The sequence below is a fragment of the Cytobacillus sp. IB215665 genome (assembly GCF_033963835.1).
Lineage (GTDB): Bacteria > Bacillota > Bacilli > Bacillales > SM2101 > Nanhaiella.
Genome location: NZ_JAXBME010000003.1, coordinates 1 through 230,686, shown reverse-complemented (window position 1 = coordinate 230,686; position 230,686 = coordinate 1). Strand labels below are relative to the sequence as shown.

Here is a 230,686-nt window from a genome sequence, read left to right as displayed (position 1 = left end):
ATATATAGAAAACGGGAAGATGTTTGCGTCACGGCTACAGAACTACTCGCAGTACCAGATGGAAAAATTACTGAGAATGGAGTACGCACTAATATTAATGTAGGAATTCAATATATTGAGTCATGGTTGTCTGGTAGAGGGGCTGCTCCAATTCATAATTTAATGGAAGATGCAGCGACTGCTGAAATATCTCGTGCGCAACTTTGGCAATGGATACGTCACCCTCAAGGAATTCTCGAGGATGGAAGAAAAATTACCTCTGAGCTTGTTCAACAGTTGAAAGAAGAAGAGCTTGTGAAAATTAAACAAGGGGTTGGAGAAGAGACATTTTCAAAAGGTAGATATCATGAAGCAAACGAGCTATTTGAACAGTTAATTTCAAATGATGAATTTACAGAGTTTTTAACTTTACCTGGGTATAAAACCTTGTAAGCAAAATTTGGAAATAAAGGTATGCTGGGTTGAGCTATAAAAGGTTTTGATATGTCATTTTGTCTTTTATATAGAAGAAAAGATACTGTTTAAACCTAATTCTTATAGGATCACCATCAAATGGCTTCATATAAAAAAGAAGAGCTTGTGAAGTCATTGTTATAAGTATTAACAACTAATAGGAAAGATAAAGTACTTAAAATACAAGGAGGAATATGATTATGACTAATGAAAGAGTTCAAAAATTAGAAGAAAGCTGGAGTATGGATAAGCGTTGGAATGGGGTTGAAAGACCTTATAGTGCAGAAGAAGTAATTAAGCTTCGAGGTTCGATTGATATTGAATATACATTAGCAAAAAAAGGCTCAGAAAAGTTATGGGATTTAATTCATACGGAGGATTACGTTAATGCACTAGGTGCGTTAACAGGTAATCAAGCTGTTCAACAAGTGAAAGCAGGTTTAAAAGCAATTTATTTAAGTGGTTGGCAAGTAGCTGCAGATGCAAATTTAGCAGGGCAAATGTATCCTGATCAAAGCTTATATCCAGCCAATAGTGTTCCTTCTGTTGTGAAACGAATTAATCAAGCCTTACAACGTGCAGACCAAATTCATCATTTAGAAGAGAATGATCAAATTGATTGGTTTGCACCAATTGTTGCTGATGCAGAAGCTGGATTTGGTGGTCAATTAAATGTCTTTGAACTCATGAAAGGAATGATTGAAGCTGGCGCTTCAGGAGTGCATTTTGAAGATCAGCTGTCATCTGAAAAGAAATGTGGTCATTTAGGGGGGAAAGTTCTACTTCCAACACAAACTGCTGTCCGTAACTTAATCTCTGCTCGTTTAGCTGCTGACGTAATGGGTGTGCCAACACTATTGATCGCTAGAACAGATGCCGATGCAGCTGATATGATTACTAGTGATATTGATGATAACGATCAAGCGTTTTTAACTGGTGAAAGAACTCTTGAAGGTTTCTTCCGTACGAAACCTGGCATTGAGCAAGCAATTGCTAGAGGTTTAGCATATGCACCGTATGCAGATTTAATTTGGTGTGAAACGTCAACACCTGATCTTGAGCAAGCAAAGCAGTTTGCAGATGCAATTCATGAAAAATATCCAAATAAACTTCTTGCATACAACTGTTCACCTTCGTTTAACTGGAAAGCAAAACTAGATGATGAAACGATTGCAAAATTCCAAAAAGAGTTAGGTAAAATGGGGTATAAGTTCCAATTCGTAACACTTGCAGGCTTCCATGCGTTAAATCATAGTATGTTCGAGTTAGCTCGTGGATACAAAGAGCGAGGAATGGCTGCATATTCGGAATTGCAGCAAGCGGAATTTGGAAATGAAAAACATGGTTACACTGCTACAAAGCATCAAAGAGAAGTAGGTACAGGTTATTTTGATGAAGTGTCTCAAGTTGTATCAGGAGGAAAATCATCAACAACAGCTCTAAAAGGTTCAACAGAGGAAGAACAATTTGTTACCAATGCATAACTAACTAATGTGTTAGGGTTAAAATAAATGGGGGAAATGAAATAAAGAATAAAAACACTGGCACACAAAAGGCCAGTGTTTTTCATTAGATTTAACTTTGTTGTTATTTATACTAAAAGTCTTATGTGATTATTATCATATAATAGAAAAAAAGATGTCACGAAACTATAGTTGTATGTGTGTTTATTTATTAACAGGAAAAAAATAGGAATAAAATATACGGTTGTCACTGCTATAAAGCAGATACGCCTTTGATGTTTTGAGCTATGTTTGAATTACAGAGAAAATATTTTAGGCATAAAATAATATGTCTCTTTAAATTGATTATATGTTATTCAATGCTTCTATAATATCCGTCTGTCCAGACAAAATTTCAAATGTTTTCCCATAGGTATTCTGAATGTTTAAACATTCTACAAGTACTTTTGCCACGTCTTCTCTAGATATATCACCTGAATAGTCAGCTAGTTTTTTAGATATGTTAATATGTCCAGTTCCTGCATCGTAAGAAAGCCTACCTGGGCGGACAATCGTATATACGAGTGAGCTATTGCTTAAATATTCATCAGCTATCCCTTTTGATTTTAAATATACTTTCATTGATTCAGTAGGGCCAAGGTCGGGTAGATCTGCCCCAACAGAACTTAACATGATAAAGCGGTTAACTCCACACCTTTCCGCTGTTTTTATTAAGTTAATTGCACCTTGTTCATCAACGAGTTTTGTTTTATCTGCTCCAGTTTTTGATCCTGAACCAGCTGCGAAAATGATAGCATCACAGCCTTCGATAGCATGGCTCATATCCTTTTCTAAATCAGCTAAAACTGTTGAGCTAGCCCCAAGACTAATAAGGTGATCACGTTGTGAGTCATCACGAATCATTGCAACAGCGTCATGTTCCTCATTCTGACCGAGTAATTGTAATATTATTCGTCCCGTACCACCATTAGCACCTACAACAAGTACTTTCATTTCATACCTTCTCTCTTAATATTATTAGCTTTATAAGGCTGTTCTGTTGTTATTAAAACTTCATAGAACAGCTAGATGAGCTTTTATTCACCTGTGATCATTATGAAATAACAGGTTTTTTTTCATAAACTTCGTTGTTATTGTTCAAAAATTGTACAGCAAGATGAAGCAAAGTCAGACTTTCAGCTTCATAAGGCTCTTTTCGTAAACATTGTTGCTATTGTTAAATTAGTACTATAAAAAGCGGTTTTACATTGTTAGTTATCTGTACAGAAGAAAAGATGCCATGTACGCTAATTAGAATGAGTTTATTTCTAAGTATGACAAACTATAATCAATGTGAAAACAAGCTTGTCCCTATTAATCAACCTTCTCATCATTAAACATATTTCTCATCATTTCTAAACTTTCCTTCGTATCATCTAAATATGTAACAAGCTCTTTACTACTCTTTTTTTGAATGTCAACGGATGATGCTATTTGTTGGAAGGTTGCTGACGTTTGTTCAAATGTCGAAGCAAAATCTGCCGTAGATGATTTGATGATAATTGATGTATCGTTTACTTTATCCGCAAGCTTTTCAAATTGAATCATCTGGTTGTTTAACTCATTTACTACTTTGTTTAAGGATCGAAAGCTATTTTCTGTCTCCTTCGTTATGTCAACATTTTTACTAAGCTGTTCTGAGCTCTCATTTAGTCTTAGATTAGCTTCGCTTGTCTTTCCATTTACTTCTTGTAAATTATTAGTAATCTTCTCAGTTGACTGCTCGGTTAAATGTGCTAATTGTCGTATTTCATCGGCTACGATTGCAAACCCTTTCCCATAATCTCCTGCTCTTGCAGCTTCAATAGATGCATTTAATGCTAGTAGGTTTGTCTTTGTTGTTATTTCTTTAATTCCTTCAGTCAAAATATTCGTTTCGTTAATTTTTTCGTTCAATTCACGAAATGTAACTGCTAAATCCTTCATGACTACGTCTAATTCTACCGTGTTTTCTAATAAATAGCCCATTTTTCGTTCACCATTAACTGCAAGATCTGATGAAGCACTTGATTTCTCTTTTAATTTAGCTGCATTTGTAGAGATCTGTTCAATATTTGTTGTCGTTTGTTCAATTTGTTCAGCTATTGTTGTAATTGCTTCAGATTGTGTAAAACTACTTGATGATAGTTGTTGTATAGCTGCAGCTACTTCCATATTATTTGTCATTGTTGAGGAGGCATGATTATATTGGTCAACCATCTTTTGGTTAATTTTTTCTGCCTCTTTTTCAATCTCGAGTTTTTGAGTTATTTCTTTTTGTGCTGCTTGCTGTATTTGTTGTAAACTATCTTTTACTTGGGAGATATGGTTACGATTTATTTTTTGAACTGTAAATATAATACAAGTTATTAGTATGAGTAAAATGGAGATATTTATAATTTCATAAATATTAATATTCAAGTAGTCATCAAGAATAAACATCGTTGGCATCATACCTAACGATAATACAAAACCAAGGAAAAGGGTTCTTCTTCGACCATGTATCATAGATATCATTAACACATAAAACGGATATGCTAAAGATACAAAGAAAACTTTTTGCGTTATAATAAAATAGAACATAGCAGCTATAACGATTGTGACAACAGGTATATAAAAATGTGCTCCACTCTTTATTTTAAGTTGTGTCACAATTCCATAACTAATCAATAGAATACCGCCAATTAACATCGTAACGGTTATGTACAAGGGCTGTTCCATTGAAATATTTGAGACTGTACCTAAGATAATTGAAATGATGACAACTATTAACATTAATTTGTTTTTTTGTTTTAAATCCTTTTGATAAAAATTATGAAGAGAATCCATGAACATATCAACTCCTACACCAAATTTTTGATAGATAGGATAATTATATCAATTTTTTATTAACACTTAACACTTTTCTAAAAATTATATCTTTTACAAATAATTATTTATACAACCTTTGTTCACACTTTATAAATTAACCCGTATTTACATAGATTTCGTGATATCTTTTCTCATATAAAATTAGGTCAATTACTTAAATTTAGTTGTTGCTGTCCAATATTAGTCTCAATAGCAATAAAGTTAACAATAAGAGACCTTCATCATCATATTAATTAAGTAATAGATATAAGTTAGTCCTATTTATAGAAAAAGTTTGAATTTTTATGATTCAATTGATACAATGAAAACATCTTGTAAAATGATAAGGAGGTGTAGAGATGTTACATTCTGTTATTAATCGCAATGGCTTTTTATCATATATTTATATTTGCCGTGCGATTTTTCATGGTGTTGTTTTCAACGGGATACGTATGCCCATTTTTAGAAACAACATCATATTGAACAGAATGTAAGGTCTCTTAACCCCAATAGTGTGTGTTCAGAAGGATGCGTAATCAGTTGGAGAGTGTAGCGTCGAAAAATCTGACTAATTTTCTTAGCATATCTGAACACCATCTAATATAAATTTCTCACAGAAATCTGATCGGCAACTATGGGGAGAGTCATGCTCTCCTTTTTTGTGCTTGAATTCTTATGCCAACTTGTATACGATTGATGATTTCTTGTTTAGTAAATTTATGTTTCATAAAGCCATGGGTAGCTGAATCTTACCTATGGCTTTTTTTGTGTTTTTATATGGCTCTTTTCGTAAACTTTGTTGCGTTTCTTAATTAGAAGATAAAGACGTCGGACATAAAAGTCATTGTTTAATAGAAGAAAGATGCCCCGAACGTCAGTAAAAACTTCAGCTAGTCTAACTTTGTTAAGGAGTGGTTAAAAATGATCGTATGTGCAGCGAATGATATTAGTAAAATGTATGGAGGAAATCAGATATTCGAAAATATTTCCTTTGAAATAAAAACTGGAGAGCGAATTGGAATTGTAGGGCAAAATGGCAGTGGAAAAACAACTATTTTTAAATTGTTGTCAGGTATAGAACAGCCTGATAGTGGAGAAATTCATCTGCAGAAAGGTTGTAAAGTTGGATACCTTGCACAAATTCCAAGTTTTGAAGCTAGTACAACAGTATTAGATGTTCTCCAACATGCTTTTTCACATGTGAAAAAGCTGGAACAAAAAATGAAAAAATTAGAAACAGATATGGCAAATGAGCAAAACCAACAGTCACTTGAGTTGTTATTAGAAGAGTATGGGACAGTCCAACAACAATTCTCTAACTTGGGTGGCTATGAAATTGAAGCTGAAATCATGAAGGTAGCTAATGGTTTAGGAATTGAAGCAATGCTTGAACAAAGGTTTAATGAACTTAGTGGTGGTGAAAAGACGAAAGTTGGACTTGGGTTAGTTATTCTACAACAGCCAAGTCTGTTATTACTTGATGAACCGACCAATCATTTAGACATAGACGCTGTAGAATGGCTTGAACAGTATTTAACTCAATATGAAGGCACAGTTTTCGTAATATCTCATGATCGATATTTTTTAGATCAAATTGTTACAAAGATTTATGATTTGGAAGCTGGCGAACTGTCTACGTACCACTGTAATTACTCTGCATTTATTAAAGAAAAGGAAGAAAGATTACTTGCTGAATTTGCAGCGTATGAGGAGCAACAGAAGAAAATCAAAAAGATGAGGGAAACGATTAAACGGTTGAAAGAATGGGCAAACCGTGCGAATCCACCAAACGAAGGATTGCATAAACGAGCAAAAAATATGGAGCGTGCAATTGAGAGGATGGAAAAACTAAAACGTCCGATTCTTGAAAGAAAGAAAATGGGACTTTCGTTTAATATGGAGGATAGAAGTGGAAAGGACGTCATCGTCATTGATCAAATATGCAAAAAGTTTGAAGGGAAAAAACTTTTTAACGATGCCTCAATGTATGTTAGATTTCAAGAAAGGGTGGCAATTGTAGGACATAATGGAAGCGGCAAAACAACATTATTAAAAATGATATTAGGTAATGAACAAGTAGACAAAGGGACTGTTAAAGTAGGAAATCAAGTTAAAATAGGTTATTTATCCCAACAGCTTAAGTATGACAACAAAGAAGAATCGATTCTTAAGCACTTTTGTAATGAAGTACCGATATCGCAAGCAGATGCTCGGCACATTTTAGCTAGATTTATGTTTTATGGCCAGGATGTTTTTCAAAAAGTCTCAAGCCTTAGTGGTGGTGAACGAATGAGGTTGCGCTTAGCACAACTTATGCACCAACAAATTAATGTGCTCATTTTAGATGAACCAACAAACCACCTTGATATTGACTCTCGTGAGGTACTTGAAGATGCAATTGAAGATTTTGCTGGGACGCTGATTTGTGTATCACACGATCGTTATTTGCTAAATAAATGCTTTAAGGTCACTTATTGGATTGAAGGCTATGGATTAACAAGATATGAAGGTAGTTACGATGAAGCAAAAGGAAAAAGAAAAGAACATAATCTAAATCCAGCTAAAACACAAAGTGAAAATCATTATGTCAAAAAAACAGTGGTATCCGTTAATAAACAAGAGATTGTAACAGTCCACCATGTAGAAATAAAAGTTGAAGCACTAGAAGCTGAAATTAATAAGATTGAGCAACTAATGGAACAAGAATTTGAACTAACAAATTTATTAGAATTACAGCAAAAGAAAGAATTATTAAGTACCGAAAGAGACGATCTGTATGAAATTTTAGATGAGATGCTATAACTGCAGCAAAAAAAGCTACGTACTCAACATTTAAGTACGTAGCTTTTGATCAAGTAAATAGTTATGAGGAAAGCTTTAGTAAGTTGTTATATTCCTGTGAAAGATTCATAAATAACTCATTGTTCCTGCAATCTAAAGCAGCATCAATTTTTTGTAACAGTAATTCTTTTTTTCTATCATAAATAGCAGCGTCTATTACCATTTGAATGTATACATCAATCATAGTAGCATCGTGTAGCAATTTTTGATCTTTGCCGTGGGATTTCATGATCTCAGTATACGACTTTTTTTCTCTCATTAAAAATCCCTCCTACGTCTTTTTTATATTATATGGATAATTAAGTGAAAAATCAACCAAAAATTTAAAATATTCGGAAAATAGATAAAATTACATGATTGTGAATAAAATTACAATAATGGAACATGTTATTTGTATAGAACATAGAATGGAGGAATAATTAGTGGATAAACAAAACAAAGTAAAGTCGACGATGGAAGATGAGACGGAATTACCTTTGGGAACGACACTTAATCCCTCGGTTATGCTGACTACAAATTTTGATTCAAATAATCCATTTAAATCAGAAATTCAGTTTTCTGGTGATTCAACAAACGAGCATGTCATACAGCAAGAAGCTAATGAATATATTGCTCAAAAAGAAATAGGACAATCAAAAAATAATTCGTAAAATTATATAAGTGATTTTCTATGGTAGAAATCACTTATATTATGAATATTTTGTGAATTCAAATAAATGTACAAATTTGTGTGCTATTATATAAAGGAAATATTTAGGTTTAAATTAATAGTTAGGAGTTGATGAAATGAATGCTGGGTCACATGGTATCTTGCAAGGTTATGAGGTAAACAGGCACACGATGTCTATCTTGCCACATATTTATGGAGGAAGGCCAGTTTCAAAAGTTATAGAAGAAACTGAGGAGTTTATTGTATTAATGAAGCCGCTTCAAATTATTGAAAGAAGTTGTATTTATTACGGTACAAGCTTCAAAGGAAGGCGTGAGGGTACATATAAGATTATTGGAATATCTTATAAAGCTCCCATCGCTATTGAGCCATCTAACATGATTTACCTCTTCCCAACACTCTCACCTAAAAAATCGTTATGTGCTTGGATTTCACACCCTCACGTTCAGGATCATAAGCCAGTCGCCGGAAATAAAACTGATGTAATCTTTGTAAATAAAACAAATATTGAATTGCCTATTTCTCATAGATCATTTAAAAATCAATTACATCGTACCGCTCAGTTGCAAACAAAATTAACACACCGCATTGATAACAATAATCGTAAAATGGCATTTTTGCTAACTCCAGAGAAAAAGAATGGGCAAGAATTTAGTCATAGTTACATAATGGAAGATAAAAGTAAACATGACTAGATGAAAGGCTCTTTGCGTAAACTTCGTTGTAATTGTTCCTAAAGTAGTGAAAATGTTATTTAAGGAAAATCGTTGTTTTATAGAAGAAAAGATGCCATGAAATCTAATGGTATACGTGTTTATTTTTTGAACGAAAAGCAACAATCTATATGAAAATAGTCTTTTGTAAACTTTGTGGCAATGTTAACGAAATTTGGTAGCTAGGTAGTGATCTAGCCGTTGCAGTTAATTATTGGTGAATGCTAAAGACACTAATTGAATACGTGTTTATATTTTAGTATGAACAACGATAATTAATTCGTAAACATTTAAATTAAAAGGAGTAACGACAACAATCTCGAATCATATATACAACAGTAATACAAAGTTGTATATATGATTTTTTATTTCCTCTAGATAGCGACATACATGATATCAGTAGTAACACATTTAATTACATCCAACTATGTGCGTATTAACATAGGATACATATTTCTGAGCAATATCACGTTTATATGTTAATTTGCGGTGACCTTGTTGACTATAAGCTAATCGACAATGGGTAAAGTCTTGCATTCATACTATGTCATTTATTGAATTTGATAATGTTCCTTCATACGTATCAATCGGCTTGTCCGAATTAATTTTGTTATCTTGCAAGTATACAATCATTAGGTCCTGTACTTTATTTCTTATACGTGGATTAAAGTAATTGTGTCGCTCTTCATACCCTTTATAAATAAATAGAAAATCTGTGAAAGCTTCATCTCGGTTTACTTCACATACTTTTAAATCATTTTTGTACATTTCTTTCTTTTGTGTCGTAAATCTATTTGAATTTGTTTCATTGATTGCTCAATAATAGTTACGTATGGCTTTTTTAGTTTGAAATTACTTTGTTGAATGGTTGCTAAGTCTTTGTTTAAAACAATTAGTAACATAGGCAAATAAATGGCCAACTCCATCATTGCTCGTTCTTCATTTGGAATTCTCGTCATACTAGTTCTCCTTTCAGAAAGCTTGTTCAAGTATGAATATAACGAGTGTAGAGTTAATGCTTCCTCGTGATTTTCTTAAAAAATTGCGTAAACTTTACTGTTAAATAAGCAAGCTAACGAAGTTTAGCACATGGCTATGAATAAGAAGTAAAGTGGATTTGAAAAACTATAATGAATGTGAAAACAGCTTTATTACAGTAATAAAGAACATATGTTTGGTTTATATCTTAATATAATTTATGAAAAAAAACAAGTATCTAAAATTGTGAAAAGGGTATAATTCACAATAGTTGTAGAAATGACGTTTGTTTGATATTATATTTCCCAAAAATAACATTATACGTGTACAATATATGAAATAGTGGGTAAAAAATATGTATCTGACGATGAGGAGTAATAGACATGGACCTAGACACGTTAAGAGAACTTATAACGTTAGAAAATATATTATCTGTACTAGAAGAATATCGCTCATTAGGACCACTGCCTGGAATTTTCCTTCCATTAATTGAAGCATTTTTGCCGTTTTTTCCTTTATTTGTATTTGTGATGGCAAATGCGGCTGCGTTTGGACTTTGGCTCGGTTTTATCTTTTCTTGGATTGGTGCATGTGCGGGTTCAATAGCGGTGTTTTTTCTAGTCCGAAAATTTGGCCAACAGCGCTTCTTTTCTTTTGTTAGCCGTCATCCTAAAGTGAAAAGCTTAATGAATTGGGTTGATAGACACGGGTTCGGTCCATTGTTTTTACTCCTATGCTTCCCATTTACCCCATCAGCAGCTGTTAACATTGTTGCTGGCTTGTCAAACGTACGTGTACCTCAATTTATTCTTGCCGTATTGTGTGGGAAAATGGTGATGATCTTTACAATGAGCTGGGTTGGGTATGATATTGCAGCCTTAGTTCAGCAGCCCGTTCGATCAATTATCGTTGTTATTATCATTTTCATATTATGGGTCGTAGGGAAAAGACTAGAAGCAAGGTTTAATATTAAGCAAACCGCAAATTGATTATTGTTCCATGATACTGATACTGATAAAATAAAATTAAATAATAGTTATGAAGGAGTTAATAGACAATGCCTCAACAAGAAAAAAATATTAAAAAAGAAGGAATTGAATGGCTTAAGTCTATAGGTATTGGAATTATTATTTTTGCATTTTTTAGAACATTCTTCTTTACGAATTATGTAGTTGAAGGTGAATCGATGATGCCTACCCTTCAGGATGGTAATATGTTAATGGTAAATAAAATAGGTTATCGTTTAGGAGATCTAGAGCATTTTGATGTCGTTGTCTTTCATTCAGATAGTGAAGATGACTATGTGAAACGTGTGATCGGTTTACCAGGTGACAAAATTGAATACAAGCAAGACGTTTTATATATTAATGATAAACCTGTTCAAGAGCCATACCTTCTCCCATTTAAAGAAAGACTCGTTGAAGGTAAACTTACAGGAGATTTTACACTACAAGAAATTACTGGTGAAGCTATTGTTCCAGAAGACTCAGTATTTGTTATAGGGGATAACCGACGCAAAAGTTGGGATGGGAGGCATTTTGGGTTTATTAAACGAGATCAAGTTGTTGGAAAGGTCAATTTACGTTACTGGCCAATGGATGAATTTGATATAACTTTTTAGCCTACTATCTTTTCGCCAGGCTCTTTTCGTACACTTTATTTGCATAGTTCCACAACTAGAAGGCAAAGATGCCGTTTTACTCAACAGTCATCGTTTTATATAAGAAAAGATGCCACGAAATCTAATTGTATTCGTGTTTATTTATTAGTACGAAAAACAACTCTATGTGAAAACAGCCTTTCGCAAACCTTATTGCTAAATACACTAGGTAATGATGGTCTCTGTTTTTCTGAAATGATACACCATTTTAATTCACTGTAATAAAATGACAGAATATTAAAATACATTAAAAGTAAATAAATACTACATAAATGCGAACGTTGATAAGGATTTGGACTTATTAACGTTTTTTGTTATGGTTCTTTTCATAACGCTCAGCTAACCATTTGTTGTTGAAAATACAAAACACTTTGTTCTTGTGAAGGTGCTTAGAGAAAAAAGTTGGTGAACTATTAATTACTAAACCAAGCACAAAAACATCGTTTACCTGGTGCTCTTACTGCTTCTTCCTCAACATGTACTGTTCTCAGATTTCAAAGGGTGGATGTAATGTTTTAATGGAAGAGTATAAAGACAATAGCCATTACAAAATGAGTGTTTATGTCAACGGAAACCTCGTTGCTATTGTTAAAAAAAAATGACAGCAAAAACTGATTATTCTCCAGTTAACATCATTGTTAATTAAGAAAAGATGAAACGAACGCTTAGTTTATACTTACTACCTTAGTACGACAAGCAAAATTAATCTGAAAAACAGTCAGAAAAAGAAAACTATTTTGGTGTTAATGTGCTCTAATATTATAGAGAGGTTTATGGGGAGGAGACACTTTGGATTTTGAACAACTAGTAAAACGTGCACAAAAGTATGATGATGAAGCATTTTATGAATTAATTTCTTTGCATAAAATGAGCTTGTATAAAATAGCATACTCGTATTTTAGAAATGAACACGATGCAACAGAAGCAGTGCAAGAAGTGACCTTTCGGGCATATAAGGAGATCAAAAAGGTGAGGCAGCCACAATTCTTTACTACTTGGATTACTCGCATTATGATTAACTATTGTTCGAGAGAGTATAGTCGAAAGAAAAAAACATCTTTGCAGGAAGTAGATAAAGGTGTAGAGGATAGTGAGTCAGCAACGTTAACGAAAATTGATCTTGAACAGCATATTGCATTATTAGACCCTCAACTACAAGTAGTTGTTAAGTTAAAATACTTTCATGACCTAACGATAGGTCAAATAGCTGACATTCTTAAATGTCCTGAAGGAACCGTAAAAACAAGGTTGTATAAATCTCTAAAACTTTTAAAAGTTAGCTTAGCAAAGGAGTGGTTATCATGAATAAAGACTTTGATAAAGAAGAAGCTGCTCTTTATGACATAAAAGATAAATATGATCATTTGTCGATACCAGAAGGCCTTGATCAATCAATAAGGAATGGGATGAATAAAGCGACAAAGAGTCGAAGAATAAATCGTAGAATTAGGCTGACTTTCATTAGTGCTTGTATCTTAATATTATCCTTCGTTACAACAGTGCGGGTATCACCTGCCTTTGCTAATTATATGAGTACGATTCCTGGCTTAGCAAAAATTATTGAACTCATTCAATTTGACCAAAGTTTACAAGTAGCGGTAGAAAATGAATTTATTCAACATATTGGTGCTAGTGAAGAACAAAATGGTGTTACGTTCACAATCGATTCTGTTATTGTTGATGAGAGTAAGATGGTCATGTTTTATACACTGGAAAATGTAAATGACTATAATTATTTGCATCCTTTACCAGATTTATTAACAAGTGAAGGTAAAGATTATCTTACTAGTAGTTCCTCTAGCAACCTGACAAATAAACAGAACGAAAATTCAATAAGCGGACGATTTGAGTTTAATTTTCACGAAGCTGTACCTACAGAAGGTTTTATTCTCCAACTAATCGTTGAAGCGGGGGATGACTTATCTAATATGAGTGAACTTCCACATGAATATAGTATTCCTTTTCAAGTGAATACAGAGCTATTCGAAAATATGAAGGATATATACGAAATAAATAAAACAGTAGAAGTCGAAGGGCAGAAAATCACATTTGAGACACTCGAGGTATATCCAATTCAACTAAAACTGCAAGTGACATATGATAAAAACAACACGATGAAAATCTTCGAACTTGAAGATTTACGAATTGTTGATGAAAATGGTGATGAGGTTACTTCAATTTCGCATGGAGTAACAGGCTCGAATATTACCGAATATGGGGAGAGTTTTCATCTGGAAAGTAATTATTTCAACAAACCGAAAGAGCTATACATCGAATTTACAGCTATAAGAGCGTTGGATAAAAACTTATTAGACCTTCAGGTGGATGTAAAAAACAGAAAAATAGTAAAAGCACCTGATGACCGTATCTATATAGAACCCTCCTACAATAATAAGAAGGAACAACTAGTTATTTCATTTGATAAAGATGACCTCTATAGTGGTGAATTACGTGTCGATTGGGAATTTGTTGATGGATATGGAAAAAAACACAAGTCCCTATCGAACGGCTACAGTATGCGTGAAGATAAAGAAAGCTTGGTGCTCGAAATCCCTAATGAAAACTATAACAACCCATTAGTGTTTACAATTAGTGATTATCCAACTAGAAAATATACAAAAGATATCCGTATAAAGGTAAAATAGTGAACTTAGCGTTTCCTCAAAAGTATTATGTGTTCCAAAGAACTTTTTTACTAGCTAATAATATGTTTTATTCATGTATTTTGGTCAATACTTTTTACTATCTATTATTATCAATTACAGTTATACTGATGTACTAATAGAGTATATATAACGGCAGTCATATATTATGGGGGAATTAAGATGGAACCAAAAATATATATTATTCATGAAAACGATGAATGGACAGAACCTTTACACAAAGAACTCGATAAATTAGGACTATCTTACGAAGATTGGTTTCTGAATGAGGGGTTACTTAACCTTAACGAGGAACCGCCGATTGGGATTTTCTATAACCGAATGAGTGCATCTTCTCATACGAGAGGGAACCGTTTTGCACCTGAATATACAGCAGCGGTATTATCTTGGTTAGAAAAGCATGGACGAAAAGTATTTAATACAAGTCGGGCACTTCAGCTTGAAGTTAGTAAAGTTGCCCAATATACGGCGTTGCAAGCATTTGACATCGTCACTCCACATACGATTGCTGCAGTTGGTAAGGAACATATTTTACAAGCTGGAAGTACGTTTGCAAAGCCATTTATTACAAAGCACAATCGTGCTGGCAAAGGGTTAGGCGTTCAGCTCTTTGACAATGATTCCGCACTAGAGCAATACGTTAATAGCGATGAGTTTGATGAATCGATTGATGGCATCACACTTTTACAGGAATATATACAGGCTCCAGAACCGTATATTACTCGTTGTGAATTCGTTGGAGGAAAATTTCTTTATGCTGTTCGGGTTGATACGTCTGAAGGCTTTGAGCTATGCCCAGCAGACGCGTGTCAAATAGGAGATGCCTTCTGCCCGACAACAGCCGAGCCTACACCAAAGTTTAAAATTCAAGAAAATTTTAACGATCCGATCATTCAAAAATATGAACAATTTCTCGCTAACAATGACATTCATTTTGCAGGAATCGAATTTATTAAAGATGCCAAAGGAAATATATACACTTACGATGTAAATACTAATACAAACTATAATGCTGATGCAGAAGCAGTGGCAAATGTTTCAGGGATGGGTGCGATTGCTAAGTATCTCGGTAAAGAGCTAGCTATGTTATTGAACAACTAAACCTTTTATCTAATTGCACGATAAAGAACCTTTCAATTCGGGAGGGTTCTTTTTTTGTTCCTTATGATGAGTCTTTAAGTGTAGCCCATAGATTCAATGTGCCTTAAACTGAATGCGTAATTATTTCTTAGCAAATAAAACTAGAAAGCTTTTTAACTGGCTCGTACAGATGGTAATATGTTTAAGATTTTCGATAACTGTTTTATAATGAGAGGAAGGATTAGCTACGGTTTACACGATAGATGTTTATAATTTATTAGATAGACTCTTTTTGTAAACATTGATTTTTGTTAAAGGATCTTTTTATAAACTTTACTATTTTCACTAAAAAGGTACAGTATGATGTGTTGTATGAGGGCTAGTAGATTTTAAAAGTAGAAAAGATGCCTGAATTTTAGTGTGAAATGCAACAACTAATACGAAAACAGCCATATGAGAATATAATACTGAGGAAAGGAGCTCACCTTCATGTTAGAAAAGGCCACCCATGTATTAAAACAATATTTTGGTTATACAGCGTTTCGGCAAGGACAAGATGGGATCATAGAAAATGTATTAAACGCGAATGATACGCTTGCTATTATGCCTACAGGTGGAGGAAAATCAATTTGTTATCAAGTGCCAGCGATGATGTTCGATGGTGTGACAATTGTTATTTCACCGTTAATCTCCTTAATGAAGGATCAAGTTGATGCTTTAATTAATATTGGGATACCAGCAACATATATAAATAGTACGTTAACAAGACAAGAATTAAATGACAGAATAGCGGAAGCAAAAGAAGGGGCTTACAAACTCATTTATATAGCTCCTGAGAGATTAGAATCGTCTGATTTCCAACAATTATTACAAAGGTTACATATTTCACTAGTAGCAATTGACGAAGCGCATTGTATTTCACAATGGGGGCATGATTTTCGTCCAAGCTATCGGCATATTTCTACGTTTCTTCAAGCTTTAGATAAGCTACCAGTCGTCATCGCATTAACAGCGACGGCAACGACAGAAGTAAAAGATGATATATGTGATTTACTACATATTGATTCTTCACATACATTTGTTACTGGTTTTGCTAGAGAAAATCTTTCTTTTACAGTCGTCAAAGGTGAAAATAAACGTGATTACATAACGAAATATATTAGCGCAAATAAAGCATCTTCAGGAATTATTTATGCTGGTACGAGAAAAGAGGTTGATCAGCTTTATGCCTACTTTGAACGCAGCGGTGCTTCAATAGGAAAGTATCATGCTGGGATGTCAGAGCAAGAACGAAAGGACATGCAAGAGAAATTTATCTACGATGATATTAGTATCATGGTTGCTACAAATGCCTTTGGTATGGGAATAAATAAATCCAATGTACGTTATGTGCTACATTACAATTTACCGAAGAATATGGAAGCATATTACCAAGAAGCTGGTCGTGCTGGTCGTGATGGTGAGGAAAGCGATTGTGTTGTATTATTTTCTCCTCAGGACATACAGCTGCAAAAGTTTTTAATAGAGCAAACGTTGTTAAATCCTGAACGGAAAGCTAATGAATATCAAAAGCTGCAACAAATGATCGATTATTGCCATACTGAGCGTTGTTTACAACTATACATACTCGAATATTTTGGAGAAACAGATGGTCAAACATGTGGAAAATGCGGGAATTGTACTGATGCTAGAGAAACGATTGATATTACAACAGAAGCACAAATGGTCTTTTCTTGTATTAAACGCATGAATGAGCGGTTTGGTAAAACGATCGTAGCCCAAGTTTTAAAAGGCTCTAGAAACAAACGTGTTATTGAACAACAATTTCATACGCTACCGACATATGGTCTTCTGAGTAAATATTCCGAAAAAGAAATTGTTGAGATGATTGATTACTTCGTAGCTGAACAATATTTGGTTGCCACAGAAGGTCAATATCCAGTATTAATGATCGGGAATAAAGCGTATCAAGTATTAAAAGGAAATGAAAAAGTATATAAAAAACAAAAACAGAAAGCAAAACGTTTAACAACACACAATGAGCTGTTTGAGCGTCTGCGTGCACTTCGGAAGGATATTTCAACTGAAGAGCGTGTTCCACCTTATGTCGTTTTCGCTGATAGTGCATTAAGGGAAATGAGTGAGCAAGCACCTCTAAATGAACAAGCTATGCTAAGCATAAAAGGAGTAGGCAAGGTTAAGTTTGAAAGATATGGAACCCAATTTTTGCAAGAAATTAAAACATATGCAGCTGAACATGATATTAAAGCAACAGAGGATATTCCGACAGAGGTACAGTCGAAATCTAATGATCATGTTTCAGACATAGAAAATGAAAACCCCAGTCATATATTATCCTATCAATTATTCATTGCAGGAGAAGCTATTGAAGATATCGCAAAAAAGCGATCAATGTCACAAATAACGATTCAAAATCATATCATTCGAAGTGCAACGGAAGGGAATGAAATTGAGTGGGAGCGGATCATTAACCCTACACATGAAGATCAAATTATAACGAAAATAGAAGAGTTGGGTGCAGAGAAGTTAAAACCATTAAAAGAGTCACTACCTGAAGAGGTAGACTATTTTGCAATTAAAGCTGTGATTTGTAAAATGCACTTAGCAAAATGATCTTGCCTAACGAATTCAACATATATGTTTAATAGAGAGGCTGGGACAAAAGTATTTTAACTAAATAGAAACCGAACAATGGTTGTAGTTGTAGTTACGCCGCTCCTGAAATATACTCTGCTTTCCGCGGGAAGCTGGCAAGCCTCCTCGTGCTAGGCACTGCGGGGTCTAGCCGTTGCTTTTCATCCCGCAGGAGTCTACGTATATTTCATCCGCTAAGTTATTACTTTGTTCGGAATTTTAGTTAAACACTTAAGTTATGTCCCAGCCTCTTTATTACTATATTTCATCTGAAACTTATACATTTGAAACTCGTAAATATAAATTGTTATGAGAAAATGGTCATGTGAGAGGAGAAAGTATGAAAAACTATCTTGTTTTTATAGGAAGCTTCATCATTTTATTTTTGCTGCTGCAATTATTATCAGGAGCATTTTTAACTACTACGTTTATACTAGATTATTCACAAGCTACATATAACACTGAAAATATATCTGAAGTAGTTGAATTTGGTAATAGTTCAAGTATTTTATTTTACATTATTGTTATTCTTTCAGCTACCATGGCATATTTTGTACCAAAAGTAATGACTAAATTCAAAAGGTGAATATTATATTAGACTCCAATCTCTATAGGTGTTCATGTTTACTTGAATGAGTTCACTATCATTCTTTATCCAAGTCACTGTCAAAATATGAGTTTTTCTCCTCCGATATATTCAAGTATTTTTTAATTTCTGATAAATCTCTCAGAATGGTTTCAGTATTTTTCCAGGCTGCGATTGAAGCAACAACAGCGATGATGATTAAAGCTGTGATAAGTATAAGCAAAAGGTTCACCTCTAATCGTTACTATTTTGTAAATATTTTATCACGCCACTAACAAAATTTGTTAATGTTAGTTAAAATGTAAATAACTTTATAAGCTTAAGGAAGGCACCTATGTGAGTCGGAAGGAATTAAACGATTATAATAGTCTTAAAAGAGAAAAGACGCATTTTAGTACGGAAACCACATTAATAAAATAGGGAGAAAAAACATGAGAATTGTAGTTTTAGGGGCAACTGGCTATTTAGGTTCAGAAATATTTGTACAATTGAAGAAAAACTACATTGCTTCAGCTTTATATGGCACTTCAACTACGAAGAGAGAGAACTTCATTCAATTAGATGTAATTGATAAGGAAAATATAGAGAGTGTGGTTAGTCATACTCAGCCAAATGTAGTTATTTGGCCTTTAATGAGTAGGAATGATGAAAGAAAGCTAATACATACAGGGCTTAATAATGTTTTGTCATATATGAATAGAGATACCCTATTCATATATTTATCTACTGATGGGCTGTTCTCTAATGGTAGTGGTAATTATACAGAGGAAGATCAAGCTTCTTATTTAGATGTGAGAAATCCAATGTCACATTATACGAATGCAAAAATCGATGGTGAACAAATAATTAGGCGAATACACAATAACCACCTCATTTTACGCTCTGGTCCAATCTATGGAAAAAATACTCAAGGCCAATTGGATCATAGAGTAGCATATGTATTAAACGAAATAAGTAATGGCAACAAAATAGAGAGGGCAACAAACATTTTTAAAACATTTGTACATGTTAAGGATTTAGCTATAGCGATTACAAAGCTAATGATGATGGAGCATCGTGGAACCCTTCATGTAGGACCAGAACATAAAGAAAGCTACTATTCTTTTTTTCAAACACTGATAAATCAACAAGACGATCTGATTATTCCTTACGAGATCTCGGAAGAAGAAGCAGAGGAAAGAGCCATCTCTCATTCCTTAAATACAACAATATGTAATTCGTTGCTACCACATGTATTTAGAAAAGTTGATAGCGAGTGGTTGAATGAGTGAGAAGCAAAGGGATGACCTTTATAATAAGGAACGGAAAAATCACCCAACTGGAATGTTAAATGATGGAATCAATCGTAGTCAAGCTGGGTCTCCTTCAGAATTGGTGAGAGGTGGTTGTTTTCAAATTGTTATAACGATTATCATTGTCATCATTAGCTTACTAACGTTTAATCAATGCTCAACGTAATGAAATTAAAACTTATTATGGAGAGGAGTGTGAAATATGATTAGACACTTGAAGGAGACAGATTATCAAACAATTATATCTGTAGTGAACGATTGGTGGAATGGTCGAAAAATGGATCATATGTTGCCAATGCTATTCTTTACTCACTTCCAAAATACTAGTTTTGTTATTGAAGAGCAGGATGAGATTGTTGGATTTATAATTGGATTTGTTTCTCAGTCTCAACAAAATGAAGCGTACATACACTTTGTAGGTGTACATCCTCAATATAGAGAACTGGGAATTGCTAAAAAACTATATGAACAGTTTTTTACTACTGTAAAACAACATGGGTGTCAAATCGTAAAGTGCATTACATCACCAGTGAATACAAATTCAATAGCATTCCATCAGAAAATGGGTTTTCAAATTGAAGAAACAGATACTTTGATGGAAGGAATTTATGTGAAACGTAATTATGACGGTCAAGGTAATAACAGAGTATTGTTTTATAAGAGTCTGTACTAGGATAGCTATGCTATAAGTGAAATAAAAAGAGTCTAATTGTAGAATAGTATTAAATCTTCTCAACACTATCTACTTTAAATAGTGTTAAAAGGTAGAGGGTTAGACTTTGGTCTAACTCTCTACCTATCTTCCTATGCAACGTTATCTGAATGTAACAATCCTTCTCGTATACCATACTTATATATCATATATTTATTCAAACCTCTGGCTGAAGAATAGGAAAGCTTTGCATATTTGATAGCTCCTTCATCATTTCCATGTTTCCTTTCAATTTCTGCGAAGAGTGCATATTTCATCCATTCAATTTTAATCTCATTAGCAAGTTCATTTGCTAAATCTACATGATTATCCACAACAGAAATCAGGCCTTTATAGTATTTTCGATAGTTTAATGGTTTAATATGATCAACATATTTTTTAGCAGCTATTATATCTTTATTGTACAGAGCAAATATGACCTGAATTAGTGCATAGATATGAGGCCTCTGATATTTTTTTAGAACACGCTCGGTCGCTTCTTCGATTTCATCATCAATTTGATTTGCATAAACATAATAAAAGTTAAATAGAGCATTTCTTTTTTTATTCAGAATGCTCTTTTCTATTGTCAGTACATTGTTTGAAAAATAGAGGGGATATAAATTTGCTAAAATAGCTAATATTAAAATAATGAACATTGCTAAATACAAGTAAATATTTGGTAATTCTAGCTGAATGAGAGTAATTAGCACTACTAATGTTAATAAAAAAGTATAAATTGGTTTCATTTCTCTGATGCAATCCTTCCTATGTCTGATTTTTACTAAAAGGTTATTTGCCCCAATAAAGCGTAGCATTAACAATCATATAATATTTTTGTCAATTTTTATAGATATCTCCATTCATTTCTGTTAACTTTTGTTTGATTCAAAAGATGACTGTTGAGTAAAAAGGAATATTTTTCTTCTATTTGAGGAACAATTGCAACAAGGTTATCCGAAAAGAGCCTTTGCTAAGACTGCATTCGCATAGGATGTTGTTTTTCGTATTAATAAATAAACACGAATATAACTAGATGTCGTGGCATCTTTTCTTCTATAAAACGATGATTGTTGTAAACCGACATACTTATCTTCTAGTTGAGGAACAATTGCAACAAGGTTATCCGAAAAGAGCCTTTGCTAAGACTGCTTTCACAAAGGATGTTGTTTTTCGTATTAATAAATAAACACGAAAACAACTAGATGTCGTGGTATCTTTTCTTTTATTAAACGATGATTGTTGAGTAAACCGATATACTTATCTTCTAGTTGAGGGACAATTGTAACAGGTTATACGAAAAGAGCCTTTCCTAATGGCAGTTATTCTCTAGATAATCCATCTGTTCATTCGTTTTTTAAAATTACATAAGGATTAAAAGTTCGGTTAAAGTCTATCGTGTTGATAGGCTTTTTTGATTGTTTAGACTGATAGTTGATTATTCTGATGCTCATGTTTACTTGAAAGGGTTCACTAGTGCCATATGAAACACTATCAAACATAATTAACGTCTTTATTATTTAACTATAATAATAGTGATGTTAATCGATTTAATATAAATATATTGATTCTAATGTTCGAAAACTGTCGATAAATGACGAAGTATATATGTTTTTAGCGATAGATGTTTCATTATCCTCCATTTTGAGATTTTCCACGTAGATAAGTAATATCGTAGCATCTATATTAGTAAACCATTCATTTGTTTAACAGATCCAGATAAAAATGAGAGCTGTACTTGTTCAAACGTGTAAGCGTAAGAAATTTTATTGGACAGTTGAAAGAGATCAACATAGTCGGATAATACCTGAATGTGTATTTATAAGACAATACCAACGTAATTTTTTGTGTTTTTAAACTATTTATTTTGAAGGAGGTGCATTTCGAATGTGAAGTGTTGTACGTTACTCTGGAAGTGGTTTGGGATGAAGTAATCATTCATATCAAAAGACCAAATGAGAAAGGAGCATTTTTAATGGGGAACAATAAATCAACAAAACGTTTTTTCTCAATTATTACAACGCTAGCTCTAACGACTCAAATCGTATCATTTTCTCATCCAGTAACTTATGCAAAAAACATTGAGTCCCAATCCGAGCGCTCTGTTCAAGAAAAAATAAATGATGATAACATTATTATGAATGGTATGGAGGGAACATATTATTCTGACGCAGAGTTTTCTAATCATTTATTAATACGTTTGGAAGATTCAAATGCAAAATTTGATATTAATAGACTTAATATACCAAAGCCACTCCAAAGTAAGATGCGAAACATTCACTCGATAAAATGGGAAGGTATAATTGAACCTAATTATTCTGAGGATTATACTTTTACTACATCTGATAATGATCATATTAAACTATGGATTGATGATGAATTAATTATTAATGGACAAAATTTTGAACCCCAGGCAATTAGCTTAGAGTCAGATCAACAATATAACATTACAATAGGTTATAGCAACCCAGATGCAGCACTATCTGAACTTGAAATTAAGTGGTTCAGTAATAATCAAGAAGAAGAGATCATTCCGAAAGAACAAATATTTCCACCAATTCAAAGTGAAGAAGGAAATGATTCGTTAGACCCTATTGATTTGATAGTTGATGAGCCAATCATACAAGAAGAGCCAGGAGACGAATCAGTTGATCCAGTCGAAGAACCAGGAGACGAATCAGTTGATCCAGTCCAAGAGCCAGGAGGTGAATCAACTGATCCAGGAGAAGAGCCAGGAGACGAAACAGTTGATCCAGTCGAAGAGCCAGGAGGTGAATCAACTGATCCAGGAGAAGAATCAGTAAATAATCAAACCAACTCATTAGAAAGAACAGTAAATAAGTTTCGTGATTGGTTATTATCATCTTATCAAAAACTAACAGAGCTCGTAGCTTATCAGCCATCAGTTGCAAGTGCGGAGACGATAGAAAACGATACTGATAACGATGGAGTTACTGACTTGTGGGAAATTAATGGTTATACTCATATTCCTGGCTTTGGATTAGTTGAATGGGATGATGCCTATTATGAGATGGGTGTATTAAAATACACAACGTCCCCATATGACTGGAGTACGGATCAAGATCCATACAGTGATAAGGAAGAAGTAACTGGTCAAATTGATGCGGCTATCCTAGCTCCTGCAACTCATCCTTTAGTTCCAGCATTTCCAAATATAAAAGCAGATCTTGAACATATTCAAATAACACCTAGAGAAACTATTACACTGTCTGACGGAACGTCAAGGTCAACAGGATGGCAAACCCAAACAGATACGACTGAGAGTAAAAAAATCAGTACTGGAGCTAAATTTGGTACTGAAGTGACCCAAGAATTTGAAATATCTGCATCACTTACCGATCTTGGGGTAAAGCAATCAACGTCTCTTAAACTGTATACCGAATTAAATACGAATATCGAGACCACTGATGTAACTTCAAATTCGAGTGGTAGAAATGGCACGAATACAGCAAATTGGAGCCAAGCGACTACGAGTGAAAAAGATAAAGCTGCAACAAGTATTTGGAATGTAAAATATAGAAATGTAGGTACTGCGCCAGCATATGACATCGTTCCTAGTCTATCTTTAACAGTTGGTAATTTAGATATTCTGTCATTAAAAACAGCTGATGCGAGTACGATTGGAACGATTGCCCCTAATAGGACATACCCTAGCAGTGGATCTATTGCTTTACAGTACCAAGAAGTTGGGTCGGTAGATAACACACCTATTTATCTTACGATAGATCAACTTAAAATGATTGAAATGGGATTGCCTATTTCTCTATCTACAGACCAAATTGAGGCAAAAGTGAAACGTATAGAAAATGGATTGCCATCTACAGAGTACAAATGGAGCCTATATGAAGGAGCTATTGATGCTGTTTCAGCTAATATTACTTTTATTAGTAGTACGACTGGAGAGCATAACTATAAAGTATATGCTAATGACCCAAATAACTCAAATTCTCAATTTAAACCTGATACGTCGTTAGAGGAAGCACTTGTGTTAGTTCTTGACGCAGAAATTGTGAATGGAAAATTGAGAATTTTTGGTGAAGAAGTTGATGATTCATGGCGTGTTTATTTTTCATCTGATTCATCTGCTGATTACGATGCATTCCAACAAGGTGAAAGCATTTTTGATACTAAGTTACGACCTGGTATGAATATTGTTATTGAAAAACCTGATCCGAACGGTACACCGTATGTACAATATGCACTTTATGCTGACGAAGGAAAGCAGGTAGTTGCAAATATTCTTGAAAACGGATCATCAATTGAGAGTGTCAAAGCGACAGTTAAAACGATTAATAATGGCGTACAGGAAATCACATTAACAGATGAGGATGAAAACGGTGACTTTGATGGTATTTGGGAATCTGATAGTTCAGCAGGATTAATAGATTTAACACATGCAGATGCAAAAATAACGGTTACTGCAGCAAATGGAAATGAAACAGAATCGTATATTCTAAGACCGTATGACTTATCATTTTATGGCTTAGGGTATGTCCCATTACAAGAACCCCATGATGTTTCAAATATTAATACTTTATCGTCACAATATCCGACTGCTGAAGCATTCGTCCTTGAAGTGAAAGATACACAAACGACTTCAAATAAACATAATGTACAAATTGGTGCTCAAGAAACTTATTTAGGTGTCAACGATGACCCAATTGAATATAGAGGAGCAGCTACAACATACCAATTATACGAGGACGCGAATTATGAAGGGGAACGTATTTACGACCTTACTAGCTCAATGTCAGATTTGCGTAGTGGCTTTCATTATATGAGTAATGATAGTGGAAGTAATAAGGTTAGTGGTGTTAAGTTAAGACAGGATGAATCTGGATCAGGGCTTGTTCTTTATAACTACTATGGATATGAAAATGGCAATGTAGATAATGTTTTACCAGTAGTAAATGGCTATAAAGATCTTGCCAGCACGAATATGGATAATAAAGCATCGGCAGTTCGCATTGTCGGACAGTCAGGAAAGCCATTTGTTCGACTATATGATCAGCAGGATTTTTCTAACGGTGGAAATGATTATGCTGGTGATTTTATAGATATTTACGGAAAAAAAGATATTTCTGGTTACTTTAATGATAAAGCTTCTTCTTTTAAAGTTTTTGCAGGTGAAGATACGAGTTATCAACTTGATTCGTACTTTTACAATGCTGATGATTTTTCTGAATCTGGTGGCTGGTATCACTCGTGGGATACGATTGGACGAGGAAAAAATCTTACAAAGTATGATACTAATAATAATGTCTCTTCCATCAAACTCGGATGTGAGCAGAATTGTCCAACAGTTAAATTTTACAATGACAAAAACTATAATGATTTACACGGTAATAACACATTGACACCAATATTTGACTTACGTCCTTTTGGTATGGGGTCTGATTTATCTTCAATAAAATTTGAAAATAATGAGGATAAGCTTGCGAAAGTGATCATCTATAAGGAAACTGATTTTGAAGGCTCGTACGCAATTATTGATGAGTCGATTCCTGATTTAAGTAGTTTTCAAGATATTATATACAAAGGTAGAAGTGCAACTGGTACTCGTGGATTTAATAATACGATTGACTCTGCTCGCTTCTACTATGGACCGGTGTATCGTTTTTATGAAGGAACGAACTATACAGGTGATTATGCTGACTATGTCATAGGTGAGGATGATGTTGGTAATAATTGGTCTAATCAATTTAGTTCTGTCAAAGTATTAAATCCACTACCTGAAATAGGATTAATCGCTTATGATAATACGAACTATGCTGGCGAGTTTCTCCCTGTTACGAATGATATCCCTGATTTAAGTACAGTTGATTTTAATGACAAAATTTCTTCGATTAAATTAATTACGCGTATTCCAGATAAAAGGCCAACTCACAATACTACGGTTGTTGTACCTGCATCCGATTTGACATTAAGCACGACAAATGATTATTTTGGAGAAGGTACTTCTATAAATGTAGTTGGATATTTTGATCGCTTATCAAGTTCATCTAAGTTCACGCCATATAATCATGAGCGAACATATACAACAACAGGGACCCAATCATATAGTACAGGTATAAACCATGCAAAAGGCTATCTTGTACAAGTAGATGCAAACCGAGTGACGTCTAATAAAGTCAGAGTGAAAATAAACGGCTCGTCTTATTCAGAGCTTGGTACTTCGGCAACACATGCATTAGGTTTTGAGCCAGGTGCTGAGAATAATCCGAAGCATAGCAATATCGTATTTGTTCCAGCAGATGAAAGTGACCCTGCTAATATATCAGTTGACATTTCTTTAGGTAGTTGGAAAGATACTGACGATAATACTGAATTTTCAATTAAAGTACTTGGGTATTTTGCAGATGATAATGACTCTAATAACGATTGGTTTTATGAACAGTATACAACGCCAATTTCTGTAGCATCTCCGACAGTAACAGATGAGCAATCTACACAAGTTGTCTTGCAAGGAAATGATTTTAAAGAGCAACCAAAAGCATTTCTAGTTAATGTTACAGCAAAAAATATAGGTGCTAGTGTATTAAAATTCTCTATTAATAACGATTATGTACAACTAGGGACTGCTGCAACAAAATTTGCGAAAGGTGAGGATCCTGAGTCGGTTCACCATAGTGGATTAATGTATGTAACCGCTGATGAGCTAAATCCATATTTACTGACCATGACTCCAAACTACGGTACATGGACAGTGCTTGGTAGTAATGCCGAATATGATATTGATATAGTAGGTTACTTCTACTAGAAATTTACCCTCAATGAGTAACAAACTCATTGAGGGTTTTACATTCTTTTATAAATAAAATAGGTGACACTCTTAACTAATGTATGAAAAATCATTGTGAGGACAAAAAGTAGTTTAGTAAGTAGAAGTTATATAGTAATGATGACTGATTCCAGATTATTTCATAAAATATTAAAAGTCGGCAGTGTATATAAGTTTGAAAACAATTCTTCATATACCTTCTTTATTTTAAGTCAAAATGTGATTTAAACTCGTTTAACAATCAAGCGTGCAGTTGCTTATTTCTACTATTATCCACATTAAATGAGATTTTTCTTCTTGGACATAGATCTAGTTATGGTCTTTGTTCTCCCCGTTCATCATCATATAATTCAACCATATTTTTGGGCTTTTGTATATGTTTTATAGTCAAATTGCTCTTACAATTTATCACCTTTACGAAGTCAAGTATAGTGGGCTATTGACGATGTGAAATAAAAAGGACTATTGTGCTGAGATAAATGACAGTTTCCAAGACGGACCTTTTCACATAGTTTAGTTATATAAAAGATTATATAACTAAAATGAAGAAAGGGGTGATCAATATTGTTTATCTATCCTTGTGAAGGACGGGTGTCGTCAGCATATCGTACAAGCCATAGGCCAGACCATCATGGTGTAGATTTTGCCCAATCTGGAAAGGTTTCAATTGTTGCAGCCGCTGACGGTACTGTTAGTCGATCATATATATCAACGAGCTATGGTGAAGTTGTTTTTTTAGTTCATCATATCGAAGGACAAATCTGGGAAACTGTTTACGCCCATATGCGTAGTGGATCTCGAAAAGTCAAGCAAGGTGATTACGTGAAGCAAGGAGAACATCTAGGTTATATGGGTAATACTGGTCAATCTACAGGTCAACATCTACACTTCGAGTTGCATAAAGGAAGATGGGATCTTAATAAGACAAATGCCGTCAATCCATTAGCGTTTTTAAGTAAAAAAGTAGAAGAGGAGGAAAGCTCAATGAAACTACAAAAATGGCAATATGAGGAACTTGCAAAAACGTATGAGATTTCCTATAAAAAGGGAATTTTGACAAGTGATAAATGGCATAAAAAAGCTAGGAAACAGGATATAACTATCGATGAAATAGCTTTTCTAAATGCAGTAATTATGGGACGTATGATAAAATAGTTAAATAATCCCACTATGTATAAAGAACTCAATTATTTAATAGAAATTAGAAAAGGCTGCTTTCGAATTAACTGTTACTTTTTCGTATGAACTAAACTCGTAGCTTACGAGGTATCTTTTTTTCTTTGTTTATTATCACATGGATTGTAGTTTTTCGTACGATAAATAAACATACCAACTAGCGAAGGTAGTACCTTTTCTACACTAAAAAAATCATAGACTAATATAACTCTCTTCTTGTCATCTGTTTGTAAGTGAAAGTAATAAATTGTTCGATAAGAGTCATTAAGAAAGCAGGTGAAAAAGGAGCATTTTCAGAAGATCACATGTACCAATAATATATTGTAAGGGGTGGAAGTATGGTGATTGAAATTAAAAAGATGATAGATGTCGATTTTAGAGATTTTGCAAAAATTTCAGTTAATGCGTATCCGGGGTTTTATGATTCTTCTGTAAACAAAATAAAGCAATTAGAAGAAAAATTTATAGAGTTGCAGAGTATTGAATCTTCAAAAGTATTTTATGGTGCATTTAAAGATCAAAGAGCTGTAGGTGGCATGAGATTATATGATTACAAGCTGACGCTATTTTCGTCTCAAATAAACGCAGGTGGAATTGGCTCAGTTGCCGTTGATCTATTACATAAAAAAGAAAAAATAGGTAAGGATTTAATATCCTTTTCATTACAACACTTTAGAGAAAAAGGCTTTCCACTTGCAGTTCTATATCCGTTTCGTCCAGATTTTTATAAAAAAATGGGTTTTGGATATGGTACAAAAACGAATCAATATCGAATTCAACCCCATAGCTTTCCGAAAGGAAGGTCGAAGAAGCATCTCCAATTTGTTGATGCCTCTGAAACTACCGAGTTACTAGACTGCTATAATAGAGTCGCGAAAATGACTCACGGCATGATACAGAAAAATTACAATGACGCAGCTAGTATATTTAAAAAAGAAGGAAATAGCATTATTGGGTATAAAGAAGAAGGATCAATTAGAGGTTATCTTGTTTTTACATTTAACAAAATAGACAAGAACAACTTTCTACTAAATAATTTAATTATTGAAGAAATTATATATGAAAACACAGAAGTTCTTCAAGAGCTCTTAACCTTTCTAAATAGCCAAATGGATCAAGTCAATGAAGTCATTGTTCATACTCAAGATGAATATTTCCATTACTTACTAAAAGACGTTCGGAACGGTACGAATCATATCATGCCTCATGTGTATCATGAAAGCAATGTCCAAGGTGTAGGCATAATGTATAGAGTAATTAATACGAAGGCTATATTCCAACAGTTAAGTAGCCATAATTTTAATAATGCGAATTGTAAATTGAAGATAACTATTAATGACGACTTCCTTAAAGAAAATGAAGGTAGTGTTAACTTATATTTTGAAGACGGCAAAGTAAAAGTGATGGAAGAAAGTGAGTATGACGTAGAAATATCATTACATGTTTCAGAATTTACATCAATGCTTGTTGGTTCTATTCCTTTTAAGCAACTACTTAGCTATGGATTAGTGAGCATATCTGATTCAACTTATGTAGAAACGGTTAATAGAATTTTTGCTACAGATCAAAAACCAATGTGTATAACAAAATTTTAGCTAATATTCATTATATATTGTTACAGGCTAGCCAGTATGAGGTCAGCCTGTTTTTTGTAGGGAAATACTTTCATTGACGTATGTGAAAAAAAGAACGTATAATGTATTCGAAAGCGTTTTCGTTATACATAAACTTCAATAATGACACTGAAAGTAGATTTAAAATATGATACTAAAAGGGCAGGTGAAAGACTGCTATAACAATAAAAGCATTCAATATTTCATGGAATTAAGTGTCACGAAATAAATGAGCTACTCATCCATTTAATATCAATGGCATTTGTCTTAGCACTTATCCATGAATCGAAAAGCTTGTTTTGTGTAGCAGGATAAGATGAATTATAAAGCAAATGAAAACAGATACGATACGATGATTTATCGCAGGTGTGGCAAGACCGGTTTGAAGTTACCTGCTGTTTCCCTAGGGTTATGGCATAATTTTGGTGGAGTTGATGATTATGATAATGCTAAAGCGATGGTTACACGAGCATTTGATTTAGGAATTACTCACTTTGATCTTGCTAACAACTACGGTCCCCCAGCAGGGAGTGCTGAAGAAACACTAGGTAAAATTTTGCAGACGGAATTAAAGGATTATAGAGATGAATTAATTATTTCAACTAAGGCAGGTTACGGTATGTGGCCAGGCCCTTATGGTGATTTTGGATCAAGAAAATATTTAATTGCTAGCCTGGATCAAAGCTTAAAAAGACTAGGGGTAGACTACGTAGATGTCTTTTATTCACATCGTCCAGATCCTGAAACTTCTATTGAAGAGACGATGATGGCTCTTGATTCAATTGTTCGACAAGGAAAAGCATTGTATGTAGGGTTATCCAATTATGATGCCCTCCAAACATCTCAAGCACTTGAGGTACTGAAGGATTTAAAAACACCAATTGTTCTTCATCAACCAGCATATTCAATGTTGAATCGTTGGGTTGAACATGGGTTGTTAGATGTTAATGAAAGAGCTGGTATTGGAACGATCATCTTCCAACCATTGGCACAGGGTGTCTTAACTGACAGGTATTTGCAAGGTATTCCTAGTGATTCTCGTGCTGCTAGTGAAAGTGTATTTTTAAATGAACAAGATATTAATGATAAAAGAGTTAATATGGTGGTCCAACTTAATAATATTGCCAAAAATCGTGGGCAAAGTTTAGCGCAACTTGCAATTTCTTGGGCTTTACGTGATGAGCGAGTGACTTCCGCACTGATTGGTGCCAGTCGAGTAGCTCAAATCGAAGATAATGTTAAAGCACTTAACCATCTTTCATTTAGTGAAGAAGAATTAACTGAAATTGAAGCTATTTTACAACAAAATAGCTAAGTTTGGACAGTAAATGAAGAAGTTTGGACAGTAACCGAAGAAGTTTGGATAGTAAGTGAAGAAGTTTGGATAGTAAGTGAAGAAGTTTGGACAGTAACCGAAGAAGTTTGGACAGTAAAACCTGAATTTTGAACAGAAGAGCACATGAAAAAGGGTTCTAACCATCAATTAGCGGGTTAGAACCCTTTCATTTATGTTTTGGAGAAATACCTTCTGATTATCTGTACATTGTCCATTTCCCGATGTCAACAAAGCCAAGCTTTTTATAAATCCGTCCTGCACTTGGGTTATCGTAAAAAAGACAAAGTGCTTTTCCTTCTTTTAATAAGTCTTTACATAACACTTTCATCACTTCAGTAGCATAGCCTCTATTTCGGTAGTCTTTATGAGTACAAACACCAACGATCATTGCTGATATCGAATTTTCTGCCGTAGTTGATGCAGAGGCAATCATTTGACCGTTCTTTTTCAGTACATATGTGCGACCCGTACCTGATTCCATTGTTTTTACAAGCATTTCTTTTGCATTTGATGGCGTTACAAATTCTTCAATATCACTCCTTAATGCAATGATCCCATCGGCATCTTCAATTGTTGCAAGAGAAATTTCTGATTGAAAATGAAGTTCTCCTAGCTGATCATCTGTTACACATTCACAAAAAAACATATTTTGTTTTTTTCCTAGCTTTAAGCCCTCAATATTTTCAAACTGACATGTGACTTCAGACTTACCTGATAGAGATTGTACATTATTATGTTTCTTAATAATTTGAACAAAACCCTCTACATCAAACTCATGTTTGGCATAGGGAATATAGTATTGGTAATAACGAAGTAAAACAGCGATTAGTTGATTGGTTTCATCGAATTCTCCCCAAATATCTTGGAAGTCTTGTTCGTACCCGAAAGCTTCGATATCCCCGATAAGAAATAAGTTAAAAGAAGCTTCCTCTTTTAGAAAAGAAAATACTTGTTTGTGGTCATTAGACTTCAATTTTCGAATCATTGTTCTTCTCCTCAATAATAAAATTTGGTAAACAACGAATAATAATTATGAATATACTAGCATGGTTTTTATACCCAAACAATGGCCACCATAAGAAAATGATGTTTAATTTGCCTTGACATATGATTGACACAAAGACAGCTTATAGTAAACATGTGACAAATAAATTGTCCAACAATTGAAGGAGGAATGTTAAAAATGAAAAAAATTGGTTTGTTAGCCTTAGCTGGAGCAATAACATTGGGAGGAGTGAGCGCTACTAGTGTTTTTGCAAAATATGATAGTAACGTAAAATACTTTAATAAAGATCATTTTCAAGAAAAATGGAATGAGCTTAGTGATGAAGAGAAATTAGCAAAGCTAACAGAGCGAGCAGAGCAGCAAGGGATTGACGTAGAAGGCAAAACATTAGAAGAAATCCAAGACTTATTGAAGGAACAACGTGAACAACAACTGTTCGAACGAGCAGAAGAATTAGGTATTGATACAGAAGGCAAAACTGTAGATGAAGTATTGGAATTAGTGAAGGAGCAAGCTCCACACCATAAAGGGAAAAGAATGAACAAAGAAAAGTTCCAAGAAAAATGGAATGAGCTTAGTGATGAAGAAAAAATGGCAAAGCTAACAGAGCGAGCAGAGCAGCTAGGAATTGATGTAGAAGGCAAAACATTAGAAGAAATCCAAGACTTGTTGAAGGAACAACGTGAACAAAAGCTGTTCGAACGAGCAGAAGAATTAGGTATTGATACAGAAGGTAAAACTGTGGATGAAGTAATAGAATTAGTGAAGGAACAAGCTCCACCTCATAAAGGTAAAAGAATGAACAAAGAAAAGCTTCAAGAAAAATGGAATGAGCTTAGTGATGAAGAAAAAATGGCAAAGCTAACAGAGCGAGCAGGGCAGCTAGGAATTGACGTAGAAGGCAAAACATTAGAAGAAATTCAAGACTTGTTGAAGGAACAACGTGAACAAAAGCTGTTCGAACGAGCAGAAGAATTAGGTATTGATACAGAAGGTAAAACTGTGGATGAAGTAATAGAATTAGTGAAGGAACAAGCTCCACACCATAAAGGTAAAAGGATGAATAAAGAAAAGTTCCAAGAAAAATGGAATGAGCTTAGTGATGAAGAAAAAGAGGCAAAGTTATTAGAAAAAGCTGAGCAGCTAGGAATTGACGTAGAAGGAAAATCACTAGAAGAAATCCAAGGGTTACTAAAAGAACAACGCCAGCAAAGAATAATTCAACGAGCAGAAGAATTAGGTATTGATACAGAAGGTAAAACAGTTGAGGAAATCAAAGAATTACTGAAGGAAGCACGTCAAAGCTCTGGAAATTAAGTGGTGAAAAACCGCCATTGTGTTTTAATGGCGGTTTTTTCTATGTTGCTCAAATCAGCTTAACTGACATCCACTCCAATCAAGTGTGAAGGTCTAATAGTGTGAGGTGTTCAGTCAATTATTAATTGATAAAATAATACATCTTGCCAACTGTCAAACTTGTAACCAACTTCTTTAAAGGAGCCAATAAATTCAAAGCCGAATTTTTCATGAAGCTTAATGCTATTATCATTTCCTTTTGTGATACCAGAAATGATAACATGAAAACCCATTTGTTTAGCTCTTTGTAAAATTTCATTTACTAACTTTGTGGCCACTCCATGTCCTCGCGTATTTTCATCTACATATACTGATAATTCAACCGTTTTAGCGTAAGCTGCTTTTTCTCTAAATGCTGATAGGCAACAATAACCAACAACCTTATTTTCAATCGTAGCTACAATTAGAGGATAATCACTTCCATATTTAGAAAACCATTGTTGTCTTTGTTCGAGTGTCTCCTCTGTTAAATCAAAAGTTGCAGTTGTATTTATAATTGCTTGATTGTAAATCTTTAATATACTCAAAAGGTCGTCTTGGTGTGCATCTCTAATAATAACCATCGTCTACTCCTTATTATAAAATTACAAGAATGTGTATATAGTACGTAATATATTGCTATATTATGATGATTATTGGATTTTTTCAAGATGATAATGAGTGTGCAAAAAGAAACAACAAAATTTTATTAGGAAAATAATTCGAAATAATCAAATTTCATTGTAAATGAATGAGTATTCATTTACAATGAAATTACCAGTATTTATATTGGTATTTTAATAAAGGGGTGGAATATATGGCTGTAAAAGAAGAGTTGAAAAATCTTTCTGACAAAATTAATGAAAATCCTGAACACATTGAAGGGCTTGATTATGTTTATCAATTTCAAGTATCTGGCGAAGATGAAGGGGCGTATCAAGTAGCATTTTCAAATGGAGAGCTATCATACAATGAAGGTGAAGCTGAAGATCCATCTTGTACAATTCAGTTATCTGGAGAAAATCTAGTAAAGCTAATACACGGTAAATTGAATGCAACATCAGCTTTCATGATGGGCCAACTAAAAATCAAGGGAGATTTATCTCTTGCATTAAAACTACAGTCAATTCTACAAAAATATCAATAATAACAAGAGTAACGCCTTCATTTACATTGTAATGAGGTGTTACTCTTTTTGATTGCTTTTCCTGTTTCCACAAGTTTTTACTGTTGTATGAAGAACATCTTTTATAAACACCTTTGATCAAAATTTTTTATAAAAATGGCATACTACTTCCCAATAAAAGAATCCATTTATCTACTTGCGACATATCTATTATCACCTTTTAGAGTATTCAAGAATCTAATTGACATTACATTAAATTTATCTGGTTGATCAACGTTCACAACATGACCACTATCCTCGATAATTTCAAGCTGCGCATGATTGCTCTTCTTCACTACTTCCTCTACTGGAAGTAAGAACATATAATCTTCTTGTCCCATGATATACAAGGTAGGAATATCCAACTCATTTTCTTCAAACTGCACCAACAATGGAACTACATCCTTCGTTAACTTAAACCACTTAACAAATTCTTTTTGACATAGCTTCTTTGCTTGATTAACAAAAAGCAACCGAGATTCCTTATGTCTTTTTTTAGGCATTAAACACCAAGCAAATAATTTATATAACCACATATAAGGAACAACTTTTTTCCCTACATTCCCCAAGAACATTAAGGTTTTTACACGGGTGTTTAACCGTATAACAGCACCACCCAAAATCATAGTTTTAACTCTATTGGGCTCAATTTCTGCAATATTTCTAATTAATATCGACCCTAATGATATACCCACAAAATGTGCATCTTTAATGTTTAAGTCATTTAATACCTCAATAATATCTAAACTTACATCGGAAAAAGAGTAATTTCTTTTCAAAATCCCTCTATCTTTTGACTTTCCGTGTCCCCTTAAATCTATTAGTAATACATTAAAGTGCTCCTTAAATGCTTTTAACTGTTTATACCATACTGTTGAACTTCCTCCCGCACCATGAATAAAAACCACCCAATCATGAGCGTCGCTTAATTTAAATCTCTTAGAATAAAGCATTATCCAACAACACCTTTCACAAAATACAGTTTAATGGAAAATAAAAAACCACAAGCTACAGTACACCCCAATGTACTGTTTGTTTTGTGGTTCTTCCACTTTCTTATGAAATTTGAGTATACGAGTCATTACGAATTTAACAAAGCAATCCTTATACTTTTTCCATTGTTACAAAGGAATAATGGATTCCCTGGTTTTCATCATAATGTTTTTCTTCTTCGGTAACTATGAACCCTTTAGGGACTTCAAAAAATGCATCGCCTTCTATAACTAAATCCACTTTAGTTAAATATATTTTATCAACATAAGGGCTAAATAATTTATATACTTCACCACCGCCGATAACAATATTTTCTTTATCAACAGGTAAATACTTCATGATCTCATCAATAGAATGATAGACATGACATCCTTCTTGTTGATAATTTCTTTCTCTTGTTAAAATATAATTCTCCCTGTTTGGAAGAGGTTTCCCAATCGAATCAAATGTTTTCCTACCCATAATTACGTTTTTGCCTGTAGTTTTGCTCTTAAAATATTTTAAGTCATTTGATAGATTCCAAGGGAGTTTGTTATCTACACCAATTACTCCGTTTTTACTTACAGCGACAATAAATGAAAAACTCACTTATGAACACCCTTTCTAAATTCCAAGAGTCCAATCGCCTACTTGTCAAATTACTATTATTCTAGCAAAGGATAGACTATTTGACGAATTGAAAAAAATTACAAAAAAATTCAGCTTCTACCTAGATCTTCCTTTTGAGAAAGAAAAACTCTAACTTAGTTTGTTAACTGAAGCGGGTTGGAATTACAAATCATTCAAATCTTGAAGTACATCGAAATCATTATTTTTGTTTTCCAACCCTTTACTACCATCTTCATTTTCTACAAATATTCCTGTTTGGAATTCATATCTGTTATTTAACCAAACGATATTTTCAGCAACCATTGCTAGGAATGTAGAAATCACCAATCCATAATAAGTAATCTTATAGAAACCGGAGTTATTTTTATCAACATAACATTGGGAGCAGAAGGAGGATAACCTTATAGCAACCCTAACCTTTCTTTTATGGTACATATATGATTAAACGTTATTGCTAACCAACAGAAAAGAAACTATATGTACATGCTTTAATTTTATTAGTAGCAAAACACTGTTCAACGCAAAAACAGCCGAGCCCAATAATATCTTAAGTAGGTATTATTAGTCCGGCTTTATATGAGCTACTGTAGATGACTACCTATTCACATCCATCTACACTACAATTCATCCCAGTTGAAGCTGTTTTAGCAGTTGCTAATTGTTTATTAATAGCACGTTCAATTGATTCTGATGATTGCACACCTGATAGCTGCTGATCTCCTATTTGGATTGTTGGTACTGCATGGATATTCGCTTCTCTATAAGCGTGCTGAAGTTGCTTTTGATGAACTTGCTCATATTTTCTTGAAACGAGTGATTCTTTAAATTCATTTGCATCAAGACCAATATTTTCAGCAATTGAAGTTAATATTTCAACATCACCTATATCTTGTTCAAGTTGCCAAAAGGCACGGAATACTGCGTCAGCATACTCATTTCCCTTACCTCTTTCTTTTGCAAACTGCAAGCCTTCGTGTGTTAAATGAGTTCGAGGGTGTGGAGACATTTCGGGTAAGACCATTTCTACACCGATACGGTCAGAGAGAGGCTTTACTGAATGTTGCCATCCTGTTTGAATATAATTGCTTTCTGGTCTAAGTGGTTCGCTATTTCCTGGACGCAGTTCATATGGCATCCATTCGATTTCAACATCTTTGCCACTCGTTGCTTCTAAAAGTGGTTTTTTTGCTAAGAAACAAAACGGACAAACAAAATCTGAATATACTTTCATCTTTACAGTCATTTTTTCACCTTCATTTATAATTTTTTTACATATAATGTCTTAGTAAGTATACAATGAAGGCTTTAAATATGCTAACGATATACATGTTAACTATTGTTGAGAGTTTTCTTCAATATTAGAATATCCATATACGGGGTAGTGATCAGAAAATTCATTGTACTTATTTATAATTGCAGTCCATGTTGGTGATTTAACATTAAGCACTTCATTAGTCCAAAAATCAGGTTGTTTATGATTTTTTTCTGTGAATATATAGTCTAAATACCTTGGCTCCCCATCAGGAAATTTATAGGCAACGATTTCATTTGTTTCCGGATCAAATGTTGAGCTATGTCCAGTAAATTGTGTAGGTTCGTTGACATTTAAAGTATTAATCAAAGATTGATACTCATCAACATTATACCGGTTTACATTAAAATCACCGCCGATAAACAGTACTTCATCTAAGGGAATGTCCTTATCTGCAATAAATTCTGCTATTTCTTGGAACTGTGTTTTTCGAATTCTATTTGCCTCATCAGTGCCACAGCCGGTATCATCAGCTTGGGCATGAGTACCTATAATATGATAATAATCGTCTTCTTTTTCAACCTTCACATAAACAAATCCTTTGTTAGCTAAATAATCTACACCACAGCCTTCTTCAAATACATATTGAACTTGCTCAAGAATTGGCCATTTAGAAATAATTGCTACACCCCCATCTTCAGGAACTATATTCGAGTAATTACCTAGTGTTTCATCCCAACCATCTTTACTCCTTCCTAAAACAGGAGTTTGAAACGGGTACTCTTCCGCTATGTTATTAAGTAATATTTTCGAAGAGTTATTATCATATAGCTCATTAAATATGATTGCATCCTGATCTTTTATGTAGTCTGCCTCACTAATAAAAGTCGCACGATCTTTTTGTCCCCAGCTGGAAGCATAAGTAGGCATAAGAAAAACATTATGTTGTAACAATTTAAAATCATTTGGATAATGATTTGAAGCGTATGATTGATGAAAATTGATCGTCATTCCAACTAACATAGCGCAAAATAACAGTGTGATATACTTTTTCAATTGTCTAGCCTCCAGTTTTTTAATATGCTGTTTTTTATAGATAGTTGTAGTTGTTTTACGTACTAATAAATAAACACGAACACAACTAAATTTCTGTACACCTTTTCTTTTATAAATCGATGACTGTACGACTTCTTTAACTTTTAGTTATTGAACGACGGCAACAAGGTTTAGGAAAAAAGCCTACTATTATGTTTGTTTGCGTATACGTAAACTCATTAGAATAGTTAGATAGCAAGTTGATGAAATTTTTTTGTTTTCTATGTGTCTAACAGATAGTAGGGAAATATACACAAAATAAAGAGACGGCATAACATATCTGTTATCCGTCTAAAATTTTTTAGTACAATAAAATTTGAGTTTCAAATAATATCTACTATGAAGGGTTATTTACTTTTGATTCTTTCAATGAACTAAACCAGCCATCTAGTGACCATTGTTTACTTCCATTAATTGCTAAATATAATGCCATAGCTAGCAACGCAAGGTCTAATTCATAGCCAGCCATAGATCCATTACCCGTAAAACCAACATCGAGTTTTACTTTAAAAATTGCTACAATCATAATAATGCATAGGAGACTGCCTGCAATTCTTGTTCCTAAGCCCAATATGAGTGCAGCACCCCCGATTACTTCAACTAATGCTACAACATAAGCAAAAAAACCAGCTATCCCCATACCGTCAAACCAAGTTGAAACCTGATCAATTCCTGTTTGAAACTTGTCAAGCCCATGAATAAAAAAAGTAATACCTAAAACGATCCGTAAAATGATTGCACCTAACTCATGTTTGTTTGTCACGGTAATCCTCCATTCCTAAATTTTATAGTCAAATAAGAGAGATAAGCCTACGCTACATTATATTTTGCTGATAATTGATTATGACAATGGGACATGCTTAAAAATCATTTTCATCATTTAGAATAAAGCTGATGTAACAACTAGAAATGATTTTTATTCAAGTCTTGGAATAACAACAACGAAGTAATAAAAAAACGAAAAGAATTCGTGAATTTGTTTCGTAAAATTAAGATGAACAGTTGAGGGAAAAGCCTAGATTAGTAGCTAAAAAAGCCTTTACAAATTTTAAAAAACTGTTAATCTTAAACTATGGAAACGCTTAATATTCTTATAAATACTATATAATTTACGAAACTATTCGGAGGAGGATGGTAACTAAAAAAATGAACAAAGGTATAAAATAGTCTAATATCAAATATGTTGATTATTCTTATTGGCTGTTCTCGTATAGGTTGTTGTTTACACGTATACAAAGTAATTTAGTACGTCTTTCTTCTATAATACGATGACTGTTGAGTAAAACGACATCTTTATTTGCCATTTTGGGAACTATAGCAAGTTTACGAAAAGAGCCTTCTTTATTAGACTACACTTTTTATTAACATTTTGACGTTTTCTCCTAGATTTTATTTATGTCAGTATTACTGACAATCATATTAGAAAAGGGAACTGGCTATGAAAGTAACTATTAAAGATATTGCAAAAATGGCAGGTGTCTCACCAGCAACTGTATCGAAAATTATTAACAATTATAAGGATGTAGGTGAAGAGACACGACAAAAAGTGCTTGATATTATGGAACAAACGGGTTATCGTCCATCTTATTCGGCTAGATCTCTTGCAATGCAAACGTCTAACATTATCGGAGTCATTTACGCAGGTAACGTTAATGCTGATTTTAATCATCCATTCTTTATTGAGGTCATGAACTCCTTTAAAAAGTCTATTGGATCATTAGGATATGATTTACTATTTTTTTCTAATGAAAAATTTAATGGTGGTAACGAAAATTATTTAGAAAGATGTCGTCACTATCAAGTAGATGGTTGCATTGTGATTAGTGGAGAAGAAATACAATCCTCTATACTTGATTTAGTTAAAAGTGAGATACCATGTATTGGTGTTGATTTGCAATTAGATGGCAAACGTTCTTCTTATATTATGAGCAACAATGTAAAAGTAGGAAAAAAGGTAGTAGAGCACTTTTATTTATTGGGGTATAGAGATATAGGTTTCATAGGTGGAATTAAAAATTCTCCTGTCACAACTTATCGTTTGGAAGGATTTAAGAAAAAGATGGCTGACTTTGGGTTAGTTGAAAATGAAGACTGGGTTACCTACGGAGATTATTTTGAGGAAAGTGGCTACCAATGTATGCTGAAGATGTTACAAGCGCAAACATTACCTAGAGCAATATTTGCGGCTTCTGATTTGATGGCATTTGGAGCACTAAGAGCTGTTAAAGAAAGAGGGTTACGTGTGCCAGAAGATATTGCGATTGTTGGGTGCGATGATATCGATGCATGTAAATACACTGAGCCTCCATTAACATCTATTAAGCAAGACAAGAATAAGATAGGTAAATTAGCTGCCTATATGCTAGTAGATTTAATAGAAGATCATGTCCAATCAACTAACTTAATGGTCGAACCAGAACTTGTCATTCGGAAATCTTGTGGCTCTCATTTGGCAGAACATTAATTGATGTTCTGCTTTTCTTTGATCAGTTTCATGTGAATTTAAAATAATTTAAGCTCTATCTAGCCACTTAAGAAAGCTATATGAACGAGAGAAGGACTTTTATGAAAAAAATATCATTCATTGCAATTATTATGTTTATCATTATAAGTTTCGTTTATATAAAAGATTTATTGAGCGGTGGAGGGGAGTTAATGAACTTGGACAATGGGTACGCTAAAGGCATGAATATAAATAACTTAATGATAGCAGTTGAAGCTGGCTCTACACATGGCTCAACGAAAGTGATTGTTAATCCTGAGAAAGGTAACCATTTGGTTGTACTCATTTCACAGGACAAAGTGTTAGAACGAAGTGAAGGGGAGTTCGTTCCGACTGGGAAAATGTCCATTAATCCATACCAATCTGGTGACGATATTTCAGGTGTGGATGCCAGCATTAATAAATACATAGCTGTATATGAAGCAAATGAAAGGAATCAAGTCGTGAAAGCCGCATTAGTTCAGCTAAATAAAGACCAAATCTCTCCTGAAAAGTGGGATTTAGTATGGGCTGATGAGTTTGATGGTGAAGACGTAGATGTCAGTAAATGGAATCACGTTGAAGCTGGGAATGGATTTGGTAATAATGAACTACAGTTTTACACATCAAGGCAAAAGAACGCACGTTTAGATGGGGAGGGTAATTTAGTTATTGAAGCCCATATGGAAAACTATGAACATAGGGAGTATACTTCAGCCAAACTAACAACTGAAGGTAAAGGTGACTGGACATATGGCAAATTTGAAATTCGTGCGAAATTGCCAGAAGGACAAGGGATTTGGCCTGCCATTTGGATGATGCCAACCGATTATGAATTGTATGGGAAATGGCCTTCATCCGGTGAGATTGATATTATGGAGCTGTTGGGTCATAAACCAGGAACTGTGCACGGAACAATTCATTACGGTGTACCTTGGACGCATACTGGGGGTTTTTTTACATTGCCGAATGAGGAAAAATTTTCTGATGATTTTCATGTTTTCTCCATTGTATGGGAACCAGGTGAAATACGTTGGTATGTTGATGGCATTTTATATTTAAAACAAAAGAAGTGGTTTTCTAAATTGCAAGATGCAAATGCAGATTTTAACTATCCGGCACCATTTAATCGTGATTTTTATATACAGCTTAATTTAGCTGTAGGTGGGAACTGGCCAGGTAGCCCAGATGAAACAACTTTGTTTCCGCAACAATTTCTAATAGATTACATACGAGTGTATCAATTGGATGGAGAGTATAGACAAGTTGATAGAAACATACAAAGTCGTTACTGATTTACATTACAATTTTGATCCTACTAATGTACTTCTTAAGATTTCTAAACCGTTTTCGACTTTTTTCTTTATTTTAATATATAAATAGCGTTCTTTTTTTGATAGTAGGTAATTTTACTATATTTTTTTTGAAAAAATGACTTTACAAGTAGGCATTTTTGAGTAATAATGAAATTGTAACGAAACCGCTTTCAGTGATGGAAGCAGAAAACATAGTATTTTATACACAAATTATATTTGAGGGGGAGAAACATGAGTAAGAAAGTGTTTTCTAAATTTGCAATGTTTACTTTAGCTATTGCACTTATTTTTAGTGTTGCTGCTTGTTCTGGAAATGATAGCGCTTCTAATGGCTCTAACGAGGGTACAAGTAATGAAACAACATCTAATGAAGGTAAGGAAGAAGAGAGCAAAGATAAAGTTACATTAAAAATGTTAGGTTGGACGAATAAAGCGGTAAATGATTATATTACAGAACTTAACGAAGCATTCATGGAAGAAAATCCTGAGGTTGAAATTGAATACACAGTTACTGCATCAGACGATGTATACAGACAATTAATGCAATCTAGATTAGCTGCTGAAGACGTAGATATTTTCCCTAACTTATCTGGATTTATCTTGTCTCCACAAGAGTGGTCACCAGGAGCAGATACACCAAACTGGCAAGAGTGGATTGAAGCTGGGCAAATAGCAGATTTAACTGGTGAAGCTTTCTTAGATCACTATAACGCTTCTGATATCGAAAATGGCGGTATGTTTGACGGTAAAGTGTATGGTGTTCCAGTAGGTACAACTGCATTTTCTGGTTTATACTATAACAAAGATATTTTTGCAGAACACGGTTTAGAAGTTCCAACAACTTGGGATGAATTCGTAAACGTATTAGACACATTACAAGATAATGGTGTAACACCACTTGCGTTTGGTGGAAAAGACACTTGGCCTTTAGCAATCACTGTTCAAGGTTTACAAGCTTCAATCTTTGATGATCAATTAGAATTCATTCAAGGTTTATGGACAGGTGATAATAAATTTACTGATCCTTTAGCATTAGAAGTATTAGAAAAAGCACAAAAGATGATGGATTATGCAATCACAGGCTTTATGGGAATTGATTATGCTACATTGCCTTCATTATTTACATCAGGTCAAGTAGCGATGATGGGTGATGGTGCTTGGAAAGCGCCAGAATTAACTAAAGATTTTCCTGATTTGAATTTCGGATATTTCCCAGTACCTGGAAATGATGATCCTGCGAAAAATCAAAGTCTAGCAGGAAAATATGATATGACTTATTTAATTCCAGAAAATGCACCAAATAAAGAATATGCAATAAAATGGATGGAGTTTTTCTCTGAGCCAGAAAATTACACAGAATTTATTAATGCTTCAGGAATGCTACCAGTACAACCTAATGTTGTAGCTGATAGTGAATTTATTAATGAAATATCTCCATATTTACAAGAGTTCAAACTTGGTTGGGAACAATTGTTCATTAATAGACCAAACATAGGTGAACATCTTGATAATGCCGGTGTTCATGTTGAATATATTGCACCAGGTGGACCAATCAAATCAGCTCAAGAATTAGCGGAAATTCAACAACAAGAATGGGAAGCGGCTGAACAAAACTAAGCCTTTCTATAATATAACTGCTACTTAAGGGCCTGAAATCAGGCCCTTAAGTTATCCCAAAACTACAAGCTATTGAAGCTCGTGAGGTGAGATTTATGTACCCTTTTGGAAAAGGGAGGTCTAGACTTTATCCATATCTCTTTCTACTACTTCCTTTATTATTATATGTTACTTTTTTATTTGGCCCTTCAGTTTTCACGGTGATTTTTTCATTTACTGACATTACTAACGTGCCAGGACAAAGTTTTTCGTTTATTGGACTAGACAATTATAAGGAAATATTTTTCTCTTCGAACACTCCTGAGAGATATGAAGCAATATGGAGAACAATATATTTCGCAGTTGTTGTAACAATTGTACAAAATTCAGTTGGTTTACTAATGGCTTTAGTATTAAATCAAAAGTTAAAAGGCGATAAGTTCTTTAGATCAGTATTTTTTATCCCAGTATTGTTAGGGGTAACAGTTGTTGGACTAATTTGGCAACTAATGTTTAACCCAATTAATGGACCAGTTCAAAAATTATACGGCTTATTTGACTATGCAGACACATTCTTCGGAAGTTTCGAACATGCCTTTGAGTATATTATCTTTGTACAAATTTGGATGTATATGGGTTATTCGATGCTCATTTTCCTTGCTGGATTACAAACTGTTCCAAAGGATCTATATGAAGCAGCCTATATTGATGGTGCTAATAGCTGGCAGTCATTTAAAAACATTACTTTCCCAATGATCGCTCCAGCATTTACAGTTAATATATTACTATCGATTATTGGAGCACTTCAAACTTATGACATTATTATCGTTTTAACACGAGGAAACTTTAATACGAGTACGATAGGCTTCGATGTTTATAATGAAACCTTCAGAAGTGATTCTGTAGAATTAGGTTTACCAGCAGCTTTATCGATGATTCAATTTTTAATCGTTCTCATATTTGTTGTTGTGTCGCAACATTATTTACGAAAGAGAGAGGTGGGATAAGTTTATGAAAACATCAAAAACAATTAAATTGTTAAGTTATTCCACAGTATTTATTATGTTAGTTCTATATCTTGTACCACTTCTCTTAGTTGTAAATACAGCTTTTAAGACAAATCCAGAGTTTATTATTAGTCCGAACTCAATTGCAGAAAACTTTAATTTTCAAAACTTTTTAGATGCATGGCAACAAGGATCCTTTTCGACATACGTATGGAATACCTTACTGTATACAGGTGTCTCGACTGTTATCGTTATCATCTTTTCCATATTTGCTGCATTTCCAATTGCAAGAGGTTATGTTAAATGGAGCGGATTATTGTATATTTTCTTTACGATGTCAATGTTCTTACCAAACCCGCTCGTTCCTCAGTTTAGATTGATGGTTGAGACAGGGCTATATAATACTCAGCTTGGTTATATCTTAATTCGTTCAACAGGATTTGGAGTCGTTTTCATTCTGTTTGTTGGTTATATTAAATCGATTAGTAAGGAATTAGATGAAGCAGCAAGTATTGATGGATGTGGCTACGGTAGATATATGTTTTCGGTCATCATGCCATTAATGAAGCCGATTATCGCTACAGGAATCGTATTAACTGCCATTGGAACATGGAATGATTTGCTAGGGCCAATCCTCTACTTATCAGATAGTAAACTTTGGTCAATTTCAGCAGGTTTACTAAATTTCCAAGGGCAATATGGTAATAACTGGCCATTGCTATCATGTGGTATTTTAATTGTGGCAGCACCACTATTAATCTTGTATATCTTCCTTCAAAAATATATTATTGAAGGTACGATGTCTGGAGCTGTAAAATCATAACGAGAGGTAGGAGTGCATCCTACCTTTTTGTATATTAAAGGATGTTTTCGCATAGAAAGTTGTTTTTCATAATAAAATTTAATCACTTATACAACTAGATTTCGTGGCATCTTTTCTAATAGAAAACAATGACCATCTTTCGAATTTGGTAATTATGGCAACAAAGTTTACGGAAAGAGCCTTAATAATAGCAGGTTTTAATATCTTTTATTACCCTACGTAAATGAAAATAATTATTATGCTTGTCCACGCTAGTTCTTCGACTTAAGTGAGTAACGGTACTTTAGCCTTCCAAAGGTGAGACAATTCTAATTAAACATATAACCAAAATTGGTAAGTTTGTTTTGATAAGGGGATAACTATTGTAACGCATCTATTTTAGGATGGTTCCGAAAAAAATTCGGAAATTTAGTTATATTGGAAAAAGCTGAAATATCAATATTTTTTTATGGAAAATTGTATAGAACCCCTTTACATTATCATGAAAACCGTCGATAATTATACTATAAACCGAAAGCGGTTTCGCTGCTCTGGTAAAGGGTTAATAATTGTAACGAATATGGAAATTGTAATAGATTATGAGACTCTTTTTCGAATACTGAAAACTGCATAAGATGGTGAAGACAACAAGATGACCTTTTGCTAAAAAGATTTGTATTCTATGGCAACAATAGGTCGTTTAATGAAAGAGGAGATGAATATAATGTTAGCACAAAAATCATTCCCTAAAGGCTTTGTTTGGGGAACAGCTACTTCTTCTTATCAAATTGAAGGAGCCACTGAAATAGACGGACGTTCAGAATCGATTTGGGATACCTTTTGTAGGGTACCTGGTAAGGTTGTAAATGGAGAAAATGGTGACATCGCATGTGATCATTACCATAAAATTGAAGAAGATGTGAAATTACTCGCAGATTTAGGCATCAAACATTACCGATTTTCTGTTGCATGGCCTAGAATATTTCCGGAAAAATCAGTTGTAAATCGAGCTGGTTTAGATTTTTATAAACGCTTATTGGCTGAGTTGAAAAAATACGATATTAAACCTGCATTAACTATTTATCATTGGGATTTGCCTCAATGGCTTCAAGATGAAGGTGGTTGGGTTAATAGAAACATAGTTGATTATTATATGGAGTATGCTACTACTCTATTCAATGAGTTTGGTACTGAAGTACCAATGTGGTTCACGCACAATGAGCCGTGGTGTGCAGCATTTTTAGGATATGGTGAAGGTGTCCATGCACCTGGACATCAAAATTGGAGAGAGGCGATTATTGCGTCCCACCATATCTTTTTATCACATGGCTTAGCGGTACAGAAATATAAAGAAATGAACCTACCTGGCGAAATAGGGATTGTACTAAATCTTCAGCCTGCTTACGCTGCAACTAATTCTGAAGAGGATATTGCAGCAACAAAAAGACAAGATGGTTATAGTAATCGCTGGTTCTTGGATCCAATTTTTTACGGTAAGTACCCTACTGATATGCTTGAATGGTTTAAAAGTGAAGTTGGTGAATATGACTTCATTAAAGAAAATGATTTAGCTACAATCAATAACCCAGGTGACTTTCTTGCGGTCAATTTTTATAGTCGGTCAGTTGTTGCAGCTGGAGAAGAAAACCAACTATTAAAGCTAAATCACATCCCGCAAGAGGGTGAGCATACAGATATGGGATGGGAAGTACACCCTGAATCATTATATGTATTACTAAAACGTCTGCAGTCTGAATATACTGAGCTACCAATCTACATCGCTGAAAATGGTGCTGCTATGAAAGATGAGTTAGTGGCAGGAGTAGTTGATGATAAGGACCGTATTGCTTATGTTCAATCACATCTTGAAGCATCCCACCGCTTCATTGAAGAAGGTGGAAATTTAAAGGGATACTATTTATGGTCATTTATGGACAATTTTGAGTGGGCATTTGGTTATGAAAAACGTTTTGGTATGGTATATGTTGATTATAAAACACAACAGCGTATCCCGAAGGAAAGTGCTAAATGGTTTACAGAAGTTATGAAAGAAAATGCCATCGTACAACCGGTATTAAAATAACTTAACATTATATTACTGATAGAAAGCAGGAACGTATTGGATTTAACAATATGTTTCTGCTTTTTTTGTTGGCTGTGTATTTATGGTTATTCCATTCAAACCGATCGGGCCAAAAGTAGCTTCATTGAATTTTATGATATACCTTTTTACTTACATAGATGATATTGTGACAAAGACATAAGCGATTGTAACCATAAAAATAGTACCAACCAAACCTGCAATAAAAGCTTTTATTCCATACAAACGGAATGACTGTGTATTAATCATAAGACCGAGGGCTGCCATTGCTGTTCCTATAAGAATATACGCAACCACTACTAGAAAATCACTTATTTGAACAGGTATTCTAATAAACGTATTTAATATGCTCATAGATAAAAAGCCTATGATAAACCAAGGAAATGGTAGCCTATTTCCTGCCGAATTATTATTAGTCATACGATACATGTGACCTATGATAATTGCAATTGGAACCAATAACAGTACACGAGTAAGCTTAATAATGACCGCAATATCCGTGGCGGATTTACCACGAACATCTGCGGCAGCAACTACATGTGCTAACTCATGAAGTGATAAACCAGACAGTATTCCATATTGGATATCTGATAAAGGCAACTTAGCTGAAATAAGTACAAATATAAGTGTAAATAAAGTTCCTAATAATGCTATTACAGCAATACTAATCGTAATTTGGTCATTTTTTGCCCTCATCTGTGGAGCAATTGCTACAATTGCGGCTGCCCCGCAAATTCCTGTCCCACAAGCAGTTAATAATCCAATATTGTTATCTACATTCACTCTTTTACTAATCACCATTATTACAATAATCGTAATAACAACAATGGTTATTAATCCAGTTAGAACGTTTGTTCCTATCTCGATAATTGATTTTATATTAAGACGAATCCCAAGAAGTATAATACCTAAGCGCAGAAGTTTTTTGCTAGAAAATTCAATTCCATATGAGTAATCTTGTTCAACTCCTAAAACTAAGCGCCACATCATCCCTAATATTAGTGCTATGACTAATGCACCTACCATTTCTAAATATGGTAGAGTCGCTAGAAATTTAGCAACAGTTGCAAGTATAAATGTTAAAAAAACTCCAATTAAAAATGGTCGATTATTTTCCTTTATACGTGATTTTCTGTGAATTTGCGGCTGATTTTCTTGCAGTAATGTCAAAAGGACCACCTCATTTCTTAAACCCATCTTACGTTGATAAAAAGAAAAGGGGAAATGAGATATTATTATGATGATCATAGGAAATTCTAATAACAGCGTAGCCTTCTTCTACAAGTGTGTACATGAATTAACTACATATGATAAAAGCTGATATTACATAAATTATTTTAACTGCTTAGTTTTACAAAATCTTGTATAGTTGTAATAAGTTAAATGCTGTTACAATCTTCTAGCATTTTAAACTTTCAGTTCAAAGTAAAGTGAGGACAAGAGATGAATATTGATGCGTTAAAAATTTTTGTTACAGTAGCAAAATACAAAAACTTTTCTCGAGCTGCTGAACATTTAAACTTTTCACAACCGACTATTAGTTTACATATACGCAATTTAGAAGAAGAATTTAACGAACAGCTTCTTTATCGTTCGCCAAAATATGTTGAATTAACAAAGGCTGGTAAAGTGTTGTATAGAAACGCAAATAAAATTTTAACGTTGTATAGCAATACGAAAGATGAGATTAATCATTTAAGTAATATTGTAAGTGGAAGCATAAAGATCGGAGCGAGTTATACAATTGGAGAATATTTATTACCGAAGTATTTAGCGCAGTTTACATCTGCACACCCAGATGTTGATATTGAAGTTATGATAAAAAATACAGAAGAAATAACAGAGTTAATAAGACAAGCTCGTTTAGATATAGGACTGATAGAAGGTAAGATCGTAAACAATGATCTTGTTGTAAAGCCCTTTTTAGAGGATGAAATGGTTCTTGTTACATCTCCTTCATCACCAATCGCTTCAAAAGATGATATTTTACCAACTCAGCTTAATAATCAAACTTGGATATTTCGAGAGATTGGCTCTGGAACTCGAGCATATAGTGATTATTTAATCAAAGAATGGAATTTATCAATTATGCGCTCTTACATATTTAATTCAAGTCAAGGGATTAAGGAAGCGGTTCTGAATAATCTTGGTATAGCCGTTCTGTCACATATTATAGTGGAAAAAGAATTAGAACGTGGTGAACTCGTAGCGATTTCAATAAATAAAGCACATTTCACAAGAACGCTATCATTTATTCATCAAACCAGTCATTCATTTTCTATGGCTGAACGAGTTTTTGTGAATGAGATTTTAGAAAAATAGGAATATGATAATTGTTCATATGAAAGATATATCGGATTATCTAGTAGAAATGAAGATATATCTTTATTTTTTTATAGTGTGTCTTTATAATGTTTAACAAATACTAAACATTTAGTATTAAATGTTTAGTTAAATGGAGGAGTGATTAAATGACACGAACAATGGTACTTGGGCTTCTTAAAGCTAATGGACCAATGTCAGGTTACGAAATTCAACGAATGATGGAATCATCGAATACAGAAATGTGGGCAAATGTGAAGCCTGCTTCCATTTACCATGCATTGAAAAAACTACAAAAAGAAGAAAAGGTTGAATTAGAGACAGTTGAACAAACAGGCTTAAGAACGAAGTCCATTTTTAGAATTACAACGAAAGGAGAAGCTGAATTAAATCGTTTACTCATTGAGTCATTGACAACATCTTCAGTAGTATTTCCGACAGCTTTATATACATCGTTAACGTTTATAGAAAATATTTCAAATGATGAAATATTATTATCATTGGAAAAACAGAAAAACGAAGTCATTTATATTTATGAAACGATGAAGTCAGGCTATGAAGAGAAAGAAAAAATGATTGGGTCTATACCACATCAAGTGAAAATAATATTTGAAAATATGTATAGCCAATGTGAATTGCAACTGAAATGTATTAATGACATGATCGAGTTTGCGAGGGGAGGAAAAAAGAGTGGTAAAGAACAAGCAAAAAACATCAAATAAAACTGTGCTATTCATCGTGTCAATGGCGATATTTACCGATATGTTAATGTATGGTTTAGTTGTACCATTTCTACCCATTTATGCTACTGATCTAGGAGCATCTCAATCTTTCGTAGGTATATTGTTTGCTAGTTATGCTATTGCTTTATTCATAGCTACCCCATTTTCTGGAGCCTTGGCAGATCGAATTGGAAGGAAGAAAATGATTACGATAGGGCTGCTAGGCTTAGGGGTAACTACAATAGTATTTGCAATGTCTACAACTTTGTGGCTCCTTGTTGTTGCACGTGCTTTGCAAGGTGTTGCTGCTTCAATTCCTTGGTCTGCAGGGCTTGCGTTTGTTGCGGATGTTTTCCCAAGTGAAGAACGGGGGAAAGCGATGGGTATAGCTATATCAGGTCAATCAGCTGGCGTATTATTTGGCCCTCTATTTGGCGGCTGGCTATTTGAATTAGGTGGATATAAGTTGCCTTTTTTTGTGGCTGGTGGGATCAGCTTATTAACAGCTCTTCTTAGCTTATTTTGTCTTCGGAGTATAACAGAGACAAAATCTGAGCGGTTCGTTTCATCTTTTGGCATACTTCGTCAAAGACAAATTGTTATCATCGCAGGAATCGCAGCAATAGGTGCAGCAGTTTTTGCGAGTATTGAGCCAACTTTACCGTTACACATAACAAATAACTTACAGGCCTCACCAGGAATGATTGGATTACTCTTCGTTATTCCACCACTATTTTATGGAATAATAGCACCTATTATTGGGATTGTGTCTACTAAAATAGGACATGTGAAATCGGTCATGTTCGGTATTGTACTAGTTGCAGTTGTATTACCGTTAAATGCTCTGCCACAATCCATCGGGTATCAAGCTGTCACACTTGCCTTGTTAGGAGTTAGCCTTGGAATCGTACTTACACCAGCTCTTCCTAAATTGGCTGATATATCAGAACAGGCCGGTGTTACTTCACAAGGTATCATATTCGCAGTGTTCAATACTGCATATTCGTTTGGTATGATTGTTGGTCCATTAATGGCTAGCTTATTGACTGCATCCTTTGGACTTACGATCGCATATGCAACGATAAGTATTCTCTTCCTTATATACTTAATTCCTTTATACAAACTTTCAAATACTCATTCTAAAGAGGTTAATACAACATGAATAAGAGGGGGGAACGAATGAGTTATTCAAAGGTATTAAGCGAGTTTAATATAATAGAAGGCGTCCACGAGAATGAACATCGTATTATTATTCAGGTAGCCAAAAAGAATCATCCCTCACATTGTCCGTATTGTCTGTTAATGGCTAACTTATATAAATATGGAACTAGAAAACAAATGATTGTCGATATCCCTATTCGTTCAAAACAAGTAATTTTAGAGATTAACAGGAAAAGGTATAAGTGTAAAGAATGCTTTACAAGCTTTTGGGAACCTTTAGAAAGTGTTGATCAAAGAAGACTGATGACGACAAGGCTTGTGAAATTTATAGAAAGGGAGACTATGAAAAATAAATTTATAGACGTCGCTAGAGCAATAGGAGTGAATGAGAAAACGGTAAGAAACGTCCATAAAGATTATGTGAAAGACAAAGAGACTCATTAGCAAAAAAGAATGAAAGGTGATTCTAGGGATTAAATAGTATGTGAAAAAGCCTATTCTTTTTAAGAAGGCTCTTTTTTTGTTGTTATTGAGCCTACTTTAGACATCACAACCAATATTATGAAATTGACCCTCATTTTATATGTGAGAATTGCCACGAAAACTTTATTTATACGTATTTATTTCTTAGTACAATACACAGCCAATAAAAAAGATTACCAATACATAATTCCACAGTGAAAATATCTACGAGGCTACGAATAGAGCCATAAATATTGCTTTATAGCGCTTGAAATGATTAATGGAAAGGTATAACTACTTAATCCATAGATTATACCTTCTTAGTTTAATAGCAAGTATTGATATAAGTAACTAACTTAGATGTACTAAGTTAGTTACCTTCTATAACATCTGAAAAATTTCTAGAAGCGATCCAGGTGATCAAGTAGCTTAATAAACTACTGCTGAAAAAAATGATGAACCCTGGAAAGGTACTTGAAATGAAGTATATGCCAATTACTCCAAGTGCCATCATAATAGTTCTAATTGGATGTAGGATGCCTATAGAAAATGCACGTTGAATATATTGGAATATATTTAATTCATAATGAGCATATATAGGAAATAGATTTAGAATTGTTATGATAAATAATGCAGTTAGTAGCAATGTACTTCCAAGTAAGATAATACCTAAAGCACTATTAAGCGATTTCACGTATACATAATCTATGTATAACCCAAACCCTAAGACAATTAGTAAAAAACCTAACATATTTGCCTTCAAGAAATCACTTCGAAAATAACTCCAAAAAGTCTTAAAAATAGGGATGTCTATATCGCCTTGAATCCACTTTCTGGAGATAGAGAACATCGCGGTTGTCGCAGGGAAAATGCCCAAAAAAACTAAACCAACTAATGAAAATAAAATCCAATAAAGATTAAGTAGTATGAATCGTGTAATCCACTCGGTTATCGTATAGATCCTCTCCATGTTATGTAACCCTCTTTCTTCAAGGCTGTTTTCGCTTTGATGGTTGTTAAAATACGTATACTACTTTTCTTCTACAAAGCGATGACAAAAAGCAGTAACCAAATATTCGATAAGAGCCTTCTTTAAATATCAGTCAAAAATTCAATAATTTTTGTACATATTATTTAGTATAGAATTTCAGCCTTTAATCAGTCAATAAACAGAAATTTCAGCATAAAAAAGAGTTCTCTTACTATAGTCAATAATTAATTGAGAATTATCTTATAGTAATAAAATAAAGAAAATACTTGAAATAGTATTGTAATTGTAATAACAAATAAAAACTCAGAATAGTATAAAAATAGCGATTGTAGTTACCTAGAGTAGGAAGGTGAAACTATTAATGTCAACGTTATTGGAAGTAAAAAATTTAAAGACATACTTCTTTCGTAAAAAGAGAGCTATTCCAGCAGTTGATGGAGTTGATATAAAAATTAATAAAGGAGAAACAGTAGCTTTAGTTGGCGAATCTGGTTCAGGTAAGAGTATAACATCGCTATCGATTATGAGACTAGTTCCGAGTCCTGGCGGAAAAATAGTGGATGGTCAAATTCTTTATGATGGAAAAGATCTGGTGGAAATACCAGAAAAAGAGATGTTGAAAGTGCGAGGAAATGACATTTCGATGATTTTCCAAGAGCCTATGACATCATTAAATCCTGTGTTGAAAATTGGTGAACAAATAACAGAAGTTTTAATCTACCATCAAAAAATGTCAAAGGCTGAAGCAAGAATTAAGGCAATCGAATTATTAGACATGGTTGGTTTTTCTCAAGCAGATGAAATCATAGATGAATACCCTCATAGATTATCAGGAGGGATGAGACAAAGAGTAATGATTGCAATGGCTATGAGCTGTAATCCTAAGTTATTAATAGCGGACGAACCTACAACTGCTTTAGATGTTACTATCCAAGCGCAAATATTGGATTTAATGAGAAATTTAAGCAAAAAATTCAACACTTCAATTCTATTAATTACACATGATTTAGGTGTTGTTTCAGATATAGCAGATAGAGTTGTAGTTATGTATTGCGGCCAAGTTGTTGAGGAAGCAAATGTAGAGGAATTATTTGATAATCCACTTCACCCATATACTGAAGGTCTAATGAATTCTGTACCTTCCATAGATGGTGAAATAACACGCTTACAATCAATTGAAGGGACTGTTCCTTCCCCAGAGCACTTACCGAAAGGCTGTCGTTTTGCACCACGTTGTTCAAAGGCATTTGATCAGTGCTTTAACGAAATACCCTTATTAACGAAAAAGGGTTCCAGGTCTGTACGCTGTTTTTTACATGAAGAAGAGGAGGAAGGAGTATGAGTGTAACATCAGTTGAAAAAAGTAAAGCGGTTCAAAACGATCAAACATCACCAATACTTCAGTTACACAACTTAAAAAAACACTTTCCTATAAAAAGTGGCATTTTACAAAGAGCAGCAGGTCACTTAAAAGCAGTGGATGGAATAAGTTTTTCCATTAACAAGGGAGAAACATTAGGTATAGTCGGCGAATCTGGTTGTGGAAAATCTACAATTGGACGTACAGTAATTAGACTGTATGAACCTACAGATGGAAAAATCATATTTAAAGGTCAAGATATTTCACATATGCGTGAAACTGAATTAAGGCAAAGTGTTCGGAAAGATATCCAAATGATCTTCCAAGACCCATATGCTTCATTAAATCCAAGAAAAACACTTCGTTCAATATTAAGAGAACCTTTGAAAATACACAACTTGTATAGTGGAAAAGAGCGTGATGAATATATTGGTCAATTATTAGAAAAGGTGGGTTTAAATTCTTCCTATATAAATCGTTATCCACATGAATTTTCCGGTGGACAGCGTCAACGTATTGGGATTGCCAGAGCCATTGCATTACATCCAGATTTAATTATCGCTGACGAAGCTGTTTCGGCATTAGATGTATCTGTACAAGCCCAAATCATCAATTTATTAGAGGATTTGCAAGAAGAATTTGGCTTAACTTATATTTTTATTTCACATGATCTAAGTGTTGTTAGACATATAAGCGATAGAGTTGGAGTAATGTACTTAGGGAACTTAATGGAACTAGCACCAAAAAGCAACTTATATTCAGAACCACTTCATCCATATACACAAGCCTTACTTTCTGCTGTACCCGTAACGAAGAATAAGGGAACTGTTCCAAGGGAAAGAATCGTTCTACAAGGGGATTTACCAAGCCCGGCTAATCCACCGACAGGTTGTGTATTTCATACGAGGTGTCCCGCAGCAAAAGATGAATGTAGCAAGATTGTACCTCAAATAAATGAAGTGAAAAAAGATCATTTTGTTGCATGCCACTTATATAAATAAATTTAGGGACACAAATTCTTAGAAGGGGGGAGATAAGATTTTATAAATAATTCTAGTCATTACTATTATTAATTCTTAGGGGGGAGTAAAAACGTGAAATTGAGTAAATCAAGTTGGCTTTTATTAAGTCTAATGTTAGTATTTGCACTATTTTTAGCAGCGTGTGGAAATGAAGCAGATGAGCCATCTACTGCGCAAAAAGATCCTGTAACAACAAGTGATGGTGAAAGTGAAGGTGAAGAGGAAGAGGAAGTAGAAGAAACTGAAGATCCAGCAACTACTAATGAACCACAATCTGGTGGAACGTTAATTATGGGCTCTATAGGCGGTCCAACTTTATTTAATTCCATCTACTCTCAAGACGCTTCAAGTGGAGATATTCAAAATCTTATTTTCTCTTCACCAGTTATTGCTAACCCTAACCTTGAAGTGGAATATGACTTAGCAACAGATATTCAAAGCTCTGAAGATGGCTTAACAGTTACTGTAACACTTAGAGATGATGTAAGGTTTCATGATGGTGAGCCACTTACCGCAGATGACTTAGTATTCACATACAGTATTCCTATAAGTGATGAATATATTGGTCCACGAGGTGGAGATTTTGAATCAATAGAAAGCATTACAAAAATTGATGATTATACTGTTGAATTTAAACTAAATGAGGTAAATGTAGGGTTTATTCCAACAACATTAAACTACCAGGTTTTACCTGAACATATATTAAAAGATGTACCGATTGCAGAATTAGGCTCACATGAGTTCAATACGAAAAACCCAATTGGATCAGGACCTTTTATTTTTGATGAGTGGAGAGACGGAGAGTACGTGAAAGTTGTGCGGAACGATGATTACTTTTTAGGCGCGCCTTATCTTGAAGAGATCATTTACAAAATTGTTCCTGATCAAAATGCGTTACTAGCACAACTTCAAGCGGGAGATGTGGACTATTATCCTTCTGTTCCAGAAAGTGAAATTGACACGGTTAGGGGATGGGCTGATAGTGCTGGCGTTGTCATTGAAGAAGGTCTCGGATTACAGTATAACTTTATTGCTTATAACCAACAAAATGAGATGTTTCAAGATAAAAGAGTTCGTCAAGCACTTACGCATGCTGTAGACCGTGAAGGTATCATTGCAGCCGTTTTGAATGGTGGTGGACAAATAGCACACGTACCGGAAAGTCCTTTATCATGGGCGTATAGTGACGATGTTCCAGTATTTGAGTATGACCCAGAAAAAGCGAAGCAATTATTGGCAGAAGCTGGATGGGAGGATACTGATGGTGATGGATTCTTAGATAAAGACGGTAAAAAGTTTGCATTTGAAGTTAAAACGAACCAAGGTAATAAAATTAGAGAAGATATAACAGTTATTTTAAAACAACAATTAGAAGAAATTGGTATTGAAGTAACGCCAAATATTATGGAATTCAGTGCTTTTGTAACATCCATTACAGCTCCAAACTGGGATTATGATGCGCTAATATTAGGTTGGCTTCTAAACACATTCCCAGATCTAAATGAAATTTACCACTCAAGTCAAAGAGAACAAGGGATGAACTTTGTTTGGTATTCAAACCCTGAACTGGATATTTTATTAGAAGAAGCAAAATCACTAACTGATAGAGATGAATATAAGGATGCATATGCTGACATTTACAAAATTGTTGCAGAAGACCAACCTTACACATTCTTGTATTATCCTACAAGATATCAAGCCATTCCTTCAAACTTACAAGATTATACTTTCCACTCAAGGCTTGATGTATACCATCCATATAAATGGTGGTTAAAACAGGAATAGACAGTTATTACGATTAGAAGAGGGGTGGGCTTCCCTCCCCTTCATTGTTATTGAAGGCAAAGTATTATACAAATTGTAAAATTTCATAATACTTTAGATAGATATAGAGAATATGTATGAAAAGGAGAGGGAGGTGCAACTTGTTAGCATATATCGTCCGTAGACTCTTCATGACTATTCCCTTATTGTTAGGCATAACAATTATTTCTTTTGTCATTATCCAAATGGCTCCTGGAGACCCAACTGCCTTGTTAATAGACCCAAGTATTAGCCCCGCTGATAAAGAAAAAATGATAGAAAATTACGGTTTGAACGACCCTATTCATGTCCAATATTTAAAGTGGGTTGGAAATATGTTGCAAGGTGACTTCGGAACATCTTTACTAAAAAAAGGAACTCCAGTATCTGAAATGATCATGAACAGGCTACCTAATACTCTATTGTTAATGCTTGTAGCTACAGTGTTAGCGTTTTTAATTTCAATCCCATTAGGTGTTTACTCAGCTACGAGGCCTTATTCAAAATTAGATTATGGTATTACAGTAACTTCTTTCTTAGGACTTGCTACTCCAAATTTTTGGTTAGGACTTATTTTGATTATGTTTTTTTCGGTAAAACTTGGCTGGTTTCCTACAGGTGGTGTTGCTAACCTCACAGGCCCGTCAGGTTTATGGGATCGCATTCATCATTTAATATTACCTGCATTCGTGTTAGCTTCAGCAGATATGGCTAGCTTAACGAGGTATACACGTTCAAGTATGATTGATGTAACGAAACAAGATTATATGAGAACTGCACGGGCAAAAGGGTTAAAGAGAGGTACGGTTATATATAAACACGGTTTAAGGAACGGCTTAACACCAGTTATTACTATATTTGGAGTTATGCTACCGACATTTATCGGTGGATCAGTTATAGTTGAACAAGTTTTTGCTTGGCCTGGTCTTGGTCGTTTATTTTTTGAATCAGCATTTAAAAGGGACTATCCAGTTATTATGGCATTAACTGTTTTATCTGCAGTATTAGTTATTATTGGTAATATGATAGCAGACATATTATATGCGGTCTTTGATCCACGGATTGAGTATAAATAGGGGGGATTATCGTGTCACAAATGAACAATATGCCTGAACCGACTAGAGAACAGCTATTGAACCCCATTCTTAACGAAAAGCCGGATACGTATACGAAGATTTTCGCGCGAAAATTTTTAAAAAATAAACTCGCAGTATTTGGAGCAGTTGTGCTAACAATCATCATACTTGCAGCAATATTTGCACCACTTTTAACACCATATTCTCCAAATGAACAGAGCTTAATAGATAAGCTTAAACCTCCGAGTAGTGAGAATCTATTAGGGACTGATAAATTTGGCAGAGATATATTTACGAGAGTATTGTATGGAGGTAGAGTTTCATTACTTGTTGGCTTTTCATCAATTGCAGGGGCGATAACAATTGGAACGTTTATAGGGGCGATTGCTGGTTATTTTGGTAGACGTATTGATTCATTTCTTATGAGGTTTGTTGATATACTTCTTTCAATTCCTACGATTTTCTTATTAATAACTTTGGTTACGATTTTTCAACCAGGTGTAGATAAATTAATTCTCATATTTATTTTTACTGGGTGGATGACGACTGCACGTTTAGTCAGAGGTGAGTTTCTTTCACTTAGAACTCGTGAATTTGTCCTTTCTGCTAAAACGATTGGTGCAAAATCGTGGTCTATTATCTTTACACATATATTACCTAACGCACTAGGGCCGATTATTGTTGTGGCAACCTTAAACATTGGCCAGGTTATATTAATCGAAGCGGCATTAAGCTACTTGGGCTTGGGGATACAACCTCCGAGGCCGAGCTGGGGTAATATGCTACAAGATGCCCAAAACTATACGATCATGTTAAAAGCATGGTGGTATCCGTTATTTCCTGGATTAATGATTCTAATAACGGTATTATGTTTTAATTTTGTAGGAGATGGATTACGAGATGCCTTCGATCCCAAAAACGAGTAAATAAAAGCCAAGGTGATTTACCTGGCTTTTTTAAGTTCTATACAAAGTAATACACGTAAGATTTGTTGCTTAAAAATTATTGACAAAAAGATGAAGAACTGACAACTTGTTTACTAGCAAATTAACATATATAAAATAGGTTCACGAAGTGCACTGTATTTTTTTGATGGTTTTATAGCAGTTGTGTTCTAAGAAATAAACAAAGCATGCACTTAGCACCTTTTCTTATTAAAGCCGATGACAATCGCATAAAAACACCTCTAGCTGTCCACATTAACAACAAAGTTTCTGTAAGCTGTTTTTGTATTTATTATTACGCATATACTAACTAAAGCCTTTGACAGCTTTTCATCTCTCAAGAGGGTAAAAGTTGTATTGTTTCATTTTACGATTCAAACGTATACAAAAGGTAGTGTTCTCATTGAATGTTGCTTTGCGTTCAACAATATAAGCACGTAAAGTTCTACCGTTCGTGTTTTCTGCTTTTACAATTGTTGAGTTCTTATAAAACTCGCCTAACTGTCCATTTTGAGTGAAAATAGGGACAAAGTATACGAACAGAGCCAATAAAAAATACTTGAATTGATTAATTTCCTTGAACAGTATTGATTTTGTTATAACATTGATACTGCGTAATGAGGTGTGTTAATAACGTGCGAGCTCAAATTATATCAGAACTGGAACATATAGAGAGGGATGAACAAGTTAAAATAATTTTTGCTTGTGAAGCAGGCAGCAGGGCGTGGGGGCTTCAATCGAATGATAGTGATTTCGATGTGAGGTTTTTTTATATACATCATACAGATTGGTATTTGTCCATTGAACATAAGAGAGATGTCATTAACAAGCCTATATCCGATTTATTAGATATTAGTGGCTGGGATATTCGGAAGGCATTACAGCTTTATAAAAAATCAAATCCTTCCATATTTGAGTGGTTAAAATCGTCGATTATTTATGCTGAACATGACCAAGTAATGAAAGATTTTCGAAAAATGATTCCATATGCATTTTCTGAAAAAAAATGTATGTATCATTATTTACATATGGCGAAAAGAAATTATCATAACATATTGTCCAAAGAAAGTGTCACTGCAAAACAATACCTTCAAATTATACAACCTCTCTTATGCTGTAAGTGGATCGAAATGTATCACTCGCCACCATCTGGCCAATTTCGAAAGATTATGTATGCGACAATTCCAAAAGAAGGTTTAATTGAAGAAATAGCTAATTTAATTTATATGAAGCGAAAAGGTATCATTGAGGTAGGGAATTCCAAAACGCTCGTACAGTTTATTGAACAACAATTAATTACAATTGAAAGAGTTGTTCAAACCCAGCTAGCATCGAAATGTGAAAAATATGAACCATTTAACCAGATTTTTCTAAATGCACTTCAAGAAATTTGGGGATATGATAAAAATAACTCTTTTTAAAGTGATTAATTACATACATTGGCTAACAACCTGCTATGGTGGTTATCTTATTGTAAATAAAGTAAAATAATAAATAGTATACAAGATTACTAGGAGGGGAGATTTTTATGTCTCTTCGTTTTGTTATTGGAAGAAGTGGTTCTGGAAAGACACAGACATGTATAAATGAGGTTCATCAACTGTTGATTAACGATCCAATGGGAGATCCAATCATTTATTTAGTACCGGATCAAATGACGTTTCAATCGGAGTATGAATTAATTAATAGACCAGGGATAAAAGGCATGATTCGTGCTCAAGTGTATAGTTTTTCAAGACTTGCATGGCGTGTACTTCAAGAGACGGGAGGGATTAGTAGATACCATTTATCAACTGTAGGTGTATCTATGCTGCTTAGAAAGATCATTGAGCATAGGAAGAACGAACTTAAGGTGTTCTCAAAGGCAGCTGAAAAATCAGGCTTTATTACTCATGTTGAAGGAATGCTCACAGAGTTAAAGCGTTATTGTATAGATGCAAATGAACTTAAACAAACTCATGAACAGTTGATTGTAAATGAAGATCAACCTAATAAACAAGTACTAGCTGACAAATTATACGATTTACACATGATTTATCAAGATTTAGAAGCGCATCTATTAATGAAATATATTGATTCAGAAGATTATTTGAGGCTATTAGCTGAAAAAATGGCACAATCATCATACTTACAAAATGCACATATTTATGTGGATGGTTTTCATAGCTATACACCCCAAGAGCTAGATGTCCTAGTACAAATGATGAAAACAAGCAAGCGGGTTTCTATTACATTGACTACAGATGAACAATATGATGACTATCCCCCTCATGATTTACATCTATTTAGAATGACTGGGAGGACATATCAAACTATTACTCGATTAGCAAAAGAGGCTTCCATCGACATTGAGTCACCTGTTCACTTGGTCGAAAATATGAGACATGCATTACAACCTTCATTACGGCATCTAGAGCAATCGCTAGAGTCTCGGCCTTCTATACCATTTCAACAGCGTTCAAATATTACATTATATCAAGCTGTTAATCGTCGAGCAGAGGTGGAAGGCGTCGCTAGAGAAATTACTAGACTCGTAAGAGATGAGGGGTATCGTTATCGTGATATAGCGCTCTTCATTCGTAATTCAAATGATTATTATGACTTAATAGATACGCTATTCACAGATCACCAAATCCCATTTTTTATTGATCAAAAACGTTCCATGCTCCATCATCCGTTGATTGAATTAATTCGCTCGAGCTTAGAGGTAGTGACAGCTAATTGGCGCTATGATGCAGTTTTTCGGTGTGTAAAAACAGATTTATTATTTCCTCAGGATGTCAATATCAATACGTTACGTGAAGAAATGGACTATCTAGAAAACTATGTGTTAGCGTACGGAATTCATGGGGATAAATGGACGAATAAGAAACGTTGGGAGTATCGACGCTTTCAGGGGCTTGATTTAGATTCATATGTGAAGACAGATGAAGATGTATTAATTGAAAATAGAGTAAATGATTTACGAAATATGATTGTACCATCGTTGAATAGCCTGCAAAAAAGACTTACCAAAGCGAAATGTGGTCGAGAGATGTGTGAAGCAATTTATACCTTTTTAGAAGAGCTTCACATTCCTGCTAAGCTTACAGCAATGAGAGATCAAGCTGAAGCTGATGGTCACTTAGTAGAAGGTAGTGAACATAGTCAGGTTTGGAAAGCTGTAATAGATTTACTTGACCAGTATGTAGAGGTATTAGGGGAAGAAGTATTACCATTACATGTATTTACGAGTATTATCGAGACGGGATTAGAAAGTATGCAGTTTGCTCTAGTGCCACCAGCGATAGACCAGGTCCTCATCGCACATTTTGATCGTTCTCGCTATATTAATATTAAAGCGTCGTTTATTCTTGGGGTAAATGAAGGTGTCATCCCTTTAAAGCCTACAGATGAGGGTGTTTTATCAGAGGTTGAAAGAGGGATGCTCCATGAAATAGGAGTAGAGCTAGCTCCTGGTGGTCGAGAACAGCTCTTAGACGAATCTTTTCAAATATATATGGCATTGTCATCTCCAAATGAATATTTGTATATTTCCTATCCTTTGGCGAATGATGAAGGGAAATCACTCATCCCTTCCAGTTTAATTAATAGAATAAAAGATTTATATCCAGAGTTAGAAGACAAAGTGCTTGTGGGTGATACGAGTGAGCTAACAACTGCTGAAGAGCAGCTAACTTTTGTAACTAGTCCAACAGTCACGCTATCTCATGTTGCTACTCAATTACAAGCATGGAAGAAAGGATATCCTGTAGAACCACTTTGGTGGGATGTATACAACTTTATTGTTAGTGATGCCTACTGGAAAACAAGAGGAAATAGAGTATTTCAAAGTCTTTTTTATGAGAACAAAGAACAGCCATTAAAGATTGAAACAACGAAAAAGCTCTATGGTGACACAATTAAAGCAAGTGTATCTCGAATGGAACGCTTCAAAGGTTGTCCGTTTTCGCACTTTGCCTCACACGGTTTAAAATTGAAGGAGAGACAGTTATTTCGTTTAGAGGCACCTGATATAGGACAATTATTTCATTCAGCGTTAAAAATGATTTCTGATAAGCTTCGAAATCAACACGTAGATTGGTCAGAATTGTCACAAGAACAATGTCAACTGTTAGCTATTGAAGCTGTCGAAAAACTAGCTCCTCGATTACAAAATGAAATTTTATTGAGTTCGAATCGACATCATTATGTGAAGCGTAAATTGCAGCATGTGCTCATTCGTGCTTCGATCGTTTTAAGTGAGCACGCAAGAGCAAGTGGATTTACACCAGTTGGCTTAGAGCTACCATTTGGAGCAGGTGAAGAATTGCCTGCTATTACATTTCAGTTACCGAATGAAACAAAAATGGAATTAGTCGGAAGGATTGACCGTGTTGATAAAGCGGTTGGCTCACAAGGAGTATTACTCCGAATAGTTGATTATAAATCCAGTGCAAAAGAGTTAAATTTAGCTGAAGTTTATTATGGTTTAGCTCTACAAATGCTCACATATTTAGATATTGTTATTACCCATTCAACAAAGTGGATAGGTCAGCAGGCGAACCCGGCTGGTGTTCTCTACTTTCATGTGCATAATCCAATGCTTCAAACAAAAGGTAAGCTAGCTGCTAATGATATTGAGAAAGAGTTATTGAAACAATTTAAAATGAAGGGCTTGCTTCTAGGGGATGAAGAGTCCATACGTTTAATGGATCAATCGCTAGAAGTCGGTCGTTCCGATATTGTAAGTGCTGGTATTAAAAGGGGTGGTGGCTTCTATGCTGGTTCATCGATAGCTTCAGCAGAGGAGTTCTCAAACTTACGTAAACATGTGAAAAACATATTTACTGATATAGGAACCCATATTATGGACGGTGATGTATCAATTTCGCCTTATAAGTTAAAGGAGAAAACCCCTTGTACATTTTGTTCTTATAAACCGTTCTGTCAGTTTGATGAGTCATTTAAGGATAATCAATATCGAATATTATCAGATGAAAAAGATCATCGTATTTTAGAAAAAATTAGTAAGGAGGTTGAAGAGAATGAATAGTCATCTCCCTCCAAAACCAACTGGAAGTCAATGGACAGATGAGCAATGGCATGCAATTGTTGCGAAAGGGCAAAGTACATTGGTTGCTGCGGCAGCGGGATCTGGGAAAACAGCAGTATTAGTTGAGAGGATCATAAAAAAAATCACTTCTATTGAAGACCCGATTGATGTTGATCGATTACTCGTTGTTACATTCACCAATGCGTCAGCCGCTGAGATGCGTAGTAGGGTTGGTGAAGCTATTGAGCAGGCGATTAAGGAAGATCCTAGTTCACTCCACTTACGAAAACAACTAAGTTTGTTAAATCGTGCATCTATATCAACATTACACTCATTTTGTTTAGAAGTGATTCGTAAATACTATTACTTAATTGATATTGACCCAAGCTTTCGCATTGCTGATGAAGTGGAAGGAGAGCTCATAAGAGAAGAAGTTATTGAGGATATGTTTGAAGAGTATTACGGGATGGAAAACAATGACCAATTTTTTCAATTAGTCGATTGTTATTCAAATGATCGAAATGATGCTGATGTGCAAGTATTAATAAAAAAAATGTATGATTTTTCTCGGTCACATCCGTCACCTAATGATTGGCTAAACTCAGTCATTAAAATGTACGAAATTCCCGAAAATACCTCTATCGAAGACTTGCCATACTATAACTATTTATTAGCAGATATTAATATTCAGCTTGAAGGAGCAAGAGGTTTGCTTGAACAAGCGTTAACAATTACAAAACAACCGTCAGGGCCTGCACCTCGAGCAACAAATATTGAAGATGACTTAGAGCAGCTTAGTCGCATTAATAGTGCTAAGAATCGTTCGTGGAATGAACTATATGAAGAAATGCAAGGTTTATCGTTTTCTCGAGCTAAAGTTTGTCGTGGTGATCAGTTTGATGACATACTCATAGAAAAAGTGACAAAGCTTCGAAAGAAAGCTAGAGATATCATTGAAAAACTTCATGATGAATTGTTTAGGCGTAAGCAAGAATTGTTATTAAATGATATACATGAAATGGAGCCTACGGTAAAAACGCTCGTAACTTTAGTTAAGGAATTTGCAATAAGATTTGAGAGAGTCAAACAAGGAAAAGGTCTTGTAGATTTTGCAGATTTAGAACATTATTGTTTGCAAATTTTACGCAAAACAAACACCGCTGTTGAAGAATTCATACCATCTGAAGCTGCTCTCGACTATCGTGAGCAATTTCAAGAAGTTTTAGTGGATGAATACCAAGATACTAACATGGTTCAAGAATCAATTATTCAATTTGTTACAACAAATGAAGAACATGTCGGTAACTTGTTTATGGTAGGTGATGTGAAGCAATCCATTTATCGCTTCCGTCTTGCGGAACCGTTACTATTTTTAAGTAAATACAAACAGTTCAGTACGGTAGGAAAAGAAAGTGGGCTACGAATCGATTTAGCGAAAAATTTCCGAAGTCGTTCCGAAGTATTAAATGCTACAAATTATATATTTAAGCAATTGATGAATGAATCTGTTGGTGAAATTGATTATAACAGTGATGCGGAATTAAAGCTAGGTGCGCTTGACTATCCACCAAATGATAAAATGGAAACAGAATTTACATTAATCGAGAAAGATCTAGACGATGTGGAACCACCAGCACATCTTAGCGCCAAAGAAGAAGGAGTTCATTCTTTTGATCCGATTGAGCTAGAGACAGCCCAATTAGAAGCACGTTTTATGGCTAGTAAAATTAAAGAACTTATTAATGAGCCATTTGAGGTATTTGATCGCAAGACAAAAATGAACCGTCGTGTTGCATACAGAGATATCGTTATTTTGCTTCGTTCAATGACATGGGCGCCCCAAATCATGGAAGAGTTTAAGCAACAAGGCATTCCAATATATGCGAATTTATCAACAGGTTATTTCGAAGCGACAGAAGTTGCAATTATGCTATCCTTGCTTAAAGTGATAGACAATCCTTTGCAAGATATTCCACTCGCATCTGTCCTTCGTTCACCTATCGTTCAACTGAATGGGGAGGAACTTGCAAATATTCGCTTGAAAAAGAAGAAAGGTACTTATTATGAAGCACTAACAAGCTTTTTGAAGGGTGCACCTGAAGAACATGAAAAAGAGTTATATGAGAAGATAAGTAATTTTTATGAAGGTCTTCAAACATGGCGCATGAAAGCGAGAAATGGGTCCCTCTCTGAGCTTATTTGGAAAATATATAGAGAAACACAGTATTATGATTATGTAGGTGGTTTACCTGGTGGAAAACAACGTCAAGCAAATTTGCGGGCATTGTACGATAGGGCAAGGCAATATGAAGCAACGTCTTTTCGAGGCTTGTTCCGATTTTTACGATTTATTGATCGTATGCAAGACCGTGGAGACGACCTCGGTACGGCAAGAGCTATTGGGGAACAAGAGGATGTTGTTCGTTTAATGACCATTCACAGTAGTAAAGGCTTGGAGTTTCCAATTGTTTTTGTAAGTGGCTTGTCACGACAATTTAATAGACAAGATTTAAACAAATCGTATTTGTTAGATAAAAATTTGGGGTTTGCTTCTAAATATATTAATCCATCGCTTAGGATTAGCTATCCGACACTTCCGCAATTAACATTAAAAATGAAAATGAAAATGGAACTAATTGCTGAAGAAATGAGAGTTTTATATGTCGCGTTAACACGAGCCAAGGAAAAGTTATTCTTGGTCGGTACTGTGAAACAAGCCTCAAAGGTGATTAATGAATGGCAAGGCCAACTGTTAAATCAAGAATGGTTACTTTCAGATTATGATAGAGTATATGCAAAATCATATTTAGATTGGATTGGACCAACACTGATACGTCACCGACATAATGTAGCTTTGCGAAACGACGAAAACATCGATAAGTTGCCCGAAGAATTAACTAACTATCCTGCAAAGTTTCGGATAGAGATTAAACGATCAACTGAGTTTTTAGAACAAGATTGGAACAATCCTATAGAAGATGAACAAATTTTATCAGCAATTCGCAACGGACAATCAATAGATTTAGGTAGTTCATATCAGGAGCAAATGATTAACCGTTTAACATGGGATTATCCAAACGGTGATGCTACAAAATATCGATCTAAGCAGGCAGTATCAGAAATAAAGCGTATGCGTGAATCAATAGATGAGTTTAGTCATACATCTTTGTTGGCACAAAAACAGTTACCTATTGCTGAACGTCCATTATTTTTACAAGAAAAATCGATTTCTCCTGCTGAGAGAGGAACAGCGATGCATCTGTTCATGCAGCAAATCAAGCTATATGAGCCTATAACGATTGTAGGGTTGTCAGACCAGCTTGCTAAAATGGTTCTTCAAGAGATCATCACAGAAGAACAGTCAACAGTCATTTCTATAGAACAAATCCATGACTTTTTTCAAACTGAGTTGGGAGGCCGTCTAGTTAATGCTACGATGGTGAAGAGAGAGTTACCATTTAGTCTTGCGTTGCCAGCGAAGGAAGCTTATCCAAAATGGCAAATACAAGATGAAGAGACTGTTCTTGTTCAAGGAATGATTGATTGTGTATTTGAAGATGATCAAGGAGTAGTATTACTAGATTATAAAACAGATACAATTTCCGGTCGTTTTACAAATGGATTTGAAGAAGCTGAACCAATATTAACTAAGCGTTATCGCACTCAAATAGATTTGTACCGACATGCGCTTGAACAGATATGGCAACGAAAAATAGATGAATGCTACTTATTTTTCTTTGATGGGTCACACTTATTACGCATGTAAAAATACATAGCAACTCTTCCTAGGAATTCCGTAAGAGTTGCTATGCATTTGCTGTTTGCGGCTGATCTACTAAATCTGGATCACCAGTATTTGTAAAGCTAATTCCGTTTGTTACAATGAAGAAGTTACCTGAAACAGAAGAACCTGAACCAGTATAAGATTTTTCCTGTGTTTTCGGCGATATATAAAAGGAATCTCCAAAGTTTATCACTCCGCCAGAGACAGTGTTAATATTAACGGGTCCAACGATTGAAGGCATAGACTACACCCTTTATTAGAGTATCCATATTAGTTCAACATGTTGAATGAGTAGTATATATTCCTTATCTTATTTATGTGTGAATGTATAACTTGTCATTTCAATATTTATGTTATGCACTTCGTTTATAAATGTTCATTGATTCTCTTCATTACTTTCCAATTGTCGAATGTTCTTCACACGATCAACAGCATCAATTTCATCGATCGAACCTATTTGAACTAAAGATGAAGCGGCTATCCCGATGATTCTAATGTTACGTACATGTATCGTTGGATTTTCGTTGTGAAAAGCAACAGAAACAGGCTCTCTGTCTGGTGGTTTAGGGATAACCTGTGAGTAAATTTCATCTTCGAAATTACCTTCATTTGAAAAAAATAGCGGATATTCTCTCCTAACTGCAAAAACTCTAGCAAGCGGCGTAAAGGATACCGAATCACCAATATGAAAGACCGAGCTTAATGACACATCAACAATTCTTATTTTGTTAACAACAGATACTCTCCGTAGCATCGTGTTATCCTCAAAGTGCAGTTGAAGGTGGCGCTGTAGGAACAAATGGAACAAATGGTGCAACTGCGCCGATTATTAAAGATTCTGGCGGGGTATCAAATATAGATGATAAAGTTATTGAATGTGTGTCGCCGACTAAAAAAACTGAAGAACTAGATACACCAATCATTCTAATGTCTCCTACACATAAATTCCGGTTTGTTACAGTAAAATTCATTTATCTTCTCCTCCTATGTTTCTTGGAAAATGTTGAATGAAAGCGAGAAATGAGTTTTCTATATCTTTTTTAACATATGAAACGATCCTTTCCATACTTCTTTTTGCTTGGGCTGGATTTTGTATATCGGCAGGTGTAAGTTTATTGATGTAATAATTTATCCGAGGGTTAATTTGTTTCTTTACATCTTCAATCATGAATTGTCGATATGAGTCGTCAAGAGCAAAATCTTGCTGTTTTTCAATCTTTTTAATTAAGTCAACGCTATTCCGATCTAAAAACGAATGTACATCATTAAATACTTGTTGTGAAAAACCTTCAGGAAGTTGTTCGATTGGTGGAACTTGGAATTGATCTTGAGTTACTGCAAAATCTTCAATTGCATTAGTATCTTGTGGGTTTAAGCCAATATTTAATGTTCCCGAAAGAGTTTCAACCTTTAATTGATCAAATTTGTATTCAATCTTATCAATCGTCGTGTGTTTTTCGTTTTTTAGCTCTTCCACTTCATTTTGCAATTGATCTATGGTTGACTCCATTTGTTTAATCTTTTCATTTTGAGATTCCACAAATGAATGAAGTTGGCGCATATACTGGTAGAATTCATCTTGAAAATACATTCAAACCTTCCTTTCTTTAGGGTATTCACATGATTTTGTTAAACTCTGTTGCTATTATTGTTACGTCAAAGCGGTTTATGCAACTTTTCTGTTTCATTGAATAAAAGGTGCGATGAATACAACGTGTAGATTCTAGTTCGAATAACAACTATCATTGCGTAAACAGCCTTTTTTGTTAAGTACCTCCAAATATGCGGATGCACTAAAAACAAGGTGCATGCACTTTTCTAATTATCTATACTCCAGCATTGATCCCCTTGGGGTCACTTCAACCAAGCAACTGAAGGATAAGGAGAATCTTCAAAAGTAAGAGTTCAATGTCTGCACTTTGTTATTTATCATATGTGAAAAAAAAAAATAGGTGATTAGCCCATTTTGAATTAAAGAATTTTTTATGGTCCCTGTAATGGTACAAGTTGACCTGTGCCTGGAAAACCTGTAGGTTGTTGAGCTTCGGGGGCGGGTTCTGTATATGCTCCTGTATTATACAAATTTGATAATGCATTAATACTTCCAGCACTTCCTATTTGTAACACAGAGGAGTTTGAAACTCCATCAACTCTTAGTTGGTGAATAATAATACTTTGGTTAATATAAAAGTTCAAAATTCCCACACCTCCTCTCTTTCGTAGAACAAATTTAGCAAATATACTTTTTAAGCTATACAACGAGCAATCAGGTGAGACTCAACCCCACCTGATTTGTAAACCCTTAAGATCTTAACCATTTTTCGAAAACTCGACCTTTTTGAGAATTCATTCAGATTCAATTTCTACAGATTTGCAGCTAGTGGTTGATCAATTACATCAGCATCATACGTATTAGTTACACTTTGTGTGTTGTTAATATATAAATAATCGCCTGTATTAAATGAACCTGCTCCAGCAAAGGTTTTCGCTGTGCTTATAGGTGAAATTGAATAAACGTCACCTATATGAAAAACTGCACTCGACCCAATGTCAGTTACATTTACAACACCAACTATAGCAGGCATAAAAAACACCCTTTTACAATCTGTTATAGGCATAGTATGAGTGACCCTAATTTATTGTGAAGGAGAATTAATAATCTTGTTTTGAAAGTAAAAAAAACTTGGCATATGCCAAGTTAAAAATCAGCTGAATCTAGTATTTCTTGTTCTACGTTCAATAAATCATCTAATTCCTGACTACATTTTACTGTTTCATCTGCTGTATAACCAAATGTTGCTGCAAGATCAATCATTTGTTGTCTTTTTTCTTCAATTATGAGCTGAATCATTTATCCCACACCATCTTATTTTATTGATAGGACTTAAGTATGTGTATATTATACATGATTTTACATGAAATGGAATGCGTTCGCTAAAAGAAGATTTGTTTTTACAAAATAATGCAATATTCTACATATGATGAACAAGGAAATAATGTAAAATCTTACTTTTCATAACACTTCATGTAATTTTCTTCATTCATTATTTTAGAATTTTGGTCGAAAATATGCTATGATGTTGAAGGAGTGAGCTTGTTCAAGTATACTTGAACATCGCTGTGTCAGGTAAGAGACTATACGCTACCTGATAGAAAGATTCGAGGTCTAAAAACTATTACAAACTAAGATGAAAAAAGAAAGGAAGGAATTAAAATGATACATGCACATCTTACCTCTTGGATTGTAGCTCTTATTCTATTCTTCGTTGCATTTTCAATGTACAAAAAGGGAAGTAATAAAGGGGCAAAAATCTCCCATATGATTTTGCGTCTATTCTATTTACTTATCATCGCAACTGGCGGTATGCTTTATTCGAGTGGAGCAGGAATTCCACCGCTTTACCATGTGAAGGCTACGTTAGGTATTCTTGTTATTGCTGGAATGGAAATGGTGTTAGTTCGTTCTTCAAAAGAAAAATCAACAAACATTGCTTGGGCATTATTTATTATCAGCTTTATAGTTGTATTATATTTAGGGTTTAAATTACCACAAGGTTCTCAGTTCTTTTAATTAGGTAGGATCTTTTGTTTAAGCTCTTTTCGTAATCTTTATTACGGTTTTTATTAATAATAGATCGGTGAAATAGGATTTACTAGGCTGTCACCATTTTTATTTGTAATTTATCTTTGGCACAATCTATTACATAATATTAAAACGTGTAATGAACAAAAAGCATCTATATTTTTAAATAGATGCTTTTTTAATTTAAACTCTTTTCGTAAACTTTGTTGCTATATTTCCTAAAATTGAAAATAAAAACGTCGTTATACTAACAGTCAGCGTTTTATTGTAGCAAAGATGAAACCTAGTTTATTTGTTAGTATGAAAAACAACATTCTATACGTAAACAGCCTAATTTTATTACATATGCTGTGAAAGTATACGTTTCCCTCTACTTGTTGTATATTCAAAACGATCAGTTGAATGAGACCCTCTAAAGAAATGATGCTGTACGTTACATATTGTCTCAAAATTATCGAAGATGAGGAAGTTTACACCTTCAGCATTTGTGTTTTTCATATCCAAAAAACTTAATATATTATGCGAGTAAATACAATCATACATAGAAAAAGACAATTGGTTTAAGCAATGGATAAATCTAATAAAGCTTTCTTCATTGAGCGATTGTAATAGTTCCGAATAGTTAAGCAACAGCTTCTTGTTTATCCTTACTTTATCTCCGTGTTGTAAAAAATATGTAAATTTGGATAGTTCAACAACCCCAGACTCAATGATGCTTCCTTTGAGCCAACGGTCCATCAACCAAATTTCGAACTCGTCTTGAACAATATCATCAAAATTTGAAGCTACATCATCTTCATCATCAAAAAATATCCATTCATCACCAATACATTCAATTGATCCATTAATATATGCTCTTTGTTGTTCTTTTATTAATTGCAGTCTATGCTGTATGTTCATGCGGAAAATCCTCCAACTATGTGTTAACCATACTTTATTCAATTTAACCCCACCAATACAGAGGGGGTTGTATTTTTTAGATGAGTTACTTTATAACAGGCAGTTGTGCATTGAGAAATAAACACGTATACAACTATGCTATTGTGGTATTTTTCACTATAAAACGATGACAATTATAGAAAATCTATTTGTGAGATTGTCATATTGAATAATAGCGACAAATTTTGTAAACAAAACCTTGAAAAAAATCGAGTCATGTTTTTCTTTATCTTGTTTAGACAACTTTCCTTCTCTTTAAACTATGAATCATTGGCTGGAATAAAAATATGTATAATGTTGTTATTTATGTAGGACGATTCATCCAATTCATCATAATTGCATACAATGATAGCATGCTTATACGAAGAATGGTTCATGCTAGTAATGAAGAGGAGCTGGTAAGAAATGTGTGGAATTACAGGTTGGGTTGACTATAACAGAGACTTAAGAAACGAACATCCCACCTTATCAAAAATGACAGAAACGTTAAGGAAAAGAGGTCCGGATGATACGAATATTTGGACATCGCTTCATGCTGGGTTTGGTCATAAAAGGTTGGTTGTTGTTGATCCTGAAGGTGGTATTCAACCAATGTCTCGTTCCAATCATTCAAACACATATACTATCTGTTATAATGGAGAGCTATATAATACTGAGGATATTAGAAAACAATTAGCTTCCTACGGCTATACATTTAAAGGGCACTCTGACACTGAGGTGCTGTTAACTGCTTATATAGAATGGGAGGAGCGATGTGTTGATTATCTAAATGGTATTTATGCGTTTGCTGTTTGGGATGCAAAGAAAGAACAAGTATTTCTTGCTCGTGATCGTTTAGGTGTAAAGCCTTTATTTTATAGGATGGATGAGTTTAGTATATTATTTGGGTCTGAATTAAAAGCCATTTTAGCACATCCATCTGTAAAAGCAGAGCTAGGAGTTGAAGGGCTAGCAGAGATTTTTGGTCTTGGTCCATCGCGTTCTCCAGGTCATGGTGTGTTTAATAAAATTAATGAGCTACGACCTGGCCATGCGCTTGTATTCTCGAAACAAGGCATTAAAATGTGGCGTTATTGGAATGTAAAAAGCAAACCACATACGGATTCATTAGATGAAACGACTGAGAAAGTACACTTTCTCCTCAAAGATGCTGTGACAAGGCAGCTTGTGTCAGATGTTCCATTATGCACATTTTTATCTGGCGGGGTAGATTCTAGTGCAATTACTGCTTTTGCTTCATTAGCGTATGCACAAGAGGGAAAAGGAAACTTGCATACGTATTCAATAGACTATGAAGAGAATGATAAATACTTTCAAGCAAATGATTTCCAACCGAATTCAGATGTGCCCTGGATTGAGAAAATGTCGACTGAATTTAAAACACAACATCACCGATGCGTCATTTCTCAACAGGATTTAGTGAAGTATTTAACAGAAGCAGTCTATGTAAGAGATTTACCTGGAATGGCAGACATAGATTCGTCATTATTATGGTTTTGTAAACAAATTAAAGAACAATTTGTTGTAGGGTTGTCTGGAGAATGTGCAGACGAAATCTTTGGCGGTTACCCTTGGTTCCATAACACGAATATATTACAAAATGGTGGATTTCCATGGATGCGTTCCTTAGATGCAAGAATTGAACTATTGCAAGATTCGTGGAATAAAAAGCTAAAATTAAAAGACTACGTTCAAGAAAAGTATGAACAAACTGTAAAAGAAACACCAATGCTTGAAGGTGAAAACCCACTTGAAGCAAATCGAAGACAGATGTTTTATTTAAACATGATATGGTTTATGACAACATTATTAGATCGTAAAGATCGCATGAGTATGGGTGCTAGTCTTGAAGTTCGTGTACCGTTTGCAGATCATAGGCTTGTTGAATACGTTTGGAATATCCCTTGGGAAATGAAAATGTACGGCAATAGGGAGAAAGGCATCTTACGCAGATCATTAGAAGGGATTTTGCCAAGTGAAGTGCTTTATAGAAAGAAGAGTCCTTATCCTAAAACACACCACCCTCTATACAGTTCACTTGTGAAAAATTGGTTAGAAAATATATTAGAAGATAAATCATCTGTGCTTTATGAGTTTTTTAATAAAGAAAAATTAAAAGAGATTGTTGACTCCGAAGGCAAAGCATTTCGAGTTCCATGGTTCGGCCAATTAATGACTGGACCACAGTTACTCGCATATTTAGCTCAAATCCACGTTTGGTTTAACGAATACGGTATACAAGTAAAAGAGTAGCTGAAGGGGTAGTGAAACTTAAAAAATACAGGGGTTTGATGCTTAAATAAAGTGTTAGGTGGATTAAAACCAGAATTGTCCAATAAAATGATGGGTTTGATCTGAAAATCATAGTATTAGACCCGTAAAGTGCTGGATTTGACCCGCAAATTACCAAATTAGACCCGTAAAGTGCCGTATTTGACCGATAAAAACCTTTATCATACTAATAACTCAATATAAACCTCCAGCACCTATCCTGTTGGTATTAATGTTCGGATAGGTGCAAGATCTGTTTGATATACCGCATCAGATGACGGTTTATTTTGGCTGTTTTCCCATTAGTTGTTGCTAAACGTTCTAATATATAAGCACGTATCCATCTAGTGTACCGGGCATCTTTTCTACTTTTACAATTATTAAGCTCTAATAAAACTTATCACATTGTCCATTGTTAATAAAAATAGCAACAAAGTTTACGAACAGAGCTTTATTTTTTAAAATAAGTCCAACCATCCTCTTGATATACTTTATCTTCTTTCATTAATTTTCCTAATGCTCGTTTAAATGCTCCTTTACTCATGTGAAATCGTTGTTTTATATCTTCAGGTGCACTTTTATCTGAATAAGGCATAGCTCCTCCGCGGTCGTCCATATACTTACAAATTGCTACCGAATCATCATCCATGCTTTCGTGGCTTCTAGATAATAAAGATACATTAATTGTCCCATCATCCTTAACTGCAATGACTCTACCTTCAACGCTTTCACCTAACCTTGGTTCTGACTTTCGCTCTGAATGATGAATAAAGCCTCGGTACCCTTCATCTGTAAGTAAAAATGAGCCGACTTTTAAGGAACGATAAATAGTGCCTTTAATATTTCTATTGGAAAGTTCCTTTGGAGCAGTGTTCATTATTTCCGCAACGATTTCTTCTGTGGCAAGTTTAGCAAGTAATCGTCCACGATTGTCAGTTTTTAATGAACAATACAATTGATCGCCAATTTCTGGCCAAATATTTTCCAACAGAGGTAAATCGTCACCTGAAACGAGAATATCTTTTTTAATCCCAATATCTATAAATGCTCCGAGGTTTTGTTTTACTTCTACAACTTTTACCCAACCGTACGATTCAGATGTAATGCTAGGTAATGTTGTAGTGGCTGCTATTCGTCCCTGATGGTCAGAATACAAAAATACTTCTACTTCTTGTTGTAACTGAATGTCAGAAGTTATTTCGCTATTATGAAGAAGAATGCTTGTCTCACCATCTGATAAAAAAAATCCAAAATCTGATTCTCTCTCTACAACAAGAGTAACAATGTTGCCTGCTTTTACGTTGTTCATCTTTGTTTCCTTCTTTCTACAAAAATTCTCATATAGTTTACATTATAACCTGTTTCTAGCTTTTGTAAGTGGTATATGATTTTGATATGCAATAATATACATTATGTCATAAGTTGTCCCAATTGCTTAATTTTACTATAATAGAGACAAAACTCAATAGATATTTTGGAGGTGTTATCGTGGCGAAGGAAAGCTCATTTGATATTGTGTCTAAAGTGGATTTTTCAGAAGTAACGAATGCAATAAATATAGCTATGAAAGAAATTCAAAACCGTTATGATTTTAAAGGAAGTAAAAGTAACATCTCACTTGAAAAAGAAGATCTTGTGCTACTGTCTGACGATGATTTCAAGCTAGATCAGTTAAAGGATGTTTTAGTGAGCAAAATGGTTAAAAGGGGTATTCCGATAAAAAATTTAGACTACAGTAAAGTTGAAAGTGCTTCAGGTGGGACAGTAAGACAAAGAGCTAAGCTTATTCAGGGAATAGATAAAGAAAATGCTAAAAAAATAAATACGATTATTAAACAACTAGGTTTGAAAATTAAAACCCAAATTCAAGATGATCAAGTGAGGGTTACTGGGAAGAATAAAGATGATTTGCAAAAGGTGATTGCAGCCATTCGAGAGGCTGATTTAACCGTTGATGTACAGTTTATAAATTACCGTTAAAATATAATAGCCATTTAAATGGCTATTTAAGAATATTTTTCAGTACAAAGCGCCTCGTAGAATAGCCCATCTGATACTTTTAATGGGCGTCGAGGCGCTTGTCTAATCACTAATTTTACTTTCTGATGCCTAGGATATCCTCTTATTTGTTATGAACCTTTTTGTTCACAAATAAAAATAGTAAAAACAAGGTCGGAACAGCAAAGACCATTAGCATAAATGGTAAATTTACACCTGTTTTCTCAGCAAGAACATAAATCTCTGCTTCCTCCCGATCTATTGTTACCTTGTATCCCTGCTCCTCACTTCTAATTAAATCTCCAGCTAATAATCCTCTAAGTTCTTTTCCTTCTTCAAGCATATTTGTATCTAATTGTACTGTCTTTGTTTCAGAGGTATTGTTGATGACAGCAATAGCAGTTTCATCTTTATATGTCCGCTTAATGACTAGCATGCCATCTTCCTCATATAACATTTCAAAGTCTCCATAGGTTAATGATGGTAGTGTGCTTCTAAGTTCACTTAATTTAGTTATATATTCATATAATTCTTTCTCAGTTCGAAAATTCATTAGAAGTTGATTAGGAATTCCATTACCACCATCTAATGCTATTTCAGTTCCATATAATACAACAGGCGCACCAGGGGTTGTATACAAATGAACCAAAGCTTGTTTGATTCTTGTAACGGGATATTGATCCAGTGCTGTGGCTTTTCTTGTAAATCTATCTGTTTGAGGACTATCGATCATTTTCACTGTCGTTTCGGATTTGTTATTTGTTTCGTTAAATACATTATTAATTGTATCAAGTGGTTGATCAATTGTTACAAATTTGCTAGAAGCTTCTTCGTAATAGGAACGACTTACAATTGCATCAAAACCTATACCGTTATACGTGTCTTCAAGTTGAGATTCTATAGTTAGTTCATCTGCAAGCAAGAATAAATTTTGATTGCTTGATTTGATATCGTTAATAAAACCCTTCCAGAAATCACTAGGGTACATGCCAATATTTAATATATGATAACCATCAATACCTGTTTCTTCTTGCAAAGATATGTAAGTTTCCGCAATATTATTTGGCATTTCCATTGTTGTTTCAACATCTACAATTATCTTCATATTCCGTTTATGAGCTTCGTCTACTAACGCTATTAAATCCTCTTTCGTACCATAGTATTCTTTGATAGTGAGATTTTCGTTATCGTTACTAAAGTCGCTGTTAAAAATGGGTGATAATAATATAGTACTAAAACCCATTTCTTCAATATACTCGAGCTTTTGTATAACGCCCTGTATGTCACCCCCATAACCATCATTTGGAACCTCTTGATCATTTGATGTATCGCCATTAAAGAATTTCTCCACTATTACATAATAGATCGTTTCATCCTCCAAAGTTGTAGCCTCATTATTTTCAGCTTGAACTAATACGCCATGTATAAGGATGAATGGTATAAATAGGAAAGTAAGCAACCTTTTTTTCATTAATATTAAACTCCTTTTATTCATTTTTAAATGAGCATACATAAAATATATCCTTTACTAGATTATCTCCACTAGTAGTAGGTAGTCAATATTTTAGCGATATGCTTCACAGAAGAATATGCTTTTATTTGTATAAATTAACTCATGTTATATTTTCTAACATAAAACTCAAAAAAGTTGTTGCTTTTTTCTGAAACTTCACTTAGAATAAGATACATAATATAACAAGGTCACGTTAACTTATGTAACATATGAGTTAGAGGGGGAAATGAAATTGAAAAAAGTTGAAGCGATCTTTCGTCCTGAACACTTTCAGGATCTACGCAATAAATTAGAAACTATCGGTGTCAATGGACTTACTGTTTCAGAGGTTGCAGGATGTGGTAAGCAAAAAGGTCAAAAAGGGGTATTTAGGGGAAGTAAATTCGAGATCACATTAGTACCAAAAATTAAAGTAGAAATGGTCGTTGAAAACGAGAAGGTAGACGAAATCATTAACATCATTCAATCGATATGTCGAACGAACAGTGTAGGGGATGGGAAAATTTTTATCATACCAATCGAAAATGCTGTTAGGATTCGTACAGGTGAAACTGGAAAGCAAGCAATACTATAATTCGATAAAACCACTATTGAAAGGGAGAGATTAAGTTGAGAAGAATGAAAAGAACAGCACTTTTAACACTTATTATTAGTTTATTCATGTCGTCTGTTGCTTTTGCTGAAGGTCCAACCACAACTGCATTACAATCATCGATGGATATGATGTGGATCATGGTTGCAGCGTTGCTCGTATTCTTTATGCATGCTGGTTTCGCAATGGTAGAAAGTGGATTTACACGTTCTAAAAATGCATTAAATATATTAATGAAGAACATGTTGACGATTTCAATCGCATCAGTGCTTTATTTTTTAGTTGGATATGGAATTATGTTCGGATCAAGTGCAGGTGGATTTATCGGTACTAGTGGATTTGCCTTAAATGGTCATGAGGCTGACGTTGGATTCTTCTTATTCCAGGCAGTTTTCTCAGCAACATGTGCAACGATTATTTCAGGAGCTGTAGCAGAAAGAATTAAGTTATCTAGCTATTTATTAATTACGATTTTAATGACTGGTTTTATTTATCCTGTAGTTGGACATTGGATTTGGAATGGCGGATGGTTAGCTGAATTAGGTTTCGTTGATTTTGCAGGATCAACAGTTGTTCATTTAACAGGTGCACTTGGTGCAGTAGTTGCAGTATTCTTCCTTGGTGCAAGAATTGGCAAATACTCTGAGGGTAAAGTAAATGTCATTCCTGGTCATAATATCCCACTAGGGGCACTAGGTGTATTCATTTTATGGTTTGGTTGGTTTGGTTTTAACGGAGGAAGTACTTTAGCAGCTGATCCAGAATTAATCCCTCATGTTGTAACAACTACCTTACTATCAGCGTCGTGCGGTGTTCTAGCATCTGCATTTTACACAAACTTACGCTATAAAAGAATTGATGCTTCATTAACTTTAAATGGTGCTTTAGCTGGATTAGTAGGGATTACAGCTGGTACTGCAAACGTTTCTTTAGTTGGTGCAATCATTATTGGACTAGTGTCAGGTATCATCTTAGTTGAAGCAGTACAATTTATTGATCGTAAGTTGAAGCTTGATGATCCAGTAGGTGCAATCGCAGTTCATGGAGTTGCTGGAATTTGGGGAACATTAGCAGTTGGCTTCTTCGATACTCAAGCAGGATTAGTTTACGGTGGTGGAGTTCAATTACTTGGTATTCAAGCCTTAGGAATTACAGCAGTAATTGTATGGACCGTTGCTACATTAGGTGTTGCACTATTCATTATGACTCGTCTTGGATCAATTAGAGTATCTCGTGAAGAAGAGATCGGCGGTTTAGATTTTGCTGAGCATGGTTCAACAGCTTACGAGTTACGAGAAGGTATTTTATCAGATCAACATAATCCTGTTTCTCCTGAATTTGGTTCTGGATTAATTGAAAGATTAAATCAAGCTGGTTCAGCAAGTAGTAAAGCAACTGGTTGATTAACGAAAAACTAACATACAAAACAGCCATTTACTCATAGAGTGATGGCTGTTTTCATATTGTAAACACAGATGTTATTGTTATTTAATTTGCACAGCAAGTTAAGTAATTTGACAAGCAAAGATACTGCGAACCTCTAGCTGTATAGAAGATTATTACGAATAACTACTAGCCTTTATAATTTTATCATTAATTTAGTTTAAACAGAAAACCCTCAGAGGGCAGCCTCTGAGAGTTGGGTAATAACTCTTTATTTGGAATTTGGAAATGTAATGCAGTGTTTGTAATGCTTATTTATGATCTGTATCCTGTGAATATTGGCGTTCACCACGTTTACGGTTTTGTTCTTTTTGTAAATTTTGTTTGTGGTGCAGTGCATTATTATCTTTTGCTTTTTTGTCATTATCACTCGTATGCGGCATAAAGAGACACTCCTTTTAAATCGGCTGATTTCAAATTGACTGTTGGTATGCGATATAACTGGATAATTTTTTCTCGTTACAGTCAATAGCAACAACAATGAAAGGAAAAGAGCCTTTAGTTATAATCTATATTAGCTTGTCCGCGTTAGTGAGAATGTATGTAGCTTATTAACTATACTTATCATTCAAGAAAAATAACGCTAGTGTCCCTGGTCCAGCATGTGCTCCAATCGCACAGCCTATTGTATTGATTAAAAATTGATCGCAGCCAAACTCATCTTTAATTTTTTCTTGTAACAATAGTGCTCCCTCTTCATTATCTCCGTGACTGATACCGATCGTTTGAGTTGATAAATCAACTCCTCGTTCTCTCATAAGATCAATCATACGTTTGATCACTTTTTTGTTACCTCTAATTTTTTCTAATGGAATTAGCTTTCCATCCTCAACATGCAATAAAGGCTTAATATTTAGTAAACCTCCTACAAAAGCAGAGGTTCTACTAACTCTTCCTCCGCGAGCCAAATATTCTAAGTTATCAACTGTAAATATGTGTTCCATATGCTTACAGTGGAACTGGATAGCTTCGATGAGATCTTGATATGCTAGTGTTTTTGATAGCTCTACAGCCTTTTCTACAATTAATCCGTATCCTAAAGAAGCACATTTTGAATCAATAATTGTAAGTTCAAAGTTTGGGTATTCTTCTAAAACTTGCTCTCTCATTAACATTGCTGTTTGATATGTGCCGGACAGCTCAGAAGAAAAAGCGATATAAATTGATGATTTCTGCTGTTTTGCTAAGTTTAAGAATAGTTTTCTTAGCTCGCTAGGCTTGGCTTGTGATGTTTTTGCTACCTTTCCTTGTCGCATCGCATCATATACTTGCTTAGGTTTGATAGAGAGTAAATCTTCGTATTCTGTGCCATCAACATTAACACATAAAGGAACTAAATCTACATTTGAATTCCGATAAAAATCAAGCGGTAAGTCACTGCCGCTGTCTGCAATAATATTTGTATTCATCCAAGCACCTCTTTAAATAAATTGCTACATTAATAAATTTAAGCCTACTCAATAAGTTTATCATGACAAAAGAAATTATAGTATTGCAAGTTTGGGTAGAATATGTTTAATTTAATACATCACAGCAGTGAAAATAGTTAATAAAGACACTTTATTTAGAATTTGTAGCTACTATACTTATATAGTTAATCGTTTATATTTTACTAAGAATAACAACAAATAAAACGTACAGCTTCATAAAATGAACCGTTAGAATATTCAAGTTTTGGGAGTAGAAATTTAGTTTATAAAGGGGAATCATAGTAATTATGCATGAAGTAAAAAAGTTTGTAATAGTCATCTTAGGTGCATTATTAAATGCATTAGCACTTAATTTCTTTTTAATTCCTGCCAATATTTATGCTGGAGGCTTTGCAGGTCTTTCGCAGTTACTATCGAGCATTACTGGACAATTCACACCATTTCAAATATCAACAGGTATTTTTCTGTTCTTACTAAATGTGCCAGTTGCGATCCTAGGTTGGAAAAAAGTAGGGAAAAGGTTTACCCTGTATAGTTTTTTAAGTGTCGTATCGATGTCATTCTTTCTTCAAATATTACCTATCGTTCATGTTTCTGAAGATATTTTATTGAATGCAGTTTTTGGTGGAGTCATTCAAGCAGTAGGAATTGGTTTCACATTGAAATATGGCGCTTCTACAGGTGGTCTTGATATAATCACGCTAGTTTTATCTAAAATCAATGATCGCCCTATTGGTGTATATTTCTTCTCATTAAATGCCGTAATCATTATAACAACCGGTTCTTTATATGGTTGGGAATACGCACTATATACGTTAGTGACCTTATATGTAGCGACAAGAGTGATTGATTCAATACATACTAGACATGAAAAACTAACAGCGATGATCATTACAAAAAAAGCAGATGAGCTAAAAGAGGCAATTCACTCAAAGCTAGTGAGGGGAATTACGACAGTACCTGCAAAGGGTGGCTTTTCAAATGAAAGTCAAGAAATGATGATTATCGTAATCACGAGGTATGAATTGTATGATTTAGAAAGAATCATCAAAAAGGTCGACGAGAATGCATTTACTAATATTGTTCAAACAGCAGGTATCTTTGGCTTATTTCGAAAAGAATAATCAATTAGAAAGGGTAGGAAATCAAGAGCTACTTTTTAGCTTATTTCCTACCCTTACACCGAAATAAATATTTTAACAATTAATTAATGTTGTAAATTGTCTAACCTATTTTGAAGCTCTCTTAACTGCTTTTTTTCGGCAATCGTTGAGTTTGCATATGCTGAGGACAATGCATTTTTTGCCGCTGATACGGCATCTTCAGATTGAGCAGCCTGTTCAGCTAATTGAACTGCTTCTCGAGCTTGTTGAAACAATTGATTTCCCATCGCTATGCCCCACCAATTGATGATTCTTTAACATTTGAAATTTTTTGTCTTTCCTCTGCCTCTGCATATGTCGTGTGATAAGGGATCCGTTCATCATGTTTTTCAACAGCGTCAACACCTTGTTGAACGAAGCGTTTGGATTTATTACGTTTACCCATCAGTAGCCCCCCTTAAATCATCCTAAAGAAACTAACTCAGTAAAATCGATTTATATTGAAACATGTTACTTGGTTTATCTTCATCTACACTCGATTTATTGAGTCAGTATCATTTATATTTTGGCTAACAATTGTTTATATATACATGAATGATTAGGTTAAGGCCCTTGGTATAAACTTTGTTGTTATTTGTAATAAATATTAATTATACGAGATTTTGCAAAAGCCAAGGTGTTCGAGTAAGTGGTTATAGGCAACAAAGAATGCAAAAATTGTCTTTTGTTATATGGTTATAATTGTTAGTTGGAACATTAATTAACAATATCATTTAGTTATCAAGTTTTAATATACTAGCTAAAGCCTTACCGACTCCATCTTGTTCGTTTGTAGTGGTAATATCTTTAGCAAGGGACTTTAATTCATCAATTGCATTTCCCATAGCAATTCCAAATCCTGCATAATCAATCATTTCTAAATCATTGTCTTCATCGCCAAAAGCTATTATACGGCTGCGAGGAATTTGATAATAGTCAGCAATTTTTTTCAAACCAACGGCTTTATTTAGCCCAGCTTTTACAATCTCTATAATGTGCCATGGTGCTCCCCATTTGCGATGATCGATCATTTCTGCATGTACATCTGATAAATAGGAACGAATTTCTTGTACGTGGCTCTCTTCTGCATGAATTAAAATACTCGTAGGGTCGTGAGTTAAAATTTGCTTTAAGTCACCTGTTTCAATTTTTGGATTGCCAAAGTTAAAGATATTTAAATACTTTTCGTCATGATAATGAAAATAAACATCATCCATCACTTCAGCTAAAATATTCTTAATATCATATTGCTCACTAGCTTCAACGATATCCTTCGCTGTATTTAAATGAAGTGGGGTATGATATAATCCCCAATTGTGATCGATTGGATGATGAACGAAGGCACCATTAAAATTAACAATAGGTGTTTTTAAATTAAGCTCATTATAATAAATTTCACTAGCTCTGTATGGTCTTCCAGTTGCAATAACAACTATATGACCTGCCATTTGAGCCTTCATGATCATTTCTTTCGTATATGCGGAAATCTTTTTATCATCATTTAATAAAGTACCGTCTAAATCTAATGCGATTAAATGTTGTTGAAAGCTCATAATGTCTCCTTTGTAAAAATAATTTATCTTACATAATAAACCATTTATTATACTATTTAATAGTAGAAAATAACTATCGATTGTTTTAAGTGTACCTTGAATGGAAAAAATTTGTCCACTATTTTGTAATAAAATGAAAAATAATAAGAGTAAGTACGATTACATTGATATCTCCCTATATTAATTCATTTCCATATAGCTAGTATCTGCGACAATAAATGTAACAAATCGTTCATATTTGCAATAAGAAAATGTACTGAAAAGAAGTAATTTTTTTGCTAATTAGTACATATATGATATAATGAAAATGATTCTCAAGTAGATCGAAAGGGTGAAAAACATGGATAAAGCTTTAGAAGAAAATATAATGGGCGCACTTGAAAATGTGCTTGATCCAGAGTTAGGTATTGATATTGTTAATTTAGGCTTAGTGTATGGTGTTGATATAGATGATAATGGGACTGCGACTGTTACAATGACTCTCACTTCTATGGGATGTCCATTAGCAGGAACTATTTCAGAAGATGTAAAGAGAAATTTAGCGGATATACCAGAAGTGAAAGAGACAGAAGTTAGTATTGTTTGGAGCCCACCTTGGAGTAAAGATCGCATGTCAAGATATGCAAAAATTGCTTTAGGGGTTCATGGATAAGGAAGTAGTAAAATACATTTGATATATATATTCTGGAGATTATTGTAAAAGAGGTGGAGACTAAAAAAACTCCATCTCTTTCTCTTTATGTTGCAATAAGGTGAATTTTTTTCATTTCTAGCTGAAAAAGTGTTTTTAGCTTTGTTACTTTTATTCCTAATCTATAAGATAAAGCTGATGTTTTACTCCTCGTTACTCATCGTTTTATAGAAGGAGAGATGCAACTTGTTTAGTTTTTATGGAAAAAATAACAATTCATAAAAAAAGCCCTTGGCTAAGAGCGGAATTGTTTCTTGTTTCAATAGTAATGTTGTTTGGGTAAATGGCTAGCATCACAGCTTCAATATGAAAGGTTCTCTTCGTATTGAAGCTGTGATGCTATTCTCAACAAATTTGTACCATAAGAAGTACTTAAATGTTAGTCATCATGTTACAGATGAAAAGATCCCCCGAACTCTAGTTGTGTACGCGTTTATTAAAGGCTCTTTTCGTAAACTTAGTTGCTATGTTAATTTAAAATGGACTATATTACGATTTTTATGAGACTCAATAATTGTATATGTAGAAAAGATGCCACGAAGGCTAGATATATACGTGCTAATATCTTTGAACGAAAAGCAACAATCAATGCGAAAACAGCCTTATTATAAAAACAATTAATGCGAATAGAACCTGCTATTAAGATTAACAACCAGTCAGGTGGAGGAGAGTTACCACCTGATTCACCGAGTTCGAGTTTACTTACATGCAGTCACTATATTCCTTGTAAAGTTTGTAATGCTCTTTGTGACATGCGTTGCGGTGTCCATGCTGGCTCCCATACAAGTTGCACGTTAACTGTATGAACCTCTCCCAGTTGCTCGATAACATGCTTAACACCATTTACAATGCTATCGTGTAAAGGGCAACCAGGGGTAGTTAATGTCATGATAATTGACACATCATTAGCTGTGGATATAGTAACATCATAAATCAAACCGAGGTCAACAATATTTATGTTTAACTCCGGATCAATCACTTCATATAGACGACTGTACACTTTATCTGTTAAGCTCATTAAAATCTCCTCCTTATTTCCGAATGACGTTGCCAATTGAAAAACAAAAGGTGGCAGTAGTTAATAACATTACTAATTGACTGATCGTATATAACGGAACACTCTTTACGATAATAGATAAAGCTATTCCAACAATGCTTATTAGAAAAGCAAGAAAAGTAGGTATGCTCATTTTCTCATTAATCATTTCTTTTAACGAAGGAACAGATTCTTTACCTATCTCTTTGCTATATCGATGCGTCCACCATAAAAACGGAACTATTTTGTATAGGTATCCCATAATACTTAACACAATCCAAGTGATAATATAGAGTAATATAAGTATTGGAAACCAATGATGGAGACTGGGGAAAAAAGAGATAATCATTGCAAAATAATGAATGAAAAACCCATTTATAATAGCTAATAATGAAAACATAAAAGGTTTATCAAGCTTCTTCTTAATTCTTTTTGTAAGAATGGTATATATATGCCCCGTAAATAGACTAAAGCCAATGAATAATCCACTAACACCAATTGGTAATAAAACTGAAAAGTCTAACAAAAAAGAAAAGCCTGTTAAAAGTAAGCCGCATACATAAACACTATATACCCAAGCGGCTAATTTCATTGAAAATCCGTGTGCAAGAGCAAACATCGGCACCATTTTATAAGAAAAACCAAAAATCAATAAAGTAAACCAGCCTGCGATACCAAATAAAATATGTGTTTTTAACAGTGGAATATGTTGAAATAATACTGTTCCGAACTGCAAATTATATGCTAACAATATTCCTAAAGCCAATGTAAGCAATAAGCAAATGAGTGCGCTGCCAACAAACAATGTGAGTATATTGAATTTCTCTTGCTTTTTCATGGTCATCAACATTTGAAAGATAAATAGTAATATTGAAAATAAAGCAATACTTCCACTGTATAAAATTGTTTTAGGTGCAAATACAAATGATAATGCCAGGCTAGAAACCCCTATAGCACTTAAGAAAAATTGAAAAAAGCCTAAGCGTTCACTCCAAATAGGAGTAAGGAAGACAACAGGAACAAGTTGGTACATTGCCCCCATTGCCACCATCACTGCCCATCCGAGAATAAGCAAATGTGCACTACTCCATATTTCAGGAATTCTATATAATCCTTTTACGATATTCTCACCTTGAAAAACCAGAATAAATTGACTTGCTAGAAAGGCCAATAAACTAAAAAAAATAAATAAAAATGGAAGCTTTATATTTGTTTCTGTCGTAGCTTGCTGTGGAAACATAAAGTATCACCTGTTTTCATCTTCTAATATCAATTTGATAAGTACCATCGTCTAGCTGTTTAGTATGGTGCGTATACTTGAGTTCATCCAATTGCTCATATAAGAACATAGGTCGTCTATCATTAATAATTGAAAGAACTTCGTTATCTTGAAGTTTTTCCAATGCTGCAAGTGTTCTTATCATTGGCTGGGGAGGCTCTAGACCTCGATTATCAAGAATCATTTTTCTCACCTCGCACAAAGGTTACTTTCCAATGCTTTGCTGCTACCTTCTCAACGGTATAAGTAAAACCTTTTGTTTTCATAATTGTAAGCAGCGGTGTAGGTTTGATAGGTGCGTGTAATATAAAAATGTCATCATCGTTCAATGACGAAACAGTATTTGTTATTTTTTGAAATGGCTGAAGCTTTTTATTTATATCTTCTCTCACATCTAACTCAACGATGTTTTTTGCTCCTGTATCATTCACTTTTTATTCCTCCTTGTCATATCCTTTGATTTAATGATAATAATTTTCAATTAAGTTTGGTGTGATTCAGTTCACTTGTTGATAATTTTTTCACTAGTTACCATTCACAATTTGTCCACAAGAATATGTGATGCATATCACATACATACCCAAATCAAAATAATTACAATATTTACATGAATGTTGAGGAGGTTGTCCTTATGTTTGATCGAGATTTTAATAAAAATCCATTTATAGTCATTTGGGAATTAACGCGTGCTTGTCAATTACATTGCTTGCATTGTCGAGCAAAAGCTCAAACTAGACGGGACCCTAGAGAATTATCCTTTGAGGAAGGGAAACAATTAATAGATCAGATTTATGAAATGGATAATCCAATGTTGGTGTTTACAGGTGGAGACCCATTGATGAGGGAAGATGTATATGATATTGCAGATTATGCGATAAAAAAAGGTGTAAGGGTATCCATGACACCTAGTGCCACTCCAAATGTAACAAAACAAGCGATTGAGAAGGCAAAAGAGGTTGGTTTAGCACGGTGGGCTTTTAGTTTAGACGGTCCAACTGCCGAAGTACATGATCATTTTCGTGGAACGAAAGGATCTTTTGATTTAACAATGAATGCCATAAAATATTTACATGAGTTAGAAATTCCAGTGCAAATTAATACAGTGATTTCTCGCTACAATGTTGATGTGCTAGAAGAAATGGCTAAGGTTGTAGAAGAATTAAAATGTGTCCTATGGAGTGTGTTTTTTCTCGTTCCTACTGGACGGGGGAAAGAGTCAGATATGGTATCTCCAGTACAGCACGAACAGATTTTTAACTGGTTATATGAATTAAGTAAAAAGGTACCGTTTGATATTAAAACAACAGCTGCACAACACTACCGTCGTGTTGTTATTCAACAGAAAATGAAAGAAGCAAAAGATACAGATCGAGCTATCCGTTATGCAGATGCCTTAAACGAAGGAAAAACGGGTCAAATTGATGGCTTAGGTCGAGCACCAAAAGGTGTCAATGACGGCAATGGTTTTGTCTTTATATCTCATATTGGTGATGTATTTCCGAGTGGATTACTGCCTGTCAAAGCTGGGAATATTAGAGAGAAGACATTAGCAGATATTTATAGAAATTCTCCTATCTTCAAAGATTTGCGAAATTCAGACAAATTTAAAGGGAAATGCGGTGTATGTGAATTCCGCTTTGTTTGTGGTGGCTCACGTGCAAGGTCGTATGCAGTAACTGGAGATTTTTTAGAAAGTGAACCATTCTGTGTGTATATACCGAAAGCATTGCGGTCAAAATCAGTGAATACTTAATATAACAAGCTGAAGTAGGTGTAGCCTTACTCAATACTTTTGAGTGGGATACACCTTTTTTATGTAGCTATGTTGAAACTTGGCCTCTTTGATTGATGTTTATCATAACTATCGTTTACTGTATCTTTTCTTAGTTAACAAAATAGCTATTGCGTACAACCTATAGTGTTGAATGGCGTCTTGTTAACGAACGTTTTATTTGAACATCTAGAAAAGTATTAGCTATACAAATTGAGTTCTTTACCCCAATTTAAAACTTTATCTAGATAATAGGTAAGCAATACACCTTTTTTACCATCAAACTCCTTTTGTAATTGTACTAGTAAGCCAGTTTCAAGAAGGTACTGTAAATAGGACATTTTATATAATATCATAGGGTCACTTTGAAAGGTGATTCCTCTTTTGTTCATTTCAGTAGTATATAATTGAACACAATGGTTACGAATGCTATCATCATTGTTTTTCTCGGAATTACGTAATCCAAGGTATCTTTCAACTAGTAAATTGATATCAAACCAACCTGATGCAAATCTAGCCGATTCCCAATCAATCATTCGAATATGGTTGTTTGTATTTTGATTTATATGATTGCAGCAAATATTTTGTAAATGAAGGTCACCGTGTACGATACATTGTCCATTTTGTACTAGTTCAGGAAATGATAATGAACTTTTACTTAATATTTGTTGTATTATGCTATGCGTAGGTTCTATTATTTTCTTTAAACGCTTGTGGTGTAATGCATCGATAAGATACAATTTTGTTTTTTGTATTTTAGCTTGTCTTCGTGTTTTCGCTTTCTTCGAATGAAAGGTTGGAAACCAGGGATTAAACAAATCGATATTATCGTAGAAATTTTGCTCATATGAGTGGGCATGTAATTTTGCAACTGTTGGTATGATATAGTCAAAATGATTTGGAGGATGAATTCGTCCACGCAAAGGCTCAATATATTCTATTAACATCCATGTTTCGTTATCAAATATTTTTGATTTAGTGGCGTATATTGTTGGCATAAACTCTTTTAAAAAGGGGTGAGCTTTATCATATAAATTTATTTCTACATTATTTCTATTTTTTGACCCTATATAACGTTTAAATATTATTGGTTGAATACCCAATTCTGTTGAGATGTCTAATTTATAAATTATACTTTTCGAAGATGCTCTTAATTGCTGAATGGAATCAGGAACAAATGACTTATATTTGCCAAACTTATGTTTAATTTGATGATGAAAATCGGCGTTTTGAAAAATCTTTTTAATGTTGGCAATATCCATCATGTATTCTCTTCCTGTTTTTTAGTTTTCCAAGAATTATAGAGATGAGAAAATGCACTGCGCAAAAATGGCATCGGGTCATCCCATGCGAATAGTGCATATTGTTTGTTTCCAGTTAGTCCCTTCTTGAAGTCGTAAAAAGTCATTTCACCATGTTCCTTTTTATGGAGGTAGGCAAGGTAATACCGTACAAGATAGATCCATTTAATGTCTTCTATTTGATACAATCTCGGTTCAGGGTCTTGACCAGTTAAGTAAAGGTAGTATAAATATGCAAAATCTATACCACAAGCCTCTGTTAAACTATGAGAAAGCCATAATCTAGAATTGATCTCAATAAACTTAAGTTCACCATCACGGGGATCTTTTTTAAATTCGGCCATGGATACTCCCTTACACTCCAATTCTTTTAGAAACGGTAAGCCAACATCAATAATTTCTTCATCCCTTTTACTAATAATGAGGGCACCTGTACCCATGTTCGGCGGGAATTGATGAAGCTTTTGTAGTGTGAAAAGAGCTTTGACATTCATATCTTCATCAAGAAAAGTTGCCAGTTTGTAAAAAGTGCTGTCATCACCTGGAATAAATTCTTGTAGCATTAACTCACCAAATTGTCGATAGTAAGGAAAAGTAGCTTTTAATTGTTCTGCACTATGAACCATGATAATTTTTTTATTAATATGTTGACGAAACTTATGTCCGTAAACAGGCTTTATGATACACGGAAATGTTAATTTGTTAAGAATACCTTCCAATTCTTCTTCCTTATCTAAAAAAAAGGTTGTCGGGCATGGTATATTATGCTTTGTAGCTAGTTCATATGTTAAACGTTTATCGATTAATGCATGAACTGTTGTGTGCTCAGGTAATAAAAATAAATAATACATAGACAATATTTCTCTATGCTTAGACATAAAATATAGAAAATCATCTGAACCAGCATATAGCACAGCTTTACAGCAAAATGTCTTACCTAGGTTCAATAGGAAAGTAAGCAAGCCTTCTTCATCTTTAATAGGATCTGGACAACCCTTACATGTTGCATAACATGTTTTCCCGATTTTGTATTTTTTCCCTGTATCAAAGGCGTATACATCCACTCCTTTTCTACCTAAACTTCTTACAATCCCAATTCCATTTGCACTTAAATCAAGAACGATTGCCGGATGCTTACGCTCAACCATATTCCAACTACCTTTCTATAATAAAGATTGGTACTCCTGTTCAATTTTTCTTGACATCTCGTTAACTGTTAGTTCAGCCTGTGCAAACTTGCGGGCATTTTCCCCTAGTTCGTTTCTTAAAGAGGGATTTTGAATAAGTAGTAGCAGATGCTTTGAGAGTGTTTCAATGTCACCTGGTGTTGAAAGTAAACCTTCCTTCTGATGATGAATTAATTCGGGGATTCCTCCTACATATGATGAAACGATAGGTAACCCCATATGCATCGCTTCAATGATAGAAATTGGTAGACTATCATTTATAGTAGGTAAAACAAAAATGTCCGTTTCTTTTAATAGCTGAGGGATGTCGTCTCTACTTCCTAAGAACACAACATTTGACAAACGTAAATGTCGTGCTTGTTGTTCTAAATCCTCTCTCGTCTTACCGTCACCAATAATCCTAATTTCTACATGATCTAAATGCTCTTTTATCATGTTTAAGGCTTCCAACAAAATATGGTGACCCTTACGTTGAGTAAGACGGGCAATACAAGAAATGATCGTTTGATGGGGATTCTCATCTTTGGGTTGCTTTATTTCTTCATTTTCTTCTATTCCAGTATGAACTGTAAGCATTTTTGAATCGTGTGCACCTAATTGCTTAAGCGGTTCACGGAAATGATCTGATAGGATGATAATCTTATCCGCATATTGAACAGCCTTTTTATCAATTTCAATAAAGTACCTTGCTGAAAGTGAATCTTTGTCTACTTCTTTAAATTTTATTCTATTGAGGCTTAAAATCCCGTGAGGAGTATAAAGTAGTGGTTTTTCATAATGTTCGTTAAGAATACCTAAAATATTCGCAGTTGCTAAATCCTGAGCGTGTAAAATATCATAACCCTCAAGGTTTTGTTGACTTAAATGTGTTAAATATGTGTAAAAGTTAACATCAAGCTGAAAAAACTTCTTCTTATCTTTACCGTAGCGTTGTTGATAAAATTTCCACAAATAGTCACTTATGTTGTTCTTTGTGTTTACATAACCATCAAACTCGTTTGGACATGTAATTTCAACGACATGGCCACGATTCTCCATGCCGTGTTTTAGATTAGTAATATAGTTAGATAAACCTCCAACATGAGGATAGTTCCAGAAAGTCGTTAGTAATATTCTCAATGTCTACTTCCCCTTTGTGCCCTCTAGTTTGATTTGTCATCATGCTTCATTTACAGACTTTGTTGAAGATTGAATGCTGTCGTTATTTGATTCCTCGAATGGGTCTTTTATGTCTTTCTTAAGTAATTGTTGTTGGAAATGATGGTCCATCATGGCAAGTAAATCTGGTGAAGGAACTTGTAGTTTTGCTAATTTGGAAATTGTTATCTGTTTATTTGAAAAATCACCAATTGTCTTCATATTGGATCCTCCTAATAATTTCAAAAGCCTCAGCATAATGTACGCCGACTGTCATCCCTCTATACCTTGCTAAAAATTTTATCCCATCAAACGAACGGGGGTGAGGGAAAGGGCGCATTTCAACATCGTAATGTTTAAGGGCATTCAATTTATTATCGATTGTATCAGTTACGTCAACATAGTAATTTGGTTTGAAAGTTTGGTCATTCGTATGGTGGGTCCATTCGGTAGATGAAACTGTTTCAAAGCAAATTATGTCGATTGGGGCACTTCCAGCTATAGGACGTGCAGCAGTCATAACAGCTTGGAATGTAACTTGATGGTCCTTATTTAAATCTCCATAATGGTGAGTGAATATTTTACAAGGTTGATATATTGCAATTAACTTTTCAATTTTCTTATTAATAAGGTGAAGTGGGAAAGTTTCCATTTCTAAATTAGGATACTCGAGGAAAATAATTTCTTTTACACCTAACTCTTTATTTGCTTCTATACAGCAGTTGGTGATATATTCATCTTCTTTGTTGCGGCCTTGAGCAGTTATTACAGTAATAACTTCATATCCACTATTTATTAATTTTTTTATAGTTGCACCCGAACCAAGCAGTTCGTCATCAGGATGGGATGCAATAATTAAGGCAGTTTTTTTTAGCATCAATCCTTCATCTCCAAAAATGTGTAATCTATTTTAGGTTATGTATATGGGTTTAATGAAAAAGTTGATACAGACATATGCGGATAATGACTACCCATTTTTTACAGAGGAAAACATTTACGGATGAATCTTAACCGACAAATGAAGGAAAAAAAGAGTAGATGGAGTTAGGCTCCACCTACTATACAAGTCTTATCATATTGTTGCTGTTTGAACATATGAAAGAAGTAGCTTTTCAGTATTAATTATTGAAGCTTGATGGGTACGCTCAAATGCATGTGATGATTCAATACCAGGACCAATAAGTCCGTGAACAATATCAAATCCTGAGCGTATAGCTGCGGATGCATCGGATCCGTAATAAGGATATATGTCAACCTTATAGTCAATATTATTTTCGTTAGCCAATTGAACTAGCTTTTTTCTAAGGCCATAATGATACGGGCCACTAGAATCCTTCGCACAAATAGACACAGTATATTCATCAGAAGCTTGACCATCTCCAATAGCGCCCATGTCAACTGCCAAATATTCAATTGTTTCAGGTGTAATATTCGAGTTACCACCATAGCCAATTTCTTCGTTATTGGAAATAAGAAAATGTGTTGTATGTGGAAGCTGTATGTTATCTTTTTTGATATGTTCAATTAGTTGTAGTAAGATAGCTACACTTGCTTTATCATCTAAATGTCTAGATTTAATAAACCCGCTTGAAGTAACTTCAACTCTAGGGTCAAATGACACAAAATCTCCAACTTCGATACCTAGAGAGCGAACGTCGTCTGCATTCTCTACCTTTTCATCAATTCTAACTTCAATATTCTCTTCATTTCGTTTAGCTTCACCAGCATTTTTAAATACATGAACGCTCGTTTGATGCATCAGAATGGTACCTGTATATGTTCGTCCGTCTGAGGTTTCAATTTGACAATACTCTCCTTCAACAGAATTCCACCGAAAACCTCCGATCATCGAAAGTTTTAACCGCCCATTACTCTTGACTTCCTTCACCATAGCTCCAAGTGTATCCACATGTGCAGTTAACATTCGATGTTTCGTGTCGTCAGTTCCAGGAAGGGTTGCAAGCAGTCCACCTTTTCTATTGCGTCTAGTCTCAACCCCGATGTTAGTAAGTTTATCTTCAATAAATTGAATGATGTTGTCTGTATGGCCAGATGGACTTGGAATCGATACTAGTTCTTTAATAAGCTCAATTGTTGCATTTGTGTTTGGATATGTATTCATCTTAAAGCTCCTCTCAAAATAAAAATATATCTCTCATTACTTTATCATATATATTAGTTTTCTTATAATGTAAAAAAGAGACTTACATAAGGAGAAGTCATATGAAATTACTTATTGCAGACCGTGATCAAGATGAAAGGATAGGCATACGTTGGTTAGTATCGGCAAACTCATTTTCATTTGAGCAAATATTGCTAGCTAGTTCATTTGACGAGCTTATTATCTACCTTGAAAATGATGTTCCAGAAGTAACAATCATAGAGCTTGATATGATCCCAAGAGAGCACTGGAACATACTATTGAGCAGGATAAAACAATATACACAAATCGTCATAGCTGTTTCAGCAGAAGCAACATATGAACGTGCAAAGCAAGCGATAGAGCTGCAAGCTGTTGATTTATTAGTAAAGCCAAATTCACCAGAATCATTAAAGAAAACTTTATATCGTTCAGTTAATGTTTTAAGAGTGGAACATAGCTCTAAACAACGTCAAGCTAATAAGTATAATACTACAACTTATCGTTCGCTATTTATCCAAGATCATCAAAATGAAACGGCTGATTCTTTAATGGTATTACAAACTGAAGATCAAAATAAGTTAGCTGAGCTGCGTTTATTTCTTGAAACCTATTATGTAATGGAGGATGTGTTACTATTACCTGTCAGTGATTTAATTGTATTAGTTTTTCAAAACAAAAATACGAAGCAGTTAGAGGCAGTTGGAAATCGACTCCTTCAAGATTGGGATGAAGAAAAAAATGAACCAATGGCCATCGTTATTCATAGCCATGGGATGATTAAATCACTTCACGAAGCATACATGCAAGCAAAAGGTGCTTTACAAGTAACATACTTTAAAGGATACAGACAACTTATACATGTAAAGCAAAATGTTGAATGGAATACCATTGACCCATTTTTAACTCCTCAAGAGCAAAGAGAATGGATAGATATGCTTAATAACAAGGATAAGGATATGGTTAAGTCATGGATGTACCGTCATTTTCTATCAATTTCAGAGCCTTTTCCTGAACCAGGCTTGGTACGAACTAGATTAACGAGCATACTAGCACAAATACGTCGATATATGAAATCACTTTATTTAGATCACGGGGTGTACGAAGAGTTATACCATAAAGTATTTGAAGAAATTCTATATAGTCCAGTCTTATACCGTTCTGTTCAACAAATGATTCTGTTTACAGGTCATTTATTTGATGGTGCTCAAAATCAACTAGAATCTTCACGTCACGATGTCGTCGAACTAGGCGTGGCATATATTGAAAGGAACTATCATCATCAAACTTTATCATTAGATGACGTTGCAAAATACACAGGTCGAAGTCCCAGCTATTTTAGCCATTTACTTAACAAAAAAATGAACATATCTTTTATTCAGCTTGTGACTAATCTTCGGATTCACGCTGCGAAAAGGTTGTTATGGGAGACAGATTTATCGATTAAAGAGGTTGCAAATAAAGCTGGTTTTCGAAATGCAAATTACTTCAGTAGAATTTTTAAGCAGGTGATGGGTGTTACTCCTAGAGAGTATAGAATGGAGAAAGATATAGATTTAAATTAGACCTATGTTTAAACTGGTTGTTGGTGAGTGAGCTTTGCTGTTATGTTATTGAATGAAAACAGTCGAGTATAGTCATTCTTCATAAAGACTGTTTTCACCTAGCATGTTGTTTTATTAGGAAGGTTGGCGGAATCTTTTCTTTTGTAAAATGATGACTTACATATAAAGCAACCTCTTATGGTACAAGGATGGAGAGAACAATAAAGGTTACGAATAGAGCCTCATAAGATAAAAATTTTGTATGTGTGTTATCTGTAAAATGGCACAACGATGAATACACCGAAAATCACAAAAAAATACTAATAACAAAATAAATTACTATAATTTCACGTAAATCCTTCTATTTTCATCATACCAACTTGATATCGTCTTGAATTTCACAAAGTTTTGTTCTATTTTTCTGAAATTTCCCCTAGTATACTTACTCATAAGAAATGAATAATGGGGTGTTTATGATTAGTACAAATAAGCGTAGCATTGAAAATTATACAGGATCAGAATTAAATGCAAAAGGTTGGGTTCAAGAAGCAGCATTAAGAATGCTCATGAATAATTTAAATGAGGATGTAGCAGAAAGACCTGAAGATCTCGTTGTATATGGAGGTATTGGCAAAGCTGCTCGTAATTGGGAAAGCTATGATGCGATTATTAAAACTTTACACAATTTAGAAGACGATGAAACGATGCTTGTTCAATCTGGGAAACCAGTTGCGGTGTTTAAAACACACACGGACGCACCTAGAGTGTTAATTGCAAACTCAAATCTTGTGCCAGCTTGGGCAAATTGGGATCACTTCCATGAGCTTGATAAAAAAGGCTTAATGATGTATGGACAAATGACAGCTGGTAGCTGGATATATATCGGCAGCCAAGGTATCGTTCAAGGCACATATGAGACGTTTGCTGAACTTGGACGCCAGCATTTCAATAGTACACTAAAAGGAACGATATCTCTAACAGCCGGATTAGGTGGTATGGGTGGAGCACAGCCATTAGCTGTTACTTTAAATGAAGGTGTTTGTATTGCTATTGAGGTAGATCGAACTAGAATTCAACGACGCATTGAAACACGCTATCTAGATATAATGACAGAAAGCATTGATGAAGCTATTCAATTGGCACGTGAAGCGAAGGAACAGGGGAAACCACTATCGATTGGTTTATTAGGAAACGCTGCAGAAGTATTACCAGAAATGATTAGCAAAGGATTTACTCCAGATGTACTAACAGATCAAACGTCCGCACATGATCCAATAAATGGATATATACCTTTAGGCTATTCTCTAGAGAAGGCAGATGAGTTACGTAAAGCTGATCCAAAAGCATATGAGAGTGAATCTAAGAAGAGTATTGCTGAACATGTAAAAGCGATGTTAACAATGCAGGAACTAGGTGCGATTACTTTCGACTATGGAAATAACATTAGGCAGGTAGCAAAGGATGAAGGAGTGGACAACGCTTTTAATTTCCCTGGCTTTGTACCAGCTTATATTCGTCCACAGTTTTGTGAAGGAAAAGGGCCTTTCAGATGGGTTGCTTTATCAGGAGACCCAGAAGATATTTATAAGACAGATGAAGTCATTTTACGTGAGTTTAGCTACAATAAACATTTATGCAATTGGATTAAAATGGCTCGTGAAAAAATTCAATTTCAAGGGTTACCATCTCGCATTTGTTGGTTAGGTTATGGAGAGCGCGCTAAATTTGGGAAAATTATTAATGACATGGTTGCTAGCGGTGAATTGAAAGCACCAATTGTTATTGGACGTGATCATCTAGACTCTGGTTCAGTAGCTTCACCAAATCGTGAAACTGAAGGCATGATGGACGGAAGTGATGCAGTAGCTGATTGGCCAATTTTGAATGCTTTAATAAATAGCATCGGTGGTGCAAGCTGGGTATCTGTACATCATGGTGGTGGTGTAGGAATGGGGTATTCATTGCATGCAGGTATGGTCATCGTTGCTGATGGAACACCAGAAGCTGCAAAAAGGCTTGAACGTGTGTTAACGACAGATCCTGGTATGGGAGTTGTTCGTCATGCAGATGCGGGGTATGATTTAGCGAAAAAGACAGCAAAAGAAAAAGGTATACACATTCCAATGATGGATTAAGGGGAGGAGGGTAATTATGAAACCACTTTTTATTAGAAATGCAAATGAAGTGATAACGCTGAAAGGTAGTTCAGAACATCCACGAAAGTTAGAGCAGATGGAAAACCTAGAAGTAATTAAAGGTGGCAGTGTCTGGTTGGAGAACGACAAAATCATAGCTGTTGGTACGGATGAACAACTATATGAACAATTTATGCATCAAATTGATGAAGCAGAAGTAGTTGATGCGCGTGGCAAAGTGATCTTACCTGGCTTAGTAGATCCTCATACTCATTTAGTGCATGCAGGAAGCCGAGAAAATGAATTTAATATGCGCCTAAAAGGTGCGAGCTATATGGATATTATGAATGCTGGTGGTGGCATCCATGCATCTACAAAAGCAACAAAGGAAGCTAGTCATGATCAATTGTACGCGGAAAGTAAACGTAGATTAGATCATTTTTTACTTCACGGTGTTACGACTGTGGAAGCGAAAAGTGGCTATGGCTTAGCATTAGAGCATGAAATAAAGCAGCTTGAAGTAGCAAAACAACTTAATGAAGATCACTTCATTGATATTGTTTCCACTTTTATGGGGGCACATGCGGTACCTGCAGAATATAAAGGTCGACCTGATGAGTTTGTAGATATCGTTGTAAATGAAATGATCCCTAAGGTTGCGCAGACAAAACTTGCTGAATTTAATGACGTATTTTGTGAACATGGTGTGTTTACACCAGAGCAATCAAAGCGTATTTTACAAGCTGGATTGGAACATGGCTTACTTCCTAAAATCCATGCAGATGAGATTGAGCCATATGGTGGGGCTGAAACTGCAGCAGAAGTTGGAGCAGTATCAGCTGACCATTTGCTTAAAGCATCGGAAAAAGGTATGGAAATGATGGCAGAAAATGATGTTATAGGCGTGTTGCTCCCAGGAACAGCATTTTTTCTCATGGCTGAATTTGCAAATGGGCGCAAAATGATTGATAAAGGTGTCCCGGTAGCTTTATCTACGGATTGTAATCCTGGGTCTTCACCTACTGTTTCAATGCCATTTATTATGAATTTAGGCTGCTTAAAAATGGGTATGACTCCTGCTGAAGTAATATGTGCTGCTACAATCAATGCTGCTCATGCGATTAAACGAGGACAAGAAATAGGAAGTATTGAGGTCGGTAAAAAAGCAGATATATTAATTGTTGATGTACCGAACTATATGCAATTACCATACCATTACGGCATGAACCATACAGATACGGTTATTAAAAACGGAAAAATTGTCGTTGATGGAGGGAAGCTTTGTGTCTAATTATCCGTACCCTTTGCTTAAGCGACCACCATTTAGCTGGGATAGAGACGAGAATATAGCAGAACCTAAAGTACATGAATGGATTCAAACATTACCTGTAAATCATGATGTTAATTGGGAGAACTATGATATCTCTATTTTAGGAATACCTCTTTCGCGCTCATCTATTAGTGCATCAGCCGCGAGTGAGAATCCTGAAGCGATGCGCAGAGAATGGAAGTCTTTTACGACGTATAATATTGATTATGACATCGATTTAAGGGACCTTTCTGTAGTAGATTTAGGTGATGTTAAACAGCATGTTACAGACATTGCACTGTGTCATCAAAATATTACCGATGCTATGGTTGCAATGCGTCACCATCATCCACATTTATTACCTATCATGCTCGGTGGAGATCATTCCATTACTGCAATGTTAGTGAAAGGGTGGAAGAAGGCACATGCTAATGCGAAAATAGGTATTTTACAGTTTGATACTCATTTTGATCTACGAGATGTAAATGAATTTGGTCCAGCGAACGGTACACCAATTAGAAACCTCATTGAAAGCGAGATAATAGAAGGTAAACATGTGTATAATATAGGCCTTCATGGTTTCTTTAATGCGAAATCATTAAAGGACTATGCAGACGAATGTGGGTTGAATTATACGACACTACGTGAGGCTCGTAAACAAGGAATTGAACACGTAGTAAAGCGAGCAATAGATGAGCTGAGTAAACAAGTAGATACAATATATTTGACTGTTGATATGGATGTACTAGATATTACTGCTGGGCCGGGGGCACCTGCTGCAACACCTGGTGGAATGAGAACAGATGAGTTGTTTGATGCTGTTTATATTGCTGGTCAAAGTGACAAAGTGAAGGCAATGGATATTGTTTGTCTTGATCCACATAAGGATCAAGCAAATTCAACTGTCAAAGCAGGTGTACATGTCATGCTATCATTTTTATCTGGATATGTTAATAGATCAAGTGAAAAGAGCTCTGTTCGTTAATTCTCTCATTTCAACAATGATGCTTTGATGAACGTGTCAATATATAAACATCAATTCTGAAAGCTTTTGAGATGGAGCTTTTAAGATATTGCTATAATAATAATCCTGCTCGTATGTTGGCAGGATCTTTTTTTATTCTCAATGTGGTCAGGTTGTCATATAACTTTGTATTATTAAGACTCTTTAGTGCTTGTTTAAGTCAACTCTATGAAGGAAAGTATGTTATTGAAGATGAGAGTAGTTTTGACTTTCACATTAAAAAGAAGTTACGACTAATTGATCCTTCCGTATGGCTTGACAATAAATTGCCAAGATCATCCCAATTATCTAGCAAGATTAGGAGTATGACAGATGATGCTGAAAGGAAATCTAAAAAGGGTGTATACGTTAAATTAAGTTTGTAGATATGAAATTATCAGGTGTATAAAATTGTTATATATTGATTTCTTGTATATCATGACATAGGGGGAGAGCGATGTATAATTCTCTGCTAAGTTTAAAAATGGGGACAGTAAAACAGCGTAAAGCATATAGTGCCATAGAAAATTTAGGAATAATGAATGACTTAGTTGAGTATGATCCTGTAGTATGTGGAACGATACCCATTGGTGTTGATGTAATCGATTCTGATTTAGACATTATTATGGAAGTTGATCATTTACATAAACAAAGATTTGAAAATAAAGTAAAAAAACTTTATGGGAATGAAATCAATTTTAAGATCGTCAGAAAAAATATTAGAAACTTGGAAGTAGTCAAGGCCAATTTCATATTTTACGGCTTTGAATTTGAAATATTTGGACAATCACAGCCAGTTTTACAACAATATGCTTACCAACACATGGTTATAGAGAGATTTATACTAGAAGAGTTTCCAAGTATACGGCAACAAGTCGTTAATCTAAAAATAAAAGGATATAAGACTGAACCAGCATTTTGTGAAATTTTAGGTTTATCCGGAGATTCTTACGAGGCATTATTAAATTATGGGAGAGAAAAAGGGATTATTTAATGTTCATAAATTTTTTATCTACGTGAGAAACCACCAAATCCTTCAAAATTGAAATGACGAATAACAGCCGTATTAAACTTATTAAAATAAATTGAAAAAGAAAGTACACCTATATTTTGTAACGTAAACTCGGAAATCTTTATAGAATTTATGAGAACTTCAAGTTAACAATTCACTATTTAACATTATCCTAAAATCATGCTATTAAATTAGGGGTAGCACTAAATTATGAAAAATACTATAAAGATGCGTTTGTAAAGATTCTAAGGAAATGCAGTTAAAATAACGTAACTTGGTATAACAGCATCAAGGATTATATAACTGTTAATGATGGTAAGTGTATAACAATATTGCCGTGGTTCTAATTTGGTGATTATAGTAACAAAGCTTACGAACAGAATCTTATTCAACTACAACAAATATGCTTGTATTAATAATAATCTGAAAATTATGAATATAAGTATGATTTATATGTATTTTATGGTAAAATCAATGTGAAAAATTTAACATTTTAGGAGGGATGTTTTTGTTCACTAACCGGAAAGTTACTTTATTCGCATGTCTATTAATCACTTCTCTATTTGTATTAGGCTGTAGTAAGGAGGATGCTAGTAGCAAGGAGAAATCACCATCACTTCAAGTAATTGGCCACGCTAGTGTGAAAATTAAAACGAGCGATGGTAAAGTCATTTATATTGATCCTTGGGCAGGTGATGAGGAGGATTACTCAGAACCAGCAGATATTATTCTATCCACTCATGGACATTATGATCACAGTGATTTGTCAAAAGTAACGAAAAAAGATCAAACAGAAATTATTACACAATTTTACGATTTTGAAAATAATAAGATTGAGAGTGACTTACCCGGTAAAAACATTGAAGTATTAGGCATTAATATTAGTGCAGTTGTAGCTTATAATGATCACCACCCTATAGATTTATCCTATGGTTACGTACTAGAGTTTGATGGACTTCGGGTTTATCATGCTGGTGATACTGGTAAAATAGATGAAATGAATTTGTTGTCTGACAAAAATATAAATTATGCCTTATTAGGTATAGACGGTACATATGATAACATGAATGCAGAGGAAGCTATGGATGCAGCAATAATGATAAACGCTGATCGTGTCATTCCTATTCATACAGATGAACCTGGCATTTATAACGAAGAGAATGTTGAGAAATTCGAGGTGGAAAATAAATTAGTAGTAAAACCAGGAGAGACGATACAGTTAGAAGAGAAAAACTAGATTTAAAGTGTCTAATATTAGACTAATTAATAGAGAAAGCAAGGGAACTCTAAAGTGGAGTTCCCTTGTTCGTGATATCGTTCCAGTTGTAAAAAAAGATTCCAATAACATCAGGCTAAGAAAAGATTTAAAATAAGATAATTAGACGGTTTAATCAATACTACAAATAATAGCAGGGCACTCTTCGCAATTAATTTCTGTTTTTAAGAACTCTAAATCAAGAATGGTAATGAATCCTTTATTCATTGATATTTTCTTTTGACGTCGCAAGTCATTTAACATTCGGTTGACACTTTCTCTTGTTGTACCACAAAAGTTTGCCAGCTCCTGATTCGTAAGCGGTAAGTCAATAAAAATCCCATCTTCTTTCTTAATTCCATAGCTGTTTGACATACGAATAAGAGTAGAATATAGTGCACCTTTTTTTCCATTTAGAACTAAATCACGAAATTTTGTTTGCGTTTTCCGAAAGTGATCACTCATCCATTTCATAAATTCAAATGCAAGTTGGCTATTTTGAAAAAACTGCGTTTCTAGGTAGTCTTTTTTTATGACAGCTACTTCACAATCCTCTAGCACCTTTGCATTGAGAATATATTTTGCATCATCTGTAAAAAGTGTAAGCTCACCTACGATGTCATCTTGTCGACATATCCTTAATGTAAGTTCACGTCCATCAGCAGAAATTTTACTAATTTGTATTCTTCCCGAACGAATGATATAAAGTTCTGTAGCCTCCATCCCTTCTTGAAAAAGGTATGCTCCCTTGTTAACTTTCACGGTGTACTCAGAGGAATTTAACAATTCTTTTAGCTCAACAGACATGGTTGGTTTTGTAGGCTGGGATTGATTTTTTATTGTTACCACCTACCTTATGGAAGAATTAGTTGTTACTTCTATTAAATATGAAAACATTCAAAACTGCAACGTAAATATTATCATTCTACTGGGTTATCGAAAGGATTATGATTTTTTTTGATGTTGTACAACATAGATAATAGTATTATAAAGTTTGATTGAACTTAATTTATACTACCTCATTCATTCTAACTTAAAATTAATTAAAATTTTTCATAAAATGTCACAAATTGATGAGTAAAATTGTTTTAATTATGAAACGCTTATTTATCAGGCTCTTTTCGTAAACTTAGTTGTCATTGTCACGAAATTAGAAATACCAATAAGTATTGTAGCATTGCCGTAAGTGCTAATGAAAAGATGCTACAAACGCCATGTACAAAACAGCTTTGAACATAACTTTTAGTTATATGTAGCAAAACAACAGTCAATACGAAGATTGCCTTTATCAAAAAAAGAGGAGGGAAGGTAGTTGGAGAACGTAGCCGAAAACAAAGACAAGATATTGGACGATTATAACGATGATTTTAGCGAATTGATTAGTAAAAATCATCAAAGGATTCATACATATTGTTTTCATATGCTTAGAAATGTCCTAGATGCTGAAGATGCTACTCAAGAAGTGTTCGTGAAGGCTTATAATAACTTGCATAAAATAACCAATGAAACCAATCTATCTGCTTGGTTATATAAAATTGCATATCATCATTGTTTGAATGTCATAAAAAGACAAAGGTTAATCAAATTTATACCATTTCAACCTCATAATGAACCGCTAGCTCATAATAATGCAACAATGCATGAAACAGAGTTTAGTGAAGAGATTTCAGATGCTTTACGAGAATTATCAGCAAAAGAACGTACAATTATTATTTTAAAAACAGTTCAGGAGCTTTCATACACAGAAATTGGGCAAATTATGAGTAGTAATCAACCCGCAGTGCGCAAATGCTATGAGCGGGCTAGGAAAAAGCTAAAAAGATATTTACTAGCAAACGAGAATAGGAGGATAAAAGATGAAGAAATTTCATTCCTTTGAAGACTTTGAACGATCATTGAAAAATGAACAAATCCCTACAATGAATGAACAACAAATACATGAAGCTGTGTTTTACAAGAAAGATAGTAAAAGAACAAGCTTCATTGTTAACCGAAGGCTAGTGTTAATGACAACGGTATTACTCATTATTTTAACAACGTCAGTCGGTGTCGCTGCAAAATTAAATGGCTGGTCGTTGTTAAATACAAAAGGTGAAACGATGCTAGAGGTTACGAATGAAGAGTGGGATCATCCAAGTTTGAAACAATATGATGATAAAATCGATGAGTTAAAAAATACGCTTGAACCAGGTGAGTTTCTTTATTTTCTACCTATTGATCAATACGAAAGATATGGTCCAGGTGCTGTACTAACTGTTAAAAATGATACATATTTTTCTGATTATACAAATATGAAAAACTTTATTGAAAATAAAGTCTTATTACCAACTGAATTTCCTGGAGCCTATGAACTAGATAAAGGACAAATACAATACACTATTAAAAGTGAAGAAAACCTCTTAAATGTATATGAAGAAATGTATAAAGAGGGTAAAAGTAAGGGTCTAGAGTTTGTTACAAAAGAAGGAGAACTAAGTTCTAACATAGTTGTAATTTCAATGACCTTAAAAAACGAACTATACGAAAAGGTTTATATTAATATAATTTCAAGTACAAATGGCACTAAATGGCATATGAGTGATAAAGAATTAGAGCAATCAGAGAAGAGAAACCTAAATGGCGTAGATTATATATATAATTCAGATGAAAATAGAATATTATTTGCTGTTGAGGACGGAAAAGGAGAAAACTGGATTTATAGCATGCATCAAGTTAATAAGAGATCACCTGAAAACCCTTTACTTGATTTAACGGAAAATATTTTAAAACAAAAATAAGGTTAACGCCATATTTAAAGAGTAAATCAGGTGGAGGAGCACTCCACTTGATTTTAATTATGAGTATATTAATTGCTCAACTGTGCTACAAGGGTTAGTGTTTATACATCGTCGAAAATTGATTCCAGTCACAAATGATGATTTTCTTTTCTTCAATATCAATCATACGTTCACTTTTTAATTTTGAAAAAACTCGACTTACGCTTTCACGGGTAGATCCAATTATATTTGCAAATTCCTGTACTGTTAAAGGAAGTTCAATTTGAACTCCTTTACTTTTTTTTATACCAAAATCCTTTGCTAATCGATCAAGTGTTGAAATTGTTTTACTATATACATCCAGTAATGCGATATCTCTTATGATTGATGTAAAGCTACGTAGCTGACGACTCATATAACGAATCATTTCAACAGCTATGTCTGGGTTCTGCATTAATTCAACTTGTAAATGATTCGTGTCTAAGTATAAAACTTCCCCCTCTTGAAGCATTTGAGAAGTTGCAGGATACCGTGTTCCTTCTTCGCTAAATAACGCTGCTTCAGCGAATATATCTCCTGCTTTTTTTAAGCAAACAACAATTTCTTTTCCAGTCTGGTCTCCTTTTGTGAGGCGAACAATTCCAGATTTCACAAAAAAAACTGCTGTAGCTTCCTCAACTTCAGAAAAGATAATTTCCCCCTTATTAAAATATTGAGATTTAAGATTTTCCGAAATAAAGGCTAATGATTGCTCTGGTAAATCTTGAAATATATTTATTTTTCGTAACATCTGGACATACATGTTAAAACCTCCTTAACTGAGATAATAAAGAAATAATAGGAGAAATCGCTCCAAAAAATGTTTCCCAGTTAAAGTGTATACGACAAGTTAATTTCTTTAAGTGACAAGCATCACATTGTTTATAAATATATTTTGCTTTAATATGTATATAATAGGTTAAATATGCTATTACTGACTTAAATAATTTATGGGGGAGAGATTGCTTATGGTCAATCAGGCAATATCAATTCAAGACCAACATCATCGCCCTTTGCGGGATATAAGAATATCAGTTACTGACAGATGTAATTTTCGTTGTTCATATTGTATGCCAGCAGACATATTCGGCCCTGATTTTCCATTTTTACAAAGGAAAGAACTATTGACGTTTGAAGAAATTTCTAGACTCGTCAAATGCTTTGCTGAGGTTGGTGTGAAGAAGGTAAGGTTAACTGGGGGAGAACCGTTACTTAGAAAGGATCTTCATATTTTAATTAAGCAACTGTCATTAATCGCTGGAATTGAGGATATTGCTCTTACTACAAACGGAATATATTTACCAAAATATGCGAAAGAGTTAAAGCAAGCTGGTTTACAGCGTGTAAATATAAGCTTGGATGCTATTGAAGATGAAATATTTAAAAAAATGAACGGCAGATCTGTAGGCGTATCACCAGTTTTAAAAGGTATAGCGGCTGCTAAAAAAGAGGGTCTAATCGTAAAAGTAAATATGGTTGTTAAGAAGGGCTTAAATGATTCTCAAATTATACCGATGGCGAAATATTTTAAAAAGGAAGAGATTCCTATTCGCTATATTGAGTTTATGGATGTCGGTAGCACAAATGGCTGGAATTATGATCAAGTGGTAACGAAAAAACAAATATTTCACCAGTTAGAAGAACACTTTGAATTAGAACCAGTAGAGCAACGATATTTTGGCGAAGTAGCAACATGCTATCGCCATAAAGGCTCAAATACAGAAGTAGGATTCATTACATCTGTTTCAGAGTCATTTTGTTCCAGCTGTACAAGGGCTCGTATATCAGCAGATGGGAAAATGTACAATTGTTTATTTGCATCGAAAGGCCACGATTTTAAGAAAATATTACGTGCTAATGCATCAAGTGAAACAATTATAGAGGAAATTAAAAAGGTGTGGGGTGCGCGACATGATCGTTATTCAGATGAACGCACTGAACACTCAGCAAAAATGAGAGAAAAAATCGAAATGTCCTACATTGGCGGGTGAGAAGTATCTTGAACATCCCCGATAAGCAAAGAAGAGTCGGATGAAAAGTCACTTTTTAACGTTCTGAAGGTTTGTTTTATGAAAACAAGCAGATAAGCTCTGTAGGTAGGATATCATAGAAATCAGCAAACTCAATAACAAACCCTCTGACACAATTTGTCAGAGGGTTTTAACTTATGAAATCTTATTGAATAAAATATTATTTTCTAGATGGATATGCTCAAATAAATCAGATTCTAGCTCTTCTAATCGATTAAATACTAATTGATACGTTCTACATGCACCTAATGGTGGAGTGAAATTATTCGTTACGGTACGTAGTTCTTTTAAGATATCACCTGCATTATCATGTTCATTTTTCGTAGCTTCGAGAATATTGACGATTTTGTCTCGATTACTATTAGAAGGGTCGCGCTCGAACGATAAGAATGATGGAAATAACTCAGTTTCTTCACTGATAAGGTGCTCTTCTAAATCTGCTTTTAACGTGTTGAATAGCTTATGAACTTGTATAAGTTCTGGATGGGTTTGTCCATGTACCCTCATCACCTTAGTTACATACGGGCTTAATTGTGGAAGCTCCTCTTCTAAATAACGATGATGTTTATCTATTATGCGATTGATAAGTTCGGTAATAGATGCCGAATTCCAGTTGTGTTGAGAACTTGAATCGTTTTCTTTCTCTTCATACAATTTGTTTAGCTCTGCAATTATTTTTTTTGTAGAAACATTTCTTTCAAGAGCTGATTCTTTTATCGGTCGATTCCCATTACAACAAAAATCAATCCTATAAGATTTAAATATATCACTAGCTTTAGGAAATTCTGCTACAACTTCCCCTACAATCATGTTTTCATCGAATTTATTTGGCATTTCTATTTCCTCCTCATTATTAAAAGTGAATACTTCCGTTATAGCATAGCCAATTCAAATGCGTAGCGTGGTGATTGAGATCACAGGTCTTTCATTGTGAACGTAACTTTATGGACAGGAAATGCGGTGTCAATTAGGTAAATTGACAATTAGCGTCACACATCTTTCATAATATCGAAACAGGATTGTGACAAATGTCATACAAAAATGAAAAAAGCTATTATATGATGAAATTACAATGAGAAGAATTATCATTATCATAAAAGATGTTAATTTGTATCTTTAGCTATGAAGAACTTTTCCGCTATTTCAGGAGGGATATCATATGAACATGGCTAGCTTGAAAAAAGGTTCTACAGCAAAAATTATTGATTTGTCATTAGCAAGTGATCTTGTGAAGCAACGGTTATTAGACATGGGCGTCGTAGAAGGTGAAAATATTTGCTTAAGGTGTGTCATGCCATTTGGAGGTCCAGTATTGATTGAGTGCTGCGGACAATGTATAAGCATTAGACGTAATGAGGCAGCGAAGATTGGAGTGGATGATATTGTCCTCACAAATTGCACTATTCGGGAATCCTAATACAGGAAAAACATCGCTGTTTAATAATTTGACAGGATCATATGAATACGTTGGTAACTGGAGTGGGGTGACCGTTGAGAAGAAAATTGGTATTTTAAGAGATAATCAAGGCCAGCTCATTGATCTCCCAGGAGTGTATTCATTAAATCCACTTTCAAAGGATGAAGAAGTTGTCACAAATTTTATGCTTACAGCATCATTTGAAAAAATTGTTAATATTGTTGATGCTTCTCAACTAAAGCGGAATTTACACTTAACAGTGCAGTTGCTAGAGTTCGAGAAACCTATCATTATCGGTTTAAATATGGTTGATGTTGCAAAAAAAAGAGGCTTGAAGATCAATGCTGAAAAATTAGCTGACTTGCTTGATGTCATAGTAGCCCCTATTATTGCTCGAACTGGAATGGGCTGTGGAGAACTTACAGCTAATCTTGCGTTGCTAAATGAATCTAGTGAAAGGGTATTTGCATTAAATTATGGTGTTATTTTAGAAGAAGCTATTCAGCAAATTGAAGATAAACTACCAGACAAATTATCTATATCAAAACGGTGGTTAGCTATACAATATTTGGAAGGGAATAAACAAGTAGAGTCATATGTTAACCAACTTTTAAAACCAAATATACTTGAGAAAATAAAGCACCAAACGGAACAGATGATATCAAAAGATGCTGAAGGTGGAACAATACGTCATTATATCTATCATATACGTGATCAGTTTATTAGTGATTTAATAGTAAATGTAATGGAAGTGTCAGAGACAAAGGAAAGAACAACAACGGAATTAATTGATAATATAGTCACGAATAAATACTTCGGGTTACCACTATTTTTACTATTTATGTATATCATTTTTATGGTAACTTTTGATTGGCTCGGTTCACCTTTAGCGGATTTGTTGGATGGCTTTATATCAGGACCAATATCAACATTGTTAGCAAATGGACTTGAGGTTATAGGTGCTTCGGAGTTTATTCAATCGCTAGTACTTGATGGCATTGTGGCAGGGGTTGGTGGAGTATTAGTATTTGTACCACAAATTTTTATCTTGTTTCTATTAATCTCATTCCTTGAAGATTCAGGATATTTGGCGAGAGTAGCTGTCGTGATGGATAGATTAATGGAGGCAATTGGCTTAAATGGAAAGGCATTTATTCCTATGATTATAGGTTTCGGATGTAATGTTCCAGGTGTTATGGCAGCTAGAACAATTGAGCAACCGAAAGAGCGTTTGTTAACAATATTATTAACGCCTTTAATGTCTTGCTCCGCAAGATTACCTGTATATGCGTTGTTTGCAGGAGCATTCTTTATTAAACATCAAGCTGTCATCGTATTTTTATTGTATGTATTAGGAATTGTTGTTGCGATGGTGCTAGCAAAATTGTTCTCTAGTATATTTTTCAAAGGAGAAAAATCACTGTTCGTCATGGAACTACCTCCTTATCGCATCCCTCAATTGTTAACATTGTCACGTAGTACGTGGGAGAAGGGAAAGGGATTTTTGAAAAAAGCAGGAACAATCATTTTTGCAGGTTCTGTTTTTATTTGGTTGTTAACATACTTTGGACCAAGTGGTGTCGCTGAACAAATGGATAATAGCTTTTTAGCTTTAATAGGTGGTTATATAGCTCCTTTATTTGCCCCTTTAGGATTTGGCACATGGCAAGCTGCCGCTTCGTTGATGACAGGTTTTTTTGCAAAAGAAGTTGTCGTATCGACGATGAATATTATTTACTATGCGCCTAACACAGAATCTTTACAAGGAATGTTATCACAATATTATACACCAATCTCCGCTATTAGCTTTATGTCATTTGTCCTTTTATACGTACCTTGTCTTGCAACAGTAGCTACGATAAAAAAAGAATCGAATTCGACGAAATGGACACTTTTTTCAGTTGGATATGCCCTAGTAATTGCTTATGTAATTTCTTTACTTATTTATCAAGTCGGAAAAATGTTTTTATAGTAGTAAGTATAGATCACTGACTAAATATTAAAGGAAGTGATAAAATGGTAGTAAATATTGTCCTTGGAACATTGATTATCGGTTATGCGGCATTCATGCTCTTAAAATCATTAAAACGTAGCTCAAAAGGAAAATGTGCAAATTGTTCAAGTTCTTGCCAGCTTCCATGTGCTCATACTTCAACAGTACATGATGAAGTTTCACAAGCTCCAGAAGAGCATACAGTTAAATAATGGAGGAGCATGGTTTCTTTTAGAGGAGATTTAACAAGGATGAGAAAATAAACCAATTTAGTAATTTGGCAGTCGTGGTCAAGGACTTTGCTATTAAAAAAGTTTTATCAACTTAATGCATCATTTTATGAAATTAGCTCAGCTAGATAAACTTTAAGCTATCGTTAAAGAGAAGAAAAGATATTGGAAACTTTTGTTGTATACCCGTAAATAATTAGAATGTAAATAAGTCTGTTAGAAATAACTATAAAGGAGTAGGCACATGGTGGAAAAAAGACAATTAACACCAGTATCAGAAGCTGTTAGCAAGGTTATGGCACATGCTAAGCATGGTGAAATAGAAAAAGTATCAATAGATGATTGCTATGGTCGTTTTCTTGCAGAAACGATTGTTGCAGATCACGATGTACCACACTTTGATCGCTCTGCTTTTGACGGCTTTGCGATACGTGCAGTAGATTCCATACATGCGAATCAACATAATCTTATTGAATTTGAAGTGGTTGAAGAAATAGGTGCTGGGCAGGTAGCATCAGAGACATTAACAGAAGGTCAAGCGATACGAATTATGACAGGAGCGCGAATGCCTTCGACTGCAAACGCGATTGTAATGCTCGAATTAACAAAGCAATACGAACGTGATGGAAAAAAGTATATGTCTATTAAGCGACCTTTTAAAGAAGGTGATAACGTTTCTTTTAAAGGTGAAGACACAAAAAAAGGTACTGTATTAGTTGAAAAAGGACATTTTATAAATCCAGGTATAAAAGCGTTATTAGCTACATTTGGTTATAGTACTGTAAAAGTAGGAAAAAAACCAAAAGTAGGTGTGTTTGCAACAGGGTCAGAACTACTTGATGTAGATATGCCTCTAGAGCCAGGAAAAATACGAAATAGTAATTCCTACATGATTTGCGATCAAATAGAACGTTGTGGTGGAGAGGCCGTTTATCTTGGAAAGCTCATGGATGATTTTCAATCATGTTACGAGGCGATGAAAAATGCACTTCAACATGTTGATATTCTTATTACCACAGGCGGTGTTTCTGTAGGAGACTTTGATTACATACAAGAAATTTATAACAAGCTAGGAGCTGAACTCCTTTTCAACAAAATTTCAATGCGACCGGGCAGTGTGACTTCAGTTGCACAGTTAAATGGTCAGCTATTATTTGGCTTATCTGGGAATCCATCAGCCTGTTATGTTGGTTTTGAACTATATGCTCGTCCAATCATAAGGAGCCTATTATTTTCAGCACGTCCACACCTTCAAAAAATTCAAGCTACGCTTAATGAAGACTTCCCTAAAGCTAATCCTTTCACGAGATTTGTAAGGAGTAAGTTGTCATACCATGAAGGAAAAGTTTTTGTAGCGCCGAGTGGTTTAGATAAATCAAATGTAGTTGTTTCTTTAGCTTCTACGAATGCGTTAATGATGTTACCAGGTGGCACTAGAGGATTTCAAAAAGGAATGCTGGTAGACGTGTTGTTACTTGAAGATCAAGAAGGTTGTCAATGGCCGTGGTGAAAACACCAGTAATTTTACAAATAGTAGGGTATCAAAATAGTGGGAAAACCACTTTAGTTGAACGCTTTGTGCATGAATCAGTCAAACAAGGTTTAAAGGTTGGCACAATTAAACATCATGGTCACGGTGGCAAACCAAAGGAAAATGATGTAGGGAAAGACACATATCGTCACCGGCAAGCTGGTGCAGTCATAACTGGGGTTGAGGGGGAAGGGACTGTTCACATTCATATTGAAAATGACGAAACTTCCTTGAAGCAATTACTACAAATGTATAATCCATTTGGCCTAGACATCATTTTTGTAGAGGGATATAAACAAGCACAATTTCCGAAAATCGTTTTATTACGATCGATAGAAGATATCCATTTATGTAACGAATTAACGAACGTGTTAGCTATGATAAAATGGTTCGATCATCATCAATTTGATGAGGTTCAATATAAGGTGTTCAATATTGGTGAGCAAGAAAAATATATTCCGACGATTTTACAAAATGTGAGGAGACGACATGGACAATAAAAATTTTTTAGTGACTGAAGATCCAATTCGAGTTCAAGAATTAATAGATAAAGTAGTTAGGCGTGAAGCAGGAGCGGTAACTACTTTCATCGGTACAGTGAGAGAGTTTACAAAGGGAAAGCGAACTTTATTTTTACAATATGAATCATATGTTACGATGGCTGAAAAAAAACTAGCACAAATAGGTGAAGAAATAACAGAGAAATGGCCTGATGCTACAGTAGCGATCACTCATCGAATTGGTAGGTTAGAAATATCAGATATTGCAGTGGTCATTGCTGTATCAACACCTCATAGAAAAGATGCTTATGAGGCGAATGAGTATGCGATTGAACGTATAAAGCAAATTGTTCCGATTTGGAAAAAAGAGCATTGGGAAAATGGTGAAAAATGGATTGGTGATCAACTGGAACAAAATGAATACCCAACAGGACAACCTGAGGAGGAGCATATCAATGATTAAAGTTTTACTTTTTGCACATTTGCAGGATGAGGTAGGTAAAGAAACGATAACGATAGATAAGGCACCTCTAACAATAGCTGAATTAAAAGTATTGCTATCAGACCAATTTGAACTACAAAATGTAGAACAATTAATGTTTGCAATAAATGAAGAATATGCACAAGAGAATGATGTCGTCCAAACAGGAGATATTGTTGCACTTATTCCACCTGTAAGCGGAGGGTGAAAATAAAGTCATATATTTCAAAACTCGTATAGAATCAGGGCACCTTTTCTCCTATAATAAAAATCATGATCATAAAAAAGACTTTTTGTTAATATGGTAATTTTTCACAAAGTCGAGCTATTAGTAGGAAAAACAACGATCAATGAGTGAAAACAATATATGTTAAAAAGATAACTCCACCTAGTGTAGAGTTATCTTTTTTATGGGTTGAGATCGCAGATATATCTTACATGTAATGGGTTTGCTCTTTTATAGCGTAGTTTTTTATTTTTTCGTAAAGCGTTGAGCGACTAATGCCTAACAAATGGGCTGCTTTAGTTCGATTGCCGTTTGTTTGGATAAGCGCTTGAATGATCAATGATTTTTCAGACTCTTTCAGAAGATTTTTTTGATTAGTAAAATATCCATTGTTAAAGCTATGAAAAGTAGGTTGTGTTTGTTGAGGTTCATGTGAAAGCTCTTCAAATTGAATATGTAGTGGCTCGATCCATTTTGTATTAGTAAAGTGATAAGCACGTTCAATAATGTTCTCAAGTTGCCGTACATTTCCAGGCCAATCGTATTGTTGAAGCTTTTCAATGCCACCGTTTGAAATACCAAGGATAGCTCGCTTTGTTTTGCCATTAAACTTTTCAATGAAGTGATTACATAGTAATGGGATATCCTCCATACGTTCTTTTAAAGGAGGGATTTGGAGTTGTATGACATTGATTCGATAGTATAAATCTTCTCTAAAATTTCCTTTAGCAATTAACTCAATTAAATTCTTATTTGTAGCTGCTATAATTCTCACGTCAACCTTGATCGTTTTTGTGCCACCAACTCTTTCAAACTCTCTTTCTTGTAAAACACGTAATAGCTTTGCTTGGAGAGATAACGGCATATCACCAATTTCATCTAAAAAAAGGGTACCTTCATGGGCTAATTCAAATTTACCAGGTTTCCCTCCTCTTTTTGCACCAGTAAAGGCACCAGAAGTATAGCCGAAAATCTCTGCTTCTAACAGCTCTTCAGGAATAGCTGCACAGTTAATTTTGATGAAATTCCCTTTTCTACCTGATGACAAATGGATACCATCTGCTAATAATTCTTTACCAGTGCCACTCTTTCCAGTAATTAAAATGGTAGAAAATGATTGTGCGGCTATTAGTGCTTGTTGTGTTAAATCTTCCATTTTCTCACTTCTAGAAATGATGTGATGAAAATAATTTGTGCTTTGTTTTGTAGATACTAGATTTTTAGCGACTTGTTCATAATCTGTAATATCCTTCAAAACCACCATGCCCCCAGTAATTGTTTCCCATTGTACTAAAGGTATAAATGAAGCAATCACTGATGTTGTACCAATTAATAGTTGCTTATGCTTTATCGTGATCTTTGATTTAATTGCAGACTTTAAATAATGGGTAACTGTTGGAGAGATCTCTTCTATTGAATGATTGATAAGTTGAGTTTTATCGTAGTTAAGGATACTAGTTGCAGGTGTGTTAACAGATGTAATTGTGAGGTGTAAGTTAACAGAAATAACCGACTCTTCTAGGTTATTTATTAATAAATTTAGACGATCTGTTAAGCTTTGACTTTCTGAAATTAGCCCTCGAATGAGTTCAGACTTTGTTAGTACGCCTACTACTCTTTGTTGATCGTTAAGAACGATAGCATGACCAACATTTTCTTGCACTAGCAAGTCTTTTGCATAATATACATTATCATTTTCATTAAGTGTTATTACGTTTTTTTTTATGTATGGAGTGATTTCTTTTGCTAATTCTCCTGAGTTGAGCAAACAGCGATAGAGAGAGTATTTGGTGACAATTCCTACGAATTTTTTATTACTTAATACACAAGCGATATCTTGACGAAAATGTAAAAATGCTTGAAGAACATCTCGAACGGAGCTCGTAGGTTCAATTTGGATAAATTGATACGAAGTGATTTGACGGATTTCTATTAGGAAAACCCCCTTTTCCATTTGTTGTAATTGTATTAAAAAAAATCTAAAAATTCAATACATTCGTCCGATTTCCGTACAGTCGTATGATTCTACGGACATATGTAGTCATGTTGCCATGCTAACAGCAATATATAATCGTATTTTTTATTAGGAAAAATTGTGTTTAAATTCTTTCGTATGAGCCAATTACATCACATTTATGGGTCAAAAACTCTGAGTTACCTATTTGGCACAACATTTGCATAAAGCTATTTGTAGGATATCTTTTATATTCATCTACTAATTTTTCTTGCTTATAAGGAGGTTAATTAATGAGAGAAGATTATGAGCTATATTTAAGAGAAAAAGAAAGAATTTTAAAAGGTGGGAAAGAAAAATACCATCAGTATAACGCAAGTAAAGGCAAGATGTTCGTTCGAAGTAGGTTATCGAAGTTATTTGACGAGGGGTCAATCGTTGAGGACGGTTTATTTGCCAATGCGGAGGAACCTGAATTACCTGCTGACGCTTGTATCACTGGTATCGGTGAGATTAACGGGAGAACGGTATGTTTTTTGGCAGCCGATTCAACAGTAAAAGCAGGGTCATGGGGACCAAAATCAGTCGAGAAGAATATACGAATTCAAGAAAAAGCGATGGAACTACAAGTGCCAATGTTATACCTTATTGATTCTGCAGGAGCTAGAATAACTGAGCAATTGGACGTTTTTCCTGGGAAAAGACAAGGTGGGAAGGTTTTTTATAACCAAATCCAAATGTCTGGATCTGTACCGCAAATATGTATTTTATTTGGACCGTCACCAGCTGGTGCTGCCTACGTACCTGCGTTTTCTGATTTGGTTATTATGGTTGATCAAAATGCTTCAGCGTATTTGGGGTCTCCTAGAATGGTTGAAATGGCGATCGGTGAGAAAACGACGATGGATGAAATGGGTGGAGCAAAAATGCATTGCTCAGTAAGTGGACTAGGTGATGTGCTCGTCCAAACTGAAGATGAAGCGATCGAAACATGTAAGCATTACTTAACATTTATGCCGCAAAATTGGCAAGAATCGCCGGAGGAGGGTGTAAGTAAAGAACCAGTAAAAGGAAGAAAAATAGAACAAATTATTCCTCAAAATGAAAACGTCCCTTTCGATATGTATGAACTAATTAATCAAGTAATAGATGAAGATAGCTGGTTTGAATATAAAAAGTTATTTGCACCAGAGCTCATAACTGGCTTTTGTAGGATTGGCGGAAAAGTAACGGGGGTAGTTGCAAACCAACCAAAGGTAAAGGGGGGCACCTTATTTGTAGATTCGCCAGACAAAGCAGCGCGCTTTATTAAGATTTGTAATGCCTACAGTATCCCTCTGTTGTTTTTATCAGATGTTCCAGGCTATATGATTGGATCAAAAGTCGAAAGAAGCGGGATCATTAGGCATGGTGCAAAAATGATTTCTGCACTATCAGAGGCAACAGTTTCAAAAATTTGTGTCGTTGTAAGAAAGTGTTACGGTGCAGGATTATATGCGATGGCTGGGCCAGCGTTTGGCACAGATGCAGTGTTAGCGCTGCCGAGTGGATCAATAGCTGTAATGGGACCGCAGGCAGCTGTAAATGCAGTTTATTTTAATAAAATACTCGAGCTTCCTGAAGAAGAACGCCAGGCTTTTGTTCAAGCTAAGCGAGAGGAATATGCAGAGAATATTAATATCCATAAGCTAGCTTCAGAGTTAATTATAGATGACTTAATCGGCTTTGAAGAGTTAAGATCGGCAGTTATACGTAGGTTTGCATTATATAAAACGAAAAAAGTACATGTGACCGAAAAGAGAAACGCGATTCATCCAGTATAGAAAAGAGGTGTAATAGTGGAATTCCAAACCATTTTATACGAAGTGAAAGAGCATATCGCAACGATTACTCTTAATCTTCCTGAAGTGAGAAATCCATTAACGGAGAAGTTAGTTACAGAACTTATTCAAGCGATAAAGCTAGCTGACTTAGATGAACAAGTTCATGCCATGATTTTAACAGGGCGTGGAAAATCCTTCTCAGCAGGTGGAAATTTGAATGAGTTTAAGCGGACTTCTGAAAAGGATGTTCCTACATTATATTTTGAAGGTAAAAGTAGTACAGAGTTATTTAAACTAGGAGCAACAGTACAAACACCGATGATTGCTGCAGTAAACGGTGCGGCACTTGGTGGTGGAACAGGTCTAGTTGCAATGTGCCATGTAGCTATTGCATCCACTAGTGCAAAATTAGGCTTAACAGAGCTGAAGCTAGGTATTGTTCCATTTGTTATTTTACCGTGGGTAAGAAGAGCAGTAGGAAACCGTAAAGTAATGGAAATGATGCTTAAGGCAGAAGTGTTAACAGCTGAAGACGCATGTAAATATAATTTAGTTCATCAAGTTGTGGAACCAGAGAGATTAGGTGAAGAAGTCTGGAATACTGCAAAAATAATAGCTTCTCATAGTCCACTTGCTGTAAAGCTAGCACTAGATTCATATTTTACGACTGAACAGATGGATTTTATGAAATCATTTGATTATTTATCAAACTTAAGGCTTGTATCTTTTAAAAGCGAGGACCTAAAAGAGGGTGCTTCAGCATTTTTAGAGAAACGAGTGCCCGATTGGAAAGGGGTATAAACAGTGAATTATGAAGCTCCTATAAGTGGGAATGTTTGGAAGGTTTTAGTGGAGGATGGCGATCATGTCCAAATTGGTGATGTTCTTATCATAATGGAATCTATGAAGATGGAAATTCCAATCGAAGCAACTGCTGAAGGGACAATAAAAAAAGTAATAGCTAGTGAAACAGATTTTGTGCAAGAAAGTGATATTGTTATAGAAATGAAAGACTAGGGGAGGTGGTTATGTGAAGTCAGTTCGAATAGGCGCTGCTCAAGGCTTTTATGGGGATACAATTGAACCAGCAATTGCAACAGCAAAACACGGTAATGTCGATTATTTATGCTTTGACTGCCTAGCAGAATTAACGATGGCAATATTATTAAAGGACCAACAAAAAGATCCTCATCTAGGATATGCAAGGGATATAACTATATCAATGAAAGCGCTGTTACCGTATGTGAAGGAACAAGGAATGAAGATTCTTACAAACGCGGGAGGTTTGAATCCTCTAAGAGCTCAACAAGAAGTCATTCAAATTGCAAGGCAAAATGGATTTGAAAACATAAAGGTAGCTGTCGTAACTGGAGATCATATTTATGACGATTTAGAGGATTTGATAGAACAAGGGGTTTCACTTGATCATTTTGAGACAAATGAGTCCTTTCGTACAGTAAAAGACAGAGTATTGTTTGCAAATGCTTATCTCGGCGCACAGCCCATCGTAGAAGCATTGAAAGAGGGAGCAGATATTGTAATCACTGGACGGACAACAGATACCGCGCAGTTTTTAGCACCTTTAATCTATGAATATAATTGGGGAGATGAGGAGTGGGATAAGCTTGCAAGTGGTGTATTTATGGGCCATTTACTAGAGTGTTCTGCGCAATCAACTGGGGGGAATTATAGCGGTGAATGGCATGAAGTTGCTCAAATGGACGAAATAGGTTATCCAATTGCTGAATGTCAAGAAAATGGAGAGTTTATCGTCAGTAAGGTAAAGGAGCGCGGCGGTCTTATTACACCAAATACTTTGAAAGAACAAATGCTGTATGAAATTCATGATCCATCAGCTTATATTACCCCTGATGTTGTTGTTGATTTATTGAATGTGAAGCTTGAACAAGTTGCTGAAAATGAGGTTTTAGTCACAGGTGTGAAAGGTAAAGTTAAACCAGCCGAATTAAAAGTCGTTATGGGATTTGACAATGGCTATATGGGGCAAGTAATAACTGGCTTTGCTTGGCCTAATGCACTGGAAAAAGCGAAAAAAGCAGATGAAATTATTCGACTTCAAGCTGAGAAGAGCAAACTTCAATTTGATGAGATCAAAACGGATTTCATCGGTTACAACGCATTACACGGTCCTTTGGCAACGGATGTGAGTACCGATTCCAATGAGATTTTTCTTAGGATGGCCTTACGTACAAAATCTAAAAGAGACGCCATTTCTTTTTCAAGACTATTTCCGCCACTTGCTTTAAATGGCCCACCGAGTATGGGGGCGTATATAGGTAACATCCCACCTAGAAAGCTGTTTGGTATGTGGGCAACACTTATACCTCGACATCTTGTAGAGGCTAAGATTTCTGTTACGGTTCAGGAGGTGTAAAGGATGTCGAAGATACTGCTTGCAGATATAGCTCAAGCTCGTTCAGGTGATAAAGGCAATACCGTAAATATAGGACTTATTGCTAAAGAGGAACAATGGTATGGCATACTCGTTGATCAAGTAACGAGTTCAAAGGTGAAGCAGCATTTTGAAGGAATAATACATGGAAATGTAACAAGATATGAACTACCAAATATACACTCACTTAACTTTGTATGTACTAATGCTTTAGATGGGGGCGGATCAAACTCATTACGATTAGATAACCTCGGAAAATGCTTTGGTTCTAATTTACTACGGATAGAAATTGATATATCTCAAAATTTATAAAGTATCGACGAATATGAGTGGCAGCACCCCAAAAACTAACGTTTACATCTTTCATTAAGAAAGGAGTGGTAACGATTAAGTATGAACCGTATTTTTCAGATGAACATGAACAGTTAAGAAAGGCGATAAAAAAATTCGTTCAAAAGGAAGTAATTCCTTACGTAGATGAGTGGGAAGAAGCTGGCGGCTTTCCTAGAAAAATGATGGCAAGAATGGGTGAGCTCGGATTTTTAGGACTTCGTTACCCTGAAGAAGTGGGAGGTCAAGGGTGGGACTATTTCTCTAGTATTGTGTTAGCTGAAGAACTTGCGAAATGTGGTGCTGGTGGTTTCCCAATGGCTGTTGCTGTTCAAACTGATATGGCAACGCCACCAATATTAGAATTTGGTACAGAGGAACAACAACAAAAGTATTTGAAGCCAGCATTACGGGGTGAAAAAATAGCTTCAATTGGGATTACAGAACCAAATCACGGATCTGATGTAGCTTCCATTGAAACGAGAGCTAAAAGAGATGGGAACGAATGGGTTATTAATGGAGCAAAAACATTTATTACAAATGGTCCGAGTGCTGATTTTATTACACTCGTTACACGAACTTCTGATAGTCCAGGGTATAAAGGTATTAGTCTGTTTTTAGTTGAAACAAATCGTCCTGGCTGTACTGTCAGTAGAAAGCTAGACAAGGTTGGCATGCGCTCATCTGATACTGCTGAATTTGTATTTGAGGATGTACGAGTACCACATGAAAACTTGTTAGGGCAAGAAGGGCGAGGTTTTGCACAAATTATGTGGGAACTACAAGGAGAGCGATTAATAGCTGCTGCTGGGGCAATAGGTATGGCTGATCATGCGTATAATTTAGCTCTTGAATATGCCAAAACGAGAAAGCAATTCAATCAAACTATTAACAACAATCAAGTTATTTCACATTTGTTAGTAGAAATGAAAACTGAAATAGAGCTTTGTAGAGAATTAACCTATGCTACTGCGTACAGATTTTCAAATGGTGAAGTACCTAGTAAAGAAATATCCATGGCAAAGTTAACATCAGCAAAAATGTGCCATTGGGTAGCAGATCGAGCATTGCAAATTTTCGGAGGAAGCGGATATATGCTAGAAAATGAAATTCAAAGAATTTGGCGTGATTCTAGAGTGTATCGTATTGGAGGAGGAACAGATGAGGTGATGAAAGAAATTATCGCAAAGCAAATGGAGCTATAAGAGAGAGTTTTTCTGTATCGTAAGAAATTATGAAACAAGCCGGGGCTTTTCTGACTGTTTAGCTAAACCGAACCTCTCTATCTGCTTCAACTATTGTTAGGTCTTTAGCTTACTTGTCTAGATAAATTTAACTTAAGTCCTTCATCCGAAGCGAAAAGAAATGACTACAGTGCATGTGTTGGTGAGATGTGTGCTATTTTGTGAAATTCAATTTTATGGAGGTGAATTTTTCATGACTCACTGGATCTTCACTGAAGAACACGAATTATTTCGTCGAACTGTTCGAAAGTTTGTTGAAAAAGAAGTTAAGCCTTATGTTAATGATTGGGAAAAGGAAGGTGGAATCCCACGAAGCCTTTTTAAGCGAATCGGAGACCTAAGTTATTTAGGTATAAAAGTGCCAAAGAAGTATGGAGGGTTAGGTTTAGATTATATTACTGAAGCCGTTTTTCTTGAGGAGTTAACAAAATGTGGTTCGGGTGGTGTAGGTGCTGCGATTGGAGGTTCTATTGGAATTGCCATGACACCTATCTTAAATTTTGGTAACGATTATCAAAAGACAAAATATGTTCAACCTACGATTGCAGGGGATATGGTGGGAGCTCTTGGGATAACTGAGCCAAACGCTGGAAGTGATGTCTCCTCTCTGCGTACGACTGCTACAAAAAAAGATGGTTATTATGAGTTAAATGGGTCAAAAACATTCATTACGAATGGTATAAATGCCGATTACGTCGTAGTTGCTGCCAAAACGAGAAATGAACCACTTCATAAAAATATTAGCTTGTTTATCGTTGAAACAGGATGGGATGGCTTCGAAGTCGGAAAGCCTTTGCAAAAACTAGGTTGGCGAAGCTCTGATACTGGGGAGTTATTCTTTGAAAACGTAGCAATACCTGAAGAAAATCTAATTGGAAACGAGAACGATGGCTTTTATTATATTATGAAAAATTTTCAATGGGAAAGAATTATCTTATCGTTAGCATGTGTAGCTCATGCGGAAATGGCACTGGAGGCAAGCATGAAATATAGCTCAGAAAGAATACAATTTAATCAACCAATTTCAGCATTTCAAGTAATTCAACACAAAATGGTTGATATGGCTGTAGACATTGAAAAAGCAAAACATATGACTTATCGGGCGTTATATTTATTCAATGAAGGTAAAGACATAACGACTGAAGCGACATTTGCAAAAGTTTATGCAGGAGAGATGGTAAATAGGGTCTGTGATGAAGCTTTGCAAATCTTTGGTGGGGCAGGGTACATGATGGAGTATGATGTACAACGTTATTGGCGAGATGCTAGAGTCCAATCGATTGGAGGTGGTACGACACAAATAATGAATGAAATTCTATCAAAGCAGCTTCGAATAGTAGATTAGTAATTTAAGAAATGAAAGGGTTAGTAGATTTTTACTCTATTGAGATGTTAAAATTTCACATCAAATATAACAACTGTTGTGCTGAATTGGTTTCATCTTTTTGGTCAACGGGATTACATTCGCTCTCCTTTAATGAAAGCGCTTCAATACTTTATCTTAAATGTAAGTGTCTGTTCAATAATAGCCAGCTGGTCAAGGATAAGTAAGGCTTAAATATCAAAAAAGAGGTGTTCATATGATGATTAACGAGATCAACAGAATTGCCATTGGGGATATGTTAAGAAGAACTGCTAACAGAGTGCCTGAAAAAATAGCTCTTGTTGATGGTGACGTTAAGTTAACATATAAACAACTAGACAATGCGGTTAATCAATTTGCTAACTATTTGTTAAGTAATAAATTTAACAAAGGTGATTGTGTAGCTACCATTGCTGGCAATTCCTACGAACATGTAATCGCCATTTTTGGTATAGCAAAAGCAGGATTAACATGGGTACCAATTAACCCGCATATATCAATTCAAGAAAAGCTATATATTCTCGATGAGGTGAAGGCATCGATTATACTTGGAGATGCACCGTTGTTAACGCAAGATTATGAGAACTTAAAGGAAAAACGTTTATTATATTTTAATATCTCCTCAGAAGAAGAATTAGCATTTCTTGCTGCTTTCAATAATGAATCTATAGAGGAACCGGTAGTTGATATTCATGATCGTGATGTAGCTCAAATTATGTTTACGAGTGGAACGACAGGTAACCCGAAAGGTGTCATGATAAGTCATACAAGTGTCTATATATCAAGCTTAGCAAATATTATTGAAAACAAATTGAAGCAAGAGGATGTTGTAACAATTATGTTACCGATGTTTCATTGTGCGCAACATGCATTTCTTACATCGTTTATAAATATAGGGGCAAAGAATATCATATATAAAACTTTTGAACCAGAAGCTTTTATGGAAACGGTCCAAGAGCAAAAGGTTACGGTTATGTTTGCCTTACCTATTATGTATCGAGCCATTATTCATCATCCAAAGAGAGAACACTATGATTTTACATCTCTCGAAACGTGTATGTATGGGATGGCTCCTATGGATAAGTTTACTTTAGAAAAAGGCATAACCGAATTGAATGCAAATTTTTTATTAGGTACTGGGCAAACAGAGATGTATCCAGGTACGATGTTTTTTAAACCAGAAGAACAGTTACGACGATTCGGATCTTATTGGGGTACAAGTAGTTTAATTAACGATACAGTGATTATGGATGGTGAAGGTAACATCCTCAGTAAAAATCAAGTCGGTGAAATCGTCCACCGTGGTCCGAATGTCATGAATGGATATTTAAATAATAATCAAGCTACCGAGCAAACGCGTATGTTTGATTGGCATCATACAGGGGACTTAGGTTATTGGGATGATGATGGACAAATGGTTTTTGTAGATCGAAAAAAAGACATGATTAAAACCGGTGGAGAAAATGTGGCATCTATAAAGGTAGAACAAACAATTATTAATCACGCTAAAGTTCAAAATGTAGTAGTTGTAGGGTTGCCACACGAGCACTGGAGTGAGGCAGTGACTGCGTTTGTAATTCCAAAGGAGGAAATGGATTTAACACCTGAAGAAATTATTGCATATTGCAAGCAACATTTAGGAGGATTCCAGGTTCCTAAGGATGTCGTTATCGTAAGTGAATTACCTATGACATCCACCGGAAAAATACAGAAACATCATATTCGGAAACAATATCAAGAACACTATGCTCACGCTAAGTCTTAATAAAAAACTATTCGCTCTGAGAAAAACATTTTTTCGAAACAAGACTAAGTAACAAGTAAATTAGTGAAAGGTGGGTTAACACAATGAACAAAGGAATAGGAGTATGGCTAACATATCATAGTGAACAGAGGCCTGAACAAGCTGCTCTCATATACAAAGATAAAACAATCACGTATAAGGAATTAAATATTAGGGTTAATAAACTGGCTAATAGTTTACTTAAGCTAGGAGTTCGATTTGGAGATAGAGTTAATGCTCTCCTTTTTAACTCAAATGAATGTATGGAAACGATGTTTGCTTGTGCTAAAATTGGCGCTATTTTTGTACCGATAAATTTTCGTCTTAGCATTGATGAAATTGAATATATTGTTCGCGACTCTGGAACAGGTCATTTAATCTATGATGAAAGAATGACTCAAGCAGTGAATGCATTGCGTGAAAGAATAAAAGAATTAAATTATTTCATCCATGTCGGTCACTCTCCAGATTTAGTGGATTTATCTTACGAAAATTTAATAGATCAGTCATTGGGGAACGAGCCAGAATTTGAACTGAGTGAAAATGATGTTCATATGATGATGTATACGTCTGGTACGACTGGGAAACCAAAAGGAGCAATGTTAACTCACGGGAATACACAATGGAATGCAATTAATGCGATTCAATTTTTAGCTTTCAAAGAAGATGACATTACTTTAACTGTGGCACCTTTATTCCATATTGGTGGGATGAATATTCTCACGACCCCTGTACTATATAAAGGAGGGACTGTCGTTCTTCAAGACCATTTTCAACCAGATAAGGTACTACATGCGATACAAACTTATAAAGTAACTAGTCTCTTTCTTGTTCCTGCAATGTGGATGGCTCTCTTACATTCTAACCTCATTAATGACTATGATTTATCATCTTTTCGATTTTGCATTTCTGGTGGCGCACCATGTCCTCTCACAGTGATTGAATTTTTTCAGCAAAAACAAGTACCGTTATATGAAGGTTTTGGATTAACTGAAACAGCTCCATTTGTAAGCTTACTAGATGCTAAAAATGCTTATCGAAAGATGGGCTCAGTTGGTAAGAACCCTATACACACTGAAGTGAAAATTGTTAATGACCTAGGAAGCAGTGTAGAACATGGGGAAGTTGGTGAATTATTAGTCAAGGGACCTAATGTGTTTGCAGGATATTGGAATAAACCACTTGAAACGAAGAAGGCTATTAAAGATAGTTGGTTCTATACAGGGGATTTAGCCAGAATGGATGATGAGGGGTTTATTTATATTGTAGATAGAAAGAAAGATATGATTATAAGTGGCGGAGAAAATATTTATCCTGCAGAAGTGGAACAAGTTTTATATAAGCATCCTGATATTAAAGAAGTTGCCGTAGTTGGGGCAGTAGATGAGACATGGGGTGAGGTCCCTAGGGCATATATTGTTCTACATGATTCCGACAAAAATTTGACGCTCGAGCACTTCACAAAATTTTGTAATGGAAAGCTCGCAAATTATAAGATTCCTAAACATATAGAATTACTTTCTAATCTACCTCGAAATGCAACTGGCAAAGTGTTAAAAACTCAACTAAGAAGCATGTTGTGATAGTACTTGAACTGTCTTGGTCTTATAAAAGAAACAAAAGGAGGAAACTAGAATGATGAATAATTTAGTATTATACGAATTGCTAGATCGTACAGCTGTAATTACGTTGAATAATCCTGATAAGCTAAATGCACTGTCTTTTGATTTAATTGAGGAACTTGAAGAAGCTATTCGAAAAGCGGAGAAGGATGAGCATGTGCAAAGCATCATTTTGACAGGTACTGGTCGTGCATTTAGTTCAGGTGGGAATGTAACTGATTTTCCAGATTTGAATGCAGTGAACGGTCGTAAATATTTGATAGAGGGACATGATTTACTTAAAAGAATTAATGCTTTAGAAAAGCCAGTTATTGCTGCTGTCAATGGATTAGCAGTTGGAGGAGGGTTTAACTTAGCTCTTTGTTGTGATTTTGTTTTAGCTTCAGAGAAAGCTATATTTTCTCAGATCTTTGCAAAAATTGGTCTAGTTCCTGATATGGGAGGAATGTATCTTTTACCACGCACTGTAGGGTTACAAAGGGCAAAGGAGCTTATGTATTCAGGACGAAAAATTACTGCAAAAGAAGCGTTTGAATATGGTATTGTGCTTGAATTAGTATCCGCTGAACATTTAATGGAACGATCAGTTGAATTTGCGAAAACTATTACAGAAGGTGCTCCAAATGCAATTGCATTAGCTAAGTCGATTTTAAACCATAGCTTTGAATCAAGCTTCGATCAAATTTTAGCTGAAGAAGCTATGGCGCAAGGTATTGCCTTTACAACGAAAGATCATAGGGAAGGAGTAACATCATTTTTTGAGAAAAGACAACCACAATTTTCAGGTAGATAATTTGCATATGAATTAAAAAGGGGGAGAAGATAATGAACGAAAAATTGCCTAAACATATGACTACTAATTTAACTTTACCAGTCATTTCAGCACCAATGTTTCTCATATCAAGTCCAAAGTTAGTTATTGAAAGTTGTAAGTTAGGTGTCATAGGTTCATTTCCAACATTGAATGCTAGAACAGTAGATATATTAGAAGATTGGATGGCTGAAATTTCATCAGAGCTAGCTATTGCAAAAAAAGAAGACCCTCAACTGAAAGTTGCACCATGGGCTGTCAATTTTATCGTTCATCAAACAAATCCACGATATGAGGAAGACTTACGGTTAATAACTAAATATCAGCCCCCAATCGTTATTACATCACTTGGAAATCCGTCAGCTGTTGTTGAAATTGTTCATCATTACGGCGGTCTTGTCTTTGCTGATGTAAGTAACATTCCTCATGCTCGCAAAGCTGCAAAAACGGGAGTTGACGGTTTAATTCTAGTATGTTCAGGTGCAGGAGGGCATGCTGGAACAATTAATAGCTTTGCTTTTGCAGGAGAAGTAAGAAAATTTTGGGATGGTATTACAGTCTTGGCAGGTTGCATCACGACGGGACGTGATATTCTTGCAGTTGAAGCTTTAGGTATGGACATGGCTTACATCGGAACGAGGTTTATTAGTGCAAAAGAGAGCTTTGCAAGTAGAGATTATAGAGATATGTTAATAAATGCTTCTGTAGATGATCTTATTTATACTGATGCTATTAGTGGCGTATACGCCAATTACCTAAAGGAAAGTATTCTAAATGCTGGTATTGATATAAATGTACTTGAAAAGAAACAAACTGTTGACTTTTCATTTATGAACCAAACAAATGCGAAAGCATGGAAGGATATATTTTCTGCAGGACAAGGCGTTGGTCAGATAAGTAAAGCTCAAACAGTTGCCGAAATTATTGAGGAAATGCAAAATGAATATCATTTAGCTAAAGATAGTCTGACTAAATCGTATGTTTAAAGAAAGATGCAAAGTAATATAAAATCGTAAGATAAATAAGTTGACGAGGTTTTTTTAAAAAAGAACCAGTTCGCTTGACGTGTTGTAATTAATTTTAACTAAGTAGTCTATTCTAGGACATTTTAGGCTAGAAGTCTTAAGCTTCTAGCCTTATAGTGCGTATTCAGAAAAGCAAAACCGCATAACTCGGCGAATTAGCGTGAGTCTACTACCATGAGAAATATCATTATTACCAGGAACGTAAATATTCAGGTGATTATTAATACAGCTCATGTAACGATAAGTAAACAAGAGTTTTGAACATCGTGTATAAGTTAGTTTCTACAGTTATTTTTCAAGGGGTTTTTTGAACAGTTTGTTATAGTAACTAAAAATGGACTAAATAGACACATTTCATAATAGTTTCTCTCTTAATTGTTCCTAAAAAGTCATGAAAGGCTATATGGTAGCTAAAACTTTGTGATTTATCTCACTTAATGTTTTATGTTGTTTCATTATAATAACAACTAAGAAAGTTTAGGTGAGGTGAACGAGTATGAAACCTTTGATTCCGAAACAACATGGTGCATGGGCTATGTTACTCATCCCATTTTTGGTAGGAATATTTGCTGGGCAGCCTTCTATGATACATATCCCATTATTTGGTGGCTGGCTATTACTTTATTTAGGTACATATCCTTTGCTCATGTTTTTGAAGGGAAAGCGACGCGAATTTTATCTCAAATGGACATTTATTTATATGTTTCCAGCTCTTATTTGTTTAGTTATAACATTGATTATTAATTATAAACTTATTTACTTTGGCATTGTCATGTTGCCTTTTTTCGTGGTGAATGTGTATTTTGCAAAGAAAAACCAAGAGCGTGCTCTACTAAATGACATGAGTGCAATTACATCATTTAGTATTGGTGGAGTAGCTAGTTATTATGGGGGAACTGGTTCGATAGATTTTGTTGCTATTGGGATTTTGTTACTTTCAATGTTCTTCTTTATAGGAAGTACATTTTATGTGAAAACAATGATAAGAGAGAAGAAAAATAATGCATACCGTTGGATTTCTTGGGGCTACCATCTAGGAATCATAGTTATATTATTTTTAAGTGGCTACCCTTGGTTTATTATTGCGTATATACCGAGTGTAGTCCGTGCTTTTTACTTTTATGGAAAAAATGTTTCAGTCTTGAAGGTAGGTATCTGGGAAATTATTAATGCTGTTTATTTTTTCTTAGTCGTTGTTGTGCTGATCTAAAATTGCTTTGAAGAAGTGTATATCGTATTAATAATGAGAGCTAACCTATAAAAGGTTAGCTCTTTGTAGTTCATTTGTTTTTAGTGTCAATATTCCACTAAGCTACAACATAGGTTGATTTAATGTCTGTTCTATTTTTACAGCGTAATTAATAGTATTTATATAATAGTTTAAGATTTTTATAATTTATTTATAAAAATACAATTGATTTTATATTTATTCAGTATTATAATGAAAACTAATTTTACGTGATGTTTAAAAAAGCATGACAAAGACGACAGAGGGGTAGCTTTGGATTGAGTGAATCAATGCTGCCTAAGAAATAGAGGGGGATCGGAGATGAGAGCTGCTGTAATCGGTGCAACAGGTTATGGAGGAGTAGAACTATTACGTTTATTGCAGCAACATCCAGTCGTTAATGTTCATTCTGTTCATTCATCTTCTAATGATGGATTACCATTAGGGCAGATGTATGGACATTTATCTGGAAGTTTGAACTTTCAATTAGAGAGTATTGATATTGACAAAATTGGTAGTGAGGTAGATGTGGTATTTATGGCAACACCTGCTGGTGTATCTAGTGAATTGACACCACAATTAAGTGAGTATGATACACATATCATTGATTTATCAGGTGATTTACGGCTACAAGATAATAAATCTTATGAAAGATGGTATAACAAGACACCAGCTCCATCTCAAATAGTCGAGGAAGCTGTGTATGGATTATCCGAGTGGAACAGCAATAAAATTAGTGAAGCTAAAATCATTGCAAATCCCGGTTGTTACCCTACAGCAGTATTACTCGGGTTAGCACCTTTAGTTCAGTTGAACTTAATTAAGGAAGAGTCGATCATTATTGATGCAAAATCAGGTGTTTCTGGAGCAGGAAGAAATTTAGCTACCTCTGTTCATTTTGCTGAAACAAATGAGAACCTAAAAATCTATAAAGTAAATAAACATCAGCATATTCCAGAAATAGAGCAAATGCTCCTAAATTGGAATGACAACATTCAACCAATTACATTAAGCACCCATCTTGTTCCAATGACTCGAGGGATTATGGCTACAATGTATGTTGAGCCTAAAAAACAGCTCAAAATAGAGGAGCTGTATGATATTTATAGATGTGCATATGATGAGCATTATTTTGTACGATTAAAGGATACATTCCCTTCAACGAAGGAAGTTTATGGTTCAAATTATTGTGATATTGCATTGGTGAATGATGAACGAACTGGAAGAATTACAATTGTTTCAGTGATTGATAATCTCGTAAAGGGAGCAGCAGGTCAGGCTATTCAAAACTTAAATATTATACTAGGTATGGATGAACATACTGGCTTAAATTTACTTCCTGTTTATCCATAGGCGATATATATTTTTTACTTTCTCTTACGAAAAAATAATGGAGGAATAAGTTTGATTAATATGAAAACAAAAGTAGGTACTGTTAATGTATTGCCAGAAGGAACGATAACATCTCCAAAAGGGTTTCAAACGGATGGAGTTCATGCAGGGTTACGATACACAAAGAATGATCTTGGTATTGTTCTCAGTGAAGTACCAGCTACATGTGCTGCAGTATACACGCAAAGTCATTTTCAAGCACCTCCATTAAAAGTTACGCAACAAAGTATTGCAGTTGAAAACAAGCTTCAAGCTATCGTTGTAAACAGTGCCTGTGCCAACGCATGCACTGGTGAACAAGGTATGCAGGATGCATATGAAATGAGACATTTATGTGCTACACAATTTTCGATGCAAGAACACCTCATTGCAGTAGCTTCAACAGGAGTAATAGGTGATTTATTACAAATGAATAAGATCCGTTCTGGAATAAAAAAACTCAAACCTAACAAAACGAAAAAAAATGCACAGCATTTTGAATCAGCTATTTTAACGACTGATACCGTTACAAAAAAGGCATGTTATCAGACCATTATTGATGGAAAGGCAGTGACAATAGGTGGAGTGGCTAAAGGTTCTGGTATGATTCACCCCAACATGGCTACTATGCTTTCATTTATTACGACAGATGCCAATATTGATTCAACAATTTTACAAAATACGTTACGAATAATAACGAATCAATCATTTAATCAAATAACTGTTGATGGTGAGACATCTACAAATGACATGGTTATTGTGATGGCTAACGGGTTAGCTAATAATGAACCATTAACCCCAACACATTCTGAATGGAAGCAGTTTTACACAGCTTTAAAGCATGTATGTGAAGATTTAGCTAAACAAATTGCTCGTGATGGGGAAGGAGCAACAAAGCTTATTGAAGTGAAAGTGAAAGGTGCAGTAAACGACGATGAAGCAAGGGAAATGGCTAAACAAATTGTCGGTTCTAACCTTGTTAAAACAGCGATTTACGGTAATGATGCGAACTGGGGAAGAATAATTGGGGCGATTGGACATAGTAGTGCATCAGTTAATCCAAATACTGTAGATATTACGGTCGGTTCAATAAAGATGTTAATTGCGAGTCAACCACAGCCGTTCTCCGAGGAAAGAGCAACAGCATATTTAGCAAATGATGATATTTATATTGAGGTACATTTGAATATAGGTGATGGCGAAGGAGTAGCATGGGGCTGTGACTTAACTTATGATTACGTCAAAATTAATGCAAGCTACCGAACGTAAGGAGGATGGGGATGAGTAATGACATCATCGTAATTAAATGTGGAGGAAGTGTTATAACAGAGCTTTCAGCACAGTTTTTTAAAGCGCTCCATGAACTTCAAAAACGAGGAAAGAAAGTGGTTATTGTACACGGTGGCGGGCCAGTTATTAACCAATTATTGTCACGTATGAACATACGAGTGGAATTTGTTGATGGCTTACGTAAAACGACAAAAGATGTGTTAGATGTAGTAGAAATGACTTTAGCTGGAAAGGTTAATAAACAATTTGTGACTAATTTATCTCAATATGGTCTCAAAGCTGTAGGACTATCAGGTTGTGATGGCCAAATGTTGCTAGTGAAGCCTATTGAATTTGGGAAGCTAGGTTACGTAGGTGAAGTTGATCATGTAAACGTGGATTTGCTTATAACGCTACTTAACGATGACTACATCCCAGTTGTTGCACCAATAGGCATGAGTTCACAAGGGGGGAAATACAATATTAATGCTGATTCAGCAGCAGGGAGTATTGCTGAAGCACTCAATGCAAAACAATTATTGTTTGTTACAGACGTTCCAGGAATATTACAAAATGGTATTCTTTTGGAAGAAGCATCTGAAAACCAAATTAATGACATGATAAGTGATGGGACGATTTATGGAGGTATGATTCCAAAGGTCAAAGCGGCTATTCACTCATTATCAGACAAACTACAAGAAGTGATGATTGTCAGCGGGAAAAATAGCATCTTATCTGCCAGCGGGTCGTTGTACGGAACGAAAATAAGAAAATTGTAAGAGTTTTTAATAACTCTTGATCAATAAAGAGTACATTAAAAGAATGTGTTTAATAAATGGAAAGTATAGTATTTTTTCAGAGTATCATTCGCTATTCAGGGGTTATCTATATCTAGCACTAGCACCCATCCCTCGAGGCTGCTTCGCCATTTCAACCGAAGGAAAAAAAACATCTTTATGTGAAATGTGTCCAGTGCTTGTCGGGGATGTTACAGTCGCTTGCGCTTTTCTAATTGGGAGGGAGCTTACAATGACGAAAGAAACGTTATTTCCAACTTATCAGCGTTGGGACATTCATGTTGCTTCAGCTGAAGGTTCACATATAACTGACGAAATGGGCAAAAGTTATCTAGATTTTGTATCTGGAATAGGCGTATGTAATCTAGGTCACCGTCATCCAAAAGTTCAACAAGCATTAGAAAAACAATTACAATCGTTTTGGCACGTCTCAAATTTGTTTCATGTTGACTCACAGGAAGAAGTCTCACGTCTACTAGTTGAAAATAGTAACGGTTCAGCAGTCTTCTTCTGTAACAGCGGTGCAGAAGCAAATGAGGCAGCAATTAAACTAGCAAGAAAACATACGAATAGATCAAGAATAATTACATTTAAACAGTCATTTCACGGCAGAACATTTGCTACGATGACGGCTACAGGGCAGGATAAGGTTCATGATGGATTTGGACCTTTATTAGAAGAGTTTCTTTATCTTCCATTTAATGATATCGAAGCGATAGAAAAAGTGATTGATAGTCATGTAGCAGCCGTTATGCTAGAAATTGTTCAAGGTGAAGGTGGAGTTGTACCAGCTAAGCGTGATTTTTTACAAAGGGTTGAGGAGTTATGTAACGAGTATGGAGCACTCCTAATTGTTGACGAAGTACAAACTGGGGTTGGAAGAACGGCATCTAAGTTTGCATATCAAAAATTCGACCTTTCACCAGATATTATTACTGTTGCCAAGGGGTTAGGAAGTGGCTTACCTATCGGTGCAATGATTGGAACTGAGAATCTAATCAATACATTTGGTCCAGGCTCTCACGGTTCAACATTTGGTGGAAACCCAATAGCTACCGCTGCAGCAAAAGCAACATTAGAAATAATATTTGATGACGTTTTTTTACAGGAAGTTGAACAAAAAGCAGCCTATTTAACTAATAAACTGAGTGATGTTTGTAAGCATGTAAACTTCATCGAAGAAATTCGTGGAGAAGGATTGATGATTGGGATAGCTTGTAATATAAATGTGACAGATATCATATCGAAAGTCCGTGAGGAAGGGCTACTTGTATTACCAGCAGGTCCACATGTGATTCGGCTATTACCACCACTTACAGTAACATATGATGAATTAAATTACGCAATAAATATCATTAGTAAAGTTTTATCAGATAAAGCAGTCGTAGCTAAGTAACTTGTTGTTTATTTTTTTAACCTATAATGCATAAAAATTCAACAAGATAAATAAAAATACAAAAGAGGTGTAGCATGAAAGCATATTTAACGTTAACGAATGGGAATGTCTACGAAGGGGACATAAAATCACCTCTTTCGACTAATATATTTGGTGAAGTTGTGTTCTTTACAGGAATGACAGGATATCAAGAGGTTCTCACTGATCCTTCGTATAAAGGACAAATTATTGTTTTTACCTATCCTTTAATAGGGAACTATGGAATTAACGCTGTAGATTTTGAAAGTAACAAACCACATGTTGCTGGAGTAATCGTGTACGAAGCGAAAGAATCATTAAATCATTTTGAAGCTGAGAAAACACTAGAACAGTATTTAAGGAAATGGAATGTTCCATTAATTACACATATTGATACGAGGGCCATCGTCAAAACAATTCGGGATAGTGGCACTATGATAGGGCAAATATCTCATATACCGAATACACATTTTACCAACATAAAGCATTCACATGAAGAAACACTGGCTGTTGCTGAAGTATCTACTAAGAACATTCAAACATTAGGTACGGGATTCCCACATATTGTTGTTATTGACTTTGGATACAAACAATCAATTGCTGAACAATTGATAAAACGTGGCTGTATGGTAACGATCGTACCATATTATACAAACTATAACACTATTACTGAAATTCAACCTGATGGTATATTGTTATCTAATGGTCCAGGAGATCCAAAGGCACTTGAAAACATCTTAAGTGAATTGAAAAAAATAATATCTAATTACCCAACCTTAGCAATTTGTTTAGGACATCAGCTCGTATGCTTAACATTTGGAGCGAATACATTAAAATTATCTTTTGGACATCGCGGTGCTAATCAACCAGTGCGTGATTTAACAAATAATAAAGTTTTTATGACATCACAAAATCATAGTTATGTTGTGGATGAACATAGTCTCAGTGAAACTTCATTGCACCCACGTTTTATCAATGTAAACGACCGTTCGATAGAAGGAATCACTCATAAAACTTTACCTATATTAACGGTTCAATACCACCCTGAGGCAAATCCAGGGCCTGTTGAAAGTGAATGGGTCTTTGACGAATTTATAGATAGTGTTTATACAGTTAGGGGTGAGAAAGTGTATGCCTAAAGATACAACAATTCAAACCATCCTAGTCATTGGGTCAGGTCCAATTATTATTGGTCAGGCAGCAGAATTCGATTATTCAGGCACACAAGGATGTAAAGCATTAAAAGAAGAAGGGTACAGAGTAATTTTAATTAACAACAATCCGGCAACAATTATGACAGATGATTTGTATGCTGATGTTGTTTATTTTGAACCATTAACAGTTGACTGCGTAACAAAAATTATTGCGAAAGAAAGACCAGATGGATTGTTAGCAACATTAGGTGGTCAAACTGGGTTAAATCTTGCATTTTCCTTATATGAAGAAGGTGTGTTGGAAAAATATGATGTTCGCCTATTAGGCACTTCAATTGAATCGATAAAAAAGGGTGAGGATCGAGAAGAGTTTCGTGAACTTATGAAAAAACTAGATGAACCAGTTCCTGAAAGTGAAATTGTAACAACGTTGGAAGGTGCTCTAGGTTTTGCAACAAAAGTAGATTTTCCGATAATTATACGCCCTGCATACACATTAGGAGGAACAGGTGGTGGTATCGCCTACAATGAAGAACAGTTTAAGTCATTCGTAACGAATGGGTTATTAGCGAGCCCGATTTCTCAATGTTTAATTGAGAAAAGTGTAGCTGGCTATAAAGAAATAGAATATGAAGTAATGCGTGATTCAACGGGAACATGTATTACGATCTGTAATATGGAAAATATTGATCCTGTCGGAATACACACAGGGGATTCAATCGTAGTTGCACCTTCTCAAACAATTTCTGACAATGAATATCAATTGCTAAGAACAGCATCTATAAAGATCATATCAGCTTTAGGTATTGTCGGTGGGTGCAATATTCAATTTGCACTTGATCCATACAGTAAACAATATTATTTAATAGAAGTTAATCCAAGAGTAAGTCGTTCATCTGCATTAGCATCAAAAGCTACAGGTTATCCAATTGCAAAAATAGCTGCTAAACTTGCAGTTGGTTATTCATTAGCAGAATTAACCAATCCAGTAACTGGTTATACTTTTGCAAGCTTCGAACCAAGTTTAGATTACACTGTGGTTAAAATCCCGAGGTGGCCGTTTGATAAATTTCCGGCTGCGGATCGGACATTAGGTACACAAATGAAGGCAACAGGAGAAGTCATGGCACTTGACCGGAATATTGAAAGGGCCATTCAAAAAGCAATTCAATCACTTGAACTTGAAAGCATCGGACTGTTGTTAAAAGAGTTATGTGAATTTGCTACAGAATCCCTCCTGAAGCTCCTAAAGGAAGCTGATGATAGAAGGTTATTCGTAATTCTTGAATTATTTCGCAGGGAAATTTCAGTCGATGTTATATTTGAGCATACGAAGATTAATTATTTCTTTTTGCATATATTTTCGCAATTAATTGATCTTGAACAGAAAATAAAACAATTGTCATTAAATAACGTAACAAAAGAAGAAATGCAACAGATGAAAGAAAAAGGCTTTTCAGATGAGTACATCGCTTTGTTATGGAATGTCAATGAGCTCGATGTAAGAAGTAAAAGAAAGGCATTAGGAATTGTTCCTTCTTATAAGATAGTAGATACTTGTGCAGCTGAATTTAAGACGAAAACAGCTTATTATTATTCTAGTTATTTTGGAGAAAACGAACTAGCTTCTTCTTCAAAAGAAAAGGTACTCATTATTGGTTCTGGTCCTATACGGATTGGTCAAGGAATCGAGTTTGATTATAGTTCAGTTCATGCTTGTTTCGCCTTACAACAAGAAGGGTATGAAACGATTTTGATAAACAATAACCCAGAAACTGTAAGTACCGATTATGAAACAGCAGATCGTTTATATTTTGAGCCATTAATCTTTGAAGATGTTTTAAATGTTATAGAAGCAGAAGGTGTCGAAAAAGTAATCGTTCAGTTTGGTGGTCAAACTGCAATTAATCTTGTTCATCAGTTAGAAAAGTATGGTGTTGAAATTGTTGGAACCTCCCACCAAAGTGTAAATCTGTTAGAAGACAGAGATCTTTTTTACAAGCTTCTATCAGAAATTGATGTACCACATGTACCTGGCAAAATAGCGTTAAATGAGTATGACATATTAGAAAAAGCTCGTGAAATAGGTTATCCGATTCTACTGAGACCTTCATACGTTATTGGCGGGAAGGGCATGGTCACGTATTCATCAGAGCATGAATTAAAAAGATATATTAATAAACAAACACAAAGTATGTACCCGGTATTAATAGATGCCTTTATCCCTGACAAAGAAGTGGAGATTGACGTGTTGTCGGATGGAAAAAATATAGTCATTCCAACGATCATAGAACATATTGAACGAGCAGGAGTTCATTCAGGAGACAGTTATGCTGTTTTACCAGCAAATAGTCTAACAGATGAAGATAGAGATAAAATTGTTGCTTATACGGAAAGAATTGCTCAAAAGCTATCTTTCACAGGTGTGATGAATATTCAATTCGTCTTAAACAAAGGTGATGTGTTCGTACTTGAAGTTAATCCGAGAGCTAGTAGAACAGTTCCTATTGTGAGTAAGGTAACAAATATACCTATTATACAAATTGCGACAAAATTATTGCTTGGGAAATATACATTAGATCAACTGTATGGCAACAAAGGATTACTAGAAGATCAACCGTATTACACTGTGAAATCCCCTGTTTTTTCCATTAATAAGTTGAATGGGGTCGATCCGACTGTTGGACCAGAAATGAAAGCTACTGGAGAAGGGATTAGCATTGCGTTAACGATAAATGAAGCACTCGCAAAGACATTTCATTCTTATCTTCAGTCACACGAAGGAAGTAATGAAATATTTATTGACCTTGATGACGAACAAGATGAATTAAAGGACACGCTATATCACGAGATTGAAGCAGCTGGTTTAATAGCAGTAGAAGATGTAAATATTGATGTTTGGCTGAAGAAAAAAGAAGCATTAGCAGTGATTAGTATAAATGAAGGAAAACAAGCATTGACTAATCGCATAAAATCTATCGCTCATAGTAAACAAGTATTCACTCAATATGAGACAGTGAAAGCGTTTTTTACAGCTATTTCTCCTAAGGAATTTACGATGCAGTCGATACAAGAGTGGCAAGAAAAATCTAAATTAACGCAGGAAGTGGTGATATAATGGTAGCTCTACCAAAAGTAGCGACTAATATTCAATTAAAGGGTATGGATTTGCTGACACTAAGTGAATTGAATATCGACGAAATCATGTATTTATTAAACACTGCATTATATTTGAAGAAGGCAAGTAATAGTGGGAAGCATAGTAAAGTACTGGAAGGTCAAACGTTAGCTATGATATTTGATAAGCCTTCAACACGAACTCGTGTGTCGTTTGAAGTAGGGATGACGCAATTAGGTGGTCATGCACTATTTTTGAATAGTAATGATTTACAATTAGGTAGAGGAGAAACTATTGCAGATACCGCAAAAGTATTATCACAATATGCAGATGCGATTATGATTAGAACGTTTGCTCATAGCACAGTTGAAGAATTAGCGTTACATGCTAAAATTCCTGTCATTAATGGTCTTACAGATCAATTTCACCCATGTCAAGCATTAGCTGACTTATTAACAGTCTATGAAACGAACAAAACTTTTGAAGGTGTTAAACTAGTTTACGTTGGAGATGGGAATAATGTGGCCCACTCATTAATGATAGCATCGGCTAAAGTGGGTTTAGATTGTGTAATAGCTTGCCCTAAAGGATATGAGCCTGAGAGTGAAATTTATAAATTAGCTTCTCAATTTGCTAAAGAAAGCGGGGCTTTGATTGACATTTCTCATGATCCACATAGTGCTATAGACATGGCTGATTTTGTTTACACAGATGTGTGGGCAAGTATGGGCCAAGAAAAGGAGCAGGCAGAGCGGTTACAAGTGTTTCAACAATTCCAGGTAAATGAAAATTTAGTTAAGAAAGCTAAATCTAACTTTAAATTTTTACATTGTCTACCTGCACATCGAGGTGAAGAAGTTACTGCTGAAATTATTGATGGGAATCACTCTGTAGTATTTGAACAGGCTGCGAATCGTTTACACGTCCAAAAAGCATTATTGCAAGAGATACTTAGTTAGTTCTATAACATAAACATCGTAGTAAAAAACTCCCTATTATAAATTTATAAAGGGAGTTTTTATATACATTTTTTTGTTTGATATGATTTCAGCGTGTTAGCCTAAAATAACGCATAAATTGTTACGAGCGTCCCTACGATAAAGCAATATATTGCAAAATATTTCAGGTTCCCTCTTGCCATGATGCCCATAAACCACTTTAAGGAAAAGTAAGAAGCAAATAGTGAAGCAAAGAAGGCAACTGTATATGGTATGGCTAATGTTTTTAAATTCTCGTCAGTTAAAATATCTGTAAAGCCTAATACCATCCCACCTGCACTGACTGGAATATATAATAAGAAAGAAAAACGTAACGCAGTTTCTTGCTTCATGCCGAGTAACATAGCAGCAACAATCGTTGCTCCAGATCGGCTAATTCCAGGAATGAGTGCAACAGCTTGGGCAAATCCTACAATAATGGAATCTCTAAGTGTAAGCTCAGTATCATTTTTTCTCCCACGTAAATTACGAATCGTCCAAAGTGCGATACCAGTAATTAATAAAGCAATTCCAAGAACATAAATTTTCTTCAAATGATAAGAAATGAAATCATCAAATAATACACCAATAACTCCAGCAGGAATTGTTCCGATAATTAAATAAATGATAAAACGAAAATCTGATTTCGCACTCTCATCTTTTTTTACAACATATGCAATGCCATTAGTTGTTAAACGAATCAAATCTTCTCTATAGATGAGTAGGACAGCAATTAGAGATGCTGTATTGACAAGTAATGCGAATGACATATCTTCAGTTTTTATTCCAAAAATAGTTTCTGCCAAAAATAAATGGCCGCTAGATGATATAGGAATTGGTTCTGTGAACCCTTGGAATATTCCTAACAATAAATATTTAAGTAAGAGAAATATTTTTTCAAATGAATCCACGTATAAAATCCTCCAATATTGATGCTGCTATTTATTCATTTAACTATACTTTCTGTGTGGCTGTAAAGAGTTAATTTCTATGTAATCGCTGTTCTCACAAAGATTGTTGTTTTAATAAGCTACTTCATTTTACATAGTGATTATTGTTTTTCATATATACAATAAACGCTTTGTAAATTAGATTTTGTAACATCTTTTCGTAAATTGATGTGCAAACAACCCAATTTATGAAAAGGTCTTGTGTAAATTAAAAAGCTCGTCACATAAAAGATGTATTCACATGAAATAAGAAATATTCTTTCAAAATGATATGTAGAAAACATGAAATTGCACTTAAAAGGAAATAGTAATACTGCATGTGAAAAAGAGCGTGTATGAAGAGATGGGACTTTTCATGCTCTTTGCTGAGATAAATTGTTTTAAGGAGTGAGAAAGATGGGACAAAGTCATCGCTTTAGATCAGGACAAAGAGCTCCGAATAATGGAGAATATGTTGAAGTAGGGGAGACAGGGGATAATGTGAAAAATCCAAAGAAGATTAGATTAAAAGCAGGAGATCCATTTCCAGAAACATCAAATCATAATAGACACTGGACATACAAAAGAAAACCTTAACTACTGATAAGATACGAAGTAAATTAATATTGTAAATTAAGCTGGGGCTTTGTCCGAGCCCCAAAATTTTAAAAAAGTAGAAAATGCAATGAAATCTAAAAGCACGCGTATAATATTTTAATACTTGTAGCAACAATCTGTGCGAAAAAAAACAGTGAGAAAATCATACTATCTCCTTAACTAGACAATACAATCAACATTTGTAACGTCTATGTTAAAGGAGTTTTTTTGCTATATACTTTTATTTCCACAAGAATCCATATATAATATAATTAAAGGTCAAAAAAAGTCAAACTACTTTTTTGGGGGGATCTAGATGGAGCTAAATAATATGACGCAAAAGCTACAAGAGGCTGTTATGTCATCCCAAACATTAGCTATTAAAAACAATCATCAGGAGGTAGACGTTGTTCACCTATTGTATACACTTTTAAATGAAGAAGATGGGCTAGTAAAGATGATTTTTCAACACTTAGGAATTGAAATTCATCTTATTAAACAGCAAGTAGAAGAACTGTTACATAAGAAACCTCAAATAATTGGGGCAGGGGTTGAGGCTGGTAAAGTATATATAACTCATCAGTTACAGCAGCTATTTATATATGCAAAAGAAGAAGCTGATTTTTTAAAAGATGAATATATATCTATTGAACATTTGTTACTGGCTATCGTAAACAAAAAGGCATCATCAGAAATGAAGGGTTTGTTCATGCAACACCTTGTTACTCGAGATTCATTATTAAAGGTTTTAGCTGAGATAAGGGGGAATCAAAGAGTGACAAGTCAAAACCCAGAGGTTACTTATGAAGCTTTAAAAAAATATGGGCGTGATCTCGTTGCTGAAGTTCGCTTAGGGAAAGTTGATCCGGTTATTGGTCGTGATAGTGAAATTCGAAGAGTTATTAGAATTTTATCTAGAAAAACAAAGAATAATCCTGTCTTAATAGGAGAACCAGGTGTTGGGAAAACAGCGATTGTTGAAGGTCTTGCGCAACGTATCGTGCGTAAAGATGTTCCAGAAGGTTTGAAGGATAAAACTATTTTTGCATTAGATATGAGTTCACTTGTAGCAGGTGCAAAGTTTCGTGGAGAGTTTGAAGAAAGATTAAAGGCTGTATTGCAAGAAGTGAAAAAAAGCGATGGTAGAATTCTGTTGTTTATAGATGAATTGCACACGATTGTTGGTGCAGGGAAAACAGAAGGGGCAATGGATGCAGGGAATATGCTAAAGCCGATGTTAGCTAGAGGTGAACTCCATTGTATTGGTGCTACAACGCTTGACGAGCATCGCCAGTATATTGAAAAAGACCCTGCATTAGAACGTCGTTTTCAGCAAGTACTTGTTAATGAACCTACTGTAGAAGATACAATTTCCATATTAAGAGGATTGAAAGAACGTTTTGAGATTCATCATGGGGTGAATATTCATGATAGAGCAATTGTTGCTGCTGCAACATTATCTGATCGGTATATATCTGAACGCTTTTTACCAGATAAAGCAATTGATCTTATCGATGAAGCTTGTGCAAAAATAAGAACAGAAATTGATTCTTTACCTGCTGAATTAGATGAAGTCACTCGAAGAATGATGCAACTTGAAATTGAAGAAGCCGCTTTAAGAAAAGAAACGGATATCGTTAGTAAAAACCGCCTTGAAATATTAGTAAAAGAGCTGTCAGATTTAAAAGAGAAAGCTGCGGCTATGAAAGGCAAGTGGCAACTTGAAAAAGAAGGGTTACAAAATATTCAGTTGTTACGAGAACGTATTGAAAAAGCAAAAAGAGATCTTGAAGAAGCTGAAAATAATTATGATTTAAACAAAGCTGCAGAGCTACGACACGGACAAATTCCACAATTAGAAAAGGAATATAAATTATTAGAGCAGCAGTTAAATGACCAACAACCAGAGAATCGTTTATTACGGGAAGAGGTAACCGAAGAAGAAATAGCAAATATTGTAGGCAAGTGGACTGGTATCCCAGTAACAAAGCTTGTTGAAGGTGAAAGGGAAAAGTTACTGAGACTAGCTGGCATATTAGGGAAAAGGGTCATTGGTCAGGATAAGGCGATTGAACTGGTTGCTGATGCAGTACTAAGGGCAAGAGCAGGAATAAAAGATCCAAATAAACCGATCGGCTCATTTATTTTTTTAGGCCCAACTGGCGTAGGGAAAACAGAGCTTGCAAAAGCATTGGCTGACGCATTATTTGACAGTGAAGAACAGATGGTCAGAATTGATATGTCTGAGTATATGGAAAAGCATGCAATTTCAAGACTTATTGGTGCACCTCCAGGATATGTTGGGTATGAAGAAGGGGGGCAATTAACTGAGGCGATTCGTAGGAAACCTTATTCTGTCGTATTGTTAGATGAAATTGAAAAAGCACACCCAGAAGTATTTAATATATTGTTACAAATTTTAGATGATGGGCGGATTACAGATTCACAAGGTCGAACAGTTGATTTTAAAAATACAGTAATAATTATGACCTCAAATATAGGTTCACAGTTTCTGCTAGATGGGATGAATGAGATGGGGCAAATAAACGATGTTATTGAAAATCAAGTTCTGGATCAACTACGTGGACATTTTCGGCCGGAATTTCTTAACCGAGTTGATGATATCATTCTGTTCAAGCCACTTTCTCAAGCGTCTATCAATCGCATTGTCGAAAAACTAATTAACGAGCTACAAGTTCGACTAAAAGAGAGGCACATATCAATTTCTGTTACAGCGGAAGCAAAACAATATATAGGCTTATCAGGCTTCGATCCAGTATACGGAGCAAGACCGTTAAAAAGGTTTATTCAGAAACATGTAGAAACACGAATGGCAAAAGAAATCATTGCCGGTCATATAAACGATCATGATCATGTGACAATTGATGCGAAAAATGGACAAATAAACATCAGTAGTGAGTGAGTATATGTACCCGTATCTATAAATATTTTTTGGTTAGTTAGGTTTGTAATGATGTACAAATAGAAACGCTGTTTTCAAATTAAAACATATCCAATAATACAACTAATATCAGGGTTTCTTTTCTTCTGTAAAACGACATCTTTATTTTCTTTTTAGCTACAATATGAACACAGAATTTGAATAGAATCTTTAGAAAAGAAAAAAACAAAAAGACTTGGGTTAATCCCAAGCCTTTTTGTTTTACTAAATAGGGTTGTTTTCGCATTAATTGTTGCTTTGCGTTATAAGAGCTGAGCACATATATAACTAATGTTCGAAAAAAGCCCTAAATATTCAATCGATTCCGAAGTTTTAGCCAATCAGCTAGAATTTTATTGATCCACGAAATCGAATTTCTTTAATGGTTTTCTGTAGGCTCGATTGGAAGTGCTTCCCCAATGATAAATACAAAAAGGGTAAATGCAACAGCTAATATTGTACCTGTCGTAAAGCTATATACAGCACCAAGCATTGAGCTGCCTACATAAGTAGCCATATGTACTAATAAAAAAGTCCAGAAAAAAGTCCAAAAATAACGCAATATTATCACCCCACTATTATGCATTTTAAGTTAATCATATCATAAATATTATATAGAATAAATAGATGTTACCACTTACATTTTGGTAAATACAATCATACATTGTAAAGAATGAATAACAGCTTGATTAGTGTGAGGCGGGGGAGCTATGGGTGAACTAAGACGCTTTCTACAATTAGATAAACAATGGAACGTTATCCATATTCCATATAAACCGAATGGTTTTGGTGTATTTGTGATAGGTGATAAAAACCATTACGTAGATCAACAGACGAGTTTTTGGATGCAAAATATGGGTAGAAGTTTGTTATTAGATTCATTTTCTAATAATGGATATACGGTGTTTTATTCCAACTTATATAATGAACACTGGGGAAGTCCCAAAGCACTATTGTTAGCAAAAAGGTTATATCACATAATTATGCGTAAGGAGATTTTAAATAAGCGAATTCATGTTTTAGCAGAAGGGATGGGAGCTTTAGTAGCTTTGCAATTAATGGAGGATGATGCAACTAAAATTCGTTCTACAGTTTTATTAAATCCATGTATTGATTTAATTGCACAGGCAAATGTGGAAAAAGACAACAAATTTTTTTACAAACGTTTTTTAAAAGAATTTGCAGCAGCCTATGATATTGATGAAAAAAATGCAGAAGCTCATTTAATGAACCTTAAACAAGAGTATAAAAATAATAATACAAATATTAAAATATGGCAGTCAGTAGATAACTATTATTATAATCCAAATATCCATTGTAGAAATTATGAGAAATTAAGAAAAAGAATGAGTGCTCCAATAACACTTGCATATCACTTACAAGAAAAGCGTAATAGCATTGCTCAATCTATCATACGGTTTTATAGAGAGAATGAAAAGGTCCTTTAATTCAAGTTCTTTTCGTAAACTTTGTTGTTTAATGTATGATGAGCTTTTTGAGAGCTCAATAAATGTAAAATGGAAAAGATTCCACGAACGATAAATGTATACGTGCTAATATCTTATAACGAAAAGGAACAATCAATGCGAAAACAGCCTTAATATAAGAATTGTTTACTGTGTTTATTTACGGTGAACTTCGTTGTTTCTATTTAAGTTGTCATTTTAAATAGAAGAGAAAAAAGCTAAGAAGCACACTATATAGACATTTAAATCTTTGTATAACAAGCCTCTTTTTTTGCAATTTCGTAACTATTGATGCTACTTAGTGTTTACTTAAGGTTGTCAAACTTATTAATCAGAGAAGAAGCCATTAACTTATGTGTATATTTAAGTAGAGTAATCAAATTACTGGAAATGACCGAAGGAGGGGAAAGATTGAAGCAGGCGATTGTATTCGGTGCGATGGGTTTTGTTGGATTCAATCTTAGCTGTCACCTTCTGGAAGAAGGGACGGAAGTAATAGGCATAAGAAACCCTCTAATTGAAAAGCACGATAAACTTCTCGAACAAAAAATGTTGCACATTGGTAGAAATGCTAATTTTCATTTACTTGAGCTTGAAGAGGATTCATCATTAATTAGCAAAGGCGATTTTAACACAAGCTCCGCTATATATTATTGCTTGTTTGATCCAACGATTCATATAAAAAGTGTATTTAATCAACATAAGTATTTAGAGAAGTCACTCACTTTATTAACGAATGTTATTAATTTTTGTGCTCGGCACAAATGTAAATTAATCCTCATATCTACACTTGATATGTTTAATCGTAATGAGCAAATAATTAATGAAGAAACAGAACCAACACCTAAATCATTGAACGGATTATTACACCATCGTGAAGAAATATTAGTGATGAACAAAGGAAATGATCTAGAATTTCCATACATTATTGTCCGTTTACCAACGTTATATGGACCGTGGCAACCTATGAATATGGTGTTTCAGCATGGGATTCTAACTACTGATCTCCACTCAGATCAGCCCACTATACACGAAGACACTAGTGATGTTTTATATATTAATGATGTGTTAAATAGTTTATATGTTCTTGGGTCAAATAAGATATCAAATGAAATTATACATTTTGCGAGCGGTAATGAAAGTGAATGGTTTAATGGTTATAAGTTAATTTATGAACAAGAATCATCTTTGAGAAATGAGTATAAATGCCCAACATTAGATACGACAAAGGTAAGGCAATTATTAAACTTTTATCCACAAACGACAATAGGTGAAGGAATTAAGAAGCAGAAAGCACACACAAAAAAATTAATGAAACATTTTATTTAGTAATTGTAAAAAAATTCCCCTTTTACAAATGAGCAAACGTCAAGGTAAAATAAGAGTTAGTATGATTAATTTTACATAGTAATCAAGTAAAATAAATTCAAGTTTATATACTAGTTACATAGAAGTGAATAAATAGTACTACACCTATGTCGCTAAAGGAGTTGCTGTAAATGCCTAAGTTGTTAACAGTAATCATTTTCCTTTATATTTTCATGATTGCAGGATGTGAGAATTCAGAGGGCAATAAGATTAACAATGTTGGTCTTCTCGTACCTGATACAGTTAATGATCAAGTATGGGGGACAAAGGGTTATAAAGGAATGTTAAAGATTCAGTCTAACTTTAATGTAGATGTTTTTTTAAAAGAAGGAATGAATAACGAAGCTGTCGTAAAGGTTGCAGTTGAGGAGCTCAATGCCAAAGGAGTAAATCTAATTTTTGGTCATGGGAATGAATATGTAGAGTACTTTAATAAAATAGCTCCTCAATACCCAAATATACATTTTATATATTTTAATGGTGATGCCGTAATTGAAAACATAACGAGCCTTAATTTTGAAGCAAATGCGATGGGTTTTTTTGGTGGTATGGTAGCTGGGAAAATGACTCAGTCCAATAAGGTTGGAGTTATTGCTGCGTTTGATTGGCAGCCAGAGGTTGATGGTTTTTTTGAAGGTGCACTATTTCAAACGAACGATGAAGTTGAGGTCAAAGTTGAATATGTACAAAATTGGAATGATATTGACTTAGCATTACAAGTTGTCGATAAAATGATTAGTGATGGTGTTGATGTTGTCTATCCAGCTGGTGATGGTTTTAATGTTCCTGTTATTGAGAGGCTGAAAGAAAATGGGCTCTATGCAATTGGTTACGTCTCTGATCAATCAGATTTAGGACAGGCAACGGTGTTAACGAGTACGGTTCAAAACGTTGATAAATTATATGAACTTGTTGCCGAAAGGTATAACAATGGTACGTTAGAATCTGGAAATTTATATTTCGATTTCCAGGATGAAGTTATTACCATGGGGGTATTTAGCCCACAAATTGATCAAGCTTATCAGAAAAAAATAAATAGTTACATTCAGATTTATAAAGATACGGGGAAGCTACCTAATCAAATTGAATAATTATAAGTGTAAATATGAGAGTAATACTGTTCGCTAAAACTTTCAGTAATCGGTGGTTGTTATAGTAATAAGTAGATAGACTCTTTCTTGAAAAAACGGTAGCTTCGTAAGTCTTGAATCATTTTTTTGATTTTTTGAAAAAGTTAAATAACGGAGTGAGCTCTTTCATCATTGGTTTAAGTTGATTATATGAGTTATAAATGTCATTCAATTGTTCCATTATTTTCACATAGTCTATTTCATCATTTTGTTGTGGTGGTGTCTGATTGACGTTTGGTTGTTGTTGTTCTCCGAAATTTTGAGTTTGTCTGTTTCTGTCTCGTGGTGGGCCGAATAAAAACCTTGAAAAAGGATCAACCGGCCTTGTTTCAGCACCCCTAGAACGTTGTTCTTCTTTTTCCATAGTATCACCCCACTTCATGTGCTTTAATACTCGTGGATCATTTCGTAACTGTTGCTGCTCATAATTCCAAATTTAACATAGTTAAATTAGGAGATAAACAGAACTTAGCAGTGGTTTCACGCAAATTATTTGTATATATTTTTAGTTCTTAATACGAAAACAACAATGTATGCGAAAATCACCTTACTTATAGCATATGTTTTATAAAGAAAATTTCGTAGACGGATATCATAATGATACTTAGGTGAACGTCCATTTTTTTGAGACAATAAAGTTGCTAAAAGGGAACAATATGGAGTAAAATTAGTACCAAGTAATAATATTTACTATTAATAAGGTGCTTTTCATAAATCTTGTTTCTTTAATTACAACAGTGTTAAAGCTAAATGAGTTTTTATATGAATCCCATAGTCCTTGATGAAGAAAAGATACCACGATTGTTTCTTGTTTACGTGTTTTTGTCTTAGTATGAAAAACACCAACCGATGCGAAAAAGCCATTAATAAAAAGGAGATAAGCATATGAATGCAGGTATTTTAGGAATTGGTAGATACTTACCCGAACGTGTGTTGACAAACGCTGATTTGGAAAAGATGATGGATACATCTGATGAGTGGATTCGTACACGCACAGGGATAGAGGAACGTAGAATTGCCAATGATGATATTGATACGTCAGATATGGCATTTTTTGCTGCAGAAAAAGCGTTAAAAGATGCGGAAATTACAGCTGATGAAATAGATATGATTTTAGTTGCTACGGTGACACCAGATCAGCCATTTCCATCAGTAGCATGTAGAATTCAGGAGAGGTTAGGGGCAAGTAAAGCTAACGCTATGGATATAAGTGCTGCTTGTGCTGGATTCATGTATGGCATGGTAACCGCCAAACAATTTATATCTACAGGGACTTATAAGCATGTGTTAGTCATTGGTGTTGAAAAATTGTCTAAGATCACTAACTGGGAAGATCGCAATACCGCTGTCTTATTTGGGGATGGGGCTGGTGCTGTCGTTATGGGGCCTGTTTCAGAAGGTAGAGGCTTACTTTCTTTTGAACTAGGAGCGGATGGAACTGGTGCAAACCATTTATACCAAGATGAATATATCATTATGAACGGACGTGAAGTCTTTAAATTTGCGGTAAGACAAATGGGTGAGTCTAGTGTTAACGTTTTGGAAAAAGCTGGATTAACGAAAGAGGATGTTGACTTTCTCATTCCTCATCAAGCGAATATTCGTATTATGGAATCAGCGAGAACGAGGCTTGAACTACCAGAAGAAAAAATGTCAAAAACAGTGCATAAATATGGGAATACTTCAGCTGCTTCAATTCCAATTTCTATCGTTGAAGAGCTAGAAGCTGGTAAAATCAATGATGATGACTTGCTCGTCCTGGTCGGTTTTGGTGGAGGCTTAACTTGGGGAGCTATTGCTTTCCGTTGGGGGAAATAACAAAAATTAAATGATTTAAATATATGTTGAGTAATTTATGTATAAATGGACAAAGGAGATGCTTACTATGAATAAACGTAGAGTTGTTATTACAGGTTTAGGTGCTGTGACACCTCTTGGGTCATCGGTAGAAGCAACATGGGAAAATTTAATAAATGGTGTTTCGGGTATTGGAACTGTTACGCGTGTGAACCCAGATGATTATCCTGCTAAGGTAGCAGGTGAAGCAACAGACTTTAATCCTGAAGATTTTATGGAAAAGAAAGATGCACGAAAAATGGATCGTTTTACGCAATTTGCGTTAGCTGCATCTTTGATGGCAGTAAAAGATGCCAGCCTAACAATCACAGATGATATTGCTCCAAGAGTAGGTGTCTGGATTGGGTCTGGTATAGGTGGTATGGAAACATTTGAAAATCAATTTGAAACATTTCAAAAACGAGGCTATCGTCGTGTGAGTCCGTTTTTTGTACCTATGATTATCCCTGATATGGCAGCAGGTCAAGTGTCAATTGCTCTTGGCGCCAAAGGTATAAATTCTTGTACTGTTACAGCATGTGCTACAGGGACGAATTCTATCGGTGATGCATTTAAAGTCATCCAGCGAGGAGATGCGGATGTAATGGTTTCAGGTGGAGCGGAAGCACCAATTACGAAAATGTCCATGGCTGGATTTTGTGCAAATACTGCATTATCAACAAATCCAGATCCTAATACAGCGAGTCGCCCATTTGATAAAAATCGAGATGGTTTCGTAATGGGTGAAGGAGCTGGAATCGTTGTCTTAGAGGAGTTAGAGTTTGCTAAAGCAAGAGGGGCAAAAATTTATGCAGAAGTAGTCGGTTACGGCTCTACTGGAGATGCATATCATATTACTGCGCCTGCACCAGGTGGAGAAGGTGGGGTTCGCGCAATGAGGCAAGCAATTGAGGATGCTGACCTTACACCAGAACAAATTGATTATATTAATGCTCACGGTACGAGCACACAATACAATGAAAAATTTGAAACAATGGCGATTAAAGAAGTGTTTGGTTCGTATGCTGAAAAATTACCAATTAGCTCAACGAAATCCATGACTGGCCACCTACTAGGTGCTGCTGGTGGGATAGAAGCAATATTTTCAGTCCTATCGATTAAGGAAGGAATCATTCCGCCCACTATCAACTTGGAAACTCCTGACCCTGATTGCGACCTTGATTACGTTCCGAATGAAGCTAGAAAACAGGAAGTATCTGTAGCGTTAAGTAACTCATTAGGTTTCGGAGGTCACAACGCAGTATTAGTCTTTAAGAGTTATGAATAATAAGGCTTAAATATTATGATCATACAAAAAACTGGCTATCTTATATGCCAGTTTTTTTTGTGCTTACATGGCCTATGCACTCACATTAACATTTTATCATATGATGAAAAGAAAACTTTGTTCTTATTTTAAACGTGATTAATAACATTATTAGTCTCTTTACAATAAGCTCTTTTCGTAAGTTTTGTTGCAATTGTTACCAATTATCACCATGAAAAGTAATTTATTTGTTAGTCATCGTTGTACAGAAGAAAAGGTTCCACGATCTCTAGTTTGGTATTACGTGTTTATTTTTTATGGGAAAACATCCTTTCGAAGGAAGTTGCAATTGTAATCAGGGTTTTACAGTTTTAATCTCATAAAGAAGAAAGGATGACACGAATAATAGTTTCTAAGCGTGTTTATTTCTTAGTACGAGATACATCAATAAATGCGAAAACAGCGCATATTGTTGATATTAATCATACGATAAAAGGGTGAAAAAAATGCCTGTAATATCTACCTATGAATGGTTGGATCAATGGTATGACGAACCAAATAAATTGTGCAAAAAATTAGCAAATTTATTTGGAGGATCATCTGAGAGGTCTATCTATTCATATCTTCGTTCTTTTGGAATGTATCGTCCCTCAAGGAATGGTAAGGAATGTATCCATGAGCTCAAGGAGAATAAAGTATGGGGAATTGTAAAAAAAGAACATCAACTTTTACAAAAAGAATGGGCAGGTGAAGATGTACCGATCTTCATTTTTCCAGCTGATTCCTCAAATCCAGGTTTGCGCGAATACAATGGTAAATCTGGTGTTGCTTTTAAAGATAAGCTTTTTCTATTCGTATCTCCACAAAATGAAAAAAATGAAATTCGAGCATTATTTACACATGAATATAATCACGTTTGCAGGTTATCAAAGTACAAAAAAAATGATGACAGCTATACTTTATTGGACACGATTATATTAGAGGGGCTCGCTGAAAATGCAGTTAGGGAACGACTTGGGGATAAATATGCAGCTGCATGGACGAATTATTACACTCAGGATGAAGCGCAATATTATTGGAATAAAATAATAAAACCAAAAATGCATGTGCTAAGAAGTCACCGGATTCATGATCAGCTTCTATATGGTCATGGACTTTTCCCGAAAATGGTAGGTTATAATGTTGGCTATCAATTAGTGAAATCGTGTATAGATCATCAAGGTGATGCGATAAAGACTTTGTTATCTTTCCAAAGTAATGACATTGTTAAATATTCAGAATTTTAGTAATCAATAAAATTTTAAAGAAGAGTAGTAGAAAATCTAGTAAACTAGCTACTTTTCTTTTTTTTTATATTTTGAAAATATTGTAACTTTAAAAAATATATTGATTTTGTAAAGAATCTGTAATATATTTTATTATAATATTATGTTTAAAAATTCATACTAAATATATTACTAATTAGAGGTGTACTATGAGTTCAAATTCTCGTCAAAACGCTGAAACACCTTTATTAAAGGTGAGCAATTTAGAAACAGCCTTTAAAATTGATGGTGAATACCACAATGCCGTTGATAACGTGTCATTCTCAGTAAAGCCGAAACAAATTGTCGGAATTGTTGGAGAATCAGGTTGCGGGAAGAGTGTAATGTCACTCTCCATCATGAAACTGTTACCTAAGCACAACGGAGAAATTAGAAGTGGACAAGTTGATTTTAAAGGTAAGGAATTGCAAGATTTAGATGATAATGAGATGAATACAATTCGCGGAAAAGATATTTCTATGATTTTCCAAGAGCCGATGACTGCACTAAATCCAGTTTTCACGATCGGCTTTCAACTAGAAGAAGTACTTTTTAACCATATGAATATTTCTAAACGTGAAGCCCGCTTGAAAAGTGTTTCTTTATTAAAAAGTGTCGGAATATCTAGACCTGAGCAAATTGTCGAAGAATATCCACACCAGCTTTCAGGTGGAATGAGACAAAGGGTAATGATAGCAATGGCTATCGCTTGTCAGCCACAACTATTGATCGCTGATGAGCCTACAACTGCACTCGACGTAACTGTACAAGCCCAAATTCTTGAATTACTTAAAGAAATTCAAGAAGTAAATGATATGTCAATCATTCTTATTACGCATGATTTAGGTGTCGTTGCAGAGATGTGTGATGAAGTAATCGTTATGTATGCAGGTAGAATTGCTGAAAGAGCTAGTGCGGAAGAACTGTTTTACAACCCGAAGCACCCGTACACGAAGCTATTAATGGGTTCTATTCCTAAGTTGGATGAGGAAGTTGAAAAGTTAAGTTCTATTGAAGGAATTGTACCTTCCCTAGTTAATATGCCGAAAACTGGCTGTAAATTTGCTGACCGTTGTCCACAAGCAATGGCAGAATGTAGAGAAATAACACCACAGCTAAAAGAGGAAAACGTTAATCATGAGGTAGCTTGTTTGTTATATGAAAACAGCTTTCCTACTGAAAGGGTGAAGGTGAGTAAATGAGCCAGCAATCAACTTTAGAAGAAAAAGAAAGTTTACTAGAGATAGTAAATTTGAAAACTTACTATCCTATTAAAGGTGGAATTTTACGTAGAACGATAGGTAATGTTAAAGCAGTTGACGATGTATCGTTTGAAATTAATAAGGGTGAGACATTCGGGCTTGTAGGAGAATCTGGATGTGGTAAATCAACAACAGGTAGAACAATTTTACGTTTGTTAGAACCTACAGACGGCAAGATTATTTTTGATGGACAAGATATTACGAAGTTAAGAGGTGCATCCCTACGACAGATGCGTAAAGACTTCCAAATGGTTTTCCAAGACCCATATGCGTCTTTAAACCCTACAATGATGGTCGGTAGCTTAGTATCAGAGCCAATTCGTAATTACCAAAAAGTTTCTGAAGAAGATTTAAAGGAAGATGTACTTGATTTGCTGAAGAAGGTTGGGCTACCGCCAGATGCGTATTATAAATATCCACATGAGTTTTCAGGTGGGCAAAGGCAGCGTGTAGGTATAGCAAGAGCGCTTGCACTCCGCCCAAAACTCATCATTGCCGATGAACCTGTGTCGGCACTTGACGTGTCAGTTCAGTCACAAGTATTAAACTTGCTGAAAGAATTACAAGATGAATTTGATTTAACGTATTTGTTTATCGCACATGACTTAAGTGTAGTGAAACATATGAGTGATCGAATTGGTGTTATGTATCTAGGTGGGATCGCAGAGCTTGCTGATAAAGAAAGCTTGTACGCTGAGCCATTACACCCGTATACACAAGCTCTGTTATCTGCAATTCCTGAGCCTGATCCAAGGAAGAAAAAAGAGCGTATTATTTTGGAAGGAGACGTGCCGAGTCCGGCAAATCCGCCGCAAGGCTGTGCCTTCCATCCTCGCTGTGCCCATGCTAAGCCGGAGTGTCAGAAGGTGAAGCCTGTTTTGAAGGAGGTGAAAAAAGGTCATAAAGTAGCGTGTCACTTATATTAACTAAAATTGATAAATTAGGGGGAGAACTATGAAAAAATCATTATGGCTGTTTTCATTAATGCTTGTGTTAGCATTGTTCTTAGCTGCTTGTGGTGGCGGGGATGACGCATCAGCGCCAGCAGATGATAATAACTCAGAAGAAACTGATTCAAACGAAACTGAAGCTACAACAGAAGGTCCTAAAGAAGGCGGGACAGTCACATTTGGTTTTAACCAACCGTTTAAAGGTGTATTGTCATATGCTTATTATGAAGGACAAGATGATTCAGAGATTTTACAGTTTATGCATGAAGGTTTAACTAAAACTGATGAGAACTTACAAACTGTACCAAACCTTGCAGATTGGGAGCTTTCTGAAGACAACATGACTTTAACGTTTAACTTAAAGCAAGGCGTTAAATGGCATGATGGTGAAGAGTTAACTGCTGAGGATATGGAATATGCTTGGTACTTAATCGCTGATCCAGACTATGAAGGAGCTCGTTTTGCAAACGTTGCAATGATAGAAGGTGCAGAGGATTACCAACAAGGTAATGCTGACACGATTTCAGGTATTACGGTAGTAGACGATTATACGATTGAAGTTAAAGTAACAGAACCATCTGTTAACTTAATTGATAACATTTGGACAGCACCAGAACCAAAACATTATTATGGAGATTTATCTTCTAAAGATGTTCCTGATTCTGATCAAGTTCGTGTAAACCCAATTGGTGTTGGTCCATTTAAAGTTAAAAACATCGTTCCTGGTGAAATGGTTGAATTTGAACGTAATGATGATTACTGGCAAGGAAAGCCGTATCTTGATGGTGTTGTGTATAAAGTAGTTGATGGTGCATTATCATCAGGTTTACTTGAAAGTGGCGAAATAGATATTATGGAAGCTCTTTCAGATCAGTGGGAAATCGTTAAAGATTTACCAAATCTTGAAAATGTAGTAGTAGATTCTATGTCATACAGCTATATCGCTTTTGATATGGGTTATTATGATACTGAAAACAATGTCGTTGTGAGTGACAACCCTAAATTCCAAAACAAACAGCTTCGTCATGCAATGGCGTATGCAATCGATAGACAACAATATGTAGATAGCTTTAGAAGTGGACTAGGTAAACCGCTTAATGTTCCAATTCCATCTGTTTCTTGGGCAAAAATTCCAGATGATCAAATTAACACATATGATTACGATCAAGAAAAAGCAAAAGAACTTTTAGATGAAGCTGGTTATGTTGATGTTGATGGCGATGGTTTCCGTGAAGATCCAGACGGTAACAAATTCACGATTAACTTTGATGCGATGAGTGGAGCAGAAACATCTGAGATCCGCGCTCAATTCGTGCTACAAGCTTGGCAAGCAATTGGACTTGATGCACAATTAAACGGCGGTACGTTAAAAGACTTCAACTTATTCTATGATACGATTGAAGCAGATGATCCATCAGTTGAAACATTCCACGGTGCATGGGGTCTATCACCAGACCCAGATCCAGCTGGTATTTGGTTAAGTACTGATAAGTGGAATATGTGGCGCTGGTACAGCGAAGAGTCTGACGAGCTAATTAAAGCAGGTATCCAATTCCCAGAGGATCCAAACAAAGATGTAATTGAGCACCGTAAAGAGATTTATTACGAGTGGCAAAAACTTGTTAACGAAGAGCTACCTGTTATTTTCTTTGAACAACGTCAAGATCCGTGGGCAATTAACAAACGTCTAAAAGGTGTTACTGTTGATCCATTTGGAGTTAGTACTGACATCCATTTATGGAATGTAACAGAATAAAAGCAATATTTAATGAAATTGTACGATAAGGAGATCCGACATGCTACAATATACGATTCGTAGACTATTAGGAATGATTCCGTTACTTTTCCTTATCTCCGTAGTGGTATTTACCCTGGCTAAGCTAATGCCAGGGGATGCCCTTTCGGGTAAAGTTGATCCGCTCAATTCTGACCCTGAATATATTGCAGAGATGCGTGAAAAAATGGGTTTAAATGACCCAATTCACGAGCAATATTTTCGTTGGATAAGCGGCGTACTACAAGGAGATTTCGGAGATTCATTTGTTCATAAACGTGATGTATCTGAGCTAGTATTTTCTCGCTTTCCAAACACACTCTTACTCGCAATATCTGCAATTCTAATTGCTTATGTTTTGTCATTTTTGATGGGGAGACATGCAGGAAGGTATCCTTATAAAACAGGAGATTATTTTATCTCAACCTATAATTATATTGCCTTAGCGATTCCAAGTTTTGTTGCGGCATTAGTTGCAATTTACGTGTTTGCTATTAAATTAGGCTGGGTACCAGCAACTGGTAGTATCGGTTCAGGTGTTGAGGCTGGAACATTAGAATATTATATGAGTAAATTAAAGCATACGATTTTACCTGCATTAGTATTAGGTGCATTGGCTACAGCTAGTTATACGCAATTTTTACGGAATGATATAATCGAAAGCTCACGTAAAGATTACGTTCGAACAGCGAGAGCGAAAGGTACAAAAGAGAGCACTATTTATAATAAACATATATTACGCAACTCTCTTATACCGATCGTAACATTATTAGGTTTTGATATCGCATCTTTATTAAGTGGGGCAATCATCGTTGAAACGATTTTCACATATCCAGGCATTGGCAACCTGTTTTTTGAATCGATGAATAGCCGTGACTATTCAGTTTTAATGGCAATCACTATGCTACTGTCAATGATGGCGTTAATTGGTAATTTAATAGCGGATTTACTTTATGGGATAGTTGATCCGAGAATCCGTTTAGGTTAGTGAGGTGAAAAAGATGGAACCATCAGTGTCAAATCAAGCAAACTCTGTTATACCACAAACAAAACGTCCCAAAAAACAATCACCGTGGGCAATAGCTCGACGAAAATTTTTACGTAATAAGCCAGCTATGATTAGCTTAATTTTCTTGCTATTTATTACTACTGTAAGTATGTTAGCTGAACCGTTAACGGTACCGATGGAAGAAACGAATATTATCGACACAACTCAAATTAGTCAGGAACCATCATCTGAGCATTGGTTCGGTACTGACAAAGCTGGGAGAGAAGTATTTGACCGTGTTCTTCACGGAGGAAAGACATCATTATTACTCGCGTTTTCAATTACGCTAATCCTTACTATTATCGGTACAATTATTGGTGCTACCTCTGGATTTTTCGGAGGTAAGGTTGATTCAGTACTTATGAGATTTACGGATTTTGTTCTAATATTTCCGTTCTTACCGTTTGTAATCGTATTGAAAGCGATTTTTATTGAATCAGGTATTGCTGTTCTCATTTTTGTTATTAGTATATTAAGCTGGACAGGTATGGCTCGTATAGTCCGAGGACGAGTATTAGCTGAAAAGGAAAATGAGTATATTCTTAGTGCAATATCAATTGGTTGTTCACCAGCGAAAGTTATTAGAAAGCACTTATTTCCAAATATCATGTCTATTATTATCGTACAAGCAACACTCTTATTGGCGGTAATGATAGTTGTTGAAACTGGCTTAAGTTTCCTTGGTTTTGGTGTTCCTATGACAACTCCGAGCTGGGGTAACATGCTTCAAGAAGCACGTAGCCCAGATGTTTTACAATATAAATGGTGGATATGGCTTCCACCAGGCTTAGCAATTGCTTTAACGATTCTTTCAATTAATTTTGTAGGTGAAGGCTTGAAGGATGCATTTAATCCGAAATCCAGCCGATAATTAAAAAAATCTATCACTTTAATAGTGATAGATTTTTTTTTGACTACTTTTTTTTATTTTCGTTTCATATATATGAATAAGTTCTATAGGACAAGTATCAATCCGTTTACAGTTATTCGCTATATTCGACAAAAATGTGCTTTTCAACTATATAAATCAATTGATTCTTTTGACATTAAGTATGGTGTTAATATCACTAAAAGGAGTGTGAGCTAACTGATGTTCCGCTTGTTTTTGTTTCTTGTAGGATTTGGTCTTTGTGTTGCCGGGGGAATTAGCATTATAGCTTACTTAAACTTGCTCACACTCGGTGTAGGAGTTATGGACTATGTCATCTTTATTAGCAAAAGGGTAGAAAGTTATTTATTAGTAATAGGAATCTGTATTATTTGGCTTAGTATTTATTTACAGTTTGATAATGAAGAATAGTAATTGTGTCACACAGATAATGGTGAATTTTACTATCCAAAATATGAATAAGAGGAAAAACAGTATCGATTAGTTTCAAATAATGGAATAAATTTATAGTACTCTGCCTATACTGTTGACAAACAGTAGTGAAGTGAGGGGTAAAAGTATGTTGTATCTTCATGATGTTTGGGTAAACTGGTTTGAAGGTGAAGAGAACGGATATAATGTATGTCACTTTCACGAATGGAGAAGTGACGATAGTGTGGAGTTATTAGATCAAGTTCCATTGATTAAAGTCGATTCATTACTCTATGCTTATATTGAAAATGATTTAATGGAATTACCTGCACAGCTGCTAGAAGATGTACATAAGAAAGCATTTATTCGGAAAAATCATGAACGAAAACAGTTAGAGTATTGTTTTGTTGTAACGGATGGGTCAGGAATTGTTGCGATTGATACAATAGGATACCATATACCGATAAGAAAAAGCAGACTTATACCAAGACAAGAGCAATTGGTATATGAAATGGTCCAAGATAAAGAACCAGATGCATATGCAATAGAACTTCATCATAATGAAGAAAAGGAATACCATATTCTTTCTCTTGAACCAGAGCTAATGAGCGGACTAACGAGAAAAGAAAGACAACTTAAACAGCTATTGTTTATGGCCTTAGACCAGCTATATCAAACGAAAAATGCTGCACAAATAAGATATTGGTATACTGAATGGAAACCACAACATTATGAAAATATACAACAAATGACTTTTAAAGAAGCTTGGTATAGTTTATATGAGGAAGCAAAAACGGGTTGGAGTACTAAACATGAGCTTTTATGTGAAAACTTAATAAAAGGACAACCATTTTTTGAAAAATTGTGGGAGTTAGAACAAGAGTCGAAAGTTAATTAAAAAAGTAATCGGGCTATTATCCGATTACTTTTTTATTTTGATTGTTTTCACATTGATTGTTGTGAAATAAATACTTACAACACTACCGATGTGTCATCAAGATCACTTTTGATTTAAACTTCGTTTTATCTTTTAGATTTGGAACAATTGCAACTAAGTTTACCAAAAGAGCATAAATTTTTGTATCGAAAAATAGACGCTTTAATAATGATTAATCATTAATAGGAAATGGGGGGAATTATACCTTATATACTTTCATAAAGCACACAAAATTTTGATAAATAACTAAATTCTGTAATGTATTTGTAATGCTTGTAATATATTGAATGTGAATTGGAAATTGTGAAATTTCACAATAAATAATGACTATTTTCGAACTTGGAATCAACAGGTTTGTAACTAGAGTTTATAACTATTATTCAGTTGTAAAATTTAGTCTAGTTGTTGTAGTTAATAAGAAGAACCCCACAAAATACCGAAAAGAGTCAAAATAATTGAGGTGTACTATGGGTATAAATTCTCATTCAAGAACGGTATCACCACTATTAGAAGTTAGAAATTTAGAGACAGCTTTTCAAGTTGATGGAGAATACTATAATGCTGTTGACCAAGTGTCATTTACTGTAAGGCCAAAGCAAATTGTCGGCATTGTTGGAGAATCAGGCTGTGGAAAAAGTGTGATGTCATTATCTATTATGTCACTGTTGCCGAAGGGTATCGGGAAAATTAACGGTGAGATTATTTTTGAGGGAAAACATTTAGAGAAGATGGGTGACAAGGAGCTAAATAGTATTCGTGGAAAAGACATAACTATGATATTTCAAGAACCTATGACAGCGCTAAATCCCGTCTTTACGATAGGATCCCAGGTGCAGGAAGTCCTGTTAAATCATTTGGAGATTTCTAAGAAGATGGCAAGAGATAAAAGTATTGCCCTCTTGAAAAGTGTTGGTATTTCTAGACCGGAAAAGGTGGTTGATGAATATCCACATCAATTGTCAGGAGGAATGAGACAAAGGGTCATGATAGCTATGGCAATTGCATGCCAACCAAAACTTCTCATTGCAGATGAACCTACAACGGCTTTGGATGTTACTGTGCAAGCACAAATTCTAGATTTGCTTAAGGATATTCAAGAAATAAATGATATGTCTATTATATTAATTACTCATGATTTAGGTGTTGTCGCTGAAATGTGTGATGAAGTACTTGTAATGTATGCTGGAAAGATTGTAGAATCTGCGGACGTTGAAACACTATTTAGTAAACCACAGCATCCATATACAAGAGCTTTATTGGAATCCATCCCTAAAATGGATACCGTAGTAGAGAAATTAGGTTCTATTGAAGGGATCGTTCCTTCTATTACACGTATGCCGGATGTCGGATGTAGGTTTGCCAACCGTTGTCAAGAAGTGAAAGAACAATGCAAAGTTGTAACTCCACAGTTAGTAGAAACTGAACAATCACATTTTGTTTCGTGTTTACTATATGAAACTAGTCAATTAAAGAAGTGAGGGTAAGACATGTTAAGAGCAACGGATAATGATATTTCTTTAGTTGAAATTAAGAACTTAAAAACATATTACCCAATAAAAGGAGGATTTTTTCGTAGAACTGTAGGGCATGTGAAAGCGGTTGACGGTGTATCCTTTACAATTAATAAGGGTGAAACATTTGGCCTCGTAGGAGAATCAGGCTGTGGAAAATCCACAACTGGACGAACGTTGCTAAGGTTGATAGCCCCCACAGATGGAAGTATTGTATTTGAAGGACAAGATATTACTAAAGTTGGAGGAAGTTCATTACAAAAATTAAGACGTAATTTTCAAATGATCTTTCAAGATCCTTATGCGTCATTAAATCCGAAACAGATGATTGGAGATATAATTTCTGAGCCTATACGGAATTATTCTAAAATCACTAAAAGAAATTTAAAAGGTGAGGTTACGAATTTGCTCGAAAAAGTCGGCTTACCTGCAGACTCTTATTACAAGTATCCCCACGAGTTTTCTGGTGGTCAGAGGCAGCGTATTGGTATCGCTAGAGCACTAGCATTAAAGCCAAAATTTATTATAGCTGATGAACCTGTATCTGCGCTTGATGTTTCTGTGCAATCGCAAGTCCTTAATTTACTTAAAGAACTACAAGATGTTTTTAACTTAACCTATTTATTTATTGCACATGATTTAAGTGTAGTGAAGCATATGAGTGACCGGATTGGAGTTATGTATCTAGGTAGAATAGTAGAAATCGGTGAAAATCATAGTTTATACTCAATGCCGCTGCATCCATATACACAAGCGTTAATATCAGCAATTCCACAACCAAACCCTACAGCAAAGAAGGAGCGTATCATTTTACATGGAGATGTCCCTAGTCCGGCAAATCCCCCAACAGGCTGTCCATTTCATCCTCGTTGTGTACATTCAAAGCCGGAGTGCGAACAAGTGAAGCCCTCTTTAAAGGAGGTGAAACAAGGACATTCAGTTGCTTGCCATCTATATTAACGGCTCTTTTCGTTTTTTCACTATTTATTCGCTAGATGAGGATAGGAAGATACAGCTATTTTAGAGATGGAAAGATGACACGAACCTTACGGTATACTTAGCTATCTTTCTGTGTTAAAACAACATCTCATACGAAAACAGCCAAGTTAAACTACGTGAATTTGGGGGAAAAATTATAACTCGGGGGTGTTTTTGTGAAAAAACATAAGTTATCTGTTATGTCATTGTTATTAGTACTTTCATTTTTCCTAGCTGCGTGTAATGGAGGTGATGATGGTGACCCAACAAGTGGAGATAGTCAAGATCCTGTAACAGAAGAAAATAAAGAAGAAGTGACAGAGGAAAATGAAGAAGAGGTGGTAGAACAGGGACCTACTGAAGGTGGAGTTGCAACGTACGCAGTAGAATCAGAATTTGATGGTTTATTTAACTTTGCTTTTTATGATGGATCTGTTGACGGTGATATTTTATCATTTTTTGATGAAAATTTAATTGGTGTTGACGATAACCTTCAATACGTTCCAGGTATAGCGGACTGGACAACAGACGACAACATTAACTACATTTTCACATTCCAACAAGGCGTAAAATGGCATAACGGAGATGAATTGACTGTTCACGATTGGGTATTTTCACTGGAAACGATTGCACATCCAGACTATGACGGAGTTCGTTTTGTGAATGTTAGTGATATCGTAGGTGCGCAAGACTTTCGTGCAGGAGAAGCTGACAATATAAGCGGCTTAAATGTCATTGACGATTATACGATTGAAATTACATTTGATAAGGCTCGAGTCAATAATTTAGAAAATTTATGGACATATCCAATGAATAGAACTGAATTTGAAGGAATCGAAGTGAAAGATATGTCCGGATCACCTCAGGTTCGTCAAAACCCTGTTGGTTTAGGTCCATTTAAAGTAAAGAAAATTGTTCCTGGGGAATATGTTGAGATGGAGCGCTTTGATGACTACTATCAAGGAAGGCCATATTTAGATGGGGTTGTAGTTAAAGTGATTGACAGCTCGTTAACGAAAGGCTTACTTGAGAACGGGGAAGTAGATATGATGGGTGTTCACCCTTCAAATTTAGGCGAAGTTGAAGCATTAAATAACATCGATCTATTAGAAATACCAGGATTATCATATTATTATATTGGCTTCAAAATGGGAGAGTGGGATGGCGATAAAAACGTCATGAATATTGAGAAATATCAGGACAAAAAACTACGGCAAGCGATGTTGTACGCAATTGATCGTCAAGCTTGGGTTGATGCATTTTTCAGCGGCCTAGCACAACCAGTTAATAGACCAGTTCCTTCCGTGCACTGGATTGCAGCTGAAAATTCAATGTTAACGAACCAATTTGAATACAGTCCTGAAAAAGCAATGGAGCTACTAGATGAAGCTGGTTATGTTGACGTTGATGGTGATGGATTGAGAGATAATCCGGATGGTGAAAAATTCACCGTTAAGTTTGGACATTATGCTACGAGTAATCCGACTTATGAAGCACGTGCACAAGCAATCCTTCAATATTGGCAAGACGTTGGACTTGATGCTCAGTTTGCAACTGGTGGTTTAATTGAAGTCAATTTATATTATGACATGCTTGAAAATGATGACCAAGAGCTTGAAGTCTTCTATGGTGGTTGGTTTACCGGGACAGACCCAGATCCATCTCCATTATGGGGATCAGATGCAAAGTTCAATTACACGCGATGGGTAGATGCCGAAAATGACCGATTGTTAGACGATGCATTAGATATGGAAATTGTAGGCACTGATACGGAAAAACGCATGGCAATCTATAAAGAATGGCAGCAATTCTTTAATGAAGAAGTGCCGGTGTTACCAATTATGGAGTTGTATGACCTATGGGCAGTAAATAATAGGCTTCAAGGTACACATATTAACTCAGTAGGTGCACAAAATGATGTTCACCTTTGGTATATTTCAGAGTAACAAATTACGATAATGCTAGATAAGGAGAATGATGATGATTAAATTCATACTAAGAAGATTACTTGGCATGATACCGATGTTACTCCTTATCTCCTTTGTAGTGTTTTCCCTGGCAATGCTCATGCCAGGGGATCCACTTGGTGGAGAAATCGATCCGTCAAATACTAATCCAGAGTATATTGAAGAAATGAGAGAAAAACTAGGATACAATGATCCAATTCCTGTTCAGTATCAGCGTTGGATGACAAACTTTGTTCAAGGTGATTTTGGAAAATCTACAAAATATAAAATTCCAGCAGAACAAGTCATTTTTGAGCGTTTGCCTAATACAATTTTGCTAGGTGTTACTTCTTTATTAATCACATATATTCTCGCTTTTTTTATGGGAAGTTATGCGGGTAGAAGGCCTTATACTATTGCTGACCATACGATAGGTGGCTTTAACTATTTAGTTTTAGCAATTCCATCATTTGTTGCGGCTATCGTCTCAATATATTTCTTTGCATTTGAACTCGGTTGGTTTCCATCACATGGTTCAGTAACGATCGGTTTAGAAGGAGGTACACTAGCATATTGGCAAAGTAGATTACACCATGTCTTATTACCAGCAATCGTATTAGGGGCATTTAGTACGGCTTCTTATACGCAGTTTTTACGTAATGATATTATCGAAAGTAGTCGTAAAGATTTTGTTCGAACAGCGCGAGCGAAGGGGACGAAAGAATCTACAATTTATAATAAACATATTTTAAGAAATTCAATCATTCCGCTTGTTACCTTTTTAGGGTTTGATTTTGCAGCACTTGTAGGTGGTGCAATTATTACTGAAACAATTTTTTCTTATCCAGGTATAGGTAATTTATTCATAGGCTCTATACATAGTAGGGATTATGCAGTTGTGATGGCGATTGTAATGATGTTGTCACTATTAACCTTAGTAGGAAACTTAATAGCAGATATTTTATACGGTATAGTCGATCCTCGAATTAGAGTAGAATAGGAGGAATGGTTGTATGGAAGTAGAAACAGATCAATCAATTAAGGTAAAAAAAGCAAGAAAGAATCAATCTCCTTGGGCCATTGCTCGTCGTAAATTCTTAAAGAATAAACTTGCCATGATCAGCGCTATTTTTCTTGCTTTCATATGTATCATATCGTTTTTAGCACCCTATATAACGACTGCTGATATTACAAGAGTTAATGTAGGAGAGATGGGACTTGCTCCTTCAGCAGATCATTGGTTTGGAACTGATAAAAGCGGGCGCGATGTTTTCACTCGCTTGCTATATGGTGGTAGAATATCGTTAGTGATTGGTATGTCGTGTACGTTCTTAATCATATTGCTAGGAACAATTATTGGGTCGATAGCAGGGTATTTTGGAGGTTTTGTAGATGGAGCTTTGATGAGGTTTACTGACTTTATTTTAAATTTTCCTTTTTTAGTATTCGTCATTGTAGTAAATTCTATTTTTATAGGAAAAGTAAATGGTGTTTGGGTATTGATTGGTATTATTAGTGTGTTAGCATGGGGAGGAGTTGCTAGAATAGTACGGAGTAAGATACTTGCTGAAAAAGAAAATGAGTATATTCTAGCAGCACAATCAATCGGGTGTTCACCAGTTAAAGTTATTACAAGGCATTTACTCCCGAATGTAGCTTCGACAATTATAGTTCAAGCATCGCTCTTATTTGCAAGTATGATCGTTGCAGAGACAGGTTTAAGCTTCCTTGGCTTCGGAGTTCCACAAACCGTCCCAAGCTGGGGAAATATGTTGTCAGTTGCTAGAGAAACTGATACCCTTCAAAACAAGCAATGGATTTGGGTGCCCCCTGCAACAATCTTAACGTTAACTATTTTATCTATTAATTTTATAGGAGAGGGCTTAAAAGATGCCTTTAATCCGAAATCAGCTCGATGAGAAAAAGAACTTAAAAAATAGTCAGTCCCTTGTCCTATATATGAATATAGGGATAACAGGACTGACTATTTTTGAGCTATAGAAGACACATGAATGCGTTAAGTCATCTAGTTGTCTTGCTTTACTTTAAATCGTTCAACAGATTTATTTAGTTCTTGTGACATTGACAATAAATTCTCAATTTGTTCACTAACAGTGGCCATATTAGCAGCTGTTTCAGTAGCTGAAGCTGCAACTTCCTCCGTGCTTGAAGTTGTTTGCATCGCATAAGAAGAAGATTGCTTTGAATGGTCCTGAATTAAAGTGACACTTGTTTTTTGTTCTCCTAATAAATCATTCATAGAATTGATCGTAAGTACAACTTTATCCATAGATGCATTTATTTGTAGTAAAGCCGTTTTTGCTTTTTCGGCCGCCTCAGTTTCTTTTTGTGCTTGTTCAATACTTTGTATCATTGTTTTATTCACATTGGATATTGAATCAAGGACACTTGAAATAATCTCTTCTACTTTGTTAGAGGCATTTCTACTTTCTTCCGCAAGCTTTCGGACTTCATCTGCAACAACTGCAAAACCTTTACCATGCTCACCAGCTCGTGCTGCTTCAATGCTCGCGTTTAACGCTAATAAATTTGTTTGATCAGCTATATCTCTTGAAGTTTCAAGAATTGTACGAATTTGATTTGTCCTATCTTCTAGTATTTTTACTTCTGTAGAAGATTGATCTGTCGCATCAGCTAATGCTTGAACACCGGTGATGACATCTTCCAAAATGGTTTGATTATCAACAATTGTATCTTGTGTTTCTTCGGCTGTTGTAACAACCTCATTTCTTTGCTTATCTATTTGAGTAGCAATCTCCATAAATTGATCTATTTTGTCGTCTGTTTCTTGACTTATAGCAGCTTGATACTCTGATCCTTGTGCAATTTCATCAATGGCTGCTGTAATTTGTTCAGATGAGATAGCGACTTCGTTAGCTGTCTGTCTCAATTGTTCTGATGTATTAAGTGTTACGTTTGAGGCTTCTTTAGTATTTCTAACGATATCATTTAAACTTATAATCATATCGTCAAATGACTTGGCCAATTGACCGATCTCGTCTTTACGAGTGATGTTCGTCGTATTCGTTAAGTCACCTTTGGCAATACGTTTAGCAACGATCATTAATTTCTTTAAGGGCTTTACAAGTCGATTTGAAAATATAAATGCTATAAATGTAATTACAATTTGTGATAGGACAATGACAAGAATGATAACATTTCGTATTTCTGTTACTGCTCCAAAAGCGATCGACACAGGAGTATCTACAAAGACTGCAACACCTAGCTCATGATCATATACATAAGAAGTTACTTGCTCATCACCATTTTCATTTTTAAACACTCCAACCCCACTTAATAGTGAAGTACCTTCCGCCAACTCGTTCCCTTCTACTTTTGAAACCATATCACTTACACCCTCGTGGTCAAGAAATGACATCAATTCCTGATCATTGGTTTCTAGTTGAGACTGTTCATCTGAGGCAACTCCAAATCCTGCAGATGACACGAGGAACATGTTTTGGTCTGTATTGGATGCAGTTCCTCTAAGTTCCCTCCAAGCAGTACGGATATCTATGTATGTACCAATAACACCTATCGGTTTTTTAACTAAATCTGTTACTACTTTAGACACTTCTAATGTAAAAACGGGTCCCATTGTATATTTACTTTCTTTAATCTTGCCAATAAAGAGACCAGATTCCATGGCTTTATTATATGCTTCATCATTACTTCGATCTGAACGTGAGATGGAATACCCTTGTCTCAACTCTTCATTTCCGCTATCGTTAATATGATAAATATCTAAAAATTTAGAATTTGAAGAGCGCATTCTAGAATAACCTTTACTAATATTTTGATCAGTTTCATTCATTAGCATTTCTGACATGAGTGTTATTTCTTCAACTGTTGTGTTAACGTAGCCTTGTAATGACTGTAACTGAGTTTCAGCAACCATCAAAGATTGAGTTTGTATATTTTCTTCCATTTTCTTTGTGACGTAAGGTGTAATAATTAATATAAGTAACAAGCCGGTAGTAATCATAGAAACTAAAAATAGCAAATTTATTTTAATGCCAATTCCGTGTATGTTTATTTTTGGTTTTGTACGATTTGTATGTTTTTTTGCTATTTTCATCGTGTTCTTGTTTTTTCGCACACAATAGTCCCCCTTAAAATAATCAATTATAGCAATTATACCATTATTTATGAAAAGGAAACTATTGATATCGAAAAATTACTTAATAGAACTAGGTAAAGAGAAGTGGATTTATAATATAGTTTTTTATGCAAACAAAAAGTGTGACGTTTGAAACTTAATACGTCACACTTCTTATCTTAGAGAAGGTAAAGAAAGATCTGAAACTATCTCATCTTTCGACCTAACCCCATCGCATTTTTCATTTTTCTTAGCATTTTATTTGCATTATAATTTGCTTTTTCAGCGCCCTCACTTAATATGTCGTCCAATTTATTAGATTCCATTAAATGATTATATTTTTCTTGTATAGGAGTCAGTGATTGTTTGACGACATCAGCTAGTTCAGATTTAAATACTCCATAACCTTTGCCTTCATATTGTTGCTCAATTGATGATATTGGCTGACCGGTAAGAGCGGAATATATCGTAAGTAAATTTGAAATTCCTGGCTTTTGATCCTTATCAAATTTAACGATACCGTCTGAATCAGTTACGGCACTTTTTACTTTTTTCTCAATAGTTTTTACATCATCTAATAAAGTAATAAATGATTTTGTATTTGGGTCAGATTTACTCATTTTTTTTGTAGGATCTACAAGTGACATTACACGAGCCCCGTGCTTAGATATTCGAACTTCAGGGATGGTGAAGATATCATTATATTTTTTATTAAAGCGTTCAGCTAAATCACGGGTTAATTCAATATGTTGCTTCTGGTCCTCTCCCACTGGAACGAGATCAGTATTATACAATAAAATATCAGCAGCCATAAGAGGTGGATACGTTAACAAACCAGCTGAAACTCCATCATTACGACTTGATGATTTATCTTTATACTGTGTCATACGTTCAAGCTCACCTATATGAGCAGTACATTGGAGCATCCAACCTCCTTCAGCATGTGCAGGTACTTCCGATTGTATGAACAATGTGGATTTTTGAGGGTCAATGCCTACTGCTAAATAAAGAGCTGCTAAGCTCCGAATATTGTTTCTTAATTGTAATCGCTCCTGTGGTACGGTAATAGCGTGTAAGTCAACAATACAGAAATAACATTGATACTCATGCTGCAATTCTACAAATTGTTTCATTGCTCCAATGTAATTTCCTAATGTGATGGATCCGCTCGGCTGTATGCCCGAAAAAATAGTTTTCATTTCATTTTACTCCTTATATTTAAGTTCCTAAACTAATGAACATTCTGATATGTAAAGATGACAAAATGAATTATGTAATGAGAAATGTGAAATTATTTATATGTCAAAACTTTATCATCTTTAGTTAAAAGCAAAAAAACACAGCATTTTAATATAATTATAAGTATTGCAAAATTATATAAAAAAAAAATAGTAAATGCAAACTTTATATTATAAAAACAAAGAAAATTAGCATACTAAAGACTGTAAAATGTGAGTAAGTAAAAATTATTCCAATAAAAGAATTGCGAACTTTTTTATTCACTTAATGTAATAAAAATACATATATAGAAAGGGGAAGTTCGATAGGTAAATATTTCATTGGTTTATTCTTGTAAAAGAAACAAAAATAAACATAATAAATACAACGATTTTATAGGTATATAGTACTATTTATTCGTGTCGAATGGTAACCGTATCAGGGATATCAATTACTATCGTATTCAAAATTTATGCACATTAAGTCGAAAACTTGTATAATAAATTTTGTGGTTTTATAACTACTCAACATGAAAATTTAATGAAAAGGAGAGAAACACAACATGAAGAAGACAAAAATGTCATTACTTCTAACATTAATTCTTGCTTTGAGTGTGTTCGCAGCTGCTTGTGGAACAGCAGAGGAACCTGCAAAAGAAGAAGATACTGGTACTACTGGTGAAGAAACTTTAGCAGAAAACCAAACTCTAAGAATTAATAATAATTCTGAGCCTAGTACTTTAAATCCAAGTTTAGCAGAAGATACGACTTCTTCAGCAGTACTATTACAGACGTTTGAAGGATTAACTCGTATTGGTAAAGAAGGTAGCCCTGAAGAAGCGATGGCTGAAAACATAGAAGTTTCGGAAGATGGACTTACTTATACATTTACTCTACGTGATGGCGTTAAATGGTCAAATGGAGATCCTGTAACTGCTAATGATTTTGAATATGCATGGAAATGGGTCCTTAATTCAGGAGAAGCAAACTATGCATATCAATTATATTATGTGAAAAATGCTGAAGCAGCGTCAAAAGGTGAAGTTTCAATTGATGATGTTGGTGTCAAAGCAATTGATGATAAGACACTTGAAGTACAATTGGAAAATCCAACACCGTATTTCTTAGAACTAACGGCATTTTATACTTATTATCCAGTAAATAGCAAAATCGCAGAAGCTAACGCAGATTGGGCTTTAGATGCTGGAGATGATTATACATCAAACGGTCCTTTCAAAATGACTGCTTGGGAACATAACGATAAGATCATTTTAGAAAAGAACGAACATTATTGGGATGCGGATAATGTTAAGCTTGAAACAATTGAAATAGTAATGATTAATGATGCAAATACTGAATTAACGATGTTTGATAATGACGAATTGGATTGGGCTGGTAACCCAACAGGTAATTTACCTACAGAAGCACTTCCAACCCTTAAGGATCAAGGTGCATTATCAATCAATCCAATTGCTGGTGTTTATTGGTACAAGTTTAATACATCAGAAGCACCATTTAATAATGCAAAAATCCGTAAAGCTTTCGCGTATGCTATTGACCGTCAAGCGATTGTAGATAATATTTCTCAAGGTGGAGAAATTCCAGCATTGGGAATTATACCACCGACAATCTTCCCTGAAGCTGAAGATCAAGGTTACTTTGAAGATGCTGATATTGAGACAGCAAAACAGCTTTTAGAGGAAGGGTTAGCTGAAGAAGGTTTTGCAAGTGTAGATGATTTACCTTCAATTACACTTTCTTACAACACTCTTGAAGCACATGCCAAGATTGCTCAAGCTATTCAAGATATGTGGAAGAAAAATCTAGGCATAGAAGTTGAGTTGTTAAACCAAGAGTTTGCAGTTCATCTTGACGCAATGGATGCTGGTGATTTCCAAATTGCTCGTCTTGGATGGTTAGGTGATTTCAACGATGCAATGAACTTCTTAGAAATTTACAAAGAAATTGGTGGCAACAACGACACTCGTTGGGAAAATGAAGAGTATAAAAGCTTGTTAAATGAATCTAATACGGAAACTGATCCAGAAAAACGTAAAGATCTGTTAAAACAAGCTGAAGAAATCTTCATGGATGAAATGCCTGCAATGCCAATTTATTACTACACAAATAAGTACGTGAAAAAAGATAATTTAAAAGATGTTGTAGTATCAGGTTTAGGTGATGCACAATATAAATGGGCTTATTTCATAGAAGAATAATATTTTTCAAAATCATTAAATGTACATTATTAGCTGTTTTATAGTATTAATAAGTAATGGTATATGGAGAATTTCTCCGTATACCATTCTTTACGATTAGGGTTTTGTCAGAATATTGTGGAGGTGTAAACCCTTGTTTAAATATATAGTAAAGCGTTTAGGCTTTATGTTAATAGCACTTGTGTTAATTGTTACTGTTACTTTCTTTCTCATGCAGGCAGCACCTGGAGGCCCATTTACTTCGGAAAAGCCACCACCACCGGAGATTCAACAGAAATTAAATGAATATTATGGGCTTGATCAACCATTGTATGTTCAATATTTTGATTATTTAGTTTCAGTCGCTAGTTGGGACTTCGGCCCATCATTTAAATATAAAGGTCAATCTGTAAATGACTTTATTAATTCAGGATTCCCTGTGTCGTTAATACTAGGACTGGAGGCTATCTTTCTAGCACTGGCTTTTGGTGTACTATTCGGTGTTATTTCAGCTCTCAGGCATAATAAATGGCAAGACTATTCTGTAATGATTTTAGCGGTATTAGGGATATCCGTACCAAGCTTTATCATGGCATCGGTCTTACAATATGTGTTTGCGATAAAGTTAGGGGTATTCCCAGTCGCTAGATTTGAATCATTTTCTTACCATGTTTTGCCTGCGATTGCTTTAGCGTCGACACCGCTGGCATTTATCGCACGACTTACTAGATCAAGCATGCTTGAAGTGTTAGCTTCAGATTATATAAGAACGGCGAAGGCAAAAGGTATAAAGAATACCGTTATCGTTGTCAAGCATGCCATTCGTAATGCCTTGATGCCTGTAGTCTCTTATATGGGTCCACTAACAGCTGGGATTTTAACAGGTAGCTTCGTTATCGAGAGTATATTTGGTATTCCTGGTCTAGGTAGCCACTTTGTTCGATCGATTACAGATCGTGATTATACAACGATTATGGGTGTAACTGTGTTTTATAGTATATTGTTACTCGTTTCAATCCTTTTAGTGGATATATTATATGGATTAATTGATCCTCGTATTAAACTTGCTCAAGGGAAGGGGGATTAATATGGATAAACAGTTAGAAGAATCACAAACGATACAACAAAACTTACCTAAAGAATTATTCGAACGAACAAATGCTGAAGCACATGAAGCAGAAAAATTAGGGAAAAGCATCACATTTTGGAAAGATGTTTGGCTTCGCTTTAAAAGTAATAAATTAGCTGTATTCGGTATATTTTTATTGTTCATACTCGGAATTATGGCATGGATTGGTCCAAGCTTGACCCCATATGATTATGCGACAAATGATTTAACCCAAGCGAATAAAGCACCTTCAAGTGAACATTGGTTTGGCACTGATAGCTTAGGTCGTGACGTGTTTACTAGAATTTGGCATGGTGCACGAATTTCGTTGTTTATCGGTTTAGCTGCTGCAACAATTGATTTAATTATCGGTATCATTTGGGGTGGTTTAGCAGGTTATCTTGGCAAGCGAACGGATGAAATATTAATGCGTATCGCCGATATTTTAACAGCTGTTCCATACTTATTAGTCGTAATTTTATTAATGGTTGTGTTAGAACAAGGCTTAACAACAATGATTATTGCAATGTCTATAACCGGTTGGATTAATATGGCTCGAATCGTTCGTGGGCAAGTCCTTCAACTAAAATCTCAGGAATATGTGTTAGCAGCTCAAACTTTAGGTGCAAATACGAAAAGAATTATGGCTCGACATTTAGTTCCTAACTCAATGGGCCCCATTTTAATTACAATGACATTAACGGTTCCTGCAGCGATCTTTACTGAAGCCTTCTTAAGTTACTTAGGTCTTGGTGTACCAGCACCACTCGCTAGCTGGGGAACGATGGCAAGTGAAGGTGTACCAGCAATGAAATATTATCCGTGGCAATTATTCTTCCCGGCTATATTTATATGTTTAACCATTTTTGCTTTTAACGTTGTTGGAGATGGCTTACGAGACGCACTTGATCCACGACTACGAAAATAGGGGGGAGAAAAATGAAGCCAATTTTAGAGGTAAACGATTTAGCTATTTCTTTTCACACTTTTGCAGGAGAAGTAAAGGCAGTCCGTGGCGTAAATTTTCACGTAAACAAAGGAGAAACGCTAGCTATCGTTGGTGAGTCAGGTTCAGGAAAAAGTGTGACAACACAGTCAATTATGAAGCTTATTCCAACACCTCCAGGGGAGTATGTACGCGGCTCGATCATGTTTAATGGTGAAGACATTGTCCAAAAATCAGAGAAACAGATGGAAAAAATCCGCGGTAAAGATATTGGGATGATTTTCCAAGATCCGATGACTTCATTAAATCCAACGATGAAAGTCGGGCATCAAATCATGGAAGGTTTAATCAAGCATCAAAGCATGTCAAACGCTGATGCAAAAAAAGAGGCGATTAATTTACTGGACATGGTAGGTATTCCAATGCCAGAAAAGCGTGTGGATGAATACCCTCACCAATTTAGTGGTGGTATGAGACAACGTGTTGTCATTGCGATTGCATTGTCATCTCGTCCAAAATTATTGATCTGTGATGAGCCTACAACTGCTCTCGATGTGACCATTCAAGCGCAGATTCTCGAGTTATTAAAGGATTTACAAGAAAAGATGGATATGGCAGTTATATTCATTACCCATGATCTAGGCGTCGTAGCAAACGTAGCTGATCGTGTTGCGGTTATGTATGCTGGGCAGATTGTTGAAACTGGGACAGTAGATGAAATATTCTATAGTCCTGAACATCCATACACATGGGGGTTACTAGGGTCAATGCCAAGTCTTGAAGGCAGCGAGGATGAGCTATATGCGATTCCAGGGTCACCACCTAATTTAATTAGCCCACCTGTAGGAGATGCATTTGCATTGAGAAGTGAATACGCGATGAAAATTGATTTTGAAATGGAACCACCGATGTTTAAAGTATCAAATACTCACTATGCGAAAACATGGCTATTACATGATAATGCACCAAAAGTTGAGCCACCTGAAATAGTGCAGCGTATGAAGAAGCAATATGAATCTTTCAAACGCAGTCATGAAAGAGGGTAAATGAAAATGACGAATAGAAGAGAAAAATTGTTGGAAATTCAAGATCTTAAACAGCATTTTTATGTTAGCAAAGAAAACACAGTAAAAGCTGTTGATGGTATTTCCTTTGATATATATAAAGGTGAAACGTTTGGCTTAGTTGGAGAATCTGGTTGTGGAAAATCTACTACAGGAAGAACGATCATTCGTTTATATGATGCAACTGATGGCAAAGTTATTTTTGGTGGGGAGAATGTCCACGGGAAGAAGTCGAAAAAGGAATTAAAATCTTTTAATCGAAAAATGCAGATGATCTTTCAGGATCCATATGCGTCACTAAATCCACGAATGAAAGTATCTGACATTATAGCAGAAGGAATTGATATTCATGGTCTCGCTTCTTCTAAACAAGATCGAATGAATAGAGTCCATGAGTTATTAGAAATCGTTGGGCTTAACCGAGAGCATGCGAGTCGTTATCCTCATGAATTCAGTGGCGGACAAAGGCAACGTATAGGTATTGCAAGGGCACTAGCTGTAGATCCAGAATTTATCATTGCAGATGAGCCTATTTCAGCGTTGGATGTATCTATTCAAGCTCAAGTCGTGAACTTGATGAAACAGTTACAAAAAGAAAAAGGTTTGACATATTTATTTATTGCGCATGATCTTTCGATGGTCAAGTACATTAGTGATCGAATTGGTGTAATGTATCGTGGGAAAATTGTAGAACTAGCAAGCAGTGATGAGCTCTATAACGATCCAATTCATCCTTATACGAAAGCACTGTTATCAGCAATTCCATTGCCTGACCCAGAACATGAGCGCTCTCGTAAAAGAATAATTTATGACCCTTTGCAGCATAATTATGACGCTGAAGCTCCTGAAATGAGAGAAATTAAACCAGGGCATTTCGTCTATTGCTCAGAGTCTGAATACAAACGTTATAAAGAAGAACGGATATAGTAACGATAGATCTCTTTTTTAAGGGATCTTCTTTTTTTAGGATCTTTTCGTAAACTATGTTGCTATTGTTACCAAATTAGCATAGTAAGAAGGAATTTGAAAAAATTGGACATCGTTTTTTAGAAGGCAAGATGCCAAGAATGATAATTGAGATTACATTCGAACAACACCAATTAATAAAGAACATTGATTGTTGTTTTTTCCATATTTTTTAGTAATGGTTATTTTCGAATACTTTGTTGCTTTTTTTCACTTACATTTGAGTAACTAATGTGGATGAAATGATTATTATAGTCTTTAGAGAAGAAAAATACCACGAAAGCCTCGTTTATACGTATTTATTTGTTAGTACTAAAAGCAACAATTACTGCGAATCAAGCATAAGTAATTAACACTTCTTACCCTTTATACTTGACAGTTGTATATTATCTATCTAGCTGTCCTATGTTCTAATAAATGCAATATTTTTGCACACTAAGAAAATTAAAATGTTAGCTGAGCTATTCATCATATAAGTTGGTTGAGGCTAATTGTAACGATAGGTCAAAAAATGCTCGAATTATAATTATAAAATAACCAAAAAAATAAAAGAATTTGATAAACATTACCCCCAAAATTAGTTATTTGATTTATAATTAAATTAATTCATCTTAGTTGGGGGAACACTCATTTATGAATATAAAGAGATATTTTATTACACTTATAACTGCTAGTATGTTGTTTTTGTTGTTTGGTACAGATGGGTATGCTAAGCAAATAGAGACAACTTCGGTAAGTAATCACGTTATAAAAAGGCCAGTTGTAAATAAAAAGAGCCTACCTGAACAGCTACCTCGTTACATGTTTGATTCTGGGTTGTCCTTTGAATACCCTGACGCAGTAAGAGGGATTTATGTGACAGGCCATTCAGCGGGTGGAGCTAAATTTGGTTCTTTAGTTAATTTAGTGGAGTCATCGGATTTAAATGCAATGGTAATAGACATAAAAGATGATTATGGAAATATGACATACATACCAGAAAACCAACAATATAAAGAAATTGGAAAAAACTATATTAAAGACCCTTCAGAAATGTTAAAGACACTAGAAGATAAGAAAATATATCCAATTGCTCGGATTGTAGTATTCAAAGATAGCGTCCTTGCAAATAAATATCCTGAATGGTCATTTATTGAGGAAAATAATATTTGGACAAATAGACGAGGCGAATCTTTCGTTAACCCATTCATAAAAGAAGTTTGGGATTATAATGTCGGTATAGCAATTGAAGCTGCAAAGCTAGGATTTCAAGAAATTCAATTCGATTATGTGAGATTTCCAGAAGGATTTGAAAAACGTGATTCCATTTTATCGTACAGTATGGGAGAATATGCAAGCAAGGATATAGATAATGTTCAAAAGCGTGTTCAATCAGTTACAGATTTTGTTGCCTATGCAAAAGAAAAGCTTAAGCCATATGGAGTAAAAGTATCGGTGGATATTTTTGGTTATACAGCAACGTTGCCTGAAGCTCCTGGGATAGGGCAAAACTTTTCTAAAATATCAGCAAATGTTGACGTTATTTCGTCTATGATTTATCCTAGTCATTGGACAACATATTTTGGTATTCAAAAGCCAGATTTAGAGCCGTATAAACTAGTTACAGAATACATTAAGGTTGAAGCTGAGAAGTTAAAAGAGTTAGCTAATAGTCCTATTTCTAGACCTTGGCTTCAAGATTTTACTGCTTCTTGGTTAGGAAATGGTAACTATAAACCATATGGCAAAGCTGAAGTAGAGGATCAAATTAGAGCTTTGAATGAAAATGGTATAAATGAATTTTTACTTTGGAATGCAGGTAACTCCTATACAGAAAATGTAGATTATACCCCGTTGAACTAGGAAATTACTTGTGAAGGTCGATAGAATTAAATCAATGGAGGTATTGGAATGATTATTGATTATTTTACTGATTTTGCTATAGTAGCTGTACTAATCATAGGTATTACCGCTATGATGGGGGTCATGTTAAATGGTATTGGTGAAAAATTTTTTGGAGGAAGAAAGAAAGCTGAATCTTTTAATCAATCTGCAAATACACAAGTCGGTTGGAGAAGTGTTGGAGGGAAAAGAAATTAAATTAGCAGGAGACTATTTTTGTAAACCTTGTTTTTACGATTGTTAACATCGTTAATGTAGGAAAGGTGCTGCGAACTAGTCGTATGCGTTTTAAATTCTTATTTCGAATACAGTCAATGAGAAAACAGTCTGCTCATAAAGGTTCAATACGATTAGATACAAGTTGCATTTTAGGAAAATTTAACCTAAATAAAATATATATAAGAAAAAACCTAGCTGTCGCTGGGTTTTTTTACACATAATTAATTGAAAAAAGTATATCTTTCTAAATTTATTTATTGTATAATTATCGATAGACATTACTTATTTAGATTCATTTCAATTTAGATTTTTTTTTCTTTTTTTTGAAACTTTTTTTGTTTATTTACGTATAACATTTTAGAGAGTATCAAAAGTGGAGAATATAAGCTGAAGCATTGTTTATAACTATAATGTTACAACAGGTTTGCTCGTACAATTGGTTAAACATCCTCTTATCAGATATACTGAACTTTTGGTAACTTTTAATTTATGAAATTATTTCTTATGTGAGCTTTCTATCCACATAAATTATGGGAGTGAAGAAACAATGGTAACTTTATATTCATCACCAAGTTGTACTTCCTGTCGCAAAGCGAGATCTTGGTTAGAGGAACACGATATTTCATTTAAAGAACGAAATATATTTTCAGAATCTCTAACTATCGAAGAAATTAAAGAGATTTTAAGAATGACAGAAGAAGGAACAGATGAAATTATATCTACAAGATCAAAAACTTTTCAAAAATTAAATGTTAATGTTGATACTTTACCATTGAATGAATTGTATAGTCTCATTCGTGAAAACCCTGGATTGTTACGGAGACCAATTATTATTGACGAAAAAAGACTTCAAGTAGGTTACAACGAAGATGAAATTAGAAGGTTTTTACCACGTAAAGTCCGAACTTTTCAATTGAAAGAAGCGCAAAAATTAGTTAACCAATAATCTGGAATATAAAAAAACTTCTACATTTCGATGTAGAAGTTTTTTAGCTTAGGCTATTTTGCAAACTTTTCTGCTATTAATACTAATTTAGAAAAACGCAAATATTGGTTGTATATGTGTTTCATCGTATTAAAGAAGAGAAAATTTCACGAACTCTAATTGTGTACGTATTTTTTAAAATGTCATATAACAATCCAGGCCATAGCATAAGCTGAGATTTATAACGAATAGCTTGTTGGTTTTCGTCAGATGCTATTAACAGAAACAAAGTTCCGATTTGTTGATGCATTCAAGTTTTTTAACAAGACTGAACCAGAGCTTATCAAATGTAGTCAATTTAAAAGTCTTGTGCCGTTTAACGAACTACTCTGATCCGATTACTAATATATCCACTTGCAATTACGAGTAAAATGCAAATATATGGTATAATGAGTTTTACGTAATTATAGTGATTGAAAAATTGTGTGAAATATAATTCATGCGTAATCATTCTTCCGGCAGTAAATGCTAAAATACTTGCTCCGATATAGATAATAATAGGGTATTGATCCATTATGTATAATATTAGTTTGCTGCCCCAAATTATAATTGGAACAGAGATTAACACGCCGATTATTACGAGTGGAAAATGTCCTTGTGAGGCCCCAGCTATTGCAATTACATTATCTAAACCCATTATAATATCTGCAAAGACAATTGTTCGAATAGCGATAAATAAAGAGGTGCTTGCTTTGAGTGTTGTTTGATCTTGACTCTCTGACACGAGTAATTGATAAGCAATTCGGAGAAGTAATATTCCACCAATCATGTACAATAACGGGATAGTCATTAATAAAGCTGCAATAATAGTTAAACAAATACGAACAATAATAGCAAAGGTAGTACCTATAAAGATTGCTTTATTCCTTTTAGCTTCAGGAAGATTTCTTGTTGCTAAGGCAATTACAACAGCATTATCGCCGCCTAATACGATGTCAATTCCAATAATCATCATGATTGTAATTACGTAATCAAAATCCATTCTCGTCCTCCTGTTAAGTAAATAATATCGCTATTTTTTTATGGCTCTTTTCGTAAATTTAGTTGATTCTTATACTAAATGAAGGCTGTTTAACCAAATTTAATGACATCATAGTGTTTGGTGCCTCAAAAAGATGGTTATATTGTGATTATTTATTATGTAGCAAAATAAAAATGCGAAAGCAGCTTTTTTATTAATAGTACAAGTATAGTAAGCAACATTCATCATTATGACGAGTAAATAACAAATATATGGCATCTTAAACGATATTTTATATAGTGTTACGTGTTATAAAAGATCTCGCTCTAGAAGATTCGATCGAAAGAATAAGTACGATACACTGCTATGTTGATAAACTAGCTACGAGTCCATAATATGGGGACTAATTAAGTTTATGTAGGCTTTTTGTCCGCTCTTATTGGGCAGTAGATGGTTTTTAAATAATCGCTATTTTTTATTTCCATTCCTTTTGCATTTGTCATAAAATAAAAGTACAAGAATGATTATAATCGTGAAAAAGTGTATCACGGGGGTAAATAAGTCCCTTCAAAAACATCCTATGGAAGGGAGTTAATTATATGGAAATTGAACGAATAAATGAGAATACTGTAAAATTTTATATTTCATATTTAGATATTGAAGAAAGAGGATTTGACCGTGATGAAATATGGTATAATCGTGAAAGAAGTGAAGAACTTTTTTGGGAAATGATGGATGAAATTCACCAAGAAGAAGACTTTGTGGTGGAAGGTCCGTTATGGATACAAGTCCAAGCATTGGATAAAGGGCTTGAGGTACTCGTAACAAAAGCTCAACTTTCTAAGGATGGGAATCGGTATGAGATTCCTTTATCTGAAGATCGAATAAAGGAATTACCTGTTGATGAGAAAATAGAAGAGTTACTTGATCAACAATTTAGCCCAGCTAAGGATGATTATAATCAAAATGTTAACCAAGTAGACGATGAACAACTCGAATTTTTACTTAGGTTTGATGATTTTGAACATATTATCGCATTGTCACATCGAATAGATGCATCACCATTCAAGAATCGATTATTTTCATTCGAAGGACATTATTATTTATATGTTGAATTTAATGAAGAAAACATGATAGGGGATGAATTGGACGCTATTATAAGCTTGTTGTTAGAGTATGGGCAAGAAACAACAGTTACAATTCATCGATTAGAAGAGTACGGAAACGAAATCATTAAAGAAGATGCACTGGCGGTTATAGCTAATCATTTCCCATCAAGATAATAGAAGCCGATTTCTGAAATAGTGAAATCGGCTTTATTAAAATACTTGTAAGTGTTATTAAATGCAGTAATGCAATTGGACTTTTGCCCACGTTAGTGTGGGCAAATTTTAATTAATTTTGCTAACTTAAGATTGAAGAACTGTAGTATGAGGCGGTGTGGGGAATGAAAAAAACATTACAGGTTTTAGTATTTTCACTTATTATAGCTACCCTATTTTATGTTACAAAACAATATTGGGAAGGGTGGATTCTAGGAGCGGCTAGTTTAATTATTAGTTTATCAGTTATTTTCATTGGTTTTGTTATTTTCTTAGAAAATAGAAATCCAACAGCAACATTAACATGGCTTATCATTTTAGGTAGTGTTCCGTTGTTAGGTTTTATTTTTTACATAATATTTGGTCGTAATTTTCGCAAGCGTAAGTTATTCGCTAAAAAAGCGTTATTGGATGAACAGACATATTTAAAAATTGAAGGAGGACCATATTGGAGTGATGAAAAAATTACTCATATGGGAGAGCATCAACAGCTTCTTTTCCGCCTTGCACAGAATTTAGGGAAAAGCCCAATATCTTTTTCAACAGAAACGAAAGTGCTTACAAATGGTGAGGAAACATTCTCTCATATTTTAGAGGCGTTAAGAGGGGCAACACATCATATACACCTTGAATATTACATCGTACGGCATGATGACATTGGGCAGCAAATCAAAGATATTTTGATTGAGCGAGCACAGAATGGAGTTCAAGTCCGTTTTTTATATGATGCAGTTGGCTGCTGGAAACTTTCAAGAAGCTATATTGAAGAATTGAGAAAAGCTGGGGTGGATATGATTCCTTTTTTTCCAGTTAAATTACCAATTCTAAACCACAAAATTAACTTCCGTAATCATCGAAAAATAGTAGTGATTGATGGAACTATTGGTTTCGTAGGTGGTCTAAATATTGGTGATGAATATTTAGGAAAAGATTCTTATTTTGGTTTTTGGAGAGATACACACTTAGCTGTTCAAGGTGAATCAGTGCGGACTCTACAATTGATTTTTTTACAGGATTGGTACTATATGACTGGTCAAAAGTTGCTAACTCCAAGCTATTTGTCTCCACAGTTAATTGATAAAGAGAACTTGGGTGGCGTTCAATTAATTGCTGGTGGACCAGATAATGAATGGGAAATTATAAAGCAGCTCTTTTTTTCTATGATCATATCTGCAGAAAAATCTGTTTGGATTGCAACTCCGTACTTTATTCCTGATGAAGATATTTTCACTGCGTTAAAAGTTGCTGCTTTAAGCGGAATTGATGTAAGAATATTGATGCCTAAACGTCCTGATAAAAAGATTGTATTTTATGCTTCCCGTTCGTATTTTCCTGAGCTGTTAGAAGCTGGGGCGAAAATATATGAATACAAAAAAGGCTTTATGCATAGTAAGATTCTAATTGTCGATGATGAAATTGCCTCAATTGGAACATCAAATATGGATATGAGAAGTTTTCATTTGAATTTTGAAGTGAACGCATTTTTATATCGAACAAATAGCATTCGAGCATTAGTAAATGATTTTATTCATGACATCGCTCATTCTGATATTATTACCGAGGAGCAATTTAGCACGAGACCAATTTGGGTTCGTTTATATGAGTCAACTGCACGATTGTTGTCTCCACTATTATAACGAGGATATCTTTATTGAGGGTCAAACTTTGCCGTTTAGACCCTTTTTTATTTTGGCTCTTTTCGTAAGCTTTATTGCTTTTTAACTTGTATTTGAGCAACTGGTTTTTTTGATAAGATAAAATGCTATGACCGTTAATTAAGCATGTTTAGCTCTTAGTATGAAAAGCAACAATTAATACGATGGCAGCCTAATATATTAGGCGATTATGATATATACCGATACAAAAGTTACGGTAAAATAGCTTATAATTTGCGATCAAGTAACAATTCCTGTTTTAATCGCTGACAATTGCCTACAATAAGTGATAGCAAATTCAATTAAATATTAGCACCACAGTTTTTGTAAATAGTTTAGAGGGATTTTGCTATTTTAGTTGAATGACAAATAGAAAGGGTGGTGACAATGTGTTAGTAGCAAAATTAAGTAATAATCAACATGTATCCTTAGTTGAAAACTGGACGAGGAAGGAGCTTGAAATTTTAAAAAGAGACGAAAGCTTTTATTGTCCATCTTGTGGCCAAATGATGTACCTTAAGCTTGGAACGAAAAGAATATTTCACTTTGCACATCAAACGAAGGAGAAGTGTAGATTTTCGATTGAGCCTGAATCTCAGTATCATATGGAAGGGAAACGTGAGATATATGAGTGGTTAAAAAAACAACCATTTTCAATCAAGCTAGAGCATTATATAAGCAACATAAAACAGCGACCTGATTTAATTATTAGAGACAATCATCATGTTTATGCAATTGAGTTTCAATGTTCTACGATTAGTGCTGAACTTTTTGCCAAACGAACAGCGGCTTATAAAAAATATGGTATTATTCCAGTTTGGATATTAGCAGCTAGCTTTATGAAAATAACTTCTCGGTGCATGAAGGTATCTCAGTTTCAATCATTATTTATTGAAGATCTATATGCCCGTTACGGCAAGATCATATACTTTTGTCCGTATAAACGGCAGTTTTATCTTAACGAAAATCCACTTTTCTTCTCTTCAACTGAAGTCCTCTCCGGTATAATTTCTCTTCCACTTCATTCAAGTACATTTTATCAGCTGTTTAAATCAAGAGGTTTTCTTGGGAAAACGCTTTATGAAAATTGGGCTTATAAAAAGAAGTATTGGCGTATGTATTGTACGGTTTATCCTTCAAATGAACTTGAAAAACTACTTTATGAATTATATGAAAAAAAAATTCCACCGAGTCTAATTCCTGCGGAAGTTGGTATACCGACTAATTATTCCTATTGGTTTAAGACACCCCCAATTGTTTGGCAAGCTTATATATATGTTGATATTATTACGAAAAGTAATGGGGGAATTTTCACATTCAATGACATACTTAATAGTGTGAACCTACGAATCACTAATAATAAAATATCGATTAGAACATTACCTTTAGTGACAAACTCACAATATGCCAATGGTATTAGAGAATATTTGCTTTTATTAGAGAAATTACAAGTGATAAAAAAAATTAAACATAAAGGGTTCAAAATAAAAAAAGAATTTACACTACCTAAATCTTCTGAAGATGCAGTTTTATTGGATTATGATATAATGAATAAGTTACTATCATATAATAATAAATAGTTATGTATGAATTGTTCAAACATTTTAGAAATGTGAATTTAAGGAGGCTATATGATGTCCGAACAGGCAGCAGTGAAGAAAATACCTACAAGAGATGAGATTAGTATTGAAGATACATGGAAATTAGAAGATATTTTTGCATCTGATGAAGTGTGGGAAAATGAATTTAATGCAGTGAAGGCACTTATTCCAAATGTCCAAAAATATAATGGGAAACTAGCAGATTCTGCAGAAGTTTTATATGATTTATTACAACTACAAGATGAAATAACGATGCGACTTGGTAAGCTTTATGCTTATGCACATATGCGTTATGATCAAGATACAACGAACTCTTTCTATCAAGGCTTAGATGACAGAGCAAAAAATCTGTACACACAAGCTTCAAGTGCTTTATCATTTGTAGTTCCAGAAATTCTTGCCATGGAAGAGAGTCAGCTTAAAGAGTTTTTAGATAATAAAGAAGAATTAAGGTTATATAAGAAGGCATTGGATGATATTACTCGTCAACGACCACATGTGCTGTCTTCAAGTGAAGAAGCTTTGTTAGCCGAAGCATCTGAAGTGATGGCATCTTCTAGTAATACTTTTGGGATGCTTAACAATGCCGACCTTACATTCCCAACTATAAAAGATGAGAATGGGGATGAGGTTGAAGTAACACATGGACGTTATATACGCTTCCTAGAGAGTGAAGATCGTCAAGTTAGAGAAAATGCATTTAAAGCTGTTTATGATACATATGGTAAATATAAAAACACATTTGCTAGTACATTAAGTGGAGCAGTGAAGAAGGATAATTTTAATGCACGAGTGAGAAATTATGAGTCAGCTCGTCATGCAGCATTAAGTACTAATAATATACCTGAATCAGTTTACGATAATTTAGTGGATACAGTAAATGATCACCTTCCTTTATTGCATAGATACATTTCTTTACGTAAAAAGCTGTTAGGTGTTGATCAACTTCATATGTATGATTTATATACACCACTTGTAAAAGATGTAAAAATGGAGGTAACCTACAAGGAAGCTAAGGATTATTTAATGAAAGGTCTTACTCCATTAGGTGAGGATTACTTAGCAGTGATTAAAGAAGGGCTAGATAATCGATGGGTAGATGTTCATGAAACTAAAGGCAAACGAAGTGGGGCATATTCATCAGGGACATATGGTACAAACCCATATATTCTAATGAACTGGCAAGATAATGTTAATAACTTATTTACACTTGCACATGAATTTGGTCACTCTGCTCATAGCTACTACACTCGAAAATTCCAGCCATACCCGTATGGAAATTACTCAATTTTTGTAGCTGAAGTAGCATCAACTTGTAATGAAGCGCTACTTAATGACTATTTATTAAAAACAATAGATGATGAACAAAAACGTCTGTATTTATTAAATCACTATTTAGAAGGCTTCCGTGGTACGGTATTCCGTCAGACGATGTTTGCTGAATATGAACACCTTATTCATCAAAAAGCGCAAGCAGGTGAAGCATTAACAGCCGAATTATTAACAACGACTTATTATGATTTAAATAAAAAATATTTTGGAAATGATCTTGTCATCGATGAAGAAATCGGTCTTGAATGGTCAAGAATCCCTCATTTCTATTACAATTACTATGTATTCCAATACGCTACTGGATTCAGTGCTGCTACTGCCTTGAGTAAACAAATCCTTGACGAAGGTCAGCCAGCTGTGAATAGATATATGGACTTTTTGAAAGCGGGTAGTTCAGATTATCCAATTGAAGTATTGAAAAAAGCTGGAGTTGATATGACTTCATCAACTCCAGTTAAAGAAGCTTGTCAAGTTTTTGAAGAGAAGTTAAATGAAATGGAACAGTTATTAACAAAATAACTCGAAAAAGGAATGGGAATCCCCATTCCTTTTTATTGTTCAGACAAGTGATGAATAAAAGAGTGGCACTTAGTTAATTAAACACCACGAAAGCGATTACGATCGTTAAGATATATAATGAAACTTAAGATAGTTATAAAAAGTAAAGGAGAGCTAATATAGATTGGAATAATTTGCATTAACCCAAGTATTTGTATAGCTAAAGCAACTATAAAAAAAATACTAAATAGTACAACGACAAGTTTCATACCATCAACCTTCTTTCCGTTAATATTATGATATTTGGAATGTGGTACGAGTGTTATAATGTACATTGTATGATGAGTAAGTGCAATGTATGACAAAATTGTGAAAGAGTGAGCAGAGTTGTTGCTATTGTTTCATTCATCTGTTATATTATACTTGTGAAGTTAATCACAAACAAACAATACCCCTTGTTTGACCGTGAAAATTTCTCCCATCCCCTTTGTTGTCTTTAGACATACATGAAAAAAGCTTAGTTTATGATTACTAAGCTTTTTTTATTTGTCTATCTTCGTAAACCTCACTACTATTATTGTAAGAAAAATGCTAAGAATACTTGTTGTGTCGGTTAGTATCTCAGTAAAAAACACCAATATGTGAAAAGCGTTTCACAAAAATTTGCGTTGCTAATATTTTGTTAACTAGGTGTCAAAGTACGAGAACAACGTGTGTAAATATGTTCGGTTCATGGCTTGGACAATAAATAGGCAAAAAATAATCTATACAAACTGCAAGCTAATCGTCATTCTATTTACTTACCATTATCAATATATGTTGGAAGGGAAACAAATGTAAATTCCTTAATGAGGATAAAAGAAAAAGAGTCTTACACATGAATGGTCAGACTCTTTCTACTAGGCTATTTTCGCAAACATTAATTGCTTTTCGTTCTAAGGTTTAAGCACGTATACCTCAAGCGTTCGTGGCATCAATTCTGCTATACGCTGAGTGCTACGCAAATGGACACCTTCATTATCTACATTAGGAAAAATATAATAGCAACAAAGTTTACGAGAAGAGCCCTGTTACAAAATGATTAAGCTACTGGATATATCTCCAGAACGTCCCGTATTTTACAGGGACTCTTTCAACCTTTTTTTGCAATGCGAGTTTTTTCATCTCTCGTTCTACGTCATTACAAGACATATCGTAGACAACAGATATTTCTTTTGTTGCTACAAACCTAAAATGTTGTAAAAACACTTCAAGTGGAGGAACAGGGTCTGCTTGCACTTTTCTACCGAGCATATCTTGAATGACCTGCACATAAACATCATAAGAATAGCACCCAGATATTTTTAACCCTTCATCTTCCACATGTTCATTAAATAGGATGAGTGTAGGTATTTCCTGTACATCCATTTCCGAAGTGATTTTCAAGTCACATTGTAGTGCTCTTGCAGCACTTGGTGAGTGAATATCTTTAATAAATTCGTCAACATCAAGTCCTACATCTTTTGCACATTCAATTAAAACTTCTTCGTTAGAAATGTTTTGCTTTTCTAAAAATAGCACTTCTTGTACTTTTCTTAGAAATCGATTCCCTGATTTTCGACCTTGAAGCTCTGCTGCCTTAATCGCAACTGAGACTGCATAAGGTGTTGAAATCGGATCTTCCATCCATATTGTTCCGTCGCATGACATACCACTTCTGCTTGCTGCCCTTTCCCAAACCATAGCCATATTTTCATGACTTTTCTTTCTTCTAAGTTGTAAAGTTTCTAATTTTCCACTAACTATATGACGCAATGAGAAAAAACGGCCATATTCAATTATTAATTTTTTTACGATTGGTTCAAGACCCCAACAATCAGAACAAAGCGGATCAACAAACATGTATATTTCTAATGGTTTTCTTTGTGGTGTATGAGAGCTTAAGGTATGGTTTTGCATATTATTTGATTGTTGCTTTTTCAAAATGAAACCCCTTTCGTCTCTGTTCCTTGATCAGGTGTGTTAACCATATGTTGGGCAGTTAATACTAATCTGTTATAAAACTCTTCACGTACAGGACCGTTAAGGTTTACTGCATCCATTGCTTCTCTCATGCATTGTAACCATGCGCTTGCTCTTGTTGGTGTAATTTCAAATGGCATATGTCGTGCACGTAGCATCGGGTGACCATGCTCAGTCGTATAATGGTTTGGTCCACCTAAATATTGTGTTAAAAACTGTTTTTGTTTACGTGCAGTTTCGGTTAAGTCGTTTGGAAAGATAGGAGCCAACTCAGCATGTTGCTTCACTCGGAGATAGAACTCATCTACTAGCTTATCAATGAATTGTTCGCCACCTATTGCGACAAATGGTGTTAACATCTTATCGGTCATGTTGACTACTCCTTTTTTATTGTAGAATAGATTATTTCTAAGTTCTAACCTCTCTAATTGTTACACCTTTTCGACTGAAGACAAAAAGATTTTCATCATAAGTCGAAAAGGCACTACAACATTTGTAAGGGTTAAGCATCTTTATTTTTTATTATCCAATGACGTCTCTTATTCCCTATAGTACTTTTGGCGGACTAAGGACTTTACGCTTATATAAAACTTAGTAAATGTATGTTTATTTTAGCAATCTATAACAGTTATCTCAAATAAAGAGTACTGAAAATCGTACACAAAAAAATACCATCCTGATTAAAGGAGGTACTATCAAGGTTTCTAGGTATGAATAATAGAAAAAAACACTTTAATTTTATAATGAGTGATATGTATTAGTTACTTTTTTAACATAGTTTTGAGTTTCTTTAAATGGTGGGATACCTTCAAACTTATCTACATTTCCCGGACCAGCATTATAAGCAGCTAAAGCCAATTCAACATCGTTCTCGTATCTATTAAACATATCCCGTAAATATTTCGTCCCAGCTTCAATATTCTCTTTTGGATCATATAAATTTGTGACACCTAGCGCCTTAGCTGTGGTAGGCATTAATTGCATTAAACCAGTTGCTCCTGCTTGACTCACTGCATTTGGGTTAAAGTTGGATTCTTGCTTTATCACTGCCAAAATTAACTTTGGATCAAGATTATATTTTTGTGCAGCATTATTTACGATCTCATCATATGTTCTTGGAGTACTAGTGTCATTTTCAATACTTCCGTTTAGCTGTTGTTGAGCATATGCTTGTGCTGTTAATTGACTATTTTGGACTGAAACATCTGTTGGAGCACTCGAATCCACTAAATATTCATTTAATAGCTCTTCAAATAAAGACTCATTTAATGATGTTTGTGGTGAGCTTACTTGAAGGTTTTTCAATGCCTGAAGCTCCATCATAACTTTTAAACGATCAATACTCAATTTATTCACCTACCTTTCTAATAAACGAGGAGGTTTTAATTCGTTGTTCACTTTATTAAAGTGAACATACTGCTCGTCTTTTTTAACGTTAAATACAATCTGTCAAACTAAGAGAATAGAATGATTAACTATCAGGTGGCAATAGTTAGTTGATATGTCTATGGAATCATTGCGTTCATTTTGCTTTTCTTTTTTATGTCTGGGTCTTTTTCGTAAACTTTGTCGCTTAGTTGAGTAGGTGGTGTCATTAAATAACTGTTATAGTCTCTATAGCAGAAAAGGTGCCCTGGAATGTTAGTTATATTCACAGTGAACTCTTAATAAGATAAGCAACAATTCATTCGATAACAACCTTATGTATTTATGAAATGAACATTTCCATTGTCAACTTTCTTCTACATTCTTCTTATCTTCTTTCTTGACTTTATAATTATAAAATCTTTGAATTTTATTTTCTGTTTTACGTACAGGAATTTGAAATTTACTTAACAATTTTTGAAATGTAGCAAATCCAGTTTCGTAATTTCCTACTTCATATTCAATTTCGTAATCATCCTTTGATAAATAATGACTATGGTCAAAAACTAGTGTTCCACCTTCATATATTATTTCGGCTCTATTTGTAGAAAGTGAACCAAAATACTTTATTTCGTGAATTGGAACATGAAGTTTTTTTAATTGCTGAAGAACCTCTCCTTGTATGGAAAAATCGTTGTGAAGCACTCGTTGAGCTTGTTCATCTGTAAGCGGTTGGTGTGTCTCAAGTAAGCCGATTTTGGCTGGCTGTTTTAATGTTAGCATATATTGGTTTTCTTTTAAACGGATTCTCAATGCAGAAGCTTTAATTTTAAGCGCAAAATCATTTGTATCGAAGTAATAGTTTACCTGGGATTTGAAATGTGTGTTGTTTATTGAAAAAGCATTTAGCATGTTGTTAAATTCATTTTTCGTCAATATATTTTTAAATTCAATTTCAATTTCTTGAGTCACTTTAAATACGTCCCTTCTACTTGTATCATTACATTATCTCTTTAATTTTCGACAATCGCAATTATTATCTTCATATACAAGAGTGTGATAAAATAAAACCAACATTCACTATAGAAGGAGAGCATCATGCGAAAAATAATTACGATAGCTAGATACGAAATAAATGAGCAATTAATACAACTATGCTCAAATGATACAAGTATTAATATTACAAAAGGGAAAGATACGAAGCAAATGCTTGTTGATTCAGATCAGACTGCTTTTATTTATATCATTGAATGCGATGAAGAGTATGTATATATAAAGATCCCACTTGATTGTTGGAAAGGGTTAAAGCAGCTTCTCTTACATAATTACCAAGCTGTTTTACAGGTGGGGGATCAACGTCTTCAACTTGAAAATATGAAAGAAGAGTTAGAGTACTTAATTAATAATATTAAAGGAAATACAAACTATGGTGACGAAATGGTTAGTAAAGTGGAGGAAATTTTTTTAACAAACTGATTAGAATACATAGTTAATCCTCAAAGGCTTATTATACTGTTACATATAAATAAAGAGCTAAATCTTTCAGCGTAAGAGTAGATGGTGGTGTTTTATATGGGTGAACATTGGGACGTGTTTTTAGCTCCATATCGTCAAGCAGTTGAGGAGTTAAAAGTAAAACTTAAAGGAATGCGCTCGCGGTTTGTTATGCATTCTGAGCATTCAGCTGTTGAATTTGTAACAGGGCGTGTAAAGCCAATTGCGAGTATATTGGATAAAGCTGCAAAAAAAAATATTCCTCTCAGTAACTTAAGTGAGGAAATGCAAGATATCGCTGGATTAAGAATTATGTGTCAATTTGTTGATGATATTAAAATAGTTGTAGAAATGTTACAAAACCGCAATGATTTTGAGATTATTGAAAAGAGAGACTATATTAATAAAAATAAAGAGAGTGGATACCGCTCACTCCATGTAGTTATTCGATATCCTGTGCAAACGATAAAAGGTGAAAAACAAATTCTTATTGAAATACAAATACGAACTTTAGCGATGAATTTCTGGGCTACAATAGAGCATTCACTCAATTATAAATATCGTGGTCAATTTCCAGAGGACATCCAGCTTCGCTTAAAGAGTGCTGCTGAAGCAGCATATCGATTAGATGAGGAAATGTCCTTAATCCGTGAAGAAATTCAAGAGGCACAAGCATTCTTTACTAAGAAAAAGGAAGTACATGATTCAGATTAGTCATTTGATTACTTGAAAAGGGATGTTGATAATGAAATTTGCTGTAACTTCAAAAGGTGACACTACATCAAATACATTAATGCATAAAATGAAAACATACTTATTAGATTTTGATCTAGTATATGATGAGGATCGACCAGATATAGTCGTTTCTGTAGGAGGAGATGGTACGTTATTGTATGCTTTCCACCGTTATAAAAGCAGACTCGATAAAACTGCATTTGTCGGTGTTCATACAGGTCACTTAGGTTTTTATGCGGATTGGGTTCCAGATGAAATTGAAAAGCTTGTTATAGCTATTGCAAAAACACCTTATCAAGTAATTGAGTACCCAATATTAGAAGTAATTATTCGTTACTTAGATGGAGCTAAGGAACAAAGATATTTAGCCCTAAATGAATGTACTGTAAAAAGTGTTGAGGGGTCTCTGGTTATGGACGTGGAAATAAAAGGTCAGCATTTCGAGACATTTAGAGGTGATGGGTTATGTGTTTCAACGCCGTCAGGTAGTACAGCATATAATAAAGCACTAGGTGGTGCTATTTTACATCCATCATTAGAGGCTATACAAGTAGCTGAGATGGCTTCTATTAACAATAGAGTGTTTCGTACGATTGGCTCACCTTTAGTATTGCCAGGGCACCATACATGCTTGTTTAAACCCGTAAATGATGTGGATTTTCAAATCACTATAGATCATTTAACACTACTTCATAAAGAGGTTAAATCTATACAATATCGGGTTGCTCATGAGAAAATAAGGTTTGCTCGCTTTCGACCGTTTCCATTTTGGAAACGTGTGCGTGATTCATTTGTTAAGGAATGACTACATTTTGAAAAACTTTAAATTACAATGGATAATTTCTGATAAGGATCACAATAAGCTCATTCGTGATTTTTTGAAGCAGCAACATATTTCAAAAGCTTCACTCACTGATATCAAGTTTGCAGGTGGAGATATTATTGTTAATGGAAAGTCTGAGAATGTGCGTTACAGGCTAAAACAAGGTGATCAAGTAATAGTTGTATTCCCAATAGAACCAATTGGGAAAGGTATAGTTGCGGAAAATATCCCTTTACAAATTATTTATGAGGATGAGTATCTGTTAATTATCAACAAACGACCTAATTTGCCGACAATTCCTTCACGTCAACATCCTGAAAGATCACTAGCAAATGGTTTAATGAACTATTATAAAGAGAAGGGCTTACAAATTACAGTTCACATTGTCACTAGACTTGATCGTGATACATCTGGATTGGTTTTGGTAGCGAAGCATCGTCATATACATCACTTGCTGTCACAACAACAACAGTTAGGACAAATTAAACGAGTTTACTATGCTATAGTAAACGGGTTGGTGACATTAAATAGTGGAACGATTACTTCACCTATCGGAAGGAAAAGTAATAGTATCATTGAAAGGGAAGTAAGAGATGATGGGCAGAAGGCAACTACTCATTTTCAAGTAATAAGAAGATATCCTACTTATTCATTGGTACAATTACGTTTAGAAACAGGACGGACGCATCAAATTCGGGTTCATATGTCGCATATAGGTCATCCATTAGAGGGGGATACTCTATATGGTGGGACAGAAAAACATATTAAACGACAAGCTCTGCATTGTCACAAGTTAACATTTTGTCATCCGGTTACACATGAGGAGTTAGTCTTTCAAAAAAATATACCTGATGATATGCATTCGCTTACTACTGAATTTGATAAATAGGAGAGTACATTACCTTAATGGGCAATCAGGTGAAGTTAAATCTTCACCTGATTGAAGAACTATTTTGAGGTATAACTAAATGTAACTTATATAACAGTATTATTCAGTTACTATTTTTTTGCTCATCCTCATCAAACGTTCTAAATTTCTCAGCAATATATGGCATAGTTGACTGTACAGCGACAGTTTCAATCTCAGGGTAGCGAAAGGCTGTTAAGCTCCCTCCAAATACAGCACCTGTATCTATATTTATCGTTTTATTAATGATTCTAGGTTGTTTGACAGGTGTATGACCATATACAATCCAGCTATCTCCCTTGTAGTTTTGAGCCCAATCTCTTCTAATTGGTGTCCCATCGTCATTAAACTTTCCCGTTATATCTCCATACAGTACAAAAGTCTTGACTTGCTTGTCGTTCCTTCCAATATAATCAGCACGGATACCCGCATGTGCAACGATCAGTTTGTTATTATTTATTTGATAATATAGTGGTGCATTCTCGTAAAGGTCAATAAATTTAGATTTAATTTCTTGCTGTTCATAAACATTTAGCTGATTATATTCAGCGACCGTCGTTTCTAAACCATGGGTTACTTGAACTTTATTTCCTAAAAAGAAACGATACAGTTTATTACAATGATTACCTGGAACATAAAATGAATGATGATTTTTTACTAAAGAATAAACGATGTTAATCATACGTATGGAATGTGGTCCTCGGTCTGTAATGTCACCAACAAATGCTATGCAACGATTATTAGGATGTAATGGTACCCCAGTTGACCATATATAACCAAGTTCTTCTGTTAACAGCTTGAATTCGTTATAGCACCCATGTATATCTCCAATGACGTCAATGTCCATTATGTATTCTCCTTAATAATTTGCATTTAGACTATTAATTCTCCATCTCTTCAAATATGATTTTCCCTTCAGATAAATGTCAACTATAAACGAGTTAACTTCGAGGTGTGCAGGAAAACATCATAGAACTTTTCTTCCTTTATGATAAACTACATTGCATTCCACTATTCCAAACAGATCGTAATATAAAATTACATCATCAACGAATATACGAAGGTCTAGCAAAAATTAATTAGAATCAGCTAAATAACTGTGGGTGCGTCAGAAAAAGTTGCTAGTTTGGACAATAAAGGGTGCGAATGCGACAGTAAGAGTACAGTTTTGGACAATAAATTGAGAAATAACTTGTGCTACGCTAAATGAATCTTCTTGCGATTGAGATGTTAATCATTCAGTATTAGATGTTTGAATGACTCACTACCTATAACTAAAAAGCGAAGCTCTTTTCAAATGAGCTTCGCTTTTGTGTGTTTTTCTCTCTACTCCAAATACTCTCACTAACACCTTCATAAATAAGGAGTATTATGCTTGGTTACGGCGGTCTTCCCCAGTTGTTATACTAATTGTAGTTACCTATACAGCTAGTATGACAGCTTATGCTCATAAAAACGAAGGTAACCGAAAAAGAACTCTTCTTGTTGCTGAAATAGTTTAATAATGGCAACAAACTTTATAAAAAACCTGTATCTTAATCAAACATAAATTTGATTGTTCTCGAACGCACATTTAGTACAATTCCTATAGCAATCATGTAGGTAAGCAAGGAGCTTCCACCATAGCTAATAAAAGGAAGAGGAATACCTGTTATTGGTAAAAGGCCTATTGTCATACCAATGTTTTGGAAAACTTGAAATGTGATCATGCCTATAATTCCTGTACAAAGGTAGCTGCCGTATGGGTCATTGCTTTCTAAAGCGGTATGAATGATCCGATAGATAAGCAGGAAGAAAATAGAAATTAGCAAGCAAGCACCAATGAAACCGAATTCTTCTGCTATAATTGCAAAAATAAAGTCTGTATGTGATTCAGGAATACGTACACCTTCAGTCATATATCCTCGTCCGATTAACTCCCCAGATCCAATAGCCAATAAAGATTGTAATAGCTGGAACCCTTGGGTAGGATATTCGTAAGGAGCAAGCCATCCGTAAAATCTGCCTAATGTGTATGAATTACTATCTCCTCCTAAAAAATATTCGACGAAAAAGTCAAAGTTTAGGAAGTATATAAGAACAACAACACTTATTACTAAGATTACTGAAAAAAACAATGCTGCAATATAGCGCCACTTGATTCCAGATACAAGGATAATAGATGCGATAATAGCGGATAATACCATTGCAGTACCAAGATCGGGTTGCATCATAACAAGTAGCAGAGGTGGCCCCGAAATGAGTATGATTTTCATAAATAGCATTAAGTCTTCTTTGAAAGTCCGAATAGGGTATTTTTCATTGTGGCGAAACACAATTTGACTTAATAGAATGATGAGGAAGATTTTCATCACCTCAGATGGCTGAAAGCTACCAAGCCCACCTGGAAACTGATACCAACTTGTTGCTCCATTTATATTTTTGACAAAATCTCCTTCTGGAATAATTTCCAAGCCGAGCAGAAGAAGCATGCCAAGACCATATAAAATCCAAGAAATTTGTCTGAAGCGATCAAAATCAATAATCATCGTCACAAGAATAGCTACTAAGCCAATCACATACCAAACAATTTGTTTTGTCACATATGCTGAATTAGCACTATAAATAGCAATACAGCTATATATTACAAACAGTATCATTAATAACACAATCATATAATCTATCTTTGGTTGAGTCTTTTCTTTTTCCATTGTATAAACCTTCTTCTAGTTATTCTCTCTTCGATATATTTTGACATAACTAGCGACATTTTACTATACATTTGCTAGTATAATGTGTATAAAAAATTTTTCCTGTTACAATAGTGAGTCTTATTGCTATCGTAAGGATGTATTAACACGTGTTTAATAATAAAACGGGCCACCGTTTTCCTTATACTAACAATATAGATTAGTTAATGCTATTGCCAAAAAAGTACTGTCAACATTCAGTGTAATTAGTTTATCATAATTTTTGTTAACTTGAGCATCCTCCTATAGATAAGATTTTATATTTAGATATTAAGTGGGTTTATTTTACATTTAAAAAATGTAAGGGATTGTGATTTTAGAATAGAGAGGGGGTTAACTAAAATGAGTGATAATAAAAACTTTGACCCGTTGAGAGACTTTGACGAACTGATTCAGTTACTGTTAGAAGAAAATATTGAATATTTTAGAGAAAAGTTTTTTGACTTACATCCATATGATCAAGCCAAATTTTTCGTGAAGTTAGACAAAAATGTTAGAATGCTATTATATCGTTTTTTATCACCTAAAGAGATGGCTGCAATTTTCGAGAACATTGAAATTGAAGAAGAAGATTATCAACGGATATTATCTGAGATGAATCCAAGCTTTGCTGCTAATATGCTTGCGGAAATGTATGCAGATGATGCTGTTGACGTGTTGAATGAAATAGATAAAGATCAGGCAGCTAGCTATTTAACGATCATGGATGACGAGTCAGCTGGAGAAATTAAAGAATTACTTCATTACGAAGAATCTACAGCTGGTAGTATTATGACAACTGAATTTATTGCTATTCATGCAAATCAAACTGTTCGTTCAGCGATGCATATTTTGAAAAAAGAAGCACCGCGTGCAGAAACGATCTACTATGTATATGTGATCAATGAAGAGAAGCAACTAGTAGGTGTCATATCATTAAGGGATTTAATTATATCTCATGATGAAACGATGATAGCAGATATGATGTATGATCGTGTGCTAGCAGTTTCTGTAGCAGAAGATCAAGAAGAAGTAGCTAGAAAAATGAAGGACTATAACTTTTTAGCAGTACCTGTGGTAGACTTTAGAAATCACCTTTTAGGGATTATCACTGTAGATGATATTATGGACGTAATGGATGAAGAAGCATCTGAAGATTATTCAAAATTAGCAGCTATTTCTGACGTAGACAGTTTTGACAAAAACCCCTTAACTGCAGCACGGAAAAGGTTACCTTGGTTGATTATTTTACTTTTTTTAGGAATGATGACAGCTAACCTCATCGGGAAATTTGAAAAAACGCTTGAACAAGTGGCAATCTTGGCTATGTTTATTCCGCTCATTGCAGGGATGGCAGGTAATACCGGAACACAGGCATTAGCGGTTGCAGTGAGAGGTATTGCTACAGGAGAGCATGAGCATGAGAATAAATGGAAATTACTTATCCGTGAAGCAGGAACTGGACTAATAACTGGCGTTACGTGTGGAGTACTTGTTACAATAATCGTATATTTTTGGCAACATAATATATTTTTAGGTATTCTCGTCGGACTGTCAATTTTAGCGACCTTAATTGTAGCAACGATTGCAGGTGCATTAGTACCCTTAATTATGCACAGGTTAAAAATAGATCCAGCTGTAGCATCTGGTCCATTTATTACTACTATCAATGACATATTAAGTATTTTAATTTATTTTGGAATGGCAACACTATTTATGAGCTATTTACTTTAGAAAGGCAGGAATAATATATGGAGCAACATGCTTCTGTTACTTCACTAGTTATCGTAATAATCATTGCATTTTTAACTCCAATTTTACTTCATAGACTACGATTGAATCTCATTCCGTTGGTCGTTGCAGAAATTGTGATGGGTCTTATTATTGGAAAAAGTGGGTTTAATATCGTACATCCTGACATGTGGTTAGAAACGCTATCGATGTTAGGCTTCATCTTTTTAATGTTTTTAAGTGGTCTAGAAATTGACTTCTCAGCATTTGCTGGGAGTAAAAAGAAGGAAAAATTGAGCAGTGGAAAAGATGCACCAAATCCATTTCTTGTTGGATTTCTTATTTTTGTAGGTGTTTTTGGCATATCCTTAGTTCTATCATACATATTTGTCTGGTTTGGTATCATTGAAAATGCATTTTTAATGACATTAATTATTTCTACAATCTCCCTAGGCGTGGTCGTTCCTACACTCAAAGACGTTCAAATTATGAAATCGTCAATCGGGCAAACGATCCTGTTAGTAGCTGTCATTGCAGACTTAGTGACAATGATTTTATTAGCTGTCTTTGTCTCTATTTATGATACTGGACAGGGTAGCACATGGCTATTACTGATCTTGTTTGGTGTTGGGGTTATCTTTTATTTATTAGGGAAATATTTCCGTAACCAATCTTTTCTTGAAACTATGTCTAAAGGAACAATTCAGATTGGCACCCGGGCGGTATTTGCATTAATTATTGTTTTAGTGGCATTATCTGAAACAATTGGTGCAGAAAATATATTAGGAGCATTTTTAGCTGGGGTACTTGTTTCCCTTTTAGCACCAAATGCAGATCTAGTCCATAAATTAGATTCTTTCGGTTATGGCTTTTTAATACCAATTTTTTTCGTCATGGTCGGGGTAAATTTAGACATATGGTCCTTATTTGAACATCCTAAATTGTTATTGTTTATTCCGTTATTGTTAGGAGCTTTGTTTATCTCAAAAATAATCCCTATTTACATATTAAGAATTTGGTATGATCGAAAAACAGTTCTTGCTTCTGGTTTTCTTCTAACATCAACTTTGTCCTTAGTAATTGCCGCAGGAACAATTGGTGTTCGGATGGAAATTATTAGTCAACAAATGTCAGATGCATTTATTTTAGTAGCAGTTATAACAAGTGTTGTTTCTCCAATTGCATTTAAAAAGATCTTCCCAGTACAAGAAGGAGAAATGCGTAAATTAAAGGTTGCCTTTATTGGAGCGAATCAACATACTCTAACTGTGACACGAGAATTAAACCCAGCTTTATATGAGTCAACTTTGTATCATGTTACACAAGAGAAAATTGAGAAGAAAATTGCTGATTCATTGTTTGAGATTGTTGAAGTATCTGACTATTCTATTGAATCATTAAAGAATCTAGATGTATTTGATGTAGATATTTTTGTAGCAACAACTGGTGAAGAAACAATAAATGCTGAAGTAGCCATCTTTGCAAAAGAGTATGGTGTGGATCGTGTAATTGCGAGGGTAGAGTCACCGAACTTAGACGAGGAGCTAAAGGCAAGAAATGTCGATGTTTTCTCGGTATTCTTATCGACGAAAGCCTTATTAAAGGCATTAATTGAGTCTCCAAGTGTTATGAATATCTTAACTAATCAAGATACTGCGTTATACCAAATCAATATGAATAATCTTAAATACGATGGTTTAATGCTGCGTAATTTTCCATTTACTGGTGATGTGATTTTCGTTCGAATGTTTAGAGGAAAAGATTCAATCGTACCGCATGGGGATACTGAACTGAAAATGGGAGACAGGCTCATTGTAACAGGGTCACGAGAGTATGTTGAAGAGTTAAGAAGAGTACTTGAATTTGGTGAATAATAAAGTTATGGCAAATATTGATTAATATAAAAAGGGTCTGAATCTATACTCTATATACTGTGTCCATTATGCTTTATGCAATAAATGATACAGACCATAGGGTATACGAAGCTGACCCTTTGCTTATAACAAATATATTATGAATGTGATTAAAAATATGTTATACTATTTTTATTACTAGGTACTAATAACTTGTAATAATTCAGGAGGGATATACATGTCTTTTTCTTTAAAAGGACGTACATACGTTGTAATGGGCGTTGCAAATAAACGTAGCATAGCATGGGGCATCGCTCGTTCACTTCATAATGCTGGTGCAAGACTTATTTTTACATTTGCAGGTGAGCGTTTAGAGAAAAATGTTCGTGATCTTGCTGACACGTTGGAAGGGAATGATACACTCGTCTTACCTTGCGATGTTACAAACGATGAAGAGGTTGCTAATTGTTTCAGCAAGATAAAAGATGAAGTTGGTACTATACATGGGGTTGCTCACTGTATAGCGTTTGCAAATAAAGAAGAGCTAACTGGAGATTTTCTTAATACATCTCGGGACGGCTTTTTATTATCACATAACATTAGTTCATACTCTTTAACAGCTGTTGCAAAAGAAGCAAAGGACCTTATGACAGAAGGTGGAAGCATTATTACTTTAACTTATTTAGGTGGAGAACGTGTCGTCTCAAACTATAATGTGATGGGTGTTGCAAAAGCATCACTTGAAGCCAGTGTGAAATATTTAGCAAATGACTTAGGGAAATATGGTATACGTGTTAATGCAATTTCCGCTGGACCAATCCGAACATTGTCAGCAAAAGGTGTAAGCGATTTTAACTCTATTCTAAAAGAAATTGAAGAACGTGCACCTCTTCGTCGGACAACAACACAAGAAGAGGTTGGTGACACAGCTACGTTTTTATTCAGTGACTTTTCAAGAGGTATTACTGGTGAAAATATCCACGTAGATTCCGGATATCACATCCTAGCAAGGTAAATCAATATAAAAAATAGTTTATAAATTGATAATCAAAAGTATATATCGTATTAAAAACCTTCTTTTCAAATGAAAAGAAGGTTTTTTTCATGAATTTTTAGGTAATTTGTTGTACGAAGTGCATAAATATATATTGATGGAAATCGAACTAAGGGGTGAAAGAGCATGAAAGAAAAACAAAAAATTAAAAATACACCATTTATGTATATTATACAACCAAACTTAAGTACAATTGAATCATCTATGCAAAAAACATTTATAGCAAAGGTGGATAATAGTGAATCTATAAATGAAAATGCCATAAATAAAATCGATAACAAAGATAGTGTTGAAAAAATAGAACATACTGAAAATGTAATAGAAAAAAGAAAATATGCTAAGAAATCTTCAATTAAACCCTTTAAAGAAATGGATCTAGTAGAAAAAGTGAAATTTTTAGCAAATCCACCAAAACAACTACCACGTGTAAAATGTAAAATCAAAACGATCAATGATATGTTTGAAGGTACGATTATTGAACAAACGGATGAAAAAATTTCAATGCATTTGATGGATACTGGTGAAACAATTACGATTAATATCGATGAAGTTGAATTAATTACGATGCTAGGGTTGTCGTAGCTGTATGGTGGGAGCTCTAATTGTCGTGTAGACATTTAGAGCTTTTGTTATATTTGAGCGATCAATTTATTTAACGCGGTGGATTTAATACGTTCATATTCCATCGCTCCTGTTAATTCATCAGGCAACAAAGGAGATTGACGTACATATCGTTCACGGATCACATCGTATAACTCATAAGGGAACAACATATCAATAAACATAATTTGTTTTTGTGCTGAAGAAAGAGGAGAAATTGATTCGTAAGCATTAATCATAATGTCGAATTGTTCTTCATACCAAACACCACTAGTGTCTAGCAGTGGTATGACAATTTTGCGCAAATCCCGGATTGGTAAATCATACGATACGGTGTCAAGGTCAATTACCCAAATCTGCTCATCTAATCCTAACAATGTATTACCTGTGCCATAATCCTGGTGGCATAAAGTAGGTGTAGTCTCCATACTTTGCACCCATGTTTGATATTCTGATTCCAATAGTCTTTGCAATGTAGTACGTCCTTCATCAATAAATGAATCAATTTCAGCTAAATAAGTTTGTGAAAAAGGATCATCAGGAAATCTTTGCGCAACTAGTTTCCATGTTTCCATCTGTTGACACCTTTTAATATAATGATTTGGCCATCTGCCAAGCTTTTTAAATACCGGAACACCTGGTGGTGGTAAGTAACCTATCGATGCTAAATGAAATTCTGCAAGCCCTTTCATCATGAATTCGACATCTTCAGTTACGGTTAATTCAAATGGCCTGCCCTCAATCCAATCATAGACAACAAATAAAAATGGTCCATGTTTAGAATAGAGTTCACCATGCCTATTTGGTATTATCCCTGGAACCCTCATACCTTTTTGTGCTAAGTATTGTTGTGCATAAATAGAAAAAAGTGCTTTTTTCTCAGGGCGGTGTATTCTTTTTAAGCAAATAACTTTCTCGGTTGTATGAATTTTCCATACGAGTGCCATTTGCCCTCCTTGGATAACTTCAATGTTAGTTATTGAAAAATCCCAATAAGGCATAATTGTTTCTGCAAGTTTTAACAGCTTTTCTTCTTCCTCTGGTGTTAATACATACTCACTATCTTCTTCTTCAAACTGATCAACTATAATTTGATCCTCAATCAATCCAGTCACCATCCTCCAATCCTTCTATGATTAATGTATGGTTATCCAACATAAGTTGCCAACATTTTTCTCAGTTTCATAAAAAAATAGGTATTTTCCTAGTTCTAGCCTTTTTCAATGTAATCAGGTAACGTGCCTACATTTTAAAAAATGAAAAGTAATTAGGAACAACGGTCCTTACAAACTCGTATCATAAATAAATAAGGATAGTTTATCTCAATTTTACTAAGCGTAAATGAATGGAGGTTGATTATGAAAATAGCTTTAATCGCTACAGAGAAACTACCTGTACCTGCTATACGAGGTGGAGCGATTCAAATATATCTACAATCGGTTGCGTCAATTATTGCTCAAAAGCATGATGTGACAGTTATTTCAATTACAGACCCTGAATTACTTGATTTTGAACAAACAAATGGTGTGAAGTATGTTCGGTTTAGTGCAGATCAATATGTTGAGCAAATCGAAGCTCATATTAAAGCTGAAAATTATGATGTCATACATTTATGTAATCGTCCAAATTGGATAAAAATTCTAGCTACTGCTTCACCCCAAACTAAATTTGTCTTAAGTGTGCACAATGAAATGTTTGATTATGAAAAAATGACTGACGTAGAGGGACTAGATTGTATTCAAAATGTTTCAAAAATCGTTACAGTTAGTAATTTTATTGGAAAAACTATTACATCTCGATTTCCAGAAGCAGTAAACAAAACATCGACTGTTTATTCAGGAGTAGATATAGACCACTATCATCCAGCATGGACAGGAAATGGTAAGAGTACGAGAAATCGAATTCGTGACGAATTAAATTTACAAGGTAGAAAAATTGTCTTATTCGTAGGTCGTTTAAGTAAAGTTAAAGGTCCACATCTACTCCTTCAAGCTTTGCCGCACATTATTGACAAACATCCAGATATCATGATGGTTTTTATTGGGTCCAAATGGTTCGGAGACGATAATGTTAACAATTATGTACGTCATTTATATACTTTTGGTGCCATGTACAAAGAGCATGTGACGTTTATTAAGTTTGTGCGACCGAAGAATATTCCAGAGTTATATGCGATGTCAGATGTGTTTGTCTGTTCTTCACAATGGCAAGAGCCGCTTGCGCGTGTACATTATGAAGCGATGGCTGCTGGTTTACCAATTATCACGAGTAAGCGTGGTGGAAATCCAGAAGTCATTGAGGAAGGTAAGAATGGTTATATCATTGATGATTTTGAAAACCCTATTGAATATGCAAAGAAAATCAACCTATTGTTAAATGACGTAAATACGCGTAGGAGCATGGGTAAATATGGTCGTTCAATCGTTGAGCGTGACTTTAACTGGAATAGAGTAGCAGGGAATTTGTTACATGTGTATGAACAAGCATGAGCTAATTCACCAAGTAACACGAATCCTCTTTTGAAAGGGTGAAAGTATTTGGAACAACAGCATACTGAAGACATCTCTTATTTGAACCGAGTGTTACAGTTCTATCCATTTGATATATTAGATGTTCATCTCATCGAAAGTCGGAGTGGAAGGACAACTTGGGAAGTAAAGACAAATGATGGTATAAAAATACTGAAACAGGCACAAATGAAACCGAGAAGAATGTTGTTTATCGCTGGAGCACATGATCATCTATATAAAAATGGCTTGTCTATCACACCAATTCATAAAACAACAAACGGTGCAATTTGTATCGGGGCAAAAAATTTTTCATATGTGTTATACGATAAAGTGGTAGGAAATGAAATGATTTATTACAACAAGGATCAGATGAAGAAAACATTTGCTTTTGCAGCACAATTTCATATTTCTTCAAAAGGGTATATTCCAGCCTCGGAAAGTAAAAAACGCAGTAGACTTGACAAGTGGCATAAATTATACAGATGGAAATTGCAAGAATTAGCAGGTAATAAGCAGTTAGCACAGTCTTATCCTGAGGACGAATTTTCTAAATTATTTTTAATGTATGCGGACAAAATGCTTGAACGAGGACAAAATGCATTAAGAGCTCTCGATAATGGTCAGTACGACCAATGGACAAAGAATTCAATTGAGGAAAGGAGCTACTGTCAACAGGATTTTACACTAGCTAGATTTACAGAAATTGATGGAGCCCCATTTATGAGAGAGCTTCATTCGATTACGTATGATTTACCATCACGAGATTTACGCATCCTGTTAAATAAATTAATGAAAAAATTATCGGTATGGGATACTGATCTAGCTGTTGAGTTACTACGCTCATATGAAGCTGTTAATCCGTTAACTCCAGATCAATATAAAGTATTATGGGTCGACTTAGAATTTCCGTATTTATTCTGTTCTATTATACACAAATACTATTTAAGCCAAAAAAGATCCTGGGGTGATGAAAAATATATTTGGGCGTTACAAAATATTATTGCGGTGGAAGATTCAAAAGAACAATTTTTACGTCAGTACCGAGAAATAATTAATAGTATAACAGAAGGAAACGGAGGTGAATGATGTGGTTGAAAATCAGTCTGACAAAGCGAATAAGATCCCAAAACTTGATTTAGCAAAATTTACATTTTCACCACCCGGACCGATGGGATGGAGTATTTCAGAGTATGAACAAATTCTTGATAATATAGATCAAATTGTCTTAAATGAATTAGCCGTAAAAAATCATTTATCCTCACTAGAAGGAGTAATCCTGCAGGAATACCCGACAGTAAATACAGTGACAGATGATATGGTAATCCAAGAAAACAGTGATGTGGAATCAGGTATAAAGAACGAGCAACTAGATGGAATCGGTAATGAAATAACTGCTTTGGAAGAAAGTGTCGACACAGAAGAGATCACGGCTAAGGGAGATACAATTACAGAAGGGCATGAGGAGTTCAATAGTCATGAAAAGGATTCGGATAATTTCCAAGTGATGGAAGAAAGTAGTCATAGCCATGAAGATAAAGGAAAGAACAGGCGCAAGGGATCTAAGAAGGCGTTATATCGTATTCTTTTAGAAGAAGAATTCGGTGAATACCCTATTTTTAATACAAGTAACAACAATGATTTAAAGGAAGGGAAAGATGAAGGATCATCTGGAAAGCTTGTTGAAGAAATAACACATCCAATTGATAAAGATACGAAGGGACAAATCGAGGATGATGAAAACCAGAGCAGCAAACAGCAATCAAAAAAAGGTTTACAACAATTATTTAATGATGAAAATGGTAAAGATCGCTATGTAGAAAAATCACCAGAGTTAAAAACGAATAATACTCAAAATAAGACTAACGATGCAACAGAGCAATTAAGTAGTTTGTCATCAGATAAAGTTATTGATTTGGATAAAGTTGACAATGTGAAAGAAGACTCAGAGAAAACAAAAGAAATAAAAGCGAACGATACTGCCGAATTTGATCAAGAAATACTTAAGGAAGAAAAGGTAATAATGATTGCTTCAACTGACCCTTTACCTAAACCATCCATATATATAAGAAATGATTAAACTTATTTCGGCTATAAGATACGGTGATGCAGTTTTCTCATTTTTAGGATGTCTTCGTTACTCATACTAAGACATAAACCCTTTTACAAATAAAATCCCCACTTTGCTTCTTCATAGCGACGTTTATCATAGGCTGTTTTAGCATTGATTGTTGTTTTCGTATTATGAAATAAACATGTACACAACCAGAGTTTGTGACATCTTTTCGTGTGGACTATAATGACTAACCAATATAAAACCATTGTTATGGTACTAATTTGATAACATTAGCAACAAAGGTTACGAAAAGAGTCTTTAAAAACGTGTAGCTGTGCGAAATATGTAGGAGTAGCTACAAAGTCTCTATGGGCTAGTAAATCATTTACCCATCAAAAATTCAATATTATTTTGTCAATAATTTAATGCTAGATGCATATCATGTTAGCGTAATGAATTTCGGGTGAGGAGGAGTACAATTGGGTGAAGTCATTTCAGTAAAAGTAGATATCGATTTTGAAGAAGGGTTTGAGCTTTCACATAATGTAAGTCCTGAGGAGGCTTTGAAGGCTGTATTGAAAGAAATTAAGAACTTATCATTTGAAGAACTAGAAATCGAACTAGAATATGAAGATGGTAATGTCTATGAGTATGTCATAGGTGAAGACGAAGAAGACGAAGAAGATGAAGAAGATGAAGAAGATGAAGAAGATGAAGAAGACGAAGAAGATTAAACAACTGTAAATTACAACCTGTAAGGTCAGATCTTTACTTCCATAGCTTGTAAAAGAGAAAATATCTCAAAATACAAGTTATAGAATCTGGAGATTTGACCTTTTTAACTTTAATTGTTGAATTGATGGTTTTGGCATTTGTGTTGTTATTTATTCTAAATGAGAATAGAAAGACGTTCTTTGATGAGGCTGTTTTCGCGTTGATTGCTGTTTTTCGTATTAAGAAATAAAGCAGTACACAACTAGAGTTCGTAGCATCTTGTCTTCTGTACAACGATGACAAACAATATAAAAGCCACTTTTTTGGTATTAATTTGATAACAATAGCAATAGAGTTTACGAAAAGAGCCTTTGACGACTACCATAGCTTTTAAGCAAAGTATGTTTTCGTATTAATTGTTACTTTTCGTAATTAAGGCTAAACGGGAATATAACTAATATTCGTAGCATCTTTTCTTCTCCAAAAACCTATACAATTATATGATACTCACCATTTTCGCAAATTTACATAATTACAACAAAGTTTACGAAAAGAGCCTAAGAAGAAAAAAACAGAAATTAATGCGATAAACAGCAAAAAACAAAAATCAGCAACATGCCGCTTTTTGTTTTGAGTTCAAATTGTTGGAGTATTTCCCTAACAAGGGCAAAATTTACAAACAATAGTATTAAACTGCTAGGCTCTATTTTTGATTTTCCTCAAACAATACTTCGTTGTATACCCTTTCTAACCTATCTGCGACGTGGTGAAACTGGAAGTTAACTTCAACGAATTTTCTGCCAAATTTAGCAAACCCCCTCGCAATGGATGGGTGTGATAACATAAAATTGATCGATTTGGCATATTCCAAAGGATTATTATAGTCATAAATAAGTAGACCGTTCATTGCATCAATCATAACTTCTTCATTTCCGCCCCGCTTAGTAGTAACTACTGGGATACCAGCAGCCATCGCTTCATAATGGACCCTCGCTAATGGTTCATTCCAAAGAGAACTGCATACAAATACATCTCCAATTAGAAATAAGTGTGGAATGTTTTCAGCTGGAACATATTTTGTAAAGATGATGCGATCTCCATATGGAAGTGCTTGTTTGTATAATGAGCGAACATAGCCATTCATTTTATTATCACTGAACCACTTTCCTCCAACAATAACGAGAACAGCATGTTCATTCTTTTTTAATATATATTTCATTGCCTCAAGTAATATATGAGGGCCTTTGGATTGGCTTAAACGGCCGACAAATAATATGACTTTTTCATGCTGAGCAATACTATACTTTTGACGTAATCGATGGCGGATGTGTTTGCCTTCAGAAGACCATAGAGGAATGAATTGTTGTAAATCAACACCAGAATAGACGACCTTTATTTTTTTTTCAGCTTCAGGAAATCTTCTTAGCACTGTTTGTTTAATATAATTGCTAACAGTCGTAATCGCATCAACGTCATGTATAATTTGTTGACCTTCATCAAAGGGAAGTTTATGTTCTGCAAACATTTCATTATGAAGACTAACGACGAAGCGGCTAGTAGGAGAAGCTTGCTTATATAGTGGCACATTTGCAGGGCGATTGTATACATGGATTACATCAAAGGAATGATTAGTTAATTCTTCAGCTACTAGTGATCTATAATGCTCTCTGTCAAAACGTATAAATGTGACTCCGCTACGCTCTTCCTTAACAGGTAGATCAGGGTCAGTGATTGAAAAAACTGTTATGTCATGATTATCTTTTAAATATGGAAGCACCCCATCAATCATCAGCTGGATTGCCCCTCCTCTAATTGATGGTGATGGAAGCTTTTCGGTACAAATAAAGCAAATCTTCACCTTATCCATCCCTCCTTCCGTGTCTGTTCATATTTTATTCTTGTTATGGCTATTTTTGTGACAAATGCGGAGCCCAAAAATAATGGTAGTAAGTAATATTATCATGGTCAACTTGCAGGGAGAGGTTTCTCGCATAACATATAGGAAGGTAATTATCTAACGGAAAGATAGGAAGTGAGGAGAGGTTGACGTGATTAAAAAAGCGATCATACCAGCAGCAGGATATGGAACACGTAGTTTACCAATCTCAAAGGTTATTCCCAAGGAAATGTTTCCGATTGGTATTAAACCCGCCATTCAATACGTAGTGGAAGAAGCAATTGAGTCAGGAATTGAGCAAATATTAATGGTTGTTTCTCGATCAAAAAACCTTATCGTTGACTACTTCGACCATTCACTTGAACTTGAAGCATTTCTTGAGCGGAAAAATAAGATGCATTTGATGGATGCCCCTAATATACCAGATATACAAATTCACTATACTCGCCAACCTATTGCGAAAGGTCTAGGGGATGCCATTCGTCTGGGTAAGTCATTTGTAAATGATGAGCCGTTTGCTGTGTTATTACCTGATGATATCATTCTCCATAAACATTCACCATCTCTGAAACAATTAATTGATGTATTTACGAAATATAAAGAGAGCGTCATAGGTTTACAAACGGTTGATGAAAAGTACTTAAATCAATATGGCGTAATAAAAGGAAAAAAGCACAGTAACGATACTTATAGGTTAACTGATATTGTTGAAAAACCAAAGATAAACCCACCTTCTCAATTAGCAGTCATAGGTAGGTATGTTTTTACACCAATGATTTTTGAACAATTGGATAAGATTAAACGGGGTATTGGCGGTGAATATCAGTTGACAGATGGCATGAAAGCATTGTTACAATCAGAAAATATATACGGCAAATTAATAGAAGGACAAAGATACGATATTGGTAGTATGGATGATTATATGAAATTACTAAATTTTGTTTACAGTAATATGAAAAATGGGTAAAAATGGTGGACTCTTGTCCGTTTCAATTTTAATATAACTTGCATTTACTAAATTAGAAACAGGTATAAATCATACCTCTAAAAATACTACTGAAAGGATGGAAATCGGATGTCAGGTTGTAAATGCAAAGGGAAAAGGGAAAATGAAATTTATTGCGTTATGGAAAATAATAATATCACAGTGAAAACTGCTGGAATGAACAACTTTACGAATATCGTTTTAACTACCCCAATGATAAATGTCACTGAAAAAAATTGGGTCGCTAAGGTGGATTCAATGGTTGACCTACAAGCTAACAATGCTGATGGGGCAGTTAATGGCGTAAGCTGTACTTATACAGTTGAACGTATTACAAGTAGTATGGCTGATCCTGTTATATTATGTGAGTATGCTGTTAATGATAATAGGGCTGGTGGAATGTTTACATTAACTCCGAACAACACAGTTTGTGATGAGCCAGGTGTTGGCTGTCATATGTATAGACTCACAATTGCAAACGATATGACAGATTCGGATACTGGAATTAACAGTAATTGTAGGAGCTTAAATGTTTCAACATTTCAAAAAGGGTGAGTGAAAATCTAGGCCCATTTCGTAAGCGATGTTACTATTTTGTTCTACATGAAAGCATGTAGAAGTAGTTTTATAGAATTTTCAACTTTTTGAAAGATGAAAAGATGCCATAGACGATTGGTTTATCTTTATGTACGACAAACAAGCTTATGTGAAAACAGTGAAAACTAAGAGAACGTAAGAAAAGGTCAACGTTCTCCTAGTTTTTAAATTTGCATTATTAGTAATAAAGTTGCTATAAATATAATCAATTTTTTTAAAAATATACTTTAGTGTTGAATGATAATCTGATTGATTGAGGCAACTCCTTTTTTCAATTCCTGGCTATAAAAGAATGCCTTTACTTTAAATATGGGGACTTTCTGATTTAGGTGATAGGATATGTGGAAATTTGCGAAAGATAGTTGTTCTTCTGGTCGGATTTTTTTTGTTTTTACTGGTTTTAACCAATACTCTCCATTGTCTTCTACTTTGCTCTTAAGTGTGTCATTTACATAATCCCAAGCCTCTAAATGATATGGATTGTCGTGTGAGTCGTAATTGATATGTTCACCAATCTTACCGCTAATTAAAATGTCATTTGAAGGAGAAGTGAGCAAACAAATAATCGGCTCGTTCACTTCAACGGTACCAATATTTTTAATGACGAACGATCCGAATACTTTTATTGTATTTTCTTTTTCCTTGGGTAGCAGAACTGAATATTGGAAATAAGGAATGATTAATACATTTTCGTTGTTGTCAAGCTGACTTTTAGCTGAGAGGTACTCTTCTTTAACAGCCTTTAGGTCAGCTTCGTACTGTGCAAGTCGCTGTTCAATTTCACGAAACGATTCCTTCATTTATCATATCCTCCTTTTGAGATAACTTGATTCCCTTAACGAAAGAAATTCTAGTCAATATATATGTATGAAAAAAAAGATTGTCTAACAAGTGAAAAAATCAATACTATTCTAAGAGCTGACTGTTTTTCCTACTCTAGCTTAATAAATGGATTTTTTCGCATAGGTTATTGTTTTCGTACAAATAAATAGACACGAAAACAACTAGATTTCCATTTCGTGTCTATTTATTTTTTAGTTTAGAACCTTATAAAAGGGCTGGTATCACATTTTTCGTAATAAGAGCTACATACGAATATAATTCATGAAGAATTCTAAAATCATATCATACACACCAGTTGCTCATATGATTGTAATAAAAAGCACAAATTTTACGAAAAGCAAAAAATAAAAGTGCCTACATATATAGTAAGGCACTTTCCGTTGATATCGTTAGAACGTTGTTTGCTCACAAGTTTGTAAGAAGAGATTATGATATGTTGTCAACACAACGGAAACAGTTCATCACATTGTGGAGGATTCGCTGGTGGGATGCAATCTAGGTCACACTTAATTTCTCCTCTAGGTTCGCAGAATTGAGCCCAAACTTTTAACACAACATCAAATTTCACCATGATGTTTTGGCATGATTTAAGACAAACCCAAGTTGTTGCAGAACAAGTAAAAGTTCCATCAGCATTTTGCGAACATGAAATATTCATAATCGGTTCAACTTTACAAGTTTTATGACCGTCTAGTTCAAACGGTTCACAGCATACTTCTGTTCCAGGAGGTGCACATAGAAGCACTTCCTCACAAGTAGAAACCATTACTGTGTCAAATGTTACCCAAACCGTTTCTGTCATACCACTTGCATTCATCCCTGTTGCTTCTACAGTTATATCAATACAAAAAGTTTTCTTTAACGAGACTTTCCATAAGCGAATTTCTCTACCGTCATGGTAACATAATACTTCAGTACGATCATCTGGATCTGGCTCTTCACAAGCGATAAGTGTAACATCACACATTGTTTTGTCAATTTCTGCTGTCTGCAAGTCTATTGGCGAATTCGACGTTGTTAACTTAAGTTCTCTGTCTGTAATTTTTGTTAGTAAAGTGGTCCAGTCATACACTTTACAAACATGTATACACTCTTCTTTCCATGATTCGTCAAGCTTAATTGCCATACATATCTTCCTTTCCATAAATTTTGAATCTACTTCATCTTATGAATTGACCGTTAGTATGTGATAAGATAAATGACTATTTTTCAATTTTTGAGCATGTGCACTTGTTGATGTAAACATTTAAAGAAATGTGCATAAAATGTAGGTAAGATGAATTGTGATCATAACTGTATTTTGTGCGCAAATCAGTATGAATAAAGGGGGGAGGAACTTGAAAAAACATGACATCATTCAAGAAAATGAGGAACTAAAAAGGCAGTTGGAAGGATTACAATATATGCATGAAGTATATAAGGAATTAATTCATATGAACGAGGAACGATCTACAATACCAGAAGTAAAAGAAATAGCTGCTGAACAGTCAGAAAAGTATGAAATTGAGGATAATCAAAGGACATCAAAACAATTATCTGACTTTTATATAAAAATGTCTTCTCAATTTGCAAATGTTGAACAGGACTTGCTTGAACAGTTTTCAATGATTAAAGAAGTATTGAATCAATTAACAGACCAAAGAGATATGTACGAAAATAAAATACACTCTTTAACAGATACATGTGAAAAATTAGAAGGTATTCAATCAACACTTGTAGATCAACTCGAATCAATAGAACTAAAAAAGAAAGATTATGAAAAGAGGCTGGTTGAAATGGAAAAGGAAAGTGAATCATTACAAGCTGATAATGAGAACCTACGAGGGAAAATCGATCAATTACTTTCAATTATCGCAAACCAACAAGAAAATGTACTGCAATTACAAGACAACAAAAAAGTGGTTGCAGATAATAGTGATATTAAAGTAAAGAACGAAGAACAAGGTGGTATAAATGAACAAATCAAGATCTTACTAGAGAAAATCAATAATATGGAAGATAAGATTTCTAAGCTAAAACAAGAAGATCTTCAAGCGCTTAGTAATGAAAAGGATGAACAAGAGCTTTTTGAATCAACACACACACAAACCAACAAACCCCAAACAATACCTGATGTAAGTGTACCTGTTCAAGAACAATCGCCCATAATTGAAGTAAAAAATTCTTCAAACATGATTAAGGAAAAAAAAGGTGGCCAATCAGATTCTACTACTACAAATAGCTTTATACGGCTAAGTGAAATATTACAAAATTCTCCAGAAAACATTGTATTTACTCAAAAAGATCAGCTTCAATCATCTAATTCACAGCATAAACAAAACGTTACAAAGTCCAATGTACCTAAATATAAAATTCCAAGTGTAAAGAGTGCAAATTATGTTGATCCTTTATCACGTCTAAGAGAAAAATCTACTGAAACTAAACAGTCATTAAATCAACAAAAAAAAAACCATAAAAACGAAGTCACATTAAATCCTAAGCAAAAGATGATGATAAGTAAACAACAGCACGATAATGACATTGGCGAAATAATAGAAAATGTTGCTGAAGAGGAGAGCGTAAGTATAGACCAAAGCTCTAATATGACAATATCTGAGGAGGAGCAAATCCTAGCTAATAAACATGTGCCTGAAGAATTATCTGAAAATGGAGTTAAACAACATACGGTTCCAGAGAAGCTTGGAGCTGAAGATCTTATTCATCAGCAGTTTAATGAACAAAATGTTAGTGAAGCAGCTATTGAAGATAGCAATGATACCATCAATCCACAAGATAAGGACGACTGTCAACTAAACAATGTTACGGAATGTGATGAACAAATTATGAACAATGAGCATCATCTTGAACATAACAATAATGAATTAGTTGATAATGAACATTTAAAAGATGATGTAATCAGTATTGAAGAAAAGCAAGATGATTCGCACGAGAATGTGGAAAGAGATTCCCAACATACTAACGTCTTTCATCGCGAACAAAAGGCAACGAGTGATCATTTTCAAGAAGATGAGGCTAACAATTTTTCAGTTATCAATGAGAAGGAAAAAATACAACAGACGTTAATAGAATCTCAAGAACATCTTATTAATGAACAATCAACTGACAAACATGGTGAAAATGTTGAATTGGTGGGTCAGAAAAGTCAAGATAATTTAGATGAACAACCACTTGAAAGTGTTGATAACGTAGAACATACAACTCACATGAATACTTCAACAGTTAGTTCACAACATGCTCAGGAATCTGATGATAGTACAAAACAATTTGAAAAAACTGAAAGTAAAACAACGAATCGTACGATTGATATTAGTAAAGAAAAGTTTGAAGAGCATGTTGATGAAATAGAGCAAGTGGGAACGATTATTATGAATCACACACCTTATGAACTTAACAATAAAGAAGCAGTTGAAAGAAGTGAAGGTCAATCAAGTAATTATGACAATTCAAAAGAAAGACGAAATAATAGTTTTCTAGAAAAACAAAATAAAAAATCTTGGTTTATTTCATTCTTAAAAAAAATAAAAATATATAACAAATAGTTTTTGAGATAGCCTCTTTGCTACAGATGACATGGTGCCAAAAATGCTATTAAGTCAGCTTTAAAAAATAAAGATAAAGCAAAGGTGAAATGAATGTTAACTGTATTTGAATTCGTTATATTATTTCTTGCAAGCTTTCGGCTTACAAGATTAATCATTTATGACACAATTACAGCCTTTCTTCGTAAACCATTTCATGAGGTGGTCGAAGAAGAGCAACCAAATGGAGCTATTGTAACGTATATGCAGGTGAAGGGGACTGGGTTACGAGCTTGGATAGGAGAGCTACTTAGTTGTTATTGGTGTAGCGGTATATGGTGTGCGACTTTTTTTTATGTAGGTTATTTGTTCTGGCCTTTTTTATTCGAACCATTAATTTTTATTTTTGCTATTGCAGGGTGTGCTGCCATCATTGAAGTTATTATTTCGAGACTGCTTGAGTAGAGAATGAGCATTAAATGCTCGTTTTCACTACAGCAGATTTATTTGTTATGCATATAATATTACACAAAGAATTTGGAGGTGTTTTGGTGAAAAAAATCATAATGAAACCAGTAAATAAACCATCACAAGGTAAATACGTAGCTTCCCCACCTCCTGCGACTCCTGTTTACAAAAAAACTGGTGGTTGTGGTTGTGGGAAGAGAAGATAGTCTGATAAAGCTTAACATAAAATGTATGAGTGAAAAAGGTAGAGTGAGCTCTAGCTTATTTAATAAATTTACCCGAAGTATTTTTAATATGTTTGCTGTCGAATATGAGCTTTATTACTATTATTTCAAAATCCCCATGAAAAAATGTTACTAAACGCTTGTTACTATAGGTGAGAAAAACAACGATCAAAGCAAAAATATTCAAAATATAAATTAGTTAGATCTGTTTAATTGAAAAGCCTATACACTAATATCATATATTGCATATGTTAGAAGCGAGTAAAGATTTTTTCTCAGGAGGGTAGAAAATGGCAGAAAAAAAACGGAAACCGAAAGAAATTCATGTAGAAAATTTAATCATTAAGGCAAATGAAGTAATTATCCAAGATGAAGGTGGTAAGTCGCAACAGCCACAGGAAGAAAGAAGGCCTTTCCGTGATCCTTGGGGATTTCGTCCAAGAAGACAACAAGAAGTAGCAACTGAAGAAGCAGATGAAACTGCAACTGATACAGAAGAAGTTAATGAAGATGACCAAGGTACAGAAGAGGAAAATGTTGAGCAACCCCAACAAAGAAGACCGTTTTCTTGGTTTTAATTTTGAAACAGAGCTCCTTACAAGAGCTCTGTTTTACTTTTTATATGAAGGCATGATGGTAAAAAAAGTTATTATAAAAAATGTGTAAACGATACAAGATAAGCAGTGAAAAGAAATTTCCAGCATAGGAGGATATTATTTTGACTGTTGCAACTCAAGTTAAGCAGACGATAGCTGGTTTAAAAAGTGCACAAGCGAGCTTTGAGCAATTTGCGCTACAAACTGAAAATCAACAAGCTAAACAATTATATGAGCAAGCTGCACAGCAGGCACAACAAATTGTAGATCTTGTTAATCCACGCATGCAAGAAATTGAACAAGAGGAACCTCAGTACAAACAATAAAGGTTGGTTAAAAACCAGCCTTTTTTGGAAGAAGTGCTTGCACATACTATTTAAGCATTACATAAAGAATGGATTGGTTTTGAATGAGAAAAAGTAGACTGCTTTTTTTAATGATCATTACCATAATAGCATCAAGCTGTACAATGACGGAAAAAGAGTCAAACGAAGATAACCAAATGATAACAAAATTAAGTAGCACATCAAAGGAAAGACCTCCCGAACAAATTGTGATTGATCAAACAATTTCGCAAAGAGTTATGAAGGAAATAGTAAAACAGGATAGGATTACGCAAGCTATTGCTGTAAATATTGATGAAGAAGTTGTCGTTGCTTTCAAGGTAAAACATGTTCACAGATGGTTTTTAGCTGATATAGAAGATAAAGCTAAAAAAGCGTTAAAAAAAGAGTTTCCAGATTACAAAATTACCGTTTCTAGGGATTTAAAAATCTTCATTGAATTGACGCGGCTAAAAAATAAAATTAATGAAGATAAGCTTGATAAAAAGAAAGCTGAAAAAGAATTAAATGACATAACATTATTATCAAAAGAAGAAGCTTAAAAGGTGGTGATATATGGTGGCAAATAAAAAACTAAAAAACTTGACACCAACACAACAGGAATATCAAAAATTCGAGAAGGTAAGAGAGACGAAGCGTCCTATTTTGATGAATTGTATTAAAGCTTTTTTCGTAGGTGGATTTATTTGTATCATTGGTCAAATGATCCAACTTTTTTATATTTACCAATTTAATTTTACCGAGCAAACCGCTGGACATCCTACAGTCGCAACTATGGTTTTTATATCGATGCTTTTAACTGGTTTTGGGGTTTATGATAGGATTGCACAGTTTGGAGGTGCCGGAAGTGCAGTTCCGGTTACGGGATTTGGTAATGCAGTTATTTCTGCGTGCATTGAGCATCGTACGGAAGGTTTTGTTCTTGGTGTAGGAGGGAATATGTTTAAGCTTGCAGGATCAGTTATTCTGTTTGGTACATTTTCCGCATTTGTCGTTGGGTTAATAAAAACGATTGTTACACAATGGGGTGGCCTATAAATGCTGAAAGGTCATCGTACATGGGTGTTTGATCATAAGCCTGTCATCATATCAACAGGTACCGTAGGTGGACCATTCGAAGCAAACGGAAAGCTAGCGGATCATTTTGACTTATTACACGAAGATTTGTGGCTAGGTGAGGACTCTTATGAAAAAGCTCACAAAATATTATTTGAAGAAGCATGTTTTAAAACACTTGAAAAAGCTCATTTACCAAAGGACAAAGTACAGTTTGTTATAGGTGGTGATTTAATTAACCAAATGACTCCCACAACATTTGCAACACAGTCTATTGGTGCACCATACTTAGGTGTTTTTAGCGCTTGTGCAACTTCAATGGAGGCATTAGCATTAAGTGCTTTTCTTGTAAATTATCAAGGTGCAAATTATGTGTTAACCGGTGCTACTAGTCATAATTCTGCTGTGGAAAAACAATTCCGTTATCCTACTGAATATGGTGGACAAAAGCCTCCAACAGCACAGTGGACTGTAACTGCATCAGGTGCTGCATTAGTGAGTAAAGAGGGGAAAGGACCGCGAATTACTTCAGCTACAATAGGAAGGGTCGTCGACATGGGTTTAACTGATCCCTTTAATATGGGCGGAGCAATGGCACCTGCAGCTGTTGAAACGATAGAGGCTCATTTTCAGGATATGAATATTAATCCAGATCATTATGATTTAATTATTACAGGTGATTTAGCACATATCGGAAGAGAGATTTCGCTCGATCTATTAAAAAAACATGGACTAGCTATCGAAGATCATAAGTATCAAGATTGTGGGTTACTTATCTACCGGGAAGGTCAGCCTGTATTGGCTGGCGCAAGTGGGGCAGGCTGTTCAGCTTCAGTTACGTACGGTTATTTACTTAACCGTATGAAAGCAGGAGAACTGAAAAGAATACTCGTCATTGCTACAGGTGCATTACTATCTCCGCTTTCATTTCAACAAGGAGAAACAATTCCTTGCATAGCACATGCAGTAGCCATAGAGAATGGAGATGAAATGTGAATGATTGCAACTTTCTTTTGGGCCTTTGTGGTTGGTGGTTTAATATGTGTTATCGGACAAATTATGTTTGATGTGTTTAAATTAACTCCTGCACATACTTTAAGTATTCTAGTTGTTGCTGGAGCTATACTTGACGGAGTTGGTTTATATGAACCGTTCATTGATTTTGCAGGTGCAGGTGCAACTATTCCGATTACAAGTTTTGGGAATTCTCTCGTTCACGGTGCGTTACAAGAAGCAGAAAAACATGGCATCATTGGAGTGCTGACAGGTATGTTTGAAGTAACTAGTGCGGGGATTTCAGCAGCTATCATATTCGGATTTATCGGAGCGTTACTCTTTAAACCAAAAGGATAAGAGGTGATAGATATGACGGTTGGATCACAAGTAAAGCAAAGCTTAGCAAGCTTAAAGGGTATTCATGCAGGATTACAAAGTTTAGCACTAACATCAGTAGAGGATGAGGCTAAACGTAATTTTCATGAAGCGATGCTAATAACTGAAGACATTATTAATGATATCAAAGTACGTGTAGGAGAGCTAGAAGGAGAAGAGCCTCAATATAGAGGTTTTTAATATTTACGAGAAGGAGCTAACGCTATGCTTGATTGGATAGAGGTTGTCATCCGTTCTTTTTCAATCATTATTGGTTTATTTGTCATCACAAAAATATTAGGGAAAAAGCAATTATCCAAATTATCATTTTTTGAATATATTGTTGGGATTACAATTGGTGATATTGCCGGAACTCTTTCAATGGATCTTGGCCTAAACGTCATGCATGGATTAATAAGCATTTTTATTTGGTCAATGTTTCCTGTAGCTATTTCATTCCTATCTTTACATAATAAAAAGTTCAGAGATTTCGTAGAGGGAAACTCTACAGTGTTCATTAAAAACGGAAAAATCATGGAGGACAATTTAAAAAAGGAAAAATATACTCTAGATGAGCTATTAGAGCAACTCAGGAAGAAAGATGTCTTTAAATTTGCTGATGTTGAATTTGCTACATTAGAAACGAATGGAGATTTAAGCGTTTTACTAAAAAAGGAAAAGCAGCCACTTTCAGTTGAGGATGTTATTGATAATCCCCCTGCTATAAAGGAGCCCCAAACTGTTGTTATGGATGGGCAAATCTTTGATGAGCCCCTTACTACGATAGGCTTAAATAGAAGGTGGTTAAAGGAAGAGCTAGATAAAAAAGGAGTAGCTATAGAAAATGTGTTTCTTGCACAGGTCGACTCCTATGGGCAGCTTACCATAGATGTTTATGACGATAAAATAGAAATTCCTAAACCACAAGAAAAGCAATTGCTATTAGCCTCTTTAAAAAAATGTGAAGCAGATTTTGAATTGTTTGCACTACAAACTGAAAATCGTACAGCAAAAGACATGTATGCTAGAAATGCACAAAAACTTCAAGACATGCTGATAAAATTAACAGCATATTTGGAACACTAAAACTGTAGGCCTGAGTTCATAATTCATAATACACCAAATAATTTCACTCAAAAAAAAAGCGCCTTATGAAGATAAGGTTTATGATGATAGGCGCTTGAACGATTCCGTTAATATTCTATATCTTCATAATCTTTAGGCTGTGGAGAAGGTTGTTTTGGGCTTTTTGTATATGTTTGTTGAATAAATTTTTTTTCTTGGTCCACTTTCCTGTTACTTTTTTTATTATCCTTAAATCGATCCATGATATGAGCAACCTCCTTAGTAAGCATTACTTGTAGTATGAGAAGTACAACAAAATATATACTACAATAAAGCCACTGCATAAATTCTGCAATGGCTCTACTCATTATTATTCATTTAGAAATTGTCTTACTTGTTCAGGTGTTTTAGCATTTGCACTATGCAGATGACTAAGTTTGTCACCATTTTTAAATATTAGCAAACTTGGAATTCCCATTACATCATATTTTTCCGCTAGTTCAGGGAAATCATCTTTATTTATCTCGAACCAGTTTAATGAAGGATTTTCGTCAATAATTTCACCTATAAACATGTCCATACGTCTGCAATCTGGGCACCAATTTGTATAAAATTTGATGATTGATTTTTCATCCCTCGCTGTAATATCGTTGAACTGATCAAGTGATGTGATTTTCTCCATGTATGATCTCTCCCTTTCATAATTAAATGACTTATTCAATGTACCACAAATAGATAAGATAAAGAACAAATTTTATTTGTGTTTGTTCTTCCTCCAAAGTATATCCATAGATAGGTGTAATGTATGTAAGCTGTCTTACTGAAAAAGAGTTTTGATGTCATTAGAATTGACATTGTAAGGAGGGAATGAAAGTTGACAACGGTTTTATATACGATGGATGGGTGTTCGTCTTGCCAGTATATACGGAATTTTTTACAACAGCAAAGTATACAATTTACTGAAAAAAATATATTTCATCATAAAGAGTATTTACTTGAGTTACAACAACTCATTAATGATATAACATTACCGATATTACATCTAGATGATAAAGTGCTTATTGGTAAAGACATTTTGAAAATGTTTCCTACAACGCTGGAGAGCTTTTAATAAATTGTTAATATATTCGTTATATATTCATAAGGTTCTTTTTTTAATCTTTGATTAAGGTTGTTGTCGTTAAATGTGTTGAAACAACAATGCAAGTTGTGGAAAATTAAGATAATCTAGTTAAAGAAAGGTGCCTTTGTGCATGCCCTATGCCCTATTCAGAGTGATAATAGTCTATGCGATAATAGCATTTAACAAGGCTCTTTCCATAAACTTTCTTACTATTGGTACTAAATTAGGGCAGTAAGAAGTGAATTGTTATCATGTTACTGGCTAAAAATCATACTGGGTTTATACGTATTTTTTTCTTTGTTCTAATAAATCGAAGAGTAAAGAGTAATTGACAATGCACTATTACTTAATAGTTGTACATTGGTAAATGTAATGTGCAGCTACTCTACTATAATGAAAAGCTTACACATAGTGGTAGTGTAATAGCTCCGGCTCTTTTTGTGAATTTTGTTGTTAAAGTTACCAAATTAGCACTATAAAAAGTGGGTTTATATGTTAGTCATCGTTGTAAAGAAGAAAAGATGCCAAGAACTCTTGTAGTGTGCGTGTTTTTTAAAAAATACGAAAAACAACAACATATGTGAAAACAGCCAAAAGCTAACAGGAAAATCAGGGAGAATACCGAGTAAGATCCTCCTTGAAAGTGAAGATATTATATTTTTCTAGGAGGACAATATATGAAAAAATTGAAGATTTTATCAATTATTTTTCTCTTTCTACTATCTGCATGTAACAACAATCAACCTAACCAACACGGAGCTGAAAATATACTTCAGCAAGAATGGAAAGATACTATTGAACTTGCCAGTGGAACAGAAGTGAATATATTTATGTGGGGTGGAGATGAGGGAATTAACTCTTACATTGATGATTGGGTTGCACCTAGACTACTTGAGCAGCATGACATTATTTTAACCCGCACACCGATGGATACAGAGAATATTCTTCAAAAATTGTTAACTGAAAAAAAAGCAGGCAAAGATTCAGGAACAATTGATGTTATATGGGTTAATGGTGAAAATTTTAAAAATGCTAAAGAAAATGAGTTATTACTAGGAGCATTTTCTAATAAACTACCGAATGTCCAACAATATGTCGATTTAGAAAGCTTAGATGTCCAATATGATTTTGGTACACCGACAGAAAATATGGAAGCTCCATGGGGGAAAGTACAATTTGTATTAGCTTACAATTCAGCAAATATAGCTGAACCACCAAGAACTTTTGCGGAACTAAAAGTGTGGGTGAAGGAGAACGAAGGAAAATTCACATATCCAGAAGCGAGTGACTTTACAGGTAATGCGTTTTTACGCCATTTAATGTATGAAGCAGCAGGTGGAGTAAATCAATTGTTATCTCAAAGTTTTGATGAACAATATATTAATACTCAAAGTCAAGAAATGTGGACTTATTTACGAGATATTAAACCTTTTTTATGGAGGTCAGGAGAAACTTATCCTCAAGATTTAGCTGCATTAGATCGATTGTATAGTGATGGTGAGGTATGGATGACAATGGGTTATAATGAAGCACGTGTTGAGAGCTTGATCGAAAAAGGGATCTTTCCAGATTCAACAAAAACATTTGTGTTTGACTCTGGATCGATTGGGAATACACATTTTTTAACGATTCCATACAACAGTACTAACGTGGCAGGTGCAATGGTTGCAATTAATTATTTATTATCACCTGAAGCCCAACTAAAGAAAATGGAGCCTTCTATGTGGGGAGAGAATATGGCACTAGACCCTACAAAGCTTTCCGAGGACTTACAAAAGCAATTACGACAAGTCAACAGAGGGGATTCTGTACTATCTTCAGAAGTATTGAAGGATCACTTATTACCAGAAGTAGATTCTCTATATGTGAATTGGGTGAAGGAGACATGGCAAAATGAAGTGGTACAAACGCCATAACAAGACATTATTATTATTTTTTCCTGTGACGGTGTTCTCAATTCTCTTGATATCGTATGGGGTTCTTCATGGAATTATTGAATCGATACAGTCGACTGGTGGTGGAGTATCACTGCACATATATCAAGAGCTATTTAGCAATACAGTGTTTATACAATCAATCAAGTTCAGTTTAAGAGTAACTATGGTATCAACTGTCATGTCATTAATCATTGGCCTTATTAGTGCAAAGTTCATTTATCATTTTTTGCAAAAAAGTCACTTAAAGTTACTCGTATGGATGCCGATGATTTTTCCGCATTTCGTAGCAGCTTATATGGTATTTAGTCTATTTTCATCTAGTGGTATTATTGCTTCTATTTTTTACTCAGTTGAGCTCATTAGTGACCAAAGTCAATTTCCAGTATTGACGATGGATCGAGATGGTTTAGGGATAATGATGACTTATATATGGAAGGAAGTTCCCTTTGTTATTCTCATGCTCATTCCTGTTTTTTATGAAATTGACAATCGGTATGAGGATGTTGTACGTACTCTTGGTGGCAATGGTTGGAATGTATTTTGGACAGTCGAATGGAAATGGCTTCTCCCAGTAATTATCGAGACATTTATTATCTTGTTTGCGTTTATTGTAGCAGCTTATGAAGTACCCTTTCTAGTCGGAGCAACAAACCCGAAAATGATTGCAATTATTGCTTATCAATGGTTTTTCGAAGGTGATTGGAGTAATCGTCCGCTTGCACTCGCTGCTTTTATTATTATAACTTTACTTATATTGGTCATAACAGCAGTAAGTTTTATGAGTATACAAAGGCTCAGAACAAGACTTATAAGAGGAAAAATATAATGAGAAAGCTCACTAAAAATATCGGATTACTTATTATGATATCGCTTGTATGTTTACCAGTTTCCTTAATAGTGGTAAACAGCTTTTCATACGGTTGGCGTTTTGGTCATGTTGTACCTGAACATTACTCGGCTAGAGGCTGGATGATTTTGTTTAAAGATCAAAAACTGATTGAGGCGCTTCAAACGACTATTACAATTGGCATAGGTGTATTAATTCTAAACTTTATCATTGCGTTTCCTGCTGCGAAAGGACTAGCACAAAAGAGTTTTTTTGGTAAGTCAATGTTTGAAACACTGCTATTACTTCCTATTCTAATTCCAAGTTTAGCGGTTGCAATGGGATTACACATTACTTTTATTAAATTGGGGTTAGCCGACCATTGGTTAGGTGTAACCATTGTTCATTTAATTCCAACTGTTCCTTATACTGTTAGAATTTTAAGAGCTGGATATGAACGTATTGGAGTGAAATGGGAAGAACAAGCGAAATCGTTAGGTGCATCACCGTTAAAGATATTTGCTACGATTACTTTACCATTACTATATCCTAGTGTACGTACCGCGTCATTTCTCATATTTGTCATTTCACTAAGTCAATACGTTTTAACAGCACTTATCGGAGGTGGTACGGTAGTGACGTTAGCGACGATTTACTACCCTTATTTTAATACAGTAGATGATGCGGTAATTGCTAGCTTTTCTATTCTATTTGCCATCCTCCCTATCGGGTTTATGTTATGTATTGAACTAGTCATAAGAACAGTTATATATATTGCTAAAAGATAAAGAGGTGCTATGAAATGGATGAATCATTTGTATCTTGCATAAACGTGTCAATGCAGTATGGTAAAACTTCAGTTGTTGATGACATTAATTTTCAACTTGATCAAGGGGAGATACTTAGTTTAGTTGGGCCATCTGGTTCAGGGAAAACAACGATACTTCGCAGTATTGCGGGGCTTGAGCAAGTATCTACAGGAGAAATATGGGTAGATGGTATAAATGTAACTCATGCCAAAGCGGAAGATAGACCTATTGTAATGATGTTTCAGCATCCCCTCCTTTTCCCCCATTTAACAGTACTTGAAAACATTATGTACGGTGCAAAAAAGCTATATAAACAAAGAAGAAACCGTATGTATCATGCGAGACAGCTTCTAGAAAAAATTGAATTAATGGATTATGAAAAGAAATATCCTTATGAGCTGTCAGGTGGTCAACAACAGCGTGTAGCATTAGGACGGGCACTAATGACTAAACCGAAGCTGCTATTATTAGATGAACCATTTAGTAGCTTAGACCCTGAATTGCGTTCATCTATTAGAGAATGGGTAGTTTCTCTATTACAGAAAGAAAATATTACGACAATCTTTGTTACACATGATAAAGAAGAAGCGATGACAATTGGTAATCGGGTGGCGATTGTTATGGAAAATAAAATCCAGCAATTAGGTGCTCCACTAGATGTTTACACTCATCCTGTAAACGTGGAAGTAGCTAGATTTTTCAGTGATGGTCTTATCACAGATCATAACAAGTTTATACCTATCCAAGAATTGGAATTACTTCCGAGCAATAATCAAATTGATCAGCACAAACTAGCTTTTAGTGGAATGGTGATTAATAGATTCATCAAACATGGTCAACTTTTTGATCAAATAGAAGTAGATAATATAAATAAAAGTGTAATCGTTCCTTCAAACAGTCGTGTGAAAATAGGAGAAAAAGTAAAGCTAGTGACTAACCGAAGTAACGTACACACATTCCTTGCTTAGAAGTATATTTATTATGCTGTTTTCGTATAGAATGTTGCTTTCGTACTAAGAAATAAACACGTACACAACTAGGTTTTGGGGTATCTTTGCTATTTTAGGAACTATAGCAACAAAGTTTACAGACAGAGCTTTCTTTAAAAAACGAAATGAACGGAGGGAGCAAATGAAAAAGCAAACGATTATAAAAATCATATTATTAATAGCTGTTCTTATTACTTTAATATGGATTAATAACAAATATTTAAATATAACTCCGACGTTAATAAGAGAATGGATATTATCATTTGGCCTGTTTGCGCCAGTTATTTATGTCATTTTATATACTGTACGTCCACTTATCCTGTTTCCAGCTTCTATTCTTTCGTTAGCTGCTGGATTAGCTTTTGGGGCTGTTAATGGCACCATTTATACAGTAGTAGGGGCAACATGTGGTGCCGCTTTATCATTTTGGGTTGCCCGTAAGCTAGGGAAAAATATTAGTAATAAAGAATGGACTGGAAAGGCCAAATCTATTCAAACTCAAATTGAAAAACAAGGCTTTATATATGTCTTATTGTTACGCTTGTTGCCAATATTTAATTTCGACATGATTAGTTATATCGCAGGTATTTCAAAGGTTCGGTTTAAAGATTTTGTCTTAGCAACGTTTATTGGTATTATTCCCGGAACATTTGCTTATAACTTTTTAGGCTCAAGCTTTGCTCATGGAGATATGAAGATCGTTATTATTGCAGTGATCGTATTTCTACTCGCATTAATTATTCCGATTTTTACAAGTAAGAAACTTAAAAAAAGGTTAGGTTTAACGAAGTAATCAAAATCAATTAATTAACGGAGGCGTAATCATGCTTGATACACATGCGAGGAAGTACGTACAACCTATCTTTCAAAGATCGGCAAAGGGTTTGTTGAAAATAGGTTTGTCTGCAAATCAAACAACAGTGATTTCGTTTGTAATTGGTATAACAACTGGTGTTTTCATTTATTTCGATTATACCGTATTAGCACTGATCGCTTTATGGGTTTCTGGTTTTTTAGATGCAGTTGATGGCACAATGGCACGACTAACAAAACCATCGCCATTTGGTACGGTCCTAGATGTAACATTCGATCGCGTTGTAGAGATTAGTGTTATTTTAGGTTTGGCATTTCGTTACCCAGATGCGATGTGGAGCCTTTTATTATTAAGTGTGTCAATCATTGTTGCAATGACAATTTTTTTAACAGTCGGTGCAGTTACGGAGAAAGAAGGTATTAAATCTTTTTATTACCAACCTGGTTTAGCAGAACGAACAGAAGGGTTTTTACTTTTTTCAGCAATGATGATATTTACGAATGTGCTTGTATGGTTGACATTACTTTTTCTAGTGGTTGAAATTTTTACAACAGCTCAGCGATTATTAGAAGCAAAAAGAATTTTATCATAAGGTGGGAAGAACAGTGAAAAAATACGACCTAGTAGTTATTGGTGGCGGTGCAGGTGGACTAACAGTTGCAGCGGGTGCTAGTTCATTAGGAGCAAAAGTAGCGTTGATTGAAAAGGAAGAACAACCTGGTGGAGATTGCTTGCATTACGGCTGTGTTCCATCGAAAGCACTAATAGAGTCAGCTAAGATCGTTCACCATGCAAAAACGCAAACAGAACAATTTGGACTTCAATTACAAGGAAAACCATCGCTAGACGCAGCAATGACTAGAGTAAAATTAGCAATTAATACGATAGCAAAACATGATGATGCCGATAGATTTCGAAGTATGGGAGTAGACGTATATATCGGTATCGGAAGCTTTCGATCTTCTCACGAAATCGAAATTAGTACAGGAGAAGTCGTGTACGGGAAGAGAATTGTCATATCTACTGGATCAAGGCCGTTTATTCCACCAATCAAAGGAATGAATGATATTGATTATATAACGAATGAAACAATTTTTTCTTTGAAGGAAGCTCCTGGTCGATTATTAGTCATTGGTGGAGGTCCTATTGGTTTAGAGCTTGCACAATCTTTGGCTCGCTTTGGTAGCGAGGTTACTGTAGTTGAGCGAAGTGAGATACTGTTATCAAAAGAAGATGAAGAAATCGTTCCGTATGTTCAAAAACATCTTGAAGATGAAATGACGATTTATACAAATGCATCAGTAGAAGAGGTTAGTAAACAGTCTGGACATATATCCGTTTCTATAAAAAAGGACGATAGTCAGGTACAATTACAAGTTGACCAAATTCTCATTGCCTCTGGAAGAATTCCAAATACAGCAAAGCTTAATTTATCAGCTGCAGGTGTACAAGTTGATCAACGCGGCACTGTTGTCGTAGACGATTATTTACGTACAAATATTAAACATATATTTGCTGTTGGGGATGTGAATGGAAGGTTTCCATTTACACATGTAGCCGGTATGGAAGGTAAGTTAATCGTACAAAATGCTGTGTTAGGAATTTCAAAAAAGGTCAATTATGATAACGTCCCATGGGTAACTTATTCTGATCCAGAGGTTTTTCATCTAGGGTTAACTGAGAGAGAAGCAAAAGAAACATATGGGGATATTTCAGTATTCTCTCAACCTCTAGCTGATGTAGACAGATTTGTAAGTGACCATAACACAAATGGCATGGTTAAAATTATTGCAAATAACAAAGGTAAAATAATCGGTGCTCATGCAGTAGGTGTAGGTGCAGGAGATTGGATGCAAGAAATCGTGTACGCTAAGCAATATAATCAAAAAATTGGTTCAGTTTCTCAAGTCATACACCCTTATCCAAACCATGCTGCAGCTGTACAGCGAACAACTGATTTGTATTGGCGTGAAAAGCTGTTTAATAGCTCGTTACCGAAAATTACAGAAAAATATATAAAATGGTTTCGATAGTATTCATGAATACGTACAACTATGATTTGGTGAACAACCTGCATTCATCACGAATATATTATGGTAACTATATAGGAAATGAGTGATGAATGTGCCAGATTTTTGGAAGGAGTTAGCAAAATTTCTATCAGATATAACAGGAGAAGCTGAAACAAACGAAAAACCACCTCCTAAAGTTGATCAGTGGGCAAGGGAGCTTGATTCAGATTTAGGTAAACTTGACAATACAAGTGATTCTTTTTGGAGAAAATTTGAGAATATGATGGAAAAGGGAGAAAGGTACTTTGAACAGAAGCAAAATGAAATAGATAGAAAGTTTTAAAAAAGCTATATCTCTTTCTCGTATATTTAGTATCAATTTTTACTACATTAGAACAGCTAATTGAGGCTTCTTCTGAATTTATTAATTGTAATGTCTCAGTATAAAAACATCATAAAAGTGTAAACAGCCTAATTAAAGCCTCTTTTAATATTCCCCCTCCCTTACATTAACCTATAAAATTCCTAGACATCTCCGCGTTTATCCATATCGTTATTTGACTAGTCATCATACAGTAATAGTGATGATATACAGGGAGGTGTTAAAAGGGTATGTATTGCGGATCTGGTTGTTATGGATATCCTGGTTATGGATATGGTGGACCATACGGTGGGTCATCGTTTGTATTACTCGTAATATTGTTTATCCTATTAATAATCGTAGGTGCGACCGTATTTATGTATTAGTTTGAAGGTTGGTAAACACTATTGACATGTAAGTTCATTAGAAGCTATTCCTCTTTAGGCTATACGTAAGACGTAGCTTTATAGGAAGTGTAAAAGAGGCTGGGACAAAACCCACCTCTGAAATGAAAAAGCCGTTGAAATTTTACTCGTTGTAAA

211 protein-coding genes and 2 pseudogenes (1 of these 213 cut by a window edge) are annotated in these 230,686 nt (G+C 34.7%); 150 read left to right on the top strand and 63 right to left on the bottom strand.

Annotated elements, in window-relative coordinates; all coding sequences use genetic code 11:
• Window positions 1-432 carry the end of a malate synthase A gene (aceB, locus tag SLH52_RS05350; RefSeq protein WP_320208253.1) on the top strand. Its footprint begins 1,158 nt before the window's first position, so 432 of the gene's 1,590 nt are visible here — the last part of the coding sequence; the start codon falls outside the window, past its left edge; its stop codon occupies window positions 430-432.
• Between the two features lie 221 nt (window positions 433-653).
• The gene (aceA, locus tag SLH52_RS05345; protein WP_320208252.1) at window positions 654-1,937 is read left to right on the top strand and encodes an isocitrate lyase; all 1,284 of its coding nucleotides are present in this window, start codon (window positions 654-656) and stop codon (window positions 1,935-1,937) included.
• A gap of 324 nt (window positions 1,938-2,261) precedes the next feature.
• Here the strand turns inward: aceA and SLH52_RS05340 are convergent, their stop codons facing one another.
• Window positions 2,262-2,909: an SDR family oxidoreductase gene (locus SLH52_RS05340; protein ID WP_320208251.1), complete on the bottom strand. Its 648-nt coding sequence runs from the start codon at window positions 2,907-2,909 to the stop codon at window positions 2,262-2,264.
• Window positions 2,910-3,269: 360 nt separating this feature from the next.
• A complete protein-coding gene (locus SLH52_RS05335; protein ID WP_320208250.1) occupies window positions 3,270-4,763 on the bottom strand; it encodes a methyl-accepting chemotaxis protein in 1,494 nt (497 codons plus the stop codon).
• A gap of 380 nt (window positions 4,764-5,143) precedes the next feature.
• Here SLH52_RS05335 and SLH52_RS05330 point away from each other — a divergent pair, with 380 nt between their 5' ends.
• Both SLH52_RS05330 and abc-f read left to right on the top strand, forming a co-directional pair.
• Window positions 5,144-5,278, top strand: a complete 135-nt coding sequence (locus tag SLH52_RS05330) for an RAxF-45 family protein (RefSeq protein WP_320208249.1) — start codon at window positions 5,144-5,146, stop codon at window positions 5,276-5,278.
• 427 nt (window positions 5,279-5,705) lie between these two features.
• A complete protein-coding gene (gene abc-f / locus SLH52_RS05325; protein ID WP_320208248.1) occupies window positions 5,706-7,586 on the top strand; it encodes a ribosomal protection-like ABC-F family protein in 1,881 nt (626 codons plus the stop codon).
• A 61-nt stretch (window positions 7,587-7,647) separates the two neighbouring features.
• On the opposite strand, the gene SLH52_RS05320 is transcribed toward abc-f, so the two are convergent.
• Window positions 7,648-7,884 (bottom strand): IDEAL domain-containing protein, encoded by a 237-nt coding sequence (locus tag SLH52_RS05320; protein ID WP_320208247.1) that lies wholly within the window; start codon window positions 7,882-7,884, stop codon window positions 7,648-7,650.
• Between the two features lie 163 nt (window positions 7,885-8,047).
• Here SLH52_RS05320 and SLH52_RS05315 point away from each other — a divergent pair, with 163 nt between their 5' ends.
• On the top strand, window positions 8,048-8,275 hold the full coding sequence (locus SLH52_RS05315; RefSeq protein WP_320208246.1) for a hypothetical protein: 228 nt from the start codon (window positions 8,048-8,050) through the stop codon (window positions 8,273-8,275).
• A 136-nt stretch (window positions 8,276-8,411) separates the two neighbouring features.
• Window positions 8,412-8,990 carry a competence protein ComK gene (locus SLH52_RS05310; RefSeq protein ID WP_320208245.1) on the top strand — a complete coding sequence of 193 codons (579 nt, stop codon included), beginning with the start codon at window positions 8,412-8,414 and terminating at the stop codon, window positions 8,988-8,990.
• A gap of 555 nt (window positions 8,991-9,545) precedes the next feature.
• Here the strand turns inward: SLH52_RS05310 and SLH52_RS05305 are convergent.
• Window positions 9,546-9,967 (bottom strand): annotated as a pseudogene (locus tag SLH52_RS05305) (hypothetical protein).
• 402 nt (window positions 9,968-10,369) lie between these two features.
• Between SLH52_RS05305 and SLH52_RS05300 the strand changes: the two are divergent.
• The 7 genes from SLH52_RS05300 to SLH52_RS05270 all read left to right on the top strand — a co-directional run bounded on the left by SLH52_RS05300 (window position 10,370) and on the right by SLH52_RS05270 (window position 18,630).
• Window positions 10,370-10,975 carry a TVP38/TMEM64 family protein gene (locus tag SLH52_RS05300; RefSeq protein ID WP_320208244.1) on the top strand — a complete coding sequence of 202 codons (606 nt, stop codon included), beginning with the start codon at window positions 10,370-10,372 and terminating at the stop codon, window positions 10,973-10,975.
• 68 nt (window positions 10,976-11,043) lie between these two features.
• Complete coding sequence (lepB, locus tag SLH52_RS05295) at window positions 11,044-11,607, top strand: signal peptidase I (RefSeq protein WP_320208243.1); 564 nt, start codon at window positions 11,044-11,046, stop codon at window positions 11,605-11,607.
• Between the two features lie 828 nt (window positions 11,608-12,435).
• The gene (locus SLH52_RS05290) at window positions 12,436-12,951 is read left to right on the top strand and encodes a sigma-70 family RNA polymerase sigma factor (protein WP_320208242.1); all 516 of its coding nucleotides are present in this window, start codon (window positions 12,436-12,438) and stop codon (window positions 12,949-12,951) included.
• On the top strand, window positions 12,948-14,291 hold the full coding sequence (locus SLH52_RS05285; RefSeq protein WP_320208241.1) for a DUF4179 domain-containing protein: 1,344 nt from the start codon (window positions 12,948-12,950) through the stop codon (window positions 14,289-14,291). Before SLH52_RS05290 ends, SLH52_RS05285 begins: the two co-directional genes overlap by 4 nt.
• Window positions 14,292-14,471: 180 nt before the next feature.
• Window positions 14,472-15,410: an alpha-L-glutamate ligase gene (locus tag SLH52_RS05280; protein WP_320208240.1), complete on the top strand. Its 939-nt coding sequence runs from the start codon at window positions 14,472-14,474 to the stop codon at window positions 15,408-15,410.
• A gap of 468 nt (window positions 15,411-15,878) precedes the next feature.
• Window positions 15,879-18,023, top strand: a complete 2,145-nt coding sequence (gene recQ / locus SLH52_RS05275) for a DNA helicase RecQ (RefSeq protein ID WP_320208239.1) — start codon at window positions 15,879-15,881, stop codon at window positions 18,021-18,023.
• Window positions 18,024-18,384: 361 nt separating this feature from the next.
• On the top strand, window positions 18,385-18,630 hold the full coding sequence (locus tag SLH52_RS05270) for a hypothetical protein (protein ID WP_320208238.1): 246 nt from the start codon (window positions 18,385-18,387) through the stop codon (window positions 18,628-18,630).
• 58 nt (window positions 18,631-18,688) lie between these two features.
• On the opposite strand, the gene SLH52_RS05265 is transcribed toward SLH52_RS05270, so the two are convergent.
• Window positions 18,689-18,853, bottom strand: coding sequence for a hypothetical protein (locus tag SLH52_RS05265; RefSeq protein ID WP_320208237.1), 165 nt, complete (start codon window positions 18,851-18,853; stop codon window positions 18,689-18,691).
• 208 nt (window positions 18,854-19,061) lie between these two features.
• Between SLH52_RS05265 and SLH52_RS05260 the strand changes: the two genes are divergently transcribed.
• Genes SLH52_RS05260 through SLH52_RS05250 form a run of 3 tightly spaced genes read left to right on the top strand, consistent with a single transcriptional unit; the run spans window position 19,062 to window position 20,595 of the window.
• Window positions 19,062-19,901: a sugar nucleotide-binding protein gene (locus tag SLH52_RS05260; RefSeq protein WP_320208236.1), complete on the top strand. Its 840-nt coding sequence runs from the start codon at window positions 19,062-19,064 to the stop codon at window positions 19,899-19,901.
• Window positions 19,894-20,088, top strand: a complete 195-nt coding sequence (locus SLH52_RS05255; protein ID WP_320208235.1) for a DUF6366 family protein — start codon at window positions 19,894-19,896, stop codon at window positions 20,086-20,088. The genes SLH52_RS05260 and SLH52_RS05255 overlap by 8 nt, the downstream gene beginning before the upstream one ends.
• A 36-nt stretch (window positions 20,089-20,124) precedes the next feature.
• Window positions 20,125-20,595, top strand: a complete 471-nt coding sequence (locus tag SLH52_RS05250) for a GNAT family N-acetyltransferase (RefSeq protein WP_320208234.1) — start codon at window positions 20,125-20,127, stop codon at window positions 20,593-20,595.
• A 131-nt stretch (window positions 20,596-20,726) separates the two neighbouring features.
• Here SLH52_RS05250 and SLH52_RS05245 read toward each other — a convergent pair whose 3' ends face one another.
• Window positions 20,727-21,362, bottom strand: a complete 636-nt coding sequence (locus SLH52_RS05245; RefSeq protein ID WP_320208233.1) for a hypothetical protein — start codon at window positions 21,360-21,362, stop codon at window positions 20,727-20,729.
• A gap of 1,226 nt (window positions 21,363-22,588) precedes the next feature.
• Here SLH52_RS05245 and SLH52_RS05240 point away from each other — a divergent pair.
• The 4 genes and pseudogenes from SLH52_RS05240 to mgrA all read left to right on the top strand — a co-directional run bounded on the left by SLH52_RS05240 (window position 22,589) and on the right by mgrA (window position 31,519).
• Window positions 22,589-27,394 (top strand): binary toxin-like calcium binding domain-containing protein, encoded by a 4,806-nt coding sequence (locus SLH52_RS05240; protein ID WP_320208232.1) that lies wholly within the window; start codon window positions 22,589-22,591, stop codon window positions 27,392-27,394.
• 582 nt (window positions 27,395-27,976) lie between these two features.
• Window positions 27,977-28,375: pseudogene (locus tag SLH52_RS05235) on the top strand (M23 family metallopeptidase); the annotation flags it as partial.
• 554 nt (window positions 28,376-28,929) lie between these two features.
• Entirely contained in the window at window positions 28,930-30,186 is a 1,257-nt protein-coding gene (gene eis / locus SLH52_RS05230; protein ID WP_320208231.1) for an enhanced intracellular survival protein Eis, read from the top strand.
• Window positions 30,187-30,520: 334 nt separating this feature from the next.
• Window positions 30,521-31,519 (top strand): L-glyceraldehyde 3-phosphate reductase, encoded by a 999-nt coding sequence (gene mgrA / locus SLH52_RS05225; protein WP_320208230.1) that lies wholly within the window; start codon window positions 30,521-30,523, stop codon window positions 31,517-31,519.
• Between the two features lie 217 nt (window positions 31,520-31,736).
• On the opposite strand, the gene SLH52_RS05220 is transcribed toward mgrA, so the two are convergent.
• On the bottom strand, window positions 31,737-32,525 hold the full coding sequence (locus SLH52_RS05220; RefSeq protein ID WP_320208229.1) for a GNAT family N-acetyltransferase: 789 nt from the start codon (window positions 32,523-32,525) through the stop codon (window positions 31,737-31,739).
• A 198-nt stretch (window positions 32,526-32,723) separates the two neighbouring features.
• Here SLH52_RS05220 and SLH52_RS05215 point away from each other — a divergent pair, with 198 nt between their 5' ends.
• Complete coding sequence (locus SLH52_RS05215; protein WP_320208228.1) at window positions 32,724-33,863, top strand: hypothetical protein; 1,140 nt, start codon at window positions 32,724-32,726, stop codon at window positions 33,861-33,863.
• A 110-nt stretch (window positions 33,864-33,973) separates the two neighbouring features.
• On the opposite strand, the gene SLH52_RS05210 is transcribed toward SLH52_RS05215, so the two are convergent.
• Window positions 33,974-34,465: an N-acetyltransferase family protein gene (locus tag SLH52_RS05210; RefSeq protein WP_320208227.1), complete on the bottom strand. Its 492-nt coding sequence runs from the start codon at window positions 34,463-34,465 to the stop codon at window positions 33,974-33,976.
• 233 nt (window positions 34,466-34,698) lie between these two features.
• On the opposite strand from SLH52_RS05210, the gene SLH52_RS05205 reads away from it, so the two are divergent.
• Window positions 34,699-35,028: an SCP2 sterol-binding domain-containing protein gene (locus SLH52_RS05205; RefSeq protein ID WP_320208226.1), complete on the top strand. Its 330-nt coding sequence runs from the start codon at window positions 34,699-34,701 to the stop codon at window positions 35,026-35,028.
• Window positions 35,029-35,195: 167 nt separating this feature from the next.
• Here SLH52_RS05205 and SLH52_RS05200 read toward each other — a convergent pair whose 3' ends face one another.
• From SLH52_RS05200 to SLH52_RS05175, 6 genes are all read right to left on the bottom strand, one after another.
• Window positions 35,196-35,999, bottom strand: coding sequence for an alpha/beta hydrolase (locus SLH52_RS05200; protein WP_320208225.1), 804 nt, complete (start codon window positions 35,997-35,999; stop codon window positions 35,196-35,198).
• 151 nt (window positions 36,000-36,150) lie between these two features.
• Entirely contained in the window at window positions 36,151-36,627 is a 477-nt protein-coding gene (locus SLH52_RS05195) for a dihydrofolate reductase (RefSeq protein ID WP_320208224.1), read from the bottom strand.
• 183 nt (window positions 36,628-36,810) lie between these two features.
• On the bottom strand, window positions 36,811-36,972 hold the full coding sequence (locus tag SLH52_RS05190) for a hypothetical protein (protein ID WP_320208223.1): 162 nt from the start codon (window positions 36,970-36,972) through the stop codon (window positions 36,811-36,813).
• A gap of 274 nt (window positions 36,973-37,246) precedes the next feature.
• Window positions 37,247-37,891, bottom strand: a complete 645-nt coding sequence (locus SLH52_RS05185) for a DsbA family oxidoreductase (RefSeq protein WP_320208222.1) — start codon at window positions 37,889-37,891, stop codon at window positions 37,247-37,249.
• Window positions 37,892-37,981: 90 nt separating this feature from the next.
• Window positions 37,982-38,956: a sphingomyelin phosphodiesterase gene (sph, locus tag SLH52_RS05180; RefSeq protein WP_320208221.1), complete on the bottom strand. Its 975-nt coding sequence runs from the start codon at window positions 38,954-38,956 to the stop codon at window positions 37,982-37,984.
• Window positions 38,957-39,332: 376 nt separating this feature from the next.
• Window positions 39,333-39,758, bottom strand: a complete 426-nt coding sequence (locus SLH52_RS05175) for a DoxX family protein (RefSeq protein ID WP_320208220.1) — start codon at window positions 39,756-39,758, stop codon at window positions 39,333-39,335.
• A gap of 675 nt (window positions 39,759-40,433) precedes the next feature.
• Here SLH52_RS05175 and SLH52_RS05170 point away from each other — a divergent pair.
• From SLH52_RS05170 to SLH52_RS05145, 6 genes are all read left to right on the top strand, one after another.
• The gene (locus tag SLH52_RS05170; protein WP_320208219.1) at window positions 40,434-41,459 is read left to right on the top strand and encodes a LacI family DNA-binding transcriptional regulator; all 1,026 of its coding nucleotides are present in this window, start codon (window positions 40,434-40,436) and stop codon (window positions 41,457-41,459) included.
• Between the two features lie 101 nt (window positions 41,460-41,560).
• Window positions 41,561-42,772, top strand: a complete 1,212-nt coding sequence (locus tag SLH52_RS05165) for a family 16 glycosylhydrolase (protein ID WP_320208218.1) — start codon at window positions 41,561-41,563, stop codon at window positions 42,770-42,772.
• 252 nt (window positions 42,773-43,024) lie between these two features.
• A complete protein-coding gene (locus tag SLH52_RS05160; RefSeq protein ID WP_320208217.1) occupies window positions 43,025-44,410 on the top strand; it encodes an ABC transporter substrate-binding protein in 1,386 nt (461 codons plus the stop codon).
• Between the two features lie 95 nt (window positions 44,411-44,505).
• Complete coding sequence (locus SLH52_RS05155; RefSeq protein WP_320208216.1) at window positions 44,506-45,396, top strand: sugar ABC transporter permease; 891 nt, start codon at window positions 44,506-44,508, stop codon at window positions 45,394-45,396.
• Between the two features lie 4 nt (window positions 45,397-45,400).
• On the top strand, window positions 45,401-46,219 hold the full coding sequence (locus tag SLH52_RS05150) for a carbohydrate ABC transporter permease (protein WP_320208215.1): 819 nt from the start codon (window positions 45,401-45,403) through the stop codon (window positions 46,217-46,219).
• A gap of 703 nt (window positions 46,220-46,922) precedes the next feature.
• Window positions 46,923-48,281 carry a GH1 family beta-glucosidase gene (locus SLH52_RS05145; protein WP_320208214.1) on the top strand — a complete coding sequence of 453 codons (1,359 nt, stop codon included), beginning with the start codon at window positions 46,923-46,925 and terminating at the stop codon, window positions 48,279-48,281.
• Window positions 48,282-48,431: 150 nt separating this feature from the next.
• Here SLH52_RS05145 and SLH52_RS05140 read toward each other — a convergent pair whose 3' ends face one another.
• The gene (locus SLH52_RS05140) at window positions 48,432-49,469 is read right to left on the bottom strand and encodes a YeiH family protein (RefSeq protein ID WP_320208213.1); all 1,038 of its coding nucleotides are present in this window, start codon (window positions 49,467-49,469) and stop codon (window positions 48,432-48,434) included.
• Between the two features lie 273 nt (window positions 49,470-49,742).
• Between SLH52_RS05140 and SLH52_RS05135 the strand changes: the two genes are divergently transcribed.
• The 4 genes from SLH52_RS05135 to SLH52_RS05120 all read left to right on the top strand — a co-directional run bounded on the left by SLH52_RS05135 (window position 49,743) and on the right by SLH52_RS05120 (window position 52,948).
• Window positions 49,743-50,621, top strand: a complete 879-nt coding sequence (locus SLH52_RS05135; protein WP_320208212.1) for a LysR family transcriptional regulator — start codon at window positions 49,743-49,745, stop codon at window positions 50,619-50,621.
• A gap of 149 nt (window positions 50,622-50,770) precedes the next feature.
• A complete protein-coding gene (locus SLH52_RS05130) occupies window positions 50,771-51,343 on the top strand; it encodes a PadR family transcriptional regulator (RefSeq protein WP_320208211.1) in 573 nt (190 codons plus the stop codon).
• Window positions 51,312-52,505, top strand: coding sequence for an MFS transporter (locus SLH52_RS05125; protein WP_320208210.1), 1,194 nt, complete (start codon window positions 51,312-51,314; stop codon window positions 52,503-52,505). Before SLH52_RS05130 ends, SLH52_RS05125 begins: the two co-directional genes overlap by 32 nt.
• 17 nt (window positions 52,506-52,522) lie before the next feature.
• Window positions 52,523-52,948, top strand: a complete 426-nt coding sequence (locus tag SLH52_RS05120; protein WP_320208209.1) for a transposase family protein — start codon at window positions 52,523-52,525, stop codon at window positions 52,946-52,948.
• A 388-nt stretch (window positions 52,949-53,336) separates the two neighbouring features.
• Here SLH52_RS05120 and SLH52_RS05115 read toward each other — a convergent pair whose 3' ends face one another.
• Window positions 53,337-53,936 carry a YesL family protein gene (locus SLH52_RS05115; protein ID WP_320208208.1) on the bottom strand — a complete coding sequence of 200 codons (600 nt, stop codon included), beginning with the start codon at window positions 53,934-53,936 and terminating at the stop codon, window positions 53,337-53,339.
• Window positions 53,937-54,318: 382 nt separating this feature from the next.
• Here SLH52_RS05115 and SLH52_RS05110 point away from each other — a divergent pair, with 382 nt between their 5' ends.
• The 8 genes from SLH52_RS05110 to addA all read left to right on the top strand — a co-directional run bounded on the left by SLH52_RS05110 (window position 54,319) and on the right by addA (window position 68,963).
• Entirely contained in the window at window positions 54,319-55,299 is a 981-nt protein-coding gene (locus SLH52_RS05110) for an ABC transporter ATP-binding protein (RefSeq protein WP_320208207.1), read from the top strand.
• Complete coding sequence (locus tag SLH52_RS05105; protein ID WP_320208206.1) at window positions 55,296-56,318, top strand: dipeptide ABC transporter ATP-binding protein; 1,023 nt, start codon at window positions 55,296-55,298, stop codon at window positions 56,316-56,318. The genes SLH52_RS05110 and SLH52_RS05105 overlap by 4 nt, the downstream gene beginning before the upstream one ends.
• Window positions 56,319-56,411: 93 nt before the next feature.
• Complete coding sequence (locus SLH52_RS05100) at window positions 56,412-58,124, top strand: peptide-binding protein (RefSeq protein ID WP_320208205.1); 1,713 nt, start codon at window positions 56,412-56,414, stop codon at window positions 58,122-58,124.
• Between the two features lie 140 nt (window positions 58,125-58,264).
• The gene (locus tag SLH52_RS05095) at window positions 58,265-59,218 is read left to right on the top strand and encodes an ABC transporter permease (RefSeq protein WP_320208204.1); all 954 of its coding nucleotides are present in this window, start codon (window positions 58,265-58,267) and stop codon (window positions 59,216-59,218) included.
• A 20-nt stretch (window positions 59,219-59,238) separates the two neighbouring features.
• The gene (gene opp4C / locus SLH52_RS05090; protein WP_320208413.1) at window positions 59,239-60,144 is read left to right on the top strand and encodes an oligopeptide ABC transporter permease; all 906 of its coding nucleotides are present in this window, start codon (window positions 59,239-59,241) and stop codon (window positions 60,142-60,144) included.
• 653 nt (window positions 60,145-60,797) lie between these two features.
• Window positions 60,798-61,583, top strand: a complete 786-nt coding sequence (locus tag SLH52_RS05085; RefSeq protein ID WP_320208203.1) for a nucleotidyltransferase domain-containing protein — start codon at window positions 60,798-60,800, stop codon at window positions 61,581-61,583.
• 107 nt (window positions 61,584-61,690) lie between these two features.
• Window positions 61,691-65,197 (top strand): helicase-exonuclease AddAB subunit AddB, encoded by a 3,507-nt coding sequence (gene addB, locus SLH52_RS05080; protein WP_320208202.1) that lies wholly within the window; start codon window positions 61,691-61,693, stop codon window positions 65,195-65,197.
• Window positions 65,190-68,963: a helicase-exonuclease AddAB subunit AddA gene (addA, locus tag SLH52_RS05075; RefSeq protein ID WP_320208201.1), complete on the top strand. Its 3,774-nt coding sequence runs from the start codon at window positions 65,190-65,192 to the stop codon at window positions 68,961-68,963. The genes addB and addA overlap by 8 nt, the downstream gene beginning before the upstream one ends.
• A gap of 40 nt (window positions 68,964-69,003) precedes the next feature.
• Here addA and SLH52_RS05070 read toward each other — a convergent pair whose 3' ends face one another.
• From SLH52_RS05070 to SLH52_RS05040, 7 genes are all read right to left on the bottom strand, one after another.
• Window positions 69,004-69,222 carry a spore germination protein gene (locus SLH52_RS05070; protein WP_214482484.1) on the bottom strand — a complete coding sequence of 73 codons (219 nt, stop codon included), beginning with the start codon at window positions 69,220-69,222 and terminating at the stop codon, window positions 69,004-69,006.
• 135 nt (window positions 69,223-69,357) lie between these two features.
• On the bottom strand, window positions 69,358-69,735 hold the full coding sequence (locus tag SLH52_RS05065; protein WP_320208200.1) for a spore germination protein GerPE: 378 nt from the start codon (window positions 69,733-69,735) through the stop codon (window positions 69,358-69,360).
• 10 nt (window positions 69,736-69,745) lie between these two features.
• Window positions 69,746-69,952, bottom strand: coding sequence for a spore gernimation protein GerPD (locus tag SLH52_RS05060; protein WP_320208199.1), 207 nt, complete (start codon window positions 69,950-69,952; stop codon window positions 69,746-69,748).
• Complete coding sequence (gene gerPC / locus SLH52_RS05055) at window positions 69,949-70,572, bottom strand: spore germination protein GerPC (protein WP_320208198.1); 624 nt, start codon at window positions 70,570-70,572, stop codon at window positions 69,949-69,951. Before gerPC ends, SLH52_RS05060 begins: the two co-directional genes overlap by 4 nt.
• 392 nt (window positions 70,573-70,964) lie before the next feature.
• Entirely contained in the window at window positions 70,965-71,177 is a 213-nt protein-coding gene (locus SLH52_RS05050) for a spore germination protein GerPB (protein WP_214482488.1), read from the bottom strand.
• 167 nt (window positions 71,178-71,344) lie between these two features.
• Window positions 71,345-71,566, bottom strand: a complete 222-nt coding sequence (locus SLH52_RS05045) for a spore germination protein (RefSeq protein WP_214482489.1) — start codon at window positions 71,564-71,566, stop codon at window positions 71,345-71,347.
• A gap of 113 nt (window positions 71,567-71,679) precedes the next feature.
• Window positions 71,680-71,832, bottom strand: coding sequence for an aspartyl-phosphate phosphatase Spo0E family protein (locus tag SLH52_RS05040; RefSeq protein WP_320208197.1), 153 nt, complete (start codon window positions 71,830-71,832; stop codon window positions 71,680-71,682).
• A gap of 363 nt (window positions 71,833-72,195) precedes the next feature.
• Here SLH52_RS05040 and SLH52_RS05035 point away from each other — a divergent pair, with 363 nt between their 5' ends.
• The gene (locus SLH52_RS05035) at window positions 72,196-72,552 is read left to right on the top strand and encodes a YisL family protein (RefSeq protein WP_320208196.1); all 357 of its coding nucleotides are present in this window, start codon (window positions 72,196-72,198) and stop codon (window positions 72,550-72,552) included.
• Between the two features lie 351 nt (window positions 72,553-72,903).
• On the opposite strand, the gene SLH52_RS05030 is transcribed toward SLH52_RS05035, so the two are convergent.
• Window positions 72,904-73,464 carry a DUF2777 family protein gene (locus SLH52_RS05030; protein WP_320208195.1) on the bottom strand — a complete coding sequence of 187 codons (561 nt, stop codon included), beginning with the start codon at window positions 73,462-73,464 and terminating at the stop codon, window positions 72,904-72,906.
• A gap of 444 nt (window positions 73,465-73,908) precedes the next feature.
• Between SLH52_RS05030 and asnB the strand changes: the two genes are divergently transcribed.
• Window positions 73,909-75,756: an asparagine synthase (glutamine-hydrolyzing) gene (asnB, locus tag SLH52_RS05025; RefSeq protein WP_320208194.1), complete on the top strand. Its 1,848-nt coding sequence runs from the start codon at window positions 73,909-73,911 to the stop codon at window positions 75,754-75,756.
• 469 nt (window positions 75,757-76,225) lie between these two features.
• Here asnB and SLH52_RS05020 read toward each other — a convergent pair whose 3' ends face one another.
• A complete protein-coding gene (locus tag SLH52_RS05020) occupies window positions 76,226-77,083 on the bottom strand; it encodes a S1 RNA-binding domain-containing protein (protein WP_320208193.1) in 858 nt (285 codons plus the stop codon).
• A 179-nt stretch (window positions 77,084-77,262) separates the two neighbouring features.
• On the opposite strand from SLH52_RS05020, the gene SLH52_RS05015 reads away from it, so the two are divergent.
• Entirely contained in the window at window positions 77,263-77,754 is a 492-nt protein-coding gene (locus SLH52_RS05015; RefSeq protein WP_320208192.1) for a YajQ family cyclic di-GMP-binding protein, read from the top strand.
• Between the two features lie 142 nt (window positions 77,755-77,896).
• Here SLH52_RS05015 and SLH52_RS05010 read toward each other — a convergent pair whose 3' ends face one another.
• Window positions 77,897-79,243: an alpha-amylase family glycosyl hydrolase gene (locus SLH52_RS05010; RefSeq protein WP_320208191.1), complete on the bottom strand. Its 1,347-nt coding sequence runs from the start codon at window positions 79,241-79,243 to the stop codon at window positions 77,897-77,899.
• 274 nt (window positions 79,244-79,517) lie between these two features.
• Here SLH52_RS05010 and SLH52_RS05005 point away from each other — a divergent pair, with 274 nt between their 5' ends.
• Together SLH52_RS05005 and SLH52_RS05000 are read left to right on the top strand one after the other, a co-directional pair.
• Window positions 79,518-79,859, top strand: coding sequence for a P-II family nitrogen regulator (locus tag SLH52_RS05005; protein WP_320208190.1), 342 nt, complete (start codon window positions 79,518-79,520; stop codon window positions 79,857-79,859).
• 44 nt (window positions 79,860-79,903) lie between these two features.
• Entirely contained in the window at window positions 79,904-81,280 is a 1,377-nt protein-coding gene (locus SLH52_RS05000; RefSeq protein WP_214482624.1) for an ammonium transporter, read from the top strand.
• Between the two features lie 291 nt (window positions 81,281-81,571).
• Here the strand turns inward: SLH52_RS05000 and SLH52_RS04995 are convergent, their stop codons facing one another.
• Both SLH52_RS04995 and SLH52_RS04990 read right to left on the bottom strand, forming a co-directional pair.
• Window positions 81,572-81,703 carry a DUF3941 domain-containing protein gene (locus tag SLH52_RS04995; RefSeq protein ID WP_214482502.1) on the bottom strand — a complete coding sequence of 44 codons (132 nt, stop codon included), beginning with the start codon at window positions 81,701-81,703 and terminating at the stop codon, window positions 81,572-81,574.
• Between the two features lie 168 nt (window positions 81,704-81,871).
• On the bottom strand, window positions 81,872-82,729 hold the full coding sequence (locus tag SLH52_RS04990; protein ID WP_320208189.1) for a DegV family protein: 858 nt from the start codon (window positions 82,727-82,729) through the stop codon (window positions 81,872-81,874).
• A 308-nt stretch (window positions 82,730-83,037) separates the two neighbouring features.
• On the opposite strand from SLH52_RS04990, the gene SLH52_RS04985 reads away from it, so the two are divergent.
• Window positions 83,038-83,874, top strand: coding sequence for a YitT family protein (locus SLH52_RS04985; RefSeq protein WP_320208188.1), 837 nt, complete (start codon window positions 83,038-83,040; stop codon window positions 83,872-83,874).
• Between the two features lie 83 nt (window positions 83,875-83,957).
• On the opposite strand, the gene SLH52_RS04980 is transcribed toward SLH52_RS04985, so the two are convergent.
• The 3 genes from SLH52_RS04980 to SLH52_RS04970 all read right to left on the bottom strand — a co-directional run bounded on the left by SLH52_RS04980 (window position 83,958) and on the right by SLH52_RS04970 (window position 85,445).
• Window positions 83,958-84,140, bottom strand: coding sequence for a DUF3813 domain-containing protein (locus SLH52_RS04980; RefSeq protein ID WP_320208187.1), 183 nt, complete (start codon window positions 84,138-84,140; stop codon window positions 83,958-83,960).
• 2 nt (window positions 84,141-84,142) lie between these two features.
• Entirely contained in the window at window positions 84,143-84,298 is a 156-nt protein-coding gene (locus SLH52_RS04975) for a hypothetical protein (RefSeq protein ID WP_214482509.1), read from the bottom strand.
• A gap of 328 nt (window positions 84,299-84,626) precedes the next feature.
• Window positions 84,627-85,445 carry a Cof-type HAD-IIB family hydrolase gene (locus tag SLH52_RS04970; RefSeq protein ID WP_320208186.1) on the bottom strand — a complete coding sequence of 273 codons (819 nt, stop codon included), beginning with the start codon at window positions 85,443-85,445 and terminating at the stop codon, window positions 84,627-84,629.
• Between the two features lie 340 nt (window positions 85,446-85,785).
• On the opposite strand from SLH52_RS04970, the gene SLH52_RS04965 reads away from it, so the two are divergent.
• The gene (locus SLH52_RS04965) at window positions 85,786-86,097 is read left to right on the top strand and encodes a metal-sulfur cluster assembly factor (RefSeq protein WP_320208185.1); all 312 of its coding nucleotides are present in this window, start codon (window positions 85,786-85,788) and stop codon (window positions 86,095-86,097) included.
• 754 nt (window positions 86,098-86,851) lie between these two features.
• On the opposite strand, the gene SLH52_RS04960 is transcribed toward SLH52_RS04965, so the two are convergent.
• From SLH52_RS04960 to SLH52_RS04945, 4 genes are read right to left on the bottom strand one after another with little or no spacing between them, the layout of a single operon-like run.
• Complete coding sequence (locus tag SLH52_RS04960; RefSeq protein ID WP_320208184.1) at window positions 86,852-87,154, bottom strand: metal-sulfur cluster assembly factor; 303 nt, start codon at window positions 87,152-87,154, stop codon at window positions 86,852-86,854.
• Window positions 87,155-87,167: 13 nt separating this feature from the next.
• A complete protein-coding gene (locus SLH52_RS04955) occupies window positions 87,168-88,412 on the bottom strand; it encodes a hypothetical protein (protein ID WP_320208183.1) in 1,245 nt (414 codons plus the stop codon).
• A 16-nt stretch (window positions 88,413-88,428) separates the two neighbouring features.
• Window positions 88,429-88,635, bottom strand: a complete 207-nt coding sequence (locus SLH52_RS04950; RefSeq protein ID WP_320208182.1) for a DUF2249 domain-containing protein — start codon at window positions 88,633-88,635, stop codon at window positions 88,429-88,431.
• Entirely contained in the window at window positions 88,625-88,882 is a 258-nt protein-coding gene (locus tag SLH52_RS04945) for a DUF2249 domain-containing protein (RefSeq protein WP_320208181.1), read from the bottom strand. Before SLH52_RS04945 ends, SLH52_RS04950 begins: the two co-directional genes overlap by 11 nt.
• Before the next feature lie 200 nt (window positions 88,883-89,082).
• Between SLH52_RS04945 and SLH52_RS04940 the strand changes: the two genes are divergently transcribed.
• Window positions 89,083-90,204, top strand: coding sequence for a TIGR04053 family radical SAM/SPASM domain-containing protein (locus SLH52_RS04940; RefSeq protein ID WP_320208180.1), 1,122 nt, complete (start codon window positions 89,083-89,085; stop codon window positions 90,202-90,204).
• Window positions 90,205-90,422: 218 nt separating this feature from the next.
• Here SLH52_RS04940 and SLH52_RS04935 read toward each other — a convergent pair whose 3' ends face one another.
• From SLH52_RS04935 to SLH52_RS04910, 6 genes are all read right to left on the bottom strand, one after another.
• The gene (locus SLH52_RS04935) at window positions 90,423-91,487 is read right to left on the bottom strand and encodes an oxidoreductase family protein (RefSeq protein ID WP_320208179.1); all 1,065 of its coding nucleotides are present in this window, start codon (window positions 91,485-91,487) and stop codon (window positions 90,423-90,425) included.
• Window positions 91,484-92,671 (bottom strand): carbamoyl-phosphate synthase, encoded by a 1,188-nt coding sequence (locus tag SLH52_RS04930; RefSeq protein ID WP_320208178.1) that lies wholly within the window; start codon window positions 92,669-92,671, stop codon window positions 91,484-91,486. Before SLH52_RS04930 ends, SLH52_RS04935 begins: the two co-directional genes overlap by 4 nt.
• Window positions 92,672-92,686: 15 nt before the next feature.
• Window positions 92,687-93,829, bottom strand: a complete 1,143-nt coding sequence (locus tag SLH52_RS04925; RefSeq protein ID WP_320208177.1) for a glycosyltransferase family 4 protein — start codon at window positions 93,827-93,829, stop codon at window positions 92,687-92,689.
• 39 nt (window positions 93,830-93,868) lie between these two features.
• Complete coding sequence (locus SLH52_RS04920; protein WP_320208176.1) at window positions 93,869-94,069, bottom strand: hypothetical protein; 201 nt, start codon at window positions 94,067-94,069, stop codon at window positions 93,869-93,871.
• Window positions 94,053-94,724 (bottom strand): PIG-L deacetylase family protein, encoded by a 672-nt coding sequence (locus SLH52_RS04915; RefSeq protein WP_320208412.1) that lies wholly within the window; start codon window positions 94,722-94,724, stop codon window positions 94,053-94,055. Before SLH52_RS04915 ends, SLH52_RS04920 begins: the two co-directional genes overlap by 17 nt.
• 195 nt (window positions 94,725-94,919) lie before the next feature.
• Window positions 94,920-95,969, bottom strand: a complete 1,050-nt coding sequence (locus tag SLH52_RS04910) for a M42 family metallopeptidase (RefSeq protein WP_320208175.1) — start codon at window positions 95,967-95,969, stop codon at window positions 94,920-94,922.
• Between the two features lie 101 nt (window positions 95,970-96,070).
• Here SLH52_RS04910 and SLH52_RS04905 point away from each other — a divergent pair, with 101 nt between their 5' ends.
• The 6 genes from SLH52_RS04905 to SLH52_RS04880 all read left to right on the top strand — a co-directional run bounded on the left by SLH52_RS04905 (window position 96,071) and on the right by SLH52_RS04880 (window position 104,227).
• Window positions 96,071-97,552 (top strand): helix-turn-helix domain-containing protein, encoded by a 1,482-nt coding sequence (locus tag SLH52_RS04905; RefSeq protein ID WP_320208174.1) that lies wholly within the window; start codon window positions 96,071-96,073, stop codon window positions 97,550-97,552.
• Between the two features lie 452 nt (window positions 97,553-98,004).
• Window positions 98,005-99,666, top strand: coding sequence for a urocanate hydratase (hutU, locus tag SLH52_RS04900; protein ID WP_320208173.1), 1,662 nt, complete (start codon window positions 98,005-98,007; stop codon window positions 99,664-99,666).
• A 16-nt stretch (window positions 99,667-99,682) separates the two neighbouring features.
• The gene (gene hutI, locus SLH52_RS04895; RefSeq protein WP_320208172.1) at window positions 99,683-100,957 is read left to right on the top strand and encodes an imidazolonepropionase; all 1,275 of its coding nucleotides are present in this window, start codon (window positions 99,683-99,685) and stop codon (window positions 100,955-100,957) included.
• Window positions 100,935-101,960, top strand: coding sequence for an agmatinase family protein (locus SLH52_RS04890; protein ID WP_413785494.1), 1,026 nt, complete (start codon window positions 100,935-100,937; stop codon window positions 101,958-101,960). Before hutI ends, SLH52_RS04890 begins: the two co-directional genes overlap by 23 nt.
• A 475-nt stretch (window positions 101,961-102,435) precedes the next feature.
• The gene (locus SLH52_RS04885; protein ID WP_320208170.1) at window positions 102,436-102,972 is read left to right on the top strand and encodes a DUF4269 domain-containing protein; all 537 of its coding nucleotides are present in this window, start codon (window positions 102,436-102,438) and stop codon (window positions 102,970-102,972) included.
• 526 nt (window positions 102,973-103,498) lie between these two features.
• Window positions 103,499-104,227: an MBL fold metallo-hydrolase gene (locus SLH52_RS04880; protein ID WP_320208169.1), complete on the top strand. Its 729-nt coding sequence runs from the start codon at window positions 103,499-103,501 to the stop codon at window positions 104,225-104,227.
• 150 nt (window positions 104,228-104,377) lie between these two features.
• Here SLH52_RS04880 and SLH52_RS04875 read toward each other — a convergent pair whose 3' ends face one another.
• Window positions 104,378-105,052 carry a Crp/Fnr family transcriptional regulator gene (locus SLH52_RS04875; RefSeq protein ID WP_320208411.1) on the bottom strand — a complete coding sequence of 225 codons (675 nt, stop codon included), beginning with the start codon at window positions 105,050-105,052 and terminating at the stop codon, window positions 104,378-104,380.
• A gap of 505 nt (window positions 105,053-105,557) precedes the next feature.
• On the opposite strand from SLH52_RS04875, the gene SLH52_RS04870 reads away from it, so the two are divergent.
• Complete coding sequence (locus SLH52_RS04870) at window positions 105,558-106,124, top strand: RNA polymerase sigma factor (RefSeq protein WP_320208168.1); 567 nt, start codon at window positions 105,558-105,560, stop codon at window positions 106,122-106,124.
• Window positions 106,102-107,022 (top strand): hypothetical protein, encoded by a 921-nt coding sequence (locus SLH52_RS04865; RefSeq protein ID WP_320208167.1) that lies wholly within the window; start codon window positions 106,102-106,104, stop codon window positions 107,020-107,022. The genes SLH52_RS04870 and SLH52_RS04865 overlap by 23 nt, the downstream gene beginning before the upstream one ends.
• 94 nt (window positions 107,023-107,116) lie before the next feature.
• Here SLH52_RS04865 and SLH52_RS04860 read toward each other — a convergent pair whose 3' ends face one another.
• Entirely contained in the window at window positions 107,117-107,803 is a 687-nt protein-coding gene (locus SLH52_RS04860; protein ID WP_320208166.1) for a Crp/Fnr family transcriptional regulator, read from the bottom strand.
• 205 nt (window positions 107,804-108,008) lie between these two features.
• Here SLH52_RS04860 and moaA point away from each other — a divergent pair, with 205 nt between their 5' ends.
• Window positions 108,009-109,031: a GTP 3',8-cyclase MoaA gene (gene moaA / locus SLH52_RS04855; RefSeq protein ID WP_320208165.1), complete on the top strand. Its 1,023-nt coding sequence runs from the start codon at window positions 108,009-108,011 to the stop codon at window positions 109,029-109,031.
• A 174-nt stretch (window positions 109,032-109,205) separates the two neighbouring features.
• Here the strand turns inward: moaA and ric are convergent, their stop codons facing one another.
• Window positions 109,206-109,904: an iron-sulfur cluster repair di-iron protein gene (ric, locus tag SLH52_RS04850; protein WP_320208164.1), complete on the bottom strand. Its 699-nt coding sequence runs from the start codon at window positions 109,902-109,904 to the stop codon at window positions 109,206-109,208.
• Between the two features lie 325 nt (window positions 109,905-110,229).
• On the opposite strand from ric, the gene SLH52_RS04845 reads away from it, so the two are divergent.
• The 7 genes from SLH52_RS04845 to moaD all read left to right on the top strand — a co-directional run bounded on the left by SLH52_RS04845 (window position 110,230) and on the right by moaD (window position 115,430).
• Entirely contained in the window at window positions 110,230-110,487 is a 258-nt protein-coding gene (locus SLH52_RS04845) for a FeoA family protein (RefSeq protein WP_320208163.1), read from the top strand.
• Entirely contained in the window at window positions 110,447-112,459 is a 2,013-nt protein-coding gene (gene feoB, locus SLH52_RS04840) for a ferrous iron transport protein B (protein ID WP_320208410.1), read from the top strand. The genes SLH52_RS04845 and feoB overlap by 41 nt, the downstream gene beginning before the upstream one ends.
• 44 nt (window positions 112,460-112,503) lie before the next feature.
• Window positions 112,504-112,692, top strand: coding sequence for a FeoB-associated Cys-rich membrane protein (locus tag SLH52_RS04835; protein ID WP_320208162.1), 189 nt, complete (start codon window positions 112,504-112,506; stop codon window positions 112,690-112,692).
• A 262-nt stretch (window positions 112,693-112,954) separates the two neighbouring features.
• Complete coding sequence (gene glp, locus SLH52_RS04830) at window positions 112,955-114,220, top strand: gephyrin-like molybdotransferase Glp (protein WP_320208161.1); 1,266 nt, start codon at window positions 112,955-112,957, stop codon at window positions 114,218-114,220.
• Window positions 114,208-114,741 (top strand): molybdopterin-guanine dinucleotide biosynthesis protein B, encoded by a 534-nt coding sequence (mobB, locus tag SLH52_RS04825; protein WP_320208160.1) that lies wholly within the window; start codon window positions 114,208-114,210, stop codon window positions 114,739-114,741. The genes glp and mobB overlap by 13 nt, the downstream gene beginning before the upstream one ends.
• Window positions 114,731-115,204, top strand: a complete 474-nt coding sequence (locus SLH52_RS04820; RefSeq protein WP_320208159.1) for a molybdenum cofactor biosynthesis protein MoaE — start codon at window positions 114,731-114,733, stop codon at window positions 115,202-115,204. Before mobB ends, SLH52_RS04820 begins: the two co-directional genes overlap by 11 nt.
• Window positions 115,197-115,430, top strand: a complete 234-nt coding sequence (gene moaD / locus SLH52_RS04815; protein ID WP_320208158.1) for a molybdopterin converting factor subunit 1 — start codon at window positions 115,197-115,199, stop codon at window positions 115,428-115,430. Before SLH52_RS04820 ends, moaD begins: the two co-directional genes overlap by 8 nt.
• A 226-nt stretch (window positions 115,431-115,656) precedes the next feature.
• Here moaD and SLH52_RS04810 read toward each other — a convergent pair whose 3' ends face one another.
• Window positions 115,657-117,402 (bottom strand): sigma 54-interacting transcriptional regulator, encoded by a 1,746-nt coding sequence (locus SLH52_RS04810; RefSeq protein ID WP_320208157.1) that lies wholly within the window; start codon window positions 117,400-117,402, stop codon window positions 115,657-115,659.
• A gap of 293 nt (window positions 117,403-117,695) precedes the next feature.
• On the opposite strand from SLH52_RS04810, the gene SLH52_RS04805 reads away from it, so the two are divergent.
• From SLH52_RS04805 to argF, 19 genes are all read left to right on the top strand, one after another.
• Complete coding sequence (locus tag SLH52_RS04805) at window positions 117,696-119,225, top strand: acyl-CoA carboxylase subunit beta (RefSeq protein ID WP_320208156.1); 1,530 nt, start codon at window positions 117,696-117,698, stop codon at window positions 119,223-119,225.
• Between the two features lie 15 nt (window positions 119,226-119,240).
• A complete protein-coding gene (locus SLH52_RS04800; RefSeq protein ID WP_320208155.1) occupies window positions 119,241-120,026 on the top strand; it encodes an enoyl-CoA hydratase/isomerase family protein in 786 nt (261 codons plus the stop codon).
• Window positions 120,027-120,029: 3 nt separating this feature from the next.
• Entirely contained in the window at window positions 120,030-120,242 is a 213-nt protein-coding gene (locus SLH52_RS04795) for an acetyl-CoA carboxylase biotin carboxyl carrier protein subunit (protein WP_320208154.1), read from the top strand.
• A 13-nt stretch (window positions 120,243-120,255) separates the two neighbouring features.
• Window positions 120,256-121,620, top strand: coding sequence for an acyclic terpene utilization AtuA family protein (locus SLH52_RS04790; RefSeq protein ID WP_320208153.1), 1,365 nt, complete (start codon window positions 120,256-120,258; stop codon window positions 121,618-121,620).
• Window positions 121,621-121,623: 3 nt separating this feature from the next.
• Window positions 121,624-121,950, top strand: a complete 327-nt coding sequence (locus tag SLH52_RS04785) for a hypothetical protein (protein ID WP_320208152.1) — start codon at window positions 121,624-121,626, stop codon at window positions 121,948-121,950.
• Window positions 121,951-121,967: 17 nt separating this feature from the next.
• Complete coding sequence (locus tag SLH52_RS04780) at window positions 121,968-123,173, top strand: acyl-CoA dehydrogenase family protein (protein WP_320208151.1); 1,206 nt, start codon at window positions 121,968-121,970, stop codon at window positions 123,171-123,173.
• Between the two features lie 232 nt (window positions 123,174-123,405).
• Entirely contained in the window at window positions 123,406-124,557 is a 1,152-nt protein-coding gene (locus SLH52_RS04775) for an acyl-CoA dehydrogenase family protein (RefSeq protein ID WP_320208150.1), read from the top strand.
• Between the two features lie 235 nt (window positions 124,558-124,792).
• On the top strand, window positions 124,793-126,340 hold the full coding sequence (locus SLH52_RS04770) for an AMP-binding protein (RefSeq protein WP_320208149.1): 1,548 nt from the start codon (window positions 124,793-124,795) through the stop codon (window positions 126,338-126,340).
• Window positions 126,341-126,423: 83 nt separating this feature from the next.
• On the top strand, window positions 126,424-127,941 hold the full coding sequence (gene menE / locus SLH52_RS04765; protein WP_320208148.1) for an o-succinylbenzoate--CoA ligase: 1,518 nt from the start codon (window positions 126,424-126,426) through the stop codon (window positions 127,939-127,941).
• A 52-nt stretch (window positions 127,942-127,993) separates the two neighbouring features.
• A complete protein-coding gene (locus tag SLH52_RS04760) occupies window positions 127,994-128,773 on the top strand; it encodes an enoyl-CoA hydratase/isomerase family protein (RefSeq protein ID WP_320208147.1) in 780 nt (259 codons plus the stop codon).
• A 32-nt stretch (window positions 128,774-128,805) separates the two neighbouring features.
• On the top strand, window positions 128,806-129,777 hold the full coding sequence (locus tag SLH52_RS04755) for a nitronate monooxygenase (protein WP_320208146.1): 972 nt from the start codon (window positions 128,806-128,808) through the stop codon (window positions 129,775-129,777).
• Between the two features lie 535 nt (window positions 129,778-130,312).
• The gene (locus SLH52_RS04750; protein WP_320208145.1) at window positions 130,313-131,026 is read left to right on the top strand and encodes a YwiC-like family protein; all 714 of its coding nucleotides are present in this window, start codon (window positions 130,313-130,315) and stop codon (window positions 131,024-131,026) included.
• Window positions 131,027-131,365: 339 nt separating this feature from the next.
• Window positions 131,366-132,397, top strand: coding sequence for an N-acetyl-gamma-glutamyl-phosphate reductase (gene argC / locus SLH52_RS04745; protein ID WP_320208144.1), 1,032 nt, complete (start codon window positions 131,366-131,368; stop codon window positions 132,395-132,397).
• Between the two features lie 60 nt (window positions 132,398-132,457).
• Window positions 132,458-133,684, top strand: coding sequence for a bifunctional ornithine acetyltransferase/N-acetylglutamate synthase (gene argJ / locus SLH52_RS04740; RefSeq protein WP_320208409.1), 1,227 nt, complete (start codon window positions 132,458-132,460; stop codon window positions 133,682-133,684).
• 11 nt (window positions 133,685-133,695) lie between these two features.
• Window positions 133,696-134,463, top strand: a complete 768-nt coding sequence (gene argB, locus SLH52_RS04735; RefSeq protein WP_413785489.1) for an acetylglutamate kinase — start codon at window positions 133,696-133,698, stop codon at window positions 134,461-134,463.
• A gap of 250 nt (window positions 134,464-134,713) precedes the next feature.
• Window positions 134,714-135,877 carry an acetylornithine transaminase gene (locus SLH52_RS04730; RefSeq protein ID WP_320208142.1) on the top strand — a complete coding sequence of 388 codons (1,164 nt, stop codon included), beginning with the start codon at window positions 134,714-134,716 and terminating at the stop codon, window positions 135,875-135,877.
• Window positions 135,878-135,951: 74 nt separating this feature from the next.
• Window positions 135,952-137,034 (top strand): carbamoyl phosphate synthase small subunit, encoded by a 1,083-nt coding sequence (locus SLH52_RS04725; protein ID WP_320208141.1) that lies wholly within the window; start codon window positions 135,952-135,954, stop codon window positions 137,032-137,034.
• Window positions 137,027-140,167, top strand: a complete 3,141-nt coding sequence (locus tag SLH52_RS04720) for a carbamoyl phosphate synthase large subunit (RefSeq protein WP_320208140.1) — start codon at window positions 137,027-137,029, stop codon at window positions 140,165-140,167. The genes SLH52_RS04725 and SLH52_RS04720 overlap by 8 nt, the downstream gene beginning before the upstream one ends.
• Window positions 140,167-141,126: an ornithine carbamoyltransferase gene (gene argF, locus SLH52_RS04715; RefSeq protein WP_320208139.1), complete on the top strand. Its 960-nt coding sequence runs from the start codon at window positions 140,167-140,169 to the stop codon at window positions 141,124-141,126. Before SLH52_RS04720 ends, argF begins: the two co-directional genes overlap by 1 nt.
• Window positions 141,127-141,227: 101 nt before the next feature.
• On the opposite strand, the gene SLH52_RS04710 is transcribed toward argF, so the two are convergent.
• Entirely contained in the window at window positions 141,228-142,055 is an 828-nt protein-coding gene (locus tag SLH52_RS04710; RefSeq protein ID WP_320208138.1) for an undecaprenyl-diphosphate phosphatase, read from the bottom strand.
• Window positions 142,056-142,490: 435 nt separating this feature from the next.
• Here SLH52_RS04710 and SLH52_RS04705 point away from each other — a divergent pair, with 435 nt between their 5' ends.
• Together SLH52_RS04705 and clpB are read left to right on the top strand one after the other, a co-directional pair.
• Window positions 142,491-142,670 (top strand): YjzC family protein, encoded by a 180-nt coding sequence (locus SLH52_RS04705; RefSeq protein WP_214482592.1) that lies wholly within the window; start codon window positions 142,491-142,493, stop codon window positions 142,668-142,670.
• 316 nt (window positions 142,671-142,986) lie between these two features.
• A complete protein-coding gene (gene clpB, locus SLH52_RS04700; RefSeq protein WP_320208137.1) occupies window positions 142,987-145,593 on the top strand; it encodes an ATP-dependent chaperone ClpB in 2,607 nt (868 codons plus the stop codon).
• A gap of 397 nt (window positions 145,594-145,990) precedes the next feature.
• Here the strand turns inward: clpB and SLH52_RS04695 are convergent, their stop codons facing one another.
• Window positions 145,991-146,173 (bottom strand): YjzD family protein, encoded by a 183-nt coding sequence (locus SLH52_RS04695; protein ID WP_320208136.1) that lies wholly within the window; start codon window positions 146,171-146,173, stop codon window positions 145,991-145,993.
• A 148-nt stretch (window positions 146,174-146,321) separates the two neighbouring features.
• Here SLH52_RS04695 and SLH52_RS04690 point away from each other — a divergent pair, with 148 nt between their 5' ends.
• From SLH52_RS04690 to SLH52_RS04680, 3 genes are all read left to right on the top strand, one after another.
• Window positions 146,322-147,059, top strand: a complete 738-nt coding sequence (locus SLH52_RS04690; protein WP_320208135.1) for a hypothetical protein — start codon at window positions 146,322-146,324, stop codon at window positions 147,057-147,059.
• A gap of 429 nt (window positions 147,060-147,488) precedes the next feature.
• Window positions 147,489-148,406, top strand: coding sequence for an NAD(P)-dependent oxidoreductase (locus SLH52_RS04685; protein WP_320208134.1), 918 nt, complete (start codon window positions 147,489-147,491; stop codon window positions 148,404-148,406).
• Window positions 148,407-148,576: 170 nt separating this feature from the next.
• Window positions 148,577-149,536, top strand: coding sequence for a BMP family ABC transporter substrate-binding protein (locus SLH52_RS04680; protein WP_320208133.1), 960 nt, complete (start codon window positions 148,577-148,579; stop codon window positions 149,534-149,536).
• A gap of 118 nt (window positions 149,537-149,654) precedes the next feature.
• Here the strand turns inward: SLH52_RS04680 and SLH52_RS04675 are convergent, their stop codons facing one another.
• Complete coding sequence (locus SLH52_RS04675; protein WP_320208132.1) at window positions 149,655-149,939, bottom strand: hypothetical protein; 285 nt, start codon at window positions 149,937-149,939, stop codon at window positions 149,655-149,657.
• A 521-nt stretch (window positions 149,940-150,460) separates the two neighbouring features.
• On the opposite strand from SLH52_RS04675, the gene SLH52_RS04670 reads away from it, so the two are divergent.
• The 15 genes from SLH52_RS04670 to opp4C (SLH52_RS04600) all read left to right on the top strand — a co-directional run bounded on the left by SLH52_RS04670 (window position 150,461) and on the right by opp4C (SLH52_RS04600) (window position 167,607).
• On the top strand, window positions 150,461-151,393 hold the full coding sequence (locus SLH52_RS04670; protein WP_320208131.1) for a beta-ketoacyl-ACP synthase III: 933 nt from the start codon (window positions 150,461-150,463) through the stop codon (window positions 151,391-151,393).
• A 67-nt stretch (window positions 151,394-151,460) separates the two neighbouring features.
• The gene (fabF, locus tag SLH52_RS04665; protein WP_320208130.1) at window positions 151,461-152,699 is read left to right on the top strand and encodes a beta-ketoacyl-ACP synthase II; all 1,239 of its coding nucleotides are present in this window, start codon (window positions 151,461-151,463) and stop codon (window positions 152,697-152,699) included.
• A gap of 485 nt (window positions 152,700-153,184) precedes the next feature.
• Window positions 153,185-153,964 (top strand): DUF2268 domain-containing protein, encoded by a 780-nt coding sequence (locus SLH52_RS04660; RefSeq protein WP_320208129.1) that lies wholly within the window; start codon window positions 153,185-153,187, stop codon window positions 153,962-153,964.
• A gap of 188 nt (window positions 153,965-154,152) precedes the next feature.
• Window positions 154,153-155,184 carry an ABC transporter ATP-binding protein gene (locus SLH52_RS04655; RefSeq protein WP_320208128.1) on the top strand — a complete coding sequence of 344 codons (1,032 nt, stop codon included), beginning with the start codon at window positions 154,153-154,155 and terminating at the stop codon, window positions 155,182-155,184.
• Entirely contained in the window at window positions 155,181-156,170 is a 990-nt protein-coding gene (locus tag SLH52_RS04650; RefSeq protein ID WP_320208127.1) for an ABC transporter ATP-binding protein, read from the top strand. Before SLH52_RS04655 ends, SLH52_RS04650 begins: the two co-directional genes overlap by 4 nt.
• A 28-nt stretch (window positions 156,171-156,198) precedes the next feature.
• Entirely contained in the window at window positions 156,199-157,950 is a 1,752-nt protein-coding gene (gene opp4A, locus SLH52_RS04645; protein WP_320208126.1) for an oligopeptide ABC transporter substrate-binding protein, read from the top strand.
• 40 nt (window positions 157,951-157,990) lie between these two features.
• On the top strand, window positions 157,991-158,956 hold the full coding sequence (gene opp4B / locus SLH52_RS04640) for an oligopeptide ABC transporter permease (protein WP_320208125.1): 966 nt from the start codon (window positions 157,991-157,993) through the stop codon (window positions 158,954-158,956).
• Between the two features lie 13 nt (window positions 158,957-158,969).
• Window positions 158,970-159,887, top strand: coding sequence for an oligopeptide ABC transporter permease (gene opp4C, locus SLH52_RS04635; RefSeq protein WP_320208124.1), 918 nt, complete (start codon window positions 158,970-158,972; stop codon window positions 159,885-159,887).
• Window positions 159,888-160,106: 219 nt separating this feature from the next.
• Entirely contained in the window at window positions 160,107-160,316 is a 210-nt protein-coding gene (locus SLH52_RS04630) for a hypothetical protein (RefSeq protein ID WP_320208123.1), read from the top strand.
• Window positions 160,317-160,464: 148 nt separating this feature from the next.
• A complete protein-coding gene (locus SLH52_RS04625; protein ID WP_320208122.1) occupies window positions 160,465-161,214 on the top strand; it encodes a YjbA family protein in 750 nt (249 codons plus the stop codon).
• Window positions 161,215-161,720: 506 nt separating this feature from the next.
• The gene (locus tag SLH52_RS04620; protein WP_320208121.1) at window positions 161,721-162,731 is read left to right on the top strand and encodes an ABC transporter ATP-binding protein; all 1,011 of its coding nucleotides are present in this window, start codon (window positions 161,721-161,723) and stop codon (window positions 162,729-162,731) included.
• Between the two features lie 9 nt (window positions 162,732-162,740).
• Window positions 162,741-163,724, top strand: a complete 984-nt coding sequence (locus tag SLH52_RS04615) for an ABC transporter ATP-binding protein (RefSeq protein WP_320208120.1) — start codon at window positions 162,741-162,743, stop codon at window positions 163,722-163,724.
• Window positions 163,725-163,918: 194 nt separating this feature from the next.
• Window positions 163,919-165,688, top strand: coding sequence for an oligopeptide ABC transporter substrate-binding protein (opp4A, locus tag SLH52_RS04610; protein WP_320208119.1), 1,770 nt, complete (start codon window positions 163,919-163,921; stop codon window positions 165,686-165,688).
• 34 nt (window positions 165,689-165,722) lie between these two features.
• A complete protein-coding gene (gene opp4B / locus SLH52_RS04605; protein ID WP_320208118.1) occupies window positions 165,723-166,688 on the top strand; it encodes an oligopeptide ABC transporter permease in 966 nt (321 codons plus the stop codon).
• Between the two features lie 13 nt (window positions 166,689-166,701).
• Entirely contained in the window at window positions 166,702-167,607 is a 906-nt protein-coding gene (gene opp4C / locus SLH52_RS04600) for an oligopeptide ABC transporter permease (RefSeq protein WP_320208117.1), read from the top strand.
• Between the two features lie 107 nt (window positions 167,608-167,714).
• On the opposite strand, the gene SLH52_RS04595 is transcribed toward opp4C (SLH52_RS04600), so the two are convergent.
• Complete coding sequence (locus tag SLH52_RS04595) at window positions 167,715-169,808, bottom strand: methyl-accepting chemotaxis protein (RefSeq protein WP_320208116.1); 2,094 nt, start codon at window positions 169,806-169,808, stop codon at window positions 167,715-167,717.
• 206 nt (window positions 169,809-170,014) lie between these two features.
• A complete protein-coding gene (gene trpS / locus SLH52_RS04590) occupies window positions 170,015-171,007 on the bottom strand; it encodes a tryptophan--tRNA ligase (protein ID WP_320208115.1) in 993 nt (330 codons plus the stop codon).
• Window positions 171,008-171,588: 581 nt separating this feature from the next.
• Here trpS and SLH52_RS04585 point away from each other — a divergent pair.
• From SLH52_RS04585 to spxA, 8 genes are all read left to right on the top strand, one after another.
• The gene (locus tag SLH52_RS04585) at window positions 171,589-173,244 is read left to right on the top strand and encodes a peptide ABC transporter substrate-binding protein (protein WP_320208114.1); all 1,656 of its coding nucleotides are present in this window, start codon (window positions 171,589-171,591) and stop codon (window positions 173,242-173,244) included.
• Window positions 173,245-173,377: 133 nt separating this feature from the next.
• Window positions 173,378-174,310, top strand: a complete 933-nt coding sequence (locus SLH52_RS04580; protein ID WP_320208113.1) for an ABC transporter permease — start codon at window positions 173,378-173,380, stop codon at window positions 174,308-174,310.
• Window position 174,311: 1 nt separating this feature from the next.
• Window positions 174,312-175,259 carry an ABC transporter permease gene (locus SLH52_RS04575; protein ID WP_320208112.1) on the top strand — a complete coding sequence of 316 codons (948 nt, stop codon included), beginning with the start codon at window positions 174,312-174,314 and terminating at the stop codon, window positions 175,257-175,259.
• A gap of 11 nt (window positions 175,260-175,270) precedes the next feature.
• Entirely contained in the window at window positions 175,271-176,323 is a 1,053-nt protein-coding gene (locus SLH52_RS04570; protein WP_320208111.1) for an ABC transporter ATP-binding protein, read from the top strand.
• A 6-nt stretch (window positions 176,324-176,329) separates the two neighbouring features.
• Entirely contained in the window at window positions 176,330-177,268 is a 939-nt protein-coding gene (locus tag SLH52_RS04565; protein ID WP_320208110.1) for an ABC transporter ATP-binding protein, read from the top strand.
• A gap of 672 nt (window positions 177,269-177,940) precedes the next feature.
• Window positions 177,941-179,149 (top strand): putative glycoside hydrolase, encoded by a 1,209-nt coding sequence (locus SLH52_RS04560; protein ID WP_320208109.1) that lies wholly within the window; start codon window positions 177,941-177,943, stop codon window positions 179,147-179,149.
• A 51-nt stretch (window positions 179,150-179,200) separates the two neighbouring features.
• Window positions 179,201-179,386 (top strand): hypothetical protein, encoded by a 186-nt coding sequence (locus SLH52_RS04555; RefSeq protein ID WP_320208408.1) that lies wholly within the window; start codon window positions 179,201-179,203, stop codon window positions 179,384-179,386.
• A gap of 568 nt (window positions 179,387-179,954) precedes the next feature.
• The gene (gene spxA / locus SLH52_RS04550; RefSeq protein ID WP_214483288.1) at window positions 179,955-180,353 is read left to right on the top strand and encodes a transcriptional regulator SpxA; all 399 of its coding nucleotides are present in this window, start codon (window positions 179,955-179,957) and stop codon (window positions 180,351-180,353) included.
• A gap of 355 nt (window positions 180,354-180,708) precedes the next feature.
• On the opposite strand, the gene SLH52_RS04545 is transcribed toward spxA, so the two are convergent.
• Window positions 180,709-181,374 carry a TerC family protein gene (locus SLH52_RS04545; RefSeq protein WP_320208108.1) on the bottom strand — a complete coding sequence of 222 codons (666 nt, stop codon included), beginning with the start codon at window positions 181,372-181,374 and terminating at the stop codon, window positions 180,709-180,711.
• A 578-nt stretch (window positions 181,375-181,952) separates the two neighbouring features.
• Between SLH52_RS04545 and mecA the strand changes: the two genes are divergently transcribed.
• The 4 genes from mecA to pepF all read left to right on the top strand — a co-directional run bounded on the left by mecA (window position 181,953) and on the right by pepF (window position 187,782).
• Window positions 181,953-182,636, top strand: coding sequence for an adaptor protein MecA (gene mecA / locus SLH52_RS04540; RefSeq protein WP_320208107.1), 684 nt, complete (start codon window positions 181,953-181,955; stop codon window positions 182,634-182,636).
• 164 nt (window positions 182,637-182,800) lie between these two features.
• Window positions 182,801-184,312 carry a cardiolipin synthase gene (gene cls, locus SLH52_RS04535; protein ID WP_320208106.1) on the top strand — a complete coding sequence of 504 codons (1,512 nt, stop codon included), beginning with the start codon at window positions 182,801-182,803 and terminating at the stop codon, window positions 184,310-184,312.
• 407 nt (window positions 184,313-184,719) lie between these two features.
• Entirely contained in the window at window positions 184,720-185,910 is a 1,191-nt protein-coding gene (locus tag SLH52_RS04530; protein ID WP_320208105.1) for a competence protein CoiA, read from the top strand.
• Between the two features lie 54 nt (window positions 185,911-185,964).
• The gene (pepF, locus tag SLH52_RS04525) at window positions 185,965-187,782 is read left to right on the top strand and encodes an oligoendopeptidase F (RefSeq protein WP_320208104.1); all 1,818 of its coding nucleotides are present in this window, start codon (window positions 185,965-185,967) and stop codon (window positions 187,780-187,782) included.
• 1,065 nt (window positions 187,783-188,847) lie between these two features.
• Here the strand turns inward: pepF and SLH52_RS04520 are convergent.
• From SLH52_RS04520 to SLH52_RS04505, 4 genes are all read right to left on the bottom strand, one after another.
• The gene (locus tag SLH52_RS04520) at window positions 188,848-189,699 is read right to left on the bottom strand and encodes a ClpXP adapter SpxH family protein (RefSeq protein WP_320208407.1); all 852 of its coding nucleotides are present in this window, start codon (window positions 189,697-189,699) and stop codon (window positions 188,848-188,850) included.
• A 20-nt stretch (window positions 189,700-189,719) separates the two neighbouring features.
• Window positions 189,720-190,133 (bottom strand): globin, encoded by a 414-nt coding sequence (locus SLH52_RS04515; protein ID WP_320208103.1) that lies wholly within the window; start codon window positions 190,131-190,133, stop codon window positions 189,720-189,722.
• A gap of 367 nt (window positions 190,134-190,500) precedes the next feature.
• Window positions 190,501-191,109, bottom strand: coding sequence for a lytic transglycosylase domain-containing protein (locus tag SLH52_RS04510; protein ID WP_413785488.1), 609 nt, complete (start codon window positions 191,107-191,109; stop codon window positions 190,501-190,503).
• Window positions 191,110-191,493: 384 nt separating this feature from the next.
• Window positions 191,494-192,099: a CYTH domain-containing protein gene (locus SLH52_RS04505; protein WP_320208101.1), complete on the bottom strand. Its 606-nt coding sequence runs from the start codon at window positions 192,097-192,099 to the stop codon at window positions 191,494-191,496.
• 126 nt (window positions 192,100-192,225) lie between these two features.
• On the opposite strand from SLH52_RS04505, the gene SLH52_RS04500 reads away from it, so the two are divergent.
• The 4 genes from SLH52_RS04500 to SLH52_RS04485 all read left to right on the top strand — a co-directional run bounded on the left by SLH52_RS04500 (window position 192,226) and on the right by SLH52_RS04485 (window position 195,068).
• Window positions 192,226-192,603, top strand: a complete 378-nt coding sequence (locus SLH52_RS04500) for a hypothetical protein (RefSeq protein ID WP_320208100.1) — start codon at window positions 192,226-192,228, stop codon at window positions 192,601-192,603.
• A 96-nt stretch (window positions 192,604-192,699) separates the two neighbouring features.
• Window positions 192,700-193,335 carry a GTP pyrophosphokinase family protein gene (locus SLH52_RS04495; RefSeq protein ID WP_320208099.1) on the top strand — a complete coding sequence of 212 codons (636 nt, stop codon included), beginning with the start codon at window positions 192,700-192,702 and terminating at the stop codon, window positions 193,333-193,335.
• A gap of 31 nt (window positions 193,336-193,366) precedes the next feature.
• Window positions 193,367-194,161: an NAD kinase gene (locus SLH52_RS04490; protein ID WP_320208098.1), complete on the top strand. Its 795-nt coding sequence runs from the start codon at window positions 193,367-193,369 to the stop codon at window positions 194,159-194,161.
• A 7-nt stretch (window positions 194,162-194,168) separates the two neighbouring features.
• Window positions 194,169-195,068: an RluA family pseudouridine synthase gene (locus tag SLH52_RS04485; RefSeq protein WP_320208097.1), complete on the top strand. Its 900-nt coding sequence runs from the start codon at window positions 194,169-194,171 to the stop codon at window positions 195,066-195,068.
• Window positions 195,069-195,171: 103 nt separating this feature from the next.
• On the opposite strand, the gene prpE is transcribed toward SLH52_RS04485, so the two are convergent.
• Both prpE and SLH52_RS04475 read right to left on the bottom strand, forming a co-directional pair.
• Window positions 195,172-195,933: a bis(5'-nucleosyl)-tetraphosphatase PrpE gene (gene prpE, locus SLH52_RS04480; RefSeq protein ID WP_320208096.1), complete on the bottom strand. Its 762-nt coding sequence runs from the start codon at window positions 195,931-195,933 to the stop codon at window positions 195,172-195,174.
• 688 nt (window positions 195,934-196,621) lie between these two features.
• Window positions 196,622-197,776, bottom strand: a complete 1,155-nt coding sequence (locus tag SLH52_RS04475) for an FtsW/RodA/SpoVE family cell cycle protein (protein ID WP_320208095.1) — start codon at window positions 197,774-197,776, stop codon at window positions 196,622-196,624.
• A 381-nt stretch (window positions 197,777-198,157) separates the two neighbouring features.
• Between SLH52_RS04475 and mgtE the strand changes: the two genes are divergently transcribed.
• The 4 genes from mgtE (at window position 198,158) to SLH52_RS04455 (ending at window position 203,014) form a co-directional block, all read left to right on the top strand.
• Window positions 198,158-199,528 (top strand): magnesium transporter, encoded by a 1,371-nt coding sequence (mgtE, locus tag SLH52_RS04470; protein ID WP_320208094.1) that lies wholly within the window; start codon window positions 198,158-198,160, stop codon window positions 199,526-199,528.
• Window positions 199,529-199,545: 17 nt separating this feature from the next.
• The gene (locus SLH52_RS04465; RefSeq protein ID WP_320208093.1) at window positions 199,546-201,399 is read left to right on the top strand and encodes a monovalent cation:proton antiporter family protein; all 1,854 of its coding nucleotides are present in this window, start codon (window positions 199,546-199,548) and stop codon (window positions 201,397-201,399) included.
• Window positions 201,400-201,616: 217 nt separating this feature from the next.
• Window positions 201,617-202,393, top strand: a complete 777-nt coding sequence (fabI, locus tag SLH52_RS04460) for an enoyl-ACP reductase FabI (protein WP_320208092.1) — start codon at window positions 201,617-201,619, stop codon at window positions 202,391-202,393.
• A gap of 165 nt (window positions 202,394-202,558) precedes the next feature.
• Complete coding sequence (locus SLH52_RS04455; RefSeq protein ID WP_320208091.1) at window positions 202,559-203,014, top strand: CotO family spore coat protein; 456 nt, start codon at window positions 202,559-202,561, stop codon at window positions 203,012-203,014.
• A 47-nt stretch (window positions 203,015-203,061) separates the two neighbouring features.
• Here SLH52_RS04455 and SLH52_RS04450 read toward each other — a convergent pair whose 3' ends face one another.
• Window positions 203,062-204,150, bottom strand: coding sequence for a CotS family spore coat protein (locus SLH52_RS04450; RefSeq protein ID WP_320208090.1), 1,089 nt, complete (start codon window positions 204,148-204,150; stop codon window positions 203,062-203,064).
• 240 nt (window positions 204,151-204,390) lie between these two features.
• On the opposite strand from SLH52_RS04450, the gene SLH52_RS04445 reads away from it, so the two are divergent.
• From SLH52_RS04445 to SLH52_RS04430, 4 genes are all read left to right on the top strand, one after another.
• Window positions 204,391-205,521 (top strand): glycosyltransferase family 4 protein, encoded by a 1,131-nt coding sequence (locus SLH52_RS04445; RefSeq protein WP_320208089.1) that lies wholly within the window; start codon window positions 204,391-204,393, stop codon window positions 205,519-205,521.
• A 48-nt stretch (window positions 205,522-205,569) separates the two neighbouring features.
• The gene (locus SLH52_RS04440; RefSeq protein WP_320208088.1) at window positions 205,570-206,628 is read left to right on the top strand and encodes a CotS family spore coat protein; all 1,059 of its coding nucleotides are present in this window, start codon (window positions 205,570-205,572) and stop codon (window positions 206,626-206,628) included.
• The gene (locus SLH52_RS04435) at window positions 206,621-207,619 is read left to right on the top strand and encodes a hypothetical protein (RefSeq protein ID WP_320208422.1); all 999 of its coding nucleotides are present in this window, start codon (window positions 206,621-206,623) and stop codon (window positions 207,617-207,619) included. The genes SLH52_RS04440 and SLH52_RS04435 overlap by 8 nt, the downstream gene beginning before the upstream one ends.
• A 455-nt stretch (window positions 207,620-208,074) precedes the next feature.
• Window positions 208,075-208,329 carry a hypothetical protein gene (locus SLH52_RS04430; protein WP_320208087.1) on the top strand — a complete coding sequence of 85 codons (255 nt, stop codon included), beginning with the start codon at window positions 208,075-208,077 and terminating at the stop codon, window positions 208,327-208,329.
• A gap of 683 nt (window positions 208,330-209,012) precedes the next feature.
• Here the strand turns inward: SLH52_RS04430 and SLH52_RS04425 are convergent.
• On the bottom strand, window positions 209,013-210,167 hold the full coding sequence (locus tag SLH52_RS04425; protein WP_413785493.1) for a glycosyltransferase family 4 protein: 1,155 nt from the start codon (window positions 210,165-210,167) through the stop codon (window positions 209,013-209,015).
• A gap of 190 nt (window positions 210,168-210,357) precedes the next feature.
• Here SLH52_RS04425 and SLH52_RS04420 point away from each other — a divergent pair, with 190 nt between their 5' ends.
• Together SLH52_RS04420 and SLH52_RS04415 are read left to right on the top strand one after the other, a co-directional pair.
• Window positions 210,358-211,173 (top strand): UTP--glucose-1-phosphate uridylyltransferase, encoded by an 816-nt coding sequence (locus SLH52_RS04420; RefSeq protein ID WP_320208085.1) that lies wholly within the window; start codon window positions 210,358-210,360, stop codon window positions 211,171-211,173.
• Between the two features lie 108 nt (window positions 211,174-211,281).
• Window positions 211,282-211,746: a hypothetical protein gene (locus SLH52_RS04415; RefSeq protein ID WP_320208084.1), complete on the top strand. Its 465-nt coding sequence runs from the start codon at window positions 211,282-211,284 to the stop codon at window positions 211,744-211,746.
• Between the two features lie 269 nt (window positions 211,747-212,015).
• On the opposite strand, the gene SLH52_RS04410 is transcribed toward SLH52_RS04415, so the two are convergent.
• Window positions 212,016-212,588 carry a hypothetical protein gene (locus SLH52_RS04410; RefSeq protein ID WP_320208083.1) on the bottom strand — a complete coding sequence of 191 codons (573 nt, stop codon included), beginning with the start codon at window positions 212,586-212,588 and terminating at the stop codon, window positions 212,016-212,018.
• Between the two features lie 482 nt (window positions 212,589-213,070).
• Complete coding sequence (locus SLH52_RS04405) at window positions 213,071-213,757, bottom strand: hypothetical protein (RefSeq protein ID WP_320208082.1); 687 nt, start codon at window positions 213,755-213,757, stop codon at window positions 213,071-213,073.
• 211 nt (window positions 213,758-213,968) lie between these two features.
• Between SLH52_RS04405 and SLH52_RS04400 the strand changes: the two genes are divergently transcribed.
• From SLH52_RS04400 to SLH52_RS04350, 11 genes are all read left to right on the top strand, one after another.
• Window positions 213,969-216,170 carry a hypothetical protein gene (locus tag SLH52_RS04400; protein WP_320208081.1) on the top strand — a complete coding sequence of 734 codons (2,202 nt, stop codon included), beginning with the start codon at window positions 213,969-213,971 and terminating at the stop codon, window positions 216,168-216,170.
• Between the two features lie 93 nt (window positions 216,171-216,263).
• A complete protein-coding gene (locus SLH52_RS04395) occupies window positions 216,264-216,614 on the top strand; it encodes a DUF1360 domain-containing protein (protein ID WP_320208080.1) in 351 nt (116 codons plus the stop codon).
• 86 nt (window positions 216,615-216,700) lie between these two features.
• Complete coding sequence (locus SLH52_RS04390; protein ID WP_284730468.1) at window positions 216,701-216,823, top strand: hypothetical protein; 123 nt, start codon at window positions 216,701-216,703, stop codon at window positions 216,821-216,823.
• Between the two features lie 308 nt (window positions 216,824-217,131).
• Entirely contained in the window at window positions 217,132-217,419 is a 288-nt protein-coding gene (locus tag SLH52_RS04385; protein ID WP_320208079.1) for a hypothetical protein, read from the top strand.
• Between the two features lie 140 nt (window positions 217,420-217,559).
• Window positions 217,560-217,763, top strand: a complete 204-nt coding sequence (locus tag SLH52_RS04380) for a DUF1657 domain-containing protein (RefSeq protein ID WP_320208078.1) — start codon at window positions 217,560-217,562, stop codon at window positions 217,761-217,763.
• An 83-nt stretch (window positions 217,764-217,846) separates the two neighbouring features.
• Window positions 217,847-218,323, top strand: a complete 477-nt coding sequence (locus SLH52_RS04375) for a YhcN/YlaJ family sporulation lipoprotein (RefSeq protein ID WP_320208077.1) — start codon at window positions 217,847-217,849, stop codon at window positions 218,321-218,323.
• A gap of 13 nt (window positions 218,324-218,336) precedes the next feature.
• The gene (spoVAC, locus tag SLH52_RS04370; RefSeq protein WP_320208076.1) at window positions 218,337-218,819 is read left to right on the top strand and encodes a stage V sporulation protein AC; all 483 of its coding nucleotides are present in this window, start codon (window positions 218,337-218,339) and stop codon (window positions 218,817-218,819) included.
• Complete coding sequence (gene spoVAD / locus SLH52_RS04365) at window positions 218,820-219,833, top strand: stage V sporulation protein AD (RefSeq protein WP_320208075.1); 1,014 nt, start codon at window positions 218,820-218,822, stop codon at window positions 219,831-219,833. It abuts the gene before it with no gap.
• Window positions 219,834-220,190: a stage V sporulation protein AE gene (spoVAE, locus tag SLH52_RS04360; protein ID WP_320208074.1), complete on the top strand. Its 357-nt coding sequence runs from the start codon at window positions 219,834-219,836 to the stop codon at window positions 220,188-220,190.
• A 12-nt stretch (window positions 220,191-220,202) separates the two neighbouring features.
• Window positions 220,203-220,409 (top strand): DUF1657 domain-containing protein, encoded by a 207-nt coding sequence (locus SLH52_RS04355; RefSeq protein WP_320208073.1) that lies wholly within the window; start codon window positions 220,203-220,205, stop codon window positions 220,407-220,409.
• A gap of 24 nt (window positions 220,410-220,433) precedes the next feature.
• Complete coding sequence (locus tag SLH52_RS04350) at window positions 220,434-221,294, top strand: DUF421 domain-containing protein (RefSeq protein ID WP_320208072.1); 861 nt, start codon at window positions 220,434-220,436, stop codon at window positions 221,292-221,294.
• Window positions 221,295-221,401: 107 nt separating this feature from the next.
• On the opposite strand, the gene SLH52_RS04345 is transcribed toward SLH52_RS04350, so the two are convergent.
• Window positions 221,402-221,536: a hypothetical protein gene (locus SLH52_RS04345; protein WP_320208071.1), complete on the bottom strand. Its 135-nt coding sequence runs from the start codon at window positions 221,534-221,536 to the stop codon at window positions 221,402-221,404.
• 107 nt (window positions 221,537-221,643) lie between these two features.
• On the bottom strand, window positions 221,644-221,955 hold the full coding sequence (locus SLH52_RS04340; RefSeq protein ID WP_214483327.1) for a thioredoxin family protein: 312 nt from the start codon (window positions 221,953-221,955) through the stop codon (window positions 221,644-221,646).
• Window positions 221,956-222,147: 192 nt separating this feature from the next.
• On the opposite strand from SLH52_RS04340, the gene SLH52_RS04335 reads away from it, so the two are divergent.
• The 10 genes from SLH52_RS04335 (at window position 222,148) to SLH52_RS04290 (ending at window position 230,530) form a co-directional block, all read left to right on the top strand.
• A complete protein-coding gene (locus SLH52_RS04335; RefSeq protein WP_320208070.1) occupies window positions 222,148-222,384 on the top strand; it encodes a glutaredoxin family protein in 237 nt (78 codons plus the stop codon).
• A 689-nt stretch (window positions 222,385-223,073) separates the two neighbouring features.
• Entirely contained in the window at window positions 223,074-224,312 is a 1,239-nt protein-coding gene (locus tag SLH52_RS04330; protein WP_320208069.1) for an ABC transporter substrate-binding protein, read from the top strand.
• A complete protein-coding gene (locus SLH52_RS04325; RefSeq protein ID WP_320208068.1) occupies window positions 224,290-225,159 on the top strand; it encodes an ABC transporter permease in 870 nt (289 codons plus the stop codon). The genes SLH52_RS04330 and SLH52_RS04325 overlap by 23 nt, the downstream gene beginning before the upstream one ends.
• Window positions 225,159-225,947, top strand: coding sequence for an ABC transporter permease (locus tag SLH52_RS04320; protein WP_320208067.1), 789 nt, complete (start codon window positions 225,159-225,161; stop codon window positions 225,945-225,947). Before SLH52_RS04325 ends, SLH52_RS04320 begins: the two co-directional genes overlap by 1 nt.
• A gap of 14 nt (window positions 225,948-225,961) precedes the next feature.
• Window positions 225,962-226,936, top strand: a complete 975-nt coding sequence (locus tag SLH52_RS04315) for an ABC transporter ATP-binding protein (RefSeq protein ID WP_320208066.1) — start codon at window positions 225,962-225,964, stop codon at window positions 226,934-226,936.
• Between the two features lie 163 nt (window positions 226,937-227,099).
• Window positions 227,100-227,750 carry a TVP38/TMEM64 family protein gene (locus tag SLH52_RS04310; protein ID WP_320208065.1) on the top strand — a complete coding sequence of 217 codons (651 nt, stop codon included), beginning with the start codon at window positions 227,100-227,102 and terminating at the stop codon, window positions 227,748-227,750.
• A gap of 31 nt (window positions 227,751-227,781) precedes the next feature.
• On the top strand, window positions 227,782-228,363 hold the full coding sequence (locus SLH52_RS04305; protein WP_320208064.1) for a CDP-alcohol phosphatidyltransferase family protein: 582 nt from the start codon (window positions 227,782-227,784) through the stop codon (window positions 228,361-228,363).
• Window positions 228,364-228,376: 13 nt separating this feature from the next.
• Window positions 228,377-229,804 (top strand): dihydrolipoyl dehydrogenase family protein, encoded by a 1,428-nt coding sequence (locus SLH52_RS04300; protein WP_320208063.1) that lies wholly within the window; start codon window positions 228,377-228,379, stop codon window positions 229,802-229,804.
• 85 nt (window positions 229,805-229,889) lie between these two features.
• Window positions 229,890-230,126, top strand: coding sequence for a hypothetical protein (locus tag SLH52_RS04295; protein ID WP_214483336.1), 237 nt, complete (start codon window positions 229,890-229,892; stop codon window positions 230,124-230,126).
• 269 nt (window positions 230,127-230,395) lie between these two features.
• Window positions 230,396-230,530, top strand: a complete 135-nt coding sequence (locus SLH52_RS04290) for a YjcZ family sporulation protein (protein ID WP_214483337.1) — start codon at window positions 230,396-230,398, stop codon at window positions 230,528-230,530.
• The last annotated feature ends 156 nt before the right edge of the window (window positions 230,531-230,686 follow it).

Excerpts from the sequence above, each read along its gene's own strand:
- SLH52_RS05200 (WP_320208225.1), bottom strand. The coding sequence starts at position 35,999 with ATGCTTTATTCTAAGAGATTTAAATTAAGCGACGCTCATGATTGGGTG.
- SLH52_RS04875 (WP_320208411.1), bottom strand. The coding sequence starts at position 105,052 with ATGTCTGTTGAGCTAAAAGAATTGTTAAATTCCTCTGAGTACACCGTG.
- cls (WP_320208106.1), top strand. The coding sequence starts at position 182,801 with ATGAAAAAAACATTACAGGTTTTAGTATTTTCACTTATTATAGCTACC.
- recQ (WP_320208239.1), top strand. The coding sequence starts at position 15,879 with ATGTTAGAAAAGGCCACCCATGTATTAAAACAATATTTTGGTTATACA.
- SLH52_RS05220 (WP_320208229.1), bottom strand. The coding sequence starts at position 32,525 with ATGATTCGAAAATTGAAGTCTAATGACCACAAACAAGTATTTTCTTTT.
- SLH52_RS04655 (WP_320208128.1), top strand. The coding sequence starts at position 154,153 with ATGAGTTCAAATTCTCGTCAAAACGCTGAAACACCTTTATTAAAGGTG.
- SLH52_RS04995 (WP_214482502.1), bottom strand. The coding sequence starts at position 81,703 with ATGCCGCATACGAGTGATAATGACAAAAAAGCAAAAGATAATAATGCA.
- SLH52_RS05205 (WP_320208226.1), top strand. The coding sequence starts at position 34,699 with ATGGCTGTAAAAGAAGAGTTGAAAAATCTTTCTGACAAAATTAATGAA.
- SLH52_RS05340 (WP_320208251.1), bottom strand. The coding sequence starts at position 2,909 with ATGAAAGTACTTGTTGTAGGTGCTAATGGTGGTACGGGACGAATAATA.
- SLH52_RS05010 (WP_320208191.1), bottom strand. The coding sequence starts at position 79,243 with ATGAAAAAAAGGTTGCTTACTTTCCTATTTATACCATTCATCCTTATA.
- hutI (WP_320208172.1), top strand. The coding sequence starts at position 99,683 with ATGAAACCACTTTTTATTAGAAATGCAAATGAAGTGATAACGCTGAAA.
- SLH52_RS05045 (WP_214482489.1), bottom strand. The coding sequence starts at position 71,566 with ATGCCTGCTATAGTTGGTGTTGTAAATGTAACTGACATTGGGTCGAGT.
- SLH52_RS04860 (WP_320208166.1), bottom strand. The coding sequence starts at position 107,803 with ATGTATGTCCAGATGTTACGAAAAATAAATATATTTCAAGATTTACCA.
- SLH52_RS04630 (WP_320208123.1), top strand. The coding sequence starts at position 160,107 with ATGTTCCGCTTGTTTTTGTTTCTTGTAGGATTTGGTCTTTGTGTTGCC.
- SLH52_RS04755 (WP_320208146.1), top strand. The coding sequence starts at position 128,806 with ATGAACGAAAAATTGCCTAAACATATGACTACTAATTTAACTTTACCA.
- SLH52_RS05170 (WP_320208219.1), top strand. The coding sequence starts at position 40,434 with ATGAAAGTAACTATTAAAGATATTGCAAAAATGGCAGGTGTCTCACCA.
- SLH52_RS05320 (WP_320208247.1), bottom strand. The coding sequence starts at position 7,884 with ATGAGAGAAAAAAAGTCGTATACTGAGATCATGAAATCCCACGGCAAA.
- mgrA (WP_320208230.1), top strand. The coding sequence starts at position 30,521 with ATGAATTATAAAGCAAATGAAAACAGATACGATACGATGATTTATCGC.
- SLH52_RS04920 (WP_320208176.1), bottom strand. The coding sequence starts at position 94,069 with ATGAAGACAATTGGTGATTTTTCAAATAAACAGATAACAATTTCCAAA.
- moaD (WP_320208158.1), top strand. The coding sequence starts at position 115,197 with ATGATTAAAGTTTTACTTTTTGCACATTTGCAGGATGAGGTAGGTAAA.
- SLH52_RS04960 (WP_320208184.1), bottom strand. The coding sequence starts at position 87,154 with ATGAGCTTAACAGATAAAGTGTACAGTCGTCTATATGAAGTGATTGAT.
- SLH52_RS04385 (WP_320208079.1), top strand. The coding sequence starts at position 217,132 with ATGGCAGAAAAAAAACGGAAACCGAAAGAAATTCATGTAGAAAATTTA.
- SLH52_RS04500 (WP_320208100.1), top strand. The coding sequence starts at position 192,226 with ATGCGAAAAATAATTACGATAGCTAGATACGAAATAAATGAGCAATTA.
- SLH52_RS04585 (WP_320208114.1), top strand. The coding sequence starts at position 171,589 with ATGAAGAAGACAAAAATGTCATTACTTCTAACATTAATTCTTGCTTTG.
- SLH52_RS04955 (WP_320208183.1), bottom strand. The coding sequence starts at position 88,412 with ATGTTTCCACAGCAAGCTACGACAGAAACAAATATAAAGCTTCCATTT.
- SLH52_RS04315 (WP_320208066.1), top strand. The coding sequence starts at position 225,962 with ATGGATGAATCATTTGTATCTTGCATAAACGTGTCAATGCAGTATGGT.
- SLH52_RS04845 (WP_320208163.1), top strand. The coding sequence starts at position 110,230 with ATGAACATGGCTAGCTTGAAAAAAGGTTCTACAGCAAAAATTATTGAT.
- clpB (WP_320208137.1), top strand. The coding sequence starts at position 142,987 with ATGGAGCTAAATAATATGACGCAAAAGCTACAAGAGGCTGTTATGTCA.
- SLH52_RS04320 (WP_320208067.1), top strand. The coding sequence starts at position 225,159 with ATGAGAAAGCTCACTAAAAATATCGGATTACTTATTATGATATCGCTT.
- SLH52_RS04330 (WP_320208069.1), top strand. The coding sequence starts at position 223,074 with ATGAAAAAATTGAAGATTTTATCAATTATTTTTCTCTTTCTACTATCT.
- SLH52_RS04720 (WP_320208140.1), top strand. The coding sequence starts at position 137,027 with ATGCCTAAAGATACAACAATTCAAACCATCCTAGTCATTGGGTCAGGT.
- fabI (WP_320208092.1), top strand. The coding sequence starts at position 201,617 with ATGTCTTTTTCTTTAAAAGGACGTACATACGTTGTAATGGGCGTTGCA.
- SLH52_RS04865 (WP_320208167.1), top strand. The coding sequence starts at position 106,102 with ATGAAGAAATTTCATTCCTTTGAAGACTTTGAACGATCATTGAAAAAT.
- fabF (WP_320208130.1), top strand. The coding sequence starts at position 151,461 with ATGAATAAACGTAGAGTTGTTATTACAGGTTTAGGTGCTGTGACACCT.
- SLH52_RS04515 (WP_320208103.1), bottom strand. The coding sequence starts at position 190,133 with ATGACCGATAAGATGTTAACACCATTTGTCGCAATAGGTGGCGAACAA.
- SLH52_RS05110 (WP_320208207.1), top strand. The coding sequence starts at position 54,319 with ATGTCAACGTTATTGGAAGTAAAAAATTTAAAGACATACTTCTTTCGT.
- SLH52_RS04915 (WP_320208412.1), bottom strand. The coding sequence starts at position 94,724 with ATGCTAAAAAAAACTGCCTTAATTATTGCATCCCATCCTGATGACGAA.
- SLH52_RS04305 (WP_320208064.1), top strand. The coding sequence starts at position 227,782 with ATGCTTGATACACATGCGAGGAAGTACGTACAACCTATCTTTCAAAGA.
- SLH52_RS04705 (WP_214482592.1), top strand. The coding sequence starts at position 142,491 with ATGGGACAAAGTCATCGCTTTAGATCAGGACAAAGAGCTCCGAATAAT.
- feoB (WP_320208410.1), top strand. The coding sequence starts at position 110,447 with ATGATATTGTCCTCACAAATTGCACTATTCGGGAATCCTAATACAGGA.
- argC (WP_320208144.1), top strand. The coding sequence starts at position 131,366 with ATGAGAGCTGCTGTAATCGGTGCAACAGGTTATGGAGGAGTAGAACTA.
- SLH52_RS04395 (WP_320208080.1), top strand. The coding sequence starts at position 216,264 with ATGTTAACTGTATTTGAATTCGTTATATTATTTCTTGCAAGCTTTCGG.
- addB (WP_320208202.1), top strand. The coding sequence starts at position 61,691 with ATGTCTCTTCGTTTTGTTATTGGAAGAAGTGGTTCTGGAAAGACACAG.
- SLH52_RS04835 (WP_320208162.1), top strand. The coding sequence starts at position 112,504 with ATGGTAGTAAATATTGTCCTTGGAACATTGATTATCGGTTATGCGGCA.
- SLH52_RS04950 (WP_320208182.1), bottom strand. The coding sequence starts at position 88,635 with ATGATTCTTGATAATCGAGGTCTAGAGCCTCCCCAGCCAATGATAAGA.
- SLH52_RS04660 (WP_320208129.1), top strand. The coding sequence starts at position 153,185 with ATGCCTGTAATATCTACCTATGAATGGTTGGATCAATGGTATGACGAA.
- SLH52_RS04455 (WP_320208091.1), top strand. The coding sequence starts at position 202,559 with ATGAAAGAAAAACAAAAAATTAAAAATACACCATTTATGTATATTATA.
- SLH52_RS05020 (WP_320208193.1), bottom strand. The coding sequence starts at position 77,083 with ATGAACAACGTAAAAGCAGGCAACATTGTTACTCTTGTTGTAGAGAGA.
- argF (WP_320208139.1), top strand. The coding sequence starts at position 140,167 with ATGGTAGCTCTACCAAAAGTAGCGACTAATATTCAATTAAAGGGTATG.
- spoVAC (WP_320208076.1), top strand. The coding sequence starts at position 218,337 with ATGGTGGCAAATAAAAAACTAAAAAACTTGACACCAACACAACAGGAA.
- SLH52_RS04905 (WP_320208174.1), top strand. The coding sequence starts at position 96,071 with ATGAAATTACTTATTGCAGACCGTGATCAAGATGAAAGGATAGGCATA.
- SLH52_RS04785 (WP_320208152.1), top strand. The coding sequence starts at position 121,624 with ATGTCGAAGATACTGCTTGCAGATATAGCTCAAGCTCGTTCAGGTGAT.
- SLH52_RS05245 (WP_320208233.1), bottom strand. The coding sequence starts at position 21,362 with ATGAAACCAATTTATACTTTTTTATTAACATTAGTAGTGCTAATTACT.
- SLH52_RS04810 (WP_320208157.1), bottom strand. The coding sequence starts at position 117,402 with ATGGAAAAGGGGGTTTTCCTAATAGAAATCCGTCAAATCACTTCGTAT.
- SLH52_RS04490 (WP_320208098.1), top strand. The coding sequence starts at position 193,367 with ATGAAATTTGCTGTAACTTCAAAAGGTGACACTACATCAAATACATTA.
- mgtE (WP_320208094.1), top strand. The coding sequence starts at position 198,158 with ATGAGTGATAATAAAAACTTTGACCCGTTGAGAGACTTTGACGAACTG.
- glp (WP_320208161.1), top strand. The coding sequence starts at position 112,955 with ATGGTGGAAAAAAGACAATTAACACCAGTATCAGAAGCTGTTAGCAAG.
- lepB (WP_320208243.1), top strand. The coding sequence starts at position 11,044 with ATGCCTCAACAAGAAAAAAATATTAAAAAAGAAGGAATTGAATGGCTT.
- argB (WP_413785489.1), top strand. The coding sequence starts at position 133,696 with ATGAGTAATGACATCATCGTAATTAAATGTGGAGGAAGTGTTATAACA.
- abc-f (WP_320208248.1), top strand. The coding sequence starts at position 5,706 with ATGATCGTATGTGCAGCGAATGATATTAGTAAAATGTATGGAGGAAAT.
- prpE (WP_320208096.1), bottom strand. The coding sequence starts at position 195,933 with ATGGACATTGACGTCATTGGAGATATACATGGGTGCTATAACGAATTC.
- SLH52_RS04675 (WP_320208132.1), bottom strand. The coding sequence starts at position 149,939 with ATGGAAAAAGAAGAACAACGTTCTAGGGGTGCTGAAACAAGGCCGGTT.
- SLH52_RS04820 (WP_320208159.1), top strand. The coding sequence starts at position 114,731 with ATGGACAATAAAAATTTTTTAGTGACTGAAGATCCAATTCGAGTTCAA.
- SLH52_RS04885 (WP_320208170.1), top strand. The coding sequence starts at position 102,436 with ATGTATAATTCTCTGCTAAGTTTAAAAATGGGGACAGTAAAACAGCGT.
- SLH52_RS04805 (WP_320208156.1), top strand. The coding sequence starts at position 117,696 with ATGAGAGAAGATTATGAGCTATATTTAAGAGAAAAAGAAAGAATTTTA.
- SLH52_RS05155 (WP_320208216.1), top strand. The coding sequence starts at position 44,506 with ATGTACCCTTTTGGAAAAGGGAGGTCTAGACTTTATCCATATCTCTTT.
- SLH52_RS04970 (WP_320208186.1), bottom strand. The coding sequence starts at position 85,445 with ATGAGCTTTCAACAACATTTAATCGCATTAGATTTAGACGGTACTTTA.
- opp4C (WP_320208117.1), top strand. The coding sequence starts at position 166,702 with ATGGAAGTAGAAACAGATCAATCAATTAAGGTAAAAAAAGCAAGAAAG.
- spoVAE (WP_320208074.1), top strand. The coding sequence starts at position 219,834 with ATGATTGCAACTTTCTTTTGGGCCTTTGTGGTTGGTGGTTTAATATGT.
- opp4C (WP_320208124.1), top strand. The coding sequence starts at position 158,970 with ATGGAACCATCAGTGTCAAATCAAGCAAACTCTGTTATACCACAAACA.
- SLH52_RS04560 (WP_320208109.1), top strand. The coding sequence starts at position 177,941 with ATGAATATAAAGAGATATTTTATTACACTTATAACTGCTAGTATGTTG.
- SLH52_RS04410 (WP_320208083.1), bottom strand. The coding sequence starts at position 212,588 with ATGAAGGAATCGTTTCGTGAAATTGAACAGCGACTTGCACAGTACGAA.
- SLH52_RS04325 (WP_320208068.1), top strand. The coding sequence starts at position 224,290 with ATGAAGTGGTACAAACGCCATAACAAGACATTATTATTATTTTTTCCT.
- SLH52_RS04495 (WP_320208099.1), top strand. The coding sequence starts at position 192,700 with ATGGGTGAACATTGGGACGTGTTTTTAGCTCCATATCGTCAAGCAGTT.
- SLH52_RS04760 (WP_320208147.1), top strand. The coding sequence starts at position 127,994 with ATGATGAATAATTTAGTATTATACGAATTGCTAGATCGTACAGCTGTA.
- SLH52_RS04940 (WP_320208180.1), top strand. The coding sequence starts at position 89,083 with ATGTTTGATCGAGATTTTAATAAAAATCCATTTATAGTCATTTGGGAA.
- SLH52_RS05335 (WP_320208250.1), bottom strand. The coding sequence starts at position 4,763 with ATGGATTCTCTTCATAATTTTTATCAAAAGGATTTAAAACAAAAAAAC.
- SLH52_RS05215 (WP_320208228.1), top strand. The coding sequence starts at position 32,724 with ATGAAAAAAATTGGTTTGTTAGCCTTAGCTGGAGCAATAACATTGGGA.
- SLH52_RS04910 (WP_320208175.1), bottom strand. The coding sequence starts at position 95,969 with ATGAATACATATCCAAACACAAATGCAACAATTGAGCTTATTAAAGAA.
- SLH52_RS04930 (WP_320208178.1), bottom strand. The coding sequence starts at position 92,671 with ATGGTTGAGCGTAAGCATCCGGCAATCGTTCTTGATTTAAGTGCAAAT.
- SLH52_RS05240 (WP_320208232.1), top strand. The coding sequence starts at position 22,589 with ATGGGGAACAATAAATCAACAAAACGTTTTTTCTCAATTATTACAACG.
- SLH52_RS04375 (WP_320208077.1), top strand. The coding sequence starts at position 217,847 with ATGAGAAAAAGTAGACTGCTTTTTTTAATGATCATTACCATAATAGCA.
- SLH52_RS04445 (WP_320208089.1), top strand. The coding sequence starts at position 204,391 with ATGAAAATAGCTTTAATCGCTACAGAGAAACTACCTGTACCTGCTATA.
- SLH52_RS04565 (WP_320208110.1), top strand. The coding sequence starts at position 176,330 with ATGACGAATAGAAGAGAAAAATTGTTGGAAATTCAAGATCTTAAACAG.
- opp4A (WP_320208126.1), top strand. The coding sequence starts at position 156,199 with ATGAAAAAATCATTATGGCTGTTTTCATTAATGCTTGTGTTAGCATTG.
- SLH52_RS04690 (WP_320208135.1), top strand. The coding sequence starts at position 146,322 with ATGGGTGAACTAAGACGCTTTCTACAATTAGATAAACAATGGAACGTT.
- spxA (WP_214483288.1), top strand. The coding sequence starts at position 179,955 with ATGGTAACTTTATATTCATCACCAAGTTGTACTTCCTGTCGCAAAGCG.
- SLH52_RS05000 (WP_214482624.1), top strand. The coding sequence starts at position 79,904 with ATGAAAAGAACAGCACTTTTAACACTTATTATTAGTTTATTCATGTCG.
- argJ (WP_320208409.1), top strand. The coding sequence starts at position 132,458 with ATGAAAACAAAAGTAGGTACTGTTAATGTATTGCCAGAAGGAACGATA.
- SLH52_RS04620 (WP_320208121.1), top strand. The coding sequence starts at position 161,721 with ATGGGTATAAATTCTCATTCAAGAACGGTATCACCACTATTAGAAGTT.
- SLH52_RS05030 (WP_320208195.1), bottom strand. The coding sequence starts at position 73,464 with ATGAACATACAGCATAGACTGCAATTAATAAAAGAACAACAAAGAGCA.
- SLH52_RS05115 (WP_320208208.1), bottom strand. The coding sequence starts at position 53,936 with ATGGAGAGGATCTATACGATAACCGAGTGGATTACACGATTCATACTA.
- SLH52_RS04650 (WP_320208127.1), top strand. The coding sequence starts at position 155,181 with ATGAGCCAGCAATCAACTTTAGAAGAAAAAGAAAGTTTACTAGAGATA.
- SLH52_RS04345 (WP_320208071.1), bottom strand. The coding sequence starts at position 221,536 with ATGGATCGATTTAAGGATAATAAAAAAAGTAACAGGAAAGTGGACCAA.
- SLH52_RS04985 (WP_320208188.1), top strand. The coding sequence starts at position 83,038 with ATGCATGAAGTAAAAAAGTTTGTAATAGTCATCTTAGGTGCATTATTA.
- SLH52_RS04450 (WP_320208090.1), bottom strand. The coding sequence starts at position 204,150 with ATGGTGACTGGATTGATTGAGGATCAAATTATAGTTGATCAGTTTGAA.
- SLH52_RS05250 (WP_320208234.1), top strand. The coding sequence starts at position 20,125 with ATGATTAGACACTTGAAGGAGACAGATTATCAAACAATTATATCTGTA.
- SLH52_RS04965 (WP_320208185.1), top strand. The coding sequence starts at position 85,786 with ATGGATAAAGCTTTAGAAGAAAATATAATGGGCGCACTTGAAAATGTG.
- SLH52_RS04730 (WP_320208142.1), top strand. The coding sequence starts at position 134,714 with ATGACGAAAGAAACGTTATTTCCAACTTATCAGCGTTGGGACATTCAT.
- pepF (WP_320208104.1), top strand. The coding sequence starts at position 185,965 with ATGTCCGAACAGGCAGCAGTGAAGAAAATACCTACAAGAGATGAGATT.
- hutU (WP_320208173.1), top strand. The coding sequence starts at position 98,005 with ATGATTAGTACAAATAAGCGTAGCATTGAAAATTATACAGGATCAGAA.
- opp4C (WP_320208413.1), top strand. The coding sequence starts at position 59,239 with ATGAACAATATGCCTGAACCGACTAGAGAACAGCTATTGAACCCCATT.
- SLH52_RS05300 (WP_320208244.1), top strand. The coding sequence starts at position 10,370 with ATGGACCTAGACACGTTAAGAGAACTTATAACGTTAGAAAATATATTA.
- trpS (WP_320208115.1), bottom strand. The coding sequence starts at position 171,007 with ATGAAAACTATTTTTTCGGGCATACAGCCGAGCGGATCCATCACATTA.
- SLH52_RS05060 (WP_320208199.1), bottom strand. The coding sequence starts at position 69,952 with ATGAATTTTACTGTAACAAACCGGAATTTATGTGTAGGAGACATTAGA.
- aceA (WP_320208252.1), top strand. The coding sequence starts at position 654 with ATGACTAATGAAAGAGTTCAAAAATTAGAAGAAAGCTGGAGTATGGAT.
- SLH52_RS04350 (WP_320208072.1), top strand. The coding sequence starts at position 220,434 with ATGCTTGATTGGATAGAGGTTGTCATCCGTTCTTTTTCAATCATTATT.
- SLH52_RS05280 (WP_320208240.1), top strand. The coding sequence starts at position 14,472 with ATGGAACCAAAAATATATATTATTCATGAAAACGATGAATGGACAGAA.
- mecA (WP_320208107.1), top strand. The coding sequence starts at position 181,953 with ATGGAAATTGAACGAATAAATGAGAATACTGTAAAATTTTATATTTCA.
- opp4B (WP_320208125.1), top strand. The coding sequence starts at position 157,991 with ATGCTACAATATACGATTCGTAGACTATTAGGAATGATTCCGTTACTT.
- SLH52_RS04625 (WP_320208122.1), top strand. The coding sequence starts at position 160,465 with ATGTTGTATCTTCATGATGTTTGGGTAAACTGGTTTGAAGGTGAAGAG.
- SLH52_RS04980 (WP_320208187.1), bottom strand. The coding sequence starts at position 84,140 with ATGGGAAATCAATTGTTTCAACAAGCTCGAGAAGCAGTTCAATTAGCT.
- SLH52_RS04990 (WP_320208189.1), bottom strand. The coding sequence starts at position 82,729 with ATGAATACAAATATTATTGCAGACAGCGGCAGTGACTTACCGCTTGAT.
- SLH52_RS04405 (WP_320208082.1), bottom strand. The coding sequence starts at position 213,757 with ATGGCAATTAAGCTTGACGAATCATGGAAAGAAGAGTGTATACATGTT.
- SLH52_RS05285 (WP_320208241.1), top strand. The coding sequence starts at position 12,948 with ATGAATAAAGACTTTGATAAAGAAGAAGCTGCTCTTTATGACATAAAA.
- SLH52_RS05165 (WP_320208218.1), top strand. The coding sequence starts at position 41,561 with ATGAAAAAAATATCATTCATTGCAATTATTATGTTTATCATTATAAGT.
- SLH52_RS05270 (WP_320208238.1), top strand. The coding sequence starts at position 18,385 with ATGAAAAACTATCTTGTTTTTATAGGAAGCTTCATCATTTTATTTTTG.
- SLH52_RS05065 (WP_320208200.1), bottom strand. The coding sequence starts at position 69,735 with ATGCTACGGAGAGTATCTGTTGTTAACAAAATAAGAATTGTTGATGTG.
- moaA (WP_320208165.1), top strand. The coding sequence starts at position 108,009 with ATGGTCAATCAGGCAATATCAATTCAAGACCAACATCATCGCCCTTTG.
- SLH52_RS04670 (WP_320208131.1), top strand. The coding sequence starts at position 150,461 with ATGAATGCAGGTATTTTAGGAATTGGTAGATACTTACCCGAACGTGTG.
- addA (WP_320208201.1), top strand. The coding sequence starts at position 65,190 with ATGAATAGTCATCTCCCTCCAAAACCAACTGGAAGTCAATGGACAGAT.
- SLH52_RS04290 (WP_214483337.1), top strand. The coding sequence starts at position 230,396 with ATGTATTGCGGATCTGGTTGTTATGGATATCCTGGTTATGGATATGGT.
- SLH52_RS04750 (WP_320208145.1), top strand. The coding sequence starts at position 130,313 with ATGAAACCTTTGATTCCGAAACAACATGGTGCATGGGCTATGTTACTC.
- SLH52_RS04575 (WP_320208112.1), top strand. The coding sequence starts at position 174,312 with ATGGATAAACAGTTAGAAGAATCACAAACGATACAACAAAACTTACCT.
- SLH52_RS04465 (WP_320208093.1), top strand. The coding sequence starts at position 199,546 with ATGGAGCAACATGCTTCTGTTACTTCACTAGTTATCGTAATAATCATT.
- SLH52_RS05330 (WP_320208249.1), top strand. The coding sequence starts at position 5,144 with ATGTTACATTCTGTTATTAATCGCAATGGCTTTTTATCATATATTTAT.
- menE (WP_320208148.1), top strand. The coding sequence starts at position 126,424 with ATGAACAAAGGAATAGGAGTATGGCTAACATATCATAGTGAACAGAGG.
- eis (WP_320208231.1), top strand. The coding sequence starts at position 28,930 with ATGGTGATTGAAATTAAAAAGATGATAGATGTCGATTTTAGAGATTTT.
- opp4B (WP_320208118.1), top strand. The coding sequence starts at position 165,723 with ATGATTAAATTCATACTAAGAAGATTACTTGGCATGATACCGATGTTA.
- SLH52_RS04415 (WP_320208084.1), top strand. The coding sequence starts at position 211,282 with ATGTCAGGTTGTAAATGCAAAGGGAAAAGGGAAAATGAAATTTATTGC.
- SLH52_RS05130 (WP_320208211.1), top strand. The coding sequence starts at position 50,771 with ATGACACGAACAATGGTACTTGGGCTTCTTAAAGCTAATGGACCAATG.
- SLH52_RS04545 (WP_320208108.1), bottom strand. The coding sequence starts at position 181,374 with ATGGATTTTGATTACGTAATTACAATCATGATGATTATTGGAATTGAC.
- SLH52_RS04310 (WP_320208065.1), top strand. The coding sequence starts at position 227,100 with ATGAAAAAGCAAACGATTATAAAAATCATATTATTAATAGCTGTTCTT.
- SLH52_RS05260 (WP_320208236.1), top strand. The coding sequence starts at position 19,062 with ATGAGAATTGTAGTTTTAGGGGCAACTGGCTATTTAGGTTCAGAAATA.
- SLH52_RS04890 (WP_413785494.1), top strand. The coding sequence starts at position 100,935 with ATGGAGGGAAGCTTTGTGTCTAATTATCCGTACCCTTTGCTTAAGCGA.
- SLH52_RS05070 (WP_214482484.1), bottom strand. The coding sequence starts at position 69,222 with ATGCCTTCAATCGTTGGACCCGTTAATATTAACACTGTCTCTGGCGGA.
- SLH52_RS05210 (WP_320208227.1), bottom strand. The coding sequence starts at position 34,465 with ATGGTTATTATTAGAGATGCACACCAAGACGACCTTTTGAGTATATTA.
- SLH52_RS05035 (WP_320208196.1), top strand. The coding sequence starts at position 72,196 with ATGATACATGCACATCTTACCTCTTGGATTGTAGCTCTTATTCTATTC.
- SLH52_RS04935 (WP_320208179.1), bottom strand. The coding sequence starts at position 91,487 with ATGATGGATATTGCCAACATTAAAAAGATTTTTCAAAACGCCGATTTT.
- SLH52_RS05040 (WP_320208197.1), bottom strand. The coding sequence starts at position 71,832 with ATGATTCAGCTCATAATTGAAGAAAAAAGACAACAAATGATTGATCTT.
- SLH52_RS05135 (WP_320208212.1), top strand. The coding sequence starts at position 49,743 with ATGAATATTGATGCGTTAAAAATTTTTGTTACAGTAGCAAAATACAAA.
- gerPC (WP_320208198.1), bottom strand. The coding sequence starts at position 70,572 with ATGTATTTTCAAGATGAATTCTACCAGTATATGCGCCAACTTCATTCA.
- SLH52_RS05120 (WP_320208209.1), top strand. The coding sequence starts at position 52,523 with ATGAGTTATTCAAAGGTATTAAGCGAGTTTAATATAATAGAAGGCGTC.
- SLH52_RS05145 (WP_320208214.1), top strand. The coding sequence starts at position 46,923 with ATGTTAGCACAAAAATCATTCCCTAAAGGCTTTGTTTGGGGAACAGCT.
- SLH52_RS04775 (WP_320208150.1), top strand. The coding sequence starts at position 123,406 with ATGACTCACTGGATCTTCACTGAAGAACACGAATTATTTCGTCGAACT.
- SLH52_RS04570 (WP_320208111.1), top strand. The coding sequence starts at position 175,271 with ATGAAGCCAATTTTAGAGGTAAACGATTTAGCTATTTCTTTTCACACT.
- SLH52_RS05160 (WP_320208217.1), top strand. The coding sequence starts at position 43,025 with ATGAGTAAGAAAGTGTTTTCTAAATTTGCAATGTTTACTTTAGCTATT.
- SLH52_RS04295 (WP_214483336.1), top strand. The coding sequence starts at position 229,890 with ATGAATGTGCCAGATTTTTGGAAGGAGTTAGCAAAATTTCTATCAGAT.
- SLH52_RS05150 (WP_320208215.1), top strand. The coding sequence starts at position 45,401 with ATGAAAACATCAAAAACAATTAAATTGTTAAGTTATTCCACAGTATTT.
- SLH52_RS04975 (WP_214482509.1), bottom strand. The coding sequence starts at position 84,298 with ATGGGTAAACGTAATAAATCCAAACGCTTCGTTCAACAAGGTGTTGAC.
- SLH52_RS05310 (WP_320208245.1), top strand. The coding sequence starts at position 8,412 with ATGAATGCTGGGTCACATGGTATCTTGCAAGGTTATGAGGTAAACAGG.
- SLH52_RS04770 (WP_320208149.1), top strand. The coding sequence starts at position 124,793 with ATGATGATTAACGAGATCAACAGAATTGCCATTGGGGATATGTTAAGA.
- SLH52_RS04355 (WP_320208073.1), top strand. The coding sequence starts at position 220,203 with ATGACGGTTGGATCACAAGTAAAGCAAAGCTTAGCAAGCTTAAAGGGT.
- SLH52_RS05185 (WP_320208222.1), bottom strand. The coding sequence starts at position 37,891 with ATGACTGTAAAGATGAAAGTATATTCAGATTTTGTTTGTCCGTTTTGT.
- SLH52_RS05255 (WP_320208235.1), top strand. The coding sequence starts at position 19,894 with ATGAGTGAGAAGCAAAGGGATGACCTTTATAATAAGGAACGGAAAAAT.
- SLH52_RS04725 (WP_320208141.1), top strand. The coding sequence starts at position 135,952 with ATGAAAGCATATTTAACGTTAACGAATGGGAATGTCTACGAAGGGGAC.
- SLH52_RS05105 (WP_320208206.1), top strand. The coding sequence starts at position 55,296 with ATGAGTGTAACATCAGTTGAAAAAAGTAAAGCGGTTCAAAACGATCAA.
- mobB (WP_320208160.1), top strand. The coding sequence starts at position 114,208 with ATGGCCGTGGTGAAAACACCAGTAATTTTACAAATAGTAGGGTATCAA.
- SLH52_RS04520 (WP_320208407.1), bottom strand. The coding sequence starts at position 189,699 with ATGCAAAACCATACCTTAAGCTCTCATACACCACAAAGAAAACCATTA.
- asnB (WP_320208194.1), top strand. The coding sequence starts at position 73,909 with ATGTGTGGAATTACAGGTTGGGTTGACTATAACAGAGACTTAAGAAAC.
- SLH52_RS04475 (WP_320208095.1), bottom strand. The coding sequence starts at position 197,776 with ATGGAAAAAGAAAAGACTCAACCAAAGATAGATTATATGATTGTGTTA.
- SLH52_RS04680 (WP_320208133.1), top strand. The coding sequence starts at position 148,577 with ATGCCTAAGTTGTTAACAGTAATCATTTTCCTTTATATTTTCATGATT.
- SLH52_RS04615 (WP_320208120.1), top strand. The coding sequence starts at position 162,741 with ATGTTAAGAGCAACGGATAATGATATTTCTTTAGTTGAAATTAAGAAC.
- ric (WP_320208164.1), bottom strand. The coding sequence starts at position 109,904 with ATGCCAAATAAATTCGATGAAAACATGATTGTAGGGGAAGTTGTAGCA.
- spoVAD (WP_320208075.1), top strand. The coding sequence starts at position 218,820 with ATGCTGAAAGGTCATCGTACATGGGTGTTTGATCATAAGCCTGTCATC.
- SLH52_RS04340 (WP_214483327.1), bottom strand. The coding sequence starts at position 221,955 with ATGGAGAAAATCACATCACTTGATCAGTTCAACGATATTACAGCGAGG.